At 32.9% G+C, this 230,686-nt stretch carries 223 protein-coding genes, 4 tRNA genes and 8 pseudogenes; 120 read left to right on the top strand and 115 right to left on the bottom strand.

Annotation, left to right across the window (positions count from 1 at the left end):
- Positions 1–324: 324 nt before the first annotated feature.
- The 5 genes from AAGD19_RS06235 to AAGD19_RS06215 all read left to right on the top strand — a co-directional run bounded on the left by AAGD19_RS06235 (position 325) and on the right by AAGD19_RS06215 (position 3,639).
- Entirely contained in the window at positions 325–867 is a 543-nt protein-coding gene (locus AAGD19_RS06235) for a biotin transporter BioY (RefSeq protein WP_341747596.1), read from the top strand.
- A 52-nt stretch (positions 868–919) separates the two neighbouring features.
- Complete coding sequence (locus AAGD19_RS06230; protein WP_341747595.1) at positions 920–1,594, top strand: energy-coupling factor ABC transporter ATP-binding protein; 675 nt, start codon at positions 920–922, stop codon at positions 1,592–1,594.
- The gene (locus tag AAGD19_RS06225; RefSeq protein ID WP_341747594.1) at positions 1,591–2,184 is read left to right on the top strand and encodes an energy-coupling factor transporter transmembrane protein EcfT; all 594 of its coding nucleotides are present in this window, start codon (positions 1,591–1,593) and stop codon (positions 2,182–2,184) included. The genes AAGD19_RS06230 and AAGD19_RS06225 overlap by 4 nt, the downstream gene beginning before the upstream one ends.
- Before the next feature lie 21 nt (positions 2,185–2,205).
- On the top strand, positions 2,206–2,991 hold the full coding sequence (locus tag AAGD19_RS06220; RefSeq protein WP_341747593.1) for a BPL-N domain-containing protein: 786 nt from the start codon (positions 2,206–2,208) through the stop codon (positions 2,989–2,991).
- Positions 2,992–3,495: 504 nt separating this feature from the next.
- Positions 3,496–3,639 (top strand): hypothetical protein, encoded by a 144-nt coding sequence (locus tag AAGD19_RS06215; RefSeq protein ID WP_341747592.1) that lies wholly within the window; start codon positions 3,496–3,498, stop codon positions 3,637–3,639.
- 10 nt (positions 3,640–3,649) lie between these two features.
- On the opposite strand, the gene AAGD19_RS06210 is transcribed toward AAGD19_RS06215, so the two are convergent.
- A complete protein-coding gene (locus tag AAGD19_RS06210) occupies positions 3,650–4,141 on the bottom strand; it encodes a queuosine precursor transporter (protein WP_341747591.1) in 492 nt (163 codons plus the stop codon).
- 117 nt (positions 4,142–4,258) lie between these two features.
- On the opposite strand from AAGD19_RS06210, the gene AAGD19_RS06205 reads away from it, so the two are divergent.
- The gene (locus AAGD19_RS06205) at positions 4,259–5,242 is read left to right on the top strand and encodes a transposase (RefSeq protein ID WP_341747233.1); all 984 of its coding nucleotides are present in this window, start codon (positions 4,259–4,261) and stop codon (positions 5,240–5,242) included.
- A 7-nt stretch (positions 5,243–5,249) separates the two neighbouring features.
- Here the strand turns inward: AAGD19_RS06205 and AAGD19_RS07550 are convergent.
- Positions 5,250–5,417: pseudogene (locus AAGD19_RS07550) on the bottom strand (VUT family protein); the annotation flags it as partial.
- A 270-nt stretch (positions 5,418–5,687) separates the two neighbouring features.
- Between AAGD19_RS07550 and AAGD19_RS06200 the strand changes: the two are divergent.
- The gene (locus AAGD19_RS06200; RefSeq protein ID WP_341747590.1) at positions 5,688–6,857 is read left to right on the top strand and encodes an FAD-dependent oxidoreductase; all 1,170 of its coding nucleotides are present in this window, start codon (positions 5,688–5,690) and stop codon (positions 6,855–6,857) included.
- Positions 6,858–7,444: 587 nt separating this feature from the next.
- Positions 7,445–8,044, top strand: coding sequence for a RelA/SpoT domain-containing protein (locus AAGD19_RS06190; RefSeq protein WP_341747589.1), 600 nt, complete (start codon positions 7,445–7,447; stop codon positions 8,042–8,044).
- A 112-nt stretch (positions 8,045–8,156) separates the two neighbouring features.
- Here AAGD19_RS06190 and AAGD19_RS06185 read toward each other — a convergent pair whose 3' ends face one another.
- A complete protein-coding gene (locus AAGD19_RS06185; protein ID WP_341747588.1) occupies positions 8,157–9,569 on the bottom strand; it encodes a phosphomannomutase/phosphoglucomutase in 1,413 nt (470 codons plus the stop codon).
- 203 nt (positions 9,570–9,772) lie between these two features.
- On the opposite strand from AAGD19_RS06185, the gene tsaB reads away from it, so the two are divergent.
- Positions 9,773–10,450, top strand: a complete 678-nt coding sequence (gene tsaB / locus AAGD19_RS06180) for a tRNA (adenosine(37)-N6)-threonylcarbamoyltransferase complex dimerization subunit type 1 TsaB (protein WP_341747587.1) — start codon at positions 9,773–9,775, stop codon at positions 10,448–10,450.
- Positions 10,451–10,484: 34 nt separating this feature from the next.
- On the opposite strand, the gene AAGD19_RS06175 is transcribed toward tsaB, so the two are convergent.
- Positions 10,485–11,807, bottom strand: coding sequence for a hypothetical protein (locus tag AAGD19_RS06175; protein WP_341747586.1), 1,323 nt, complete (start codon positions 11,805–11,807; stop codon positions 10,485–10,487).
- Between the two features lie 57 nt (positions 11,808–11,864).
- On the bottom strand, positions 11,865–13,538 hold the full coding sequence (locus AAGD19_RS06170) for a ribonuclease J (RefSeq protein WP_341747585.1): 1,674 nt from the start codon (positions 13,536–13,538) through the stop codon (positions 11,865–11,867).
- A 63-nt stretch (positions 13,539–13,601) separates the two neighbouring features.
- Between AAGD19_RS06170 and AAGD19_RS06165 the strand changes: the two genes are divergently transcribed.
- From AAGD19_RS06165 to AAGD19_RS06135, 7 genes are all read left to right on the top strand, one after another.
- Complete coding sequence (locus tag AAGD19_RS06165) at positions 13,602–14,270, top strand: phosphatase PAP2 family protein (protein WP_341747584.1); 669 nt, start codon at positions 13,602–13,604, stop codon at positions 14,268–14,270.
- On the top strand, positions 14,261–15,028 hold the full coding sequence (locus tag AAGD19_RS06160) for an NAD kinase (protein WP_341748486.1): 768 nt from the start codon (positions 14,261–14,263) through the stop codon (positions 15,026–15,028). Before AAGD19_RS06165 ends, AAGD19_RS06160 begins: the two co-directional genes overlap by 10 nt.
- A gap of 650 nt (positions 15,029–15,678) precedes the next feature.
- Positions 15,679–15,849, top strand: coding sequence for a hypothetical protein (locus AAGD19_RS06155; RefSeq protein WP_341747583.1), 171 nt, complete (start codon positions 15,679–15,681; stop codon positions 15,847–15,849).
- Positions 15,839–16,282, top strand: a complete 444-nt coding sequence (locus AAGD19_RS06150; protein WP_375331075.1) for a DUF2335 domain-containing protein — start codon at positions 15,839–15,841, stop codon at positions 16,280–16,282. Before AAGD19_RS06155 ends, AAGD19_RS06150 begins: the two co-directional genes overlap by 11 nt.
- A 37-nt stretch (positions 16,283–16,319) precedes the next feature.
- Complete coding sequence (locus AAGD19_RS06145; protein WP_341747582.1) at positions 16,320–18,191, top strand: patatin-like phospholipase family protein; 1,872 nt, start codon at positions 16,320–16,322, stop codon at positions 18,189–18,191.
- A 104-nt stretch (positions 18,192–18,295) separates the two neighbouring features.
- Positions 18,296–18,493 (top strand): palindromic element RPE1 domain-containing protein, encoded by a 198-nt coding sequence (locus tag AAGD19_RS06140; RefSeq protein WP_341747581.1) that lies wholly within the window; start codon positions 18,296–18,298, stop codon positions 18,491–18,493.
- A gap of 288 nt (positions 18,494–18,781) precedes the next feature.
- Positions 18,782–18,955, top strand: coding sequence for a MepB family protein (locus tag AAGD19_RS06135; protein ID WP_341747580.1), 174 nt, complete (start codon positions 18,782–18,784; stop codon positions 18,953–18,955).
- Here AAGD19_RS06135 and AAGD19_RS06130 read toward each other — a convergent pair.
- The gene (locus tag AAGD19_RS06130) at positions 18,935–19,918 is read right to left on the bottom strand and encodes a transposase (protein WP_341747233.1); all 984 of its coding nucleotides are present in this window, start codon (positions 19,916–19,918) and stop codon (positions 18,935–18,937) included. The two genes, AAGD19_RS06135 and AAGD19_RS06130, sit on opposite strands and share 21 nt — an antisense overlap.
- Positions 19,919–19,976: 58 nt before the next feature.
- On the opposite strand from AAGD19_RS06130, the gene AAGD19_RS06125 reads away from it, so the two are divergent.
- From AAGD19_RS06125 to AAGD19_RS06095, 7 genes are all read left to right on the top strand, one after another.
- Positions 19,977–20,498 carry a transposase gene (locus AAGD19_RS06125; protein WP_341747579.1) on the top strand — a complete coding sequence of 174 codons (522 nt, stop codon included), beginning with the start codon at positions 19,977–19,979 and terminating at the stop codon, positions 20,496–20,498.
- A 52-nt stretch (positions 20,499–20,550) separates the two neighbouring features.
- Complete coding sequence (locus AAGD19_RS06120; protein WP_341747578.1) at positions 20,551–20,817, top strand: hypothetical protein; 267 nt, start codon at positions 20,551–20,553, stop codon at positions 20,815–20,817.
- Positions 20,818–20,896: 79 nt separating this feature from the next.
- The gene (locus AAGD19_RS06115; RefSeq protein WP_341747577.1) at positions 20,897–21,733 is read left to right on the top strand and encodes an Rpn family recombination-promoting nuclease/putative transposase; all 837 of its coding nucleotides are present in this window, start codon (positions 20,897–20,899) and stop codon (positions 21,731–21,733) included.
- A complete protein-coding gene (locus AAGD19_RS06110; RefSeq protein ID WP_341747576.1) occupies positions 21,717–22,103 on the top strand; it encodes an HI0074 family nucleotidyltransferase substrate-binding subunit in 387 nt (128 codons plus the stop codon). Before AAGD19_RS06115 ends, AAGD19_RS06110 begins: the two co-directional genes overlap by 17 nt.
- Positions 22,100–22,384 (top strand): nucleotidyltransferase domain-containing protein, encoded by a 285-nt coding sequence (locus AAGD19_RS06105; RefSeq protein WP_341747575.1) that lies wholly within the window; start codon positions 22,100–22,102, stop codon positions 22,382–22,384. Before AAGD19_RS06110 ends, AAGD19_RS06105 begins: the two co-directional genes overlap by 4 nt.
- A gap of 328 nt (positions 22,385–22,712) precedes the next feature.
- Positions 22,713–23,282 carry a TIGR02217 family protein gene (locus tag AAGD19_RS06100; protein ID WP_341747574.1) on the top strand — a complete coding sequence of 190 codons (570 nt, stop codon included), beginning with the start codon at positions 22,713–22,715 and terminating at the stop codon, positions 23,280–23,282.
- On the top strand, positions 23,279–24,076 hold the full coding sequence (locus tag AAGD19_RS06095; RefSeq protein ID WP_341747573.1) for a DUF2163 domain-containing protein: 798 nt from the start codon (positions 23,279–23,281) through the stop codon (positions 24,074–24,076). Before AAGD19_RS06100 ends, AAGD19_RS06095 begins: the two co-directional genes overlap by 4 nt.
- A 55-nt stretch (positions 24,077–24,131) precedes the next feature.
- On the opposite strand, the gene AAGD19_RS06090 is transcribed toward AAGD19_RS06095, so the two are convergent.
- Positions 24,132–24,941, bottom strand: coding sequence for an enoyl-ACP reductase (locus tag AAGD19_RS06090; RefSeq protein WP_341747572.1), 810 nt, complete (start codon positions 24,939–24,941; stop codon positions 24,132–24,134).
- A gap of 85 nt (positions 24,942–25,026) precedes the next feature.
- Between AAGD19_RS06090 and lnt the strand changes: the two genes are divergently transcribed.
- Together lnt and AAGD19_RS06080 are read left to right on the top strand one after the other, a co-directional pair.
- Positions 25,027–26,535, top strand: a complete 1,509-nt coding sequence (lnt, locus tag AAGD19_RS06085; protein ID WP_341747571.1) for an apolipoprotein N-acyltransferase — start codon at positions 25,027–25,029, stop codon at positions 26,533–26,535.
- 60 nt (positions 26,536–26,595) lie between these two features.
- Entirely contained in the window at positions 26,596–27,060 is a 465-nt protein-coding gene (locus AAGD19_RS06080) for a helix-turn-helix transcriptional regulator (protein WP_341747570.1), read from the top strand.
- Positions 27,061–27,183: 123 nt separating this feature from the next.
- Here the strand turns inward: AAGD19_RS06080 and AAGD19_RS06075 are convergent, their stop codons facing one another.
- From AAGD19_RS06075 to clpB, 4 genes are read right to left on the bottom strand one after another with little or no spacing between them, the layout of a single operon-like run.
- Positions 27,184–27,507, bottom strand: coding sequence for a hypothetical protein (locus tag AAGD19_RS06075; protein ID WP_341747569.1), 324 nt, complete (start codon positions 27,505–27,507; stop codon positions 27,184–27,186).
- Positions 27,504–28,286, bottom strand: a complete 783-nt coding sequence (locus tag AAGD19_RS06070) for a TatD family hydrolase (protein ID WP_341748485.1) — start codon at positions 28,284–28,286, stop codon at positions 27,504–27,506. Before AAGD19_RS06070 ends, AAGD19_RS06075 begins: the two co-directional genes overlap by 4 nt.
- Positions 28,286–29,314: a mitochondrial fission ELM1 family protein gene (locus AAGD19_RS06065; RefSeq protein ID WP_341747568.1), complete on the bottom strand. Its 1,029-nt coding sequence runs from the start codon at positions 29,312–29,314 to the stop codon at positions 28,286–28,288. The genes AAGD19_RS06070 and AAGD19_RS06065 overlap by 1 nt, the downstream gene beginning before the upstream one ends.
- A 12-nt stretch (positions 29,315–29,326) precedes the next feature.
- Complete coding sequence (clpB, locus tag AAGD19_RS06060; protein ID WP_341747567.1) at positions 29,327–31,903, bottom strand: ATP-dependent chaperone ClpB; 2,577 nt, start codon at positions 31,901–31,903, stop codon at positions 29,327–29,329.
- Positions 31,904–32,309: 406 nt separating this feature from the next.
- Here clpB and AAGD19_RS06055 point away from each other — a divergent pair, with 406 nt between their 5' ends.
- The 8 genes and pseudogenes from AAGD19_RS06055 (at position 32,310) to AAGD19_RS06020 (ending at position 39,217) form a co-directional block, all read left to right on the top strand.
- The gene (locus AAGD19_RS06055; RefSeq protein WP_341747566.1) at positions 32,310–32,849 is read left to right on the top strand and encodes an invasion associated locus B family protein; all 540 of its coding nucleotides are present in this window, start codon (positions 32,310–32,312) and stop codon (positions 32,847–32,849) included.
- 245 nt (positions 32,850–33,094) lie between these two features.
- Positions 33,095–34,357, top strand: a complete 1,263-nt coding sequence (gene glyA, locus AAGD19_RS06050) for a serine hydroxymethyltransferase (protein WP_341747565.1) — start codon at positions 33,095–33,097, stop codon at positions 34,355–34,357.
- A 111-nt stretch (positions 34,358–34,468) separates the two neighbouring features.
- Entirely contained in the window at positions 34,469–34,711 is a 243-nt protein-coding gene (locus AAGD19_RS06045) for a hypothetical protein (protein WP_341747564.1), read from the top strand.
- A gap of 104 nt (positions 34,712–34,815) precedes the next feature.
- Positions 34,816–35,799: a transposase gene (locus AAGD19_RS06040; RefSeq protein ID WP_341747563.1), complete on the top strand. Its 984-nt coding sequence runs from the start codon at positions 34,816–34,818 to the stop codon at positions 35,797–35,799.
- A 3-nt stretch (positions 35,800–35,802) separates the two neighbouring features.
- Positions 35,803–35,937 (top strand): DNA methyltransferase, encoded by a 135-nt coding sequence (locus AAGD19_RS06035; RefSeq protein ID WP_341747562.1) that lies wholly within the window; start codon positions 35,803–35,805, stop codon positions 35,935–35,937.
- 59 nt (positions 35,938–35,996) lie between these two features.
- Positions 35,997–36,526 (top strand): annotated as a pseudogene (locus AAGD19_RS06030) (DNA-methyltransferase).
- Positions 36,507–37,079 (top strand): BglII/BstYI family type II restriction endonuclease, encoded by a 573-nt coding sequence (locus AAGD19_RS06025; RefSeq protein WP_341747560.1) that lies wholly within the window; start codon positions 36,507–36,509, stop codon positions 37,077–37,079. Before AAGD19_RS06030 ends, AAGD19_RS06025 begins: the two are co-directional and overlap by 20 nt.
- Positions 37,080–37,501: 422 nt before the next feature.
- Positions 37,502–39,217, top strand: coding sequence for a hypothetical protein (locus AAGD19_RS06020; RefSeq protein ID WP_341747559.1), 1,716 nt, complete (start codon positions 37,502–37,504; stop codon positions 39,215–39,217).
- A gap of 217 nt (positions 39,218–39,434) precedes the next feature.
- Here the strand turns inward: AAGD19_RS06020 and tkt are convergent, their stop codons facing one another.
- On the bottom strand, positions 39,435–41,444 hold the full coding sequence (gene tkt / locus AAGD19_RS06015) for a transketolase (protein WP_341747558.1): 2,010 nt from the start codon (positions 41,442–41,444) through the stop codon (positions 39,435–39,437).
- Between the two features lie 105 nt (positions 41,445–41,549).
- Here tkt and AAGD19_RS06010 point away from each other — a divergent pair, with 105 nt between their 5' ends.
- The 7 genes from AAGD19_RS06010 to rsmD all read left to right on the top strand — a co-directional run bounded on the left by AAGD19_RS06010 (position 41,550) and on the right by rsmD (position 45,606).
- Positions 41,550–42,410 (top strand): DUF1189 family protein, encoded by an 861-nt coding sequence (locus tag AAGD19_RS06010; protein WP_341747557.1) that lies wholly within the window; start codon positions 41,550–41,552, stop codon positions 42,408–42,410.
- Positions 42,411–42,518: 108 nt separating this feature from the next.
- Positions 42,519–42,755, top strand: a complete 237-nt coding sequence (locus tag AAGD19_RS06005; RefSeq protein WP_341747556.1) for an AbrB/MazE/SpoVT family DNA-binding domain-containing protein — start codon at positions 42,519–42,521, stop codon at positions 42,753–42,755.
- A complete protein-coding gene (locus AAGD19_RS06000) occupies positions 42,749–43,078 on the top strand; it encodes a type II toxin-antitoxin system PemK/MazF family toxin (RefSeq protein WP_341747555.1) in 330 nt (109 codons plus the stop codon). The genes AAGD19_RS06005 and AAGD19_RS06000 overlap by 7 nt, the downstream gene beginning before the upstream one ends.
- Before the next feature lie 487 nt (positions 43,079–43,565).
- Positions 43,566–44,063 (top strand): pentapeptide repeat-containing protein, encoded by a 498-nt coding sequence (locus AAGD19_RS05995; RefSeq protein ID WP_341747554.1) that lies wholly within the window; start codon positions 43,566–43,568, stop codon positions 44,061–44,063.
- Positions 44,053–44,175 carry a hypothetical protein gene (locus AAGD19_RS05990; RefSeq protein WP_341747553.1) on the top strand — a complete coding sequence of 41 codons (123 nt, stop codon included), beginning with the start codon at positions 44,053–44,055 and terminating at the stop codon, positions 44,173–44,175. The genes AAGD19_RS05995 and AAGD19_RS05990 overlap by 11 nt, the downstream gene beginning before the upstream one ends.
- Before the next feature lie 172 nt (positions 44,176–44,347).
- Positions 44,348–45,046 carry a pseudouridine synthase gene (locus tag AAGD19_RS05985; RefSeq protein ID WP_341747552.1) on the top strand — a complete coding sequence of 233 codons (699 nt, stop codon included), beginning with the start codon at positions 44,348–44,350 and terminating at the stop codon, positions 45,044–45,046.
- Positions 45,043–45,606 carry a 16S rRNA (guanine(966)-N(2))-methyltransferase RsmD gene (gene rsmD / locus AAGD19_RS05980; protein ID WP_341747551.1) on the top strand — a complete coding sequence of 188 codons (564 nt, stop codon included), beginning with the start codon at positions 45,043–45,045 and terminating at the stop codon, positions 45,604–45,606. Before AAGD19_RS05985 ends, rsmD begins: the two co-directional genes overlap by 4 nt.
- Positions 45,607–45,643: 37 nt before the next feature.
- On the opposite strand, the gene queA is transcribed toward rsmD, so the two are convergent.
- On the bottom strand, positions 45,644–46,687 hold the full coding sequence (queA, locus tag AAGD19_RS05975) for a tRNA preQ1(34) S-adenosylmethionine ribosyltransferase-isomerase QueA (RefSeq protein WP_341747550.1): 1,044 nt from the start codon (positions 46,685–46,687) through the stop codon (positions 45,644–45,646).
- Between the two features lie 312 nt (positions 46,688–46,999).
- Here queA and AAGD19_RS05970 point away from each other — a divergent pair, with 312 nt between their 5' ends.
- The gene (locus AAGD19_RS05970; protein ID WP_341747549.1) at positions 47,000–47,257 is read left to right on the top strand and encodes a hypothetical protein; all 258 of its coding nucleotides are present in this window, start codon (positions 47,000–47,002) and stop codon (positions 47,255–47,257) included.
- 12 nt (positions 47,258–47,269) lie between these two features.
- Positions 47,270–47,980, top strand: coding sequence for a hypothetical protein (locus AAGD19_RS05965; RefSeq protein WP_341747548.1), 711 nt, complete (start codon positions 47,270–47,272; stop codon positions 47,978–47,980).
- Positions 47,981–48,017: 37 nt separating this feature from the next.
- Here AAGD19_RS05965 and AAGD19_RS05960 read toward each other — a convergent pair.
- Positions 48,018–48,857: pseudogene (locus tag AAGD19_RS05960) on the bottom strand (transposase); the annotation flags it as partial.
- 69 nt (positions 48,858–48,926) lie between these two features.
- On the opposite strand from AAGD19_RS05960, the gene AAGD19_RS05955 reads away from it, so the two are divergent.
- The gene (locus AAGD19_RS05955; RefSeq protein ID WP_341747547.1) at positions 48,927–49,709 is read left to right on the top strand and encodes an autotransporter outer membrane beta-barrel domain-containing protein; all 783 of its coding nucleotides are present in this window, start codon (positions 48,927–48,929) and stop codon (positions 49,707–49,709) included.
- Between the two features lie 35 nt (positions 49,710–49,744).
- Here the strand turns inward: AAGD19_RS05955 and gyrA are convergent, their stop codons facing one another.
- On the bottom strand, positions 49,745–52,384 hold the full coding sequence (gene gyrA / locus AAGD19_RS05950) for a DNA topoisomerase (ATP-hydrolyzing) subunit A (RefSeq protein WP_410520839.1): 2,640 nt from the start codon (positions 52,382–52,384) through the stop codon (positions 49,745–49,747).
- Between the two features lie 365 nt (positions 52,385–52,749).
- Positions 52,750–53,133, bottom strand: a complete 384-nt coding sequence (locus AAGD19_RS05945) for a hypothetical protein (RefSeq protein WP_341747545.1) — start codon at positions 53,131–53,133, stop codon at positions 52,750–52,752.
- 125 nt (positions 53,134–53,258) lie between these two features.
- Between AAGD19_RS05945 and AAGD19_RS05940 the strand changes: the two genes are divergently transcribed.
- Positions 53,259–54,242, top strand: coding sequence for a transposase (locus AAGD19_RS05940; RefSeq protein ID WP_341747233.1), 984 nt, complete (start codon positions 53,259–53,261; stop codon positions 54,240–54,242).
- Here the strand turns inward: AAGD19_RS05940 and AAGD19_RS05935 are convergent.
- On the bottom strand, positions 54,222–54,545 hold the full coding sequence (locus AAGD19_RS05935) for a hypothetical protein (RefSeq protein WP_341747544.1): 324 nt from the start codon (positions 54,543–54,545) through the stop codon (positions 54,222–54,224). The two genes, AAGD19_RS05940 and AAGD19_RS05935, sit on opposite strands and share 21 nt — an antisense overlap.
- Before the next feature lie 117 nt (positions 54,546–54,662).
- Here AAGD19_RS05935 and AAGD19_RS05930 point away from each other — a divergent pair, with 117 nt between their 5' ends.
- From AAGD19_RS05930 to dnaJ, 3 genes are all read left to right on the top strand, one after another.
- Complete coding sequence (locus tag AAGD19_RS05930; protein ID WP_341747543.1) at positions 54,663–55,019, top strand: hypothetical protein; 357 nt, start codon at positions 54,663–54,665, stop codon at positions 55,017–55,019.
- 98 nt (positions 55,020–55,117) lie between these two features.
- A complete protein-coding gene (gene dnaK, locus AAGD19_RS05925) occupies positions 55,118–57,007 on the top strand; it encodes a molecular chaperone DnaK (RefSeq protein ID WP_341747542.1) in 1,890 nt (629 codons plus the stop codon).
- A gap of 312 nt (positions 57,008–57,319) precedes the next feature.
- Positions 57,320–58,447: a molecular chaperone DnaJ gene (gene dnaJ, locus AAGD19_RS05920; RefSeq protein ID WP_341747541.1), complete on the top strand. Its 1,128-nt coding sequence runs from the start codon at positions 57,320–57,322 to the stop codon at positions 58,445–58,447.
- A 36-nt stretch (positions 58,448–58,483) separates the two neighbouring features.
- Here dnaJ and AAGD19_RS05915 read toward each other — a convergent pair whose 3' ends face one another.
- Positions 58,484–59,182: an RlmE family RNA methyltransferase gene (locus tag AAGD19_RS05915; protein WP_341747540.1), complete on the bottom strand. Its 699-nt coding sequence runs from the start codon at positions 59,180–59,182 to the stop codon at positions 58,484–58,486.
- Positions 59,172–59,657 (bottom strand): transcription antitermination factor NusB, encoded by a 486-nt coding sequence (gene nusB, locus AAGD19_RS05910; RefSeq protein ID WP_341747539.1) that lies wholly within the window; start codon positions 59,655–59,657, stop codon positions 59,172–59,174. The genes AAGD19_RS05915 and nusB overlap by 11 nt, the downstream gene beginning before the upstream one ends.
- 91 nt (positions 59,658–59,748) lie before the next feature.
- Here nusB and rseP point away from each other — a divergent pair, with 91 nt between their 5' ends.
- From rseP to AAGD19_RS05895, 3 genes are all read left to right on the top strand, one after another.
- Positions 59,749–60,816 (top strand): RIP metalloprotease RseP, encoded by a 1,068-nt coding sequence (gene rseP, locus AAGD19_RS05905; protein ID WP_341748484.1) that lies wholly within the window; start codon positions 59,749–59,751, stop codon positions 60,814–60,816.
- An 8-nt stretch (positions 60,817–60,824) separates the two neighbouring features.
- A complete protein-coding gene (bamA, locus tag AAGD19_RS05900) occupies positions 60,825–63,173 on the top strand; it encodes an outer membrane protein assembly factor BamA (protein ID WP_341747538.1) in 2,349 nt (782 codons plus the stop codon).
- A gap of 81 nt (positions 63,174–63,254) precedes the next feature.
- Entirely contained in the window at positions 63,255–64,034 is a 780-nt protein-coding gene (locus AAGD19_RS05895; RefSeq protein ID WP_341747537.1) for an outer membrane protein assembly factor BamD, read from the top strand.
- 627 nt (positions 64,035–64,661) lie between these two features.
- Here AAGD19_RS05895 and AAGD19_RS05890 read toward each other — a convergent pair.
- Positions 64,662–65,540, bottom strand: coding sequence for an IS982 family transposase (locus AAGD19_RS05890; RefSeq protein ID WP_341747536.1), 879 nt, complete (start codon positions 65,538–65,540; stop codon positions 64,662–64,664).
- A 39-nt stretch (positions 65,541–65,579) separates the two neighbouring features.
- Between AAGD19_RS05890 and AAGD19_RS05885 the strand changes: the two genes are divergently transcribed.
- The 3 genes and pseudogenes from AAGD19_RS05885 (at position 65,580) to recN (ending at position 68,184) form a co-directional block, all read left to right on the top strand.
- Positions 65,580–65,921: a hypothetical protein gene (locus AAGD19_RS05885; RefSeq protein ID WP_341747535.1), complete on the top strand. Its 342-nt coding sequence runs from the start codon at positions 65,580–65,582 to the stop codon at positions 65,919–65,921.
- Between the two features lie 45 nt (positions 65,922–65,966).
- Entirely contained in the window at positions 65,967–66,347 is a 381-nt protein-coding gene (locus tag AAGD19_RS05880; RefSeq protein WP_341747534.1) for a hypothetical protein, read from the top strand.
- A 124-nt stretch (positions 66,348–66,471) separates the two neighbouring features.
- Positions 66,472–68,184 (top strand): annotated as a pseudogene (recN, locus tag AAGD19_RS05875) (DNA repair protein RecN).
- Positions 68,185–68,196: 12 nt separating this feature from the next.
- Here recN and rplS read toward each other — a convergent pair.
- Both rplS and trmD read right to left on the bottom strand, forming a co-directional pair.
- Complete coding sequence (gene rplS / locus AAGD19_RS05870) at positions 68,197–68,622, bottom strand: 50S ribosomal protein L19 (protein WP_341747533.1); 426 nt, start codon at positions 68,620–68,622, stop codon at positions 68,197–68,199.
- Positions 68,622–69,338 (bottom strand): tRNA (guanosine(37)-N1)-methyltransferase TrmD, encoded by a 717-nt coding sequence (gene trmD, locus AAGD19_RS05865; RefSeq protein ID WP_341747532.1) that lies wholly within the window; start codon positions 69,336–69,338, stop codon positions 68,622–68,624. Before trmD ends, rplS begins: the two co-directional genes overlap by 1 nt.
- A gap of 118 nt (positions 69,339–69,456) precedes the next feature.
- Between trmD and AAGD19_RS05860 the strand changes: the two genes are divergently transcribed.
- The 4 genes and pseudogenes from AAGD19_RS05860 (at position 69,457) to obgE (ending at position 71,821) form a co-directional block, all read left to right on the top strand.
- Positions 69,457–69,533: transfer RNA gene (locus AAGD19_RS05860), tRNA-Pro, on the top strand.
- Between the two features lie 181 nt (positions 69,534–69,714).
- Positions 69,715–69,900 (top strand): annotated as a pseudogene (locus tag AAGD19_RS07545) (transposase); the annotation flags it as partial.
- Positions 69,901–69,978: 78 nt separating this feature from the next.
- On the top strand, positions 69,979–70,521 hold the full coding sequence (locus AAGD19_RS05850; RefSeq protein ID WP_341747531.1) for a hypothetical protein: 543 nt from the start codon (positions 69,979–69,981) through the stop codon (positions 70,519–70,521).
- Positions 70,522–70,813: 292 nt separating this feature from the next.
- Positions 70,814–71,821 carry a GTPase ObgE gene (gene obgE / locus AAGD19_RS05840; RefSeq protein WP_341747530.1) on the top strand — a complete coding sequence of 336 codons (1,008 nt, stop codon included), beginning with the start codon at positions 70,814–70,816 and terminating at the stop codon, positions 71,819–71,821.
- 1 nt (position 71,822) lies between these two features.
- Here the strand turns inward: obgE and fdxA are convergent, their stop codons facing one another.
- From fdxA to AAGD19_RS05765, 14 genes are all read right to left on the bottom strand, one after another.
- Complete coding sequence (gene fdxA / locus AAGD19_RS05835; RefSeq protein WP_341747529.1) at positions 71,823–72,143, bottom strand: ferredoxin FdxA; 321 nt, start codon at positions 72,141–72,143, stop codon at positions 71,823–71,825.
- The gene (locus AAGD19_RS05830) at positions 72,140–72,841 is read right to left on the bottom strand and encodes a heme ABC transporter permease (RefSeq protein WP_341747528.1); all 702 of its coding nucleotides are present in this window, start codon (positions 72,839–72,841) and stop codon (positions 72,140–72,142) included. Before AAGD19_RS05830 ends, fdxA begins: the two co-directional genes overlap by 4 nt.
- Positions 72,826–73,692, bottom strand: a complete 867-nt coding sequence (locus AAGD19_RS05825; RefSeq protein ID WP_341747527.1) for a metal ABC transporter substrate-binding protein — start codon at positions 73,690–73,692, stop codon at positions 72,826–72,828. Before AAGD19_RS05825 ends, AAGD19_RS05830 begins: the two co-directional genes overlap by 16 nt.
- Before the next feature lie 63 nt (positions 73,693–73,755).
- Positions 73,756–74,055, bottom strand: coding sequence for a hypothetical protein (locus AAGD19_RS05820; protein ID WP_341747526.1), 300 nt, complete (start codon positions 74,053–74,055; stop codon positions 73,756–73,758).
- Complete coding sequence (locus AAGD19_RS05815; protein ID WP_341747525.1) at positions 74,048–74,311, bottom strand: hypothetical protein; 264 nt, start codon at positions 74,309–74,311, stop codon at positions 74,048–74,050. Before AAGD19_RS05815 ends, AAGD19_RS05820 begins: the two co-directional genes overlap by 8 nt.
- A 44-nt stretch (positions 74,312–74,355) precedes the next feature.
- Positions 74,356–75,579, bottom strand: coding sequence for a CCA tRNA nucleotidyltransferase (locus AAGD19_RS05810; RefSeq protein ID WP_341747524.1), 1,224 nt, complete (start codon positions 75,577–75,579; stop codon positions 74,356–74,358).
- Between the two features lie 12 nt (positions 75,580–75,591).
- Positions 75,592–76,584, bottom strand: a complete 993-nt coding sequence (locus AAGD19_RS05805) for a Fic family protein (protein ID WP_341747523.1) — start codon at positions 76,582–76,584, stop codon at positions 75,592–75,594.
- A gap of 355 nt (positions 76,585–76,939) precedes the next feature.
- Positions 76,940–77,851 carry a signal recognition particle-docking protein FtsY gene (gene ftsY / locus AAGD19_RS05800; RefSeq protein WP_341747522.1) on the bottom strand — a complete coding sequence of 304 codons (912 nt, stop codon included), beginning with the start codon at positions 77,849–77,851 and terminating at the stop codon, positions 76,940–76,942.
- Complete coding sequence (locus AAGD19_RS05795) at positions 77,848–78,798, bottom strand: L-threonylcarbamoyladenylate synthase (RefSeq protein ID WP_341747521.1); 951 nt, start codon at positions 78,796–78,798, stop codon at positions 77,848–77,850. The genes ftsY and AAGD19_RS05795 overlap by 4 nt, the downstream gene beginning before the upstream one ends.
- A gap of 210 nt (positions 78,799–79,008) precedes the next feature.
- On the bottom strand, positions 79,009–81,123 hold the full coding sequence (glyS, locus tag AAGD19_RS05790; RefSeq protein ID WP_341748483.1) for a glycine--tRNA ligase subunit beta: 2,115 nt from the start codon (positions 81,121–81,123) through the stop codon (positions 79,009–79,011).
- 44 nt (positions 81,124–81,167) lie between these two features.
- Positions 81,168–82,049 (bottom strand): glycine--tRNA ligase subunit alpha, encoded by an 882-nt coding sequence (locus tag AAGD19_RS05785; protein ID WP_341747520.1) that lies wholly within the window; start codon positions 82,047–82,049, stop codon positions 81,168–81,170.
- A gap of 381 nt (positions 82,050–82,430) precedes the next feature.
- Positions 82,431–82,892, bottom strand: coding sequence for a DNA polymerase III subunit chi (locus tag AAGD19_RS05780; RefSeq protein WP_341747519.1), 462 nt, complete (start codon positions 82,890–82,892; stop codon positions 82,431–82,433).
- A gap of 237 nt (positions 82,893–83,129) precedes the next feature.
- A complete protein-coding gene (gene prmC / locus AAGD19_RS05770) occupies positions 83,130–84,005 on the bottom strand; it encodes a peptide chain release factor N(5)-glutamine methyltransferase (protein WP_341747518.1) in 876 nt (291 codons plus the stop codon).
- Positions 84,002–84,940 (bottom strand): RluA family pseudouridine synthase, encoded by a 939-nt coding sequence (locus tag AAGD19_RS05765; protein WP_341747517.1) that lies wholly within the window; start codon positions 84,938–84,940, stop codon positions 84,002–84,004. The genes prmC and AAGD19_RS05765 overlap by 4 nt, the downstream gene beginning before the upstream one ends.
- Positions 84,941–84,970: 30 nt before the next feature.
- Here AAGD19_RS05765 and AAGD19_RS05760 point away from each other — a divergent pair, with 30 nt between their 5' ends.
- Entirely contained in the window at positions 84,971–85,972 is a 1,002-nt protein-coding gene (locus AAGD19_RS05760; RefSeq protein WP_410520838.1) for a uracil-DNA glycosylase family protein, read from the top strand.
- A gap of 425 nt (positions 85,973–86,397) precedes the next feature.
- Here the strand turns inward: AAGD19_RS05760 and AAGD19_RS05755 are convergent, their stop codons facing one another.
- The 6 genes from AAGD19_RS05755 to AAGD19_RS05730 form a co-directional block, all read right to left on the bottom strand.
- Positions 86,398–87,039 carry a hypothetical protein gene (locus tag AAGD19_RS05755; RefSeq protein ID WP_341747515.1) on the bottom strand — a complete coding sequence of 214 codons (642 nt, stop codon included), beginning with the start codon at positions 87,037–87,039 and terminating at the stop codon, positions 86,398–86,400.
- Between the two features lie 66 nt (positions 87,040–87,105).
- Positions 87,106–87,774, bottom strand: coding sequence for a glutathione S-transferase family protein (locus AAGD19_RS05750; protein WP_341747514.1), 669 nt, complete (start codon positions 87,772–87,774; stop codon positions 87,106–87,108).
- Positions 87,775–87,788: 14 nt separating this feature from the next.
- A complete protein-coding gene (gene ychF / locus AAGD19_RS05745; protein WP_341747513.1) occupies positions 87,789–88,886 on the bottom strand; it encodes a redox-regulated ATPase YchF in 1,098 nt (365 codons plus the stop codon).
- A complete protein-coding gene (locus tag AAGD19_RS05740; protein ID WP_341747512.1) occupies positions 88,883–89,248 on the bottom strand; it encodes a GNAT family N-acetyltransferase in 366 nt (121 codons plus the stop codon). Before AAGD19_RS05740 ends, ychF begins: the two co-directional genes overlap by 4 nt.
- Positions 89,249–89,309: 61 nt before the next feature.
- A complete protein-coding gene (gene pth, locus AAGD19_RS05735) occupies positions 89,310–89,891 on the bottom strand; it encodes an aminoacyl-tRNA hydrolase (RefSeq protein WP_341747511.1) in 582 nt (193 codons plus the stop codon).
- A 329-nt stretch (positions 89,892–90,220) separates the two neighbouring features.
- Entirely contained in the window at positions 90,221–90,835 is a 615-nt protein-coding gene (locus AAGD19_RS05730) for a 50S ribosomal protein L25/general stress protein Ctc (protein WP_341747510.1), read from the bottom strand.
- Between the two features lie 277 nt (positions 90,836–91,112).
- Between AAGD19_RS05730 and AAGD19_RS05725 the strand changes: the two genes are divergently transcribed.
- The 8 genes from AAGD19_RS05725 (at position 91,113) to AAGD19_RS05690 (ending at position 100,184) form a co-directional block, all read left to right on the top strand.
- Positions 91,113–93,452, top strand: coding sequence for a WH2 domain-containing protein (locus tag AAGD19_RS05725; RefSeq protein WP_341747509.1), 2,340 nt, complete (start codon positions 91,113–91,115; stop codon positions 93,450–93,452).
- Positions 93,453–93,918: 466 nt separating this feature from the next.
- A complete protein-coding gene (locus AAGD19_RS05720) occupies positions 93,919–94,743 on the top strand; it encodes a nucleotidyltransferase (protein WP_341747508.1) in 825 nt (274 codons plus the stop codon).
- A gap of 334 nt (positions 94,744–95,077) precedes the next feature.
- A complete protein-coding gene (lspA, locus tag AAGD19_RS05715; RefSeq protein WP_341748481.1) occupies positions 95,078–95,668 on the top strand; it encodes a signal peptidase II in 591 nt (196 codons plus the stop codon).
- Between the two features lie 11 nt (positions 95,669–95,679).
- Positions 95,680–96,063, top strand: a complete 384-nt coding sequence (locus tag AAGD19_RS05710) for a hypothetical protein (RefSeq protein WP_410520808.1) — start codon at positions 95,680–95,682, stop codon at positions 96,061–96,063.
- A gap of 97 nt (positions 96,064–96,160) precedes the next feature.
- Positions 96,161–97,336: an NADH dehydrogenase (quinone) subunit D gene (nuoD, locus tag AAGD19_RS05705; RefSeq protein ID WP_341747507.1), complete on the top strand. Its 1,176-nt coding sequence runs from the start codon at positions 96,161–96,163 to the stop codon at positions 97,334–97,336.
- Positions 97,333–97,830 carry an NADH-quinone oxidoreductase subunit NuoE gene (gene nuoE, locus AAGD19_RS05700; protein WP_341747506.1) on the top strand — a complete coding sequence of 166 codons (498 nt, stop codon included), beginning with the start codon at positions 97,333–97,335 and terminating at the stop codon, positions 97,828–97,830. The genes nuoD and nuoE overlap by 4 nt, the downstream gene beginning before the upstream one ends.
- A gap of 483 nt (positions 97,831–98,313) precedes the next feature.
- On the top strand, positions 98,314–98,544 hold the full coding sequence (locus AAGD19_RS05695; RefSeq protein WP_341747505.1) for a hypothetical protein: 231 nt from the start codon (positions 98,314–98,316) through the stop codon (positions 98,542–98,544).
- 431 nt (positions 98,545–98,975) lie between these two features.
- Positions 98,976–100,184 (top strand): MFS transporter, encoded by a 1,209-nt coding sequence (locus AAGD19_RS05690; protein WP_341747504.1) that lies wholly within the window; start codon positions 98,976–98,978, stop codon positions 100,182–100,184.
- A 44-nt stretch (positions 100,185–100,228) separates the two neighbouring features.
- Here the strand turns inward: AAGD19_RS05690 and AAGD19_RS07540 are convergent.
- The 6 genes and pseudogenes from AAGD19_RS07540 to ubiE form a co-directional block, all read right to left on the bottom strand.
- Positions 100,229–100,961: pseudogene (locus AAGD19_RS07540) on the bottom strand (HD domain-containing protein).
- Positions 100,962–101,084: 123 nt separating this feature from the next.
- The gene (locus AAGD19_RS05680) at positions 101,085–101,492 is read right to left on the bottom strand and encodes a hypothetical protein (RefSeq protein WP_341747503.1); all 408 of its coding nucleotides are present in this window, start codon (positions 101,490–101,492) and stop codon (positions 101,085–101,087) included.
- The gene (locus AAGD19_RS05675; RefSeq protein ID WP_341747502.1) at positions 101,449–101,745 is read right to left on the bottom strand and encodes a hypothetical protein; all 297 of its coding nucleotides are present in this window, start codon (positions 101,743–101,745) and stop codon (positions 101,449–101,451) included. Before AAGD19_RS05675 ends, AAGD19_RS05680 begins: the two co-directional genes overlap by 44 nt.
- A 39-nt stretch (positions 101,746–101,784) precedes the next feature.
- On the bottom strand, positions 101,785–102,399 hold the full coding sequence (locus tag AAGD19_RS05670; RefSeq protein WP_341747501.1) for a hypothetical protein: 615 nt from the start codon (positions 102,397–102,399) through the stop codon (positions 101,785–101,787).
- Positions 102,390–102,890: a hypothetical protein gene (locus tag AAGD19_RS05665; RefSeq protein WP_341747500.1), complete on the bottom strand. Its 501-nt coding sequence runs from the start codon at positions 102,888–102,890 to the stop codon at positions 102,390–102,392. The genes AAGD19_RS05670 and AAGD19_RS05665 overlap by 10 nt, the downstream gene beginning before the upstream one ends.
- A 210-nt stretch (positions 102,891–103,100) precedes the next feature.
- A complete protein-coding gene (gene ubiE, locus AAGD19_RS05660; protein WP_341747499.1) occupies positions 103,101–103,865 on the bottom strand; it encodes a bifunctional demethylmenaquinone methyltransferase/2-methoxy-6-polyprenyl-1,4-benzoquinol methylase UbiE in 765 nt (254 codons plus the stop codon).
- 183 nt (positions 103,866–104,048) lie between these two features.
- Between ubiE and AAGD19_RS05655 the strand changes: the two genes are divergently transcribed.
- Together AAGD19_RS05655 and mutM are read left to right on the top strand one after the other, a co-directional pair.
- The gene (locus tag AAGD19_RS05655; RefSeq protein WP_341747233.1) at positions 104,049–105,032 is read left to right on the top strand and encodes a transposase; all 984 of its coding nucleotides are present in this window, start codon (positions 104,049–104,051) and stop codon (positions 105,030–105,032) included.
- A 24-nt stretch (positions 105,033–105,056) separates the two neighbouring features.
- The gene (gene mutM, locus AAGD19_RS05650; protein ID WP_341747498.1) at positions 105,057–105,875 is read left to right on the top strand and encodes a bifunctional DNA-formamidopyrimidine glycosylase/DNA-(apurinic or apyrimidinic site) lyase; all 819 of its coding nucleotides are present in this window, start codon (positions 105,057–105,059) and stop codon (positions 105,873–105,875) included.
- A 103-nt stretch (positions 105,876–105,978) separates the two neighbouring features.
- Here the strand turns inward: mutM and AAGD19_RS05645 are convergent, their stop codons facing one another.
- Positions 105,979–106,764 carry a metal ABC transporter permease gene (locus AAGD19_RS05645; protein WP_341747497.1) on the bottom strand — a complete coding sequence of 262 codons (786 nt, stop codon included), beginning with the start codon at positions 106,762–106,764 and terminating at the stop codon, positions 105,979–105,981.
- A gap of 96 nt (positions 106,765–106,860) precedes the next feature.
- Here AAGD19_RS05645 and ubiG point away from each other — a divergent pair, with 96 nt between their 5' ends.
- Genes ubiG through AAGD19_RS05630 form a run of 3 tightly spaced genes read left to right on the top strand, consistent with a single transcriptional unit; the run spans position 106,861 to position 109,620 of the window.
- A complete protein-coding gene (ubiG, locus tag AAGD19_RS05640) occupies positions 106,861–107,619 on the top strand; it encodes a bifunctional 2-polyprenyl-6-hydroxyphenol methylase/3-demethylubiquinol 3-O-methyltransferase UbiG (RefSeq protein ID WP_341747496.1) in 759 nt (252 codons plus the stop codon).
- Positions 107,620–107,635: 16 nt separating this feature from the next.
- Positions 107,636–109,042: a glutamate--tRNA ligase gene (gltX, locus tag AAGD19_RS05635; protein WP_341747495.1), complete on the top strand. Its 1,407-nt coding sequence runs from the start codon at positions 107,636–107,638 to the stop codon at positions 109,040–109,042.
- Positions 109,024–109,620, top strand: coding sequence for a DUF6314 family protein (locus AAGD19_RS05630; RefSeq protein ID WP_341747494.1), 597 nt, complete (start codon positions 109,024–109,026; stop codon positions 109,618–109,620). The genes gltX and AAGD19_RS05630 overlap by 19 nt, the downstream gene beginning before the upstream one ends.
- Positions 109,621–110,068: 448 nt before the next feature.
- Here the strand turns inward: AAGD19_RS05630 and AAGD19_RS05620 are convergent, their stop codons facing one another.
- From AAGD19_RS05620 to AAGD19_RS05605, 4 genes are all read right to left on the bottom strand, one after another.
- Positions 110,069–110,803, bottom strand: coding sequence for a Bax inhibitor-1/YccA family protein (locus tag AAGD19_RS05620; protein ID WP_341747493.1), 735 nt, complete (start codon positions 110,801–110,803; stop codon positions 110,069–110,071).
- A 174-nt stretch (positions 110,804–110,977) separates the two neighbouring features.
- Positions 110,978–111,205 carry a hypothetical protein gene (locus AAGD19_RS05615; protein WP_341747492.1) on the bottom strand — a complete coding sequence of 76 codons (228 nt, stop codon included), beginning with the start codon at positions 111,203–111,205 and terminating at the stop codon, positions 110,978–110,980.
- Between the two features lie 237 nt (positions 111,206–111,442).
- On the bottom strand, positions 111,443–111,862 hold the full coding sequence (locus AAGD19_RS05610; protein WP_341747491.1) for a hypothetical protein: 420 nt from the start codon (positions 111,860–111,862) through the stop codon (positions 111,443–111,445).
- A 139-nt stretch (positions 111,863–112,001) separates the two neighbouring features.
- Positions 112,002–112,802: a hypothetical protein gene (locus tag AAGD19_RS05605; RefSeq protein ID WP_341747490.1), complete on the bottom strand. Its 801-nt coding sequence runs from the start codon at positions 112,800–112,802 to the stop codon at positions 112,002–112,004.
- 258 nt (positions 112,803–113,060) lie between these two features.
- On the opposite strand from AAGD19_RS05605, the gene AAGD19_RS05600 reads away from it, so the two are divergent.
- The 4 genes from AAGD19_RS05600 (at position 113,061) to AAGD19_RS05585 (ending at position 115,542) form a co-directional block, all read left to right on the top strand.
- A tRNA-Leu gene (locus AAGD19_RS05600) sits at positions 113,061–113,147 on the top strand.
- A 274-nt stretch (positions 113,148–113,421) separates the two neighbouring features.
- The gene (gene tolQ / locus AAGD19_RS05595) at positions 113,422–114,147 is read left to right on the top strand and encodes a protein TolQ (protein WP_341747489.1); all 726 of its coding nucleotides are present in this window, start codon (positions 113,422–113,424) and stop codon (positions 114,145–114,147) included.
- Positions 114,147–114,581: a protein TolR gene (gene tolR / locus AAGD19_RS05590; RefSeq protein ID WP_341747488.1), complete on the top strand. Its 435-nt coding sequence runs from the start codon at positions 114,147–114,149 to the stop codon at positions 114,579–114,581. Before tolQ ends, tolR begins: the two co-directional genes overlap by 1 nt.
- Positions 114,571–115,542: a cell envelope integrity protein TolA gene (locus AAGD19_RS05585; RefSeq protein ID WP_341747487.1), complete on the top strand. Its 972-nt coding sequence runs from the start codon at positions 114,571–114,573 to the stop codon at positions 115,540–115,542. Before tolR ends, AAGD19_RS05585 begins: the two co-directional genes overlap by 11 nt.
- A 70-nt stretch (positions 115,543–115,612) precedes the next feature.
- Here the strand turns inward: AAGD19_RS05585 and AAGD19_RS05580 are convergent, their stop codons facing one another.
- Positions 115,613–116,137, bottom strand: coding sequence for a disulfide bond formation protein B (locus tag AAGD19_RS05580; RefSeq protein ID WP_341747486.1), 525 nt, complete (start codon positions 116,135–116,137; stop codon positions 115,613–115,615).
- Between the two features lie 138 nt (positions 116,138–116,275).
- Between AAGD19_RS05580 and AAGD19_RS05575 the strand changes: the two genes are divergently transcribed.
- Positions 116,276–117,853, top strand: coding sequence for a lysine--tRNA ligase (locus tag AAGD19_RS05575; protein ID WP_341747485.1), 1,578 nt, complete (start codon positions 116,276–116,278; stop codon positions 117,851–117,853).
- Between the two features lie 269 nt (positions 117,854–118,122).
- Here the strand turns inward: AAGD19_RS05575 and AAGD19_RS05570 are convergent, their stop codons facing one another.
- From AAGD19_RS05570 to AAGD19_RS05545, 6 genes are all read right to left on the bottom strand, one after another.
- Positions 118,123–119,397, bottom strand: a complete 1,275-nt coding sequence (locus tag AAGD19_RS05570; RefSeq protein ID WP_341748477.1) for an MFS transporter — start codon at positions 119,395–119,397, stop codon at positions 118,123–118,125.
- Between the two features lie 26 nt (positions 119,398–119,423).
- Positions 119,424–121,238, bottom strand: a complete 1,815-nt coding sequence (gene aspS, locus AAGD19_RS05565; protein WP_341747484.1) for an aspartate--tRNA ligase — start codon at positions 121,236–121,238, stop codon at positions 119,424–119,426.
- 156 nt (positions 121,239–121,394) lie between these two features.
- Positions 121,395–123,368: a UvrD-helicase domain-containing protein gene (locus AAGD19_RS05560; protein ID WP_341747483.1), complete on the bottom strand. Its 1,974-nt coding sequence runs from the start codon at positions 123,366–123,368 to the stop codon at positions 121,395–121,397.
- Positions 123,369–123,499: 131 nt separating this feature from the next.
- The gene (locus AAGD19_RS05555) at positions 123,500–123,877 is read right to left on the bottom strand and encodes a hypothetical protein (protein ID WP_341747482.1); all 378 of its coding nucleotides are present in this window, start codon (positions 123,875–123,877) and stop codon (positions 123,500–123,502) included.
- A complete protein-coding gene (locus tag AAGD19_RS05550) occupies positions 123,861–124,739 on the bottom strand; it encodes an IS982 family transposase (RefSeq protein ID WP_341747213.1) in 879 nt (292 codons plus the stop codon). Before AAGD19_RS05550 ends, AAGD19_RS05555 begins: the two co-directional genes overlap by 17 nt.
- A 175-nt stretch (positions 124,740–124,914) precedes the next feature.
- The gene (locus AAGD19_RS05545) at positions 124,915–126,057 is read right to left on the bottom strand and encodes a glycosyltransferase family 4 protein (RefSeq protein ID WP_341747481.1); all 1,143 of its coding nucleotides are present in this window, start codon (positions 126,055–126,057) and stop codon (positions 124,915–124,917) included.
- 89 nt (positions 126,058–126,146) lie between these two features.
- Between AAGD19_RS05545 and AAGD19_RS05540 the strand changes: the two genes are divergently transcribed.
- From AAGD19_RS05540 to AAGD19_RS05530, 3 genes are all read left to right on the top strand, one after another.
- Positions 126,147–127,061, top strand: coding sequence for an NAD-dependent epimerase/dehydratase family protein (locus tag AAGD19_RS05540; protein WP_341747480.1), 915 nt, complete (start codon positions 126,147–126,149; stop codon positions 127,059–127,061).
- Positions 127,058–129,421, top strand: coding sequence for a glycosyltransferase (locus AAGD19_RS05535; protein ID WP_341747479.1), 2,364 nt, complete (start codon positions 127,058–127,060; stop codon positions 129,419–129,421). The genes AAGD19_RS05540 and AAGD19_RS05535 overlap by 4 nt, the downstream gene beginning before the upstream one ends.
- 216 nt (positions 129,422–129,637) lie before the next feature.
- On the top strand, positions 129,638–130,237 hold the full coding sequence (locus AAGD19_RS05530) for a PD-(D/E)XK nuclease family transposase (protein WP_341747478.1): 600 nt from the start codon (positions 129,638–129,640) through the stop codon (positions 130,235–130,237).
- A 37-nt stretch (positions 130,238–130,274) separates the two neighbouring features.
- Here the strand turns inward: AAGD19_RS05530 and AAGD19_RS05525 are convergent, their stop codons facing one another.
- The 7 genes from AAGD19_RS05525 to AAGD19_RS05495 are packed head-to-tail and all read right to left on the bottom strand — an operon-like array spanning position 130,275 to position 135,022.
- The gene (locus AAGD19_RS05525; protein WP_341747477.1) at positions 130,275–130,496 is read right to left on the bottom strand and encodes a hypothetical protein; all 222 of its coding nucleotides are present in this window, start codon (positions 130,494–130,496) and stop codon (positions 130,275–130,277) included.
- Positions 130,417–130,743: a hypothetical protein gene (locus AAGD19_RS05520; RefSeq protein ID WP_341747476.1), complete on the bottom strand. Its 327-nt coding sequence runs from the start codon at positions 130,741–130,743 to the stop codon at positions 130,417–130,419. The genes AAGD19_RS05525 and AAGD19_RS05520 overlap by 80 nt, the downstream gene beginning before the upstream one ends.
- Positions 130,744–130,746: 3 nt before the next feature.
- Positions 130,747–131,730, bottom strand: coding sequence for a transposase (locus tag AAGD19_RS05515; RefSeq protein ID WP_341747233.1), 984 nt, complete (start codon positions 131,728–131,730; stop codon positions 130,747–130,749).
- 50 nt (positions 131,731–131,780) lie between these two features.
- Positions 131,781–132,737 (bottom strand): Mu transposase domain-containing protein, encoded by a 957-nt coding sequence (locus tag AAGD19_RS05510; protein WP_341747475.1) that lies wholly within the window; start codon positions 132,735–132,737, stop codon positions 131,781–131,783.
- Positions 132,728–134,179, bottom strand: coding sequence for an IS4 family transposase (locus AAGD19_RS05505; RefSeq protein WP_341747474.1), 1,452 nt, complete (start codon positions 134,177–134,179; stop codon positions 132,728–132,730). Before AAGD19_RS05505 ends, AAGD19_RS05510 begins: the two co-directional genes overlap by 10 nt.
- Before the next feature lie 55 nt (positions 134,180–134,234).
- Entirely contained in the window at positions 134,235–134,720 is a 486-nt protein-coding gene (locus tag AAGD19_RS05500) for an IS630 family transposase (protein WP_341748476.1), read from the bottom strand.
- Positions 134,630–135,022 carry an IS630 transposase-related protein gene (locus AAGD19_RS05495; RefSeq protein ID WP_341747473.1) on the bottom strand — a complete coding sequence of 131 codons (393 nt, stop codon included), beginning with the start codon at positions 135,020–135,022 and terminating at the stop codon, positions 134,630–134,632. The genes AAGD19_RS05500 and AAGD19_RS05495 overlap by 91 nt, the downstream gene beginning before the upstream one ends.
- Before the next feature lie 54 nt (positions 135,023–135,076).
- Here AAGD19_RS05495 and AAGD19_RS05490 point away from each other — a divergent pair, with 54 nt between their 5' ends.
- From AAGD19_RS05490 to AAGD19_RS05465, 6 genes are all read left to right on the top strand, one after another.
- On the top strand, positions 135,077–135,679 hold the full coding sequence (locus AAGD19_RS05490) for a hypothetical protein (protein ID WP_341747472.1): 603 nt from the start codon (positions 135,077–135,079) through the stop codon (positions 135,677–135,679).
- Positions 135,680–136,015: 336 nt separating this feature from the next.
- Positions 136,016–136,168 (top strand): hypothetical protein, encoded by a 153-nt coding sequence (locus tag AAGD19_RS05485; RefSeq protein ID WP_341747471.1) that lies wholly within the window; start codon positions 136,016–136,018, stop codon positions 136,166–136,168.
- 81 nt (positions 136,169–136,249) lie between these two features.
- On the top strand, positions 136,250–138,334 hold the full coding sequence (locus AAGD19_RS05480; RefSeq protein ID WP_341747470.1) for a tetratricopeptide repeat protein: 2,085 nt from the start codon (positions 136,250–136,252) through the stop codon (positions 138,332–138,334).
- A gap of 216 nt (positions 138,335–138,550) precedes the next feature.
- Positions 138,551–138,985: an AAA family ATPase gene (locus AAGD19_RS05475; RefSeq protein ID WP_341747469.1), complete on the top strand. Its 435-nt coding sequence runs from the start codon at positions 138,551–138,553 to the stop codon at positions 138,983–138,985.
- Between the two features lie 78 nt (positions 138,986–139,063).
- On the top strand, positions 139,064–140,047 hold the full coding sequence (locus tag AAGD19_RS05470; protein ID WP_341747233.1) for a transposase: 984 nt from the start codon (positions 139,064–139,066) through the stop codon (positions 140,045–140,047).
- Positions 140,048–140,102: 55 nt separating this feature from the next.
- Positions 140,103–141,476 carry an AAA family ATPase gene (locus AAGD19_RS05465; RefSeq protein ID WP_341748475.1) on the top strand — a complete coding sequence of 458 codons (1,374 nt, stop codon included), beginning with the start codon at positions 140,103–140,105 and terminating at the stop codon, positions 141,474–141,476.
- Between the two features lie 225 nt (positions 141,477–141,701).
- Here AAGD19_RS05465 and uvrA read toward each other — a convergent pair whose 3' ends face one another.
- Entirely contained in the window at positions 141,702–144,569 is a 2,868-nt protein-coding gene (uvrA, locus tag AAGD19_RS05460; RefSeq protein ID WP_341747468.1) for an excinuclease ABC subunit UvrA, read from the bottom strand.
- A gap of 101 nt (positions 144,570–144,670) precedes the next feature.
- Between uvrA and ssb the strand changes: the two genes are divergently transcribed.
- The 6 genes from ssb to AAGD19_RS05430 all read left to right on the top strand — a co-directional run bounded on the left by ssb (position 144,671) and on the right by AAGD19_RS05430 (position 148,993).
- Positions 144,671–145,114 carry a single-stranded DNA-binding protein gene (gene ssb / locus AAGD19_RS05455; protein WP_341747467.1) on the top strand — a complete coding sequence of 148 codons (444 nt, stop codon included), beginning with the start codon at positions 144,671–144,673 and terminating at the stop codon, positions 145,112–145,114.
- 240 nt (positions 145,115–145,354) lie between these two features.
- Positions 145,355–145,978 (top strand): hypothetical protein, encoded by a 624-nt coding sequence (locus AAGD19_RS05450; RefSeq protein WP_341747466.1) that lies wholly within the window; start codon positions 145,355–145,357, stop codon positions 145,976–145,978.
- A complete protein-coding gene (locus AAGD19_RS05445; RefSeq protein ID WP_341747465.1) occupies positions 145,969–146,226 on the top strand; it encodes a hypothetical protein in 258 nt (85 codons plus the stop codon). Before AAGD19_RS05450 ends, AAGD19_RS05445 begins: the two co-directional genes overlap by 10 nt.
- Positions 146,227–146,831: 605 nt before the next feature.
- The gene (locus AAGD19_RS05440; RefSeq protein ID WP_341747464.1) at positions 146,832–147,698 is read left to right on the top strand and encodes an alpha/beta hydrolase; all 867 of its coding nucleotides are present in this window, start codon (positions 146,832–146,834) and stop codon (positions 147,696–147,698) included.
- A gap of 46 nt (positions 147,699–147,744) precedes the next feature.
- Positions 147,745–148,452 carry a 7-cyano-7-deazaguanine synthase QueC gene (queC, locus tag AAGD19_RS05435; RefSeq protein WP_341748474.1) on the top strand — a complete coding sequence of 236 codons (708 nt, stop codon included), beginning with the start codon at positions 147,745–147,747 and terminating at the stop codon, positions 148,450–148,452.
- Positions 148,445–148,993 (top strand): GNAT family protein, encoded by a 549-nt coding sequence (locus AAGD19_RS05430; protein WP_341747463.1) that lies wholly within the window; start codon positions 148,445–148,447, stop codon positions 148,991–148,993. Before queC ends, AAGD19_RS05430 begins: the two co-directional genes overlap by 8 nt.
- Before the next feature lie 252 nt (positions 148,994–149,245).
- On the opposite strand, the gene cysQ is transcribed toward AAGD19_RS05430, so the two are convergent.
- Genes cysQ through AAGD19_RS05415 form a run of 3 tightly spaced genes read right to left on the bottom strand, consistent with a single transcriptional unit; the run spans position 149,246 to position 151,731 of the window.
- Positions 149,246–150,007, bottom strand: coding sequence for a 3'(2'),5'-bisphosphate nucleotidase CysQ (cysQ, locus tag AAGD19_RS05425; RefSeq protein ID WP_341747462.1), 762 nt, complete (start codon positions 150,005–150,007; stop codon positions 149,246–149,248).
- A gap of 10 nt (positions 150,008–150,017) precedes the next feature.
- Complete coding sequence (locus AAGD19_RS05420; RefSeq protein WP_341747461.1) at positions 150,018–150,851, bottom strand: DUF2608 domain-containing protein; 834 nt, start codon at positions 150,849–150,851, stop codon at positions 150,018–150,020.
- Entirely contained in the window at positions 150,835–151,731 is an 897-nt protein-coding gene (locus tag AAGD19_RS05415) for a DUF2608 domain-containing protein (RefSeq protein WP_341747460.1), read from the bottom strand. The genes AAGD19_RS05420 and AAGD19_RS05415 overlap by 17 nt, the downstream gene beginning before the upstream one ends.
- Before the next feature lie 729 nt (positions 151,732–152,460).
- Between AAGD19_RS05415 and dcm the strand changes: the two genes are divergently transcribed.
- Positions 152,461–152,736, top strand: coding sequence for a DNA (cytosine-5-)-methyltransferase (gene dcm / locus AAGD19_RS05410; RefSeq protein WP_341747459.1), 276 nt, complete (start codon positions 152,461–152,463; stop codon positions 152,734–152,736).
- Between the two features lie 73 nt (positions 152,737–152,809).
- Here dcm and AAGD19_RS05405 read toward each other — a convergent pair whose 3' ends face one another.
- The 4 genes from AAGD19_RS05405 to AAGD19_RS05390 all read right to left on the bottom strand — a co-directional run bounded on the left by AAGD19_RS05405 (position 152,810) and on the right by AAGD19_RS05390 (position 156,618).
- Positions 152,810–153,979 (bottom strand): hypothetical protein, encoded by a 1,170-nt coding sequence (locus AAGD19_RS05405; RefSeq protein WP_341747458.1) that lies wholly within the window; start codon positions 153,977–153,979, stop codon positions 152,810–152,812.
- Between the two features lie 46 nt (positions 153,980–154,025).
- Positions 154,026–154,742, bottom strand: coding sequence for a hypothetical protein (locus AAGD19_RS05400; RefSeq protein WP_341747457.1), 717 nt, complete (start codon positions 154,740–154,742; stop codon positions 154,026–154,028).
- Between the two features lie 330 nt (positions 154,743–155,072).
- A complete protein-coding gene (locus tag AAGD19_RS05395) occupies positions 155,073–155,873 on the bottom strand; it encodes a DNA polymerase III subunit delta' (RefSeq protein WP_341747456.1) in 801 nt (266 codons plus the stop codon).
- A 469-nt stretch (positions 155,874–156,342) separates the two neighbouring features.
- A complete protein-coding gene (locus tag AAGD19_RS05390; protein ID WP_341747455.1) occupies positions 156,343–156,618 on the bottom strand; it encodes an HU family DNA-binding protein in 276 nt (91 codons plus the stop codon).
- Between the two features lie 445 nt (positions 156,619–157,063).
- Between AAGD19_RS05390 and AAGD19_RS05385 the strand changes: the two genes are divergently transcribed.
- A complete protein-coding gene (locus AAGD19_RS05385) occupies positions 157,064–157,570 on the top strand; it encodes a hypothetical protein (protein WP_341747454.1) in 507 nt (168 codons plus the stop codon).
- Here the strand turns inward: AAGD19_RS05385 and ruvC are convergent.
- The 7 genes from ruvC to acnA form a co-directional block, all read right to left on the bottom strand.
- Positions 157,565–158,050 carry a crossover junction endodeoxyribonuclease RuvC gene (gene ruvC, locus AAGD19_RS05380; RefSeq protein WP_341747453.1) on the bottom strand — a complete coding sequence of 162 codons (486 nt, stop codon included), beginning with the start codon at positions 158,048–158,050 and terminating at the stop codon, positions 157,565–157,567. The two genes, AAGD19_RS05385 and ruvC, sit on opposite strands and share 6 nt — an antisense overlap.
- A 39-nt stretch (positions 158,051–158,089) precedes the next feature.
- The gene (locus tag AAGD19_RS05375; protein WP_341747452.1) at positions 158,090–161,149 is read right to left on the bottom strand and encodes an efflux RND transporter permease subunit; all 3,060 of its coding nucleotides are present in this window, start codon (positions 161,147–161,149) and stop codon (positions 158,090–158,092) included.
- 279 nt (positions 161,150–161,428) lie between these two features.
- Positions 161,429–162,088: an amino acid ABC transporter permease gene (locus AAGD19_RS05370; protein WP_341747451.1), complete on the bottom strand. Its 660-nt coding sequence runs from the start codon at positions 162,086–162,088 to the stop codon at positions 161,429–161,431.
- 49 nt (positions 162,089–162,137) lie between these two features.
- Positions 162,138–162,524: a hypothetical protein gene (locus AAGD19_RS05365; RefSeq protein WP_341747450.1), complete on the bottom strand. Its 387-nt coding sequence runs from the start codon at positions 162,522–162,524 to the stop codon at positions 162,138–162,140.
- 66 nt (positions 162,525–162,590) lie between these two features.
- Positions 162,591–163,421, bottom strand: a complete 831-nt coding sequence (gene queF, locus AAGD19_RS05360) for an NADPH-dependent 7-cyano-7-deazaguanine reductase QueF (RefSeq protein WP_341747449.1) — start codon at positions 163,419–163,421, stop codon at positions 162,591–162,593.
- Complete coding sequence (locus AAGD19_RS05355; protein ID WP_341748473.1) at positions 163,421–163,777, bottom strand: hypothetical protein; 357 nt, start codon at positions 163,775–163,777, stop codon at positions 163,421–163,423. Before AAGD19_RS05355 ends, queF begins: the two co-directional genes overlap by 1 nt.
- A complete protein-coding gene (acnA, locus tag AAGD19_RS05350; RefSeq protein WP_341748472.1) occupies positions 163,770–166,424 on the bottom strand; it encodes an aconitate hydratase AcnA in 2,655 nt (884 codons plus the stop codon). Before acnA ends, AAGD19_RS05355 begins: the two co-directional genes overlap by 8 nt.
- Positions 166,425–166,828: 404 nt before the next feature.
- Here acnA and ccmA point away from each other — a divergent pair, with 404 nt between their 5' ends.
- On the top strand, positions 166,829–167,431 hold the full coding sequence (gene ccmA / locus AAGD19_RS05345; RefSeq protein ID WP_341747448.1) for a heme ABC exporter ATP-binding protein CcmA: 603 nt from the start codon (positions 166,829–166,831) through the stop codon (positions 167,429–167,431).
- 239 nt (positions 167,432–167,670) lie between these two features.
- Here the strand turns inward: ccmA and AAGD19_RS05340 are convergent, their stop codons facing one another.
- The 6 genes from AAGD19_RS05340 to AAGD19_RS05315 all read right to left on the bottom strand — a co-directional run bounded on the left by AAGD19_RS05340 (position 167,671) and on the right by AAGD19_RS05315 (position 180,297).
- Positions 167,671–169,203: an NTP/NDP exchange transporter gene (locus tag AAGD19_RS05340; RefSeq protein ID WP_341747447.1), complete on the bottom strand. Its 1,533-nt coding sequence runs from the start codon at positions 169,201–169,203 to the stop codon at positions 167,671–167,673.
- 159 nt (positions 169,204–169,362) lie between these two features.
- Positions 169,363–173,265, bottom strand: coding sequence for a hypothetical protein (locus AAGD19_RS05335; RefSeq protein WP_341747446.1), 3,903 nt, complete (start codon positions 173,263–173,265; stop codon positions 169,363–169,365).
- A 273-nt stretch (positions 173,266–173,538) separates the two neighbouring features.
- Positions 173,539–175,137 (bottom strand): transporter substrate-binding domain-containing protein, encoded by a 1,599-nt coding sequence (locus AAGD19_RS05330; protein WP_341747445.1) that lies wholly within the window; start codon positions 175,135–175,137, stop codon positions 173,539–173,541.
- 26 nt (positions 175,138–175,163) lie between these two features.
- Complete coding sequence (xseA, locus tag AAGD19_RS05325) at positions 175,164–176,513, bottom strand: exodeoxyribonuclease VII large subunit (protein ID WP_341747444.1); 1,350 nt, start codon at positions 176,511–176,513, stop codon at positions 175,164–175,166.
- Between the two features lie 271 nt (positions 176,514–176,784).
- A complete protein-coding gene (locus AAGD19_RS05320; protein ID WP_341747443.1) occupies positions 176,785–179,868 on the bottom strand; it encodes a PD-(D/E)XK nuclease family protein in 3,084 nt (1,027 codons plus the stop codon).
- 12 nt (positions 179,869–179,880) lie between these two features.
- A complete protein-coding gene (locus AAGD19_RS05315) occupies positions 179,881–180,297 on the bottom strand; it encodes a DedA family protein (protein ID WP_341747442.1) in 417 nt (138 codons plus the stop codon).
- 154 nt (positions 180,298–180,451) lie between these two features.
- Here AAGD19_RS05315 and AAGD19_RS05310 point away from each other — a divergent pair, with 154 nt between their 5' ends.
- Both AAGD19_RS05310 and polA read left to right on the top strand, forming a co-directional pair.
- Complete coding sequence (locus AAGD19_RS05310; RefSeq protein ID WP_341748471.1) at positions 180,452–181,675, top strand: MFS transporter; 1,224 nt, start codon at positions 180,452–180,454, stop codon at positions 181,673–181,675.
- 93 nt (positions 181,676–181,768) lie between these two features.
- Positions 181,769–184,414 (top strand): DNA polymerase I, encoded by a 2,646-nt coding sequence (polA, locus tag AAGD19_RS05305; protein ID WP_341747441.1) that lies wholly within the window; start codon positions 181,769–181,771, stop codon positions 184,412–184,414.
- A gap of 110 nt (positions 184,415–184,524) precedes the next feature.
- On the opposite strand, the gene AAGD19_RS05300 is transcribed toward polA, so the two are convergent.
- The 5 genes from AAGD19_RS05300 to AAGD19_RS05280 form a co-directional block, all read right to left on the bottom strand.
- Positions 184,525–185,073, bottom strand: a complete 549-nt coding sequence (locus AAGD19_RS05300) for a DUF4410 domain-containing protein (RefSeq protein WP_341747440.1) — start codon at positions 185,071–185,073, stop codon at positions 184,525–184,527.
- A gap of 66 nt (positions 185,074–185,139) precedes the next feature.
- Positions 185,140–186,813 carry a peptidoglycan D,D-transpeptidase FtsI family protein gene (locus AAGD19_RS05295; protein ID WP_410520837.1) on the bottom strand — a complete coding sequence of 558 codons (1,674 nt, stop codon included), beginning with the start codon at positions 186,811–186,813 and terminating at the stop codon, positions 185,140–185,142.
- Positions 186,814–186,996: 183 nt separating this feature from the next.
- Positions 186,997–187,407, bottom strand: coding sequence for a hypothetical protein (locus tag AAGD19_RS05290; RefSeq protein WP_341747439.1), 411 nt, complete (start codon positions 187,405–187,407; stop codon positions 186,997–186,999).
- Positions 187,397–188,350 (bottom strand): 16S rRNA (cytosine(1402)-N(4))-methyltransferase RsmH, encoded by a 954-nt coding sequence (rsmH, locus tag AAGD19_RS05285; RefSeq protein ID WP_341747438.1) that lies wholly within the window; start codon positions 188,348–188,350, stop codon positions 187,397–187,399. The genes AAGD19_RS05290 and rsmH overlap by 11 nt, the downstream gene beginning before the upstream one ends.
- Positions 188,347–188,805 carry a cell division/cell wall cluster transcriptional repressor MraZ gene (locus AAGD19_RS05280; protein WP_341747437.1) on the bottom strand — a complete coding sequence of 153 codons (459 nt, stop codon included), beginning with the start codon at positions 188,803–188,805 and terminating at the stop codon, positions 188,347–188,349. Before AAGD19_RS05280 ends, rsmH begins: the two co-directional genes overlap by 4 nt.
- Before the next feature lie 504 nt (positions 188,806–189,309).
- Between AAGD19_RS05280 and AAGD19_RS05270 the strand changes: the two genes are divergently transcribed.
- The 4 genes from AAGD19_RS05270 to AAGD19_RS05255 all read left to right on the top strand — a co-directional run bounded on the left by AAGD19_RS05270 (position 189,310) and on the right by AAGD19_RS05255 (position 192,232).
- The gene (locus AAGD19_RS05270) at positions 189,310–189,762 is read left to right on the top strand and encodes a hypothetical protein (RefSeq protein WP_341747436.1); all 453 of its coding nucleotides are present in this window, start codon (positions 189,310–189,312) and stop codon (positions 189,760–189,762) included.
- A gap of 91 nt (positions 189,763–189,853) precedes the next feature.
- On the top strand, positions 189,854–191,044 hold the full coding sequence (locus AAGD19_RS05265; RefSeq protein WP_341747435.1) for a fatty acid desaturase: 1,191 nt from the start codon (positions 189,854–189,856) through the stop codon (positions 191,042–191,044).
- Positions 191,045–191,557: 513 nt separating this feature from the next.
- Positions 191,558–191,797: an exodeoxyribonuclease VII small subunit gene (locus AAGD19_RS05260; protein ID WP_341747434.1), complete on the top strand. Its 240-nt coding sequence runs from the start codon at positions 191,558–191,560 to the stop codon at positions 191,795–191,797.
- Between the two features lie 243 nt (positions 191,798–192,040).
- The gene (locus tag AAGD19_RS05255; RefSeq protein WP_341747433.1) at positions 192,041–192,232 is read left to right on the top strand and encodes a hypothetical protein; all 192 of its coding nucleotides are present in this window, start codon (positions 192,041–192,043) and stop codon (positions 192,230–192,232) included.
- A gap of 269 nt (positions 192,233–192,501) precedes the next feature.
- On the opposite strand, the gene AAGD19_RS05250 is transcribed toward AAGD19_RS05255, so the two are convergent.
- Positions 192,502–192,801: a hypothetical protein gene (locus AAGD19_RS05250; protein WP_341747432.1), complete on the bottom strand. Its 300-nt coding sequence runs from the start codon at positions 192,799–192,801 to the stop codon at positions 192,502–192,504.
- A gap of 129 nt (positions 192,802–192,930) precedes the next feature.
- Here AAGD19_RS05250 and AAGD19_RS05245 point away from each other — a divergent pair, with 129 nt between their 5' ends.
- Positions 192,931–193,914, top strand: a complete 984-nt coding sequence (locus AAGD19_RS05245) for a transposase (protein WP_341747233.1) — start codon at positions 192,931–192,933, stop codon at positions 193,912–193,914.
- A 22-nt stretch (positions 193,915–193,936) separates the two neighbouring features.
- On the opposite strand, the gene AAGD19_RS05240 is transcribed toward AAGD19_RS05245, so the two are convergent.
- From AAGD19_RS05240 to zapE, 6 genes are all read right to left on the bottom strand, one after another.
- Entirely contained in the window at positions 193,937–194,152 is a 216-nt protein-coding gene (locus AAGD19_RS05240) for a hypothetical protein (protein WP_341747431.1), read from the bottom strand.
- A 41-nt stretch (positions 194,153–194,193) separates the two neighbouring features.
- On the bottom strand, positions 194,194–194,502 hold the full coding sequence (locus tag AAGD19_RS05235) for a hypothetical protein (protein ID WP_341747430.1): 309 nt from the start codon (positions 194,500–194,502) through the stop codon (positions 194,194–194,196).
- Between the two features lie 877 nt (positions 194,503–195,379).
- Complete coding sequence (locus tag AAGD19_RS05230; RefSeq protein WP_341748469.1) at positions 195,380–197,401, bottom strand: 3-hydroxyacyl-CoA dehydrogenase/enoyl-CoA hydratase family protein; 2,022 nt, start codon at positions 197,399–197,401, stop codon at positions 195,380–195,382.
- A 37-nt stretch (positions 197,402–197,438) separates the two neighbouring features.
- Entirely contained in the window at positions 197,439–197,564 is a 126-nt protein-coding gene (locus tag AAGD19_RS05225; protein WP_341747429.1) for a 3-hydroxyacyl-CoA dehydrogenase NAD-binding domain-containing protein, read from the bottom strand.
- A gap of 5 nt (positions 197,565–197,569) precedes the next feature.
- The gene (tmk, locus tag AAGD19_RS05220; RefSeq protein WP_341747428.1) at positions 197,570–198,187 is read right to left on the bottom strand and encodes a dTMP kinase; all 618 of its coding nucleotides are present in this window, start codon (positions 198,185–198,187) and stop codon (positions 197,570–197,572) included.
- The gene (zapE, locus tag AAGD19_RS05215; protein ID WP_341747427.1) at positions 198,177–199,208 is read right to left on the bottom strand and encodes a cell division protein ZapE; all 1,032 of its coding nucleotides are present in this window, start codon (positions 199,206–199,208) and stop codon (positions 198,177–198,179) included. The genes tmk and zapE overlap by 11 nt, the downstream gene beginning before the upstream one ends.
- Positions 199,209–199,737: 529 nt before the next feature.
- On the opposite strand from zapE, the gene AAGD19_RS05210 reads away from it, so the two are divergent.
- Entirely contained in the window at positions 199,738–200,379 is a 642-nt protein-coding gene (locus tag AAGD19_RS05210) for an HD domain-containing protein (protein ID WP_341747426.1), read from the top strand.
- Here AAGD19_RS05210 and AAGD19_RS05205 read toward each other — a convergent pair.
- Positions 200,366–201,700: an MFS transporter gene (locus tag AAGD19_RS05205; RefSeq protein WP_341747425.1), complete on the bottom strand. Its 1,335-nt coding sequence runs from the start codon at positions 201,698–201,700 to the stop codon at positions 200,366–200,368. The genes AAGD19_RS05210 and AAGD19_RS05205 overlap by 14 nt on opposite strands.
- A 1,136-nt stretch (positions 201,701–202,836) precedes the next feature.
- Here AAGD19_RS05205 and AAGD19_RS05200 point away from each other — a divergent pair.
- The 7 genes and pseudogenes from AAGD19_RS05200 (at position 202,837) to yidD (ending at position 206,866) form a co-directional block, all read left to right on the top strand.
- On the top strand, positions 202,837–203,394 hold the full coding sequence (locus tag AAGD19_RS05200) for an IS110 family transposase (protein ID WP_341747424.1): 558 nt from the start codon (positions 202,837–202,839) through the stop codon (positions 203,392–203,394).
- 9 nt (positions 203,395–203,403) lie between these two features.
- Positions 203,404–203,607, top strand: a pseudogene (locus tag AAGD19_RS07535) (transposase); the annotation flags it as partial.
- A 9-nt stretch (positions 203,608–203,616) separates the two neighbouring features.
- The gene (locus AAGD19_RS05195; RefSeq protein WP_341747423.1) at positions 203,617–203,790 is read left to right on the top strand and encodes a hypothetical protein; all 174 of its coding nucleotides are present in this window, start codon (positions 203,617–203,619) and stop codon (positions 203,788–203,790) included.
- 177 nt (positions 203,791–203,967) lie between these two features.
- Positions 203,968–204,052, top strand: a tRNA-Leu gene (locus AAGD19_RS05190).
- A gap of 291 nt (positions 204,053–204,343) precedes the next feature.
- The gene (gene mgtE / locus AAGD19_RS05185) at positions 204,344–205,714 is read left to right on the top strand and encodes a magnesium transporter (RefSeq protein ID WP_341747422.1); all 1,371 of its coding nucleotides are present in this window, start codon (positions 204,344–204,346) and stop codon (positions 205,712–205,714) included.
- A 477-nt stretch (positions 205,715–206,191) separates the two neighbouring features.
- Positions 206,192–206,497, top strand: coding sequence for an HU family DNA-binding protein (locus tag AAGD19_RS05180; RefSeq protein WP_341747421.1), 306 nt, complete (start codon positions 206,192–206,194; stop codon positions 206,495–206,497).
- Positions 206,498–206,626: 129 nt separating this feature from the next.
- Complete coding sequence (yidD, locus tag AAGD19_RS05175; protein WP_341748468.1) at positions 206,627–206,866, top strand: membrane protein insertion efficiency factor YidD; 240 nt, start codon at positions 206,627–206,629, stop codon at positions 206,864–206,866.
- A gap of 194 nt (positions 206,867–207,060) precedes the next feature.
- Here yidD and blaOXA read toward each other — a convergent pair.
- From blaOXA to AAGD19_RS05130, 8 genes and pseudogenes are all read right to left on the bottom strand, one after another.
- Positions 207,061–207,847: pseudogene (gene blaOXA, locus AAGD19_RS05170) on the bottom strand (class D beta-lactamase).
- 8 nt (positions 207,848–207,855) lie between these two features.
- Complete coding sequence (locus AAGD19_RS05160; RefSeq protein ID WP_341747418.1) at positions 207,856–208,536, bottom strand: cyclase family protein; 681 nt, start codon at positions 208,534–208,536, stop codon at positions 207,856–207,858.
- A gap of 41 nt (positions 208,537–208,577) precedes the next feature.
- A complete protein-coding gene (gene nuoL / locus AAGD19_RS05155; RefSeq protein ID WP_341747417.1) occupies positions 208,578–210,503 on the bottom strand; it encodes an NADH-quinone oxidoreductase subunit L in 1,926 nt (641 codons plus the stop codon).
- A gap of 5 nt (positions 210,504–210,508) precedes the next feature.
- Positions 210,509–210,823 (bottom strand): NADH-quinone oxidoreductase subunit NuoK, encoded by a 315-nt coding sequence (nuoK, locus tag AAGD19_RS05150; RefSeq protein WP_341747416.1) that lies wholly within the window; start codon positions 210,821–210,823, stop codon positions 210,509–210,511.
- The gene (locus tag AAGD19_RS05145; RefSeq protein ID WP_341747415.1) at positions 210,816–211,430 is read right to left on the bottom strand and encodes an NADH-quinone oxidoreductase subunit J; all 615 of its coding nucleotides are present in this window, start codon (positions 211,428–211,430) and stop codon (positions 210,816–210,818) included. Before AAGD19_RS05145 ends, nuoK begins: the two co-directional genes overlap by 8 nt.
- A 2-nt stretch (positions 211,431–211,432) precedes the next feature.
- Positions 211,433–211,912 carry an NADH-quinone oxidoreductase subunit NuoI gene (nuoI, locus tag AAGD19_RS05140; protein WP_341748467.1) on the bottom strand — a complete coding sequence of 160 codons (480 nt, stop codon included), beginning with the start codon at positions 211,910–211,912 and terminating at the stop codon, positions 211,433–211,435.
- Between the two features lie 189 nt (positions 211,913–212,101).
- Positions 212,102–212,818 carry a phosphoribosylaminoimidazolesuccinocarboxamide synthase gene (locus tag AAGD19_RS05135; protein WP_341747414.1) on the bottom strand — a complete coding sequence of 239 codons (717 nt, stop codon included), beginning with the start codon at positions 212,816–212,818 and terminating at the stop codon, positions 212,102–212,104.
- A gap of 59 nt (positions 212,819–212,877) precedes the next feature.
- Complete coding sequence (locus AAGD19_RS05130; protein ID WP_341747413.1) at positions 212,878–213,519, bottom strand: exopolysaccharide biosynthesis protein; 642 nt, start codon at positions 213,517–213,519, stop codon at positions 212,878–212,880.
- Positions 213,520–213,868: 349 nt separating this feature from the next.
- On the opposite strand from AAGD19_RS05130, the gene AAGD19_RS05125 reads away from it, so the two are divergent.
- Complete coding sequence (locus tag AAGD19_RS05125; protein ID WP_341747412.1) at positions 213,869–215,176, top strand: nitrate/sulfonate/bicarbonate ABC transporter ATP-binding protein; 1,308 nt, start codon at positions 213,869–213,871, stop codon at positions 215,174–215,176.
- A 413-nt stretch (positions 215,177–215,589) separates the two neighbouring features.
- On the opposite strand, the gene AAGD19_RS05120 is transcribed toward AAGD19_RS05125, so the two are convergent.
- The 3 genes from AAGD19_RS05120 to AAGD19_RS05110 all read right to left on the bottom strand — a co-directional run bounded on the left by AAGD19_RS05120 (position 215,590) and on the right by AAGD19_RS05110 (position 217,536).
- Positions 215,590–215,665 (bottom strand) — tRNA-Thr (locus tag AAGD19_RS05120).
- A gap of 411 nt (positions 215,666–216,076) precedes the next feature.
- Positions 216,077–216,955 carry an IS982 family transposase gene (locus AAGD19_RS05115; protein ID WP_341747411.1) on the bottom strand — a complete coding sequence of 293 codons (879 nt, stop codon included), beginning with the start codon at positions 216,953–216,955 and terminating at the stop codon, positions 216,077–216,079.
- A 137-nt stretch (positions 216,956–217,092) separates the two neighbouring features.
- Entirely contained in the window at positions 217,093–217,536 is a 444-nt protein-coding gene (locus tag AAGD19_RS05110; protein WP_341747410.1) for an aminoglycoside phosphotransferase family protein, read from the bottom strand.
- A gap of 39 nt (positions 217,537–217,575) precedes the next feature.
- Here AAGD19_RS05110 and AAGD19_RS05105 point away from each other — a divergent pair, with 39 nt between their 5' ends.
- Positions 217,576–218,454, top strand: coding sequence for an IS982 family transposase (locus AAGD19_RS05105; protein WP_341747213.1), 879 nt, complete (start codon positions 217,576–217,578; stop codon positions 218,452–218,454).
- Between the two features lie 350 nt (positions 218,455–218,804).
- Here AAGD19_RS05105 and tolB read toward each other — a convergent pair whose 3' ends face one another.
- Positions 218,805–220,133 (bottom strand): Tol-Pal system beta propeller repeat protein TolB, encoded by a 1,329-nt coding sequence (tolB, locus tag AAGD19_RS05095; RefSeq protein ID WP_410520807.1) that lies wholly within the window; start codon positions 220,131–220,133, stop codon positions 218,805–218,807.
- A 477-nt stretch (positions 220,134–220,610) separates the two neighbouring features.
- Between tolB and AAGD19_RS05090 the strand changes: the two genes are divergently transcribed.
- From AAGD19_RS05090 to AAGD19_RS05050, 9 genes are all read left to right on the top strand, one after another.
- Positions 220,611–222,188, top strand: coding sequence for a DnaA N-terminal domain-containing protein (locus AAGD19_RS05090; RefSeq protein ID WP_341747409.1), 1,578 nt, complete (start codon positions 220,611–220,613; stop codon positions 222,186–222,188).
- A gap of 506 nt (positions 222,189–222,694) precedes the next feature.
- On the top strand, positions 222,695–223,066 hold the full coding sequence (locus AAGD19_RS05085; protein WP_341747408.1) for a hypothetical protein: 372 nt from the start codon (positions 222,695–222,697) through the stop codon (positions 223,064–223,066).
- Positions 223,032–224,441, top strand: coding sequence for a palindromic element RPE1 domain-containing protein (locus AAGD19_RS07530; protein ID WP_410520806.1), 1,410 nt, complete (start codon positions 223,032–223,034; stop codon positions 224,439–224,441). Before AAGD19_RS05085 ends, AAGD19_RS07530 begins: the two co-directional genes overlap by 35 nt.
- Positions 224,432–224,629, top strand: coding sequence for a hypothetical protein (locus AAGD19_RS05075; protein ID WP_341747407.1), 198 nt, complete (start codon positions 224,432–224,434; stop codon positions 224,627–224,629). The genes AAGD19_RS07530 and AAGD19_RS05075 overlap by 10 nt, the downstream gene beginning before the upstream one ends.
- A 73-nt stretch (positions 224,630–224,702) precedes the next feature.
- Positions 224,703–226,229, top strand: coding sequence for a hypothetical protein (locus AAGD19_RS05070; RefSeq protein WP_341747406.1), 1,527 nt, complete (start codon positions 224,703–224,705; stop codon positions 226,227–226,229).
- Positions 226,222–227,796: a portal protein gene (locus tag AAGD19_RS05065; protein ID WP_341747405.1), complete on the top strand. Its 1,575-nt coding sequence runs from the start codon at positions 226,222–226,224 to the stop codon at positions 227,794–227,796. Before AAGD19_RS05070 ends, AAGD19_RS05065 begins: the two co-directional genes overlap by 8 nt.
- On the top strand, positions 227,780–228,076 hold the full coding sequence (locus AAGD19_RS05060) for a hypothetical protein (RefSeq protein ID WP_341747404.1): 297 nt from the start codon (positions 227,780–227,782) through the stop codon (positions 228,074–228,076). The genes AAGD19_RS05065 and AAGD19_RS05060 overlap by 17 nt, the downstream gene beginning before the upstream one ends.
- A gap of 36 nt (positions 228,077–228,112) precedes the next feature.
- Positions 228,113–229,036, top strand: coding sequence for an Rpn family recombination-promoting nuclease/putative transposase (locus AAGD19_RS05055; RefSeq protein WP_341747403.1), 924 nt, complete (start codon positions 228,113–228,115; stop codon positions 229,034–229,036).
- Between the two features lie 4 nt (positions 229,037–229,040).
- Entirely contained in the window at positions 229,041–229,739 is a 699-nt protein-coding gene (locus AAGD19_RS05050) for a hypothetical protein (protein WP_341747402.1), read from the top strand.
- On the opposite strand, the gene tnpA is transcribed toward AAGD19_RS05050, so the two are convergent.
- Positions 229,684–230,115 carry an IS200/IS605 family transposase gene (gene tnpA, locus AAGD19_RS05045; RefSeq protein WP_341747401.1) on the bottom strand — a complete coding sequence of 144 codons (432 nt, stop codon included), beginning with the start codon at positions 230,113–230,115 and terminating at the stop codon, positions 229,684–229,686. The genes AAGD19_RS05050 and tnpA overlap by 56 nt on opposite strands.
- Positions 230,116–230,469: 354 nt before the next feature.
- Positions 230,470–230,646 carry a palindromic element RPE1 domain-containing protein gene (locus tag AAGD19_RS05040; protein ID WP_410520805.1) on the bottom strand — a complete coding sequence of 59 codons (177 nt, stop codon included), beginning with the start codon at positions 230,644–230,646 and terminating at the stop codon, positions 230,470–230,472.
- Between the last annotated feature and the right edge of the window lie 40 nt (positions 230,647–230,686).

Raw genomic sequence — 230,686 nt, 5'->3', positions numbered from 1 at the left:
CCGACCAAAATTTAACTATAGGGTAATGTCGTATAAGTTTTTTAAATTTAAGATTGTGGTTTTTGCGTCTTTAGGGTGAGTTTTTGAATATAAAATAGACTAATGATTAAATTTTGACCGGTGTCGTGAATGGATACCAAGTTTAAGGAAGCACACGTTTTGTCACGGTTAAAGAAGTTTATAATCACTCCCTTCTTACTTTTCAAATACTTTTTCTTACATCGAACTAAGGTAATTTAATAATTAAAAAACTTGATTATTAAATAAAAATGATATATTTGATTTATAAAGTTAATTGCTAAATGAAATTGAAGATATAAATTAATGAATACTCAGGATATAGTTTGCATAGCTCTTTTTGCTGCAATTACGGCTGCATTAGGTATCATACCTGGTATCGTAATTTCTGTTATTGGTGTTCCTATAAGTGTACAATCTCTAGGAGCTATGCTTTCTGGCAGTATTTTAGGAGCTAAAAGAGGAGCTTTATCTCAAATTCTTTTTCTAGGAATAGTATCACTTGGTCTTCCAGTTCTTGCTGGTGGGTATGGAGGCTTAGGATCAATTTTAGGACCGAGTGGTGGATTTCTTTTAGGATGGTCGATTGCAGCGTTTGTTATTGGTTTTTTATTTAAAAGAAATTGGTCTAATTTAACTAATATTAGTGCTTTTATATATATAATAATTGGAGGCATACTAATTATGTATATTATAGGTATTTTATGGCTTAATATAATTATTAATATTTCTATAAATCAAGCTCTTATTGGAAGTATGATATTCATCCCAGGAGATATTATTAAAGCAATTATTGCTACTACTATAGCAATGGTAGTAAAACGTTCTTACCCTATAATACAAGATTAAGTTTTTATTTTATAATTTTAATATTAGTAAAAGTATAAGCTATAAAGTCTATATGATAAAAATTGAAAATGTTAGTTACAGTGTTAATAATTATGACATTTTATCAAATATCAGTTTAATACTAAGTGAAAGAAAAATTGGTATAGTCGGAGCAAACGGTAGTGGAAAAAGTACATTTGCAAGACTCCTTAATGGCATTAAACTACCTACTACTGGACTTGTAACAATTGATGGTTTAGATACACGTAAATTTGGTAAAGAAATAAGACGTAAAGTTGGATTTGTATTTCAGAATCCAGACAATCAAATTGTTTTTCCAATAGTTGAAGAAGACCTTGCTTTTGGTTTAAAAAATCTTGGTTACAATAAAGATAAGATTGAGCAAAGTATAAATTCAATCTTATCCTTATATAATATACATAATTTGCGTAAATCTCCATCTCATCTTCTTAGTGGCGGACAAAAACAATTATTAGCTATTGCCGGGGTATTAGTGATGAAACCTGATTACATAGTATTTGATGAGCCTACGACGCTTTTAGATTTAAGAAATAAAAAAAATATTTTCCAAGTAATAGAAGATTTAAAGCAAGTTGTTATTATGATTTCTCACGACCTTGAATTATTATCAAATTTTGATCGTGTAATTGTTTTTGAGCAAGGGCAAATAGTTGGAGATGATCATCCTTCTGTTACTATACCTTTATATAAAAATATGATGATATGAATTTAGATACTTATTATCAATATAACTCTCCTATCCATCGCTTATCCCCAAGGATTAAGCTATATTCTCTAGTCGTTTTTTCAAGCGGATTATTTTTAGTATCTAATTTATTTTTGCTTAGTATAAGCTTATTTTTTACATTTTTTTTGTATTTTATAGCTAAAATACCACTACAAAAATTATTTATTCAATTACGCCAGATTATTATTATATTATTAATTATTCTACTTGTTCATATATTTACCAATAATTGGATAGTAGGAGTACAAGTCATCACTCGATTTGCAACATTATTACTTTTTGCTTCATTGATAACACTTACAACACGTATATCTGAAATGATTGATAGCCTTAATGAAATTTTAATTTTATTATCTTATGTTGGGATTAATCATAAGAAAATAAGTCTATCCCTATCTCTTGCCATACGATTTATTCCTGTGATTGTTAGTATCTTTCAAGAAATAAGTGTAGCTCAGCGTACCCGTGGTTTAGAACGTAATTTTATTGCAACTATAATTCCTACAATTATAAAAATTCTAAAAACGGCAGAAAATATTGCTGAAGCTATTGAATCACGTTCTTGGTAATTAACTAATTATATTTATAGAATGAAGAAGAATATCATATATTTATATAATGATTTAGGAGTGTCTATCGAATCTATTAAGCACACTATGTATACACTAAAGCAAATTGTTTTATCCAACTATAAAATACATTTCATTAGTGCCTCAGAAATTATAGAAAACAAATGGTCAAATCAAGCTGCTCTATTAATAATACCCGGCGGGAGGGATATATATTATGCTAAACAACTTAATGGAAAAGGAAATAAAGCTATAAAAGATTATGTAGAAATTGGAGGTAATTATTTAGGTATTTGTGCAGGGGCTTATTACGGTTCAGGATTCGTAGAATTTGATAAAGATGGTTCTTTAGAAATCCTAGGAGAAAGAGAATTAGCATTTTTTCCCAACAAAACTATAGGTCCTGTTCTTGCAAAATATAATTATGAAAATAATAGTGGTGTACGTGCAGCATTAATTAAGTTAGCTATAGACGATAATTCTTTATCTAAAAAAATTATGATTTATTATAATGGAGGTCCTTATTTTGTAGATACTCAATTATATAAAAATATAAATACTCTTGCGTACTATCAATTTCTAGACCAGTCAGTTTTACCAGCAGTTTTAAAAATCAAATATAATAAGGGAAATGTAATTTTATCTGCCGTACACTTTGAGTATTCTTCAAAGTTATTAAATATGAATGATAAATTTCATGCTCAAATTGTATCTGAATTAGAACAAAGTGAATTTGATAAAATTAAATTCGCGGGTGTTATTTTTAAATATTTAGGGCTTAGTACACGACATAAGGTTCATTTGTAAATCGTGGTTTAGCAAAAGTCGTAAAACCTCAGATTTTGGACATTATTGCCATGAGCATAACAAAATTCTCAAAAGTAAAAAAATTATTATTAGCTCCAGCCATTCTCCGATTTTAGTGCATTTTACGAATGCGTCAAACGATGGACGCAAGGTATAGTCTAGCTTCTGACCGTTTAGTTTGAAATTCTTCTTTACTAACTTCACCACCAAGTCTTAAATCAATTAATGAATCTAGCTTGCTTTCGATCTCTGTATGTTATTTCTTTAGGTAAACAAAGAATATGCAAGAAATTCTAACTAGGAATATGCGTTTTTTCTTGCATTTTACGGGAGATCCATACATAGGTTATGTTATAAATATTGGTCATTTTAGAATGTTATTGATAGATGTAAGTAAAAAATGACTTGATATACCAAAAATTAATAATTTAATTATTGACAGGGAATAGCGATTTTTATTCAAATTGCAAGTTGAAGTAGCTAAATTAATACTAGAATAATGATATGCCTTTTATGTTATACGAATATCTTAATGATTTTAATTGGACTATGCTTGAACTAATGGCTTATGAGCAGAAAATTGAAATTCTTTGGCATAGTTTGCAAAATAACTTGCGTGAGATACGAGAACAATTTATAGGGGAATAAAAATATAAAATTAACTTTTATATTTAGTAACATATTTTATTATGCTAACTCCTATGTAAAATAAAGGAGTACTACATATTGTGAAGAAAAGTTTAAATGAATAGCTGTACACTATAAGTGACCACATACGATCTATTGGTAGCACTCCAAATATACTCATGAAGCTAATAACAATACAAGTATCTACAAATAGCGAAATTGCTGTACTGCCATTGTTCCTAAGCCATAGCCATCTAGCATGAGTGACTTTACGTATCCATAAATAAATTGTAATATCAATGAGTTGAGCAGTGTAACAGGCAATAATTGAACCTATGAAAGCAATACTATATAACCCAAAAACCTTATGAAAAGTTATATTATCGATTTTAGACCATTCTGTGGCATTTAACCTATCCATTATTGCTATAATTAATACAACAATTATATTCATAGCTAGTGCAAGTTTAACACAGAAATTAGCTTTGGTTTTCCCATAAAATTCAGCAATTAAATCAGTCAAAACTTACGCTATGAGAAAAAAAATGGTACATTATGTTGAGTATAATTTACAAATGCCAAGAGGATAAAATTGCAAGCAATACCAGTTAATAGGACAGATTACTGTCAATTTCTAATAGTGAGTCAAAAGAATTATAGTTTGACCTACTATGCTGAACATGCCAAAAAATGTAGCCATGATGTTATTAATAGATTTTTAAAAAATGAAAAATATACACCTTCTTTGTTATGGGAACATATTAAGGATGATGTTATTTTATCGCCTAACGGATATACAATATTTGATGATACGGTGTTAAATAAAAGAAATACCAAGAAAATAGAAATTGCTAGATCACAGTACAGTGGGGCTACAGGTGGTATTACTACTGGTATAGGAGTAGTAAGTTTGGTATATTATAATCCGGATATTAATAAGTTTTGGGTAATAGATTACCGAATTTTTTCGCCCGAACATGATGGAGCGACAAAAGTAGAACACCTATTAAATATGTTAAATAATGCTGTGTATAGCAAAAAGATTCCTTTTCAAACTGTGCTTTTTGACACATGGTATGCTACGCATAAAATTATGCAACATGTTGATTCCTTGGGTAAATATTATTATGCTCCTATTAAAGCAAATAGAAACGTTACTAAAACTTCCTCTTCTAAGCCTTATAAAGCTGTTAGCAAGTTAACGTTTTCAGATGAGGAAATTAAGAGCGGAGTGGAGATTCATATAAAGGGCTTTGCAAAAGATAAGCATGTTAATTTGTTTAAACTTACTGTTTCTACCAACAGAGTTGATTATATTGTTACCAATAACAAAACTCAAAAATCTTCTAAAGCCGTACAAGATGAGTGTGGCTTTCGTTGGGTAATTGAGAGCATGCATAGAGAAATCAAGCAACTTACCGGTATAGAACGATGCCAATGCAGAAAACAACGCATTCAGCGTAATCACATTAGTTGTGCATTTTTAGTGTGGGCTTTTCTAAAAAGAACTGCACACAAAATAGGTAAGACGGTTTATCAAATAAAGTTAGGGCTTTTAGATCATTATATGCAACAGCAGTTACGTTCACCCTCTTTACGCTATTTAGAACCTTACATAGCGTAAGTTTTGCAGTAAGTAAAAATGTTAATGGGTATGTTATTGCACCTACAGAAAGTTCAAAAGTATAAAAAGGTAATATTGGTAAGAAAACAAACTTTTGATATATTAAATTACCTGTTACAATGAGAATTGCAAATAATACGCATATAGTAATATAAATTTTTTCATCTATGGTCATGTTTTTGGAATCATAAATTAAGAATATTTTGGGTGAAAACTATATTAAAATAAATAAGTCTACCTAGAATTCAACTTATAAAATTATTTATATATGGTAAAGCTTGTTGTATTACATCATCATCCACCACGGTTTCACCATATAATTAATATTGTGACATTAATACAAAAATTTTACTTTTCTTGTATGTAGAATAATACAATTATTCTTTACTAAAATGCACCAATATCTATATTAACTCTAAATTAAATTTTTTTAAAGGTTACAATTGTGCTCAAGAAAATTAAGGTACTTTGCATGGCTACTCTGATGGTTATAACACCAACTTTAACAATGGCAATTAGTGGTGAAGTTAGAAAAATCACTCCACCAAAATTAGACACTGCATATTTGGGACAAAAAATACTTTGTTATCGTCCAATGAGACATGGTTCTCCTAAAATGAGTGTAGAGGAAAAAGATAGTAAAATAATCGCTAATAACTATGGACATGGTGGTAGTGGCTGGACTCTTGGACCTGGTTCTGCTAAGTACGTTAATAACTTACTTATAAACTCAAAATATGCAACTGATCTTACAAAAGATACGCCAATTACCATTATTGGAGCAGGCGTCTTGGGATTGTTTACAGCTTATGATTTAGAACAAAAAGGTTTAAAGAATATTACGATTGTTGCAGAAAAATTTGATGGACTGGCTTCTAATAATGCGGGTGGTTTACTTGCTCCAGTATCTATGGATAATGGTCAAAAAATACAGACAGTTCTTCAAAAAATAGAAATTGATGCTTATAAATTTTATGCGTCAATCGCTAAGAAACAGCATCCACACTTTAAGGAGGGAGCTATCATTGTTCCAACTTATTTTAGAACTCGGGAAGAATCTGGTTTAGAGCCTTATGTTGGTAAAGTCATGAAACCAGCAAAAGATGTGACAGTGGATTTTGATAATGGTACGACAAGGAAGATGATTGTATATGATGACGGTATTTTTATGGATACAGGCATACTTATGGCAGAGCTTAACGAATATTTAAGAAGTAAAAATATTAAGTTTGTACAGAAAAAAGTTAACTCATTTGCTGAACTTGATGGAAAATTTATCTTCAATTGTACTGGGCTTGGTGCTAGTAAGCTTAATAATGATGAAAAATTGGTGTCAGTCCAAGGTCACTTGATTATGCTTAAAGATCAAAATCCTAAAAATCTACAATATATGATTTTGACTCGTTGGGATGAAGGTAAAACTAAGTTTGGACAAAAAGTAGAACGTGATTTTTATATTTTCCCAAAACATATGCCAAATACTGGTGTTAATGATGTAGGAGTCATTGGTGGTACTTTTATTGAAGGTGCAACACCTGCAACACCTAATGACGAGGAATTTGGTATTATACTACAAAATGCTAAAGAATTTTATGGGATTAAACAAGTCCCGTAATTAGGGTCATTTAAAAGTTGTAACTAATGATAGAAAAGTTTGTTTTTTAAAATAGACCTCCTTCGAAACTCTACTTCTGCTGGTGATTTGTACATCGATGCGGTACTCGAATCCGTAACGGAATTAGAGTACGCTGCGGTTCGAGGTGAAGCGTCTCCTTCAAATCCCTCAGCACAAGCGAGTTTCGAAAGAGGTCTAATGCATAAATGTCATTGCGAGGAGCTGCAAAGCGGCGACGTGGCAATCCAGTAATATCATTTATCTATAGATTGCTTCGCTTACGCTCGCAATGACGCTGTGGTATAGTTGTTTGTAAACTTTCGATAGCTGTGGATCGTAGGTAGCCACGTACTAAATGTACGCCTAGCACCTCGATCCTTCGACTCCTGCTACTATCATAATTTTGATCTTCGTTTATCAACTCTGCATTTACGAGTAGTATATTCTTAGTAGGTATAATTGCCTATATACTTATTCAATAAATAACTTTCTATCAATTGACAAGCTTATTTTTATTTGTTAGCATCAAAGACTCCATAACATTATTTTAAAAACAAATTCACGACAACTTAACTAGAATATCAAATATGCAATTTCAAGATACTAACGATTTACATAAAATAGCCGATATTATTAGTACTAAGCTAAGTGAACATGATATAGCAGCAACAACATATTATAGATTAAAAGACCCTTGTTCTGCCTTAAATAAGATGATACTAAAGACTAACGAATTAACGGATCTAGTTGCTTTTAGATTTATAGTTGATAAGCTAGAATATTGTTATAAAGTGTTAGATATTATCTGTGGCATCTATTCTGTTAAAACAACAGAGAAAAAGAATTATATTGATTATCCTAAAGATAATGGTTATCGTTCCTTGCATATTGTTACGAGTGTCGGCAACCCTAGACGTGATGTGGAAATGCAGGTACGAACCAATGAGATGCATGATATAGCAGAATTTGGTACAGCAAATCACAATGAATATAAAAAGATACAGGCAGCAAAGATAAGAGAGTTACTGCCTAGTGGCATGTTGAATGTGGCTGCTATTAATACTGAGCTAAATAAAGCGTACGACATCTTTACCAATTTTAATTGGACTATACAAGAACTTATTGATTATGAGCAAACAATTATAAACCTTTATCGTATTTATCAAGACAACTTGTGTAAAGTATGAAGTGCATAGTGTTATTGAGTAACTAAAATATGTGGTTAACGCGAATTTGGGATAAGAGTTTGTCAATTCTTATCCCAAATTGGGGTATATAGCTAAAATCTTTTCGGGTTAGCTATAGTTTCAAACCATGTTTGGCTAGTAAAGATGAAAGCTCTAGTTTTAGACTATTTAGTTTTTCCAAACTATCTGATTCATATTTAGCAATAATTTTAGCTTCAGTATTTGAAGCTCTTAGTAACCACCATGCATACCATTGAGATTCATTGGGCATATTATGTGAGTCAACCCTTATACCATCAATATCGTTGAAAGTGATATTTCTACTGTTTAAATCCTCTTTTATTTGCTGAATAATATCAAATTTAAGGTTATCTGGTACAGAAATCTTAATTTCAGGGGTACTATAACATTTAGGTAACTCATCTATCATATCGTCCAAAGTTTTTTTTGACCTTGATAATAAATCAACAAACCGTAAGGCGGCATAAATTGCATCATCATATCCATAATATTTATCAGCAAAAAATATATGACCACTAGTTTCACCGCCAAGTAACGCCTTAGTTTTTTGCATCTTATCTTTGATAAAGGAATGACCTGTTTTGCACATTATCACGTTTCCGCCATATGACTTAATCTGATTAAATATGCTACTGCTTGATTTGATATCCATTATAATAGTTGCATTTGGATTTTGATCAATTACATCTTTTGCCAATATAGCAAGGATTTGGTCGCCTAAAATTATTCGTCCTTTCTTACTTACAATGCCTATACGATCTCCATCCCCATCGAATGCAATACCAATATCGCAATCCTGAGTCTTAACTATCTCTATTAGTTGTTCTAGATTCTTGGGAATAGTTGGATCTGGGTGGTGATTAGGAAAATTGCCATCAATTTGCGAATTTATAACGACATTTTTGTTAGGTAATCTTAATGCTAATAAGTCAATAATATTTCCAGCCGCACCATTGGCAGGATCCCATGCGACTTTTATTTGAGGTTCTATAGTTATTCCTTGCAAAATCCTATCTAGATATTTATCGGTAACATTTAAATTGCGTATATTACTTAGTGCTAGAAAATTTTTTGGTATAATAAGATTGGTGGACCAATCTTGACTTAGAATATTATTCAGTAAATCTTGTATTTGTTGGTCGAAAAAAGACTTTCCTTGTGATAACAACTTAAAGCCATTATCATCTTTGTGGTTATGGGATCCTGTTATCATTATGCTAGCTTGTGGCTTAAATATTTTATCAGCAAAATATAACATAGGGGAGGGGGTGACTCCTATGGAAATAACCTTTCCACCAGCTGAGATAATGCCATTAACCAACGCATGGTAAAGGGCAGGGGAGCTTAACCTACCATCACGTCCTATAAATATTTCATTTCCTTGCTTTGATATATGCATTTTGGTAAAACAAAAGCCAATTTTATAAGCAATAGTTGGATTAATATCTATTAGACTGCTGCCACGAATGTCGTACAATCTAAAAATTGTTCTATTTATTTCCATTGTCATTATAATTGAGTATACTTACAAAACTTGAAATATTGAGTATACTCGGTGAACTTCAAGAATTGGCGTCGTCGTGTCAAAGATCTGTGCTGCTCCGTTACTCATGTACGCCTAGCAGCTCGACTTTGGCACGACGACGCCAATTCTTGAAGTTATTATCGTCTACCCAACTCTTGAAATCATAGCAGTATATATTATAAATGAAAATTTTAGCATTTGATACGGCAAATAATAGTGCATCTGTTGCAATCTCTGAAGATCAGGTTATTCTAGCCTATATTGAGGAATTAAGGTCTTCTATGCAAGCTGAAACTATAGTGCCAATGATTGAGGAAGCACTGAAAATAGCAAAGCTTTCTTATCCTGACCTAGATTATTTAACCGTTACAAACGGTCCGGGTAGTTTTACAGGCATTAGAATAGGGTTATCAGTGGCAAAAGGCATTTTGCTAAGTACAGATATAATAGGCACTACTATATCTAATTTTGAGTTTTCCTGGTGGATGGCTAGCAGGCAAGTAAAAAATTATAATAAAATTTTTATTTTTCTCAATGCATATAGAGGACAATTATATAGCCAAGTTTTTGACCAAAATGAACAAGCTTCTATTCCTTCACTGATAAATTATGACCAAGCTGTGGAATTATTAAATACAGAAAATGCTGCTATTAATGTCTGTGCAGGTAGTGGGGTAGAGATGATATACGACAAGATTAGGGATATAAAAAATTTAACAATCTTACCTCGTTTTACTAGAGTTAAGGCACTGCATATATGTAAATATATAGCCGATAAAATAAGGAAGCACAATTTCTCTAACTCCATAGAACCGTTATATATTAGACCAGCTGATGCGAAGATTAGACTTCTTACATAATTCTACTGCTGCAAGAAGTCTATTAAAAATTTTCCTAACCTCTTCCTTTACCTTCTGTTTTTTCATTATGTGGAGGTGGTGACGTTGGTGCTTTAGATGACATATGTGATTTTGCTTTTTGTCCGACAAATTTTGCCTCATTCTTCAATTGTTCAGCCAATGGTAGTTTGCTCTTGTCATCAGAATATCCATGCAATTTGTCTTTTAAATATTCACAAATTCTTTTAATAAAATTTTTCCTTGGTATTATCGTATTCGATGATGCAGCTTGATCATTTACTAATTGCTTAGTAAATTTCTTTACTGTATATTTATTTGGATTATCGATAAACTTATTTAACTGTTCCGCAGCTTTTTTAGCAATGTCATTAATAGATTGTGAGCTTAATTTCCCTGTTTTTTTATCTTTTTGAGTTGCGATTGCTTGATCAATTTGCTCTATCAATACGTCAGCTAAAGCCTCTGTAGCACCATTTGCTTTTTTAAATGTACTTATTGTTTCCGGCTTCACCCCTTCATCTGATATGATTTTTGCAACTCTTTCTTTCATATCTGTTTTATATTGCTCTTCATTAAGAGGAGCAGTTAATAATTCTTTCGATAAAGCCTTATTACTATCAATAATTGCTTGAGGGGATTTTTGCTCACAATTTGTTTGGATTGCTTGTATATCGCTAATAAATCGATCAGCAATCTTACCAGTGCCAGCTACATCAATTACTACTTGCGGTGTTAATTCAGAATCTCCTACTTTTCCTAACGTAGCGGTAATATTTACAGCCATAGAATCTTGGCTATTAAATTCCGTACCCATCATCTTCCTAAGGTCACTATGTGGCAAGAAAGCATCCATACTACAATCAAACATGATATTTTGTCCGCCGATATATGATACGTTATGATCTTTATCTATAGTGATCTTGGACATACTACCATTTCTTAGCCATTCACTTCTAGGATCATATCCATAGTTATCAAATGCTTTTAGTTGCAACTTAGAGAATCCAACTATACCACCAGCCATACCCCCTTGGTGATTTGCAGCTAAAATATATTCTGTTTGTTCTTGTGATAAATGATAATCTTTTGTTAACATATCATACAGATCTTGATAAGTTACCTTATAGTCCTGATCTTTACCTAACTTACACTGATCTATTAAGTTTACTAGTTTACCATCTTGGGTTTCAAGATAAAAGACACCACGCTCTATATCCTTGTTAACCTGCTTTTCACGAGATTGAGGATTTTTTTGATAATCTTTATCATATTTAGGATCAAAGGACTCTGCTATATATTGTAAGTCTTTATCTATATTTTGTGCAGCATCATCAGATGTAAAACTATATGATGTCATAATATAATATCTCCTTAGTTAACTTGCATTCAATAAACTAGATTAATAAACTAGTTTTCAATAAGCTTTTTCCACATTGACTATGATAATGGGTGATTTATTTATCTCATGTTTCAATGTCTTACGAATAGCTGACCTTACAGCATTCTCAATCTGTTCATTGAGAATGCTACCTTTTGATTTTCTCTGAATTTCTATCGTTTCAGCAATATCATCTTTAATCATATTAATTAGCTGTGCATCATCGTCAGAGTCAAGAAGACCCGGCATAGATAAAATAGGGCTGCAACTAAGGCTACCATTTTTATTTATTACCAAACTTGCCACTACTATACCAGAATCACGCATACGTCTACGAGTTCTAAAAATTGATGATTCTGCTGGTAAAAGATAATTGCCGTCAACAGCCAAATAACCTGTTGTTACCTTGGATAAAATACGAGGATTATGAGGATCAAGTAATACTAAGCTACCATTTTCGACTTCAACAGCATGTTTTATACCATTTTTACGAGCTAATTTCGCGTGTTCATGTATATGTACCGGCTCACCATGCACTGGTACACAAATCTGAGGTCTAATTAGAGAGTACATGTGTTTGAGTTCGTCAATTGATGGATGCCCAGAAACATGGACAAAATGATCTCGTTCAGTTACCACTTCAATTCCTGACCTCACAAAAATATTAAACATACGGAAAATTTTCTTTTCATTGCCAGGAATAATTTTTGAAGAAAATATAATTGTATCTTTAGGAGCTAACTTTATACTATGGTGACTATTATTTGCCATTTTTGCAGTAGCTGCTAGAGGTTCACCTTGGCAACCAGTAGCAATAACTAAAAGTTCTTGCCTTTTAAATCTTGCTATATCTCGTTCATCGATCAAAGGGGCAATATCTTTCATATAACCACTTTCCTGTGCTGCAAGCAAAATTCTATGCAAACTTCTTCCCGATAGGACAACTTTTCTTTTTGCCATCTGACCTGCGTGAATTAGAGTCTCAAGACGAGCCAAATTTGAGGCAAAAGTTGTTACCACAACCATCTGAGAGCAACCTGCTATAATATCTACTAAACTTTTACGCACTTCTCCTTCTGAACCAGAAGTTCCTTCATTAAATACATTAGTTGAGTCACAGACTAAAGCTAGAACCCCTTCATCACCATAAGATTTTAGTAGAGCTTCATCAGCTTTCTTACCAAGTACCGGATCATTATCAAATTTCCAGTCTCCTGTATGGAGAATATTGCCAGCTTCTGTACGTATCATAATTGCCTGCATTTCTGGAGCTGAGTGGGTTAGCGGTATCATCTCTAGTTGGAATGGATCAAGATTTATTTTTGCCGAAGGCTTTACTTCATGAATTTTTATAGTTTTAGCAAAATCATATTCTGCTAATCTAAGTTTTAGAAAATTTGCTGTAAAGGTAGTGGCATATATTGGACATTCTAGGCTACTCCACAAATATTGGATTGCTCCCAAATGGTCTTCATGTGCGTGAGTTAGAACTAAACCTACTATATCTTTTTTATAGCGTTCAATAAAGCTAATATCAGCAATTATCATGTCAACACCTGGTAAATAATCATCGGCAAAACCGCTACCGCAGTCAACCATCAACCATTTTCCTTGATAATGATATAGATTGACATTTATGCCTATTTCATTTGCACCACCAAGTGGTAAAAATAGTAAATCATTTTTATGGTTTTTAATGTTGAATGACATATTAACTTCTATATGATGTAGGATTTAAGTATACTTTTATAACTTATTTTTGGCTTTTAGTCTATGATTAATACTAATTTAGTTTATACTAGTATATTCACCTTTGGTATAGTTTTATTATTAACTATACTACTTCCTAATTTGGATATAGATTTCTCAAAATTATTCTACGACAGCAATAATGGATTTATCTATCGTAACAATAATATTGTACAATTATTATTTGAAATTATTCCAATATTAACTACTATACTGACTATAGTAATATTATTATACCTACTTTACTTAATTGTTAAGTACAAAACTTTTAATATGCTTATTATTTCAGGGGGTTTTTATATAATTTTATCTACAGCAATAGGTCCTGGACTACTAGTAAATTATATATTTAAAGAAAATTTTGGTAGGGCTCGTCCGCTGCAGATTAAAGAGTTTAATGGTACAAAAAATTTTACTAGAGCCTTCTCAATCTCTAATGAATGTTTACATAATTGCTCATTTTCATCAGGTCATGCAGCTATGGCGTATAGCTTAACTAGTTTTGCTTATGTTGCTCCTTTGATATTTTTCTCAAGAATTTATAGTATCACATTGATTTTTGGTACATTAGTTGGACTAAGTCGTATATTAATGGGAGGACATTTTTTAAGTGATGTACTGGCTTCATGTGTTGTTACACTAATAATTAATCATCTATTATATTTATGTTGGCAAAAACTAAAATTAATTTAAATAAAATTGCGATTGTTTATAATAGTTCGACAAAATCATTAGGACTAGTTAGACAGCTTGAACTAGTTTATAAGTTTTGTAAGGTAGAAGAAGCAGAAATAATTGTTGTAGTTGGAGGGGACGGAGAATTACTACATGCGATACACCGTTATATGCATCTTGATGTTTCTTTTTATGGAATTAATTCTGGTAACATTGGGTTTTTAATGAATCCAGTTATTGTTGAAAAGTTAATGGATAATTTACAAGAATCTATAATTTCTCATTTATACCCTTTAAAAATGCAAGCAGAAAGCATAGACAATAAAACCTATACTGCCCTAGCTATTAATGAAGTATCAATATTTCGTAAAACCAACCAAGCTGCTAAATTCAAGATCGAAATTGATCAAGTTGAGCGTATGAGTGAATTAGTAGCCGATGGGGCAATGGTTGCAACCCCAGCTGGCAGTAGTGCATACAATTTATCTGCTGGAGGTCCTATTTTGCCACTTGAGTCAAACGTATTATGCCTCACACCAATTTGTCCTTTCCGTCCAAGACGCTGGCATGGTGCGTTACTACCATTTTCTACTACTATAAAGTTTGAAATCTTAGAAAGTAATAAAAGACCAGTAAATGCAGCTGCAGATTTTCAAGAGTTTGATAATATTAAGTCAGTATTAATTAAATCTGTAAAAAACAAGAAGATAAAGTTACTATTTGATAAAAAAAATAGCCTTGAAAATCGAATTATTAAAGAGCAATTTAATGAGTAATTCACCTTACGTATAACATAAAAGTTATAGGGAGAATAGCCTAGAGCTATTAGCGAAGAGTTACTTTGGTCATAACTGTCGAAAGTTAGTAAATACAGTTTCCCTATACGTCTATTAGCGAGGAGGCTGTAAGGCCGACGAAGCAATCCAGTAACATCATTTATCTATAGATTGCTTCGCTTACGCTCGCAATGACGCTGTAGTATAGCTATTTGTAAACTTTCAACAGTTGTGGACATCCCCCCTAATGGCAATGATTACTTGAGCCTACTATATAATTTATTACATTAACTGAGGTTAAAAAAATAATTTTTATCAAAACTAAAGATTATTTCTCCCATTTTTCTTAAAGCTTTGTTATAATCACTCTAGGTGCTGTGAACCTAGTATCATAGTATCTTACATTTTTCTATAATCGTCATAGCAAGGCTCTTTAGATGCCGTGGCGATCTAGGTAAACAGCGAAGCTGTTTTTTTAGAGTAACGCTTCGCGTATCCTAGATTGCCGCGTTGCTGCTTTTGCGTGACTCCTCGCTAATAGACGCTCGGAAGGACTCTTAACAGTAGTGACATAAAAAATGTAGGATTGCTATGACCTAGTATACTTAAACTTGCATACTTGCTAATCTTATAATTTAATATGAGAATAAATGAATAAAGAATTTGTAAGACATTTCCTAATAGGCTTTTTTAGTGTATTTAAAATATCTCAAACGACAGTAAGAAAAAAGCCAGAGACAGATTTACTTGAATACTTTATTAGAGTAGAAAAAGATATTAATTCAACATTTCAAGAAATAAGAAAAGAATATGAAAGATAGTAAAAGTTTTTTTGCTAATAACAATAGGTTGAACAAAGGATATTTAAAAGTTAGTAATCCTAAGGAGTCGGATAATAGCTTCTATAGTAAGAAGTTTGCACATGTTTTGCCACCTGTAGATTTAATGGCAGAATATGAAAATATTTATCCAGGAACATTGACAAAGCTAATTGCCATGGCAGAAAAAGAGCAAGTACATAGACATCAGATGGATATTAAAAGTATTGAGGTTTATGAAAGCGTAACAAAAAAAGGTAGAATAAGTAGCATTATATTCATGATAATGGTCTGTATTACTACTGTAGTTTTGGCTGTGTTGGGGCATTTTATGATTGCCAGTATTTTCACTGTTTCAGTATTGTTAGGTATAGGAACTGGAGTATTCTTGTCTTCTGCTAAATTTACTAAGCGGAAAGACTATACTAGAAGGTAAAATTATATAAGAATCTTATAATAATTGAGTAAAGATTATGAGTAAATTACAAAAAGAAATGCAAGAAAGGCAGCAAAGTCCTTTTAAATATGTGGTTTTTAGTGGTGGTGGAGCTAAGGGGGTTGGATATTCTGGTGTTTATGAGGGTTTGAATAAATCTAAAGTAATTGAAGAGGTAGAAGCAGTTGCAGGATCATCGGCAGGGGCAATAGCTGCTGTAGTGACTGCATTTGGTACACCACCTAAAGAATATGAAGCTATTTCAAAAAATACAAACTTCAAAGATTTACTTGGGACTCAAGGATTTTCAATTGGTCCGGTGCCGCTTAGCAAAGATGGTACTCCATTATACGAGCTTGTAGATAAGACTATAAGAAAAGGTGCTTATAATTTTTTAAAGGGCAAGAATTTTGTGGAACTTGCTACAGCGAGACATGAAAGAATTTCAGAAGAACTGAGAGAGTTAGACAAAAAAAGGCAAGATCTTTTAAATACGATTGAAACATTAAAACAACAAGATGATAATAATAGTCAGCAGATTGCTGATATAAATGAAAATATTCAAGGTTTAGATTTTCAGGAACAAAATTTTAAAAAACAATCCAAGAAAATTCAAGCTATAATAGAATCTAACGGGAAAGAATTCATTGAATTAACAGACAAATGTCAAAAGGGTGGTGAACTCCTTTTTAAGGATTTAGCTCTTTTAAGACTTCTTGATCCAGTGCAATTTAAAGACTTATTAATTACTGCAGTAAGACGAGATGATAGTACTTTGCAAATTTTTAGTGCTGAAAATACTCCTGATGTTCCAATTGCTAGAGCTTGCCATGCTTCCGCTTCTCTTCCTTTAGTTTTTCAACCTGTAAAAATTGATGGTGTCGAGTATGTCGATGGGGGGTATAGAGACAATACTCCTATGGACTATTTCCCTGAAAATAACAGTAAAGTCGATGTTACGGAAGAGTTGGATGGTTTTGAGAATGTTACCCTAGCAAAAAAGCGAGGTAGGGTTTTAGCTCTTGCCTTCGGTAGTGGTATGGATGATTCAGCAAATATTGCTATATATAGTGCCAAGAATTTTGAAGGTCCAAATGTCCTAGTGAAATTTTTACTTGATGTAGTATATAAAATGCTAGCTAAAGTTGGTGGAAATCTTATATACACAAAAACTAATGAAAAGACTTTTGATGATTTACGTGAAAATGCATTAAATACGATTACATTAAATACTAAACGTATATCTACTCTCAGCTTTGATGATGCTGAACAATATGCACCTTACTTACATACTAAAGCTTATCTTCAGACTTTGGAGTATTTAGATAATTTTGAACTTGGTAAAGAGGTAGATAAAGCGTTTGAACAACAAAAATTTCTCCTAAATGTTTATGAAGTTTATGATAATGACAATTTGAATAAAACTTTTTTTAATAAGCTATTAGATCATATAGCCCCACCCCCACCGGAAGAAACTAAAAAAAAGAACTCTTGGCAAGATCGTGATGTTATGCGAAATCATCAAGAAAAAGCTGACACATTGTTATCTTTTTGTACGGAAGAGCACTGGAAGGGGAAAGATAACAAGGCTGTATTAAAAGAGTATGTAATAGTTGCAGCAACTGCACGCAGTAATGAACTTAGAAATGATACCAAGTCTATAGAATCACTGATTAAGACCTTAAATAATCCAACAACACCGAGTAAAATTAAAAATGATTTTGTAGAATTATTAGCTATTGATAAAAAACAAGATCAGAGATTTGATACAAGTAAAAGTCCAGCAAAGAATATTACTGAGTTTAAGTTTACAAAAGAAGATTTTAAAGATTTTCTAGGTAAAAATAAAAGTGAGGCATTTCGAATTAGTAGTGGAGGAAAGGGAGTAGGGCAGGCTAAGGGGGGATGACCATAAATATGGAAATTAATTATGGGAATAATTATGCAAATTACCACGTCTATTATCGAAGGAGTAGCGAAGCACTACGAAGCAATCTATTTTTGGTTACTTTTATGTATAATATTCGTTGTAATGACTCTTTGTTCATTAGACCTCTTTCGAAACTCGCTTATGCTGAGGGATTTGAAGGAGACGCGGAACGCAGAACCGCAGCGTACTCTAATGTACGTGAGGATTCGAGTACCGCATCGACGTACAAATCGCCAGCAGAAGTAGAGTTTCGAAAGAGGTCTATTATATCATCTCGTTGAATAGCTGGATATTTATGAACAAAGGGGTGCTAATTATCCCAATTCGTGATAAGAATTAGTTAATTCTTATCACGAATTCGCGTTAATTCAAAAGCTATTCTCAACTTTTAACAAATCTGTGGTACTATGGTGAATAATCTTATTTGTAATCCTACCAGCAAACCTTGGAGTACTAATGATTTAATTCACTCGGAACTTATTACATCGAGAGATCTAATATATAATCCATGTCAGTTTATATGTTCTGAACCAGTAATGGAAAGTGAAAGTATTGCATATGGAGCCTACATGTTCAAGTTAAATTCTATGAATGTTAGATTTCGTGTTGCTAAGATTACTCCTACAAAAATTGGTCAATTTGTAACACTATGGAAGAGAATTGGGAATGGATCAATTCAGCCATATGATATTGCAGATTCAATTGATCTTTTTATTCAAAACTTACGCTATGTAAGGTTCTAAATAGCGTAAAGAGGGTGAACGTAACTGCTGTTGCATATAATGATCTAAAAGCCCTAACTTTATTTGATAAACCGTCTTACCTATTTTGTGTGCAGTTCTTTTTAGAAAAGCCCACACTAAAAATGCACAACTAATGTGATTACGCTGGATGCGTTGTTTTCTGCATTGGCATCGTTCTATACCGGTAAGTTGCTTGATTTCTCTATGCATGCTCTCAATTACCCAACGAAAGCCACACTCATCTTGTACGGCTTTAGAAGATTTTTGAGTTTTGTTATTGGTAACAATATAATCAACTCTGTTGGTAGAAACAGTAAGTTTAAACAAATTAACATGCTTATCTTTTGCAAAGCCCTTTATATGAATCTCCACTCCGCTCTTAATTTCCTCATCTGAAAACGTTAACTTGCTAACAGCTTTATAAGGCTTAGAAGAGGAAGTTTTAGTAACGTTTCTATTTGCTTTAATAGGAGCATAATAATATTTACCCAAGGAATCAACATGTTGCATAATTTTATGCGTAGCATACCATGTGTCAAAAAGCACAGTTTGAAAAGGAATCTTTTTGCTATACACAGCATTATTTAACATATTTAATAGGTGTTCTACTTTTGTCGCTCCATCATGTTCGGGCGAAAAAATTCGGTAATCTATTACCCAAAACTTATTAATATCCGGATTATAATATACCAAACTTACTACTCCTATACCAGTAGTAATACCACCTGTAGCCCCACTGTACTGTGATCTAGCAATTTCTATTTTCTTGGTATTTCTTTTATTTAACACCGTATCATCAAATATTGTATATCCGTTAGGCGATAAAATAACATCATCCTTAATATGTTCCCATAACAAAGAAGGTGTATATTTTTCATTTTTTAAAAATCTATTAATAACATCATGGCTACATTTTTTGGCATGTTCAGCATAGTAGGTCAAACTATAATTCTTTTGACTCACTATTAGAAATTGACAGTAATCTGTCCTATTAACTGGTATTGCTTGCAATTTTATCCTCTTGGCATTTGTAAATTATACTCAACATAATGTACCATTTTTTTTCTCATACGTTACTAAAACTTCCTCTTCTAAGCCTTATAAAGCTGTTAGCAAGTTAACGTTTTCAGATGAGGAAATTAAGAGCGGAGTGGAGATTCATATAAAGGGCTTTGCAAAAGATAAGCATGTTAATTTGTTTAAACTTACTGTTTCTACCAACAGAGTTGATTATATTGTTACCAATAACAAAACTCAAAAATCTTCTAAAGCCGTACAAGATGAGTGTGGCTTTCGTTGGGTAATTGAGAGCATGCATAGAGAAATCAAGCAACTTACCGGTATAGAACGATGCCAATGCAGAAAACAACGCATCCAGCGTAATCACATTAGTTGTGCATTTTTAGTGTGGGCTTTTCTAAAAAGAACTGCACACAAAATAGGTAAGACGGTTTATCAAATAAAGTTAGGGCTTTTAGATCATTATATGCAACAGCAGTTACGTTCACCCTCTTTACGCTATTTAGAACCTTACATAGCGTAAGTTTTGATCGGTAGTCCAAGATGCAAAATATCCGTTCTTACTAATAAATATTTTGAAAGTTGAAAATATTTCAAGATTAGATCAAAATATTTACGAGGTGGAATTTGAGATAAGTGCTTTTGCTAGGGATAAAAACCAAGGCCTATTGACTTTACTTGCTGAAAAAATTACTAATAAATTAACAGCTAATGCATGTATTCTTCAAGATTATATTGTTGCTAGTATGAAAGCATGTAATATAAATTTTCAGCGTAGTTCTGACCTTATAACTACTAAGCTTACTATAGATTATAAAGCTTTATTGAAGGAGAATAGTTGATGAAAATCAACTATTCCATATACTCAAAGATCAGAAGATGATAGAGTTGATAATATTAAAGGAAAAGGGAGTAATTGATATGGAAAAATATTTAGACCCAACAAATGATAGTTTGTTTAAGAAAATCTTCCGTGATAAGGAGAATTTAAAAGAATTTCTTAATAGTGTTCTTGATTTATCTGAAATGTACAGAATTAAGGAAATTGAATTTATTCCAGTAGAAGAATTAGCCGGGATTCATAAGGGTAGGAGAAGTGTATTTGATTTAAAAGTTAAAGATGAATCAGGAAACTGGTACATTATCGAAATGCAGAAAAGAAATGAAACCGATTATCTAAAAAGAGTACAATATTATTCTGCCCATTCATATGTTGGGCAACTTACAGAAGGTTTAACTCACTTGGATTTATTGCCAGTAATAGTGATTTCATTGATAAAAAATAGAATATTTGACAAAAAAGTGCCTTATATAAGTATTCATAAAAATATTGAGACTACTACTAATAAACAATATTTATTTGACCTATCTTATGTATTCATAGAGCTTGGAAAATTTAAAAAAACACAATTAGCGAGTGTTGCTGATGAGTGGTTACATCTATTCAAATGTGCAACACAAGAGACAGAACCACCTAAAGATATTAAGAGCAGTAAGGTATTAGATGCTTACCATATGATTGAACGGTATAAGCTTACCCCAGCAGAATACGACTTATATATTAGGACTAAATTGCAGGAAGATGCAGAAGAACTTGCTTTAGCAGAAAATTTTAATGAAGGTCAAGAAAAGAAAGCTATAGAAATAGCAAAAGAAATGCTAGCTGATAATGAGCCGATAGAAAAAATAGTTAAATATACAAAACTATCCATAGAAGAAATAGAAAAGCTAGAGAAAAAAAATGGTATATTTGATTGACAATATTGATATTAGTAATTTATTAAAGGCACGTAGCAAGTTTGAGGATTTTCGTCTTAATTTGGATACTGAACAAAATAAAGCCGGGGCAATTCAAGCATTTGAATATTGTTATGAGTTAACTTGGAAAACAATGAAGCGATTGTTAGAGGTTCAAGGTAAAAATGCTTACACCCCACGTGAAGTATTTCGTGAATCAGCTGCTGCCGGCTTAATTTCAGATCCTGCTGCTTGGTTTGATTGTATCAAGATTAGAAATCTTACAGTACATACTTATGACGTCAAGAATGTAGAGCAAGTTATTGCAACTTTTGATGATTTTTCTGGCATGTTACATGATTTTTTTAGAAATTTGGAGAGGTTGAAATGATCAATCTTGAGCAGAAAGACTTTTTGTTATTAAAATCTATCTTAAAAAAATATCCATATACATTTAAAGCATATGGATCTCGTAGTAAAGGTAGCAATAGGAAATTTTCTGATCTTGACCTCTGTATTATGGAAGTAGTAAATGATCAACAATTGTTTAAGTTACAAGAAGAATTGGAAGAATCTGATTTACCTATTAAAGTGGATGTAAAAAGATGGTTTATTGATATGGATGAGGATTTTAGGTCGTTGATAGAAAAAGATCTTATACCATTGGAGTAACAAGAAAACCTAACATGAGCAACAAGGGAGTATACAGGACAAAGAGGCATCGCTGTCGAAAGTTAGAAGAGGAAACGGTTTTAGAAGTCATAATGGCAGTTTAAAAGTTGTGGGCTTATAACCGCTGTCATTGCGAGAAGGCGTGAAGCCCGAACGAAGCAATCCACTTATGATTATTTTTTTGGATTGCTTCGTCGACCTACGGTCTTTCTCGCAATGACGTTACCCTATTTAAAACCCCTTCTTCTAACTTTCGGTAGTTGTGGGGGTTATGTGTAAGGTGAATTATTAAATATTAGGAGAAATTATGAATTTTCATGATATACGTATGCCAAAATTTATTGAAACTTTTGCTGTTGGCAGACCAGAATTTGCTACTTCTTGTGCTATGACATTATCGGGCAGAGAAGTGAGAAATTTAGATAGAGAATATGCTAAACAAAAATATTTGATTAAAAATTGTCGTCTGAGTAGTATCGAATTTGAACAGTTTAGTTCTTTCTTTAGAGCAAGAAGGGGAGGGAATTTTGCCTTCCGCTTTAGAGATAATGTCGATTATCAAGTATCAAAGCAAATTATTGCCAAGGGTGATGGGGAATTAACTCAATTCCAACTGGTTAAACTATATGAAGACCCAATTTTGCCCTATGCTAGGACAATTAGCAAACCGGTATTTGGTAGTGGAGAATTCTATGTTAATGATATCAATACAGAGGTGCAAGTTGATTATAATACTGGAGTAGTAACTTTGCCAAAACCATTAGATAAAGATCAAATTTTGACAGGTAATTTTATTTTTGATGTAGCTGTGCGATTTGCTAATGATAGTTTTGAATATTTTTATTCTTCTGACGGGTCAATAGAATTATCTCCCATAGAATTATTGGAGGTTATATGACAGTAGCAGAAAATATTGATAATCCCATAGCTGAATTACAGGGGTTTACTTATTGTTTCCATATAAAACTACAAGATAGTCTTGATCTGTATCTTACCGAGTCTGATAGATCTTTATCAATTGATAATGTAATATTTGTTCCGAATTCTGGAGTAACTTTAAAGGAAGGAGGATTTAATGATTCTGCCCAGAATTACATTATCTTAGAAGGAGTTTTTGAAAATGAGGGAGTAAAGCAACACTATGATTTAACGCAGGCTATGGTTAAAATATATGTTTGTTTTGCTAACTCTTGTAGGCATTTTGTTACTTATCGTTGCATCACTTATACTAAAAGAGATTTGGATTTTACTTTACGTTTAGAGCCAAATATAGATGTATATAATCAATCGTTACTGCAATCTTTTAGTAAGAATTGTCGTGCTAATTTTGGTGATTTGAAATGCAAAATAGATAAAACAGTTTATAGTCAGATATATAATATTAAGGAAATGTTTGGTAGAACTATGGTTATCTCAAACCTTGATAAGGAAAATGGTTATTTCAATTACGGGGATGCTACTTTAGTTGATGATCAAGCTGATGTTCAGTTTTATAGTAAAATCCTTAGTCATTCTGAGAATTTAATTACATTGGATAAAACAATTCCCGATAGTATGAAGCATAACAAAACTGTTTTACTTACTGTAGGTTGTGATAAAAAATTTACAACTTGTTGCAATAAGTTCAACAATGCAGTAAATTTCAGAGGAGAGCCATTGATTCCTGATGATAACTTTATCAAAGTGATTTAGGAAACCTAATATACTCAGGTAGAACTTCAAGAATTGGCGTTCCCGCGACCAATAGTTAATGGCAATTACTAGAACCTTTACCCATCCCTACTGTAGTGTTATAGCCACAATCTACATAATGTATTTCACCAGTAACTCCTTCTGCTAAGTTACTCAGCAAATATAATGCAGCCCCTGCAACATCACGCTGAGAAGTGTTTCTGCGTAACGGCGATGCAGCTTCATGGAGAGCTAACATAGTTTTGAAATCATTAATACCACTAGATGCTAGAGTTTTTATAGGCCCAGCTGATATGGCATTTACTCGGATGTTATTTGAGCCCATATCAGTTGCAAGATATTTTACACTAGATTCTAACGCAGCTTTAGCAGGTCCCATGACATTATAATTAGGAACTACTTTTTGTGAGCCATAATAAGTTAGGGTAAGGATACTACCACCGTCTTTCATCAAAGGTTCTGCACGTTTTGCCAAGGCAATTAGAGAATAACATGATATATTCATGGTATTAAGAAAGTTAGACAATGAGGTATCTATATATCTGCCTTTTAATTCATTCCTGTCAGAGAAACCTATAGAATGAACCAAAAAATCGAGTTTGCCCCACTTTTGCTCAATAATTTTAAACAAATTATCAAGTGATTCTTCATCTGTTACATCACATGGAACAACGAAATCACACTTAATTTCTTCAGCAAGTGGTATAACGCGTTTCTCAAGCACTTCTCCTTGATAGGTAAGGGCTAAGTTTGCACCATGTTCTTTGGCAATTTGAGCAATAGCCCAAGATATTGATAAATTATTAGCGACACCTGTAATTAATCCTTTCTTACCATCAAGCAAAGCAGTGACTTTAACTTGCATATATATTCCTTATTTTTATTAAAACCTTGCCCAAACAATAGCATGATGTATATTTTTGTAAACAATTTTTATCAAAGTAACATTAATGTTCTCATCCAAAATATTCACCCTGATTTCAGGTATGATTAGTGGTTTAGTTTTTGCTCCAATTTTCTTTATACCTGGATTATTTGCCTTGGCACTGCTATGTTATCAAGCACAAATTGCTAATAGCTGGAAAGAAGCCTCTATATTAGGTTTTATATTTGGCTATGGGCATTTTTTAGTCAGCATGTACTGGATTAGTATAGGGGTTACTGTTTATATTGATGAATTTTGGTGGGCAGTGCCGCTGGCATTATTTGGTCTACCAATTATTTTGGCTTGTTTCATTGCTGCAACCTGTGGTTTCGGATTCCTAGCCAAGAGTCATCATTTTTATCAGTTTATCTTTTGCCTTTATTGGGTATTTTTTGAATGGGTAAGATCATGGATATTTACCGGGTTACCATGGAATTTGCTTGGATATGCTTTTTCATTTTCTGATATTCTAATTCAGTCTTCTAGTATCATAGGAATATATGGTTTAAGTTTTATTGTAATATATATATCAACTAGTTTTTATCATATCTTTACTAAACAATATAATATATTAAAAATATTATTAGCAAATTCATTGGTAATAATTGCTCTAATAACTTCCTACGGTTTATTAAAGCTACACAACAATCCTACCAGCTTCTCAAATATAAAAGTCCGACTAGTTCAGCCAAGTATTCCACAAATTGCTAAGTGGGACGTTGAAGAATTTTGGAAAAATTTTAATCTTCATATCGCATTGTCTAAAGAGCCGGGCAATGTAGACCTAATTATATGGTCGGAAGCTGCTATGGTAGCCCCGCATGATTACCAACCAATCAAAATAAAAATATTAAAGATGCTGGAAAGTAAAAAGGCAATTTTAATTACTGGTGGTATAACAAATAATGGTAAGAAAGGGGATGATTTTGAGATTTACACGAGCTTATACGCTTTAACAAAAGAAGGGGATAAATTATTTGAATATCATAAGTCTCATTTAGTACCATTTGGTGAATATATGCCTCTTAAATGGATATTACCCTTGAAGAAATTAACCCCTGGGTTGTTAGATTATACTGAAGGGAGCAGACAACTCGTTAGTCTTGATAAACCTAATATAATCATAAAACCGCTTATTTGTTATGAAGCGATCTTTCCAAACCTTGTTCAAACGAGTAATAAACTTTCAGATGTGATTATTAATGTCACTAACGATACATGGTATGGAAATTCCTCTGGTCCATACCAACATTTACAGATTAGTCGTATGCGTAGTATAGAGAATGGTCTTCCTATGCTTAGAACGGCTAATAATGGTATATCTGCCGTAATAGATCCAGTAGGCAGAATTATTCAACAACGAGCTCTCAATGAAGTAGGTTATATAGATAGTTTATTACCAAATAAGCTAGAATATGAAACTTTATATTCACAATTTGGAGATATATGTGCCTTGTTAGCAATAATAACTACCCTTATTAGTTACATTTTAATAAAAAATCTTATCAATATCAATAAAAAATTACTTGATTAAGCTAGAATATTATACTATCATTAGTTGCAATAGGTAGAGAAATATTAAATTATTATAACAATGAATAAATATAATGAATCAAAAGAAAGAATAAATATAATTGTAGGTATGCGTTTAAAAAAGCGTCGTATAATGCTCGGCATAAGCCAACAAGAATTGAGTGAAGCTATTAATCTTACTGTAAAACAGATACAAAAATATGAAGATGCTACTACCCCAATAGCTGGCAGTATATTGTATTTTTTTGCAAAAATATTAAATGTATCTATTGAATATTTTCTCGATATGACTAAAACTACTGAGGTATCAGAGGATTACCTATTTGGTACGCAAGACAACAATAGTCTTGTAAATAATATTATTGCTGAAGATAAAGCAGAGTATTTAGTACCTTTAAAATACGATATAGAAAAAGAAGTATCTTATCTTGTGGAAGGATTTACCGAGATTCAAAATCCACATATTAGGCAGAAAATAGTTGAACTGATTAAGTCAATAGTAGCATCTCAAGGCAATCAAGTCTAAACCGTAGTAATTACCTAGCTTTACAAGCTGTTCAACTTTTTAAGTTAGTCAAGTCAGGAGAATTGGATAGCAGGAATGATGGAGCAAAGACTATAGATAATAGGCGAGATTGTACAGCTAGGGTTATTTTTTTGCTGTACTAGCATCAATACCATAAAAAGCCTTTTTTGGTATACCATGCCTCGTAGGGCGATAACATATAATTTTTTGTCCAAGATTATCAGGAGCTAGTTTTAGTGGGACAATTTTCCGTATTTCAGGTTGAGCTTGTTGTTGAGCGTACACCGTTGGTAACATAAATACTAGAACCATAGCAAAAGATTTAACAGAATTAACCAATATATTCCATTGATATAGAGTAGGAGGTAGTACCTTTAATAAGGTGACAAACATATTTAACTCATTAATTAAAATTTTTATTAGCAATATATGACCATTTCCTTTCAAACAGTAGTTGAATATATAAGATGTGTTTTAGTAAATAAAGACATAAAATTTTTGGAAGTGGCACTTGCTACTGTTTCTAGGTTTGTTTCCTTTATTTCAGCTATTTTTTCTGCTACATATTTAACAAAAGCTGGCTCATTTTGCTTTCCACGCATTGGAACAGGGGCTAAGTAAGGAGAATCTGTTTCAATTAATAATCTATCTAGTGGAATATAACGTACTATATCCTGTAAACTAGCTGCATTTTTAAAAGTTACAATTCCAGCAACCGATATATACATACCAAGATCAAGCATTTTTTTTGCCAAATGTTTTGAGGAGGTAAAGCAATGAATAAGACCGGTAAATGGTGCATTTTGCATTTCACTGCTTAAAATATCAATGGTGTCTTCTTCTGCTTCTCTTGTATGTACTATAATTGGTAATCCGGTACTTTGAGATGCTTGTATATGCTGCTCAAAAGAGCCAATCTGTTTATTTTTGTCAGATGTTTGGTAATAATAATCAAGACCAGTTTCACCAATACCAATAATTTTGGGGTGATTAGAATAATCCACAATAGTTTCACACATAGTGATTTCTTTAACTTCATTAGGATGTATGCCGCATGAGGCAAATATATTGCCGTATTTTACGGTTATTTCTAAAATAGCTGGTAATTCCTCAAGGGTAGTACAGATAGTCTGCATGTACTGAACACCATTATCCTTAGCCCGAGTTATTATTGTTGATAAATCTTCTTTCAACATATTTAAATGGCAATGAGAGTCAATTAATATCATGAGCGTATCCAATTTTTTGAGACTATTATATTAGCAATTTTTTCTACTTCATTAAGTGGGACATAATTATACTGTTCAAGCTGAGTTACAGATTCGTCTAATATTCTCGCTATTCCTAATTCTACCAATTTTTGAAAAAATGATAGATGTTTAGGTAATTTAAAATTATTAGGACAAAATATGTAAAGAGGCTTGCCAGTGGAGGCTGCCTCACTACACATTGAAATCGAATCAGCAGTGGAAATTATGTAATCTGCCTGTGATAACATACCAAAATAAGGGTTAGGTTTAGTGTTTTCCTCTGTTGGATCATAAATAATGGTAGAGGAAGATACATTGTTTTTAATAATTTCTTTTGCTGAATTGGGGGTGCGTCTACTAAAGCTAATAAACAAGTTATATTCTTTGCCTTTTTGTATAAGATTAGATAATATTGTTGCAATTTGGCGAGCATTATCATTGGTAAAAGTATAATTTTTACTATTACCACCAATAATTACTGAGATAAATTTCCCAAGTTTTGGATGATTTTTACGTAATTCAATGCCACCATCCTGTATTTTTTCTTGAACATTGTTTAAAGCCCCAGTAATTCTCAATATACTCAAATCACTTGAGTACATATTTAGTTCTTCTTTACTAACTTTATCATGGTGTGGTAAAATAATTAGATCAAATTGCTTGAGCGGTAGGTTAGGGTGCATAATTTGAACAATTTTTATTCTACCATTAGACTTATGTTTTAAATAACTTGCTAAAGAAGCAGTTCTTCTCCCGGCAGAAATTATTAAGTCTGGGAATCCTTGCCTGTCTGTAATAATTTCCCACGATTGTAATAGTTCCTTTTTTACATGGATAGGGCTGAATCGGAGTAAGAAATTTGGTAAATTACCCCAAAAATTATATTCAATAGGTTTTAATTCATAACCAAGCTTGATATTTTCTGCTAGAGCTATGGCTTGATTGGCATTACCGACGCTACTGTCAGTCAGTACCCAAATTTTAGGTTTAGTAGTATCTATCATATTCTTTTCTATTTAGGCTACTTTATTAATAACTAGTTCACTACCAGTTGATTTGATGTTTACCGTATCACCGCTCATGATACTACTCGAAAGAATCATTTTGGCAAAATGATTCTGTAGTTCTCGTTGAATAACTCTTTTTAATGGTCTAGCACCAAACATTGAGTCATAGCCCTTATCAGCAAGGTAATTTATAGCTGATTCATCAAATTGCAATATAATATTTTGTTGCAAAAGAATTTTTTTCAGATTATCCAGTTGTATTTTAACAATATCATGTATGTTGGCACGATTTAGTTTATGGAATAGAATAATCTCATCTAGCCTATTTAAGAATTCAGGTTTAAATACGGCTCGTACATATTCCATTACTTGTTCTTTGATTTTATGTTGGTCATCTTCTTCTCGTTGATTAATAAGTATTTCAGCTCCAAGGTTAGAAGTAAGAACAATAATGGTATTTTTAAAATCAACGACTATCCCTTGACTATCGGTTAGTCGTCCTTCATCTAAAATCTGCAGCATGATGTTAAAAATATCTGAATGAGCCTTTTCTACTTCATCAAATAAAATGACTTGATAAGGTCTCCTACGTACTGCTTCGGTTAAGATACCTCCCTGCTCATAACCAACATACCCTGGAGGAGCTCCAATCAAACGTGATATAGAGTGTTTTTCCATATATTCAGACATATCAATTCTGAGTATGGCATTACGATCATCAAATAAAAAAAGTGCCAAAGCCTTGGTTAGTTCGGTTTTACCAACACCAGTGGGACCTAAGAATAAAAATGACCCAAGTGGTCTGTTAATATCTTGCAAACCAGCACGAGAACGACGTACAGCATCACTGACTCCTTTTATAGCTTCATCTTGACCAATCACCGATTGACGCAATTTATCTTCCATAGCGAGTAATTTTTCACGCTCGCTTGATAGCATTGTATCAATCGGTATACCAGTAATTCTAGATATGATTATAGCTATATCGTTTTCCGATACGACTTCTTTTGATAGTTTGTTATCTCCACCTTCCATTGCTTGTTGTAGTTTCTTAGTTAAATCAGGAATAATACCATATTTCAGCTCACTAGCTCGGGCAAGATCGCTACTTCTTTCTGCTCTTTCAAGTTCTGCTTTAGCTTTTTCTAGCTCTTCTTTTAATTTTTGTTCAATATGTATTTTGGATTTTTCAGCTTGCCAGCTAGCACTCATATCATAAGAAAGAGATTCAAGTTTTTCTAATTCATCGGTTAAGAGGATAATTTTCTTTTTTGAATGTTCATCATTTTCTTTTTTTAGAGCTGCTAATTCAATCTTTATTTGAATAATACGGCGATCAAGTTCATCCAATTCTTCTGGTTTACTAGATAATTCTATTTTTAATCGACTACATGCTTCGTCAATTAAATCAATAGCTTTATCTGGTAAATAACGATCAGTAATATATCTATTAGATAAAGTACTGGCAGCAACTATAGCACTATCAGCAATTCTTACACCATGATGTAATTCGTATTTGTCCTTAATACCACGTAAAATTGATATAGTATCTTCTACTGTTGGTTGGCTAACGTAAACTGGTTGAAATCTTCTAGCAAGAGCTGCATCTTTTTCAATATATTTACGATATTCATCTAAAGTGGTAGCACCAATACAATGGAGTTCCCCTCTAGCAAGCATGGGTTTTAGTAAATTTGATGCATCCATAGCTCCGTCTGTCTTACCAGTTCCTACTAAAAGATGTAGTTCATCAATAAATAAAATAATTTCCCCACTAGAGTTTTTAATCTCATTTAATACAGCTTTTAGTCGTTCTTCAAATTCTCCACGATATTTAGCTCCAGCAATTAAGGCTCCCATATCAAGTTCAATGATACGACAATTTGCTAAAGTTTCTGGAATATCTTGGCTAAATATTCTTTGGGTTAACCCTTCTATTATGGCTGTTTTACCAACTCCTGGTTCTCCTATCAGCACCGGGTTATTTTTCATTCTTCTCGACAAAACTTGCACTGTTCTTCTAATTTCCTCATCTCTGCCAATTATTGGATCAAGTTTACCAAGTTCTGCCAACTCAGTAACATCTCTACCATATTTCTTTAGGGCATCGTAACTACTTTCAGAAGATTCGCTATCTGCTTTCTTACCTTTTCTTAACTGTAAAATTGCTGCATTTATTTTCTTATTAGTTATTGAATTATCCAATAAAATTTTACCAGCAGGTGTTTGGTCATACGATAATGCTTCAAAAATTCGCTCAATAGTGATAAAACTATCAGCATTATCCTTAGCAATATCTAGGGCTTTATTAAGTAATTTTAAGCTTTCCGATGATAAATAAAGCTGTCCTCCTCCCTCAATTTGTACTTTTGGGATTTTGTTTAATTCTATAGTTACAGCTTTATTTAAATCGTCTAAGTTACTACCCAAAATATTAATGAGGTTAGTAATAATGCCGCTATCATCATTTAACAAACTCGCCAGTATATGTAATGGCAATAGTTGCTGATGATCATTTTTTGCTGCTAAGCTTTGGGCATTAGAGATGATAGATTTTGCATGTGTAGTAAATTTATTCATGTCCATTTCAATAACCTTATAAATTGTAAATTAGGTCAAACCTGATTGTTAAAATGTACTCGTGTCAGCCGCTCCAAAAGTGCATTTATCGAATTAATGATTAGAATATATCATAATATTTAACCCCACTAAGTATTTTATATAATTAAGGTTAATAATAATACAAGGGGCTATAGCTAACCTAAAAATATTTGAGTCATGAAAACGATTTTAACAGATTGACAAATATATTAAATTTAGATATCCTCTAGTCCTTAAATTCTAGTAGGCGAAGAAATATTAAGGACTAGGTTTTAAGGACTGAAAAAGAGAAATTAGGTGTTAAAATTACGACATCCTTGCTCACGAAAGAGTGGCAGTTCGAATCTGTCATTGTCCACTAATAATATTAAATAATTAAATAAGTAGAATTATGACAAATTGTATTAAAAAATCATTGTTTGTTACAGCTGGTCTTGCTGTAATGGGTTTGGGATTATTTTTGGGTAATCCTAGTAGAGTTGATGCTGCGGTTAAAGAGGGGCAAAAATTTTCAGATTGGGTAGTTAACTGCACCACAGATGCTGAAAAAAAACAGGTCTGTTTTTTAAGTCAAGCAATTAACTCTACTAATAAAGATGGTAAACAACAAGTGTTAGCTGTGTATCAAATAGGTTATTTGGGTAGTGGTAAGGCAAAAAGTTTAAAAATGATACAAATAGTTCCTACTGATGTTTCTGTTGCTCCAGGTACGTCAATTATTAGTTTCCAAAAATTAGTTGCTCCAGGTAAGTACGTTACTTGTACAAAAGATTCTTGTCAGGCTGTTGCTGAAATATCAGATAAAGATCTTAAAGATATTTTATCAAAAGATGCTAATCCTATCGTGGGGATAATGAATTCAGCTGGTCAACAAGTAAATCTTCCACTCTCTACGAAAGGTCTTGAAGAAGGCTTGAAAGCGTTGAAGTAAATTAAGTTATAGCTAAACCGAAAAAGTTTTAGCCTAAAAACCGTCATTGCGAGGAGACCGTAGGTCGACGAAGCAATCTATATGACAAGCTTCATGGATTGCCACGCTCACATACGTTCGCTCGCTAATAGACATATACGTCTATAAGTTTAAAATGCATTTGCAAAGCCGCTTTAAGAATGCATTTTTTCTTATATTAAAGCCAATTCGGGATAAAAATTAGTTACTTCTTATAGGTTAGCTCAATGACTATTTGTCCTAATAAATTATCTGAAACAGATAATGAAATATACCAAATTATTAATGCTGAAAAAAAGCGTCAGCATGATTTTATCGAATTGATTGCTTCTGAAAATTTTGTAAGCCCGGCAGTATTAGAAGCACAAGGGTCAGTTCTTACCAATAAATATGCTGAAGGATATTTTGGAAAACGCTATTATAATGGTTGTGAAGAGGTTGATAAAGCTGAGCTTTTAGCGATAGAACGAGTAAAAAAACTATTTAATTGTAACTATGCTAACGTTCAGCCTCATTCCGGCTCTCAGGCTAATCAGGCAGTATTTTTAGCCCTATTAAAACCACATGACACCATACTTGGTATGTCGCTAGATACAGGGGGGCATTTGACTCATGGTGCTTCCCCTAACTTGTCTGGTAAATGGTTTAACTCTGTGTCCTATTCGGTGAATAAAGAAACTTTCTTAATTGATTATTCACAAATAGAGCAAATGGTCGTGCAGCATAAACCTAAATTGATTATAGCTGGCTATTCTGCTTATTCACGTCAATTAGATTTTAGCAAATTTAGGGAAATTGCTGATAGAGTAGGGGCATATTTACTAGCGGACATTGCCCATATTGCAGGACTTGTTGCTACAAACGAACATCCAAGTCCCTTACCTTATGCTCATGCTGTTACCTCTACTACTCATAAAACTCTGCGTGGTCCACGTGGTGGTATTATTCTTTCAAACGATGAGGAATTGGGCAAAAAGATAAATTCTGCTTTATTTCCTGGCATGCAAGGTGGACCGTTAATGCATATTGTTGCAGCAAAAGCAGTAGCATTTTTGGAAGCCTTAAAACCAGACTATCATCTTTATATAAAACAGGTTATGAGTAATGCAAAAGCTCTTGGTAACAGTTTAATGGCAAGAGGCTATGATATTTTAACTAATGGCACTGATAATCATATAGTATTAGTGGACATACGAAAATATGGTATAACTGGTAAGATGGCCGCAGATTCGCTTGAAAGAGCCGGCATAACCTGTAATAAAAATGCTATACCATTTGATACAACTTCACCGTTCATTACTTCTGGTATTAGGCTTGGTACTCCAGCATGCACCACTAGAGGTTTCAAAGAAAAGGAGTTTATAGAAGTTGGCGAGATGATTTGCAACGTATTAGATGGGTTGAAAGCTACGCAAGATAACAGTGATTGTGAGCAAGAAACTCGCAAGCAAGTTAAAAAGTTAGTAGATAATTTCTCGATTTATGTTTAAACTAGAAGTTAACAAGCTAATGGTTTTTCATATAAATACGAAAGATTTGTTGAATTTCTAAGTAATTTATCTAATACTAAACTAACTTATAAAACTTTAATTTTCTAGAATATGGTACAAGAAGCAATTAGAATATCTGAAATACAGGAAAAGAATCATAGCTTTAGTGAAATTGTGAATAAGTTGTCTTATCAAAAACAAAAACATAATATCTTGAAAAATAGTTTTGATTTAAATAATCAAGCAACTCTATTTGAAGGTGATTGCATGAAGTTATTAGAACAAATTCCAGATAACAGTATAAACTTAATAATAACATCACCACCATATAATATAGCAAAACTTACGCTATGAGAAAAAAAAATGGTACATTATGTTGAGTATAATTTACAAATGCCAAGAGGATAAAATTGCAAGCAATACCAGTTAATAGGACAGATTACTGTCAATTTCTAATAGTGAGTCAAAAGAATTATAGTTTGACCTACTATGCTGAACATGCCAAAAAATGTAGCCATGATGTTATTAATAGATTTTTAAAAAATGAAAAATATACACCTTCTTTGTTATGGGAACATATTAAGGATGATGTTATTTTATCGTCTAACGGATATACAATATTTGATGATACGGTGTTAAATAAAAGAAATACCAAGAAAATAGAAATTGCTAGATCACAGTACAGTGGGGCTACAGGTGGTATTACTACTGGTATAGGAGTAGTAAGTTTGGTATATTATAATCCGGATATTAATAAGTTTTGGGTAATAGATTACCGAATTTTTTCGCCCGAACATGATGGAGCGACAAAAGTAGAACACCTATTAAATATGTTAAATAATGCTGTGTATAGCAAAAAGATTCCTTTTCAAACTGTGCTTTTTGACACATGGTATGCTACGCATAAAATTATGCAACATGTTGATTCCTTGGGTAAATATTATTATGCTCCTATTAAAGCAAATAGAAACGTTACTAAAACTTCCTCTTCTAAGCCTTATAAAGCTGTTAGCAAGTTAACGTTTTCAGATGAGGAAATTAAGAGCGGAGTGGAGATTCATATAAAGGGCTTTGCAAAAGATAAGCATGTTAATTTGTTTAAACTTACTGTTTCTACCAACAGAGTTGATTATATTGTTACCAATAACAAAACTCAAAAATCTTCTAAAGCCGTACAAGATGAGTGTGGCTTTCGTTGGGTAATTGAGAGCATGCATAGAGAAATCAAGCAACTTACCGGTATAGAACGATGCCAATGCAGAAAACAACGCATCCAGCGTAATCACATTAGTTGTGCATTTTTAGTGTGGGCTTTTCTAAAAAGAACTGCACACAAAATAGGTAAGACGGTTTATCAAATAAAGTTAGGGCTTTTAGATCATTATATGCAACAGCAGTTACGTTCACCCTCTTTACGCTATTTAGAACCTTACATAGCGTAAGTTTTGATAGGTAAGGAATACGAAAAAAAATCAGATATTAATAAATATTATAATTGGCAAAAAAAAGTCATCAATGAGTGTTATAGGGTGCTAAAAGATGATGGACATATTTGTTGTGGCAAGTCGGTAATTATGTAGAAAATGGAGAAGTAATACCTTTAGATATTTTATTATATCCTATATTTTCAGAGTTAAAAATGAAAATGAGAAATAGGGTTATTTGGCATTTTGGACATGGGTTACATGCTTCAAAAAGATTCTCTGGAAGACATGAAACTATTATGTGGTTTAGTAAAACCAACGATTATTACTTTGACTTAGATGCTGTTAGGATACCTCAAAAATATCCTAATAAAAAATATTTTAAAGGCAACAAAAAAGGGGAACTATCTTGCAATCCAAAAGGCAAAAATCCATCAGATGTTTGGGATATTCCAAATGTAAAAAGTAATCATATAGAAAAAACGGAACACCCTTGCCAATTTCCCGTCGGTTTAGTTGAAAGGTTGGTTTTATCAATGACAAAAAAAATGATATTGTTTTAGATCCTTTTGTTGGTTCTGGTAGCTCTTTTGTTGCAAGTCTAAAAAATTCTAGGAAATGTATAGGTGCAGAAATAGATAAGAAATATATAAATATTTCAAAAGAACGAATTAAAGAAACATTAAACGGAACTATTAGGGTTAGAGAAATGAATGAACCCGTCTATGAACCTGAAACAATATAATATGAAAATAGTTTATGAATATTCTCATCTTGGGGGAAGACAAATTTTACAAGTTGATTATCCCCAAATTTTTCAAGAGGTTCATGAATCAATAAAAACGATAAATGACATAAAGAAAAATAAGGTTAGTAAAGAAAAAACAAGCGAAGGAAAGATGTTTTATTCGCCAAAAGAATTAAATAATGCTTTCACTCAACAGTTTAACTCAAGAGGGTTTCATGAAATAATAGACAAATATGATATTGTTATACCAAATCACGACAAGGTTATATCAAATTCATATAAACAAATAGATTTTGTAAAGGATAGAGTTTTAATTGAAGTTCAATTTGGCAAATATGCTTTTATGTTTTATGATTTGGCAAAATTCCAGTATTTTTTCAATGAAGGTAAGGCGGATGTAGGAATAGAAATAGTACTATGTCATAATTTACAACAACAAATGTCAACAGGTGTCTCTTATGGAGAACAACTTGTTTACGATATTGAACGATTAAAAAGACATTTTCCTGCTGTTCCTGTCTATGTAATTTTGGTTGATATAGGGGAATAAATATATAATCACCGAAAAATCAGTATCTTTTAACAATCCACCTGTAATTAAAACAGTTAAATCAGGAACTGAAAGTGTTATGCAATAATTTTTATAATCTTCTTGACAAGCTATAGAAAGTCGCTATTATCCGTTTGCAACGGTTCTAAAAAGGTAAAAATTATGAGTTTTAAAGAGTTATTAGAAAAAATAATAGGCTTAGTAGCGGTCTTCTTGACTTAAAGGAATATGATATAAAAGATGAAGAAGTTAAAAAATTAGGTGAAGTCCTTAAGTATAATGATAAAGTTTGGAATGTTAATTTAGCAAATAAACAGCATAATATCACCAATGAGGCATTTGAAAGTTTTGCAGAAAATATTAAGCTTAACGGAAGACCTATTGAGGTTGAATGTAATAACAAAGCCTGGAATTACTTATTTATGTTTATTAAACTCATTAACAGTAAAAAGACCTCTAATTTAAATTTAGACCAAAAAGCAAAAGATGCATGGTTTGCAAGCATGGTACTAGCAGGTCATAGTTATGACAGTATAGTTGAATATTTACTTAAACATACCGATGAGACCTATTCGTTTTCAATTAATGGACCTATTCAAGGACAGACTATTACTAACTATTATATGGATAGACCGAATATTCAAAAATTGTTATTCGAACATGGATACATTCCACGCGAATTACGTAATGATCTACAAGCTATTGTTAATGACTCTCAATCTGTACATAATAGTACATTAGTAAGAGCAACAAACTCCTTCATCAAGGATTTGTTAGAACAATTGAAAGCTTCTGATGAACAATTTGATAAACAATTAGATCAAGCTGCAAAGCAAACTATAACAAGAATAGCAGACTTGTCAAATATTACAAGCAAACCAGAATATACCCCCTTTCTATTGCCCAATTTACCTGAAGATAGGAAAAAGGATATTTTTGATAAAATACCAGAAGAAGATAAACTAAATTATCTACAAGATAACAAGAAAGCTATGCAAGCAATAATAGAAAAAGCGGTCAATATCTTAAAGAATCTTTATGTAAAAACTGATGTTGATGGTAAATATGATGGAACTTATGCTAATTATAGTTATTGTTATGATTACCTGCATGGGAAGAATCTACAGTTACCTAAAGCGATAGGAGCTGTTAAGCTATTCATTGATAGTAATTATCCTAATAAGCAAGAAATACAAGAATTATGTGTTAGCTTTCTATCTACATATTTCACTATAGAGACAGATGAGTCAAAAGTTTTAAGTATTCTAACTAAAATTAAACAACTACTTAATAAAGATGAACTAACAATAGAAGAGCTTAAAAGTCAAGAGGCATGCCATAATTTACTTACTAACTGTAATGCTACTCAGCAGCAAATAAAAGACTTGTTTCAAGATTTAAACCACTGTTCTGTAGAAGAGGTATGGAAGGTAAATAAAATGTCGGAGTTGGCTATGCAATTATATATAGCTGCGACAGCGTATGGTCCTAATAAGTCTGCTTGTAATCAAGGAACCTTCACTCAAGTAATCCATACTTTACCAAAGGTTAGCTCTCTATTTATAAATAACTTTACATCACGGGAATCTGAGACAAAAGAGGAGATTACTGACAATAATATTGGAGACTTTATTCAACACATTGTTGATAAGTTAATAGTAAAATGTGAAAAAAAAGGTCTATCCAAGGAGCTTTTAGAATTTATAGCGTGTGAGATGGATATGGATTTTAGCAAAACCACACATGCACAACAAAAAGTATTTGCTGAAATTAATAAGTTATTTTTGGAGAATATTAGGAACTATCTACCTGAATATGCTGAGCGTAGCCCTTTAGCGACAGAATACCAAATTATGATTAATGCACTACGACAAACTAAAAAGATGCAAGATTTTGCTAGTCAGCATAGTACCGAGCAATTAACTGAACAAGACAAACAATTTATTATGGAGATGAAACATCAACAAGAAGAACAAGCAACAAAATTGCAAAAACAGCAAGTTAAGGAAGTAGTTGAGGATATGTTAGATGCTTTAGGTCTGTCAGAGACATGCTCTAAATATTTTGATGATCCCATTGCAGCATACCAAAGCTTACTGGGAGAGTCTAGTAGTGGTTTTGACTCTGAAGGCATGTAATTCTTAATAATCGATCTCAAAGTCATATATGGACGAAGTCCATTGATGGGTTTGGACGGAGTCCATACCATCATTGCGAGGAACTACTTTATAACCTCAATTTCGGATTAATGAAATTAATCCAAAACTGAGGTTTATAGTAGTGACTAAGCAATCCATTTCTAATCACTTTTAAGGATTGCTTAGTTGCTTTCGCCTACTTGCAATGATGCCTTTTTTACATCCCCTTAATTTTTGCCATAATCTTTTTTAGAATATTTGAGGCAGTAAGCCCAAAATATGAGTATAAATCAGTAGAGGGAGCAGATAGACCAAATTGCTCCATGCCAAAGAACATGTCGTTTTCTCCAATGATTCGATGCCAGCCAAAGCTACTTGCAGCTTCTATAGCCACTTTTAAGTTACCCCTAGATAAAATATTTTGGATATAGCTAGGTTTTTGTTTAAAAAATAGCTCAAAACATAATATTGATATGACCTCAGCTTTAAAACCATGGTTAGTTAGCAGCTCTTGTACTTTTAGAGCAATTGATAATTCAGAACCCGTGGCAAAGATAGTAACATCTACTTTTTCTTGACTATTTCCTGACAATATATACCCACCTTTAGAGTATAAATTTTGTGAACTAATGTGGCTAACTATTTGATTTTCCCCATTTTGAATCTTAATAATTTGAGGGACAGCTTGTCTTGTTAAAGTAAGAACAGAAGGTCCTTGTTTATTAGATAGTGCAATTCGCCAGGACTCGGCTGTTTCTATATAGTCTGCAGGGCGTAGTACCATCATATTTGGTAAGCTTCGGAGGGATGCTAGATGCTCAACTGGTTGGTGAGTAGGGCCGTCTTCTCCTACACCGATTGAATCATGAGTCATTATATAGATTACTTGTTGCTGCATAATAGCAGAAAGTCGCATACTTGGCTTCATATAATCAGAAAAGGCTAGAAAAGTAGCACCTACAGGCAAAAATCCTGATAATGACAGTCCGTTCATGATAGAACCCATAGCATTCTCACGAACACCATAATGGATGTAGTTGCCGCTAAAATCATCTTTACTGATTACTTTACTATGATTATTTTTGATATTATTGGATAATGATAAATCAGCTGACCCAAAAATAATTTTATCAGATAGTTTGCTTAATTCTTCTACAATTCTACCGGATGAATTACGGGTTGCTTCATCTTTTACCGGGATAGGTATATTATCAAGAAAAGAACAATCGATATTAGGTCTAGCAAAATACGCTTTTTGTTCTTGACTTATATCAACAAAGTTTTCCTGCCAATTATTATAACTCACTTGATTTCTTAGCCAAGCGATGTCCCATAGGTCTTTTAATTCTTTTGGTAGTCCGAACTCTTCATCCTTAAAACCTAAATTTTCTTTTAGCAATTTAACTTCATCTTTGCCAAGGGGCGAACCATGGGCTGCATTTGAATTTACCTTGTTAATAGAACCTTTGGCAATTAAAGTACGACAGGCAATGAAGTAGGGTTTATCAGAATTTTTTGCCCTAGTTAAGCTGGCATTAATTTGCTCAAAATCATGCCCATCTATAGATTCGGTAATCCAACCCATGGCAGTAAATTTAAGCAAATGGTCTTCAGATACGGTAAGGTTGGTAGAGCCATCGATGGAAATTTTATTATCATCAAATAAAACTATTAGGTTATTAAGGCATAAATGTCCAGCTAAAGAAGCAGCCTCGTAGCTTATACCTTCCATTAGGCATCCATCTCCAATTATACAGTAAATTTTATGATCACTAAGATTTTTGCCCAATTTTTGTTGATATTTTTTTTGACCAATAGCCATACCCACTGAAGTGGCAAATCCCTGGCCTAAAGGTCCTGTAGTAGCTTCAATAGCTTCATATGCTCCATATTCTGGATGTCCAGGAGTTTTTGAATGTAATTTGCGAAATTGTTTTAAATCTTCTAAGTGAAAATTTTTATAATTTGTTAAATAATAAAAACTATAAAGTAACATAGATCCATGCCCAGCTGATAGAACTAGGCGATCACGGTCAAACCAAGTTGGATCATTAGGATTGAATTTAAGAAAATCAAACACTAAAACTGTCATCACATCTGCCATGCCAAGTACCATACCCGGATGCCCTGACTTGGCATGTTCTATGCTATCACTTGCTAAAACTCTAATACAGTCACTTAGTTTACAATATTCTTCTGAATATTTTGGTATTTTATTAAACTTCATTATGATAAATATCGCTTTTATGTTAAAAGATATATACTTTTCTAGTTTTAAGAATTGGAATATATTGATAAAAATTTTTTATGAATCTACATCAAAATAGATATTATGACAACAAAACTATTATCCGTTTTCTCGTGGTTTACTACTTTATTTCATCAATTACGGTTATCAATCAGTTCAATAAATTTTTACCAAGATGTTTATAGATCATATACAGGGTATGGAATTAAATACATATTTACTGTATCTTTTATATCATCATTGATTTTCTGTCTTTTTATATTTAATTATTTGTTAGCTTTGACGGATTATTTTACTGAAAACCGCTCTACAAAAAGCACCACAACTATTGAATATATATTAAAACAGTTACCGGAAATCTATTATGATGGTAGTAAAATTTTAGTTGATCAAGATGAAGCTATATATTTACTCGATGAAAATGGTAATAAAATTGCTGTTATAGACTCAAAGAATCAACTACCTTATAGCGAGAAAATTAAAGTTCCTATCCTCTTTAGTAGCAATAATATAACCCTTACTACGATTGAAATAACTGATAAAAAAAAGAGTGCATTTAGTATTGGATATTCTAAATTATTTACTTCTGATCAAAAAATTCTAACTGAAGAAGTCATTAAAAAGCATTTTTCTGAGATCCTTACACAAGCACCGAAGGTATTTATTTACATTTTAATGCCGATAATGATAGTCTATCGTTTTGTAATGATTTTATTCGAAAAAATCTTTATTATCATATTAGTATATCTGTTAACTAAGTATTTTGGCCCTAAATCCTCTTGGCAAACATGCACTAGGATAGTATTATTTTCAAGTGGAGTGACCATTTTATTACAACCTATTATTGTTATATTTTTACCAGCATTGAGTAGCATGCTATTTTTTATACAGATGTTTGCCTATTTTTTACTCTTTTTGGGGATGTTACAAATACGAAGTAAATAGGGAAGGGGGGCGATATAGCTCCTTGCAATGAATAAAAAGAATTTTTAACTTGCATAATGTAGGTTTATTGTATATACTTGTTTATACAATAACAATATTAATGATATTATGCAAACTCAAATCCAAAAATGGGGAAATAGCTTGGGAATTAGAATTCCTAAACATCTAGCTGATAAGTTACATTTTCAACAAGGTACATTTGTTAATTTAGAAACAGCTGATAACTATTTGATTATCAGTACAGAAACATCAGAATTAGATATATTATTGGATAATATTACAGATTCTAACTGTCATCATGAAATATTAAATGATGACATTGCTGTAGGTAATGAATCGTGGTAACATTCATACCTGAAAGAGGTGATGTAGTTTGGCTTAATTTTGAACCTCAAAAAGGCAAAGAGATTCAAAAAACACGACCAGCGGTAGTTCTTACTCCTTATAAATATAACCTTAAGAGTGGTCTTGCTCTATTTGTACCTATCACTAGTCAAGTTAAGGGCTATCCTTTTGAAGTGATAATAAACTTTGAACAAATAAAGGGAGCAGTATTATGCGATCAAGTACGATCTATGGATTGGAAAGCCTGTACAGCAACTAAAATTCTTACATTAGACAAAATACTCATAAATGTTATATTATCAAAATTAAGACTATTATTGTAGTTATACATTGCTATGAAACAAATATATAAATTTTACTCTCAAAAAGTAAAAGTTGCTTTGAGAATATTGCTTAAAACTATCCTATATGGGATTATAGCCATTAGGCTAATTTATAAACTTCTCTTAGGATCAGTTTCCAGCATTATTCAAGTTTACTCCATTATTTTAAATAAGTTTAATAAGTTTTTTTCTTTTCCACAAGTAGTGTTTTGTAGAAATACGATAATAAAATTCTGGATACTTAGCTTTATATACTGTTGCTTTCGGTAGATATCAATTTTCTGTTCTAGCTTTAGATAATAAGGTAACTAGACTAGTTACCTTATCTGAAGGAAAAAATCCTAAATTTGCTTTCGAAAGAATTCCTTCTTTACAAAAAGAAACTGTTCCTGTTGAACCTATACTCTTTCAACCATTAAGTGTATGGGAATCATTTGATCCAAAATATAATCAAGTGAATATTGAGATTTTCAAGGAGTTAAGATTTTTGATTGCAAATAAAAAGCAAAATTTAAAAGATATAGATCTAAGTAGTATTATTTTATTTGGTACAGGAAAGAATAAATATGATACTGATTTTAGTAAGTCTTATTTTCATAACATAAATTTTTTCAACGCCAATCTCTCATTAAATAATTTCCAAAAAAGTGAGTTTTCTAACGTAAATTTTTGGGGAGCAAAGTTGCTAGGATGTGATTTTGCCCTTTCTAGATTTACTAATGGAACTTATTTAGAATCTGCTGATTTTTCAGGAAGTAATTTGTGTGGAGTAGAATTTACTGATGCTTCTTATAATACTGCAATTTTTAATAATATAAATTTGATAGGAGTTGATTTATCTAAAATGTTAGTTTTTCATAATACTCATCAGTTTAATTTACAGGGGGCATATTATAACTCTAAACCTTTGACGGCAATGAGTGGTTTACAACTGGAACTGATTAATAGAGTAAACTCCTCTTGTTTCTCGATATATGTTTTCTAGAGGATTCCCTGCTACAAAATTTCCCGAAAACTTTAACCCTAAAGAACACGGTATGATTGATATTTTTGAAATCCCTGATGATAAGATAAAAGAATTTTTAGAATCCTATTAGTGCTAGGTTATAAGAACGAACAACCGTCATCGCGAGCCACGAAGTGGCGTGGCGATCCAAATAAACAGCGTGCTGTCGCAACTTTTGGATTGCTTCGTTGCCTAAAGTGGCTTCTCGCAATGACATGTCTAGTAAGTAAAAAATATAGGATGTTTATTTGAGACAGGATAGTATGCAAAGACTAGCAAAAGCGATTAGTACGGCAGGAATATGTTCAAGGCGTGATGCAGAACTGCTTATTAAAAATAATCAAGTAAAAGTAAATGGCGTTATTATTGATTCACCAGCAACCAATGTTGATGAAACTAGTGTTATTGAGGTGTCGGGAAAACTAATAAATCAACAACAGATCCCGCGTTTATGGGTATATTACAAACCTGTTGGACTCATTACTTCGCATAAAGATACAAGTGGTAGAGAAACGGTATTTGCTAGTCTTGCAAAGCTGAATCTGCCTAGAGTAATCTCAATAGGGCGACTGGATATCAATAGTGAAGGGCTATTATTACTAACCAATAATGGTGATTTAGCAAGAAAGTTTGAGCTACCATCAAGTAAAATAGAACGTGTATATAAAGTCAGAGCATATGGTAACCCAAATCTTTTGCTAAAAAATTATAAAAATATAGAAATTGATCAAATACGTTATGATCCTAAATCAATTAAATTAATAAAATCAGGCAGGACAAATTGTTGGTTTGAAGTAGTTTTGACTGAAGGTAAAAATCGTGAAATTAGAAAGATATTTGAATATTTCGGCTTGACTGTTAACCGGTTAATTAGAATTAGCTATGGAGATTTTTTATTAGGTAATTTGCAACCAAATCAGTATAAAGAACAGCCATTCGAAAAATTTAAGAAATTTTTATGATTAGAATTATAGCAGGCAAACATAAAAATCGGATCATACCTACCTTAAAAAACTCTAACTATCGTCCTTCCACAGGGAAAATCCGAGAGGCGATTTTTAGTATACTAACTTCAGGAGAATTCATTGATTGTAGGTTATTTAACAATGAATCTAAAGTTCTCGATTTATTTGCTGGCACGGGTAGTTTAGCTTTTGAGAGCTGTTCTAGAGGTGCTGGAGCAGTTACATTAGTTGATATAAATGCTAATTATTTACAGGTAGCAAAAGAGTTTGCTAGTAAAATAGGTGAGCTGGATAAAATGACTTTCTTAAATATCAATGCAGTAGCTCTACCTTCGGCTTATCACGGCTTTGATTTAATTTTTATTGATCCGCCATACGGTCATAATCTTGTATCGAAGGCAGTTAATGCTTTAAAAAAAGGTCAATGGTTAAAAGATGGTAGCATTATTGTAGTCGAACTTGCTAAAAATGAAGATTTTAGCGATGATTCTTTACAGCTAATTAAAGAAAAAATATACGGTGATAGTAAATTGCTTATTTTTCAAGCTATTCTATAATATATATTATGGAAAATAAAAAGCAAAGTAAAGATAATCAGCAATGCTTTCTATAAAGAAGCATCGCATCACCATAACTAAAAAACCGCATTCTCGTATCTATAGCATATTTGTAGATATCAGTTATTTCCTTATAACCAGCAAAAGCACAAACTAACATGAATAATGTAGATTTTGGCAAATGGAAATTGGTAACTAACATATCAACAATTTGAAATTTAAATCCCGGTCTAATAAAAATGGTTGTTTCAAATTCTCCGTCTTGTATTTGTCCATTAAGAGAATTGGCAATGGCGTTACCTTCTAATGCTCGTAAGCTGGTAGTTCCCACGGCTATTATCCGTCGGTTTTCTTTTTTTGCCTTATTAATCATATTTGCGGTTTTTTTATCTATATGATAATATTCTGAATGCATTTGATGTTGATCAATATCTTCAGTTTTAACTGGTAGGAACGTCCCTGCTCCAACATGCAAAGTAATAAAAGCAGTTTCAATATTTTTTGCTTTAATTAATGCAAGTAATTCATCAGAAAAATGTAGCCCTGCAGTTGGAGAGGCTACTGCTCCAGGTTTTTTACTATAGACTGTTTGATATCTATTATTATCCTCTAGTAAATTTTCGTGCCTCTTTATATAAGGAGGTAGCGGGATTTCACCGTATTTTTCTAAAAATTCAAAAACTGAGAGATTATCTAGAAAAAATTCGACCTCAACCTGCCCCATTACAAGTTTTTTACTTATAATAATCTTATTACAACCAAAATCAAATTGATCTCCTTCATTAAGTCTTTTTGAAGGCTTGGCAAAGCCATGCCAATAATTATCACTTATTGCCTTGTTTAGGTATAATTCGATTTTTTTGCCAGCTTTATTTAGTAGCAATTTGGCTTTAATAACTTTACTATCATTAAATACCATTAAATCACCAGGGCATAGATAGTCAATTATATCATAAAACTTGGTCTGCACTAAGTCTTTGTTTGGTGCTACTGCCAACAAATTAGACTCATCTCGTTTTTTTTCTGGTTTCTGAGCGATTAACTCAGTCGGTAAGGTAAAATCAAAATCAGATAATTTCATTGTACCTCTCATATAAATTTTGGGGCGATTATGTTTTAATATAATCTGCTCGTCAATGATTATTTCACAAATCCCTTGTGTTACTGTAATATTAGCTAGACAATTATAGGTTTCTTTTCTACTATTCTATACCAATTATTATATTTTAACCTATTAAAACAGGTTCTATGTGCTTATCTAAGGTTAAAATACTTATAGCAAAGGTGCTATTTGTAATATCTGCATTAGGGACTGTAATTATTATACCAGTTACCGGTATATGGAACTGGTGATTCATCTAGGCATAAGGCTGTAGAACTTTTTAATACTCCATTGGTTATTGAAAAACGAACATTTGAACAGTTTAAAAAACAGTTGGGTGTTAACCGACCCAATTCTTACCTAACTAATGTGGCTAATTTTTTTAACCGTAAAAAAACACAAGGGCAAAATGAATTCCCACTAGAAGAGTGGAATGTTGAATTTATTTCCTCTGAATTTTATGATGATATAGCTCCTGATGAACCTTATGTGGATATAGAAAAAACAAAAAAAATCAGGAGGATACAACCGATGGACAACAACCAATAGTGCCAGTAGCTAATGTACCACAAACAAGCAGGATTAGAAGGAGTTGGAGTAGGACATAATCCTGCCCCACTTCTATTTCCTAATAATGGAGTACCACCAGCAAGGGAAGATAGAGCTGCTGGAGTAGCACCGCCAGTAGGAGGAGCAGCAGCACTACCAGCAGGAGAAGGAGCAGCACCGCCAGTAGGAGGAGAAGCAGCACCGCCAGTAGGAGGAGAAGCAGCACCGCCAGCAGGAGGAGAAGCAGCACCACCAGCAGGAGAAGGAGCAGCACTACCAGCAGAAGCTATAGTGCCACAAGAAAAAGTTGAACAGATAGCAAGGGAAACAGTGGTATTAGCGGTAGAATTATTACAAAAACAAAAAGAAACAGTAAGAAATATTGCCTTAGCACTGAATGAAATAATTCTCTTGTCTCATGAATTCGCAAACTCATCTATTGATTTAAGATTAAGCGATTTAAGACATCTAAACAATCTTTCTCCTCCCGCTGCTGATGATGAAGATGATATTGTTCCTAAAAATGTGTGGGTTAGTGGTACGATAGGTATAACCAAATATACAAAACTTACGCTATGTAAGGTTCTAAATAGCGTAAAGAGGGTGAACGTAACTGCTGTTGCATATAATGATCTAAAAGCCCTAACTTTATTTGATAAACCGTCTTACCTATTTTGTGTGCAGTTCTTTTTAGAAAAGCCCACACTAAAAATGCACAACTAATGTGATTACGCTGGATGCGTTGTTTTCTGCATTGGCATCGTTCTATACCGGTAAGTTGCTTGATTTCTCTATGCATGCTCTCAATTACCCAACGAAAGCCACACTCATCTTGTACGGCTTTAGAAGATTTTTGAGTTTTGTTATTGGTAACAATATAATCAACTCTGTTGGTAGAAACAGTAAGTTTAAACAAATTAACATGCTTATCTTTTGCAAAGCCCTTTATATGAATCTCCACTCCGCTCTTAATTTCCTCATCTGAAAACGTTAACTTGCTAACAGCTTTATAAGGCTTAGAAGAGGAAGTTTTAGTAACGTTTCTATTTGCTTTAATAGGAGCATAATAATATTTACCCAAGGAATCAACATGTTGCATAATTTTATGCGTAGCATACCATGTGTCAAAAAGCACAGTTTGAAAAGGAATCTTTTTGCTATACACAGCATTATTTAACATATTTAATAGGTGTTCTACTTTTGTCGCTCCATCATGTTCGGGCGAAAAAATTCGGTAATCTATTACCCAAAACTTATTAATATCCGGATTATAATATACCAAACTTACTACTCCTATACCAGTAGTAATACCACCTGTAGCCCCACTGTACTGTGATCTAGCAATTTCTATTTTCTTGGTATTTCTTTTATTTAACACCGTATCATCAAATATTGTATATCCGTTAGGCGATAAAATAACATCATCCTTAATATGTTCCCATAACAAAGAAGGTGTATATTTTTCATTTTTTAAAAATCTATTAATAACATCATGGCTACATTTTTTGGCATGTTCAGCATAGTAGGTCAAACTATAATTCTTTTGACTCACTATTAGAAATTGACAGTAATCTGTCCTATTAACTGGTATTGCTTGCAATTTTATCCTCTTGGCATTTGTAAATTATACTCAACATAATGCACCATTTTTTTTCTCATAGCGTAAGTTTTGTATAATGGGAAATACTTGTTAAGTAGCTATATTGGTAGAACTAGTGCTGCAACTATTGGAGGCGATTTAGAATTATCTAATGGCAGCATTATTGGAGGAGCTTATAATTATGTTCTCTCTAATTTTGAATACAAGAATAGTACTGAGAAATTTACTGCCCACACCCACGTAATATTTATGTATGGTCAAACTAACTTGTCTAAGAAACTAATATTACAAGGATTCCTTTCCCTTGCTTCGGGTAATGTTTCTGCAAAATTACCAGTACAAAACCAGCTAGATAAAGCTAAATTTGCTAATAGCTCATATAGTAGCAAGCTAGTAGTTGCTTACAAATCAAAGGTTGGGAAAGCTTTAATTATCCCCCATATTGGGCTTAAATATGGGGGGCAGGATATTGCTGGATATGGGGCAAGCTTTGAAAGACAAAGTCTATCGGTAGCTACTAACAGCCGAAGATCTTCGGGGCTTATAGGATTTGAAGTAATTATGCTAATGAAGATTAGTGATACTACCCAAGTGATTCCTGGATTGCATATGGAAGTCGAAAAGTTTTTGCATAATAAGCAGCAAAAGCTTCATATGCAGGTCATGTCAGACCCAAGCAGTAAAGAGGAAATATTGCTGCTTGAAAAACCTGCTAAATACAACTACAAAATTGGCGGAACTATCACTATAAAACGTGGATTAACAGAAATCATGGCAGTATATAACTATTTAGCGTCTAATAATAAATATTCAAACCATCAAGGTTCACTTAAATTAAAATTATCGTTTTAGGCTCAACTATTAAACCAAACTCAGATTATATATTATCATTCGAGTATATCCACATCCACCTCTTCCTCAGGGCTATCAGCAATCAATGCGGTAGAAACTACTTTTTCTCCTTGTTCGGTTTTGAATAATATTACACCACTAGTATTACGACCAGTTATACGTACAGATTCAAGTTTACACCTAATTAGTTTGCCATTATTAGTAATTAACATCAACTCATCAGACATATCAACCGGCATTACTCCAACAACTAATCCAGTTTTATCAGACACATCCATATTAACAATACCACTACCACCACGGTTAGTAATCCTATATTCGTATGCGGAACTTCTTTTTCCAAAACCATTTTCACTAACGGTAAGAATAAATTCTTCTGAAATAGCCATTTCTAAAATCTGTTCTTTATTTAACTGTACACCAAATTCTTCCTGAGTGAATTCCTTGCCATCAGCGATTAACAACCTATTTTCTATAGGAATTGATAAATAGGCTTCCCTTTCCTCCATTGTACATGCTATGCCTTTTAATATTGTCATAGAGATAACGTAGTCACTAGCAGCAATCCTCATACCTCTTACACCATCAGAAGTACGGCTTTTAAATACCCTAACTGAACTAGCTGGGAATCTTATAGCTTTACCAGCTTTGGTTGCCAGTAAAACATGGTCTTCATCCTTACAAACTTTAACATCTATTAAATGGTCATTATCATCAAGCCTAATAGCAATTTTACCATTTGATTGAATACGTTTAAAGTCTGATAAATCATTCCTTCTAATGTTACCTTTGCTTGTAGCAAAAATAATATTCAAATTATCCCACTCATCCTGATTTTCAGGCAATGGCATAATATTATTTATACGTTCTCCTTCTTTTAAAGGTAAAATGTTGACTATTGGTCTTCCTTTACTCTGAGGATTACCAAGTGGCAGTTTATATAATTTTAAGCTGTATACCTGCCCGGTATTTGAGAAAAACAACATCGGTGTGTGAGTACTACCAACAAATATTTGAGTGGTAATATCTTCGTCTCTCATTGACAGCCCTGCCCTTCCCTTTCCTCCTCGTTTCTGTGCTCTATAGGTGGCAAGAGGTACACGTTTAATATAACCGCCCAATGTCACGGTCACAACCATTTCTTCTCTTTGGATAAGATCCTCAATATCTTGATCAAAGTCACCTAATTCAATGCTAGTAAGGCGGGGAGTAGCGAATTCATCTTTGATTCTAATTAACTCATTTTTTAGGATATCTAGAAGTTTCTCACGTGATGCTAGAATGTCAGTATAACCGCTAATCTCCGTAGCTAGTTCTGCAAGATCATTTTCTAATTTATTTTTCTCCATAGCAGTTAAACGTTGCAATCGCATTTCAAGAATTGCTTTTGTTTGTGTTTCAGTAAAATAACATTTACCATCATCTGCTATCATTGCTCTATCATCAACAAGTTTTACTAGATCTATTATAGATGACGCATCCCAAGTTCTTTGCATTAGTTGCTCTTTAGCACTTGCCGGATCATTTGAAGATTTAATTATTCTAATAACCTCATCAATACTACTAACAGCAATCATTAGTCCCAATAAAATATGTGCCTTATCACGAGCCTTATTTAACAAATATATCGTCCTGCGAGTTATTACTATTTCTCTAAAATTGACAAAAGCAGCTATCACTTCTTTTAAGTTCATAACTTCGGGTAGCCCATCTCTTAGAGCTAACATAATTACACCAAAACTAGTTTGCAGCTGAGTATAGGAATATATTTGATTTAGCACCACTTCTGCTACAACATCTTTCTTTATTTCAATTACTACTCGAATACCATCTTTATTTGATTCATCTCTAAGATCACTGATACCTTCAATACGTTTTTCCTTGACCAGTTCGGCAATTTTCTCAACCAATTTAGCTTTATTAACCATATATGGTATTTCTGTAATAATAATAGCCTGCCTATTATTAGATATCTCTTCAATTTCGCTGCGCCCTCTAGTTAGAATACTACCCCTACCTGTTAAATAAGCTGACCTAATACCGCTTGTACCAAGTACGATACAAGCAGTAGGAAAGTCAGGTCCTTTAACTACTGACATAAGTTCTAATATTTCTACATCATTATTATCAACATATAGGCAACAAGCATCTATTATTTCTCCAAGATTATGAGGTGGAATATTGGTAGCCATGCCAACAGCAATACCATTAGTTCCGTTCACCAAGAGATTGGGAAACATTGATGGTAGTACCAATGGTTCTTTTTCAGAACCATCATAATTTGGCGTAAAATCAATGGTTTCTTTATCAATATCTTCAAGCAATGTATGAGCAACTTTAGCAAGTCTTGACTCTGTATACCTCATAGCAGCGGCAGCATCACCATCTCTTGAACCAAAATTACCCTGCCCATCAACGAGCGGTAATCTTAAAGAGAAATCCTGTGCCATTCTCACTAATGAGTCATAAATTGCAGCGTCGCCATGCGGATGGTATTTACCCATCACATCACCGACAGTTCTTGCTGACTTACGATAAGGTTTGTTAAAGTAATTAGATGCTTCATACATTGCATAAAGGATTCTGCGATGCACTGGCTTCAGACCATCACGTACATCTGGAATGGCTCTACTGACGATTACACTCATAGCATAATCTAAGTAAGAGCCTTTCATCTCATCTTCAATGCTAATAGATATTAAGTTTTGACGATCTAAATTAGTCACAGTTAGAACCTACATTTATTAAAGTAATATTAGAATAGTTTAAGTATATTACATATTCAGAAAAAAATCTATTGCTGAATGAGCGTAGACTAGCTGGAAAAGCTATTTTTTTCCAAGTGTAGCTATAACCCGAAGAACAGATTCCCCAGTTGAGGAAAAAAAAGGAATTAAATAGATAGGGTCAAGTTTAAAAGCTCGAGACGTCATTGCGAGGAGCTGCGATGCAGCGACGAAGCAATCCATTTTTAATCACTTTTATGGATTGCTTAGTCGGCTCATGCCTCCTCGCAATGACGCCATTTTACTATGGTTAGCTATACATAACATCTTTTTTTAGATTGCCTGAATTTCAAATAAATCGGCAGGCTAAATAATGTTAAAATTCTTATAACATAATAATAACGGTAATCACATGCCATGGTAGCAAAAAATAGTACTATTGAAAAAACAATAGATATTGCTACGATATATGCCAAAATAACTTTCTCGGGACTATTAGATTGTTTATTTGTTAGAATAGATATTAAATACACAAATATTAATATAAAACTAATAAGATTTATTGTTAAAATCTTTGGATATAATTTTAAATATTTAATTGTCCAATTTTTTAAGTAATTCTTTTTAATATCCATACCATGTTTTTGAGCTTCGTTAAGTTCAATAAAGGCGTAATGATGGAATCCCCAGTTTTTCATTAACCAAAACTTACGCTATGAGAAAAAAAAATGGTACATTATGTTGAGTATAATTTACAAATGCCAAGAGGATAAAATTGCAAGCAATACCAGTTAATAGGACAGATTACTGTCAATTTCTAATAGTGAGTCAAAAGAATTATAGTTTGACCTACTATGCTGAACATGCCAAAAAATGTAGCCATGATGTTATTAATAGATTTTTAAAAAATGAAAAATATACACCTTCTTTGTTATGGGAACATATTAAGGATGATGTTATTTTATCGCCTAACGGATATACAATATTTGATGATACGGTGTTAAATAAAAGAAATACCAAGAAAATAGAAATTGCTAGATCACAGTACAGTGGGGCTACAGGTGGTATTACTACTGGTATAGGAGTAGTAAGTTTGGTATATTATAATCCGGATATTAATAAGTTTTGGGTAATAGATTACCGAATTTTTTCGCCCGAACATGATGGAGCGACAAAAGTAGAACACCTATTAAATATGTTAAATAATGCTGTGTATAGCAAAAAGATTCCTTTTCAAACTGTGCTTTTTGACACATGGTATGCTACGCATAAAATTATGCAACATGTTGATTCCTTGGGTAAATATTATTATGCTCCTATTAAAGCAAATAGAAACGTTACTAAAACTTCCTCTTCTAAGCCTTATAAAGCTGTTAGCAAGTTAACGTTTTCAGATGAGGAAATTAAGAGCGGAGTGGAGATTCATATAAAGGGCTTTGCAAAAGATAAGCATGTTAATTTGTTTAAACTTACTGTTTCTACCAACAGAGTTGATTATATTGTTACCAATAACAAAACTCAAAAATCTTCTAAAGCCGTACAAGATGAGTGTGGCTTTCGTTGGGTAATTGAGAGCATGCATAGAGAAATCAAGCAACTTACCGGTATAGAACGATGCCAATGCAGAAAACAACGCATCCAGCGTAATCACATTAGTTGTGCATTTTTAGTGTGGGCTTTTCTAAAAAGAACTGCACACAAAATAGGTAAGACGGTTTATCAAATAAAGTTAGGGCTTTTAGATCATTATATGCAACAGCAGTTACGTTCACCCTCTTTACGCTATTTAGAACCTTACATAGCGTAAGTTTTGATTAATATCCGGATTATAATATACCAAACTTACTACTCCTATACCAGTAGTAATACCACCTGTAGCCCCACTGTACTGTGATCTAGCAATTTCTATTTTCTTGGTATTTCTTTTATTTAACACCGTATCATCAAATATTGTATATCCGTTAGGCGATAAAATAACATCATCCTTAATATGTTCCCATAACAAAGAAGGTGTATATTTTTCATTTTTTAAAAATCTATTAATAACATCATGGCTACATTTTTTGGCATGTTCAGCATAGTAGGTCAAACTATAATTCTTTTGACTCACTATTAGAAATTGACAGTAATCTGTCCTATTAACTGGTATTGCTTGCAATTTTATCCTCTTGGCATTTGTAAATTATACTCAACATAATGTACCATTTTTTTTCTCATAGCGTAAGTTTTGGCTATTACAATACAACAATCTCGAATGATATATGATTGTAAGAGTGCTGTTAATCGCCTAGAGCTAAAAAATATTTATGGCAAGTCTTGGGATAAGTTAAAACCTAACGAGATGTCGATGATTGAGGATATGTATTGGAATGGTGGTAATAAGCTAGTAGGTAAATATACCAAGTTTTTTAAACATATGATCCTTTATACTGAAAGTTCTAGATTAAAATATCTTATACAAGGATTAATCAAGGTAAGAGAAAATTCTAATAAAGAGAGAATTAGGGGTATTCAAAATCGTAGAAATGTACAAAGTGAAATAGGTGACTCGTCCAAATGTTCTGCTCCGGCGATAAGGACATGATATAACTTTTTTTCACAGCTACCTCTTGTAAAATAAACGAGAAGACATTATATCAAAACTTATCAAGTTGATTTATTAAATTGGGATTAGGAGTGTATATGGCAAAGATCATAGGTATAGATTTAGGAACAACAAATTCTTGCGTCGCGGTAATGGAAGGAAAAGAACCAAGAGTTATAGCAAATGCTGAAGGAGTTAGGACTACTCCTTCAATGGTAGGATTTGGTAATGACGGTGAAAAATTAATTGGCGATCCAGCAAAACGTCAAGCTGTAACCAATCCACAAAATACTTTATATGGTATTAAAAGATTGATAGGTAGAGGTTTCTCTGATCCTATGGTAAAAAAAGACCAAGATCTTGTACCATACAAGATAGTAAAAGCTGCTAATAACGATGCTTGGGTTGAAGTTAAAGGAGAAAAATATTCTCCTAGTCAGATTAGTGCTTATATTCTACAGAAAATGAAAGAAACAGCCGAGAATTATCTTGGTGAGAAGGTAACACAAGCAGTCATTACTGTACCGGCATATTTTAATGATGCACAACGTCAAGCAACCAAAGATGCTGGTAAAATTGCTGGTTTGGAAGTATTAAGGATAATCAATGAACCAACAGCAGCCGCTTTAGCATATGGTTTCGATAAAGCTGAGAGCAAAATAATTGCAGTTTATGATCTTGGTGGTGGTACGTTCGATGTATCAATTTTAGAGATAGGTAACGGTGTATTTGAAGTTAAATCTACCAACGGCAATACTTTCCTTGGTGGCGAAGATTTTGATTCTAGAATTCTAGATTATTTAATTGATGAATTTAAGAAAGAAAGTGGTATAGATTTACGCAAAGATCCTTTAGCTTTGCAACGTCTGAAAGAAGCTGCTGAAAAAGCTAAAAAAGAATTATCATCTGTACCTCAAACTGATGTTAATTTGCCATATATTACGGCTGATAGCTCAGGTCCTAAGCATTTAAATATAAAATTTACTAGGGCGAAATTAGAATCCTTAGTGGCAACGTTAATTGATGATACAATAGAACCATGTAAGAAAGCTTTAAAAGATGCTGGGCTAAAAGCTTCGGATATTCAAGAAGTAGTACTTGTTGGTGGTATGACTAGAATGCCAAAAGTTATTGAGAAAGTAAAGGAATTCTTTGGTCGTGAACCACATAGAGGAGTTAACCCTGATGAAGTCGTGGCTCTAGGTGCTGCTATTCAAGGCGGGGTATTAAATAAAGAAGTTACTGATATATTATTGCTAGATGTCACCCCTTTATCTTTAGGTATTGAAACTCTTGGTGGGGTATTTACTAGGCTGATTGATCGTAATACTACTATACCGACTAAAAAGAGTCAGGTATTCTCTACTGCTGATGATAACCAGCATGCTGTAACGATTAGGGTATTCCAAGGTGAACGGGAAATGGCATCTGATAATAAGATACTTGGCCAATTTAATCTTGATGGCATTCCGCCTGCACCACGAGGATTACCGCAAATTGAAGTAACTTTTGATATAGACGTTAATGGTATAGTTCATGTTTCTGCCAAGGATAAAGCTAGTGGTAAGGAACAAAAAGTAACTATTCAAGCTTCTGGAGGTCTTAGTGATACAGAAATTGAACAAATGGTAAAAGATGCAGAAAAAAACGCTGAGGATGATAAAAAGCGTCGTGAATTAATTGAGGCTAGAAATAGTGCTGATAGCTTAATTTATTCAACTGAAAAAACTCTAAAAGAACACGATAGTAAAATATCAGCTAGTGATAAACAAGAAGTAGAAAATAGCATAACAGAGTTAAAAGCAGCTTTAGAGTCTGATAATCTTGAGCAAATTAAAGCAAAAACTGATGCTCTTATGGCTAGTAGTATGAAAATAGGAGAAGCTATGTATAAATCTCCGTCAGGTGACGATAATAATGCGGAATCTGAAGCAAGTAATGACGATAAAGTAGTTGATGCTAATTACGAGGATGTAAGCAATAAGTAATTACTAATGAATGTAGATTGCTTCGTCGCCGCTAAAGTGGCTCCTCGCAATGATGATGGATGAAAATACTTCCGTCATTGCAAGACCACATGAGTGTAGTGGCAACCATAGTACCCTACATTTTTCTATAATCGTCATTGCAAGGCTCTTTAGATGCCGTGGTGATCCAGGTAAACAGCGAAGCTGTTTTTTTAGAGTAAAGCTTCGTGTACCCTGGATTGCCGCGTAGCCGCTTTCAGCGACTCCTCGCAATGACGAGTAACGCTATTCGAGTTAGCTAAAAGTAAAATTTAAAATAAGATATACTTAATTATGTCGACAAAAGATTATTACCAAATACTTGGGGTTAGTAAAACTGCTACCCAGGAAGAGCTAAAAAAAGCTTATCATAAATTGGCGATGCAATATCATCCTGACCGTAATACACAGGATAAACAAGCAGAAAAAAAGTTCAAGGAAATAAGCAGTGCTTATGACATCCTAAAAGATGAACAAAAAAGAGCTGCCTATGATCGTTTTGGACATGATGCCTTTCAGAATTCAGGTGCAGCATCGTCAGCTGGAAGACATAACAATAGTGGACCTGATATAAATGATATATTTGGTGAGTTTTTTAATGATTTTATGGGCAGCGGGACAAGAAGACAACGACCATCAACTACTATTAGAGGTTCAGATCTAAAATATGATATCACAGTTACTTTGCAAGAAGCATTTCGTGGTATCGACAAAAATATTAGTTTTACCAGTGAAGTAAAATGCCAAACATGTAACGGCAACGGGTCAGAAAGTAATGCCGGAATGACCAAATGTGACGCTTGTGCAGGACAAGGGGTTACCAGAAGACAACAAGGCTTCTTTACATTAGAACAAACTTGTGCAAAATGCCAAGGTGCAGGACAAATAATTAAAAATCCATGCAAAAAATGTCATGGTCAGGGGCGTTACTCACAACATAGAAATTTATTAGTAAATATTCCAGCTGGTATTGAAGAAGGTACTAGAATAAGGCTTACTGGTGAAGGAGATGCCGGAGTGCGAGGAGGAAATAACGGGGATTTGTATATTTTTGTTACTATTAAACCGCATGACCTCTATAAAGTTGATGGAATTAATTTGCATTGCAGACTACCAATTAGCTTCATTAAAGCTGTTTTAGGTGGAGAAGTAGAAGTCCCAGATATAGAAGGTGGTAAGGTAAAATTACAAATACCCGCTGGCACACAAAATGGCGAACAACTTAGGTTAAAAGGCAAAGGTATGTCTAAGGTTAGATCAAGCATTAGAGGTGATATGTTTGCTCACATACATATTGAGATACCAAAGAATCTTACTAAAAAACAAAAAGAATTACTAGAATTGCTGGATAAAGAATTTACAAGCGACAAAGATGAGGATGATGCTAGTTTTTTTAATAAAATGAAAAACTTATGGTCATGAAATTTTATCCATTTTACTCGATAATCAAGTTTTTCCTTAACTGTCTTCAGATTTCTTATTTAAAGCAATTAAATAAACCTCTACTGACTCTTTACGACTAGAAGATGGTTTAAAATGCTTGACCTTATGAAAATTAAGTTTAACTCTGTTTAGCACATTATTCTCCGTACCACCTCGAAAAATTTTAGCAATAAAATGCCCACCCGGTCTTAAAATTTTTAAGGCAAAGTCAATCGCATGCTCACATAAGTCAAGAGTCCGAATATGGTCAGTTGTTGCATGACCCGTCGTGTTCGCAGCCATATCACTCATTACCACATCAGCACTACCATCGAGCATCTTTATAATAATCTCTTTTGTATCTTCAGCATAAAAGTCTTTTTGCAAACAATGTACACCAATAATTGGTTCGATGTCAAGTAAATCAACTGCAATTATCACGCTATTATTACCACGTGACTCATCAGATTTAATAATTCTGCTAGCTACTTGACTCCATCCACCTGGTGCAGCACCTAAATCGACTAATTTCATCCCTGGTTTTAACAGATTAAATTTTTCATGGATTTCCAGCAACTTATAAGCTGACCTAGATCTATAACCATCAAGCTTTGCTTTAGAAACATATGGATCATTTAATTGGTGCGTGAGCCACTGTTTTGACGAATTTTTACGCTTTTTTGTAGTTTTAATGGCAACAAATTTACCTCTAAACCCTAATATATTAGATGTCATGACACATGATCTCGCTAGATTTTTTAGCAATTCTATCCAATACAGAATTAACAAAACCAACCTCATTTTCATTCAACATATCACTTGTAATGTCGGTGAATTCATTAATTACCACTTTACTTGGAACATTTGGAAGAAATTGTAATTCACAAATTGCCACACGCAAAAGAGCAAGAAGCAGAACAGGTAAGCTAGTAATTTGCCATTCCGATGTCAAATGCCTTGATATCATCTTATCAATTTGAGGTAAATTTACAACTACAGACTTTACTAACAATTCAAAATAACTTATACTTAACTTCACTTTTATTGGTTTGTTTAAATTATTAGCTACTCGCTCACTTTGATAGAATTGAATCATTTGCTGTATGACTATATCTATGTTTTGATCAGGACTCTCCGGTTTATACTGATAAATTGCCTGCACCGCAGCAATACGTGCTATCGTTTTGGTACTAATTTTGGTTGAGGTCATAAAAACTTTGATGTATTGGTAACATATTTAATCTATTAGCTATAGCAAAAAAGCATAACTTAGTAAACCTATTTAAAAAATAATGAGTTGTATGTTATCAATATTCGGATTTATTCTAACAATCAGCTTATTAGTCTTTATTCATGAGTTTGGGCATTATTACATAGCTAAAATATTTGGAGTAAAGGTTGAGGAATTCTCGATAGGTTTTGGTAAGGAACTCTTCTCTAAAATAGACAAAGATGGCGTAAAATGGAAAATTTGCACCCTACCCTTCGGTGGTTACGTTAAAATTTATGGATTTGACCCTGCAATACTTAAAGATGTACAGGGTAATAGACCTATAGCTTTTCTTAGCAAGCCTCTTTGGGTTCAATTCTTAATTATAGCTGCTGGACCTATAGCTAATTACTTGTTAGCCATTCTCATATTCACAACTATTTATTTTTCTCATGGTCAAGTAGAAATACCTCCTATAATTGGTGAAGTGGTGGCTAATTCACCCGCTGAATTAGCTGGGCTTATGGAAAATGATAAAGTTATTATGATTGGCACTAATAAAATCGATAGTTTTGCCGATTTACAGAAAAATATATTCATGAGGGGGACTAAACCCATCAATCTTTTAGTTGAAAGGCATGATGAGATTATTGATATTGTTATAACTCCAAAAGAGATTAGTCAAAAACTGGATAATCAACCTGAGATAAAAAGACCTTATATAGGAGTTATTGCTAAGAATGAACCTATTTACATTAAAATGAATATTTTCCAAAGTATATATCAAGGTTCTGTAGATGTTGTTTATATCTCAGGTTTAATTTTAAGACACTTTGGACAAATGCTAATGGGAACAAGATCGTTAAATGAAATTGGTGGACCAATTACCATTGCCAAGGAATCAGGAAAATCTTTAGAACAAGGGGTAGCAAATTTTGCCCTATTTGTTGCCATGATATCAATTAATCTAGGTCTACTTAATTTGCTACCGATTCCAGTTCTAGATGGTGGACATTTAGTATTTATAATATATCAAATAATTTTTAGAAAAACACTTAGTGGAGCAATAAAAAATGCTATACTAAGATTAGGTATGGGGATAATTATTTTTCTTATTGTAATTTCCTTGTCAAATGATATAAAAAACTTAGTATTTTAAATTTCAGTATGACTTATAAAACCAAACAAAAGAAGGTTCTTGTGAAAACAAACTTCAAATCAACTATTAAACTAGCTATTTTGGCAACAACTGTTTTATATAATACATCAGCTTTATCGGCTGAGTATATTAAAAAAATAACTATTCAAGGTAATAAAATAATCGAAAAATCGACTATTGAAAATTACTTAAAGCTTCAAGTAGGAGAAGAATATAATACATCCAAAGGAGATGAAGCAATCAAAAACCTTTACTCAACGTCTTTGTTTGACAATATAAGTATTACACTAGTCAATGGTGGTAATTTGATAGTTACTGTATCAGAAACTCCGTTTATTACTAAAGTAGTGTTTACAGGTAATTCTAAAATCAAAACATCCTCATTATCAAAAGAATTGCTTACCATGTCTGGTGAATCAATGAGTCCAGCTAAAATCCAACTAGATGTGGAAAAAATTAAAGAGATATACAAACGTTCAGGTCGTTTTTCTACAACCGTAACGCCAAAAATTGAGAGACTTGAGAATGACAGAGTAAAAGTTACTTTTGATATTGCAGAAGGACCTAAAACAACTGTTAAAAAAATCTATTTCAGTGGAAATAATAATTACCGTAGTACAGAACTACAATCTGTTATCCTAACAAAACAGTCAAAATGGTTTAACTTTTTAGAAACAAATGATACCTACGATCCAGACCGCCTAGAGTATGATAAAGAATTGTTAAAGGAATTCTATCAGTCAGTAGGATTTGCCGATTTTCGTGTTATTTCTGTTACAGCAGAACTCAATCCAACCAAAGAATATTTTACCATTACTTACTCTATTGAAGAAGGGGCAAAATATAATTTTGGCAACATTACTATTGACAATAAATTACCTAATATTGATATAAATGAAATTAAAAAATATATTAATGTTAAGTCGGGTGATACATTTAATATTAATAGTTTAAATAAAATAGCAAATAAAATCTCTTCACATTTTGCAAGTAAAGGTTATCCAGGAATTAATGTTTACCCTGATATAAGTAGTAAAAATCCTGATAATACTGCCGATATTAAATTTGTTATAGATAAGGCAGAAAAAGTATTTATTAATCAAATTAATATTACAAATAATCTAAAAACTGAAGATAAAGTTATTAGACGAGAATTTAAAATTTCTGAAGGAGATATATTTAACCGTTCTTATATAGAAAAAGGTCATCAGAATCTACGCAATTTGGATTATTTTGAAAAAGTACTTATTAACGTTACACCAACAACACGAAAAGACAAATATGATATTAATATTGCCGTTGAGGAAAAATCAACATCTTCAATTAGTTTTGATGCTGGCTATAACACAGCGGGAGGACCATTTGGACGTATATCATTTTTGGAACGTAATTTAATTGGTACTGGAAAAGTGTTAAATGCTGGAGTACAAGTAGGAAAAAAGAGTATTAGTTACTATGGTGGCATAACCGAACCTCATTTTCTTGATAAAGATGTATCGCTAGGTTTTAATGTTTTCAATAATTATAGCGGTCGTGGGACTTCATTTCTTTCACAAGGAGATCAAAATTATACGTTAAAATCTATAGGACTCAAACCTTCTCTTGGTTATGATATTGCGGAAGACTTAAGTCATGAAATTGACTATACTCTTAAGAGAGATGTATTAAGCTCTCCAGGCAATTCAAGTTCTATATTCTTAACTGAACAGATGGGAAAATTCATCACATCAGCCATCGGACATACTATCACTTATGCTCAGCTTGATAGTAGTATTATTCCTAAAAATGGTTATGTTATTAGCGGCACTCAGGAATTTGCTGGTGTTGGGGGTAATAATAAATATTTAAAACATGAACTAGACGGTAAATATTTTAAATCTTTTATCAATAATAAATTCACTTTAAAACTTTCAAGTAGTGTCGGTGATATTATGGGTGTAGGAGGTAAAACTGTAAGAATTTCTGATCGGTTTAATTTGGGTGATTATAGCCTTAGAGGATTTGCTTCTAGTGGAATAGGTCCTAGAGAAAAAACAACAAATGAAGGTCTTGGCGGAGAAAAATATTATACATTTTCAACAGAACTCAACTTTCCAACTGGTTTACCAGAAGATTTTAATTTAACGGGAGCTGTTTTTATGGATGCTGGTAGTCTTTGGGGTGTAGGATTAAATTCTAAAAGTATTTATAAATCTGATAGTTTTTATAATGATAAGTCACTTCGTGCTTCTGTTGGGGTGGGTTTTATATGGGTTACTCGCTTTGCCCCTATCAGAATGGATTGGGCTTGGTCAATTAAAAAGAGACCTTATGATGAAAAGCAACTTTTCCATCTAAAGTTTTCTACACATTTTTAATATTGTAACCTGAGTTCGATATAATATAGTAAAATCCTATATAATTAAGAGATTAAATTTAAAAAAACTTGTAAGCTCTATATGAAATTAACAAAATTATTATTTTATACCATCACTACCTGCTTAGCTTTATCTAGCTGTAAAACTAAGAAGATAGATGAAGATTTAATTGTTCCAGCTCCTGAATTATACAATAATGGCATTGTTTTACTGGAAGAACAAAAATATTTGAAAGCTGCCGAGGAATTTTCTAGAATTTTTTATCAAGACCCTGGTAATAAAATGACTCCTCAAGCTGAGTTAATGCAAGCCTATTCTTTATTTTTAGCATGTCAGTATGAGGAAGCGGTAGATGTACTTGATACTTTTATTAAGCTTCATCCAATGCATGAAGATATTGCATATGCGTATTACCTAAAGGCATTATCGTATTATATGCAAATCTCAAATGTACAGCTTGATCAATCAAGAACCTTTTTAGCTAAAGAAAGTTTTGAAGATGTTATAAAACTTTTTCCTAAAACAAAATATTCAATTGATGCATCTTTAAAAATTGATTTAGTAAATGATCATTTAGCCGGTAAGGAAATGGATGTAGGTCGTTATTATCTCAGTAAAAATAACCCGATAGCTGCTATCAATAGATTTCAGCTTATTGTGGATAATTACCAAACTACATCACATATACCAGAAGCACTTTATCGTTTAGTGGAAAGTTATTTAATGTTGGGACTTAACGTTGAAGCAAAGAAATATGCTGCAGTACTTGGTCACAACTATCCGGATAGTAACTGGTATAAATATTGTCAACCGTTTATTAACAACTTTCCAAAGGGACCAAATAAAACACCATCTCAATAATAGAATTTTTTCACAATTCTACTTTTGCTGGTAAATTTTACGTCGCTCTTGGACTCAAGTCCGTAATGCAGACTTTCATATTGCTTACGGTTTTTTGCTTTTCTTGCCTCTTCTACAAATTCTCTAGCATAAGTATCTTATTTAGGCTCTATATATGGGTTTATTGCAACAGCTTCATTATATAGAATAAAGCCTTTATCATTCATTATTTAACCCGAGTTGCCAATTAATTATACTGGCAAAAGCTATATTTAACGCTGGTTTCATGTGAGGCTCGATACTAAAACATTTTTAATACAAACATATTTCTAAAAAATATAGTTTTTATTAAGTGTTTTAATGTTACAAATTAACTTCAAATGTTCATAAAACCTAGCTCTGCTCTTATAAATTAATTGGCAACTCGGGTTATTTAATAATCTAGGTATTTTTATGAAGCAAAAAGCTTATTTTCTATATTTTATTTTATTTCCCTGCTTATGCTAAGAAAGAATTATATACTATATGGCAGGATAGTGTAGTAGTTGACGATCCACTTATAGAGGCACTAATTGATAGTAAAGCAATGCAAAGATTAAAATTAATTGATCAATCTGGACCTACACCTTATATAACCCCAGTTGCCAATTAATTTTGTATATCAAAAAGTTCTATAGGAAGCAAAGTTTTGATAGAAGGTTTGTTTTCTAGCAACTGATAATTGATTAGGCAGGATAGCATATGACTAAATGCATTTGTAACTGATCTATGTCTAGAATGCTCTAACTTATCAAGAAATTTAAGTTTGCCTATTACGGTTTCTATCAGAGTTCTTTTGAGCAACATAACCTTATCTATAATAGGGATTAATATATTTTTCATATTCTTTTTAACCCGAGTAATAAGTTGGATGCCTTTGTCATACAAATCATCAAATAATTCTTTAGATATATAACCGCGATCGCCAAAAACTTTGCCATATATACCAAATATCATTCCTTTAAGTCCTTTCCTATCATCCTTATTACCACTGCTGAAAGATACCTTTATCAGATTACCTTCGGAATCTATGATTAAATGTAACTTTAGTCCATAAAACCACCCCTTAGTGGTTTTTCCTCTTGCCGCTATTCCTTTAAAAACCTTATGTGAACTTATACGATAATTCTTACATACGGCTATACCTGTAGCATCTACAAAAGACAGACCTGTGCATTCAGCAAGCAAATGATTCAGTAATATTGCTAAATAAGGTATACTTCTACCTATCAATTTAGTAAAATGTTCATAACTAACAAGTTTAAAATCTTCTGTATAATTATGTAAGATTACTTGTTTGTAATAATGCTTAAAACAATCACAATATGAATCATAGTAACCAATTAATATGGTTAATACTTCGCTTATTGATAAATAATTACTTACACCAGGTTTAAATTTACTACTATTAATTGTAGGCAAATTATTTTCCAAATTCTTTATAAAATCGTCGACAAAACAGTAAATTGCGGTAAAATCTTTTTTCATAGGTTATTTTGTTATTGGTTGAAAAAGATAAAATAACCTATGTCCCTTTTAAAATCTACCTTTCATCTCTCCTATTTAATTGGCAACTGGGGTTATATAGGGTTACTTCCATATTTTAGTAGATATGATCATAGTATAGGGGTGTTTGTATTACTTCAAAAAGCACAAGTATCAAAAATTGAACAAATAGCTGGTCTATTACATGATACTTCCCACACTGTTTTTTCTCATTTAGGAGATAATTTATTTTATCAAGAGCAGCAAGAAAAGTCTTATCAAGATACGATTCATTTATGGTTCTTACGTTCTATGAAAATAGATGAAATTACAAGTAGATACAATATTGCAATAAAATATCTTGACAAAACTTACGCTATTTAGAACCTTACATAGCGTAAGTTTTGTTTAATTAAAGAATTATGGGGAGTGCCATTTAATACTGTAGTTTACGATTATTTTCATAAAATCTTAAAACGTGCTATAGAAATAAAACTAGTTTCTAAAGATGAGTTACATTTTAGTGTGGATCAAAATGTGATGCAAAAAATAGAAAATAGTAATGATAAAATTATAAAAAAATTACTAAATAAATGCAAAAAAGATGTAAAATCTTTTAAATTAGCTAAATATGGTAAAGGACAAATCAATATAAAGCCAAAATTTAGAGGTATTGATCCTTTAATTATTGATAACAACAAATATAAAAAATTATCTCAATTAGATGCAGACTTTTCAAAAAAATTTAAAGAAGTGCAAAATTGGTGTAAAAATGGTTATGGAATTAACCTTCCTAATTTAGAGGATTAAATTTATTAGACACGCGAATTCGGGATAAGAATTAGTTAATTCTTATCCCGAATTCGCGTTAGACGGTATCGAGTGACCTAGATGCCCAAATTAGCAACAAAAGTAGAGTTATACAAGAGGCATAATGTTACAAAGTCTTTCGGTAAAGAATTTTATTTTGATAGACGAATTGGACATAGAGTTTGAAAAAGGACTATGTGTGATTACCGGTGAAACTGGAGCTGGTAAGTCTATTTTGCTAGATGCAATTTTGTTCTCTTTAGGTAACAAATTCTCTGATAATGTAATAAAACATGGATGCGATTATTGTACGGTTGCTACAACATTTACTCTCAATAATGATTTAAAAAAGCTTTTGGAACAATTTAATATTGAGTGTGACCAAGAATTACTGATAAAACGTATCCAAAAATCTGGTAACCGCAAAAAATTTCTTATAAATGATCAAGCGGTGACAGTAAATACCTTACAACAAGTAGCAGATTATTTATTTGAACTTCATGGACAAAATAGCCCTACTACCCTTCTTACCCCCTCCTCCCATATTAATATTCTAGACGATTATGGAAACCTTCTAGGTTTAAGAGCTGAATTATCCGAGCATTTCAATATTTTATAAGCAACTACTAAAGAAATCAATAAAGTCACAAAAGATAAAGATACTATAGAACGAGAGATAGATTATTTAAATTTTGTAACCAAGGAATTAAAAACTCTTGACTATCAAGTAGGAGAAGAAGAAAAACTTACCACTATAAGACGCAGTTTACAAAATCGTGATAAAGAAATACAAGTAACTCAAGATATATTATCACATCTTGAAACTCCTGAAATTAATAAGTCCATTACTAATGTTCAACGTTTAATAGCCCGTAACTTACAGGAAAATGAAGAATTTGCCTCTATTTCATTAAATTTAGATGATTGTTATAATAGTCTAGAAGAAGCACGTATAAAATTACAAAACATTATTAATAACTTCGATACAAATGAATTTAACTTAGATGAAGTGGAAGAAAGGTTGTTTAAAATTCGTGACATAGCACGAAAGTATAATATTTCTTGCGATAAAATACCTGAATTTGTTGACAATTCTACCCAACAATTAAATGCCCTGAAGGATAAAATTAATAACGTTAAAATCCTAGATATTAATAAGCTAGCTGGTCATAAAAAATATTTTGAACTAGCTGAAGCTTTATCGCATCAGCGTTCTAAAGTAGCCAAAAACCTAGAGTTAGCTATGCAAAAAGAGCTTGAACAACTTAAAATGGAAAAGGCAATTTTTAAAGTAGAAATAGTACCTAAGGATAATATTGCAAACCAAACTGACAATAAACATTTTTTGGAAGACAGGGATACTTCTCAAGTAATGTTATGTAGGGTATCAGATAATGGTATCGATAATGTGCGTTTCGTTGCCTCAACTAACCCTGGTATGCAACTTGCTCCTATTGATAAAATTGCTTCTGGTGGTGAATTATCAAGATTTATGTTAGCACTAAAAACTTGTCTTTTTGATAAACTACTTAAGGAAACTATTATTTTTGATGAAATAGATACGGGAATTGGTGGTATCGTAGCCGATAAAGTAGGAGAAAAACTAAAAAAGCTTAGCTCTATTGCCCAAGTTATCGCAATTACTCATCAACCGCAAGTGGCAGGTAAGGCAGATCAGCATATTGTCGTTAACAAGCTACAATTGAATGAAAGTACTAAAATTACTATAAAAAATCTAAATCTTCAAGAGAGGCAAGCTGAACTTGCTCGTATGATCTCAGGCAAATCTATTACCGATGCGAGCTTGAAGGCAGCTAAAGAGCTTCTACATCCTTAGCCGTCCTTCCCCTTAAGCAACCACCTTTTTCTTAATTACTTTATTAGGATTTACTTGAAGTTTTTCTTTAATTCTAGCTGCTTTACCACTTAGATTTCTTAAATAATATAGTTTAGCACGACGTACTACACCATATTTAACAACTTCAATCGAATGTACAATTGGTGAGAAAATCATAAATCGTCTTTCTACACCTTCACCATGACTGACCTTACGAACTACAAAAGAAGATGCAACACCACTATTCCTTCTAGCAATTACTACACCTTCATACATTTGAAATCTTTCTAGTAATTTTTCCTTACCATCTTTCTCAACTGTTCGGTCAATTATCTTTACAGTAACCTTTACAGTATCCCCTGCTTTAAAGTCAGGAATCTTTTTATTTTCCGTTAGTTTCAGAATTTGCTGTTGTTCAAACTCTTCAATAATATTCATTACCTTAAACTCCTATAAATATTTAATAAATCCGGCCTACGTTTTTTAGTAATCTCTAAAGATTGCTTGCTTTTCCAATCTTTAATTAATTGATGATTACCAGACAACAAAATACTCGGAACCTCTCTATTTTTCCACTTTGCCGGTCTCGTATATAGAGGACATTCAAGCAATCCAGCGAACTCTCCATTTTCCTCAAAAGATTCTGATTGCAATGTGTCTTGATTCAGTAATACATTCGGAAGTAATCTAATCAAGCAATCAAGAATAGCAAGAGCTGCCACCTCACCACCAGATAAAATATAATCCCCTATACTAATTTCCGTCATATTATACTCTTCAATTACACGTTCGTCAACCCCTTCAAAGCGACCACATAAAATTATTATTTGCTTTTCTTGTATAATTTCACGAGCAATATTTTGGTTAAATAGCTTTCCTCTTGGTGAGGGATAATATATTTTGGCATTAGGATTTGAAGACAAAACATGATCTATACAACTACCCACCACATCTGGACGCATTATCAGTCCGTTACCACCACCATAAGGCTCATCATCAACATTTTTATGCCTAGTTAATCCAAAATCTTTTATATTAACTACATTATAAGACCATATACCCTTTTCTAAGGCTTGCCCTGCAAGGGAATATTGCAAAAATCCAGGAAACATTTCTGGAAATATGGTTAATATTGATGCATGTAATGAAGACATTTAATAAATATGATGAAATTTTAAAATAAAAAAATTGATTTGACTTATATTATAGTTTATATAATTAGGCAATATGAATCCACTAACACTTTATTGTTAATCTTCATCATTTATTTTTCGGAGCATGGCGCAGCCTGGTAGCGCATTTGGTTTGGGACCAAAGGGTCGGGAGTTCAAATCTCTCTGCTCCGACCACTTTCTTATTATATCTAACATTTAATACCTCCTTTACTATTAAACAAATGTGGGCTGATATGGGGTATCAGTCTAAAGATTTAAAGGGTCTCATTAGGAAAAGTATAACATAGATTTAGAAATTGTTAAACGACCAGCGTGCAAATTTTGGATACCAGAAAGTACACCATCAGAACTATTGCCAACAAGAGAAGTTGGGTTTAAAGTACAGCCAAGGCGATGGGTTGTTGAGAGAAACTTTGCCTGGATAAATAGAAATAGAAGGCTCTCCAATGAATATGATTTTCTTACTGATTCTAGTGAAAATATAATTTTTTTGGCTATGAGTCGATTACTTCCTCGTAGGATATTTATTTCTATTACTTAGTTTGCGGACAAACTCTCAGATACATCCTTTACTCATGAAGCTATATGTGAAAAAATTGTTGAACAAGGTGGATAATTTGTGCTTACTCTTAAAGCTAATGAAGCTAATTTACATTACCATAGTACACAAACATTTGATAAAATACAGGCAGAAGGTCAGGAAATTAAGAGTTTTGCAGAGAATATAGATTTACAGCATGGGAGAATAGAAAGAAGAAAAATCGAGATAATTGATATGCCATTTGGATATTTAAATGGCATATCAAGCAAATATGCAAAATTACCCGAAAAAGAGAAAAGAAGAACAAGGCTAATGGCTGTAGAAACAGAGAATGTATTAATGATTACTAGCTTAGAGAAAAAGTCTAGTCCAGAAGAATTGTTAAAATTTAACAGAAGTCATTGGTCATGCGAAAATAATTTAAACTGGATAAAAGATAAGGTTTTTGAAGAAGATAAGTCAACTATTAGTACTGGAGAAGCTCCGTTAATAATAGACCTCTTTCGAAACTCGCTTGTGCTGAGGGATTTGAAGGAGACGCGGAACGCAGAACCGCAGCGTACTCTAATGTACGTGAGGATTCGAGTACCGCATCGACGTACAAATCACCAGCAGAAGTAGAGTTTCGAAAGAAGTCTAATGTCATTATTGAGGACAACAACTCTTTCTATAATAGCTCTATTTTCAAACAAAATTACTGAAACTAGAGAAAATTTTAACAATTATAGACATAGGTTATTTAAATTATTCCCAACTTAAAGTTGGAATTTTTAAACTGCCCTGATTGGATATAGACAAAGGAGTGTTTTACATGACAGCAATATTATGGTATACTGATGCCAAAATGTAATCAGTCACCAAATTTTCATCAATTGACTATAAATATCAAGTTTATAACTTACAATAATATATTATGAATTTTATCGATGAAGCTAAAATATACTTAAAAGCCGGTGATGGTGGTGATGGGGCGATTAGTTTTCATCGAGAAAAATATATTGATATGGGTGGACCTGATGGTGGTGATGGTGGTCGTGGTGGTAGCATTATTTTTAAGTGTAATTCTCATCTTAATACTTTAGTAAATTTTAGGCATAAACTGCATTTTAAAGCAGAAAATGGTGAGAATGGTAAAGGCTCAAACCGTAGTGGGAAGTCTAAACCTGCTTTACTCTTAGAAGTACCAGTAGGAACACAAATATTCTCAGAACATGGCGATGTTCTACTATATGATTTCACTTCTGATGAACAAACTTTTGAAATTCTTAAGGGAGGCAAAGGCGGGCTTGGTAATAGCCATTTTAAGTCATCTACCAATCAAGCTCCGCGACGTAGGACTGAAGGTGTTGTTGGAGAAGAGATGTGGGTAAATTTACAACTCAAACTACTTTCAGATGTTGGTCTTATAGGTCTACCTAATGCAGGAAAATCGACTTTTCTTGCAACCACGACATCAGCAAAACCTAAAATTGCTGATTATCCATTTACCACACTAAACCCTAATCTTGGTGTGGTTTATGTAGATGATGAAGAATTTGTGATAGCTGATATCCCAGGTTTAATAGAAGGGGCTCACTTAGGACATGGACTCGGTGATAAGTTCCTAAAACATATTGAGAGATGTAATTTATTGATTCATTTGATATCAGCAACAAGTGATAATTTGATTGCTGATTATAGAACTATTAGGAACGAGCTTGAATCATATTCAAGCTTATTAAAAAATAAGCTCGAAATAATTTGTTTGAATAAGTGCGATGTTTTGTTAGAAGAAGAAATTAAAGACAAAATTATAGAATTGCAAAAAATTACTAGTGAGGAAATTTTTGTAGTGTCTAGCTATACAAGAACTGGATTAAATAGGGTAATTAAAAAAGCTCTTGAAAACGTAAAAAACACAAATCACCCCAAATTGGGGTAAATTAGACTTCTCCCATATATTTTTCAAACTTATTTTTCTCATCCCGATATTTATCTGCATCCGGTAGGGCTGGTTTTCTAACGGCAATATTTGGCCAAATGCTCGAGAAAAATTTCGCTCTCTCTATCCAGTCAATCAGCTGTTCTGACTCTGGCTTAATAGCTTTAACCGGACACTCAATCTCACACACTCCACAATCAATACATTCATCAGGATTAATTACCAACATTAACTCCCCTTCATAGAAGCAATCGACAGGACATACTTCTACACAATCAGTATATTTACATTTTATGCATTCGTCGGTAACAACATAAGTCATAAATTGTCATACTCCTTGAACTTGGCGATTAAAACGCAAGATCTCAAACCCAATACTAATAAAAAATACAGTATAGCACTTATCAACATTAGCACTAAGGGTAATAACATAGAATTATCAATTGTCGGGCTACCTAGCCGTAAAACACTTGCTGGCTGGTGTAAACTATACCAAATATTTACCGAAAATTTTACTATAGGAACATTGATAAAACCAATCAGAGCAATCACCGAAGCTGGTTTTTCAGTACGGCTTATCCTATCACCACTATTTACCACCACGATATAACTTAAATAGAGCAAGAATAGTACGAACATTGAGGTAAGTCTAGCATCCCAAACCCACCATGTTCCCCAAATAGGCTTTCCCCATAATGCCCCCGTCACCATACTAATCATGCAAAAAACTGCACCAATAGGGCTACTGGCCACCGCCATTAAGAACGACATTTTAGTCTTCCACACTAGGTTAGACAAACTACAAATAGCTATAAATGTGTAAATCCCTAGTGCCATCCAAGAAGCTGGTACATGAACATACATAATCCTGACCATATCACCTTGTTGGTAATCTGGTGGTGAGACTATCAAGGCTTGATATAACCCCACCCCCATTATTACTAACATTGCAACTAGCAATAATGGTAGCATGGTTTGCACTAACTTACTAAAAAAATAAGGGTTTAGTAATTTAAACATTTAGACATTTGATTAATTATTTTTAAATATTGATTATAAAATAAATCACTATTGATGTTAGTCACTTGCCAATTCTCACTTTCAATTGCCACTACTTCTACTTTAAAATTTTTATAAAGAGCAACATCTTGATCGAGACTTAGCAATAAACATTTACTATTGGACATGCTTAATAAATGCTCAAGATTACTAATATATTTGAGACTCTTTTGATCAGAGCTATATAATTTTGCAACTCTTTTTTGGCTATTATCAAAAAAATATTCTAAACTATCACTAAGCAAGATCACATCTGTTAAAGACGCTAATCTTTGATGTTTGATTTTCGCAAGATCGCCTATTTGTTTTTTTGCCTCTTCAAAATTTTGGTAAACAGCTGAACTAATCTCAGGAAATCGTTGAGATAATATCTGAGATAATTGTTCCAATAGTATTTTTACATTATCTAAATCAAGCCAAATATGCCAATTATCGTAGGAGTCATTACTAATAATTTTTAGCCTATCAAAATTACTAATTTTAATGACATTTTTACTATGACCATTCATTAATTTGCCAGCAAAGCCATCAAATTGCTCATCTATATAAAATACAATATCTGCATCTTTGACTTTTTTAAGATCACTAGGTCTCAAATTATAGTGATGTGGGCAATCATTGTTATTGGCAATAGCAACAATTTCTGCTTGCTCTTTCACTAACATCGCTATAATGCTTGCTAGTGGGGTTATGCTAGTAACAATTTTTATCCTACCTACGTTAGCAAAAGATACCTGACTAAGTAATATCATAATTATAGCAATAAAAATGCTAGCACTAATATTAATTTTCATTTTTTTCTTAATTTTCACCGTTATTTTTCAATGTCTTGGATGTTTTATTTTTTTTTCAAGTATACTATTCTACTTTGGGAATTATTTATAAGCACTATCATGATCTGTATGTAAAGTTAGTAAACGTAAGTAAGATTCTTCTCTTAGAGCCAATGCTCGACATTTTTGTGAAAACCTAAAAGAGTAAATCTGATGCTTATTTTTAGTTATTTTGGACACGATTACTTCCCATTTTAAACCTTGATTCCTATATAACTCATCCCAAGTTAAATGACTTATTTTTTTTAACACTTTAATTAATGCTAATTGATTATTTTTTTCAAGAGCAAACAAATCTTTTTGAAACTCTAGATTATTCATATCTATTTTTATTTTAGACATGTTCAATTTTCTCAACAATTTCTTGTAAGTTATCTTTTGGTTTATTTCTTTCTGCCCACGATAATGCTTTATCTAGTTTAGTTAAAGTATCTCCTTGAGATAACCATTTTTCTGAGGTTGGAACAAATTCTCCTGTTTTAATGATCCATGTGCCATTATCTAATTGTTCGATTAATACCATTTGTCCTGCAAATACTTTGCCAAGCGATAGTTGACCGTTACTACCTATTACTTTCACTTGTTGATTTTGATTCATAATATTTTCCTAATTTAGTACCTTAGGAATTTATTATACGATAATTATACTATTTTATCAATAGAGCCTAGGCTGTCGGAAATAACTAATTCAAGTAATTGATTCTTATTAAGTGTAAAATCACTGGCAATCCAAGATTTCTTTAATTTATCTATCACTGTGCCAATATCTTTACCATGAATATTTATTTTCTGTAAGTCATGCCCATTTATAGGAAATATTGGACGGGGTTTAGAGCTGTATCTATCTAGAAATTTCTTGGTTACCGTTCTATCTACTTTGCCTAATGATACTAGAACACTTATATACTGCAAATAATCATCATTTTTATCATAATTTTCCCACCAAATTTCTCGTAATGTAAATTCGTTGATTTCTTTATTAACAAATCCAAGTATAGTAATGATTTTGAGGGCGATTTGCCGAGAAAATTTTAAATTTAGTAAATCACTTAGTGGTAAGTTCTTTGTGTGGTAAAATAAAAGTGAATACCTAGTGTAAGGCTCTAAAGAACCAAAATTAATTGCTTCTGACAAATATTTTTTATCAAACTGGCTCACTGGCAATATTATTTGCAATATGCCATTATCAAACATTTGCTGCAAAATATTAGGACTATTATCTGAGATAATTAACTTGTCCATCTCCCATTTTACCCGTTCCTTTGATAATAATTTAAGATTTTCTTGCAATTTAATACAGGCATCTAGCCCATTACGATCTAACTGTCTTGCATAATAACAGGAAAAACGGAAGAATCGTAAAATACGTAAAAAATCTTCTTCAATTCGTTCAAATGGCTGTCCGATAAATATTACCTTAGATTCTCGTAAATCATCTATCCCACCAAAATAATCATAAATTTTATGCTCAAATGGACAATAGCTTAGTGCATTAATAGTAAAATCTCTTCTAGTAGCATCCTCCATAAAATCATCAGTAAAAATAACTTCTGTGTGCCTACCATCACATTTTATATCTTTTCTAAGTGTAGTAATCTCAAATTTCTTATTATTTAATAAAGCCGTAACTGTGCCATATTTTATACCAGTTGGGATAACATTAATATTGGCTGTTGACAAAATATCTGTTACTTGCTCTGGTAATAAATTGGTTGCTATATCAATGTCGTAGTTAACAACACCAAGAATAGCATCCCGAACAGCTCCTCCGACAATCCTTGCTACTCCGCCACCTAGTTTAATTATTGACAAAATTTCTTTGTAATAGCGTGATTGGATAGATAATTCTTTTTTTACAATGTACATTATAAAAACACCTTATTTTGTGTCATTATTTACAAGCATATTCTTGATTTCATTCAGTGTTAGCTTTTGTTTCTTTAATCGTTGAATTTCTATACATTGTTCAATCATTTCAGATGGGTAAAGCTGATAGCGTGATTTAGTAACATCAGCAATTTCAAGCAAGCCTTCCTTAGTCCAAAAACGAATTGTTGACACAGTTTCACTGACAGCTTTTGCAAGCTTACCAATTCTTAATAATTTCTCTGATAATACTACATCTGAAGAGTTTACAGAGTTTGCTGCTTTAAGATAAATATCAAGAGAACGATTGACTGCATTAAATATAATCTTTTCATAGGCTTCTTTTGAACCACCAAGTTGTGCAGTTTCTAGAGATGTTACATAAGGTAACCTCTCTTGTAGTCTAATAATAGCCGGTGGATAACCTGCTATTATTAGAATTAAATTCATCAATAATCGCGCTGTTCGACCATTCCCGTCTGAGAAAGGATGGATAGTTACTAGTCGATAATGTGCTTCTCCTGCAAGTGCTGCAGGATGCATATCTTTAGATGAGTTTAGCCATGCAATGAAATCTGCCATCAAGTTTGGTACTTTTACTGGATTTGGCATTATTACCCTTGAACCTGAAATACGTACTGCTACTTGCCTATAATATCCAGCATTATAATCATCGATACCCTTTAGGATGAGAGCATGAATTGATAAAATATCGTTTTCAGTAATTTCACAAATTTTCTTTTGCTGTATTTCATGGATTAAGTCCAAAGCTTGTGCATGATTTTTTGCCTCAAGATGTTCTACTAACGATTTTCCACCAACTGTTAAGCCTTTTTCAATTACCACAGCAGTTTCCAAACGCGAGAGAGTATTACCCTCAATAGCATTACTGGTATAAGTCAACTCTACCTTAAACCACTGCTCCAAGTTTTTAACCAACTCTGGAGTTAATGGTCTGATTCTATCCAGTTGCTTTTTTTTGTTGTCTAGTAGGTCATATTTCATATAGTAAAATATAAAGTATCACTTAATGCTTTTCAACAATTATTTTATCATCTATATTTAATAATTAGTCAATCCGTCAAAAGTCTAAAAACACAACATCTACTGTATTTAAATGCAAAAGGTGTCATTCCTGCGTAGGCAGGAATCTATAATACCTCGGGTTTTTTTAGGAACAATTTTAGATTCCTGCCTACGCAGGAATGACAAACATTGTTCTTTGGTTAAATTATAAAGTTCTGAAAATCCATAAGGTTTTGAACAAAATAAGGTAAAAATCTTATGGATTTTGATGTAATTTTTGACCACGAACATGTATCATCTCTTATATCTATAGCCTTTTTGACGGAGCAACTAATTAATTCCCTACTAAACTATTAGCAAATGCAGTCGGATCAAACGGTTTTAGATCGTCTACCTTCTCCCCTACCCCTAAAAAACATACTGGTAAGGCGAATTTTTGTACGACTCCTACCACTACACCAGCTTTTGCCGTACCGTCTAATTTAGTGACTATCAGACTTGTTATGTTAGCAATAGCGGTAAATTGTTCAACTTGGTTATATACATTCTGTCCAGTGGTCGCATCAATTACTAATATACTATGGTGAGGAGCTGTATCATCAATCTTCTTAATAACCCTAACAATTTTGGCAAGTTCTTCCATCAAATTCTTCTTGTTATGTAACCTCCCAGCTGTATCAATAAATAATATATCAACATCATTTTTTATTGAAGACTGCATAGCAAGATAAGCAACACTAGCAGGCTCAGCTGATTCTTCACCAGCAATAAACATTGAACCACTTTTATCAGCCCAACTAGATAATTGACTAACAGCAGCAGCCCTAAATGTATCACAAGCAGCAATTGCTACTTTTTTCCCCTGTCTACGATAAATGCTGGCTAGCTTGCCTATTGTCGTAGTTTTCCCTGACCCATTAACACCGCAAACTAGGATAACATTAAGCTTTTTATCATGTAATTCAAAATTTTTACTAGTTTTTACCAATAATTGCCCGATAATGTCAGCTAGCTGTTCTTTGATTACCAAACCACTTACTTCTTTATCAAATTTGATAGCTCTTAGTTTATCAACCAGCTCTATTGCCACAGAGGCTGTGATATCTGCAGATATTAACAACTCCTCTAATTCATTTAAAGTTTGCTCATCTAGTTTTTTTTTATAAAATATTTGGTCAATGCCCGAAGATATTTTATTTGAACTATTAACTAATACCTGCTTTAATTTAGTAAATATAGATGTCATTTTACCGCCGCTCTTTTAAGTCGATCATTGATTGCAACGCCAATACCAACCTCTGGGATAGAGGCAACGGCAATTGCTAATCCATTTAATTCTGCGTAATTATCCAATATTCTAAGACTGGCAAATAAGTTGCTAGCAGCGATAATTAAGTCTCCGGTTAAACTTAAATTAAGCGAAAAATTACCCTCAAGCTTACTATCAGCAAAATTAAGCCCTACCTCATTAGCTTCTAAACTCTCTGCATTCAATCTTACTTTAACTCTTGGCGAGTAATGTTTATTCATCATCCCCGGAGCTTTAATTTGCATCAAGCTGGATGTTTTATCTAGTTTCTTACCAATGACCTTCTCTAACGCTTCCAGCGTAATAAAACCATCTCGCAAAATAGTTAAGTTATTAGTAGTACTATCTACTATGGTTGATTCTATACCATATTGACACTTACAATCATTTAAATTATCCTCTAAAATAAAAATATCTTGGTCATTTGCAAAATGTTCCTGTACATGCTGTAAAGTCGTGCTACTAATATAACCTGATGGGTTAGCACTAGGGGCTGCTATCGGAGTAGCTGACTTTCTTATTAGCTCCAAAGCAATATTATGTGATGGTATACGAAGGGCAACCGTTGTCATCCCAGATAATACTGATTCCGCTATATTTGCCCCACTTTTTAATGGTACAACAATCGATAAAGGTCCTGGCCAAAATACCTCACTTAACTTAGTAGCATCTGCATTAAATTCTCCGATAGTTTTAGCTTGGCTCATGGTTGCCACATGAACAATTAGAGGATTTATGCTTGGACGCTTTTTTATCTTAAAAATCTTCTGACAAGCTTGTTCGTTACTAGCATCCGCCCCAAGTCCATATACTGTTTCTGTGGGGAATGCTACTACATTGCCAGATTTTATAAATTTAGCAGCCTGTCGTAATGTATCGCTCACCTTACGCATACCCCCATGACAATTTAAAAATTATCAAAGAAATCCAAAACGTCATTGCGAGGAGACGTGAAGCCGACGAAGCAATCCATTCCTGATCACTTTTTTGGATTGCTTCGTTGCCACTAAAGTGGCTTCTCGCAATGACGGTTGAACCGAAAAACAACTCCTCACAATGATGTTTAAGACACCAACCTAATTCATTTGTACTAATCATAAAGCACTAAATTTTGCTAATTTATCAAATAATTGGGTAACCATTCTGAGCAACAATAAACGATTATTGGCAATGTTATGATCTTGATCTTTGACCATAACATTATCAAAAAACTCATTGACAGGTTTTAATATTTCTAGTAACAGGCTAAGAGTTTTAGTAAAATCTTTTTCTGCAATATAGTGATCTATTTGTTTAGAAACGTTTTCTAATGATAAAAATAATTGTTGTTCATATTGTAAAATAAAAGCCTTTTGATCAACTTCTCCTTCTATATTACTACCTTCTAGTATATTATTTGCTCTTTTGTAAATAGTTAATAAATTTTCACCATCCACTCCAGCGAGAAACTTTTGTAAAGCACTGAGCTTTATTTCGCTAATCACTAAATCTCCTTCAATATCAAAATCAAGCACCGCATTAATTAACGATATATCATAGTGATTTTTAAAATAATATTTGGCTCGTTCTTCTAAGAACTCTAAAATTATCTGACTAGTTTTATTATCGCTAACCCGATTTGTGTCATTGCGAGGAGGAGTGAGCCGACGAAGCAATCCATTTCTAGTCACTTGTTTGGATTGCTGCGTCGCTACTAAAGTAGTTCCTCGCAATGACGTTTGTGAATTGGAAGTAACATTAGTAGGATTAGCTATACTCATTATGTTTTCTTCAGAGTATAGCTGAATTACATAGGCAACTAATTCCTTAATATCAATATTTAATTTACTAGCTAAAATTATCCTAATAATACCTAATGCTTGTCGTCTGAGCGAGTAAGGGTCTCTTGAACCATTTGGCTCTTCTCCTATTAATATCAAACCTACTAAACTATCCAGTTTATCAGCAATCGCCAATATTGCACTATTTCCCATTGGCAAATTATCCGATGGTCCTTGTGGTTTATAATGATCTCTTATTGCCAAGGCAATCTGATCATTTAACCCTTCGGCTTTGGCGTAATAATATCCCATAATACCTTGCAGTTCAGGAAATTCTCCTACCATTTCAGTTGCTAGGTCACTTTTACAAAGTCTAGCTGCTACTTGTAAATCCTGATTTCCTGGCATTAGATAATTACAAATATCATCAATTCTCTCTGTTTTTTGTTTGATACTGCCAAGCTTTGCATGGAAAGTTATCTGCTCAAGCTTTGGCAATTTTGATTCTAAACTATTAGATAAATCCTGCTGATAAAAATATAACGCATCAGATAGTCTAGCAGCTAGTACTTTTTCGTTGCCACTTATTATAACATTTTGATCATGTCGCATATTACTAACAAAAAGAAAATAAGGGGCAAAATTACCAGCTTGGTCAAAAGTGCTAAAATATTTCTGGTGGCTACGCATTGAGCTAACTAGTACTTCACTAGGTAACTGCAAAAATATCTCGGGTATTTTACCCGCCATAACAACTGGCAACTCTACTAGCCCTATTACTTCTTCTAATAATTTCTCATCCTCTTTTATCACTAAATTAAGTGAATTGGCTATTTTTGATAGCTGACTTTTTATTATCTCCTTACGTTCTGCTTGGTCAATAATGACATTACTCTCCCGCAGCTTATTCTGGTATTCAGAAAAACTGTCTATAGTAATCGGTTCAGGACTAAGAAATCTGTGTCCAAAGGTAATATTGTTTGCCGTCAAATGTCCATATTTAATGGCTAGTATTTCTCCATCAAATATACATAAAATATTCCTAAGCGGTCTAATCCAACTTATATCATAATTCCCCCAATACATAGATTTTGACCAAATATACTTACTAATTGCTTTAGGAATTATCTCTTGCAATAATACTCGTATATCGGTTTCTATGGTACTCTTTACTATTATATAATATAATTGCCCTTGCACTAATAGCGTAGATAATTTATTTTTCTCAATATTATTCGATCGGAAAAACCCTTCTATAGCCTGCTGCGTTGCCGAAACTTTCGGTCCTCTTATGGTAATTTCTTTTGGTAGTATAGATTTTGGTAAATTTGTAATATGTACAGCAATTCTCCTAGATCCAACATATAGCTGAACATCAGCAACTAGCTCGCTTTCCTGCAAGATTGTCGTAAATATGGTTTTATAGCTTTCCGCTGCATTTTTCTGCATCAAAGCCGGTATCTCTTCGCTAAAAAGTTCTAATAATAACTCACTCATATTAACTCTTCTTTATCTTCTAGTTCTAACCATTTATTACAGCACATTTTTGCCAAATTACGTATCCTGAGTATGTAAGATGCTCTCTCTGTTACACTAATTACCCCCCGGGCATTTAACAGATTAAAAAGATGACTAGCTTGAATACAATAATCATAAGCTGGCAAAGGTAAATCTGCAGCGATTAATTCATTACATTGTTTCTCACTATCAATAAAATGCTGAGATAATATGGCTATGTCAGCTAATTCTAAATTAAATTTCGAAAATTGTTTTTCAGCGGCAAAATCTACTTCACCATAGGTTAAAGCCTTTTCTCCAACCTGACCATTCCAGTCAAGATTTTTTACCTCATTGATTCCTTGTATATAAAGTGCCAGACGTTCTAAACCATAGGTAATCTCACCAGCCACTGGACGACAATCAATACCACCTATTTGTTGCATATAAGTAAATTGTGATACTTCCATACCGTCACACCATATTTCCCAACCAAGCCCAGCAGCACCGAGACTAGGAGACTCCCAATCATCTTCAACAAACCTAATATCATGTTTTTGCAAATCTATACCAAGACATTCAAGACTCTTTAAATATAGCTCTTGTATATCATCAGGAGAGGGTTTTAGTATAACCTGAAATTGATAATAATGCTGCATTCTATTAGGATGCAAAGCGTATCTACTATCATGAGGACGCCGAGAAGGTTGAACGTAAGCTACAAACCAAGGTTTTTTACCAAGAGTTCGTAGTACAGTAGCAGGGTGAAAAGTACCAGCTCCAACATGAGCGTCATATGGCTGCAAAATTGCACAGCCATAATCTTGCCAGTAATTTTGCAAGGTCAAAATAATTTGTTGAAATGATAATTTTTGCATATTGATAAATTTGTTTGTTTATTTTTTAACCCGAGTTGCCAATTAATTTATAAGAGCAGAGCTAGGTTTTATGAACATTTGAAGTTAATTTGTAACATTAAAACACTTAATAAAAACTATATTTTTTAGAAATATGTTTGTATTAAAAATGTTTTAGTATCGAGCCTCACATGAAACCAGCGTTAAATATAGCTTTTGCCAGTATAATTAATTGGCAACTCGGGTTTTTTAGACTCCGCTACCTTTGCAGGAATGACATCGTTTTTAGTTCTATAGGTATCATGACTTACGTTGGCTTTTTGATTCACGTTAGCAAAGCCTATACTGGAATAACACCGAGGCTGCTTAAGTTAACAAAACTTGTACAGTTGATAGAAATGGTTAAATCTTACTCCATGTTCCCATTGAATCCTGTTTATAACAATCAATTACCGGTGTTGCAATAGTTAGTTCATTTATTGCTTTAACTATTAGACTTAAATTATCCAAACCATCATATATTATAATTATTCTTTGAAAATGTGCAACATAGTGTTTGTTATTAAGAATTTCTTGTATATCAAATGGAGCCATGATTATTAGAATCGTAGCTTGATTAGGATTCTCTAACTGATGAGTAATATAGACTGGTTGTTTTTCTGGTAATGGATCAAGCTTACTACCATGCGGAATAAACTGTTTTCTAGAATAAGTCCATATCATCTTATTCAGTGACTCTTGTACCTCAAGATCCGGAGTTAAAACTACAATCCTTAAATTACTATGATAAGATTTTTCTACTAAAAGGCAGGTTGTTTTATATAGCGATCCTTCGGTAGTATGATAAAGACTAAATTGTTGCATGGTTATTCTCTTAATATTTAAAACTTATAGCTAACACGAAAAGCTTTAAGGCATAGTAATACCAATTCCTGAAATTAATTTATTCTAAGGAATTTGAAGGAGATACGGAGCACAAAACCGCAGCCTACAAAGACGTACGTGAGGATTTGAGCACCGGTATCACGTACAAATTACCAAAAGAAATTAATTTCGGGAATTGGTATAATAGGCAAATTCGGGATAAGAATTAACTAATTTTTATCCCGAATGGGGGGAGGTTATTAGAATCCCTCTATCTCTACCTTCCAAATCCTTATAAACTTGCTTAACCGTATAACCATAACTAATAAAAATTTCTGTAACAGCTGTCAATTGATTAAAACCAATCTCTAAGAATAATTTACCATTTTGTTTTAAAAATCCCTTGGCTTCTTTAGCGATTATGTAATATGAAGCTAATCCATTATCTTCAGCAAATAAGGCTAAGTGGGGTTCATATTTTAGGGTCTCAGAAGACATATAAACAGTATCATCAAAAGAAATATATGGTGGATTACTTACGATGATATCAAATTCTTGCTTTTCTAGATTATCAAACCAGTTGCTATTAATTATTTTCAATCTATCAATAACTTTATGTTTTATGGCATTTTGACGAGCAATAATAATAGCTTCGTTACTTATATCAGTCGCAGTTACATTGATATTATCATTTAGCATTTCCAATAATAAGCTTACAGCAATACAGCCACTACCAGTACCAAGCTCCAATATTGTTAGCTCGGCATTTGTTTCAATACCCTTTAATTTAACATTTTTTAAAATTGCATCTACAATAATCTCAGTATCTTGCCGAGGAATAAGTACTTTATCATTTATAATAAACTGGTAACTATAAAATTCTTTATATCCTACAATATAGGCTATTGGCTCTAGTAATATACGCCTATTAACCAAATCCTCAAAAATAATTTGCTCTTGTTGCGTCAATTCTTCTTCTGACCTTGCTAATAAATATTCAATAGGTTTATCAGTCGCATGTTGCATCAATATGCGTGATTCTAAGTTGGCTGATTTAATACCCACTACTTGCAACTTGCTAGCAACATAAATTAAGGATTCTTTTATATTCATGCAATTATTTCCATAATATCCGGCGGTAGGGGTGATTCAAATTCTAATAATTTATCACTTACCGGGTGGGAAAAACTTATATACCAAGAATGTAATGCTTGCCTCTTGAAATCCATTAATTTTTGTGGTACTATGCTATAATTATGGCTAACTTTCCTGCTATTCTTACCATAAGTTTGGTCTCCTACCACAGAATGTTTTAAATGACTCAGCTGCACTCTGATTTGATGAGTTCGACCAGTAGTAAGTCGACATTCTACCATACTTATAATACCATCAAAAAATATTTCTTCTGTTTTATAATGAGTAATTGCCTCTTTGCCACCAAATTTTAAAATAGTCATTTTTTGCCGTGTCAAACGGCTTCTTCCGATATTATTTCTAATAATTCCTTGTTGTGGATTTATAATACCCCAAACTAATGCTTTATATTTGCGTATAAGATTACGGCTTTCTATCTGACTGGCAAGATGTTGATGGGCAAAATTATTTTTGGCAACAACCATCAAGCCTGATGTATCTTTATCTAAACGATGAACTATACCAGGTCTTTCTAACCCTCCTATGCTAGATAAAGATTTTGCATGGTGTAACAAAGCATTTACCAAAGTATCATGATGGTTTCCACTACCAGGATGTACTGTCATACCAGCTGCTTTATTGATAACCATTAAATCTTCATCTTCATAGAAAATATCAAGTTTAATATCAGCTTCCTGCATTGTTAAAGGCTCAGGATCTTTAAAAATTACTGAAATAAGATCATTCTCCTTGACCTTAAAATCGGAATCAGAAATAATCAAACCATTAACTTGTACTTGCAAGCCATTTATGAGCTTCTGAATTTGGCTTCTAGATGTTTTACTGATGAGACCTACCAAAGCCTTATCAAGTCTAAACCCATCTAAATTTTTTGGTACGTTATATTCTTCCATCTACTACGAAATATTTTTTAAATGAATAAAATGACGCATTTTACACAAAAAATCAACCAACTAAAATGGTTGCAAGCAATTGGTATAGATTATTATTTTTCAGAATCAACTATTAATCAGCAAAAAATACATATTAATTCTAATATTAAAGCTAAGCCGATTAGTATTCCACCAGCTCTACCTAGCTCCAACAGTCCTGGTCATTCCAACACTCTTAGTCATTCCCGCAATTCTTCATGCCCTATATGGATTGCTTCGTCGGCTACGCCTCCTCGCAATGACGACAGTACTTTTACCCACACGTCATTGCGAGAAGGCACTTTAGTGGCGACGAAGCAATCCATTTCTAATCATTCCCGCAATCCTTCATGTCATTCCCGCACAGGCGGGAATCCATATCCTGCACAGAAACAGGATGACAGTATTTCCTTGTCTAGAACTTTGGCTAACTCAGCTAGCAGCCTAGAAGAACTAAAAAAACTACTAATGGATTTTGATGGTTGTGGTTTAAAGAAATTAGCTAATAAAACCGTATTTGCTGATGGCAATCCACAAAGTTCTATAATGTTTATTGGGGAAGCACCGGGTAGTAGCGAAGATGCACAAGGGATACCATTTTGCGGGGAAAGTGGTAAGTTACTTGATAATGTATTAGCCTCTATCAATATTTCAAGAGAACATAACGCTTATATTACTAACACTGTATTTTGGCGTCCACCAGCCAACCGCCAACCAACGCAAAAAGAAATAGATATTTGCAGACCTTTTGTTGAGAAACATATTGCTTTAATAAACCCAAAACTAATTGTTTTAGTGGGAAATGTCGCGGCAACCAGCTTACTTGGCAAAAATACTGGTATAAGTAAAATCAGACAAGAATATTATTTATACACAAATCAGTATCTTAGCAAACCAATTCAAACCACTTCTATCTTCCATCCTGCCTATTTGCTTAGACAACCAATGCAGAAAAAAACCACTTGGTATGATTTACTAAAAATCCATGAATATATCAATACAAGTGGGATATAGGGTGTTGTCAAACTACCATAGTACCCTACATTTTTATTTCACTACTGTTAAGGGGTCTTCCGAGCGTCATTGCGAGAAGCCGCTGAAAGCGGCGACGCGGCAATCCAAGATACGCGAAGCGTTACTCTAAAAAAACAGCTTCGCTGTTTACCTAGATCGCCACGGCATCTAAAGATGCCTTGCTATGACGATTATAGAAAAATGTAGGGTAACCCGAGTTGCCAATTAATTTATAAGAGCAGAGCTAGGTTTTATGAACATTTGAAGTTAATTTGTAACATTAAAACACTTAATAAAAACTATATTTTTTAGAAATATGTTTGTATTAAAAATGTTTTAGTATCGAGCCTCACATGAAACCAGCGTTAAATATAGCTTTTGCCAGTATAATTAATTGGCAACTCGGGTTAGGGTACTATGTCAAACTAAACACCCCTAGTTGCTTGTTTCACTCCTTTTCCTACAATGCTATCTTTTATTGCTACACCTAGATTAACAACACTTTTGGCAAGTTCTCCAGTAGCTATCGCATTGTTTAAAGTACCTTTAGCTATAGTACCAACCGCATGACATGCAGATTTTATCACATTCCCTACTGCATTTAAAATTGAATTATTTTTAACTGCATTAGCTGATCCTTCAAATATTTTTTCAACTTTCATTAATTGATCTTTGGCGAAATCTTTTAAGCGACCGGTAAGAGTTAATGAATCATTCAAGCTGTCTAGGGGTTTTTTATGATCTACACTATCAGCAAATGTCCTCAGTTTTTCAAATGAACTCATAAATTTCTCAAAAGCCTCTCCAGCTTTTTCAAATTCTAATTTCTCTACCCCAGAAAGAGCCTTACTAGTAGTACCAGCAAAAAGCCCACGGGCTTGTTCAAGATTCTTTTGTACATCCTCTAGTTGTTTCAAAGCTAGAAAAGTGTTAGGCATTTCTCCTATATGACTCTTTAGCTCTTCTGCAGACAAACGTTCTTGGGCTTCTTTTGGTTTTTGAGTTACATCTTCCTTATAAGACGGTAGAGAATCCACTTTTGGATTATTATCGTCACCTTTACTCATAATATCCTCTATTTTAATTATACTATTCACCTAGAAGCTATCATAAAAGTAACTGCACCGCAACCACTAAAAATCTAAATCAGCATAACAAGGTGGTGGGGTGAAACCTGGTATTTGGTCATGTAATAAGGGGCGGAAGCTAGGTCTAGATTTTATGATTGCATACCAATGACGAATAGACAGCCATTTGTCCCAATTAATTTCGCCAAAATAATCTAGAACCGATATATGACAGGCAGCAGCTATATCTGCACAACTTAAGGAATTTGAGGCAATAAAGCTACGTAGCTCCAATAAACTGGACATATAGGTTAAATGATGTGACAAATTAGTCTTTGCTGCTCTAAGAAAATCGGTTCTAGGACCACCTAATTGGCAGAAGGACCTTACTATTTTTTCATCGATAATAATTTTTGTTACTTCACGGTAAAATTTTTCATTAAACCAACTGAGTAATCGACGGATTTCGCATCTAATATCAAATTCTTCGTCCATAAAATTAAAATTTGGATATTTTTCATGAAAATACTCAGTGATCGGATAGATTCCTGCTATAATTAAATTGGATGCCTCTTGTAAGACAGGTGTCGTCCCCGCCGGATTTAAAGACAAGAATTCCTTATCCCGAAGCCAATAATCCTCCTTAACCATAGTAAACTGCACATCTAGCTCTTTTAAATACACCCGAACTTGACGTGATAATGGACAAATAGGATAATGGTATAATTTCCTCAATTAACTACCCTTCTTTAAACATTAAACCTAAAATGTACCACATCCCCATCCTGCATTTTATACTCCTTGCCCTCTAAACGCATTTTACCCATTTCTTTGGCTTTCACTTCACCATTAAAATTTATATAATCTTCATAACTAATAACCTCAGCCCGGATAAAACCTTTCTCAAAATCAGTATGAATAATACCGGCTGCTTGAGGAGCTAGCGTACCATTACGAAAAGTCCAGCCATGTGTTTCTTTGGGACCAACAGTAAAAAAGCTTTTTAGATCTAATAAATTATACATTTCTTTTATAATTTTGCTCAGACCTGTCTCCACAAGCCCTATACTATTTAAGAACTCAATTTTTTCTTCTTTACTTTCCAAAACCGCAATATCTGCTTCAATTTTTGATGAGATGAGAACATGTTTTGCCCCTTCTTCTTCAGCTTTTTTTGCTACAAGATCAGTAAATTTATTGCCAGTAATTGCATCATTTTCCAAAACATTACAAGCATACAAAACCGGCTTAGAAGTCAATAATTGCAATTGATCTAAAGCCTCTTTACTATAAGTCTTGAGCATGCTACGAACTGGTTTACCTATTGCGAGAGTTGCTTGAATCTCTTTTAATAATTCTACTTGCTCTTTTAAAGCTTTATCGCCTGTTTTCAAACGTTTCTCAGAATTTGTTAAGCGTTTTTCTACCGATTCAAGATCTGCTAAAATTAATTCTGTTTCTATTATCTCAGCATCATATATTGGATCGATCTTATTATGCACATGAGTAATATCTATATCTTCAAAACAACGTAGTACGTGCAAAATAGCATCAACCTCTCGTATGTGAGATAAGAATTTATTACCCAGCCCCTCCCCTTTACTAGCACCTTTTACCAAACCTGCAATATCTACAACTTCTATATAAGTAGGAATAATTTTAGTAGAATTAGCAATAGCTGCCAACTCATTTAGCCTATCATCCGGTACTGATACTATAGCAGAATTTGGCTCTATAGTGCAGAAAGGATAATTAGCCGCTTCTGCTGCAACACTGGAAGTTAAAGCATTAAATAAAGTTGATTTTCCTACATTTGGTAAACCAACAATACCACATCTTAGTGTCATAAATCTTTCCTTAAATAATATGCTTCCGAATCTTTATCATAGCCACTTCTTACAAACTCTAATTTAAAACCTAATTTTTCATAAAATGGTCTGGCCTGCCAATCGGTAGTATTTAAAGTCATAAATTTACAATTACGCTTTCGTGCTAGATTTTCTGCCTTGGACATTAGCAAAGTACCATAATTCTGACCTCGAGAATCTTCAGAAACCCATAACGTATCAACGTATAAACAACCATACATAAGTATACCTTTTATACCAGCAACAAAGTTTTTATTATTATCAAAACACGAGAAGGAAAAAGATTGGACAGCATCAAGATCCTTCTTGTTTTTAGCAAGTTCATCTAACCCATCCTGCATTATCTTTGAATATTGTGATCCATGTCATCTGCATAGACACAAGTTAATTGTTGTTTCATATTTAAACGATGCTCCTTTTAAACTCTTCCATTTCACCTGAAAGCAATAAACGGAAATTATTAATTATTACCTCAATGGAATTAACAATAATTTTATACTCTTCTTTAGAAAAAGCAGATAAGACGTAATCAGATACATCACCATTAGCTACTGGTCTTCCTACCCCGATTCTGATACGGTGATAATCATTTCCTACACACTGATCCAATGATTTTAAACCATTATGCCCACCACTACCACCAGCCAATTTATATTTTATTCTACCAGTTTCTAAATCTATATCATCATGTAAAACGAAAATATTTGGTGGTTTGATATTATAGTAAGAACATATTGCTTGTACTGCTTTACCGGACAGATTCATGTAAGTCAGAGGCTTTGCTAATAGTAATTTATGTCCCTCTATTGTCCCTTGTGCAAGTTCTGCATGAAATTTAACTTTGGTATTCCAAGAAATTTTATAATATTCTGATAAATAATCAATAGCTATGAAGCCAACATTATGGCGAGTATTTTGATACCCTTTGCCTATATTGCCCAAACCTACAACAAGTATATATCCTTTGTCTTCAGATTTAAGCATATTATAATATCATTAGAGAGCGATTTGTATACTCGATGAAAATCAAGAATTGTGTTGTCATTATCCAATATCTGCGGTGTTCACATACTATATGTACGCCTAGCACCTCGACCCACAACTGTTGAAAGTTAAAAAATCGTCTATTAGCGAAGCAGTGTTGTAAGGCTTAAACCGTCTATTAGCGAGCGAACGTACGTGAGCGTGGCAATCCATGAAACTTGTCATATGGGCTTCGTCGACCTACGGTCTCCTCGCTAATAGACGATTTTTAACTTTCAACAGTTGTGGGTGATATCCAAGACATAGTACCCTTATAGCTTCAAAAACAACTACTTTGCCGGCTTCACTTCCTCAGTTGCAGCTTCTTCATCTTCTGACTTACTACCCTTACGACCAATTATAGTAGCCATAATAAAATCATTTTTACTAGCTAGCTGGACTCCTTCAGGGAGTTTAATGCTTTTTGCTTTTAAAGACTGACCGATATGCATGTTGGTAACATCAATATTAATATTTTTAGGTATATTATTGACATCACATAAAAGAGTTATAGTTCTTTTTATTATATTGAAGAATCCACCTCTTTTAACTCCCAAAGCTCTTTCTTTACCCTCATAGACTACCGGTACTTCCATTCTTTGGGTTTTTTCCTCTAAATGGACAAAGTCAACATGCCTAACTATGTCAGTGATAGGATGCAATTCTACAGCCTTTGGTAACACTTTATGCGTTTTACTACCCACTTTAATTTGAATAACTGTAGAGATAAAACCGGGTTTTCTATAATGCTTAGTTATCTCTTTTTCCTCGATAGAAACGGCTAATACTTCTTTACCTGCTCCATAAACTATGGCTGGAACCATACCTTTCCTACGTAGATCTCTTGCGACTCCCGTACCAAATTTCTCCCGCATTTCTGCTGCAAGTTCTAATAGTTCACTCATCTTTTTCTCCTAAGAGCTTTTAAAACATAGATGATAGTACTAAATGCTAAAAAATTCAAGTATTAATTTGACAAGCAGCTTTAAAGCTGCTTACATAATGCCACAGGGTAATTTCAAAGTTGTAATCAATGCTAAAAAGATGCCATTTCCGCGTAAGCGGAAATCCATAATTATTTAATAGCCTTTCAGGCTATTTTGTATATTTCGCTAGCTACGCGGGAATGACATCTTTTTTGCTTACCCTACATTTTAGTAGAGTTAATAAGGAGGTATTTACATGTCGAAAGATAAAGATCAACAAATAGAAAGCGTGTTATCACAGGAAAAAGGTAAATTACTGGATACAATAAATTCTGTAGGGAATCTTTTAAAGGCTAATGAACAATTAGAAAATAGTAGACATCTACAACAGAAAGTGAAAGATTTAAAGAAAGAATACCCTTCTTTACCTTGGCTTAAAAGGTTTGTACATACTGTTACACAAGTAAAATATCTGTTTATAAAAAATGATGAGGAAATGGCTGAAGAAAAGAGAAGAATCAACAGAGATGTACTCAAAGATGTTGACAATACATTAAGAGATGTAGGTAAAAAAAACTTATCTTTACAGAAAATTATAGATACAGAGTTACAAGCAGGATTTGATAAGATCCTAACCAAAGAACTATCAGAGAAACAACTAGAACGGGTAAAAGGATTAAGAGAATCCTTAGTAAATTTGGGTATATCTCATGAAAAATTTAGCCAAATTGTACCACAAGTTTATAATGCTGATGAAGCAAAGGCACTACACCAAGAAAGAATAAGACTGTTACACGTACAACAAGACCTAGTTAAGTTGGTAAAGGCTAATGATAATATTAAAGAACTTCTTTCAATAAAGAAAGAATTAGCAGAATTGCGGGAAGAATTACCATCAACATGGCTAGACGGTCTTAAAAAAATTACTGCAAAGATCAAGCATGTTTTCGTAAATACTCCAGAACAAATTTTAAAAGATAACATAACCCACAATAATGAAATATTAAAAAGGGTTGATGAGGGATTAGAGATCACTGGTAAAAACATAAAAGATTCAACAGTAGCTAGAACAAATAAGTTACTGGAAAAACTAAAAGAACTTGAAGGTAGAGATATACTAAAGCTCAGGTCAGACAAAGTAGAAGCTTTAAGAAATGAGCTTGAAACCACTTTTATATCTGCAGTTACTGCTTCACAGCCATTGTCTATAAGCCAAGATTTAGCTCAATCTCAAACCATGTCATCATCAATACCTGAACGGATAATACCTAGACGCCCAGCACCACCTCCCCCACTTATGCGTACTACGTTGATGCCGAACCCAACTATTCATCAAGCAGCGGAAAACACTATAACAAGATCTCTTTCATCCCCTATCCATACATCATTACAGGATTCACAAAATATTCAGCATAGAGAAGAAACTAAACGGGAAGCATACATACCTGGTAAAGGTAAAGCACCATCTCCTCCATCGTTGCAGAACCAAGAGGGGCAGCAAGTAGCAGGAGCTGCTATTATACCTCCAGCTCCTCCCGTTACCGGGCCAAAATACACTACTGCGTCAAGCCCCACCGCCTCCTACACATTCTGTGCCGTTGCAGAACCAAGATGTTCAACAAGCAGTGGGAAGAGATATACCAGTACCACCACACCGTTGCCACCTACAGCTAATATACCTCCACCTCCTCCGATAGAAGGTTTACGTGCCACTCAGCAAGCAGCAGGAAATGCTATGGCAGCACCTCCTCCGCCACCGCCTGTAGAACCTACGGCAGGTCAAGCTCAGAAGGCAGCAGCAGTAGTAACACCGAAAGGACAAGGAGAAGATAGGGGAGCATTATTGGATGAAATTAGGACGGGGATACAACTTAAAAAGGTAGCACCCACAACAACCTATCCAGTACCTCCACCGCCTTCGCCGTCAGGTTCTGATCATGACAAAGCAACAGTAGCAACACCAAAAGGACAAGGGAACGAGAGGGAAAACTTATTGGCTGAACTGGTACTGAAGGCACAGATGAGGGAAAAAAATCTATCTGAATCAGGGGGAAATAAAGCACTAGAAGAACTAGAGGAAAAACCAAAAACACCACCTACTCGATCTCCTAGCCCAGTGGAGGATCTCTTTAAGGAGGCTATGGCAAAGAGGAGCTTGGTCGTTGCTCCTGATGAAGATGAACCTGAACATGCTGATCTTGTGAAACTTATTGAGGGAAAGATTGTTGATGAGAATACCCTTAAAACTCTTATTAATAAGGCTGGTGTTAAAGATGATAAGGAGCTAATTAAACTTATTAATGATAACGACATTTGGGATGATGAAGATAGGGAGAAAAAACGAGATGAAGTCATCCAGCAGCTAGAGAAGATTAAGGAAAATCTTGATAGAGGAGAATTGGCTGAGTTACCGTCTAACCCTGTTGCTAACGTTGATACGACAAAAGGACAATTCCCACCAAAGTTACAGTCAGCAGCAAAAGCTATTGGAGAAAATCTCCCCATGACTCCAAAAGATGGATACAAAACCCTTCCTCCTACTCCATCCCCCAAACTAGTTGGTATCAAAAAAGAGCCTAGTTCTAGGGAAGTATAGTAATTTATGCGAATTTGGGATAACATCTAGGCTACCTCATGTCTTGTATACTACTCCCGCGAATTCGGGATAAGAATTAACTAATTCTTATCCCAAATTCGGTGAAATTATAGATTGCTTCGTCGACCTACGGTCTCCTCGCAATGACGTATATGTCTATTAGCGAGCGAACGTACGTGAGCGTGGCAATCCATTTTGCTAAAAACATGATTTTAATCTTTTAAAATCATGTTTTTAGCTTTAGAAAGGTTTAAAATGCATTCGCGTTAGCTGCTTTAAGCATGCATCTTTCCTTATATTAAAGCCAATTCGGGATAAGAATTAGTTAATTCTTATCCTGAATTCTTATGTTATTGTTACTGATTATGACACATATAACAACTATTGATTATAATTTATGATTAAATTGTTGTCGATTATTTAAATATTTGGTATATTAGTTGATCTAGGATAAAAAAATAGCTTTATGAAAACTACCTTACCTAGTCGTTCACTAGTGATTAAAGAAAAGCTAGATAATATTGTTAAAGAAATCCTATATGTAGGCAAATCAAAAATAGCAATGATTATCTTATTTGGCTCTTATGCTAGAGGAGATTGGGTAGAGGATATAGAGAAGGTAGGGGATATTAGTTATTATAAGTATCAAAGTGATTTTGATCTTTTGTTGATTTTAAAGAACGGAGAATATGCCGGCTATCCAGCTATAAACCTACAACATAAGATAGAGAACAGGCTAGGTAAAAAATTCTCATTAGATGAAAAACCACCAATTACTCTGATACTTGAACCTATTAAACTGGTAAATAGGCAACTGGAAAAAGGTCAGTATTTCTTTAGTGATATCAAGAAAGAGGGAATTCTTTTATATGATAGTGGTGAATTTATACTATCTGAAGCTAAGGAACTATCATGGCAGGAACGTAGACCAATAGCTGAGAAAGATTACAAATATTGGTTTAAAAAAACTAAGGACTTTCTATTGCTTGCTCATTTGTGTTTGGATATAGAACAATTGAATAATGCAGCCTTTATGCTTCACCAAGCTACCGAGAGCTTTTATAATGCTATCCTGTTAGTTTTTACTGGTTACAAGGCCAAGTCACATGATATACTAGGACTTGGCGATAGGGCTAGAAGTCATCATTACGATCTCTATAAGATATTTCCACATGAACTCCTGAGCAAGAAGAGTGCTTTACGTTACTACGAAATGCTTATGTTGACGCAAGGTATGATCAAGATTATACAATTAGTAAAGAACAATTACTTTACCTTATTAACCGCGTAGAGGAATTAAAGATAGTGACTGAAAAGATCTGTCTAAAAAGGATTAATAAAATAGAAGTATACTCAAATGATTTGAAGAATTGGATTTGAAAATGAATGGTGAGCATGCGAATCCATGATATTTTCAAAAAACAATTCGTAGGAGCAGAAGAGTATACTGCTCGTAAATGAAGAGTTGGGTAGACAATAGTATAACTTCAAGAAGAGCTAGGCAGTAGCAAAGTCGAGCTGCTAGGCGTACATTAGTACGTGAGCAGCTTCGATCTTTAGACATGACGACGCCAATTCTTGAAGTTCACCGAGTATATAATCAAAAATTAAATTCTAATATGCGTATACCATCAATATTTAAGAAAATATTACTAATTATTCGCCAAAGTAGTCGTATAATTGTTAAATTAGTAATTATAGATCAATTAGTAAAATGGTATTTTATAAATTATCTAAGAGGTAAAATTGGTCTAACACTAGAAGTAACCAGCTTTTTAGATATGGTTTATATTTGGAATTATGGAATTAGTTTTGGGATACTTCGAAATTATTATCAGTATAGTAATATACTTTTTATAGTTGTTAACTCTGCCCTTATAGCATATTTGTGGTATATCTTATTAAAATGTAAGACAATGCCAAGCTTTGTTGGTTGTAGTTTTTTCATTGGTGGTGCTATTGGTAATTTGATCGACCGTTTTGTTCATGGGGCGGTATTTGATTTTATTTATTTTCACTATAAAGATTTTGGTTTTCCGGTATTTAATCTAGCAGATAGTTTCATTTCATTAGGTGCAATATTCTTATTACATGATTATTATAAGACCAAGAAAATTGTTGAACAACAACAAGATGTTGAATATAATCACGCTCGATTGCAAACTGAAGCGGATAGGATTCGTGAGCTTGATTCTAAGAAAAATATAAATTTATAAAGAGGATTGATATGTACTCAAATGATTTGAAGCATGGGGGAAACAAACAAGGGGGGAGCGAGTACAAGCAGTACAATAAGGTGTGTCAGTACGCGAATTCCCCGATAATATTTGCAGAAACCAATTATTTAAAGCAAAAGAGTATGCGTATAATTTTTTTGTTATTTACTACCTTAGTAACATTGTCTGCCTGCAATAAAAAAGTAAAAGAAACAATAGGTATAGTGACACCTGGTCCTGATGAGTATAGGGTACAACGCAATAAAACCTTAGAAGTTCCCCCTCACTATGAATTGCCTTCTATCGAAAAAAAAGATACAAAGAGCCACAAAATTCATTCTCCAAAAAATCTCAATGATGGAGAGCAAGCTTTAATAGAGGACATGGAAAATTAATGCTATTATTTTAATATTATATAATTTTTTTACTTAGTGGACAAAAATTTTGGTATATACTCGATTAAAATTAACAATTGCCGGGGTCTAAAACAAGGTGGGTGATAATAATAAAAGTGTTGTGTTAAATTTTGGTCCACAACATCCAGCTACCCATGGGGTATTAAGATTAATTTTAGAAATGGATGGTGAGGTTATCAATAAAGCAGACCCGCATATTGGACTGCTGCATCGTGGTACTGAAAAATTAATTGAGCATAAAACATACCTACAAGCTATACCATATTTTGATCGGTTAGATTACGTATCGCCAATGTGCCAAGAACACGCTTTTGCCTTAGCAGTTGAAGGATTGCTTGGCTGCAACGTGCCAAGACGAGCAGGGTTTATTCGAGTGATGTTTTCTGAGCTTACTCGTATCCTTAACCACATACTGAATATAACAACACAAGCCCTAGATGTTGGTGCTACTACCCCCCTATTATGGTTATTTGAGGAACGCGAAAAAATTATGGAATTTTATGAGCGTGTCTCCGGCTCTAGAATGCATGCAAATTATTTTAGACCTGGTGGGGTTGCACAGGACTTACCAAATGGTATACTAGAAGATATAAATATTTTTGTTCAGCAATTCTCAAAAAAACTAGAAGACGTCGAGACTCTGTTAAATGACAATAGAATTTGGAAACAACGCTTAGTAGATATCGGAGTAGTAAGTCAAAAAGAAGCTATGGATTGGGGGTTTTCTGGTCCAATGCTTAGAGGCTCAGGCATCGCATGGGATCTTAGAAAGGCTACCCCGTATGATGTATATGATGAGCTAGATTTTGATATACCAATTGGCAAATCTGGTGATTGTTATGATAGGTATTTGGTTCGTATTGAAGAAATGTACCAATCGCTTAAAATTATACAGCAATGTCTTGAAAAAATGCCAAAGGGTGCTATTAAAACCGATGATCCTAGAATTGCACCACCCTCAAGAGAAAAAATGAAAGAATCAATGGAAGCCATGATTAATCATTTTAAACTTTACACTGAAGGATATGATGTGCCAAAAGGCGAAATATATAAATTTGTTGAAGCACCAAAAGGTGAGTTTGGTGTGTATTTATACTCTGATGGAACAAACAGGCCTTATAGATGCCGGATTAAAGCCCCTGGGTTTGCCCATCTCCAAGGTCTAGATTTCATGTCAAAAGGACATTTGATGGCAGATGTGGTAACTATTATTGCCAGTCTTGATATTGTTTTTGGAGAAATTGATCGATGAATGATGAACCACTAAATTTCAGTTTTAATGATGAGAACTTAAAAAAAGCCCAAAATATCATTAAGAAATATCCTGAAAACAAACAAAAGAGTGCTATTCTGCCATTACTTGACCTTGCACAACGCCAAATGAATGGTTGGTTACCAAGAGGCTGCATAGAGTATGTAGCAAATTTTCTAAATTTACCTTTCATCCGAGCATATGAAGTTGCAACATTTTATACCATGTTTAATCTAAAGCCAGTAGGACGATATCATATACAAATTTGTGGGACTACTCCTTGTTGGCTAAGGGGTAGCGATAAAATTGTAACTATTTGTAAAAAAAAACTTGGTATTAACTTTGGTGAACTAACAAGTGATAAAAAATTTAGCCTTATAGAAGTTGAATGTTTGGGAGCTTGTGTCAATGCACCAGTTGTACAAATTAATGATGATTTCTTTGAGGACTTAGATGAAAAAAAAATGGCTGATTTAATTGATAACCTCACCTGACTTCTGCTGGTAATTTATTCGTGCTACCTCTGCTCCTCACATACATTTGAGTACGCTGTGGGTCAAGATTCCGTGGCTTCTTTAAATTCCTCAGCATAAGCAAGTTTGCCAAAGATATCTAGTGTTGTAGATATTGATGATTTGGTTAATTGCTATACTCAAATGATTTGAAGAATTGTTTTTTGAAAATATCATGGATTCGCATGCTCATGTACTATATGTATACCTATTACAATAGAAATTAAATTAGCATGCTCACCATTCATTTTCAAATCCAATTCTTCAAATCATTTGAGTATAGCAAAAAAAATAATATCGAAAATTGAAATAATAAATTCTTGAACAATATCACTACTGGTTTAAACTTTCACTCTTTAAAGATAATTATTTATTGACATCTAAACTACTTAGCATAGCATAAGAAATATGATATATAATTAAAGAGGTGTATTTATGCTACGCAAGGTGATTCTGAAGGAACTAATGAAATTGGATGTTTTAGGTACATTACAGCAACTAGTAGAATCAGCCAAATTACATCTGAAACAGGGCGATAAGAATAGCTGTATGACTGAGCTTGATAAACTAGAAGAGTATCTAGAAAATTTTCAAGATATTAGTATGATGCAATCAATGTTTGAAAAACATGCAATAGAACAAGGGCTAGAAAATGATGATATCCTAGAGATTGATAAACATAAACGAGATTTATAGCGGTAGATATATCTATAATAAGTATAATCTCAATTCTTATATCGAATTCAAGGGCAAATATACTCGAAGATTTGAAGAATAGGGACAATAAACAATGGGTGAGCAACCAATTATAGATAAACTACGTGAATACGCAAATTCCTCGCAAGTATTTACGAAGCCAATTCTTTAAATCATTCGATCCACATAACAACAATGTTAGTATTTTATTTTAATAATTTACTAACATGTCATGCACTTTTGACAGCCAATATCTCTTTAACCTCAGATGGTTAGCAATATCTCTTTTTTCCCTTCTAATTTGTTTATAGAACCGTGATATTGTTACAACCAAGATTTATTATTTCAATTTTCTGCATTATTTTTTCTTGCTATTAATTAACCAAATTATCAATATCTATTAGTATTAATAAATATATTAAGGTGAATAAATGATAGGATATCAGCAAGAACAAAGAAGCCTAACGAAAGAACAAAAAGAAGCTGTTGGATTGCTTTCGATAGGAACGTTCTTAGAGTATTTTGACCTGATGTTATATGTTCATATGGCTGTACTGTTAAATGAGTTATTTTTTCCAAAAGCCGATCCTCATCCTCATACTGCAGCAATTTATTCTGCTTTTGCTTTTTGTTCTACTTATTTATTAAGACCATTTGGGGCTTTGCTATTTGGTTGGATAGGAGATAATATTGGACGTAAGGCAACTGTTATTATTACAACTTTTATGATGGCTTTATCCTGTTTTGTGATGGCTACTCTTCCAACTTATGCTGAAGTTGGACTCATTGCTACTATATTAGTTACAATATGTCGAATTCTTCAAGGCTTATCATCTATGGGAGAATTTATAGGTGCACAATTATATTTAACTGAAATAACAAAACCACCTATCCAATACCCAGTAGTAGCATTAACCTCTGTCTTTTCTATATTAGGTGGTACATTTGCATTAGCTATTGCATCTTTTACAACCTTACATAATTTAAATTGGCGTATAGCATTTTGGTTTGGAGCAGGGGTAGCTATAATAGGTGTTATAGCCCGAACAACTTTAAAGGAAACTACTGATTTTGCTGACGCAAAAAGACGGGTAAAAAATATTTTAGGTGACTCAAAAAAAGACTTAAAATCTAATCCTATATGGAAAGGAATTGTAGAAAAAAATAGTGATAGGAAAAACATAATAGCTTTGTTTTTTATGGATTGTGCTTGGCCAGTATGTTTTTACTTTGCTTATGTTTATTGTGGTAATATTCTTAAGCAAGATTTTGGATTCAGCTCAGAACAAATCATTCATCAAAATTTTATTGTTTCAATAATTCAATTAATAGGAATGTTAGTATTGACTTTTTTAAGTTATAAAGTTTATCCACCAAAAATCATCAAAGCTAAACTATGCTTGTTTATAATTGTTATGTTATTTACCCCAATGTTAATAACAAAAACATCTAGTCATTATACTATATTTTTTATTCAATGTTGTATAATGCTATTTGCCTGTGACTATGTGCCAGCAAGACCAATAACATATACGCATATATCAATTTTCCGACGTTTTAACTTATTCATCTTTTTCGTATGCTTTATCACGTGTTATAATGTATATAATAACTTCATTCGGACTGGTGTATTTAGTTGAGTTTTTTGGCTATATAGGATTATTAATTATAATGATACCTGTGGTTATAAGTTATAGTTTTGGTGTAATGCATTTTGGTAGATTAGAGAAAGCGGCTGGTAATTATCTTGATAAGAAAAATTAGTTGCATTTAAATCAATATCTGTCAATACATTAATAGTAGTATATGTGTGTATTAATTTTGATACGCTAGGTAACCCTAAATATTCTGCTAGAACTATGAAATACCGTAAGGTCTCTTCTATAATCTTTTTAGCTTTCTCCGGTGATTTAGCACTAACCGTTCGTATATTATGTAATCTGTCAAATAACTTAACTAAAAGCACATCATGTTTCTTTTCTTTATATAACATTTCGACCATTTCCGCTGAACTAATCTTGCCATGAGGCTTAACCCTAGTCAAGTCTTGCACTTGACTAGCCACTTGACTGCCAAAAATATAGGCAATCATCTTTTCGGTAAGTGTTGTATCTTCAATGGTGTCGTGTAGTAATGCAGTCACAATCATGTCTGTTCTGAAATATTGTGGAAGCTCTAGGGCTGTGTACTGGGCCAAGCATATAAGCCACTTCAATCGGATGCGAGTAATACGGTTCACCGGACTGCCTCATTTGACTGCCATGATATTTTTTAGCATAGTAGATACCTTTTTTGACTTCATACATGTCTATTGGTTGCTTTACTTTTTCATTTAGCACAATTAACTTATTAAGCAACCTCTCAGCATATGCACAATACTGGTATTTTGAATTATCCCAATAGTTAATTTTTTCCATAGAAAACCATAATATTTTAATGGTAAAGTCATTATAAACTAGAATTTCGACTATTTAAAGCATTTAATATTTTTTATTTTTAAAAGATGCGTATTCTTTAATCCTGTTGTATAAATTACATATTTATGAGATAATACAACCAATTCTAGATGAAGATTTATTAGTCTTTCTAGGTACATAGTTCATAGTAGTTGTGGTTGGTTTATTCTGATTTGACAGATTCTTTGTTAATTCTAATGCTTTGGACTTTAAATCTTTTTCTTTAGAAGTAGCTTTAGCACTTTTTTCAATAAAACAACTCTGTATTGGCTTGCCTGATGGTAGTTTGATGGCGTGATTGAATTTAGTTATTTGCTCATTAAATACCTTTAGATCCACTCCCTCAGCAGGAAGTTGAGAATGAGTCTTTTTTACTAATTTTACTAGTGCATCGATTTTAGGTTGCATAGATTTAGCAATTATTGGTTTATTTTCAGGTTTAACCTTATCAGCACAGTCTTGAGGTGTAAGCTGTAGTGCTGCACCATACAATGAGATCTCTCATATAAGGATCTTTCTCTACACCAACACCTTGTCTAAAACACTTAAACAAGGAGAGAGGAGCTTTTTCACTACCTAAAGTTAATGCAAACCAAAATTCCATAGCAGCCATTTTCCAACTTGCATCTATTTTGCTTTGTGGTGCATCCTGATCTTCCATATCAGCAGCTAAGCCATAATAGTACTCTCCCCAACGGTGATGATGTTCAGAGGTAAGTTTATTTTGTGATGTTGATTTTGCCATAATAATACCTATTATTTATCTTTAAATCCTTTAATTCTGCTAATCTCTTCCACCTCTACCTTTGCTAGTATCTTTATCCTTTGGGTTATTAAGATTTATAGAATTCGTTCTTTGTAATTGAGTGTCCTTATTTTCTTTACCACTTAATATTCCCATATGTTTCTCTAACTTATAATCAGAAATTATTTGTTTTGTATCTAACTCTTGTTGCGATATTGGAACGGCTAGGCTTTTTGACGAGAATGCACTTCTAGCTTTCGAAGGTGGCGAAGTAATAAAAGTTTGGGGCTGTTTTTCCATTGGAGTTAACTTTTTAGCCATTTCCTCTGGAGTAACATCGTATATCTTATGAAATACTTCCTCCCAAAATTGTGCCGCATCTTCGTTACATCTATTGTTCTCAGCTAACTCTTTATTAAGACAAATATTGTAAGCATGTTGTTTTATTCCTTGCTTGTATGCTTTGTACTGATCTATTTTCTTATTAACTAAATTACAGTAATCTTCATGATGTTTTTTCTGATTAGCCAACAAGACTCTTTCCGGGTGATTCTCTGATAAATGCTTAACTTGTTCCTCACATTCCTCAATTTTCTTTATTTCATTAGAGTGATGTTCTCGTTCTATTTTAGCTAGCTTTTTAGTTAGCCGCATGTGTTTACACGAGCGTTTTCTTCTTTTATTTGTTCAGGTGTTTTACTAAATTTCTGCTTTTCTTCCTCAGTAAGTTTCCGACCTGCTTTTGTAGCTTCAAAGATTTCGTGTAAACTTTCATTATCTTTCCTTTGTCTATTAAGAGAATCATCATAAAAAGAATCAAAAGCTTTATAAATGCCTTGAACTTTATGCTCTCTATCAATTTTTTCTTGTTCTTTTGCTAATCTTATGCCCTCATTGAAATCCACAACTTGGATTTGCTCAGTTGTTTCATAATCAAGAGTTTTACTTACTGCAGTTGCTATTAATTCTAGTATTCCAATATCTATCCCTAGCTGACTAGCCATTAAAGCTAAACTACCAGCATCAGCTATAATCAAAGCTAATTGCGTCCTTGAAGTAGCATTACGTACCCTCCCCTCAAGTTTTTCATACTCTTTTTTAATGAAATTCCTCTTAGAAGCATCATTATCTAAATCATTGGTCATTTTATATTTCACCATATTAGGGTTTGGTTAACTATTTTATTATTAAAACTAATACTAAATTATTAGTCAAGCATTCTTAAATTGTAACTATTATTAATTTCTAATATTTTTTTATCTATAAAAACAATATCCAATAATTCACTAGCATGGGATATGTGAATGATGGTCAATAACTCTCTGATCTCCGTTGATATTTTAGCAACATCTCCATTATTTATAAGCACTATGAATAGCAGCAACACCTAAAGTAAGATTCTTATAACTAACATCAGTAAAGCCGACATCTTTTAGCATAATTGCAAAACTCTCCTGCTCTGGGAATACATTAATACTTTCCACCAAATATTGATAAGCTGATTCGTTGTTTGCTATAATTTTACCAATCTTAGGAATAATATTAAACGAATAAAACTGGTATAATTGCTTCAGACAATCGTATTCCACTTTAGAAAATTCTAAACATAAAAATTTACCCCCAGGTTTTAGTACTCGATATGCTTCTTTTAGGGCATTGTCAATTTTTGCCACATTCCTAATACCAAATGCTATAGTATAATAATCAAAACTATTATCAGGAAAAGGTAAGCTTTCTGCATCAGCAACGACATACTCTAATCCCTGTAATATATTACTATCAATAGCTTTGTGACGTGCTACCTCCAGCATATCATGATTTATATCACACATTGTCAACTGCACTAATATATTTTTTGCCGATGCTCGCTTTATTATTCTAAAAGCTATGTCACCTGTGCCACTTGCCACATCCAATATATTTGATTTTAAATTGGGAATTTGCCTAACAAATTCATCTTTCCATAAACGATGTACTCCCAAACTCATTAAGTCATTCATTACATCATATTTATTAGCAACACTAGAAAAGATATCTTTAACTAAATCTCTTTTCTGATCAAAGCTCACTTTTGAGAAGCCAAAATTTACTTGCTCAGATTGGTTATCATTATTTTTCATATTACTACTTAGTGCTAAGTTGTTTATATGTTATATTATGATATATAATGAATTATTAATAGTCAAAACTTACGCTATGAGAAAAAAAATGGTACATTATGTTGAGTATAATTTACAAATGCCAAGAGGATAAAATTGCAAGCAATACCAGTTAATAGGACAGATTACTGTCAATTTCTAATAGTGAGTCAAAAGAATTATAGTTTGACCTACTATGCTGAACATGCCAAAAAATGTAGCCATGATGTTATTAATAGATTTTTAAAAAATGAAAAATATACACCTTCTTTGTTATGGGAACATATTAAGGATGATGTTATTTTATCGCCTAACGGATATACAATATTTGATGATACGGTGTTAAATAAAAGAAATACCAAGAAAATAGAAATTGCTAGATCACAGTACAGTGGGGCTACAGGTGGTATTACTACTGGTATAGGAGTAGTAAGTTTGGTATATTATAATCCGGATATTAATAAGTTTTGGGTAATAGATTACCGAATTTTTTCGCCCGAACATGATGGAGCGACAAAAGTAGAACACCTATTAAATATGTTAAATAATGCTGTGTATAGCAAAAAGATTCCTTTTCAAACTGTGCTTTTTGACACATGGTATGCTACGCATAAAATTATGCAACATGTTGATTCCTTGGGTAAATATTATTATGCTCCTATTAAAGCAAATAGAAACGTTACTAAAACTTCCTCTTCTAAGCCTTATAAAGCTGTTAGCAAGTTAACGTTTTCAGATGAGGAAATTAAGAGCGGAGTGGAGATTCATATAAAGGGCTTTGCAAAAGATAAGCATGTTAATTTGTTTAAACTTACTGTTTCTACCAACAGAGTTGATTATATTGTTACCAATAACAAAACTCAAAAATCTTCTAAAGCCGTACAAGATGAGTGTGGCTTTCGTTGGGTAATTGAGAGCATGCATAGAGAAATCAAGCAACTTACCGGTATAGAACGATGCCAATGCAGAAAACAACGCATCCAGCGTAATCACATTAGTTGTGCATTTTTAGTGTGGGCTTTTCTAAAAAGAACTGCACACAAAATAGGTAAGACGGTTTATCAAATAAAGTTAGGGCTTTTAGATCATTATATGCAACAGCAGTTACGTTCACCCTCTTTACGCTATTTAGAACCTTACATAGCGTAAGTTTTGTAGTGTTAAAATGTAAAAATGCCAGAACTTCCTGAGGTTGAAACATTAAAACGTTGTCTAGAACAGCGAATAGTAGGGGCTACCATCAATAAACTCGATAAGAAACGAGATGATATACGCTATAAACTAAGTGATCAGTTAGAGTCAAATGTAGAGTCAGCAAGAATTGTAGCTTTAAGGCGTAGGGCAAAATATTTGCTAATAGATTTGGATAATTATTATTCCATTATTGTACATCTTGGCATGACTGGTAGGCTGACCCTACAACCTAGTGATTATAGGCTACAAAGGCATGATCACGTAGTTATATCTTTGACAACTTGCGAGAAATTAGTTTTTAATGATCCACGACGTTTTGGGATGATTTATAGTATGCTAACAAACCTCGCCCAAGAAAAATTTTTACTAAATTTAGGTGTAGAACCTTTGTCAAATGATATGTCTGATGAGTATCTAAAAACAAAATTATTGAATCGCTCTGTTCCGATAAAAAATTTATTAATGGATCATCGGATTATTGTCGGTGTTGGTAATATATATGCTTCTGAGAGCCTTTTTATTGCTAAAATACACCCAAGCAGACTGGGTAGTAGTTTGTCAAACAAGGAAATAAGTAATTTGATATTAGCCATTAAAAATGTTTTAACAAAGGCAATATCAGCAGGAGGTACTACTCTCAAAGATTTTGTTAGCGGTGATAGTAAACCTGGTTACTTCCAACAAGAATTACAGGTTTATGCACGAGAAAATCAAAAATGTCTAAACTGCGAGGGAATAATAAGGAAAATAAAACAATCCGGCAGAACTAGTTTCTATTGTTCTATTTGCCAAGAATGAGAGGTATAGTCAATTCAGGAGTGGATAGCAGGAACGATGGAACGAAGCCTCTAGATAATAGGCAAGCGATCGAAGACGACGTCACCAAATTCTCATCAATTGACTATAATCTAAAAAATCCTGTTTTATTTGCCCGTGAAATTATATAGAATAAACAATAAACTATGGTGTTTATTACCGTAATTATTGGGGTAATTGGTATGTCAAGATATAATGACACTACTAAGCCAAGGAAGTCTACAATTAAAGCTACGATAACTGAATTGATAATCATTTGTACTGGATTACTAGAAATCATCCTAGCAGTCATGGCTGGAATCAGCAAAATACTAGTAACGAGTAATGCCCCAACAATCTTAATAGTCAAGAATACTGATAAAGATAACAGTAACAAAAATGCCAATTCAATCGTTCTTACTTTCACCCCCTTAATTTGTGCAATATCTCTATTAATGACAATTAGAATAATCTGGCTATAGAAATACCAAACGAAAGAAATAACGAATATAAGTATAATTGATAAGGTTAATATATCATTTAAAGAGGCAGATAAAATATCGCCAAATAATAGGTTAGTGATCTTAATCTGTAGTGGGTACATATAACCTACTACTAAGGCTAAAGATAACATAAAACTTGATATTAACATTACCACGCTACTACCACCTGACCTATGTTTTAACGTAAACACCAAGATAGCAAATATAACGGCAACAACTAGTCCTGAATAAACAACAGGCAAATGGACAAGGATACTAATACTTCCAGCAAGTAAACTTGCGTGCGAAAGACCATCACCAAAATAAATATATTTTTTCCATAAGCTTATACAACCAAGAGGAGCAAAAATTAGACTGATTAGAATTATAGTCAATATTATTATAGTCATTTTATACGATTTTTGGTAGATCATTTGAGAATAGCATTTAGTGCTTCATGATTTTTGTGGTATATTAGAAATGGATTCTATAACCAGTAAAGAAATATGTCTACAAAATCTTCTATTAATCAAATAGAACTAGAAAAGTTTAGTAAAATTTCTAGCGGGTGGTGGCAGGAAGATGGAGAGTTTAAAATTCTTCATCAAATAAATCCTATTCGTCTTGGTTACATAATAGATAAGATAAAAGATCATTTTAATATAGATGATGATGTAGTACTACCTTCAAAATTAGATATTTTAGACGTAGGATGTGGCGGGGGATTAATTACCTCTGCTCTCTGTAAACTAAATGGCACAATTACTGGCATAGATGCACTACAAAGTAATATAGATATTGCGATGAAGCATGCTGAAGAAGAAAATTTGAATATACAATATCTTAAATCGACTGCTGAGGAATTAGTATACTCAAATAGCAAACAGTATGATGTGGTACTATGTTTAGAAGTTATGGAACACATAGACAATCCTAGTGATTTTGTAAAAAACCTTGCCAATCTAGTAAAACCAAATGGCATGATTATAATTTCAACAATTAACCGTACTGTAAAAGCTTATATGTTAGCTATTTTGATGGCAGAATACCTGCTTAATTGGATACCAAAAAAAACCCATGACCATAGTAAATTTCTTAAACCATCTGAAATTTATTCTATGTTTAGTAAAAATAACATAGAGCTTAAAGAGCTTAAGGGCTTAACTTATAATATTGTCAATAGAAGTTGGCAGTTGAGTGATGATATAGAGGTAAATTATTTTGCTTATTTAACTAGACCTCTTGCAGAACTCCCTCTAGATTAACTTTAAAGAAAATACTATGACTATAATTACTAGATTCGCCCCCTCCCCTACTGGCTTCTTGCATATTGGTGGGGCAAGGACAGCATTGTTTAATTATTTATTTGCCAAACACCATAATGGCAAATTTTTACTTCGAATTGAGGATACTGATAAAACAAGATCAACCGAAGATGCAGTAAATGCTATATTTTCTGGTTTGAAATGGCTTGGTTTAGACTGGGACGGTGAAGTGATTTTTCAGTCTAAAAGAAATGATTTATACAAAAAAGCAGCTCTGAAATTACTAGATGAAGGAAAAGCTTATTATTGTTTTACACCTCAAGAAGAAATAGATCGGCAGCGAGATAATGCTATAGCTAATAAACAACATTTTTTATTTCAAAGTCCTTGGCGAGATGCTGACCCTTCTAAATTTCCGAAAGGTTACCAATCCACAGAAGCAGTGATTAGGCTGAAAGCTCCAAGAACTGGCTATACAACTATCCATGATGCTTTACAAGGGGATGTTACCATTGAAAACTCCCACCTAGATGATATGGTGCTGTTACGTAGCGATGGAAGTAGCACCTATATGTTGGCAGTAGTAGTGGACGATCACGATATGCAGATTACCCATATTATCAGGGGGGGTGACCATTTAACTAACGCTGCTCGTCAAATCCTACTTTATCAAGCCTTTGGTTGGGATGTGCCACATATGATACATATACCATTAATACATGGTGATGACGGGGCAAAATTATCTAAAAGACATGGAGCTCTTGGAATAAAAGCATACCAAGATATGGGATATTTACCCGAGAGCTTGTGTAATTATTTACTAAGGTTAGGATGGAGTCACAAAGATAATGAGATTATTTCAAGACAACAAGCTATAGAATGGTTTAACATTGAAGGTCTTGGCAAATCACCTTCCCGTCTTGATTTTGCCAAAATGGATAATTTAAATGCTCATTATCTACGTCAGCTTGATGCTAAGCTATTAACAAAAATGATTTGTGAGAATTTGCAAAAAACTTATAAAATCACCACGGAAGAAACGGAATATATTAAGCAAGCAATGCCAAACTTGAAAATAAGAAGCACAAATTTAGTCGAATTAGCTGAACTAGCCAAGATTTACTTGATTAACGTTCCTATTATCTACTCTGAGGAAGCCAAAGAGATAATCAAGAATTGTAATAAAAATTTGCTAGAGCAAGTTATTGAGGAATTAAAGAATTTACAAAATTTTGATAAAGACTCAATTCAAATAAAATTTAAAGAAATAGCCAAGAATAATAATATTAAACTTGCAGATCTCATGCAATCCATTAGATCTCTAATAACAGGCATGACTGCTTCCCCAAGTATTTTTGAAATTATCGCCATAATTGGTAAAGAAAATGCTATTGCTAGGTTGAAATGTACTCAAATGATTTAATAGATTTAAATGATCCTATGAATGGGGACAATAAACAAGGGGTGAGCGGACTAGGTATACATGAAGTACGTGAGTACGCGAAATCTCCGCAAGTATTTACAAAGAAACAATTCTTCAAAGTAGAAGAGTATATATTTCACAACCTAGTTGGAACATATGCTATTACGAGAATTTTAGGCAATTATGGTACAGCTAAAGGAATCGCTTACTTTATAGAAGATAAAGGACATAGCTCACCTCATTCACGTATATTATACAGAGAGGATCTTGATGTTGAATATTATAGTAATACCAATAGGGTAAAAGCTTTTAAGGAGTATCTATACTCTCTAGAGCAAAACAGAATTGTTAAATATTTTGTTAATGAAAATAACAATGGTTTATTTTACCAATTACATTTTATCTCTAATATTCCTTTTCAGGATAAAGTTCAGGCTAAAGGTACACATCAATGCAACTTGGATATTTATCAAGCTAATTACACATTTTTAAATAAGAATTCTTTTGAACTGAGTTATAAAGTTTTAGGTCCTAACAAAAATTATACGATAAAAACTAGTTTTACTAGAATATCCTGAACTCAATATAATGTAACATTACCGTACCTTCAATGTCACCCTAGGGCAGTTTAAAGGTCTCAACTAATGACAGAAAATACTAAATGAGACCTCTTTCGGCTGGTGATTTGCACGTCGATGCGGCACTCGAATCCGTAACGGAATTAGAGTACGCTGTGGTTCGAGGTGAAGCGCCTCCTTCAAATCCCTCAGTATAAGCGAGTTTCGAAAGAGGTCTATTATAGAAACAAATAATTGTCATCGCGAGCCACAAAGTGGCGTGGCGATCCAAATAAACAGCTTGCTGTTTTATTTTTTGCCACTGCAACTTTTGGATTGCCACGTTGCCGCTTGCAGCGACTCCTCGCAATGACGGTTTAACAACAGCACTTCGCTAATAGACGATTTTTTATAACTCACAACTGTTGTGCCTTCACGGGAATGGCAGTTCGTAACTACAACTGTAATACTAGTTTCTTCTATTACCAAAGAATCTTAGAAGATGTAAGAACAAATTAATAAAGTCTAAATACAAATTAAAAGCGGCCATTATGGACATTTTTTGTCCTAACTCTCCACCTCCAGACATAAAATACATAGACTTAATTTTTTGAGTATCCCATGCAATAATACCCATAAATATACCAACCCCAATGAGAGACGTTGCAAAATATATAGCTGAGCTTTGTAAAAATATGTTGACTAGTGACACAATGATAAGACCAAATAACCCCATGATAAGAAATGACCCCATTGATGTCAAATCCCTATTGGTACTATACCCATAAAGGCTCATTGCACCAAAAACAGATGCACAAATAAAGAAAGTTCGAGCAATTGACTCTCCTGTATAGATAAATCCGAGGGATGCCAAAGACATACCAGTTAAAGCAGCATAAACCCAAAACAATACTTTAGTAGTATCTAAACTCATCTTGCCAAATCCCATAAAGAAGTACAAAGCAATTCCCACAGGAGAAATCATTACCAATGTCCCCAAACCGGTATAGCCCATGAACTGTCCATTTGCTTCAACTTGAAATAAAAGCCTAGTTAATGGCTCAAATGATATAGTAGCAAAAGCCATTACTCCAGTTAGCACAAGAGCTAAAGCCATATAATTATAGACTTTCAGCATGTATTCTCTCAGTCCGACATCATATGTTTTCTGAGTAGCAGTAAAAGTCTTTGTGTAATCAATCATAAGAAACCCCATGAATCATGTTATTATTTATACTATAATAGTATAAGCTTCATACCTTTTCTTTTCAAGAAGAAAATTGTGAAATATTCATTTAAGTTATCATGAAACGTTTATAAAAGCAAAGAAAAGATTAGAGAGGAAATTTTATAATTTAGTTTCCTAGATTAATATTTATTATTCACTAACACTATCAGAATTATCATCATTACCAGCAAGTTTCAACTCATGTATCTTGCCATCCGCCGCATTCATTTCGTCCCAAATAGAAATATTATAAATTTTAGTACTTTCAGCATTATTATTAGTACTTCTATTTTTAGGTAATTTATCTTCATTATCTTCCAAGTCAGCTAGATAACCCTTGTCTATATCATCTTTTATGTTTTTAGTTTTTTTGGGCATACAATAATTTATGTCAAATGTAAGATTTATAAAATTAAAAGTAGATATCGATCCTATGAGTTTTTATTAAGTTATCTTTTAAAACCACTAGATTGCCCATGTTTTTTGCCTGTATTGGGTGTATTGGGTGCAGCATTACTTTGAGATGTGGAAGCCATATATGGAGACATAGTTTTTCCCAGCTTTTGTACCTCTGCTTGCATTTTTGGGTTATCTTTATATTCTAGTGTAGCTTTTTTAGGAGCAACGGACAGATAATCTATCTGTTGTTGATACATCTTGACCATGAAGAATTGTCATCATTAGTGGGTCAAGATGTGGGTTATTATCACCTAAAACTGTCATCGTTAGTGGGTCAAAATGATCTCCAGTTATTGTACGCATTTCTGCCCCTTCTTCTAAACTAGGAGTAAGTGTGTCTACGAGATTATAATCTCGTAGATTTCTTGCCTGCATTCTCTGCTCTAGACTAGGCGAATCTGGAATATCATTAAGCCGTGCATACGCTCCTTTCACGCCTTCATTACCTGCTACTGATGTCAAAAGTGATTCTGTTACATTCTGAGCAGCAGCATTCTCTAATGGCAGAGCGTCGTCTACTCTTACTGTTGTGTCGAACCATTTCTCATCTAGTGGAGGTAGCTCGCCTTGTTGCACTACTTTTGATTTATTTGCTGATTCATGCTTGACAACAAAGCTGAATATATCAACACATTACTAACTTTGGATAGCATTGGCTTTCCGTCTGTATCAAGAGTACTCGGGTCAAATAAGTAAGGTTTCTTAGAGTCTGTCACTAAGTTCTTAAAAAGATCTTTCCACTTGGGATGTGGGAGACAATACATTCCCAAACTAGTTTATTAAATTCTTTCTGACTTTCTTTATCAAGACCATTGGAATCTCTAATTTTAATTATAGTATCAAATAATTTTTGAGCATGCACTGCTTTCTCATCATTTTGCTCTTTATCCACGAAGTTAATTGAGTGTACGTTTCCGTTCTGTTGTAACACTTTTGCAAAACGTGCAACAGCTTCTTCTGGAATATAATCAGCAGCAGCTAAAGAAATATTAGTAGTGTTATTTCGATTAAGAAGAGAGAATGGTAAATATAGCAGACCGTCTGTTCCAAATTCGTTACTATCTAAATTTATATCAATAATAGTAGAATTATTAGCAAGAAGTGTTGCAACTTTTTCAGCTCCTTTATCTCCTAGATTATTATTCGATAGATCAAGATCAGTAACAGTTTCATTATGATCAAAAGCGGATGACAAAGCTCCCATGCCCTCACTTCCAATTTGGTTATTACTTAACTTTAGAATCTTAAGCTTAGTACTATTCTGAATAATGCCTGCAACTTCCTTAGCTCCGTTATCTCCCAAATTGTTACTAGATAAATCAAGCTCGGAAATTGGATTTTCTATAATAGCCTCTAATATCTCTTTGTCCAATTGAACCTTACTATTAGATAAATCAAGAGCATCGACATTCTTTTTTCTTAGCTGTGTCATTAATTTTGCTTTTTCTTTAGGATTTGTAAGGTCTATGTTCTTGTAATTAACAGAAACTGATTTTGGTTTGAATATATTTTTCATAAGGAACCTTAATTAATTAAAACTAACTATAATTAACTATGCTTCTTATCACTTTGTCAAGATAAGATAACAAATACGACAAGGATAATTTAGGTTGTGTGAACATTTCTATCTAATGGTCTTATAGATCGTTATTTCCGTTCTCGAATTCGTAACGGAATTTAGTCCAAGGCAATTTAGTTATTTACATGATACAAAGATATTGCTATTTTGTCTACAAAAGTTAAAAAAATATGAACTAATTTTTAGGGATTTAATGCCTCTGTGGTGGAATGGTAGACACGGTAGACTCAAAATCTACAGCTCAAAAGGCGTGCTGGTTCAAAAGTCCGACCAGAGGTACCATCTATAATACCATTTCCCAAAACTAAATTAGCACTAGGAGTACGAGTGTCGAGCACCGGAGCGTACATACTAGTACGTGAGGAGCGGAGATCATGAAGTACGACGACGTGATGATTAGTTTTCGGAAATCGTATAACTTCAAGAAGAGCTAGCTGTGCGTACATGAGTAACGGAGCAACTTCGATCTTTAGGTCGCGGAAACCTTAATTCTTGAAGGTCTAGCTGAGTATATATACAGAAACAATATTTAGGCAATGAAGGTTAGTTACATCAAATGAGTACACATAACAATATTAATGATGTTGTAGAAATTACAGCACAAAGTGGTTCATCAATTTTCTCTATGATATCATCCACTGATATTATAGGAAAATCTGTTATGATAATTTTGGTAATTGCTTCAATTTGGGCATGGACAATAATTATAGATAAGATAGTTCATTTAGTTCAAATAAGAAAGAAAATTACAACTTTTGAAACTACTTTTTGGTCTGGAGCAGTTTTAGATCAGTTATATGAAACTATTAAAAGAACAATGAATAATCCTCTTGCCGCAGTTTTTGTAGCAGCTATGAACGAATGTAAACGCCAAAATCCTAACAACCTCACTGATGCACTTAAAATTAGCCATAAAGAGCGAATAATACAATCTATGTACTTGATAAGGAATCGTGAACTTGAAAGATTAGAGCAAAATTTAGGTTTTTTGGCAACTGTTGCTTCTAGTACACCATTTATAGGGTTATTTGGTACTGTTTGGGGGATTATGCATAGTTTTCAATCTATTGCAGCATCAAAAAATACCTCACTTGCTATCGTAGCTCCTGGCATTGCAGAAGCTCTACTTGCAACAGCAATAGGTCTATTTGCAGCAATTCCGGCAGTGATTTTTTATAACTACCTTTCTTCACAAATAATTAAGATTAATAACAAAATTGATGATTTCATTAATGAGATTAGTTCTATACTATCAAGAGCCATAGATGAAGGGAAAATGTAATGGCTATACAATTACCAAATTCAAATAACCAAAGATATAGACGTAATTTAGTCAGCGAGATCAACGTTACACCACTAGTTGATGTCATGTTAGTGCTATTGATCATCTTTATGATAACCTCTCCAATGCTAGTGTCCGGTATTAATGTTGATTTACCAGAAACAACTTCTAGCCCACTGTCAGGACAAGATGAACCGTTAGTGATTAGTATTAACAATAAAGGAGAATTATATTTATTGGAATCTAAAATAGAGAGACAAAATTTAGCTACTAAGCTAACTAATATTACAAAAGAAAAGAAAGATATTAGAATTTTTGTAAGAGGCGACAAAAATGTGCCATATGGCGAGGTAGTTAGCGTTGTATCTGAAATCCATGCAGCAGGCTTTTCTAAGGTAGCACTAGTTTCAAATATTAAATATAATGAAAAATAATAATATAAATAATAATATTTTTTCTATTTCTTTTATTTGCTCCGTAGTACTTCATTTACTAATAATATATTTCTTCTTATTTGGTCTTCCATCATTGTTTAAAAAATCTCCTGAAGAACAAGTAATAGTTTTTGAAATGTTACCAATTAATACTAAATCTAATATACCCAATAAAATAAAACAATCTGAAAAAGCTATAGAAAATCAAGATACAAAAAAAGTAGAACAAAGTAAACCTGATGATACAGAAGAGAAGAGACCCTTAGAGAAGCCTCTAGAGAAACTTCTAGAAGAAAAGAAACCTGTAGATACAAAGCCTATAGAAGAAAAGAAACCTATTGAAGACAAGCTTCCTATCGAGGAAAAGAAGGTTATAGATAAAAAACCTATAGAAGAGAAGAAACCTATAGAAGAAAAAAAGCCTGTAGAAACAAAGCCTATAGAAAAGAAGAAGCCTGCAGAAGAAAAAAAACCTGTAGAAACAAAGAAGCCACTCGAGAAAAAAAAGAAAATTCCTAATAAAAGTTACTTAGATTCTTTGCTTAAAAATTTAGAACAATCATCTGAAGGGTCGAGTGCAAAATCAAATAAACAAGCTAGGTCCAAAGAAAATAAAGAAACCCAAGAATCAAAAGGTCCTTACGATGACACATTGCCTCTTTCCATCAGTGAAATATCTCTAATTAAACAACAAATAGAGAGAGTATGGAGCAAACCTATTGGGATACAAAACCTTGAGCAGCTACGGGTAACTTTGTATATAGCTTTAAATCAAGATGGCAGTGTCAAAGAAGTAAAAGTCAAAGAAACAATATGCCCAAATATAACAAAAATAGCTTGTGACGCTCTATCTGACAGTGCAATGAGAGCAGTATGGCAAGCAAGTCCTATTAATAATCTAGACCCTCAGCGTTACAATAGCTGGAAAGAATTTAAATTTCTTTTTGATCCAAGTATGTAAAATATTTGCATAATTATTATATTTTTCAAGATTTATACTTAGTGCTAGTCAAATTTCCTTTATATTAGTATTAATTTTCGGATTTGGGATTAGGATAAAACCAAATAAAGAGTACGGCAAATAATAAAGATAGGTTTAGTAGTAAATTCCATTCTGTCATAGATATATCAAATAATTTAACTGCCGGTTTTGTGCAAGTCGCAATAGGTTGGCTATAAAATATTTCTTTAATATCTTGAATGGATAAGTGCTTTGGAATATGGATTAAAGTTGAACAAAGACTACTTGGTTCAAATATCCCTCTTTCCACTCCACTATGATAGCCTGCTAATATGCAAGCACCTAATAAATTTAGAACGATAAAAAATAAAGTATATTTGCTGATTTTCTTAATAAGAATCGCTACAACTGAAATCTTGATTATAAATAAATATGGGAATCTTTGATAAATACACAAAGGGCAAGGTGAAAAATGTAATATATATTCGACAAAATAAGCCAAAGATAAGGCAAAGATGCATGTACAAATTAGGGCTATATGTAAAACTCTAAAACTATCTTTGCGAATAAAATGGATAATAGAAGGGATGGTCATAGGTAAATACTAATTTCTAATCCTCTATTGTCTAAGAATATTATAAAAAACTCAAGAGATAAATTTATAAATTTAGAGAAAACCACGTATATTATACTCAATATGCGAAATCAAACTATATAGAAATGGATATTATAGATGTCAGAATTAGAAATTTTAGAAGATGCTGTTAAGTCAAATGCTTGGCCTTTTTTAGAAGCAAAAAAAATATTAGATCAACTGGGTGGAAAAACTCCAGCTAAAGGTTATGTATTATTTGAAACTGGTTATGGACCGTCAGGAATACCACATATAGGTACATTTGCAGAAGTTGCTAGATCTATAATGGTGCAAGAAGCATTTAAACAACTATCAAATATCCCAACTAAGATTATCTGTTTTTCTGATGACATGGATGGTTTGCGTAAAGTCCCAAATAATATCCCAAATCCTGATATGGTGGCATCACATATTGGCAAACCTTTAACATCTATTCCCGATCCTTTTGGCGAATGTGAAAGTTATGGACATTATATGAATGCTAAGCTTCGCTCATTTTTAGATAGATTTGGCTTCAAATATGAATTTTTTAGTAGTACAGAATGTTATAAATCCGGTTTATTTGATCAGATGATGCTTAAAGTCATAGACAAATATGATGAAATAATGGCTCTAATGTTACCAACTTTTCGAGAAGAACGACAGGCAACTTATTCACCTTTTATGCCAATTTGTCCAAAAACCGGTATTGTACTACAAGTACCTATTGCAAAGATCGATCGCTTAGCCGCTACTATTACCTATAAAGACGATGAAGGGAAGTTTGTGGAAGTTCCTGTGACAAAGGGACATTGTAAGCTGCAATGGAAACCTGATTTGGGTATGCGGTGGGCTGCCCTGCAAGTGGATTATGAAATGTATGGTAAGGAGCATATGCCTAATGCTAGGTTATATTCTGAGATTTGTCGAATTTTAGAGGGAATTCCACCAGTACAATTTTTTTATGAATTATTTCTTAATGAAAGCGGAGAGAAAATCTCTAAATCTACAGGCAATGGCATTACTGTTGATCAATGGCTGCAATATGCACCGGTGGAAAGTATGTCGTTATTTATGTACCAAAATCCAACAAGAGCCAAACGTTTACATTTTGATGTGATACCTAAAAATGTTGATGAATATATTACCTTCAATAAAAAATATCATTTAGAACTAGATCAAGTAAAGCGTTTTGCGAATCCAGTACATCATATTCATCACGGGAATGTGCCTAATATCGAAACTTTTGGCATTAGTTTTAGCTTATTGCTAAACCTTGCATCGGTTTGCAATCCTGAAGATAAATCGGTACTTTGGGGATTTATCAGTAAGTACGCCCCGAGTGCAACGAAACAAAATGCCCCGTACCTTGATCATTTGACAGATTTTGCCACTCGTTATTATAATGACTTTATTAAAACTAATAAGTGCTATTTAGTTCCTAATGATCAGCAAAAAATTATCTTACAAGAAATTATCGCTATGTTAAATGTTTTGCCGGGAGATATTACTTCCGAGCAAATCCAAGAAAAAATTTATGATATTGGTAATAAGCATGGTTATAATAATTTAAGAGATTATTTTAAAGAATTATATCAAATATTACTTGGGCAAACTGAAGGACCAAGGCTTGGGTCTTTTATTAAGCTTTTTGGTATTAAGGACTCTATAAATTTGATTCAACAGAAACTAGTTTAATCTTAAGTGTCGATGTAAGACTCGATAATCAAGTTTTTTAGAATTATTAAAAGATACGTCTATTAGCGAGGAGTCGCGAAAAGCGGCGTCGTAGCAATCTTTTGAAGTAATACTTGTCCCTACTTCACAACAAAATTGCCGCGTTGGCGATTCCATCGCTTCCTCGCTAATAGACGTATAAAGAAGCTGTATTTACTAACTTTCAACAGTTGTGGGATGATATTGTTTTGACGCTAGTACTACAACTGTAGTAGTATAAAAGATAAATTTTATAAATTGATATCAATTTGCAACTTAATTTTGTTTTTATAATCTTTCTCAAAACATTTTGCCATAAAATATGCTAATATTGCAAAGAACATAAGATATATGATTGGCAATAATTGAAAATTTAGGTATCTCATTAATATTAAACAAACAGAATTAGCACTGCCAGACATCAACATTGACCCAATATTATGACCAAGACTTACTGCACGATAACGATCATTGACAGCAAAAGCTTTTGTCATTATACCATGCGAAAGAGCATTGAAAGGAGCAACAAAACATGCTAGCATTAAACAAGAACCCAAAGCTAAATTAACCATCTGATAGTTAACGGATATAATAAATAATAGACTAGATACAATAGTACCAAATAAGCTAAACTTAAATACTAACATTTGACTAAGCCGATCTGCTAACAAGCCAGCAATAGGCATAGGAATGGCAAAACATATGGTTATTAAAACTGAAAATGTACTAATAATGAAACTAGTTTGCGGTAGGATCATAGGCAAATATTGTTTCATAAACATAACGGATATTTGATAAGTCGCACCAAATCCACCAGCAAGAAACACTGCCATCAAAATAACTCGCCACTGCTTCTTAATTAAAATAGCTAAGCTTTGCGTCTTCGTTTTACTGTCTTGATTCTTTTTAAATTCCGGTGTTTCATCAAATGTTCGGCGAAAATATAAAACGATTAAAGCTAAAGGTAAACTAAAGAAAAAAGGAATACGCCAACTCCAATCTGGAAAAATATGGGCATTAAAAAAATTGGTTGCCCCATTCCCTAGTAATAAACCTACAACCCCAGTACAACGAGTTATTGCTGAAGCTGTATATCGGTATTTCTCCCCTAAATGTTCGATAACATAAATAGCGGCTCCATCATATTCTCCACCTATAAAAAAACCTTGCATAAAGCGACACAAAGTCAAAATTATTGCACCCCACACACCAATAGATGAGTATTCTGGCAGGAAGCCTATAACCATCGTAGGTATTCCAATACCTATGATGGTTATACTTAATGCAGCTTTACGCCCATACAAGTCTCCGATACGCCCAAAAATCAGTGATCCCATAGGTTTTGATAAATATGCTATCGCATAAATAGCAAAAACATTTATTAGATTAGTTAGATAATCAGTATTTGGAAAGAATTTTGCTGCCATAATACCAGCAGAGAAACCATACAAACCATAATCATAATATTCAACTATTGTACCTAGAAATGCTCCGATAATTTTATTTCTTGTTTTTTTTTTCACTATATACTGCTCATAATTTAGTACTTTGTTTAAGAGCCTTCAGTTAACAATTTATTTCTAACTGAAGGTGCTAAGTTAATATTAAGCTCTTTTAAAGCTTTTTCATCAATATAATCAGGAGCATTCATCAATAAATCTTCCGCTTGCTGATTTAGTGGGAAAGCTATTACCTCTCTAACATTAGTTGAATCAGTTAATAACATAACCATCCTATCTATTCCAGGGGCTATCCCGCCATGTGGAGGGGCTCCAAATTTAAAAGCCCTGATCATACCACCAAACTTTTTATCAACAACTTCCGGGGAGTATCCGGCAATCTCAAAAGCTTTATACATTATTTCCGGTTTATGATTTCTAATTGCTCCACTAGATAACTCAATACCATTACAAACAATATCATATTGATATGCTTTGATGGCTAGTAAATCATCTACTGTTTTGGCTGATTCTAGCACTCCCATGCCACCTTGTGGCATAGAAAACGGATTATGGCTAAAATCTATTTTCTTGGTTTGCTCATTTAATTCATAAAATGGGAAATCTGTTATCCAACAAAACTCAAAACAATCTTTTTTAAGTAGGTCTAATTCTTCCCCTAATTTAGTTCGTAGCTTGCCAGCAAGTTTAGATGCTTTATCAGCTTTATCACTAGAGAAGAAGACAGCATCACCATTTTGTAGATTCGCTAAAGACTTTAAATTCAATAATTGCTCATCTGTTAGAAATTTAACAATAGGTCCTTTAGCTTGTCCATTTTCTAGAAACTGGATATAACCAAGCCCGCTTGCTCCCTCGGAAGTTGCAAATTCTGCCATTTTGTCAAAGAAGCTTCTAGGTAAAGCAGAAGCTTTAGGAGCTGGCACAGCTCTAACAACAGAGCCATTTTTTATATTTTCTTTAAAAATAGCAAAGTTAGAATCTCTAAATAATTCTGTAACATCTGCAATGATCAGTGGATTCCTAAGATCCGGCTTATCAGAACCATATTTTAACATTGCTTGTTCATATGGAATTTGTACAAAAGGTGTATTTGATACTTCTTTATCAGAAAATTTGCTGAATATCTCATACATTACCGGCTCAATGGTATTAAATACCTCTTCCTGCGTAACAAAAGACATCTCTACATCCAACTGATAAAACTCACCTGGTGACCTATCAGCCCTAGCATCTTCATCTCTAAAACAAGGTGCTATCTGAAAATAGCGATCAAATCCTGATACCATCAGTAATTGTTTAAATTGCTGAGGAGCTTGTGGTAATGCATAAAATTTACCAGGATGTAATCTGCTTGGAACTAAGAAGTCCCTAGCTCCTTCTGGTGAACTAGCCGTTAGAATCGGTGTTTGAAACTCCGTAAACCCTTTTTGTGTCATCAGATGCCGCACGTGAGCAATAACTTGCGATCTTAACATAATGTTATTATGTAATTTCTCGCGTCTAAGATCTAAGAAGCGATATTTTAGTCTAGTGTCTTCAGGGGCAGGTTGATCAGAATTGACTAACAATGGTAAATTTTCAGCATTAGACTCAACTATAAACTCACTTGCCAATATTTCAATTTTACCAGTCATTAACGAGTCGTTTATTGTTTCATCACTCCTTGCTATCACTTTACCTACAACAGTTATAACTGATTCATACCTTAACCGACTAGCATCATCCATTAAACTTGGATTTTGATCAGTAAATACCAACTGGCTTATACCAAAATGATCCCTAAGATCAATAAAGACTAAATTACCGTGATCCCTTCTTCTATGTACCCAGCCGGATAATTTTACCCTTTGCCCAGCATCCTTTAATCGCAATTCATTACAATTATGCGTCCTGTATTTATGCATTCTATATCTCTTAAAATGAAAGAATTATATAAAAATATCTCCATTAAGCAATAAGCTTCTTCATCCTTGCAAGCTAAATTTCTCTTAAAACTTGTAGAACAATATATCATGAAATTTGAATACACTAATACCATTTATGAAATAATTTTATAAAGATTAAAAAGAAACTTTGTGTTTTGTACCTAAATAATTAAGTTGTTTAGTTGAAGAAGTTCTAATACAAACATTATCTGGTATTTCTCCAAGAAATCTAGAAGGAGAGTATCTTATTATTTCATAAAACATAAAACGACTTTCTGCATAAGTAATATACAGGTCTTTCTTAGCTCTAGTAATACCCACATAGGCGATTCTCCTCTCTTCTTCTAGACCTTTTTCCCCCTCTCTTAGTGATCGCTGATGTGGAAACACCCCCTCTTCCCAACCTGGTAGAAAAACTAGATCAAATTCAAGACCTTTAGCAGCATGAAGAGTCATAATGCTAACAGAACCACCAAAATTTGATTCTAATTCCTCATTTTCCATTACCAAACTAGAATGTTCTATAAAGTCTTGAATATTATCGAATTCCGCGATTGCTCTAAGCATTTCATTAATATTTTCAATTCTGCCAGTTGCTTCATCTGTTTTTTCTTCTTGTAGCATCTCAAGATAACCTGATTCTTCTAGTAAAGACTTAGTGACATTAATAGCTGGGTCATTTCTATATCGTAAACTCCAATTATCGATATTACTAATAAATTTGTTTAGACTATCTTTGACTTTATTTTTAAAAATTTCTGCTTGTAACATCTGACGAATGGCAGCAATAATAGGTATATTATGTTCAACCGCATAATCTTTTATTTGTTTTAATGTGGTATTACCAATTGCTCTCCTTGGAACATTTATTATGCGTTCAAGAGCAAGATTGTCACTATGATTTAAAGTGATACGTATATAGGCAAGTAAGTCACGTATCTCCATTCGTTCATAAAACTTAAGACCACCTATAATTTTGTATGGTAATGCATTACTAATAAACACTTCTTCAAATGCTCTAGTTTGGAAACCTGCTCTAACTAATATCGCAACTAATCCTGCATTATACTTTCCCTCTGTAACTAACTTGCTAATTTCAGATACAACGAATCTTGCTTCTTCTTTATCATTCCAACAAGATATAATTTTAATTTTTTCTCCATCATTTTTATCAGTCCATAATGTTTTACCGTGACGATTCTTATTATGGTTAATTACACTTGATGCAGCTAATAAAATTTTTGAACTAGATCTATAATTTTGTTCTAATTTTATTATTGTAGCATTTGGAAAATCCTTTTCAAAACGTAATATATTACCGACTTCTGCACCCCGCCAACTATATATAGATTGATCATCATCACCAACACAGCAGATATTTTTTGAGCTACTTGCCAGCATCCTCGCCCAAAGATACTGAACAGCGTTAGTGTCTTGATACTCATCAATCAGAATATATTTATATTGTTCCTGATAATACTTTAATATTATAGGGTTTTTTATAAATAATTCATTATTGTAAAGTAGTAAATCCCCGAAATCTACTACATTAGATGCTAGTAAATTTTGCTGATATTCGTCATAGACAAATTGAGCCACTTTATGAATTGGTAGCTTAATATCAGATTCAGAAAGTTTATACGGCAATAATCCCTGATCTTTCCAACACGAAATAATAATATGTAAAAGTTTGGGAACATATTTTTTGGTATCTATATTTTTCTGCTTAACTATATCTTTAACCAATTTAAGTTGATCATCAGGGCTAATAATAGTAAACCTACTATTCAAGCTAAAATTCAAATGTTCTGCTTGCTGACGCAAAATTCTTGCTGCTATAGAATGAAATGTACCTATATTTAGCCCATAACAATCAATCATTTTGTTGATTCGATCTTGCATTTCTCTAGCAGCTTTATTAGTAAAAGTAACTGCTAGAATATTTTGAGGTAGAGTTAACCCTTGCTGGATTATGTTGGCTATTCTAGTCGTTAACACTTTAGTTTTACCAGTCCCTGCTCCAGCAAGCACAAGAATAGGACCATGTACATGGGACACTGCTAGCAGTTGTTGAGGATTTAATGAGTTTAGGAAACTTTGTTGTGTCATGATCTAGTACTACAATTGTAGATTAGTGGAGTTATAGTCAGATAGGTTGATATTTTGTTTATAATGATGTCAGAAACATCAAAAACTTATTATGCTAATTCTCAATTTTTAAAAATTTCCATAAGCTACACTTAAGATTCATTAGCTACAAGAGTTAATTTTTGGATTTCTTCTATACTCAAACCAGTAGACTCAGCAATGACGTCAATTGATAATCCAGCTTTAAGTAAGTTTTTAGCTATAACAATTTTCTCTCTAGCTTCTCCTCTAGCTTCAGCAGCTTGCAATTCATCTCTATCGTTATAAAGTTTTTTTTGGTAATAGGAGTAGTTTGCCCTCTCTTCTTTGGTCATTTTGAGAATGTTAAGCTTATCCGCTACTTGGCTCATATAAGGCGAATGATAGTTTGGTGGTACTTTATCATATTTCATGACATGTAGCCAGTCATCAATCTCTTTCTCTAAACGATCATTAAACAACCCCAGTTGCCAATTAATTTTGTATATCAAAAAGTTCTATAGGAAGCAAAGTTTTGATAGAAGGTTTGTTTTCTAGCAACTGATAATTGATTAGGCAGGATAGCATATGACTAAATGCATTTGTAACTGATCTATGTCTAGAATGCTCTAACTTATCAAGAAATTTAAGTTTGCCTATTACGGTTTCTATCAGAGTTCTTTTGAGCAACATAACCTTATCTATAATAGGGATTAATATATTTTTCATATTCTTTTTAACCCGAGTAATAAGTTGGATGCCTTTGTCATACAAATCATCAAATAATTCTTTAGATATATAACCGCGATCGCCAAAAACTTTGCCATATATACCAAATATCATTCCTTTAAGTCCTTTCCTATCATCCTTATTACCACTGCTGAAAGATACCTTTATCAGATTACCTTCGGAATCTATGATTAAATGTAACTTTAGTCCATAAAACCACCCCTTAGTGGTTTTTCCTCTTGCCGCTATTCCTTTAAAAACCTTATGTGAACTTATACGATAATTCTTACATACGGCTATACCTGTAGCATCTACAAAAGACAGACCTGTGCATTCAGCAAGCAAATGATTCAGTAATATTGCTAAATAAGGCATACTTCTACCTATCAATTTAGTAAAATGTTCATAACTAACAAGTTTAAAATCTTCTGTATAATTATGTAAGATTACTTGTTTGTAATAATGCTTAAAACAATCACAATATGAATCATAGTAACCAATTAATATGGTTAATACTTCGCTTATTGATAAATAATTACTTACACCAGGTTTAAATTTACTACTATTAATTGTAGGCAAATTATTTTCCAAATTCTTTATAAAATCGTCGACAAAACAGTAAATTGCGGTAAAATCTTTTTTCATAGGTTATTTTGTTATTGGTTGAAAAAGATAAAATAACCTATGTCCCTTTTAAAATCTACCTTTCATCTCTCCTATTTAATTGGCAACTGGGGTTAAATAGAAAAAATATCATTAACCTTTAAGAAATTATTGTTATATTCTTGTCACCTAATATTACAGGTTTTACTATAAATACTTATTCGGGGTAGTCGTAGAAATTAACCATCTTCTCGGATATTAATTGGCAATCATATTTTTCTAAAATATCTTGTCGAATTTTTTTACCTAGGTGTTTTCTAAGTAGAGGCATAGTGATTAATAGCTCCATAGCTCTTGCTAAATCTTCTGTATTTTGCGGTTTAACTAATAATCCGTTTATTTGGTCTTGTATTAATTCTCTACCACCTGGGGCATCAGTAGTAATAATGGCTCTACCATATGCTCCAGCCTCTAAAAGACTACGACTTAGCCCTTCACGGTAGGAAGGTAATACTGCAATATGTGCTTTTTTCCATATTTCTTCTATATTTTTCTGATAACCAAGATATTTGATATATCCTAGATTTTGATAGTCTTCTAATATTGATTGTGCTATTGATTGCTTATTATCTTTATCAGGTTCACCAACTAACCAAAAATCAGCATTTATACCTTTTTGTTTTAATATTTTTGCAGCATATATAAATTCATATATACCTTTATCAATAATCATTCTAGCTACCAATGCCACCACTATTTTACTACCTAGTGGTTCTAGAAGAAAAGGAAACTTTTCAGTTTCTATACCAACGCTGCATTGTTTAACAATTAAATTTTTGGGTGCTATAGCTAATTTTACCAGTAAAGCTAAATCATCATCGTTTTGTACAACAAATAACATACTTTTATAATACCCTATTATGGATATTATTCTAACGATAATGCTTCTAACTAATATTAGCAAAAGATTACTACTTATAAAAATTAAACCCATACCAACAAAAGTGTTAATAACTTGTGGTAAGCTCTTCTTTTTTGAGCATATACTGCATAAGAAGGCAGTTATACTCCCATAAAAAATTGGTTTTATAGTAAAATTATGCAATATATCCGGTTTCTCTTTATTTAATATGCTAATTAACTTGCTTAATAATACTAAATCAGTAAAAGGGTTGATACTTCCACGCTTTATTGAAATTGGAATTACTTGTAAACCATGCTGTTCTATCTTATCTTTGAATTCACTAATATTTGTTAACACTTTAACTTCATAGCCTTGCATTTTAGCAGTTAAAGCAATTGGTAGAAGATGGGCATAAAAGTGCCAATCTGTATTTGTAAAAATGATAATTTTTTTCATTTGCTTTTCTTAATAATAATTCTATAAATATACCTATAGAGCAAATACCCACTTAATTATATCATAAAAATTAATTGCACTAATAGCATATGTCAAATTATTTAGTTACTGGAGGTGCTGGTTTCATCGGCTCACATCTTGTTAACTTACTAGTAAAAGAAGGTAATCAGGTTGTAATATTAGATGATCTTTCAACAGGTAATTTCAATAATTCGTTTAATAAAAATGTTGAATTTGTTCAAGGGAATATCTTAGATCAAGATATTTTAGAAAAACTATTTAGAAATATTGATGGTTGCTTCCATCTTGCAGCGATAGCAAATGTACAGGAATCAATTGATAATTGGTATCACAATCATCAAGTGAATTTAACAGGAACTATTAATATATTTCTTCAGGCAAGTAAACAGAATATACCCGTTGTATATGCATCATCTGCTGCCGTTTATGGCACAGTAAGTGACTTTCCTTTACAAGAGAATGGTAAGGTAAACCCGCTTTCTCCTTATGCAGTGGATAAATTAGCCTGTGAGCTGCAAGCTAAGGTTTTTGGTGAGCTTAAATCTCTTAAAACCTGTGGTTTACGCCTTTTTAATGTTTATGGTAAAGGGCAACTTAGAGGTTCTGATTACTCTGGTGTAATATCAATATTTAAACAGAAAGTAGAAGAGGGTAAGGAGCTGGTTGTTTTTGGTGATGGTAATCAAAGTCGTGATTTTATACATGTTTCAGATGTTACCAATATGTGTGTTAGAGCCTTGTCTATTGCGAGTACCTCAGCCCCTATACTAAATGTTTGTACGGGACGTACCTACTCTATAAATGAACTTATTCAACTAATTAATAAGATTGCTATTGTTAAAGGAATAAAATATCTACCAACTCAGACCGGGAGTATAAATATTTCTGTTGGCAGCACAGAATTGGCTCAGCAACTTTTAAATTATATGCCAGTATATGAGTTAGAAGCTGGATTATTAGAGCTATTTAGTGTAAATTTATGAATTCAAAAGAAACCCTGATTTTAGTATCTGATATTAGGGGATGGGCTTTTGATAACGTCGCTCAATATGTTCAATCTTTGCTAAGCAACCAATATGATTGTCATATTATTTACAGCTGTGATTACAAAACATATAAGGATTTTTTAATCAAATTAAACCAATATACTTCTATTAAATTAATACATTTTTTCTATCGTGGCTATCTGACAGAATTACTAAGAAGCATAGCAGATAATTCTAGTAATAGTAAGGCTACAGGAGAAATATTAGTAAATACTACTATTACCACTAGCATACCTGATCATCTATTTATTGAAAGTGAAAGTGAAATATTAAAAAATTTACCAACTTTCCAATTTATTGATAACTACTACACTACTTCTAAAAGATTATATGATATTTATGCAAATATCATAGATTATCCAAAGCCTTGGCAAGTAATTTATGATAATGTACTAATTCATGATGCGGAATCAAGTCATGATGAAGATCATGCAAGTTTAGTTGTAACATGGATTGGTAATAGTTCTTGGGGAAGTTGGTATAGTAGTACTCCTGATTATAAAGGTCTAAAAACAGTAATTATACCGGCACTAGAACAGATTGATAAAGATGGAATTCATATCAAAAGATGTATAGTGGATAAAAATGAGCGAATACGTTCTAAACAAGAAATTTGGGAAATTTTAAAAAGAACAGACATTTTGCTAATAGCATCTGTGCAAGAAGGAACGCCGCTAACCATTATTGAAGCTATGGCATTTGGTTGTGCAATTATCACTACAGATGTAGGTATTGCTAGGGAGGTGTTACCTGAGGTGCAACATGAATTTATAATTAACCGGAATCATACAGGATTTATAAATGCAATAAAAAAATTAAATGTTGAGAGGGAACTATTAGCAAAGATTAAACAACAAAACTGTCTGTCTTATCAAGAAATCTTTGCAAATAAAACTCAAATGCAAAACTTATGGTATTCATTTGTAGAAGACTCAGTAAACAATCATGCCAAAAAACAGATATTACAAACAAAACAACAAATTTTAAGAAATATAGAGCTTGTTAATAATAAAGATTCTTCCTTTGTAACGTATAGACTACTCTCAAGACTCCTTTCCTTACCCTTTCTTAAGAAAATAGCACGATTTCTTCTAAAATATTCTTGGGTTAAGTTGTCTGTTAGACGAATAATTACTATATTCTATTCTTTTTTTTCAAAAAATGACTATGATAATTTTAAAAATTTTATAATCAAATATCAAGGACAAAATCAAGATCGATGTCATTCCAGCAACGGCGGAAATCTAGAACCGCTGCCTCTAGGGCAAAAAGATATGGATGATATTTATGTAATTTATCCTAGCATTTTTCCTGGAGTTGCTAATTCCACTAAAGGATTATTTGATAAAACAATTCCTTTTCCTATGGGAAAACTCAACGTTTTGATAAGTTATATTAACTCGTATTTACCTGACAAAGTTATTACTCAAATAGCAAAATTACTTATAAAGACAGGTATTAAAAACTTAATTATATCTGGAGGGCTTGATGTTCATATTCAATTAGTAGAGAAGCTACATGAAATGAAAGGGGATAATTGTTTAAATATCTACTATTTATGGCATGGTTCTCCTGCCCAATGGGTAGGTATTGGTCATTGCCAAACTTTTTATAAATGGTTGAATTTATATAAGCAGCATAAAATTAAATCCATTATCACTCTAAAAAATGGTCTAGAACAATTTCTTATAGCCAATGGTGTACAATCTTATCTATTACAAAACTTCATACCATTGCTGATAGAAAAAAAGATAATTTCCCGAGAAACTGGTAAATTTAAAATTGGTATATGGAGTACATCAAACATATGGATCAAGAATCTCTACCCTCAATTTGCGGCGATAAGTATGTTTAAAGATCGAGTTTGTTGTTATACTAATTTCTCTTTTGATAACAATAAATATGCTTCTTGGATGATGGAAGATGTAGAACTTAAAGTTTTTCCTGAGAATTTACCACATAAAGAATTAATAAAATTGATGGCAAATACTAATTTAACTTTATACATTACTAATTCGGAATGTTCCCCTATGATAGTTTTAGAAAGCCTAGGTTTAGGAGTACCTTGTTTAGTCGGTCCTACAGCGGATGTTTATGATGATGAATTTTTACGTGATATGTTAACGGTTAACCGTGTTGACTGTCCGTTAACTATATTTAATGCCGTAGAAAAGGTTCGACAAAATATTGATATAATCTGTTCTAAGCTACCTGACTTCATTAAAAAATATAATGAAAAAGCTCTTGTTTTAAAAAACTCTTTGCTGACAGTTATAAAAGATAATCATATGAATTAACTATGCTTAACTTCAACCACATTGGTTAATTTAATAATGAAGCTAGTAGTACTATTGATTTTATGCTATATTAGCTTTAATATTAATAACTCTTCTGCTTCTACGAATTGTTTTTTGAAAATATCATAGCCTAGCATGCTCACCATTCATTTTCAAATCCAATTCGTAGGATCATTTGAGTATAACTGAGTACTACTAATAACATAAATAATTATTATGAGTAACGATAAACCGTTAATTTCCTTTGACTATGCTATTAAGTACCTTCTGAAAGATAAAGGCGATTATGCTATAGTAGAAGGTTTTATCTCAGCTCTTCTTAAGACCAAGGGTTATAAGGACGTTAAAATAGTAGCCTTACTTGAGACCGAGAGTAACAAAGAAGATAGTAAAAGCAAAAGAAGTCTAGCTGATGTAATTGTAGAAGACGAAGATCACCATAAATACATTATTGAAATCGAGCGTAATGTTAAGGATTCTTTTATTCATAAGGCCTGCTTTAACACCTCAAGACTCATAGTTGATAACCTTGCTCAAAGAGAAGATTATACCCAAATAATAAAGATATTTCATATATCCCTACTCTATTTTCCTATAGGAAATGGTAATGGAACTATTTACCATGGTAAAACTATTATTCATGAGATAGAAACTAATGAAAGATTAAATGTGCATATTAAGAACATGGAGACTTTTGAGGTTTTTGATGCTACTGACATCCTACCAGAGTATTTTTATATATCAGTGCCTTTGTTTAACCCGAGTTGCCAATTAATTATACTGGCAAAAGCTATATTTAACGCTGGTTTCATGTGAGGCTCGATACTAAAACATTTTTAATACAAACATATTTCTAAAAAATATAGTTTTTATTAAGTGTTTTAATGTTACAAATTAACTTCAAATGTTCATAAAACCTAGCTCTGCTCTTATAAATTAATTGGCAACTCGGGTTTTTTAGAAAAGCCCACACTAAAAATGCACAACTAATGTGATTACGCTGGATGCGTTGTTTTCTGCATTGGCATCGTTCTATACCGGGTAAGTTGCTTGATTTCTCTATGCATGCTCTCAATTACCCAACGAAAGCCACACTCATCTTGTACGGCTTTAGAAGATTTTTGAGTTTTGTTATTGGTAACAATATAATCAACTCTGTTGGTAGAAACAGTAAGTTTAAACAAATTAACATGCTTATCTTTTGCAAAGCCCTTTATATGAATCTCCACTCCGCTCTTAATTTCCTCATCTGAAAACGTTAACTTGCTAACAGCTTTATAAGGCTTAGAAGAGGAAGTTTTAGTAACGTTTCTATTTGCCAAAACTTACGCTATGTAAGGTTCTAAATAGCGTAAAGAGGGTGAACGTAACTGCTGTTGCATATAATGATCTAAAAGCCCTAACTTTATTTGATAAACCGTCTTACCTATTTTGTGTGCAGTTCTTTTTAGAAAAGCCCACACTAAAAATGCACAACTAATGTGATTACGCTGGATGCGTTGTTTTCTGCATTGGCATCGTTCTATACCGGTAAGTTGCTTGATTTCTCTATGCATGCTCTCAATTACCCAACGAAAGCCACACTCATCTTGTACGGCTTTAGAAGATTTTTGAGTTTTGTTATTGGTAACAATATAATCAACTCTGTTGGTAGAAACAGTAAGTTTAAACAAATTAACATGCTTATCTTTTGCAAAGCCCTTTATATGAATCTCCACTCCGCTCTTAATTTCCTCATCTGAAAACGTTAACTTGCTAACAGCTTTATAAGGCTTAGAAGAGGAAGTTTTAGTAACGTTTCTATTTGCTTTAATAGGAGCATAATAATATTTACCCAAGGAATCAACATGTTGCATAATTTTATGCGTAGCATACCATGTGTCAAAAAGCACAGTTTGAAAAGGAATCTTTTTGCTATACACAGCATTATTTAACATATTTAATAGGTGTTCTACTTTTGTCGCTCCATCATGTTCGGGCGAAAAAATTCGGTAATCTATTACCCAAAACTTATTAATATCCGGATTATAATATACCAAACTTACTACTCCTATACCAGTAGTAATACCACCTGTAGCCCCACTGTACTGTGATCTAGCAATTTCTATTTTCTTGGTATTTCTTTTATTTAACACCGTATCATCAAATATTGTATATCCGTTAGGCGATAAAATAACATCATCCTTAATATGTTCCCATAACAAAGAAGGTGTATATTTTTCATTTTTTAAAAATCTATTAATAACATCATGGCTACATTTTTTGGCATGTTCAGCATAGTAGGTCAAACTATAATTCTTTTGACTCACTATTAGAAATTGACAGTAATCTGTCCTATTAACTGGTATTGCTTGCAATTTTATCCTCTTGGCATTTGTAAATTATACTCAACATAATGTACCATTTTTTTTCTCATAGCGTAAGTTTTGTCTAATCCGTGCTTATTGACAAGCAATAAAATATCTATAAATTGTTTATCACCATCTTTGTAGAATTCTAACTTACTTCGCACCTTACTAAATGTTGCTGGTAGTAAACTCATTAACTCTTTGAATGGTGCTCCATTACGTAAAGCAGCAGGTTTACGTAATGGAGCTGTTATATAGTGCCATGGATTATAAATTTTCTGATAGCGTTTAAAACAACGAACATGTTCTGCAATAATCTTGCTTTCATGTAAAATTACTATCTGCCAAGCATAGGATTTAATCTGTACACTAAGTCCCACATATTCACACGGAACACTATACATATTGCTGTCGTATTGTATTAAACTCAAAGATGATACGGTAGTTGGATGTAATCTATAACCGGTAAACTGCCCTCTATATCCTATTAAATATGCCTTCTCTTCCTCATATATTTCTAGAATCGTTTTTTTTGTAAACTTAGGATGTCTCTTAGTTTTAGCCCACTCTATAGACATTTCTCTTAGCTGAATGTTAATAGCTTCATAACTATCTCCTTTCAATATTGGAGTAAAAAAGTTACGCCTAGTGTCTCCTACTTGTTTCTCAACCTGTCCTTTCTCCCATCCCGATGCTGGAGTACAGGCAAGTGGCTCAAATAAGTGGTGAGAGGCCATTTGGACAAACTTCTCGTTAAAAATGCGATCTTTACCGATAAGTATTTTCTTAACAGCTGTCTTCATATTGTCATAAATACCATTCTTACAGCAACCAGCAAAAAACTTAAAAGCTTGTTCATGGGCATCCATAAACATTTCCAGCTGTTCATTAGGATAAACTACTACCAAAGAATAACGACTATAGCATAGCTTTATTCTCGCAGCTTTAACTCTTACTTTTACCCACAATTTTGGGAAAGAAATATAGATAATATTTCGATACTTTCTGTAAGATTTTCGTAGCCCCTCCATAATGTCATAGTTCCTGGTAATTTATCATTTTTTCTATTCATAAATCCTCCTAATTTACCAAGCCAAATAATAGCTTGTTTCATAGTTGGAGGTTCTTCAGGTATAAAAATAGTTTTATGCTCTCGAATATAAAGAGCTTGCCATTCTTGTGAAGTTAAAATCTTAGTACACACTTCTTGCGGATGAGATATTGCTACTTTTGATAAATATAAAATTTTAAATGCAATGATGCTTTTTATGGCAATTAATTTTTCTAGTCTTTCTTTTGTAGCTAAACGAGAATTTTCTATTTTACATCCAGATTTTAGAACTCTAAAATATTCTTCAATTCTCCATCTTAACTTATACCAATTTATCCTTTCAATCGCATCTTCAAAATTACTGACAGGAACATTAGTTAGCAAGAGACAATCAATTGCTTCCACTCCTTTAGGGGGGAATTTTTCTTTAGCTCTTACAACATAGAGCACTACTTTATCACTGATTTTGTGTTCAGTATTTTTTGAACCATATAATGAAAGGGTTCTAATTGGTATTAAACCAGACATATATTTTATTTCAATATTTGCCATTCTTGCTGCTTCATTGTTCTTTTTTGGAACTTGAATTACTATTTCTTTCTTTGCTGATATCTGATTTATATGGGTTTGCAAATTTGTTTTTCTTCCCTCTGTAGAAATAAATTTTCTATTTTGTCTATTACGAACAATAAACAAACTACCCTTTTCTTGACACGACCATAATAGTTCAAAGATATCTGCTTCTCTGTCACCAATAGTTATAACTTTAGTGTCTTTAGGTATAATATGCATAGTGTCCTTAAGTGCTGCTATCCACTTATAACTTTCTTTATCTTCACTAGAAGAGATATATTTTCTTCTTGATTTCTCTTGTGCAGTTTCTTCACGTATAGCACGAGCCCAACATTGTTGAGAAGATAATCCTAAAGGTAATCCTTCCACTGTAAACATCAAGGCACTATGCACAATCAGCCCCATTTTATGTTTTGTATAAGACTTTGAGACGCTACCGAGTCCTTTAGTTTTAATATGAGAATCAAAATCTAGGTATGTTGTATCCTGAACTGAAAATACAAACTCATTACCTTTAATCCTTTCTTGTGTTTCTTTATAATGTGAATGATAAATTCCCGCTGGATCAAATTTTTTATTGCTAAATAATCTATACGCTCCTTTAGCCTCTTTCCAACTTCTGCAACTTTGATTTATTGAACCAGAAGCTTTGCTTTCTATAAGTGAGCTAGTTTTAATAAGCCTTTTTATAAGTCTTTGATCTCCAAAGTTAACATGCCTAAATTCCCTTTCTAACCACTTATCACCTAAGTTGTAAGCATTAGATAATGCTTGTATATGCCTCATTCTTTCCCCTTCTTATATTTTAAGTATATAATTCAATATTATTTTATACTTAATTTTATATTTGTGGGTAAAAGTAAGGATTTAAATCAGGGGAATAAGACGGTAAGAATTTTAGTTTACTGCCAGCTTTTTCGATTAATTCTTTAGCCCTTTTGGATTTGTGAAAGCTTGCATTATCAGCAATGACAACCTGTCCAGGCTTTAGCTCCGGCACAAGACAATTTTCTATATAAGTTTCAAACACCTTACTATCACAGCTCCCTGTAAAGACTAGTGATGCGATTAAACTATTCCGATTTAACGCACCAATAAAACTTGTTCTTTCACTACGTCTCCCAGATTTACTTCCATTACAACGACTTCCTTTCATTGACCATCCATATTCATATGATTCATTATCATTCATGCCAGCTTCATCAAGATAAACTCGTTTCTCTATCGGCACTTTTTCTAATTCACTGAGAAAATCTTGTCGCTTTCCTTCATCTCTTTCTTTATACGCATATGTCTTTTTTTTCGAGTAATATTGAGTTTCTTTAATGCACGACTGATAGTCATTATACTTACAGTATTATCTAGTTTTTTTGCTATCTCTGTAAGCGTTAAAGAGTTATCTTCTTTTATTAAATTACCAAACGCTAATAAATCAGGGATTTTATGACCATACCCTTTCTGGTATCCTTCTTTTGCCTTTATATCTCCAGTTTGTTTCTTTAATCTAATCCATACATAGAGCATTGACCGACTAATTTTAAAGGTCTCGCATGTAAATGCTATTTTTTTATGTTTTTCATAATGTTCTATAACTCTAGAACGTAAATCATAACTGTATGGTAACGGCATATTTCTATTATATAATTTTTTTATTATCTATTATTATAACTAATATCTAACTATATGTTAACTGCTATAATTTGTGGAGGAGGTCATATAGCTATAGATTCTAGTAAACTTGTAGTTAAAGCTGCTACAGCACCAATAAGGTTAATACCTAAAGCAGGAAGCGTCTTAGCTAGTGTGGTAAGTGGTGCTGCTGAATTACGTGAAGGGAATAAAATAAAAGAGAAAGCAGTACTATTAAAAAGTATTAATTTAAACCCTGATGATAGACAAAGTATACTTAAAAAAGTAGCAGCAGAGGTTACTTTGAAGAAAGCAAAGGCAATTCAAGATATTAACTCAGATAACCAAGAACTACATGACTGGCAACAAGCAAGCATAATACAAACTGTTAAAAATAAGTTTATGTTTAATATAGATGCAGAAACCTATAAAACCCCACAACAAATTTTAGGTTGTGTAGATGCACTAAAAATTTTATGGGTTATTAGTAAAGGTCAAGTGAGTAGTAATAATACAGAAAAGCAAGAAGATGAAGTGATAAAGCAATTGATTGCAATACCAACTAGCTATACGTTAACTGTAAAATCATATACAATAGTCGGTAAGAAAGTTTATAGTCTGATAAAAATAGTATTATCAGATATACTAGGATGTTAGGATGAAGAAATAGATGTAGAGGATAATATTGCATCAAGTGATGTTGTGGCAACAGTAACAAGTACAAAAACTGTTCCGCTAGCAACAATAGAGGATTGTGATGATGTATCGCTTAGCGGTGGTAGTAATAGTGATATTGCAACTTCTTGATTATTTAGCGAAAAGCTTATTAGTAGGGTTAAACCTATATTTTGCAATGTAAAGACAGGTATGAAGAAGCTAGAGGTCACACTAGCGAAAATCTAAAAGTTTTTAAAGTTATAGTAAACATAAACCCGATGAGATTGAAGAGATTAATTATCGACAAACGAATACATAAAGTGGGAGAATATTAAAATGTTTCAAAAAGACGATGGTCAACAGGTCAGAATTGATAGTATAGAGGTAAGTGATGTACATGGGACGCAGCTTAAAGAGCTTCAAGATGGAATACAAAAGTTGAGAACTGAAATAAGGTGCAATGTTAAAATTAACCAACAAGATAGATAGGTAATGCAGCGACAAGTAGATACTATACAACAGAAGGTGGAAAACTCAGATACTGCGGATATAGCACAGATTATAGTAAAAATGAAAAATTTTATACATGAAGGGAAACTTACAAAAGGAAGACTTACGGACTTAGAAGAAGATATTGATAAAATAACCACATCATTAACCGAAGCACAGGAAGAAAACAGAGAACATTTTCAACAAGCTAGGCAAGATCGTGACGAAAAGCATAAAGAAATAAAAGGTTTGCAAATCAGTATAAGAACACAACAAGAAACATCTAGTGTAAAAATAGATGAAATTCATAAAAGTGTTATCTCACAAGAAACTAGCCAAGCAAAAGAACCAATTTGGTTTAAAGTAAGTGAGCCAGTGGAATCATTTACCGGCAGAACAAAGGAACTAGAAGACTTGTATGAATTTGTAAAACGTAGTGTGGATACAAAGCAAATAACAGTAATATCACAAATTACCTCTATTAGTGGATTAGGTGGGATAGGTAAAAGTGAGTTATCTAGAAAATATGCTCAACAATATAAAGAAGATTTCCCTGATAATAATGTTATATGGATAAATGCTGAAAATCTTGAGATTTCATTTCGTGACTTAGCTCAAGAGTTAAAGATAAGTGCAAAGGATGTAGATGGTCAAAATAAAGATATAAAATCTATTACTAGAGAAATATATAAGGTTTCATCGAAAAGAAAAAGTCTTTTTATCTTTGATAACGCTGATAAATATAAAACCACAAAAGAAGGACAAGGTATTGATGAATTTTTACCGCAATTGCCTCCTGATGCTAATAAACCTTATATTATTATTACCTCTCGCAATCAGCAATGGGGAAATAGCATTAAAGTATTATCATTAGGTTTATTTAGCAAAGAAGAAGCTATAGAATTTATTAAAAAGTCACTAAACATTAATAATGACGTACAAGATATAGGTATAGCAAAACTGGTGGAGACTTTACAATATTTTCCATTAGCCCTACAACAAGCAGTAGGCTATATTAGACAAGCAGATGAAGAATTAAAGAATATAGAGCCGGAAGAAACATATAAGATTAATGATTATTTAAAAGAATATGAGAAAAAAACAAAAGAGCTACTTGATTATGAATTTCCAGATGATAGTTATGATTTATATAGCAAAACAACTTTTACCACCTGGAAAATCACCTTTGATAAGATAAAGCAAACAAAACATGGAGAAAAGGCTTTAGAAATATTAAATATTATGGCTTATCTTGCTCCGGAAGATATCCCTAATAAAATGTTTTTAGAGCTAACAGATGAGGTTAATTTAAGAGCTATTATTCATCTGCTAAAGCAGTATTCAATGATAGGGATAAAAGCTGGTACGTCAAACATACATAGATTAGTACAGCAAGTAATAAGATTAGATTTAAAAGAACAAGGAAAAGAGGAGGAGATTTTTACAAAAACTTTCACAATATTGAAAGAATATTTTCCTTATGGTAGTGATACGTTAGAAGATTGTGCTAAAAAACGGCAGCTTTTATTACATTTAGAAAAATTTTTATTACACATAGATAATCAACTAAAAGAACAGCCTACAAAACAAGAGATAGAAACAGATTACCTTGAATATTTGTTAATATGGATAAGTGATGGGTACAGCACTTTAGGAGATCCACAGAAACAAAAGGAGTCATTGGAAAGAGCTTTATTAATACAAGAGAAGCATTACGGTTCTGACCATTTTGAGGTAGCTAGCACACTGACAAGCCTAGGTAACACTTATGGGATTTTAGGTAATCCCCAGAAACAAAAAGAGTTACTGGAAAGAGCTTTAATGATACAAGAAAAGCATTACGGTTTTGAGCATGTTAATGTAACTCTACTCTCGGCTGCTGAGCAAGGTCAATTAGAAGTAGTTAAATGGCTAGTAGAAGAAAAAGGGGTAAATATTAATGCTACAGACAATAATGATAAGACATCATTGGATTTGGCTACCGAAAAAGGGCACACGAAGATCAGTGCATATATCAAATCTAAAGAATTAGAAGGAAAAGGAAATATAGACGAATCTTTAGTGTCAATGCAAGATAACATTACAACAATTACTACGCCAGGCATATCTAATGTTATAGAGAGTGAAATTAAATTAGCTGGTGAAGGAAATTTAATAGCACCTTAAATGTGTTGCTTTTTCAGGCCATTATACATTGGGGAGGATGAGATTTGTTGGACAAAAGAAAAGGAATATCTTGAGCCGTATAATACGGAATATGAAGGCTATATGGGAAATTATGGCAATACCATGGATTATTGGTATAGATAGACGTTCAGCAAAAACTTCAAACTGATATTAAAAAGAATTAAATTATAAAAATCGATGTAATAGATAAAAAATATGAAAGAAGAAAACTTTAAGAATGATTATCAGCCAAGGATGTTAGTAGGTACTGATGATTTTAAGAAATTATTATTAAACAGTGATGTCTTTGTTGATAAGAGTCTACTTGTTAAAGACATAATAGAAGATAGTGGTGATGTTATATTAATCACTAGACCACGGCGATGGGGCAAGAGCTTGAATATAGATATGCTTCGTAAATTCTTTGAAATTGAAGTGGACGGAAAAGGTACACCTTTACCACCTGAACAGAAGGTAAATAACAAATTATTCCTTGGGGGTATAGTGGATTTAGGTTTTGATGAAACTAAAGAATTAAAGGCATTAAAAATTACCAATATAACCAGTAGCATGAAACGTCAAGGTCAATTTCCAGTTATTTCTATAAGTCAAAACTTACGCTATGAGAAAAAAAATGGTACATTATGTTGAGTATAATTTACAAATGCCAAGAGGATAAAATTGCAAGCAATACCAGTTAATAGGACAGATTACTGTCAATTTCTAATAGTGAGTCAAAAGAATTATAGTTTGACCTACTATGCTGAACATGCCAAAAAATGTAGCCATGATGTTATTAATAGATTTTTAAAAAATGAAAAATATACACCTTCTTTGTTATGGGAACATATTAAGGATGATGTTATTTTATCGCCTAACGGATATACAATATTTGATGATACGGTGTTAAATAAAAGAAATACCAAGAAAATAGAAATTGCTAGATCACAGTACAGTGGGGCTACAGGTGGTATTACTACTGGTATAGGAGTAGTAAGTTTGGTATATTATAATCCGGATATTAATAAGTTTTGGGTAATAGATTACCGAATTTTTTCGCCCGAACATGATGGAGCGACAAAAGTAGAACACCTATTAAATATGTTAAATAATGCTGTGTATAGCAAAAAGATTCCTTTTCAAACTGTGCTTTTTGACACATGGTATGCTACGCATAAAATTATGCAACATGTTGATTCCTTGGGTAAATATTATTATGCTCCTATTAAAGCAAATAGAAACGTTACTAAAACTTCCTCTTCTAAGCCTTATAAAGCTGTTAGCAAGTTAACGTTTTCAGATGAGGAAATTAAGAGCGGAGTGGAGATTCATATAAAGGGCTTTGCAAAAGATAAGCATGTTAATTTGTTTAAACTTACTGTTTCTACCAACAGAGTTGATTATATTGTTACCAATAACAAAACTCAAAAATCTTCTAAAGCCGTACAAGATGAGTGTGGCTTTCGTTGGGTAATTGAGAGCATGCATAGAGAAATCAAGCAACTTACCGGTATAGAACGATGCCAATGCAGAAAACAACGCATCCAGCGTAATCACATTAGTTGTGCATTTTTAGTGTGGGCTTTTCTAAAAAGAACTGCACACAAAATAGGTAAGACGGTTTATCAAATAAAGTTAGGGCTTTTAGATCATTATATGCAACAGCAGTTACGTTCACCCTCTTTACGCTATTTAGAACCTTACATAGCGTAAGTTTTGAAGTTTTAAAGATGTAAAGGGTAGCAATTACCAAGACGTTGAGAGCGGAATAAAGAATCAAGTTACTAAGTTATTTGGAAAACATCGTTATTTAAAGCATTATATAGCAGAAGATACAAATTTACTGGATGACGTACAAAAGGAAAAATTAAACCGATATTTTACAGGAAAATTTGATAAAGAAGATCTTAAAGATAATCTAGGCTTTTTAAGTGAACTATTATATAAACATTTTAATCAAAAAGTTTATATATTGATCGATGAATATGATACACCGATTAATAGTTCCTATATTAAATTTGGTGATAAATCAAAAGAGTTTGAACAAGTGCTTGAATTATTTCGTAGCATGTTTGGCAGCAGCCTAAAAGGTAACACTTGTGTAGAAAAAGGAGTAATAACTGGCATTTTACGGGTTGCTAAGGCTAATTTGTTTTCCGATTTAAATAATGTGAGTGAATATACTTTACTGGATGATGATTTTTCTAAGTTCTATGGTTTTACCCAAGCAGAAGTGGATGAATTATTAACCAAGGTGTCAACTAATACTGATCCAGAGAAGATTAAAGATTGGTATAATGGTTACACCTTTGGTGGAGAGGTCATTTACAATCCATGGTCAATAATGCAATGTTTAGCACACAAAGGTAAGCTAGATCATTATTGGCTTGATAGTGGTGGGACAGGTTTGATAGATAAAGTATTATTATCAGATGAAATGCAGGAAGATTTACAGAGCTTAGCTGCGGGCAAAATCATTATTTCACCTATTACCAAACAAATAAGTTTTGCTGATATCAATAAACCAGTAGGATTACTTAGTTTATTACTATTCAGCGGTTATTTAAATCCTACAGTTCAAAATTCAGAAGAAAATATATATGAATTGTCAGCACCAAATCGAGAAGTAAGATACATATATAAAGCAAGGATGCTGCAATGGGTGACCGATCAGTTAAAAATTGATAGTTCAAGATATTATTCATTTATTAGCTTGCTACCAGCAGGTAAAATAGAGGAATTTAAAAAACGGTTACAAGAATTATTACAAAATTCTACCAGTTTCCATCAGACAGGAGAGAGAAAAGCAGAATTATTTTATAGTGGCTTTATGCTAGGACTTGTTAACATGTTATCTTTTGCCTACATCATAACCAGTGAACAAGAGTCCGGCAGTGGACGAGCTGATATTATGATGATCCCAAAAACAGGCAAAGAAAATAATGCCATTATTATTGAGTATAAGATCGCTAAAAATAAAAAAGATTTAGCATCCGTTGCTAAAATAGGATTGAATCAAATTATAGATAAACAATATGACACTAAGATAAAAGAATATTCTCATGTCAAAAAAATCATTAAACTTTCTATAGCTTTTTGCGGTAAGAATATGGAGTTACAATACCAAGTTACAGAGCTTTAGTAATAGACCCTAAGCGTTTGAATAACTAATAATTTTACGTCTATCGTGGTTTTGAAATTGTCCACTACGCCCCACCATTCTTCAATTGTAGTGCATTTTACGAATGCGTTAAAACTGACTAGAATATCAAAAAAATGCATTCTTGAAGCGACTGGCACGAATGCATTTTAATCTATTATGGCTAATAATCTTAGCTAATGAAAGTGGCAGCTCATCGTAGCTACCTTAACACTGGTCTAGATAATGCTTTAAATATTGTCCAGTATAGCTCTCACTACAAGCAGCGATATCCTTTGGAGTGCCGGTAGCTACTATTCTACCGCCTTTATCTCCACCTTCAGGACCAACATCTATAATATAATCTGCTGTTTTGATAACATCTAGGTTATGCTCAATAACTATAACAGTATTACCCATATCAACTAACTTATGCAGCACTTTAAGCAATTTATTAATATCATCTATGTGCAACCCTGTTGTTGGTTCATCAAGTATATATAAAGTTTTACCGGTTGAGCGTTTTGATAACTCTTTAGCTAACTTTATTCTTTGTGCTTCGCCTCCAGACAAAGTGGTAGCAGATTGTCCAATTTTTATATAACCAAGTCCTACCTCATTTAAAGTAACAAGTTTTTCGTAAATTAGGGGTACTTTAGCAAAGAAACTCATTGCATCCTCAACTGTCATCCTAAGAACATCAGCTATAGATTTATCCTTATATTTAACTTCAAGGGTTTCTCTATTATACCTGTCTCCATTACAAACATCACATTTTACATAAATATCAGGTAAAAAATGCATTTCTATTTTAATCAGACCATCACCTTGGCATAATTCACATCTTCCACCTTTAACATTGAATGAAAACCTACCAACTTTATAACCCCGTGCTTTTGCAGTTGGTAGTTCAGCAAACCAGTCTCTAATATGGGTAAACGCACCAGTATAAGTTGCTGGATTTGATCTTGGTGTGCGACCTATTGGTGATTGGTTTATATCAATAACCTTATCAATATATTCAAGACCTTTAATTGACTTATATTCTCCTGGAGAGTGTTTTGAAGAGGGTTCTAAAAATTTTAAAGCTGCTTTATATAAAGTGTGAATTATTAAACTTGATTTACCGCTACCTGATACCCCTGTTATTGCTGTAAAACTGCTCAGAGGAATTGTAATGTTAACATCCTGTAAATTATTAGAAATAGCCCCAGTTAATGCTATTACCTTACCCGCAGGTGATACTCTAGTATTTGTTGGTACTTCAATAGATTGTTTACCGCTTAAATAGCTACCCGTTATACTATTGGGACATTGTTTAATTTCCTCAATTGTTCCTTGTGCTATTATATGTCCACCGTGAATACCAGCACCTGGTCCGACATCTATGATGTGATCCGATTCGTACATTGTTTCTTCATCATGCTCAACAACAAGCACTGTATTACCAAGGTCTCGAAGATTCTTTAGAGTTTCTATTAATCTAGCATTATCACGTTGATGCAAACCAATTGAGGGTTCATCAAGTACATACAACACACCACTAAGACCTGAACCAATTTGTGATGCCAAGCGAATACGCTGACTTTCTCCACCAGACAGAGTTCCTGATTCTCTAGACAAGGCAAGATAATCAAGACCAACATTCATAAGAAATTGTAATCTTTCTTTGATTTCCTTTAATATACGTTCAGCAATAGTCATTTGTCTTTTATTGAGCTGTTTGTCTAATTGATTAAACCATTTCTGTAGTTGTAAAATACTCATGGTAGATACTTGTCCAATATGCATATCAGCGATTTTAATACAAAGAGACTCCATTTTTAGTCTATAACCTTCACAAGATGTGCATTTGTACTCTGATTTATATTTTAATAATTCTTCTTTTACTAAGGAAGAATCAGCCTTACGCTCCTTTTCTTGTAAACTAGGTATTATTCCAGCAAAAGGTTGCTGTACCACCTGAGATTTAGAACCATCATGATATTGAAATTTTATAACATCGTCACCTGATCCATGGAATAATACTTGCTGTACAATATTTGGTAGTTCTACAAAAGGAGTGTCTAATGAAAATTCGTAATGACTCGCTAAAGCTTTTAATGTTTCTAAAAAAAACTTTGAGGATATTTTCCCCCAAGGTGCTATAGCTCCATCTTTAATACTAATTCTTTTATCTGGAACAATTAATTCTTTATCAAGACACAATTCTGTGCCGATACCCTCACATTTAGGACAAGCACCAAATGGGCTATTAAAGGAAAAAATTCTTGGTTCTATTTCAGTAATTTGAAAACCAGAAACTGGACAAGAATATTTTTCTGAGAAAATGATTTTTGAACCTTTAGTAAGGTTGGTTTCTAATCCATTTGGCAAGTCAACAATTTCAATATATACTATACCATCTGCTATTTTAAGAGCTATTTCTAAACTATCTGCCAGCCTGTTACCTAAATCATCTTCTAGAGAAATCCTATCAACAATTACTTCAATATTATGTTTTTTATTCTTATCAAATTTTGGAAGATTATCGATCTCATAAATTTCATTGTTAATAAATAATCGCCCAAAACCCTGTTTTTTAAGATCAAGCATTTCACGTCTGAATTCACCTTTCTGCCCTCTTATAATGGGTGCTAAAATGTATAATTTACTTCCCTTAGGAAGGTCACGAATAGCATCTATCATCTCCGATATAGTCTGATTCTTTATTGGTAAACCCGTTGCTGGCGAATATGGCACTCCTACCCGTGCATATAGTAATCTCAAATAATCATAAATCTCAGTTATAGTACCAACTGTAGAGCGTGGATTTTTAGATGTAGTTTTTTGATCAATAGCTATTGCCGGCGACAACCCAGAGACTGACTCAACATCAGGCTTATCCTGAAGATGCAAGAACTGCCTAGCATAGGAAGATAGACTTTCAACATATCTACGTTGTCCTTCAGCATAAATAGTATCAAAAGCTAGTGAAGATTTACCAGAACCACTAAGCCCTGTAATTACTACAAACTTATTTCTTGGAATATCAACATTTACATTTTTTAAATTATGCTCCTTAGCACCACGAACTTTAATATATTCTTGTATCATAATTTGTTATAAATTTTTAAGGAACTTATCAAAAAACTTGTAGCATTATAGGTTGTTTTGAATTACTATTGCAATAGTAATTTTTAAATAGGTAATGATCTGTGGCTGGTAGTTTAAATAAGGCAGTATTAATAGGTAATTTAGGGCGTGATCCAGAAATTAGGCACACGGCTGATGGTAAAGAGATAGCAAATTTCAGTATCGCTACTTCTGAAACTTGGAAAGACCGTGTTACTGGAGAAAAGAAAGAAAAAACCGAATGGCATAGAATAGTAGTATTTAACGAAGGTTTGGTGTCTGTTGTAAAGAATTATGCCAAGAAAGGCACTAAAGTTTATTTAGAAGGTAATTTACAAACTAGAAAATGGGTGGATAACCTTGGTCAAGAAAAATATACAACAGAAATAGTACTACAAAATTTTAACTCACAATTTATATTGTTGGATTCTAAAGGGGGGGGTACTCAAGCACCAGATTCTGTTGGACCAAAAAATATGGTTACTAATTTTGACCATAGTGATCTAGATGATGAAATACCTTTTTAACTGACCACCTTACATATGGCATTTAAAAGTTGTAGGGAGAACAACACAACGTCATTGCGAAATCACGTAGTGGTTGTGGCAATCCAAATTCATTGGATTGCTTCGTAGCTACTAAAGTAGCTACTCGCAATGACTCCAAGCTGCTTTCTCTATGGGTTTTAAATGCCATGCGTAAGATGAGTGATATAATTGAATAGTATCATTTTTAGTGTAGTAACAATTTTAATAGAGGTAATGATTATGCCATTAACAGAAACGATTATGCCATTAACAAATTTTTCTCCATATTTAAAAAATGGAGTGCTAGATTTAAATAAAGAGGGTAACAAATTCTCTAGTGGGAAAGGGGGGATCAGATGTTTTAAAGACATATTTGATATAGGACGGTTAGCTAAATTTATAGAAACTACCCCAGGTATTATGGAACTTAATGCAGTTATGTGGGGTATTGGTGAGATGGGCATAGGTAATTTCCGGTTACTAATGAACGCAATAAATAAGAGTGAAATTACTGCTATTAATTTTGAAAATAATAGCTTAAGTACCAAAATGGCAAAGGAAATATCTAAGCTTTCTAAGCTTATTAAGCTCAATCTAGGTGGCGGTAACATTGGTGATGAAGGAATAATAGAAATAGTTAACAGCCTCCATGGTCTTGAATATTTTGATGCGAGAGCAAATTATATAACTGATAAAGGAGCATATGCAATGGTTAAAGCTCTTCCTAAGATCAAAGCTTTTGGGATTGGTTATGGCAATGACATAAGTTGTGGAAGATTAAAACAAGTAGCTGCAGCCATACTACCTTTACTGTATTTGATGCATTCTCTTGTGCTTATAGTGATCAAGAACTATTGGGAATAGTCGAACTATTACCGCCTAATTGTGCACTTAAACTTGACCCACAACACTGGGTAGGAGGTGTAAATAACAATAATGACGCCCTTCCTCTTGTTGAAGCAGTAGGGGAAAATAATGACGCCCCTCCTCTTGTTGAAGTAGTAGAGGGAGATAATAATGCCCCTGCTCTTGTTGGAGTAGTAGGGGAAAATAATAACGCTCTTCCTCCTGTTGATCCTGTTGGGGTAGTAGGAGACATTTTAGAGGGATAGTAAAGGTAGGGTAATTTAAAAGTAGGGCTGCAGGCCTAATAGAGAAAGGAAAAAGTGCTTAATATGCACTCGATGTCATTCCCGCCGTTGCTAAGAATGACATCGATGCACAGCTGCCGAAAGTTAGAAGAGGAAGCTGTTTTAGGCAAGGAGATGTCATTGCGAGGAAGACCATAGGTCGACGAAGCAATCCAAAAGTTGCGACAGCACGCTGTTTATTTGGATCGCCACGCCACTTCGTGGCTCGCGATGACGGTTGTTCGTTCTTATAAACTAGCGCTACAGTTGTAGATTGAATAAATTATGGAAAATTTGAGGGTTTTCTTTACAATTGTTACTAAAATTTAGGTATAAATATGCAACTGTATCATAGTTTTAGTCATAATGGTTTCTAGTTTTTGAAATCTACAACTGTAGTATTAGATAAAAGAGATTCTTTATTTGAGGCAAGTTGTAGAACGTTTAAAATGATATATGAACATATATGTTAAGTGCTATAATTGTGACTTTTAAATTACCCTGAGTAAAGGATATAAAGAAAATGTTGACATTTTTTGATGTTACATCAATCTGCATAAATGTTTTTTTATGGACTAGGTTTATCTGTGGCTAATCTTGTTAACATAGTCACTAAGCCTAGAATTGCTCTACTTTTTGTATCTCTTCTGCTTTCTTCTTGTATTTCGTCTATAGAGAAAAGGGTTGAGGAGGCAGATAAGGTAGCCTCAATGAACAAGTTTGAGAAGAAACTTGTTAAGGATGGTGATTTTGTCATTACAACTTACCAACGTGTTTCAGATAAAGATAGTCCTTATGTATTTTATATTGAGGGGGATGGAAGTATTAGTATAGGACGCTATGCCATTGCAGACAATCCAACTCCTTCCAAGATTATGTTATTTAAGCTTGCTACCCTTGATACTAGACCTAATATAGTTTATATAGCTCGTCCGTGTCAATATACGCCAGTAGAACTTAACCCCAATTGCAGTCAAATCTATTGGACAGACAAAAGAATGGCTGAAGAAGTTATAGAATCAATAAATATAGTAATAAATAGTATAAATAATGGTAAACCAGCTAGTTTGGTTGGTTTTTCCGGAGGTGGTGGAGTTGCTGTCTTGGTTGCAGCAAGAAATAAGCATATTAAAGATATAATAACTATAGCTGGTAATCTTGATATTGAGAATTTCAGTAAACATCATCGGATATATGCGTTAAAGGAGTCATTAAATCCCATAGATTATGCAATAAAAATTAGCAATATTCCGCAATTACATCTTTCGGGAAGTAAGGATGCAATAGTACCGAGCAAAATTATGCAGGGCTATATAAAAGCTAGTTCTTCAGATTGTACACAGCAAAAGATTTTCCCTAATATTACTCATACCAAAGGTTGGGATAAGGTGTGGCAGGAGGTGTTAAAAATTAATCTTACCTGTGGGTATAACAAGAAAATTGGGACAAAATAACAAAGCCAATTCGATATAAGAATTAAGCTTACTCATGGGAGATTTTATGCAGAAGGCAGTAGTTTTAGTTAGTGGCGGTGCAGATTCAGCCACAGTACTAGCAATGATAGAAAAAATGAATTACGAAATTCATGCCATAAGTTTTAACTATTCTCAACATAATAATATTGAACTTGAGAAAGTTAAAGAGTTAGTTAAGAACTATAATATTAAACAACATAAAATTGTAAATATTGATTTACGTAGCTTTGGCGGATCAGCTCTTACTGATGATGCCATAGAAGTACCAAAATATAAAGATCATAGAGATTTAGGGGATAATATACCAATCACTTATGTACCAGCACGTAATACTATATTTTTAAGTTATGCTTTGGGATTTAGTGAAATAATAGGAGCCTTTGATATTTTTATGGGGGTACACGCAACTGATTATGCTAATTACCCAGATTGCCGTCCAGAGTACCTAGACGCTTTTGAGAAGCTTGCTAATCTTGCAACTGCGGTAGGAGTATTGGGTACACGAATTACCATTCATGCTCCCTTAATAAATATGACAAAAGGGCAAATTATCAAAACTGGTCTAGAATTAGGAGTAGATTACTCTAAAACAATTTCTTGTTATGATCCATTAGATAATTGGTTATCTTGTGGAACATGTCATGCCTGCTTACTTAGACTTAAGGCCTTTGAAGAAAATAATACAATTGACCCGATTAATTATAAAAGTAAATTCGCTTCTATACATGCTTAATAGTTTTATATATCATCAATTTCCTATGTTAGACCTAGACAACATAGTACTGAGAGAATTAACTAGTGATGATTCAGAAGACTATTTTGGTTATATGAATAAATTAGAGATGAGTCCTTTCTTGACAGATAACAACATTCCATCAACTATTCCACAAGCTGCTGATGAACTAAAATATTGGTCTAGCTTATTTCATCACCAAAGAGGGTTTTACTGGGGTATTTCCCTTAAAGATAATAATAAACTTATAGGTACGGCTGGGTTTAATAGTGTTTCTACAATGCATCTCAAAGCAGAAATAAGCTACGATCTTGATCCTACATTTTGGGGTAAAGGAATTATGCTAAAATCTATCAAAGCTATTTTAAGATTTATAGAATATGCTGGTATTGTTCGAATCCAAGCTACTGTAATAAATGACAACATACGTTCAATTAATGTTTTAGAACGATGTAATTTTGTCAAAGAGGGGTTGCTTAAAAAATATGAAATTGTTCAAGGAGTGCATAGGGATTATTATATTTACGCTAGAGTGCTTTAGGTTTCTGTAAAAATTTTTAACCTAAAACAAATCAGTTTGATGTAAGACATCGGTTTAATAGCCTACGGTGTCGTCCTTGCAAGCGTTATGTCATTCCTGCGTAGGGCAGGAATCTAGAAAAATGACCAAGATAGCTTGTGTTGAGTTATTTTAGCCCCCTGCCTACGTAGGGGTGACATCACCCCTAATGGCGATGATTACTTGAGCCTACTATTAATTTATTACATCAATACTTGAGGTTATAAATCAATATCAAAACGAAGTAAAGATAGGGAAATATCGACTATAAGCATAGAAATGAGGATTTTGGAAGTTCTTCTTTTGATAAACTAATTCATTTCCATCTATATCCACAATATTTCCACCACTAGCTTTAATTAATGCATGTCCCGCTGCAATATCCCATTCCATAGTTGGACCAAACTTGGGATAAATATCCGCTTTCCCCTCTGCTACTAAACATAATTTAATTGAACTTGGTATAGTAACTATTTCAGTAATTAGATGTTTCTTTAGGAACTTCTTGATATCTGAATTTGACGAACGTGAGCTAACAACAGCCCTATAATGAGTTTTAGGTAGAGCATCAAAGCTTGTTTCTACGCCATTTTGTTCAATTCTTAAAGCATTATTAGCATCTGTATAATATAATTTCTGCACGGATGGTTGATAGATAAAACCAATAATAGGCATACCATTTTTTATCAATGCAATATTTACTGTATACGTATCCTCACCTTTTATATAACTTTTTGTACCATCAATCGGATCAATCAACCAAAATTGATTGCTATCCAAAACAATTATATCTCTTTCTTCACAAACTACAGGAATATTAGGTGCTAGGTTCTTTAAACCATTATATATAAAGCTACTAATTTCCTTATCAGCATTTGTCACGGGAGAATTATCATCTTTATAAGAAACTATTAACCCTAAATCTCTTCTAATTAAAGCAATCCCACCAGCTTCAGTAATTAAACTTTTTAAAGACTTAATTAAATTAAGCATCATTTGTTATTTATCATTTGCTATTTGTTATAAATTGTTTAGCCTCATCATCTTCTAACCACTTTCCTGTTTTTAATAATATTTCCTGTTGAAATTTCACTATATCCTCCTGTGGAGTACCTTGTAATTCTGTAACGGCTAAATATTCTACCCCATAACAATCTAGATCAATTGTTCTTAAAAAATTATCTATGTTATCTAATTCACTTTTTTTATTCTCAAAGATTATAATGTTATTAGGTAAAATATTTGTGATACTCATAAACTCACGTAGTACCTGAGCTTTATTTAGATAGTCGGTAAATATTATACCTTTATGAAAAATTGGTGACCTTTTATCAGTTTCATCAAATTTTAATATTTCTTTATTATTAACTTTATCAGTAAATTTAATACCGAGTCTACTTAGCTGCTCATATTGCCATTCCTCATAATTTTTAATCAGTCTACATGCAGGGTTAATTTTAGTAAACCCAAAAACCAAAGCCCCTGAACTTTTCAATTTATCGATAAATTTTGGCCAACTAGCTTCTACTAACATAACTTGTCTTTGCAATAGCAACTTAGCAATTATCTCATCCACATTAGGATGATATTTTGCCAAACTTGCCAGCTCTTCAACAAACCCTCTATAAGGATTAGTATAACGAAACATCTTAGACTTAGGCGTAACTATTGTATCATCAATATTGATTAGCACTAAGCTAGATGCATCAATTTTTTCAAGTAAATTTTTTACCGTAACAGAATCTATAGAATAAGTGGGAATAATTATTGCATAAGCTGTATATGGTAACATGATAAAAATTAACAATAATTTTAATAAAAAGTTATTTTTTATTATCATACGGATTTACACTCTCTTGATTCTTAACTGTGATTTTGCCATTGCTTCTCTTTACTGCATTTACCTTATTAACCAATTCATTAAGTGATTTTTTTAAATCACGAGAATTGAATATTGATTCTTTTTGGTCAGATAATTTATAATTATAACCAATAAATATCACATTATCGTCATAATTTCTTAGTTGACTTTCCATTGCAGTCAACTCACTGGAATTTCCATCAACCATTATTAAAACTTTTGGCATAAACTTCACTTCTATTAAAAAATTTAATATCAACTGAAATGAAGCATTATTATTACTACTTAATATACCCTGATAAAACGTCGGATAAGTATTATCAAAAGGCTTCATATTATTAAAAATAAGATAATTATGTTGTGGGAAACTATTGGACAAATCAATATTAAATTTCTTTAAATACTCAGCCTCCCATATTTCTAGCTTCTTTATATTGTTAAAGTTACCAGTTAAACCATGATCACTCACAATTACTGGGCTACCTTTATCCATTATATTCTTTATAAAATTAGGCAAATTGACATCTAATAACTCATTTTTATACTCTGTAAGCAGTATTGTATCAAAATAAGCATCCTTTGAGGGTCTAACTGCTTTGAATATTTCATGTAGCTTAGATAATTCATTTTTATTTAATTGGATAATTGGAGAGAGAAATGATTTGAATATAACTTTTTCTCTACCCAAAACCACTAAGATATCTTTAGGGGAATAATTATTGCATAATTCTTCGTAGTCCTTATTTATTTGGTCTAAACTATTAACATCAATAATCTTGCCATTTGCTATTAAAGGTAATAGTAATATTATGTAAGAGAGGAGTTTATATGTTTTAAATTTAATTCTTCTAATTAGCATAGAAATTGCTCTTATTTTTTGTTTATAACAAAAGTAGTTGGTCTACATCGTTTTATGTCATACGCAGGTCATCTAACTCAATGTCATTCCCGCTTAGGTAGAGGAATCCATATTATCTAACGACCTTTGCAGGTTATTTTTTGGATTGTATCTTGAATATTAGCTCTTTATGGAGTTAATATGGTCAGGAAAGAGTGACACAGTTTAAATTAGATAGGTCCTTAAAGACCGAAGGTATCTTGATGGTCTCCTCCCTTGAATCACAAAGTATGATATACTCTTCTGCTTTGAAGAATTGATTCCGCAAATACTTGCGGGGTATTCGCATACTCACGTACTTCATGTACGTTTCGTTCACTCACCCCTTGTTTGTTGTCCTCATTCTCCAAATCATTTGAGTATACAAACGGTAGCAGAATCTTAGAGATCGAATTTACAATCATGTATCAAAACTTTGCAAAACAACCACTAATTATAGGTAAAGCAAATGACTAAAAAAAGCAAGATATTTATGGGAATAGATGTTTCAAAAAATACGCTTGATATATCTATGAACAATAGATATCTTTGGCAAACTCGCTTATGCTGAGGAATTTAAAGAAACCACGAAATGACCCACAGCGGACAATGATGTACGTGAGAATCAGAGTACCAGCAGAAGTAGAATTTCAAAAGATATCTATTGAATATATTTGCAATATTGTGGTTAATTGCATTATAATGAGGTTTATGTATAATAACTTTACTTTTATTGACTTATTTGCTGGGATTGGTGGTGTAAGAAGATCATTTGAGTCTGTTGGTGGTAACTGCGTTTACACTAGCGAGATTGATACATCGGCATTAAAAACATATAGAGCTAATTTTAGCTGTGATCATAAAATTGATGGTGATATAACACAAGTACACGAACAAAATGTACCCCCTCACGATATTTTATGTGCAGGATTCCCGTGTCAACCATTTAGTATAGCTGGGGTTTCAAAATGTTTAATAGTCTTTTAGGCTATTTTTTTAGATTCCCGCCATTGCTTAGAATGACAGCTCTGTGTAGTAACTACAGTTAGCTATATAGTCTTTAAATTACAAGATTGCTGAAATATTTAACACTTTCTAATAAGGCTGGATTCTCCCCTATTAGGCTTGGCTCTTCTCCTAGACCATGACTTTTATAAGGATGACCTAAGTCATAACTTCCATAGTGATGATGATCCCACTGCTTTATAGAAGTTAGTACGGTATCACTAATTTCATGTAATGTACTACTAATATATGATTTAAGTGCAGTCCACATAGCCCATATATTCCAACTAGAAATGTGACTTATAACCATGGGGCTTTCTACTAATTCTGTATTATTAGCTTCTAAAGACTCAATCTCAGATTTAGTGCTATCAATCACTGTAGTAGCTTCCGTACTATTTAGATAAGATGCTTCTGTAGCTACATCACAACCTCTATCATTTGGTGATATATCAGATTGATTACTATCAACAGTATGTTGTTCATTTAAAACTGTTACCTCTGTATTATCAAGATTATCGCTTGCTATATTAATAGAGCTAGTTTTTTCTTGTTGATCATTACAATCTTGAAACTCAGTTAGGGATTCTTGCATAGGGCTAGATTGCTGTTCTACATCATGTTGTTCTACCGCTTCTACATCACAACTTAATTGATCAGTAGCTATGTCTATTTGAAACTCTCTTGTTTCAGGATAAGTTATTGTTATATTTTTTAGCTCCCCAACATCAGTAATAGACTCTATCGTTTCTTCATAATTTTCTACTACATGAAATATCTCAGTAGGTACAGGTTGCTGTTCTATATCATAATCTAGTTGATTTATTGGCTCATCAAGATCTGTAATATGGTCTTCATCTTGAGACTCTATTGCTTCAAGGAAAGTTATTGATATATCACTTGACTCATCATTAATATCTATAGAATCCGTATTTTCTTCTTTAATATAAATCCCTTTTTCCTTATTATATGATTCAGTTATTCCTTTAGATATCTTTTCTAACTTTTTAGTAGAAGTATTGACCCATTTACTATACTTCCTAGTAAGATTTGCAGTAAGTTGTACTACAATTTTATCTTTATTGTTCTCTAAATATGTATCATTAAAATCAGCTAATACTGGCAATAATTTAGCTATCAGTTTTTTACTTTGTGTTGTTTTGGTTATTTTTAACTTCTGAATTGATAATAATATTATTTCCATAGAGGTAACAATACTATTCACAGAATCAGCAAATTTATGAATATTCTTTGAAGTGAACTTCTCCTGATCAAAATAACCCCTCTCTCTCTCCCTTTTTGCTTTGGTTTATTTCTACTGCAAAATGCTTAAGTCCGGTTCTATTAATGACTGTCTTAAAAGATGGAGACACACCATAACCATTTTTTAACATATAAGTTTGCACTTTATCAGGGATTGTTATATATTTCGTAACTTCCGAAGCAATATCTTTTGTACTAAATCTAGCCTCTTCATTCGAGTCTCTTAAAACTATCATACTAACAAGATCATCTTGTAAACGTCCAGTAACAATATCTGCGATTCCTTCATTAGTTGATAATTTTTTAATTACATCTGCTCTATATTGCTCTATTTCCTCTTTAAACTTATTAATTTTTTTTACACCCTCTGATGTTGTCTCTATTTCATCAAGTCTTTTCTTTATATCTTTTATCGTCATAAATAGACTTAGTGCACCTTTCTGCTCATTATATAATAATGAGTGACACATTATCTGAAAAATATCCTTTGTTATATCAACTTCACCTTGATTGCCAGCTACTGTGCTAAAAAACTCTTTACGTAAATATTTCTCAAAAACATGTAGACTATTTTCCCTCAGCTTACTAATAATATCATCCACTTGTTGTGGCGTTTTAGATACACCTAATTCGCTTGAAGATTCTGTGTTATCTACTTCCTTTGTTAAAGGAAAAGCTTCCTGAACAAGTGTAACTGTATTTACTGTTAAAACATCTTGGGACATGTTCTTATATTTTTCTATAAAATTAAAAAAACTTACCGCCGTATCAAACGGATATTACGATTTCGATGGATTATAACATACTCATTCAAACAAGCAAGATAAAAATATATCTTCTGCTTCTCAGGGCAGTTTCAAAGCCACAATCAAGAGTTGGTATATGTAGTAGCATTAACTATTAAGGATGTCATCACCCCCTGCGAAAGTAGCTTACTATAGGCTATTTTTTTAGATTCCTCACCGAAGCGGGAATGACATACTAGTGATCCACGCGGGCAAAACCTTCACGGGAATGACATTGAATAGGAACGGAAGCAAATTTTGACGACAAAATTACCATAACTCTTCTATTAATGCTATGGTATTAGCCCTTAGATCTAGGTCATAATCTATGGTGTTATTTATTATTCGTTTGATATTTGCAAATTTTGTTATCAAATAATCAGGGGAATTAGAACGCAATTGATTAAATATTTTATTCTCTAATTCATTGAATTCAATATCGATATTGAGAGATTTTTTAGTAATTCTATTAACTAGATATAGCATGCTACAAGCAAAATCTCCCCATAATTCCTTGTTTTTACTGGTAAACTCTTCGATAAGATCTAACTTCACTTTAGGATTTGCATAGTTAGCAATATACGTCGTAAATTTAACATATATATCGCTTCCCACTAAGCGATTTTGTGATTTTATGTTAATTTTAGCACATCTAGATCTTATAGTACTTATTATTCCGGCAGCCCTTGAGGTAATCAAGAAAATAAAACTATCCTTTGGCGTATCTTCTAAAAGTTTAAGACAGGAATTTGCTGCATTGAGATTCATTAGATCTGCTTGATAAATAACAGCTACTCTATATTTAGAGATTGATGATGTTCTATAAAAAAATTGCTGTAAATCTCTAATTTGGTCAATAGATATGTCTTTGACACTGCTCGTCACAGAATTATCCCTAGCTACTAAACGATAATCTGGATGATTTGTTAATTGAATTTTATCTACAATCAAACTGCTTTCTATAAATATAAGCAAATCTTCTAAAGCTTTTGCGGTATCATCAACATCAATCAACCAACTATTATAAAGCCTAGCCTGTTTGAATCTACATTCAAGATATTCTTTGATCATTCTGCTAATGGCATAATAAAAAATAGGTTTCTAGGCTTTGCCAACATGGGTCAGAAACCACAGCTGTCGAAAGTTAGAAGAGGAAGCAGTTTTAGAAGTCATAATGGCAGTTTAAAAGTTGCAGAAAAATAACCAAGGTCATTGCGAGGAGGTATAAGCCGACGAAGCAATCCATTCTTGGTTATTTTTATGGATTGCTTCGTCGACCTACGGTCTTCTCGCAATGACGTTGACCATATACAACTTTTAAACTGCCCTGCCTAAAACCTGCTCTACCTTCGAACTTTCGACAGTTGTGGGTCAGAAATGCCAACGTAAGTAATGATACTTGTATGGCAAAAGCGATGGCAATCCCTACGTAGGCAGGGATGACACTAGCTTTGTTGTATTGAACTCAGGTTACTTAAACTTGCACCCTTGGTAAAAACTATAATATTTTACAGAAGCAGGTTCTAAGTAAAATACGAACTTACGAATTATTACAAGCTTCCTTCATTTTCTTACTGGCTCTAAAGACTGGTTGTTTATAGGCAGCAATATGCATTTTCTCACCAGTTTTTGGATTACGACCTTCACGTGCAGCTCTACTTTGTATATGGAAAGAACCAAACCCCACTAGGTTAACGTCCTCACCACGACTAAGTGCTTTAAGTACACTGTCTACAACCCAAGTAAGGGCCTTTTCTGCATCACTTTTTGAATGACCTGCTTCAGCCATTAATGCTACTAATTCTCCTTTATTCATATGCTCAACTCTCCAAATAAATTGTTAACATTTCAGACATTAATGTATTTAGTATACTCAAATGATTTAGAGAATTGGATTTGAAAATGAAGAACAAGCGGGGCGTACATAAGATACGTTGTTACGTTCGTCCTTGATATTAAAAAAAACAATTCTTCAAAGCAGAAGAATATATACTAACATACCAGCAAGATTTGTTATATCTCGTTGGCTAGATTATAGCAAACACTAAATTGACTGCAACTGAGACTTCTTTAGAACTTTTGAATATATTATTTTATAATCTAATTTCAATAAAATTGTATCTATTTTACATCAAGTTAGTTTCTTATCCTGTAGTTAGGAGGATAGTATATTATTTTTGCTTAAATGAAATAATTAGTTGAAAATCATAATAGTTTATATATTATAACTTTCTTATTTAATATATAAAAAGGGAACTTTTATGATCACTAGACTATTCTACATATTATTTATTTCAATTTTTAGTTTAAATACTAGTGCTAATCCAACTCCATTGGGTTTTGAATTAAATAAAGCAAGTATAGCAGATGTAGAGCGAGTATATCAGATTACTAAAAAAGAGAGGAATCATTGGGATGGATATAATTATTATGTTAATGTTAGAGATGTCAAATTAGAGGGACTGACTGAATTATTAGTAATATGTAATGATGATAATATTATCCAAGCAATCATCTTAACGATAAATAACGATAAATTTACAGAGTTTTATGAGTTACTTGCAGAAAAATACAAACTCACCCATAGCCAAAACCCTAATTTAGGTAATAAGGAGATTAGATTTGCCGATGGTAGTTGTACTATTATATTAGATTCTCCATTCCTTAGCTTTAGTATGAGTCTTATATACATAACAGATGAGTTTCTGACAAAATTTAAAGGTAAGCAAAAAGAAGAAGAAAAAGTGAAAGGTAAAGAATTGCTATAATTCAATTATAGGAGGTTTTGAGGTATAAGCCCAACAAACATAAGCCACTGCAAGGGCATCTGCTTCATCAAAGTTACTGATTGCAATTGCTCCTGGTAGTAAAAGTTTAATCATTTGCAGAACCTGATTTTTTTCAGCATGACCATAACCCACTACAGATTTTTTGATAACATTAGGTTTAAATTCTTGAAAAGCAATATCATATCCTCCTATAAGTGATATGACTGCTCCTCTAGCATATCCCAATTTTAAAGATGAAACACTATTCATATTAACAAATGTCTCCTCCATAGCAACAATAGCAGGTTTATATTGTACTATTATCTTTTGCAAGGACGAGCTAATGAAAGCTAGCCTTTTATGCATTGCTTCGCTTGATTTAGTCTTTATAACCCCACTATCTAAATATTTCAGAGGATCGGTATCGATTACCCCCCACCCCATACCAGCTAAAGATGGGTCAATTCCTAGTATAATCAAAATTATTCCCCCACTAATAGATTTTTTGTAAAAAATTATCTAATTCTTCAATTCATTTATTTGAATATATTCCTTTTTAAAACTTTGATATAAAACTGGAATAACAAATATAGTGAAAAGAGTTCCTATACTCATTCCACCAACTATTACTAAACCAATAGAATTTTGAGCGGCTGCTCCTGCTCCAGAACTAATCACTAATGACATTGCCCCAAAAATGGTTGCTAGAGTAGTCATTAGAATAGGTCTAAGTCTTAAGCTAGAGGCTCTAGTTACAGCTTCTCTAACACTTAGTCCTTGGTCTCTTAAGTTATTAGCAAATTCTACTATCATAATAGAATTTTTTGTTATCAAACCAATTAAAGTGATCAAACCAATATTACTATACATATTAAGCGTATTACCACATATTAAGAGCATTAATACCCCTCCAGTAATTGAGAATGGTACAGCAATAAGTATTAATATAGGATCAGTAAAACTTTCAAATTGGGCTGAAAGCACTAAATAAATAAACAACAAAGCAAATAAGAAAGTAACAATAAGATTACTTTGTGATTCTGTCATTCTTTTAATCTCTCCAATATATTCTAATATAGTTGTGCTACTATCCAATAATTCATCAGCTATAGTATTTATCGAATTTATGGCATCGGTAATTTTTTGGTTTGGAGCTAAACCTGACGAAATCGTTACCGATCTAGAATTATTATAGTGGTTATAAGACTCAATAGACACTTTCTCAACCATATTAGCAACTACACTTAATGGCAGCAAATTATTAGTTGGTTTATTGGTTGGTATCAGTATCTTACTAAAATGATCGGTACTATTACGGTATTTTAGGTTATATTGCATAGTTATATCATACAGATTATTGCCCATTCTGAAATCACCAATTTTTCTTCCTGCTAGCAAATATTGCAATGTTACCCCTATATTTTCTAAACTCACACCAAACAGATAAGCTTTATCCCGGTTAACAATTACATCAATTGTCGGCATAGAAGAATTTAAATCACTACCTACATTGATAAAAACTGGATATTTCTTCATTCTATTAACAAATTTCTGTGATATTTGATCTAACTCTTCATATTCAAGTGAGGTCTGTAAAGTAAATTCGACAGCATTTCTAGCATCACCACTAACCAATGAAGGTGGATTTTGAACAAAAATCGACATTCCTGCTATTTGTTGAAATTGCTTATTAAGCATATTTTTTATAGCTTCTTGTGACTTTGATCTTTCTTTCCAATCTTTAAGAGGTACGAAAGCAAAAGCACTGTTACTACCTCCAGAGCCAATTATTGTCAAATAACCGGCTATATCTTTATGAGAACTAAGTATTTTTTCAGCTTCCACTACTGTTTTCTCTGATTGTTTAATACTAGAACCTTGAAGACCAGTGAAGAAAACTTGTAAAAACCCATCATCTTCCTGGGGAATAAAAATTTTTTTGACAAAGATCAAACTAACAACTAGTACAACTAAAGATAGTGCAATAATAAGTGAGAATTTCTTTTTATGATCAAGAGCAAGATTTAAATAGTACAAATACTTGCTTTGTACTAATTTAATGAACTGATCAAATTTAACTAAAAACCCTAAAGGAGGTCGATCATTTTTACCAATCATGCGACTTGCCATCATTGGCGTTAAAGTAATCGCCACAAAACCGGAAAATAAAACGCAGAATGCTAAGGTCCAAGCAAATTCAATGAATAACTTACCAATAAATCCATCTATCAAACCTATTGGTAAGAATACTGAAACAAGTGTTATAGTCATCGCTACAATGGCAAAACCAATTTCCTTAGATGCAAGAAAGGCAGCTTCTATAGGAGAATGCCCCATCTCATTGTACCTAAAAATGTTTTCTAACATTACTATTGCATCATCTACTACCAAGCCAATAGCTAATATCATTGCTAAAAGGGTAAATATATTGATAGAAAATCCTAAATAATACATAACAATAAATGTACCAATTAATGATATCGGAACAGTTACAAATGGTATGAGGGTGATTTTTACTGATGCCAAGAACAGATATATTACTACCATAACCAAAACTAATGCTTCCATGATAGTGAAGAACACTGATCTGATTGAAGCCCTAACTGGAATTGATGAATCATGGGCTATATCAATTGTTATACCTTTAGGTAGATTTTTTTTTATTTTATCTAGTGAATATCTAACCTCTTTGGATAAATCAAGTATGTTTGCCTTCGATTGTTTTATAAGACCAAGTGCTATCGAGTTTTTTCCGTTATATCTAAAAATTACCTCAGTATCTGGAGGGGCTAAATATATTTTAGCAATATCTCGTAACTTTAATATATTAGCATCTTTCACTTTTAGTATAATTTTTTCAAACTCTTCCGGTTTACTTAAAGAGCCATCTAATCTTACAGTAAAATCACGTGCAGCTGTTTTAATAATTCCTGCTGGATAATAGATATTTTGTTTTTTTACAGCACTCTCCATTTCTAACACTGACATTTTATGCTGATATAATTTTACCGGGTCTGGTTCTATACGCATAGAGTACTCTTTAGCACCATATATCTCAACCTGACCTATTGTTTCAAGTTTTTCTAAAATGGTTTTTACGCTATCTTGAACAATTTGGGTTAATTGTAAATCATCATATACATCACTACTGATACTTAAATACAAACTAGGGAAATTATCTGCATCCATCTTAGCAACATAAGGCATGCTCATACCTTGGGGGAATATGGAACTTATATTAGAAATTTTAGACCTAACATCGTTTAAGGCTGTTTCTATATCAGCCGATGATAGAAATATTAAAGTAATATGGCTGCTACCTGTAGAGCTTTGTGAAGTGATAGTATCAAGGTTCTTGACAGTTTTTAGTGCTTTCTCAATACGAGTTGTTATCTCTTTCTCCATATAAAGAGCATCTGCCCCAGGGTAATTTGCATATACTGTTATTACGGGAAAAGAAATATCGGGAATACCCCTAATTTGCAGTTTAGTAAGAAATACCGCCCCTAAAATAACAACCACTAGACTCAACACTGTTGCAAATACTGGACGTTTTATACATATTTCACTTAAGTACATATTATCAATAAATCCTACTTATGCAAATTTGGGATAAGAATTGACAAATTCTTATCCCAAATTCGGTGAAATTATCGAAACAATCAGATTTGAGACGGCTCTACATCTGATTGTTAAATTAATATTTTGCTAAAAACATGATTTTAATCTTTTAAAATCATGTTTTTAGCTTTAGAAAGGTTTAAAATGCATTCGCGTTAGCCGCTTTAAGAATGCATTTTTCCTTATATTAAAGCCAATTCGGGATAAGAATTAGTTAATTCTTATCCCGAATTGGGGTTACTCCACTCCAATTACTAGTCTTTTTTCAATAATTTTAGCTAATTTACTGATAATTATTACCATAACATAGTAACAAAGTCCTGCTATTAACATAGGGGTAAAATAAGTATAACTTTCAAGCGATACTAATTGAGCTCTACGCATTAAATCCATTTCACCGATCATTGATATAATCGATGATTCTTTGATTAAATTAATAAGCTCATTAACCAGTGAAGGTAAAATATTTCTTATAGCTTGAGGCAAGATAATATCTTTCATCATTAATTTCTCGGGTATAGCTAATGCTTTAGCTGCCTCAATCTGTCCTTTATCAACACTATTAATTCCAGCTCTAATTATTTCCGAAACATATGCCCCGGAGTTTAATGAGAAAGCTATGCTACCAGCAACGAAGACACCAAGCTTAATGCCAATTACACTAGGTAAACCAAAATAAATTATGCTAAGTTGTATAAGTAACGGAGTACCACGAAAAACAGATGTATAGAAATTAGCAAACAGTCTTAACGCACAACTTTTACCTACCTTACAAATTGCTAGTAAGATACCAATAATCAACCCTAATAACACTGAAACTATACTGTATTTCAGTGTTACTACCATCCCTTGCATAATAAAATATATAGAAGAAAAATCAAGTAATTGCTCAAACATCTAACACTCTTAAATAACCTCAATTTTGGAATTGTTCCAAACTTACTACCTATTCAAATTTTCGTATATTACGAGCAACCTCAATGGAAGAATTCATCATATTAGTACAATATATTTCAAACATTTTCCGCTGTAACAAAGCTAAATCTGGTAATCCCTTACATTTTAACAAATCTTTAGTAAGTACAACATTCTCCTGCATTCCTTTACTCATCGATGATAAGAGTTGATTAAATATATCTTCGGTTACTCTAATACGACTATTAACAACTGCTAAACTTTTAGAAATTGCAGAATTTACTATATCAGTATACTCTTTTGATAATCTCGATAATTGACTAACCAAATCAAATTTCATTTCAGAACTATCTGAATTGTCCTTTAATTGAATATCCAGGGGTAGTTTTTTATTCGAGTTTAACTTATTTTTGCCCATATTTTACCTATATTTTCTCCACTTTAATATAAATATACTCTAAATTGATACTACCACTAAGCATTATTATTGACGAATATGCCTTAAATTGCTAAGCTTTGTAATATCTAAACTACAACTAGACCGTATAGGGTTAATATCTATACCACCACGTCTTGTATATCTTGCATAAACAGTTAATTGATCGGGAGTACAAAACTTATTAATATCACAAAAAATACGCTCAACGCATTGTTCATGAAATTCATTATGATTACGGAATGATACTAAATATTTTAACAAAGAACTATGATCAATTTTCTTGCCTCTATAACTAATTTGTACTGATGCCCAATCCGGCTGGTTAGTAACTAAACAATTCGATTTTAGCAAATTAGAATATAGCACCTCATCTACTACTTGCGTATTGTCTTCAGACAATTTTGGCAAATTTTGGCTAGTCTCAAAATTAATAATTGTTACTTCCAACTTATCCAAATTTATGCCTGAAAAGAACTGCAGCTTTGTTCCCTCATATGATTCTAAATCTTTTATAGAAACAGTTACAGGTGCTTGAAATACCAAACTTAAGTCCTTTGCAATTAATTCTTTTACTTGGTCTCTATTATCAAACTTAGTATTATTAAAAGAATTTAAATAAAGCTTTAGTGATTTTGATTCTACAATATTAGGCGACTCACAATTTACCATGAACTCCAATATTTTTACTTCAGGTTTACCACTTGGGCTTAGCCAAGAAACTTCATAACAATTCCAAATGTCAAATCCATTAAACGGCAAAGAACCTACTATCTGTAAGCTATCTCTAGCAAATTTACGACTGATTGGGTGTAGTAAACTATTGTCATACAAATCTGCATATTTAGTTTGCTTTCCAAGTACGGTTTCAAGAAACATTATTTTATCCAGTAAGTCATATAGTTTGGATGTCCTGTATCATTCAACAAATATTTGAGACCTATAGCGATTCTTAATATAAACCAAACAAACAAGCATGCGTATAACACCGGACCAATTAGTATTATAGTGGTTATCATAGATATTATAATACCAATAAATCCTATGCAAAAAGTACGTAATATAAAAGTGTAATGGCTAGCTAAAAGTCCATCTTTAATATCCTTATTAATATATGCAAAAACTGCTCCAATAATAGGTAATAACGGTGCAACTACTCCGCACAGAAATAATATATAAATTACTATAAGGTTTGTTTTCCCTGCATTTATATATTTCTTAATCTCCTTATCCATGTTCATCTCTTAAATTTTTAACTACTAGATGCATTATACTACCATGTTTTATATAGTCTATCTCATTATCTGTAAAAACTTGTAATATTACTTTGATAGTCTCAACTATACCACTTTTTTTCTTTATGATACAATTAAGTTGCTCATAAGGCGTTATTTCATTACTCAAGCCGGTAATGGTGACATACTCAGAACCATCAAGTTTTAAGTCATTTACAGTAGAAGAAGCAAGAGCAAGCGGTAAAACACCCATACCCACTAAATTTGATCTATGAATTCTTTCAAAACTTTCAGCAATTACTGCTTTTACTCCAAGTAAACTAGTACCTTTTGCTGCCCAGTCTCTTGATGAACCAGAGCCATATTCTTTACCTGCAAAAATTACTAAAGGCACAGAATGAGCTTTATAATCCATTGCAGCATCATAGATACTCTCTTGATTACCTAGTTGGTTTATAGTTACCCCTCCTTCAATTCCGGGACACATGGCATTTTTTATCCTATTATTGGCAAAAGTACCTCGCATCATTACTTCATGATTGCCCCGCCGTGATCCATAAGAATTGAAATCGATAGGTAGAATGCCATGCTCAGTTAAATACTTAGCAGCAGGACTTGTTTTACTAATATTGCCGGCTGGAGATATATGATCAGTCGTAATAGAATTGCCAAAAATAGCTAATATTCTAGCAGATTCTATATTGTGCAAGTTACTAGATATATGTTCAATACCTTCAAAATAAGGAGGATTGTTGATATAAGTACTATCTTTGCTCCAATTATAAGTATCAGTTTTAGTTACTTTAATATCTCGCCACTCTTTATCACCTAAAAATACCTCACTATATTTGTCTTTAAACATTTTAGAGTTAATAGAGCAATCTATTAACTCTTTTATCTCTTGGTGGGTTGGCCAAATATCCTTAAGATATATATCCTTACCATTATGACCTTTACCTATCACGTCAGTTTCAAGATCAATGTTCATAGTACCTGCTAGGGCATAAGCAACGACTAAGGGAGGAGAAGCCAAATAACTAGCTATTGTTAAAGGGTGTACCCTTCCTTCAAAATTCCTGTTACCAGATAACACCGAAGCAACAACAAGATTGTTCCCGGCAATAGTCTCTTCTATTTCCTGCATAAGCGAACCAGAATTGCCTATACAAGTAGTACAACCATAGCCGACAAGATTAAAACCTAAATGATTTAAGTACTGGTCAAGTCCACTTTTTTTCAGATATTCCGTTACTACTTTTGAACCAGGGGCTAACGAAGTTTTAACCCATGGTTTTTTCATCAACCCAAGTTCTACTGCTTTCTTAGCAAGCAAGCCTGCTCCAATCATCACAGTAGGATTCGAAGTATTTGTACAGCTTGTGATTGCAGCTATTACGACATCACCATGCCCTATACTATATTGTTCATCAACAGGGTACTTTTTATCAATATCAACATCACCTCTAGTTAGAGAAGGTAGTTCAGTTTTAAAATTACTAGCAGCATTTTTTAGGTTAACCCTATCTTGCGGACGTCTTGGTCCAGCTAAGGAAGGTTCTAAAGTAGATAAATCCAGTTCTAATATATCAGTATATTCCGGAGTAATTATTGGATCAAACCATAATGACTGTAGCTTAGCATATTGCTCTACTAGCTTTATTCTATTTTGATCTCTAGCTGTAAAATTAAGGTATTTTATAGTCTCATTATCAATTGGGAAGAACCCACAAGTAGCACCATACTCAGGAGCCATATTTGATATAGTCGCCCTATCTGCCAATGTAAGGCAAGAAAGCCCATCTCCATAAAATTCAACAAATTTGCCGACTACATTTTTCTTTCTTAGCATTTGAGTAACTGTTAGCACCAAATCTGTAGCAGTAATCATTCCCTTTAAAGAGCCAGTTAACTTAAAGCCAATTACCTCTGGTAAAATCATTGATAAAGGTTGACCGAGCATTGCCGCCTCAGCCTCAATTCCCCCAACTCCCCAACCAAGAACTGCTAAACCATTAATCATCGTAGTATGACTATCTGTGCCAACTAATGTATCCGGATAAGCGAAAGTTACACCATTTTGTTGTTTGCTCCACACAATATTGGCTAAATATTCCAAATTAACTTGATGACAGATTCCTGTTCCTGGAGGTACTACTCTAAAATTATCAAATGCTTCTTGCCCCCATTTCAAAAATTCATAACGCTCTAGATTCCGTGCTACTTCCATTTTGACATTCTTAGCAAACGCATCACTTGTTCCATAATAATCAACTTGTACAGAATGATCTATGACAAGGTCAACCGGGATCAGAGGATTAATCTTTAATGGATTACCCCCTAGTTTTTTTATAGCATCACGCATAGCAGCCAAATCAACAATAGCAGGAACTCCGGTAAAATCCTGCATTAGTACCCTAGCCGGCATAAACGGTATCTCAGCGTCAGATTTTCTAGCCTTAAGCCATTCTTTAAATAGTAACAAGTTTTTTTTATTACCAGTTAGACGAAGGACATTTTCAAATAATATCCTTAAGCTATAAGGTAGACGCTTTAACTCAAGATTAATATCACTTGCCGCTTTATTTATATCAAAAATTTTATAAAGATTATCTCCTACAGACATTTCTTTAAGATAATCAGGATTCATTCCCGTTCCTCCAATTTTTTTAATCATTAGGGTTTACGCGAATTTGGTATAAGAATTTGTCAATTCTTATACCAAATTCGGTGAAATTATCGAAACAATCAGATTTGAGACGGCTCTGCATCTGATTGTTAAATTAATATTTTGCTAAAAACATGATTTTAAAAAATTAAAATCATGTTTTTAGCTTTAGAAAGGTTTAAAATGCATTTACAAAACCGCTTTAAGAATGCATTTTTCCTTATATTAAAGGCAATTCGGGATAAGAATTAACTAATTCTTATCCCGAATTGGCATACTTTGAGTATACACTTAAAAATACCTACCACTAAGCCTTTCATTTAACTTAACTTGAAAAAATAAATATTTGAAGTAAATTATATAAAAAATTTCTTAGAATCGTATAAATGCTGTCATTTGAACAACTCACTCTTATTATAGACGAAAAAACTATCTTCACTAATATTAGTATGACTTTTTTACCATCATCTATAGTTTATTTACAGGGAGCAAATGGTTGCGGGAAGACTTCACTACTTAGAATTGTAGCTAATATACAAAATCCAACAAGTGGCAATGTTTTGTATAGATCATTGAACTGTAAATATTTAAAGAAACCTTATTGTAATTATATTGGACATAATCTTGGATTAAAATCCCAAATAACTGTATTAGAGCATCTAAAATTTTGGTCTACAATTTATGATTCCCTTGAAGCTTTAGAATCTTCGATATACTATTTCAAGTTACATAATATTTTGCATGAGAAATGTTACAAGCTGTCTGCTGGTAACCAAAAGAAAGTTGCCTTAGCAAAACTCATTGCTTGCCAGTCAAATTTATGGCTATTAGATGAAGTAGAAGCAAACCTAGATCAAGAAAACAAAGAATTACTATATAACTTGATCATTTTGAAAGCAAATAATGGTGGAGTTATTGTGGCTACCTCCCACTCTAATATAGATATTAAGACAGCACAAATAATCAATTTTAAGGATTATAATTGTTAGACCTTAGTAACCTTAATTCGATATAAGAATTATTAATTCTTATATCGAATTGGCTTCTTATAATGAAAAATGCATTCTTGAAGCGGTTCTACGAATGCATTTTAATCTATTACCGCTAATAATTTTATTTTTATAAGTATAAAAATAAAATTATTAGCAAATTAATATTTAACAATCAGGTGAAGAACCGCTTCAAACCTGATTGTTTCTATATATATCACTGAATTCGATGTAACTTGTTACATCGAATTCAGGTTTAGTAAGTTCTTGTAATATCGATTTAAGACTTTTACACCCAAAATCCAAACTACACAAACAACAAGAAAAACAACCATCAAAAAACCAGCTAGATCGTTATGTACAGCATTTGGGAAAATACTGAAAGAGACAAATTGAATAATTGCTCCAGAAGATTTTCCTATTTTGTATCCAAGTACATCTACTGCTGCCTTTCCCTTAGTTTTCATTTCATTATCAAGAGGTATATATACCATTTCTTTAGTAGAATCAAACAATGAATATTTTACGCTTTTCCCTAAAACATGCCACAAACCACCTACAAAAACAATTATCATTAATGGAGAAAAATAACTAAGACCAGTCATAATTGCCAATAAAGGTTTTTCTAGTACAACAAAGGTAAAAAACATCATACCTGATAACAGTGTTACGATAGGGGTGATCACTGCTCCCCAAAACCAACCACAAACCCTAACTAAACTACTACCTAGAAAAGCACAAATTAAAGTAAGTACTCCTGTCCAAAAAAACACCTCACCAGTGTAAGATATAAATGCTTGGGTACTAGGGTATAATTGCTTGGTTTTAGACATCCATAATCCTTCAATTAGGTTGATTGTCATGGAATATGAAATCATTAATACACAAATAATTCCTAAATATTTAGATGTAAAAATTATTTTGCTGCTGTCAACTAACCCCAATTTTAGTATATCGGTTCTTTTATTTTTGAATCTAATATTTTTAGTAGTTTCTATAATTTTCAATTCAACAAATCTATGCAAGATTAAACAAATTAGGCCGGAAATTATAATGATTAGCATAAACGATTTAAGGAGAATTTCTGTTTTGTCGTTAAGATGGGAAAATAGAGGTAACAAAAAATGTTCACCTTTGGCAAAATATATAATTATACTGCCAGATATTAGTAAGTTAGTTTGACCAAATAAGGAAAAAAACGTATAAAATCTTGGAGCTTCTTCAATACTGGTAATCTTATTAGCAAGTTGCCAGTATAATAGTGTAAATACAATTACTGGCCACAACTCCCCCATTATATAAAATAACACAATACTCCATTTTCCCCAAATGATGATAAACCATTTTAAATGTGGAAGTACGGTAACATAATATTCTATTACTTCAGGATCTGGATGAAAATATTCCCGGTATGGAAACAACACAAAACCAAATAATATGAAGAATCCCAAGAAAAAAGATACTACTATCCTAAACACTTGCTCAGTTGTCATAATATTACAAAGTTTGGAGTAAAGAATGACAAATAAGACACCCATAGGCATCTCACCCCAAAGTTTTATAAAGCTTAAAACTTCCGTACTAATTAATGTCACTACCAAGCTATCTTTGATACTACGTACTAGATTTTGGTTAAGGAGAATACAAAACATTAGTAAAGCCATAGGTATAAACTTTACTAATTCGTTAGATCTAATAGGCCAAACAACGTGTCTAAATTTACTATTTCTAGCCCTATTCCACATATTGCAAGAAGAATTTACTGCATCCATTTAATACCCATGCTCATTTCCAAGCAACCTAAACTATAAAAAAAACCATGTCAAGTAGTTTTATAATTTAATACTCGATAATCAAGTTTTTTTATATCCCACTACCTACGCAGGGATACCCTAGGCTATTAAACCAATGTCTTACATCGATACTTGAGGTTATATTACGTTTCCAGCAATTGTTGTTTGTTTAGACTTGGGAGATGGCAAATGTTTTATATCGCTGTTAGATGTTCCATTTGGCACAACATGTTTAGATACACTATCCTTTATATCATTAATGACCATTTTACTATTCTTGCTTTTAGTACTCTTTGCCACATAACTGGTTGCTTCTTGACCTATTTTTCTAGCCTCACTTTGAACATCTTTTTTATGTTCAGGTAATTTCGTCCTCTCGTCAAAACTAACCTGATCAAACGTAGCTTTAGTAATTGCCTTCCTCTTAGAGTCTTCTGAAGTAAATTGTGCCTCAGTCAAATCCGTGCCTTTCATAGAAATATCTTTAAATGTTAGCCCACTTATATCGCCAACAATTTTAACATCATCTAAAGTTATTTTATTATTTGCATGATTTTTATTATATTGATTAATTGCAGGCAAAAGAGTTTTTAAAGATTTTGCATCAATAGTTGTCCCTTCGAAACTAATTTTATCTTTAAAAATAGCTCCTTTAAAAGAACAATTGCTAATTTCGCTATTTTGAAAAGAACGTTCTTTAAATATCGCATTATCAAAATTAAACCCATTAACTATAACATTTTTAGTAGGTATCGGATTTTCTTTGTCAAAAACAAAACCTCTGAAATCTTTACTTATTAGAGAATATTCTACAGTTTTTGAGATTGTACCAATATCAGTGGCATCAGCTTGCTGTTGCAGTAACTCACCTAAATCAAGTTTCCGTTCATCTATTTGCTCAGAACTCTTCTGAGAATCTTTCTCAGAAAAAGCAAAATGAATTTTGCCTAAAGATTTACTCCATTTTTGTCTACGTGTTCTCAGTGAGGTAAAACTTCTTTGTATTAGGAATCTAGCCCCTTCAACTAATGTGTCTGATACTATTCCTATTAATTTCTTGTCAGATAACAATTTGAATATCCCGAACATAACCATGTTATAATTACCAATCTTAAATTGTTCGGCTATCTTTGTTAAATCTGGTATCTTGTTGCTAGCTAATTCAATAATTTCCTGACCTTTTACTTTTAAATTCCTACCCACAACTGTTGTATTGAGAAATTCATCAACTACAGCACCAAATCGCTCAGCATTCTCGCCAAGAAACTTTGGAATATCTTTATCAATTATTTTCCTCACATCTGCATTTTTTGGTTTATTTATAAAATCTAAAATAGAATCTGCTACTGTAACAGCTTGAGCAATTTTCTCTTCTTCAGGACTATTTACTAGGTCTTGAATTTTAGTAATAATAGTTGTTACCCCCTCTTTATCTTTTAAAGTAGCATTAACCAAATCAGTTGCTATTGGTAATATTTGTGGAACAGTATCAATAGCTAACTCAGCCATCTTTAATACCAGCTCAGGTTTAACTCCAGCGGGATCTAGGGCATTTTTAATCTCTTGTTGCTCAGTTACATTTTTTGTAACTGCTAAAATAGTATCTTTATTTTGTTGTAAATAAGCAGGGATGCTCTTAGTTAATAGAGGAGTAATATTTTGAGCAACCCTACCTACATCATCAATTATATTAGACAAAATTCCTAGCGAAGCCTCATTACTAGCTCCATTTTGGTACTTAGCTAAATTACTATTAATTCCAACTAGCTCTGGAACTGCACTAAGACCAGTTGATACTATATCAACCATTAATGGTACTGTAGCATCTATCAATTCTTGTGGTACAGCATATCTTGCAATTTGGGGATTATTATTACTAATATTATTAACTATAGCCTTGATAGTTTCTGTATTTTCTCTAAGTAAATTTGGCAAATCCTCCTTTATATTTTGCTGGATATCTGCATTTTCAAGTAGTCCTATAAATTGTTTAATTACTCTTTCTGTAGCTTGATCTTTTAACTCAATATCAGCAGTTTCCTGAGTTATTGTTTGTATATCTTGATAAAGTTCCTTTATTTGTTCTAGACTTACCGCTTTCATGGTATTTTGTAGCACATCAATAGCTATAGGAATTACCTTCCCATAAAATTCAGGGCTCACATTAGCTAGAATTGGGACAATAGGTGATGCTACTACTTTATAAATATCCTCCTTTTCTAAATTTTGAGTATTGCTTTGAGCCAAAGATTTAGCATTACTCTTTAGTGTTTCAAGTAATTTTGGCAGAACTTGAACAGCAATATTGGCAATCTCTGTTTTATTTTTTGCTAAAACATCTGGCAATTTCTCCTTTAATGTTGTTAAGGTTGCATCTTGTAACAAAATATTAGGTAACTGTTTAATAATAGCAAGTTTTTTAGCTCCACCTTGTTTATCTAGGTGACTTACTTCCGAAATAGTTTTAGCCTCTTGCACTTTATCATCAGTATCATTCAATATAACTGGCTTTAAAGCTTCATATATATTACTAACCCCTTCATGGTCTGCTAAAACGTTACCAATAAGTTCTGAAAGTACAGGTACTATTTTTGGTAATAATTCTTTTCCTATTCCCAAGCTACTAAGCGTTCCCTGCAATTCTGTATTGGATTCAATGATTATTTGCGATGCTTTTGCTATATTTTCTCCATCATTAATTAAGAATTTAGATAGTATATCATTTTTTATAAGTACACTAATATCTATTTTATCTAATATTGTACCAAGTAAATCTTTTTTTACTTGAGGGTCGTCAGATAAAGCTCTGTCAGCAGTTAGCTGCACAATTTCTATAATATTTTCAGGGGTTTTAAGTATCTCAACAACGATATTTTTGACAATAGGTAATAATTGACTGTTTATATATTTTTCATCAAAACCAGCTTTCTTTAATTCTTGTAATAAAATAGCCCTATCATACTTGCCTTGTAGAGATTTTAAAGAATCAATTTTTTCTTCTAATTCTTTAATTTTAGATTCTTTTCTTGTTGCAAACGATTTTAGCTCTTGTAATTCTTTGTCTAGTTCCGGTAATTTCTGTATATCATCTTTTTTAGAGTTAAAATCTTTTTGTATCTCATCTATTTTCCCCAACTCTTTTAATGCAATCTTGGTAAGAATTGGAGCAAGATTTTCTACTAATCCATTAATTATTTCGACATTCTGAGTAAGAAATGTTTTTGTATCAGGATCTTGTAATAATTTTATAAAGAAAGGAAGGTTAGATGGATCGTATTTTTCTTCACCATTTAATATTTTCTGTAATTTCTCTATTTCCTTAGCATAAAACCCTCCTGAAGTTATAACACCAACAGTTGTTTTAGCATGACTTACTGCGAATTGTATACCCTCTATGGCAGCTTTAAATGCCTGACCTTTACCAATACCTTTTTCTTTTGTTCTAGGCTCTGCTAAAGGAGATAATATTTTCTCTAAACGAGTTTGATCTTTTAAAATATCGCTACATATTTTAAAAAATTTTTCTTTTTCTTCTTGATAGGAAAGTACTCGCTTTTGCTGCTGCTTTATCTCCTTTTTTTCTTGCTTTTGCTGTTGTTCTTGCTGCTTTTGTTCCTGTTTTGTCTCCTTTACTGCTTGCTGTTTGTCATGTGAGTTAACTAACTTGTTATAATCCTCTATCTCTTTGTTGCATGCATTAAGTTTTTCTTCCCATGACTTCAGTTGTTCTCTTGTCTTTTTTTCTTGAGGTTTTTGCCTTGCTAATGCAATTAACTCTTTATACTTAGTAATTTCTGCTAATAAATCCGCTTGCCTTTGCTCAACTAATTTTTTATATTCCTCTATTTTTTTTATCTTTTTTTCTATTTTTGCTGATTGTTTGGCAATTTTTTCTTTATCTTTGAGGTTCTTTATATCTAATACTTCTTTTTCTTTTTTATAAATATTTTCTTGTAGATTTTTCAAAGTATGATTAGCCGATTTAAAAACTTGCTTAACGGCTTTAGTAAAAATTGATACCTTATCATTTGTTTTACTCATATCTAATTCTCCTTTATTTATAGTTAACCTAAGAAGGTTTTAGCCATATGTTAATCTTAGCTTAACCTGAATTTGATATAACAAGTTACATCGAATCAGGTTATTTTAGACCCCACTACCCTAGGCGATGCACACAAAATTAGTAAGATGTATACAACTTTTAGTTAAACATCATTGCGAGAAGCCGCTTTAGTGGCGACGCGGCAATCCAAATTACTTATTATATTTTTGTGGATTGCTTCGTCGGCTCATGCCTCCTCGCAATGATGGTTTTTAACTTTCAACAGTTGTACTTCCATTATCCGAACGAAAAGTTAAGTTTGGAATATTATAGTAGTGAACTAAAAACCTACTGACAAAAGCACCTGCAATTACCGTAATAATAGAGTATTTTATTGTATTATAATTAGGATTATAAGCATAAACATCTAATAATATACTAAAAATTCCACCCCATAATATGAATATTTCAAAATTAACTTCTCTAGGTATATACTCCATATTCTTGTCATGCTTACAAATTAAATTCCGCAATATTATACCAGCACTAGAAGTCAAACACGCAAAACATGGTCCCCAAAACTCTAACGGTTCAATTCTTTGTACAATTACGGTTACAACGCCAATTATCATAAAGGATGCCTGCCCTAAAGAATCACAAATAACAAGAGTATTACTCCATATTTTTTGGATAAAACTATCCTCATATAACTGCTTATTATAATAAGCTAGGAGTTTAACGGTAAAGAAGCCAATAAGTACCGTTATAAAAACACGAAAAGTATAATATGGAGTCAAAACAAGATTTATATTATAACCATGGTGTACTATTATAATATCGAGTAAAATACATCCTAATAGAGACGGTAACATTGCTAATACAAAAGTACCAAACAACGTGGCATTTGTTTTAGAGGATATAGTGATAGCAGAAATCGCGAATGCTATACTCCCGATAACTCCAATAATATAACACCATTCTGAATCAATAGATTTTGGCAATAAAATATGATATATATAGCTTTTAACGATTTTTTTATATTCATCGCTATCGACAAATTCTTTTATTGAATCGTTAAACCGTGCAACTATGTTAGGAGTTACAGTTTTCTTACTGAACATTAAATGTACAGGGGTTTTAATACCAGTAGGGATTTCTTCTATTTGATCTTTTTTAATATAGTTTAATGAAAGAGCTACCCCTGAAATTCTGTCAGCAAGAAACCCATCAATTTCATTACGTAGCAACCCATGAAATAACTCTAGATTACTTCCATATTTAATGATAATATCGTTATTACTCACCTGATTTAGGTAGTCAGTCGTTCTTGCATCACCATAAACAGCTTTTTTAATTATACCAAGACGGAAATTTAGTAAACGTATCTGAGCTAAAAATTCATTTATATTACTAAAACTCAAATGTTTTTTTACTGAACGTAAAGTAAATAAGGAAATTTCTTCAAATCGATATGGAAGAGAAAAATTGGCAAAGTCTGCTCTCTCAGCAGTATAAGTAGCTCCCGCCACCATATCACTGTCACCATGCCCTATATTTGATATTGCTCGCTCCCACACAGAATCAGCATATTGTACGCCAATGCTAATTTTGCTACTAATAGCATTGATTAACTCAATATCTAAGCCAGTAACACAATAGTGACCATTTTTAGCTATATGACTAAATTGGTAGGGTTCTAGTGGATACCAATCAACAAGCAGATTATCTTTATCAGACATTTCTTCAGTACATTGAGTAAAATATTTGTCCTGAATATTAGATAGTTGATTACTACTATCCTCAGGATTAGCAAAGGTAAAAAAGTTTTGCACAATAATAATAATCGGGATGATACTTTTAAGTACTTGCATTTTGCATTAGTTCTCCTAATTAAGGTCTATTCCAAGTTTTTGCAGCATACATTAATATCACCGTCAAAGAACTTAATATTAAATTCTTGTTTTTTGCTTGCAACAACTTTTGATGTTATAAATTCTCCATTTTCTGATTTAATTACCGCAAAGCCACGTTTTAGTACAGTTTTATAATCTAGACTTGTAAGTAGCAAATTATTTAAATTTAATTGATGCTCATAATTTTTTAACTTAGTGCTAATAGATTTTAGCATATAATTAGATTGATGCACTAATTCCAACGACTGATAATTAACTATTTTTAGAGGATTTAATATTTCTATATTAAGTGAGTCAAGTTTTGCCACTTTAAATCTGAGTAGGTTAGGCAAAGAATCTGTTAATCTAAAACTGAGTTCATCAAGAAGTTGTTGATTATAGTCTATATAAGTAGTTATACTCCTAAAAATGTCAGTATTAGAGTTAACTGCTTGCTGTTCATATTTAACTAGCTGATTAATACGACTGCATAGTACATCATAATACGAACTAATTGTATAATGTAAATTAGAAAGCACAGGTACAGCAAATTCAGCTGCAGCAGTTGGTGTGGGGGCTCGCCTGTCAGCTACCAAATCGATTAAAGTATTATCCACTTCATGTCCAACTGCAGAAATAATAGGAATAGCTGAATTAAATACGCTCCGTACTACTACCTCTTCATTGAAAGCCCACAGATCTTCTATAGACCCCCCTCCCCTTGCAACAATTATAATATCGGGTTTTATATCTTTATCTAATTCATTAAATCCTGAAATAGCACTAGCAATTTCACTTGCAGCATTTTCGCCTTGAACAGCAACTGGCCATACTAATATATGAGATGGACAGCGGTCATTAATACGGTGTATAATGTCCTTAATTACCGCCCCAGTCATTGATGTAACCACCCCAATCTTATTAGGCAGAAAAGGTAGTGGCTTTTTTTGTTTATTGAATATACCTTCTTTTTCTAATCTCTCTTGCCGCTCCTTGAGAATTTGCATGATAGCACCAAGACCTGCAGGTTCAAGGACTTCTACCGATAGCTGATATCGTGAATTTCCTGCATACCCAGAAAGCTTACCTCTAGCTACCACTTCCATACCATCAATTGGTACAAACTTAATTTTTGCAAGTACAGGACGCCAACAAGTACAGGCTAGAATAGCTGTATTTTCTTTAAGATTAAAGTAACCATGACCAGAAGTTGCTATCTTAAGACCAGAAATTTCTCCCTTTACTCTAATATAACCAAAATTATTCTCTAGCAACTCCTTGATCTTACTAGAAATTTCAGTAACTGAAAATTCCTGATCTATTAGATTAGTAATAAAACTATCTTCTTCTAACATAATGATACACTGATTTGGATAGTGGGTTTTGAAAATGATTTTATATAAGCATTTTAAACTAATAAATTCAAGAACAAATAGACAATTAGTGTATTATAACCTCAAATATTGATGTAAGACATCGGTTTAATAGCCTAGGGTGTTATGCCATAACTGCGAAAGTTAAAACCCGTCATTGCGAGACCACGTGAGCGTAGTGGCAATCCACATTAATTAGATTGCTTAGTCGCTACTAAAAGTAGCTTCTTGCAATGACGCCGAGCTATTTTCTTCATAAATCTCTCCTTGTCAAATGTGCATAGTCGTCATACTTTAGTAAATCAATATCATATGGAAAGTTTTTATTCGTTACATAATATTCTAGTACTCGCATCATCCCCTGTTTATGACGATCTAAGTCTTCTTTCGTTAAGTCTATTTCCAAAGTTTGGATTATTGGCTTCGAGCTAGAAATTTTTACATAAGTAACCTGTTTAACGCTATGAACTTTCATAGCAAAACCACCTTCCTGTAACATTAAGCCTTCAATGATTAACTGCGGAGATAATCCAGCTTCTACATCTTTTTTACTCGGTAAGCTACCAGTCTTATAATCGATAATGACAGCTGCTCCAAGCTCATCTACCTCAATTCTATCAGCAACTCCAATTATTGTTAATTCTTGCCCTCCAATATTTAACAAAATTTCTCCTCTACATTCTGAATAAACATATTGGAAATCACTTCTGCGTTTTTCATCAAACTCAATAAAAGACTCAGCAATAGGAATAAATTTTATTTGCCAAATTTTTTGTGTATAGGCTGGCAGAATAGTATTCTGTAAAATATTATTACTAATTTCCAATATTAATCCAACTTTGTTATTTTCTAACTTATCATAATTTTTAGAATATTGTTCTAAGACCTTATGAACAAAACTACCAAATTCAGATATTTTAGGCTCCTGCCCTATCATATCCTTGCTTCTCAAATTCAAAATCTTCTTAGCATAGAAACTATAAGGATTCCGTACCAACATTTCTATATCAGTAACTGAGATTATCTCAGGAAAAATTGGACTATATACATAACCACTATGATTATGGCTAACCCAATTAGTATTTTTGACGTCATTGCTAAGCACTGTTGTAAGGCTTAAATCGTCATTGCGAGCGAACGTGCGTGAGCGTGGCAATCCATGAAGCTTGTCATATGGATTGCTTCGTCGACCTACGGTCTCCTCGCAATGACGATTTTTAACTTTCAACAGTTGTGGAGCGAAGCCCGAACGAAGCAATCCATTTCTATTAACTTCCCTAGATTGCTTCGTCGCTACTAAAGTAGCTCCTCGCAATGACGAACTAATGTTAGTTGGATTAGCTATAATTGACTCAACCATATTAACATTATTTGGTACATCCACTAAGTTATTTTCTGATAAATATGTTAAATAATTTTCTGAAATCAAACTTTTCTGTAAAATAAATTGCAATTTTAATAATAAATTTGATGGTAACAAACCAGCTTTACTATCTTGTCTTTTTGCTCTAGTAATTATCACTTGAGCATTATGCAAAAATAAATAGAAATAATATTGATGTATGGTATATCCAGTAGCAATATGTAATTTTTTAAGCGTCTGCTCATTAATCCACTGATTCACAGCTGATGACGAAGCTAAGCTCCCTTGATTAAAGTCGGCTAAAATTACTAGGTCAAATTTAAGTAACATTAAATCTTCAGCTTTACCAATAATTATATTTTTAGAATAATTATTATGTGCAAAATACTTACAACTAAACATTAAAGATTTAAGTAACTCTGGAAAGCATTTTTTATTACTTAATGTTAGATCACAATTATCTTTGATTAAGCTAGATAAAAAAGTTGATAGTTCAGTAGCCGGCTGTTCATACCAAATATTTGGATAAAGTTTTTCAGCAATCTTAATCGAGGATTTTAATATTTTAACAAAACTACTACCACTATTTGTATAAAGTAAGTCTATTAGTTTCTTACACCACTTTATTAATGCATCATCATTGGTTTTTTCTACTAAAGACAGCATCTGACTAGGTTGCCGTATAAAACGGTTCTTACCGCTCATTAATAGTTCTAATTTTGGTACTAATTTACAATTAATAAAAGGATTCTTTAATAGTAAGAATAACTTTTTTATATCAAAATCATTACATAATATTTCACTAACAGAAATTATTAGAGAACTAACTAGCGTTTTTGTTAAATTATCACCTAGTAAATCTTGAAATTCTAAAGAATATTTGGTCAAAAAATTACAGTAAAAACTTTTGCTTGTTTGATTATTAACAATAATAGCTATCTTCTTATCACTATACTGTTTGCAGATCAGGCTTATTTGTTCTGCTTCTTGAAAAATATCCTCAAGCTCAAAATATTTTATGCAATCTATAGACTCGCTACTTTTTAAATCTTTGACGTCGTCTTCGATCGCTCGCCTATTATCTATAGGCTTCGCTCCATCGTCCCTGCTATCCAATTCTCCTGAATTAACTATATCCTCAAAAATTATCTGATCCAAAATAGAATGATGTTGCTGCTCATTACCTAAAGGCTGAAAATCTGATAAATCTTTATTTAGAATTGTCAGTAATTTTTTTAGGCTATATAAATAATCTTCTTCAGGCTTATCATATTCTAATAGAGATATATTACTAATAGGAGGTAAAATTATAAAACCACATGGTGAATTAGCAACATTCTTTAAGAAATTCCATGATATAAGATTGTGACCTATGATACCCGCTACTATTAAATTGGTATCAGCTCTTTTCAACCGTGCTATCTCTGCTTCCATCATAGTTATTTGATAATTTACACGACCTAGCAATCCTAACAATTCTATCTGTTTTTTCCATTGGTGATGGGTATATTTAAGAAATTCATAAATAACATTCCAATGTTTTGATGGATTCATTTTTTCTATTTCATTTACAGAATCTATTGATAAATCATTACAAGCTAGCTGATAAAATAACTCTGCTATTGTTGAACAAAACTGTAAAGATTGTGTTATACTGAATTGTAGCTTAGGATAATTATGGATGATTTCTGCTAATATAATTCTCTCTTGCAAAAACGTTATAGGTTCTAGATTTTCTGATGTAATACCAAATATTTCCTCACCTTCAGCCATAATATTGGAAAAAGGGATAATATTCGGTAAAATCGCAATATTTTGCTTCTTAATCAAAATATTTTGTAAATTTAAACAAGCAAAGCCACTCGGCAATATAATTTTAAGATTGCTAATAGATTCTTTAGCAAAATTATCTAGAATAAAATCAGCTACTATATCCAAAAACGATGAAGACGGATTGACTCTATAAAGGTTCATTAAATTCCCTAATTATATCATACAAATATAATAACATAACTTGACAGCACTACTAATAGCTAAAACTCTTAAAAATCTTGTTTTAGTAAAACCGGCAATTAAAGGAATAAATTTGCCCCATAACGGTATTATCGTAAACCAAAGTATAAATATGTTATATTTTAAAAAAAATTGGGAAAATGATTGGTGGTTAGTATGAACCTGTTCATTTTTAGAATAATAAAAAATTTTCAATAATATCAAACCAAAGAAATAATTTATACCAGTAGCAAATAATGAAGCAATGGTAGCGACAGTAACTATTATTAAATTATTATAAACACCAAATATCCTCATAGAGTGAACGATTAATTCACTATCTAAACTTATAACTAAATTACCTACTAAACTATCAATAAATAATAACGAATATGCCTCAAACTGGTCCATAATTCAAACTGGTTTATAAAAATAATAGGTTTGACAAAATATTATCGATACTATAATTTGCTACCTTAAAATACAATATATTATAATTTAAATTTTCCTGTGAATAAAGCTTTATCCTTAAAAAAAACCACTTTTACTATGGTCTCTTGCCACCCTGTTTTTTGCTTTTCAATTTATATTAAGACTCTCAACTGGAATTCTTAGAGAAGAAATTATACAAAAATTTGCCATTGATACCATAGCATTTGGCACGTTTGCTGGATATTATTATCTAGGTTATGCAGGAACGCAATTACCAATTGGTATAATGCTAGATAAATTTAATTTTAGGATTGTCACATTCTTATCTATCTTAGTTACCTCTCTTGGTACTCTAACTTTTGTTGCTAGCACTGATTTTAATTACTTACTCATTGGTAGATTTATGATTGGATCTGGTTCTGCTGTAGGTTTTTTATCAGTAGCTAAGATTACTAGAAGCTCTTTCCCAACTAAATATCATTCCTTAATGCTTGGCTTCTCCTTTACCTTTGGCTTACTTGGAGCAGTATTTGGCATTACTCCAATGAAGCTATTATTTACACATTTTGGTTATGACGTAACTTTTAATAGTCTAGCTCTAGTTGGATTTATCATTGGACTAATGATTTTATTAGTAAAAACTGATGATATAAGAAGTAATTCTAATACTAGCGATCCTGAATCTTCAATATTGAAACTATTATTAAACCCTACTATTTTATTTATTGGAGTTTGTGGTGGTCTAATGGTAGGAACATTAGAAGGTTTTGCTGACGTATGGGCTATTCCATTCTTCAAACAAGTTTATCAAATGAATGATATGGAAAGTAACTTGGTTACCTCATTCGTTTATATAGGCATGTGTTTTGGTGGTCCAATACTTGCACTTATTGCTAATTTATCAAAATCATCTAACTTTATAATAATAATGACTGGATTGCTAACGGTAGCAATTTTTAGTATCCTATTATATTGTCCTTCATTAAATTTCTTTATTAGTAGTGCTCTAATGTTTTTATTAGGAGTTTTTTGTTGTTATCAAGTTCTAATTTTTGCTGTTGTAGGTAACCTTGTTACAGATAAATCTGCTGGACTTGCTATTGCGATAGTCAATTGCATTAATATGTCATTCGGACATTTCTTCCATAAAATTATGAGTAATTTAATATCTTACAACTGGGATGGGCTACTAAGTGAATCAGCTGTACCTATTTATAGTCGCTTTGATTTTATTATGGCAATTTCTATAGTTCCAATTTGTTGCCTTGTCGGAATCATCGGCTTTTACTGTTTGTCCAAAAAGTCAAAAACTCAAATATCAATCTATAGACCTGTGGAAAAGACTGTTTCAGCTTAAATAATAATTTTTATAAAATATTACTAATAAAGCTTAGTGCAAATTATAATTGTTGTATACTACATAAACATAACCATTTGTCCTAATAACAAAATGACCAACGAAACAATTAACAAAAATACTTTATTAATAATTGATGGTTATGGATTTGTCTTCAGAGCATACCATGTTCAGCCACCATTAACTTCTCCAAGTGGCTTAGCTGTTGGAGCATTGTATGGTTTTACCTCCATGTTGTTAAAGCTATTGAACGATTTTAAGCCAAAGCATGCTGTCATTATTCTTGATTTTGGTGGTAAGAATTTTCGTCACCAAATTTATGAGCAATATAAAGCAAATAGACCTCCTACACCAAAGGACTTGAATGATCAATTACCACTTATTCGTCTAGCAGCAAGTAGCCTAAATTTTCCAATAATTGAGAAAGCTGGTTGTGAGGCAGATGATATAATTGCCACTCTAGCCAATAAAGCAACTACATTACAAGAAAATACTATTATTATCTCTTCTGATAAAGATTTAATGCAATTAATTAATTCGCATACTAAAATGTATGACCCTATAAAAGCAAAATACATATCTGAAGATGACGTGATAGAGAAATTTGGTGTAGAACCAAGTAAGGTCAGGGAAGTAATGGCTTTGATCGGTGATAAGTCAGATAATATACCAGGTGTTCCAAGCATTGGTCCTAAAACTGCTGCAACACTTATAAAACAGTTTGGTTCGTTAGCAGAACTTTTAAACTCTCTCGATCAAATCAGTAACGATCGTCAAAGGGAAATCATTAACTCCTCAAAGGATCTAGCATTAATTTCCTGGCAACTAGTTGGTTTAGATTATAATGTTGATATAGACTTGGATTTTAGTTTATTGCAATATAGACCACCTGATAGTAGGCAAATCTCTAACTTTCTAGCAGAGTATGGTTTTAAATCTCTAAACAAACGAGTGGAAAATTTATTTCAAATACAAATTACCAATGAATCCTTGCCTATTAAGCAAATCATAGTTCAGGAGATATCTTCTAAACAACAGCTTGATTCTGTGATGATTAAAGCTGAAGAGCATGGGGTCATCAGTATTTATCTATCAGATCATCTAGGACAAAATCCTTCCATAATTTTATCTATTGATGATAAGTGCTACAACATTAAGTTTACAGCTAGAACCCCTAGCGATATGTCTGATTTACTTTCTGATGATTCTTGCCAAAATTATCTGCATCAATGGTTTATACCTGATATTCTCAAATTGCTAAAAAATAAGTCTATTAAGAAAATCACTTATAAACTAAAATCATTATTAAAATTCTTTGTAGATAGTGAAATAGCATCGATTGAAGATCTAGAACTAATGCAATATCTGATATCTGCTGGCAAACCTCAAAAAGACCCGTTTGATTCGGTGAAAAAGGATAATTTAGAAGCCATGGCAGAAATAATTACTGGCTTTAGTACTGATTATCAAAAACTATTGTTAGAGTTAAAGGATAATCATGCCTTAGCACTATACAAAGAAATTGATTTACCTTTATGCTATATAATAGATAAAATGGAGAAAGCTGGGATTAAAATCGATTCACAGTATCTTAAACAGCTATCAAGTGAATTTGGTAATGAAATTACTAAATTAGAGCAGGAAATTTTTACCATTACTGGGACAAAGTTTAACATTGCCTCGCCAAAGCAACTGGGAGAAATTTTGTTTGAGAAAATGCAACTACCCTTTGGTAAATTGTCATCAAAAGCTAAGTCTTATTCTACTAGTGCAGAAATACTTGAAAAAATTAGCGAGAGTGGTTTTGCTATTGCCGATTTATTATTAAAATGGCGTCATTTAACTAAATTAAAAAATACTTATACGGATAGCTTACCTCTGCAAGTAAATCCAATAACTAATAGGGTACATACCACATTCTTACAAACTTCAACTAGCACTGGTAGGCTTAGTTCTCAAGATCCGAACTTACAGAATGTGCCAGTTCGCTCGAAAGAAGGCAACAGAATCAGAGCAGCTTTTATTGCAGAATATGGGCATAAATTAATTTCAGCTGACTATTCACAAATTGAACTCCGAATCTTAAGTAGCATGGCAGATATACCATCCTTAAAGCAAGCTTTTGTTAATGGTGAGGATATACATAGTAAAACGGCTTGTAATATATTTAAAATTACTGAAAAAGATTTAACACTAGAACATAGGCGTAAAGCAAAAGCCATAAATTTTGGTATTATTTATGGTATCAGTAGCTTTGGACTGGCAAAACAGTTAAATATTAGCTCTTCACAAGCAGCAGAATATATAAAAAAATATTTTGAAGAATATCCAGAAATTCAAAAATATATGGAATATATAAAAAACTATGCCAAGGAACATGGTTATGTCCTAAACCTATTCGGACGGAAATGTTTTATTCCCTTAATCCATGATAAGAAACACTCCCTACAGCAATTTGCTGAAAGGGCAGCAATCAATGCTCCAATTCAAGGAACTAGTGCAGACATTATAAAAGTGGCAATGATTGATCTTGACCGTAAAATACGGAAATTAAAATTAAGAACCAAGCTAATTCTACAAATCCATGACGAGTTACTTTTTGAGTCTCCTATTGATGAAATAGAAGTAGCTACTCACCTAATCAAAACCACTATGGAGAACTCACCTAAATTAGCCATTCCACTTATTGTTGAAACCAAGGTAGGAGATGATTGGCTAAATACATATATCCTCAACTAACTGCACAAATTATTAAAACAACTTTTGAATTTGAAGAATACTAAGGAAACACACGAAATATGGAAGGTCAAGTAGCCTAGGATTAATTCTAGACTACCATTTTTTTTGCCTTATTTCTTCTTTTTCTTAGCAATTTCACACTCACAAGCGATGTTAGAAGCAACAGAATTCATATGTGATTTAACATCTTGAGAACCAGCGATTACCCCTCCTAGTGCCCAACTCATTTTATTAGCATCTATGCTACCTAACAATTTTTTTGTCTCGTTATCTTTTATATTAATTTTTGCGTTAAAGTGAGAGCTACCAACACCAAAACCAATTAGTGTACGCATAACAGCATTACCCTCAGAATACTTAGTTATTTTCCCATCAATAAGTATAGCCCTATCTGTAGAGTCAACATTCCGTTGAACTTTGTCGAATAATTTTTTAGATTTAATTGAACTTGCTATCATATCGGCAAATCTCTTACCTTCTGATATAACATGTGGATTATTAGAAGATTTGCTAGTACCATCCTTAAAATCATTAATAATTATGTAATCATAATTACTAATATCCACCCGACTCTCTGATGGTTGTGCGTTACGTATACTTGATGTACTACCACAAGATGATAGAATTATTGTTAAAATTAAAAAGATAATATTTTTCATAATTCCTCAATATAATTTAATATATAAAGTATATATTAACAAAAGATATTTAGCAAAGAAAAAATATCACAACCCCTCCCCTTTTTCAACTGGCTCTATTCCATATAGTGCTACCATTCGCTCAAGAACTCTTCCAACAGCAGGAGCTGCAGTCCAGCCAGCAGTAGCAAAGCCAAAGGATTCTTTTGTTCCTTTTGGTTCATCAAACATTATAAAAATAATATATTGGGGATCAATGGCTGGTAATAAACCTAAAAATGATGACATTCTGCTATTCTTAAGATATTTTTTCTTGCTATGCCCATCTGAAGTTAATTTTTCAGCAGTACCAGTTTTACCACCGACAAGATATCCTTTAACATCGGCTCTACGTCCTGTCCCTTCTTTTACCACCAAACGAAATAACTCACTCATTTGTTTAGAGGTTTTCTCACTAAAAACACGCGTGCCAACAAGACGCTCATCGTGCCTTTTGATTAAAGTCAGATCATATAATATCCCTCCATTTACTATTGGCAATACTGCTTGCATAAAGTGTAAAGGGCTAATTGAAATGCCATAACCATAGGCCATGACAGCAGTAGTAAGATCACTCCACCTCTTGTCAGATGGAAACAAAGGAGTACCTCTCTCTGGTAACTCAATTTTAAGCTGATCTAGTAAACCTAATTTCTTTAAATAATTTTTAAAATCATTCTTTCCAACTTCAAGCATAATTTGACTAACACCAATATTTGATGAATGCAAGAAAATTTCTGGAACACTGTGCCACCCTTGCCTTGGATGATAATCTTTGATATTAAACCCCCCTACCTTCATATAGCTAATATCATAAGCATCGTTCATTGCTATAGTACCAGTATCAAAAGCTACGGCCATAGTCAAAGTTTTAAATACAGACCCCATCTCATAGATACCAAGACTTGCCATATTAAATAGCTCTTCTGGCTTTGCTCTACTTGGATAATGTGGGTTAAAATCCGGCTTACTAACAATAGCTAAAATCTCACCATTATTAGGGTTGGCAATTATTCCCACTGCTCCTATTGCACTAAACTCCTTTAACGTCCTATCTATTTCTTCACTTAGAATATTTTGTAATCTTACGTCTATAGATAGTTCAAGAGGTTTTTTAAGTTGATCCGGCTGTATAAAGTCAGAATTAGTTAGAAACTTATCATAGGTTTTTTCTAACCCAGCAAGACCAACCAAATCCCTACCCACATATCCTATAATATGTGACAATAAATTGGAAAAAGTATAGATTCTTTTTTGTTCTTGTTCAAAACTAAAACCTGGCATTCCCAAATTTGATATCGCTTCTTGCTCTTTTGGCAATAAATCCCTTTTGATCCATACAAAACTTTTGTTACTTTGTAACTCTGCAAGTAACTTCATTTTATCAATCTCAGGCAAGATATTGGATAATCTTTCTAAACATTGCGAAGGATTAATTACTTTCTGTGGATTAGCAAACAATGAGGAGGAAGGTAAATTGACTGCTAATAAGTTACCATTACGATCTACTATCTCTTTCCTAAAGTCACTATTTTTTACTTGATATTCTAGCTTAACATAGCCATTGGTCGCAACAATTATTAAGCGATATAATAAACCACAAAAAAATATAGCAAAACAACAGCTAACTATTAATAATCTGATTTTGGTATTGTTAGCACCTACATCCCATAAAATAATACTACTAAAATTTCTTTTCATTTTAGTTAGAATATTTTTTATAAATGCTAATAAAAATATATTATTATCCATCTACATACTGCTGCTAATTGCTTACTAGTATGTCATTCTGCAAAAGTAGCGGATATATAATACTGAATAGTCTTTCAAGGTATTTTTTCAGATTCCGCACCGAAACAAGATAACATCTTTTTTGCCATGTAAGTACTATACTAATGTTGATTTTCATCGAATATACTCTGATTTTCTAGTTGAAACGGTTTGTATGTATTTATTATTAGCAATTGTTTTATAACGCCACTTAACATTGGTTTTACTAAAATATGAACCACCTACCTCGTTAGACTTTGCATATTTCTTACTCTCAGGTAGCAAAGGATCACTAATCATTTGCTTAACTTTAACAGTATCTAATTGCAAATAAAGTGATGCTAATTTTCTTAGTCTAGCAGGAGAAGTAAGGTATGATTGTTCGACTTTTAACACGTGAATTCTATCACTCTCACCAGTCAACTGTTTTGAAACCTCTCCAAGCTGATAATGCAAGGCAATAACCTGATCTTTAACTCTAAATAATCCATAAATAGAAAAAATTATAGTACATACAGTTATACAACTAAATATTCTAACTACCATATGTAGTACCATCTATTTTTTGTCCAGCCCTTAATTTTGCAGATCTTGCTCTTGGATTAAGTGCAACTTCCCTAGACGATGGACATAATGGTTTTTTTGTAAGAATTTTAAGCCATTCCTTAGAATTTTCTTCAGCTAGAATTTTTGCCGCATATTTAGACCTAGCAACTAATTTAGCAGAATTTGCTTTAAAAAAATTTTTAACAATTCGATCTTCTAATGAATGAAATGAGACAATTACTAGGCGACCATTTGGCACTAAAATATTCTTGCTATTACTTAGAAACCTTTCTAATTGCCCCAATTCATCATTGATATGAATACGAATTGCTTGAAAAGTCTTAGTAGCGGAATCAATTTTACCTTTTCTAAAACCTATACTACTACGAACAATATGGGCAAATTTTGCTGTATTGGTAATAGGCTCTAATAACCTGTGTTCTATAATATTTTTAGCGATTCTTCGAGAATAAGATTCATCGCCATATTTATAAATCACATCTGCTATTTCTTGTTCATCAGCCTCATTTATAAAATCTGCAGCACTATATCCCGTACTGCTCATCCTCATATCAAGTGGACCATCATGGGTAAATGAAAAACCCCTATCTCCAGAATCAATCTGCATAGAAGAAACCCCTAAATCCATAACTATCCCATCAAATTTCAACGAACCTAATTTTGAAAAACTTTCAGCAAAACCTGTCTGAATAAATCTCACTTTACCAGGATAATCATTTATTAATTGATTGGCGTAGGTTATAACATTTGGATCACGATCAATTGCCACTAATTGACAATTACAACAATCAAGTATCATCCGACTATAACCACCAAAACCAAAAGTACAGTCCAGATAATTCCCCCCATCTTTAGGACACAAGATTTCCTTAACTTCATTTAACAGAACAGCTGTATGAGATGATGCGGATTCTTGTATCATATATCCTTATTGATATTCTTAAGAGTTAAACGGTTATCTTGAGCAATTTGCCGAGCTGAAGAAAGATACGTTTCAAAATTTTGTGGCTGCCAAATTTCAAAGACCAATCCCTTCCCTACAAAGCAAGCTTGATCTGATATACCAGCGTGATCTATTAAAGATTTAGGTAGAATCACCCTTCCCTCACTATCAAAACTAAGCTGGATAGCTTCACCAAGAATGATCGTTTCGAAAGCATCTCGCACCTCAGAATAGGGATCTAAGGTTTGGATTATTTGACTTAGCTCCTCAAGCCTCTTCAAACTACAGCCTTCAATGCACTTATTTCTAAAAGACGGATAGGCAATAATCCCATTAAATGACTGACTAGACAAAGCTAATCTATAGCTGGCAGGTATCGAAACCCGACCTTTCTTATCAAGATTGTTTATATATTTTGATAAAAAAATATTCATTTACCCTTTACCTTTCAATAATTACCACATGGGGTATCAGATCCCAGCCTACACTGAGATGACAGCAAAATTGCTTAAATATTATCCCATAATTAAGTTATAACTAATTTTTGGTTATAATTGGGATAATTTGGGATTATATGGAATTTTTAGGATATTGTACTATAATTATAGAGTCAAGAAGGTTTTAAACAGTTGATAAACAAATTACAAATTTTTATCTATTGTGACTTATTTGACGTATATATGTGATTCAAAGAATTAATAAAAAAATATTTAAAAAAAGTGGATGACGAGTATTAGTGCAGAGAAAAACTTTACTATAATTATATTAGACCTCTTTCGAAACTCGCTTGTGCTGAGGGATTTGAAGGAGACGCCTCACCTCGAACCGCAGCGTACTCTAATTCCGTTACGGATTCGAGTACCGCATCGACGTGCAAATCACCAGCAGAAGTAGAGTTTCGAAAGAGGTCTATTATACTAAAACTTAATGAGCATTTTATGATTACACTACTTGCTTCAATAACGGGCTTTATTAGCTCAATTATTCCGAAGATTTTAAAAATTCTAAAGGATCAAAATGATAAAAAACATGCACTTAATCTTTTAGATCGACAAATTGAAATCAATAAACTAGGACATACAAAGCTACTGACAGAGCTTGATGCTTCAAAAGACATTGCTGAAAATAATACTTTATATTCAACATATAAATCAGGCGTTAATTGGGTTGACGCGTTGAATGGGTCAGTTCGCCCTGTCCTTGCCTATAGTTTTTTTATTATGTATGCCTACATCAAATATGTACAATATAGAACCATACAGAGTACGGCGATCCTTGTAGAATATCTTGATGTTTTATGGAATATAGACGATCAGGCTATTTTTGCCGGTATTATTAGTTTCTATTTCGGACAACGGATGTTTAACAAATTATGGAAACGTAAAATGTAATATTGCATATGTTCCATATTGCAATATGTTGCAATATGTTATATTGTAACTATGGAGTTAAGGACATTTAATTTATTTAAAGATTAGATATATGCTAAAAAGAATTTCGTGGCTTACTTTTTTTGTGCTTATCATATACCCAATTTTACTTGCATTTTTGGTTATAAAATATCACATTAGCCACAAGATAGGTATATTCGAAATAGGTTTGCTGATAGCCGGTTATTATGGTTCTAATATTACTGTTGGTGTTGGTTTGCATAGGCTTTGGTCACATCATGCCTTTAAAACAAATACAGCGGTGGAGTTTATTCTTGTTATAATGTCAGCCGCCACTTTACAAGGACCAGTATTGTCCTGGGCATCTAATCATTTCAAGCACCATGTTCATACTGATAAAGAGCAAGACCCGCATAGCCCACTAAAGTTTGAGAATAGAATTTTAGGGTTTTTATGGTCACATATTGGATGGATGATAATTGATGGAAGTTATAAGTCAATTGACCGGGTTACTATGGTTAAACTTGGTAGAAACAAATTGCTAAGATGGCAATTAAAATATTATTGGCAAATTGCTGCATTTATGAATATTGTATTTCCAGCATTAATAGGTTACTTAATAGGTGGTACTATCAATTCTGCATATGCTGGTTTCCTGTTTATTGGTATGGGGAGAGCATTGCAACAACAGGCAACTTTTTGTGTCAATTCTCTATGTCATTTCGTTGGTAGTAAACAATATTATAAAGGTACTGCAGGAGATATTTGGTGGATGGCTTTGTTCTTATTAGGTGAAAATTGGCATAATTTCCATCATGCCTTCCCATCAGATTATCGTAATGGTGCTAAGTGGTATCATTTTGATGTCCATAAATGGATAATATACGTAATGAGCAAACTTGGACTAGCTTGGAATTTAGAAGTTACTTCCAAAATCAGAATACAAGCCAAGATAAATGAGACTAGTAAATACCTAATAGAGGGACGCAAACAACAATTAAATTTACTGCAAGATAAAATTAATCAACTGGTAGAACATGTGTATGTAAAGCTTAATGAGCTTGATAATTCTTCTGTATCTATTAAAGCTCAATTACAAAAATCTTTTATGGAAATTCAGGAATCACTGAAGAAGCTTGCTGAACAGCTACATTCATCAATCCAATTAACTGAAAAGTCATCAGAAAGATTACTAAAAATTGCTAGTAAAAAGATTAAAGATCGAGAAATTGCAATTTATAGACTATATAACGAGCTAGATAGAAAGTATATTAGGAACTAATATATATACTCAAATGATTTGGAGAATGGGAACAACAAACAAGAGGTGAGCAGAGTATATGAAGTACGTGAGTACCGCTAAAATCTTGGATAATGACAACGCAATTCTTGATTTTCTATTCTAGAGTATATAAAAAATCATAGCAATTTTGGGTATCCAACCCACAACTGTTGAAAGTTAAGAAATCGTCTATTAGCGAAGTGCTGTTGTAAGACTTAAACCGTCATTGCGAGGGAATCGCTGCAAGCGGCGACGTGCAATCTTGTAAAGGAGTCTTGACTACCATGAAGATTGCCACAGTGCCTAACGGTGCTTCGCTAATAGACGATTTCTTAACTTTCAACAGTTGTGGTATCCAGCCTTTAACACATGGGTTAAAAATTTAATAGTAGACGAAGCAGCCATTCATTTTGGAAATACGATAAAAATACTTAAGGGTACTTATGCTGCACAATTAGGCAAGGCTGAGGACATACTTCGCAGCATAAGTAAATTTGAAAGAGGTAAATTATTATGCTAGACTTAAAATCTATTGAAAATATGAGCTTTGAAGCTGCCTTAGCTGAACTAAAAGAAATTGTAAAAAAAATTGATACGGGAGAGGAAAGTTTAGATTCATCAATTAATAGTTTTGAAAGAGGGGTCTTACTAAAAGATCACTGTGAAAAGAAACTACAAACCGCTCGCTTAAAGATTGAAAAAATCACTAAGCTGCCAGATTCAACCATTGCTATAGAAAAGGTAGAGTCCTAATTTATAGTCAATTCAGGAGAATTGGATAGCAAGAACGATGGAGCGAAGCCTATATATACTGCTCGTAAATGAAGAGTTGATAGAATCAAAATCATGATAGTAGCGGGAATTACCAAGTCGAGGAGCGAGCGGAGCGTACATATAGTCACACTACTGGACAAAAGAGATGGAATGGTTGAAAGAGCTAGTAAATAGAGTATTTTAGATTGAATACAAAAAAAATCTGTGGTACTCTATTATGCAATGGCAATAAAAATAGGAGCAATTGGAGAGCAAGAGCAACCGATAAAAATGAAGAAAATGCTAGGATGTAGGAGTTATTCTGTACTACAGTTAGGTATAAGATCAATTAAACAAGCTTATAGTCGTTCTAAGCAATTTTTTGATTTCTTAATCATAAAATTGTTTAAGTTACACTTTGTACAACCAACCTAACCTTTTTGTTCAGTCAGTGTGACATACAGTATGTGCACACCGCAGATCTTGGATAATGACGACGCAATTCTTGATTTTCATCGAGTATAATAGGCAAGCGAACTAGGTGTACATTTAGTACATGAGTACGCGAGTTCCTGATATTTTCAAAAAACAATTCTTCAAAGCAGAAAAGTATACCCCGTTCAATCACCCCGTGTCTGTTGTTGTTCCCGTTCTTCAAATCATTCGAGTATACTAGTTACATGCGAATTCGGGATAAGAATTAACTAATTCTTATCCTGAATTAGGGTAGTTATCAATAAAGGTACAGTCTCTAATATCTTTACCTTATCTTCTAGTTCTACTAATCCACCTATTACTTCACCCAATTTTGCATCAAACTCATCTATTTCATCTTGTAAAAATTTAATGTGTTTTTCTATACTATCTTTATCTATACCATCAATGCTATGATGTAATCTCTCTTTTTCATTGTTAAGTATTAGTACTAAATCTTCTAACCTTTGTTGATATCTCTTCAAAGTTTCTGATTCAGTTTGATATAGATAATTTGCTGTAATCTGCATCTTAATATACAAAACTTACGCTATGAGAAAAAAAATGGTACATTATGTTGAGTATAATTTACAAATGCCAAGAGGATAAAATTGCAAGCAATACCAGTTAATAGGACAGATTACTGTCAATTTCTAATAGTGAGTCAAAAGAATTATAGTTTGACCTACTATGCTGAACATGCCAAAAAATGTAGCCATGATGTTATTAATAGATTTTTAAAAAATGAAAAATATACACCTTCTTTGTTATGGGAACATATTAAGGATGATGTTATTTTATCGCCTAACGGATATACAATATTTGATGATACGGTGTTAAATAAAAGAAATACCAAGAAAATAGAAATTGCTAGATCACAGTACAGTGGGGCTACAGGTGGTATTACTACTGGTATAGGAGTAGTAAGTTTGGTATATTATAATCCGGATATTAATAAGTTTTGGGTAATAGATTACCGAATTTTTTCGCCCGAACATGATGGAGCGACAAAAGTAGAACACCTATTAAATATGTTAAATAATGCTGTGTATAGCAAAAAGATTCCTTTTCAAACTGTGCTTTTTGACACATGGTATGCTACGCATAAAATTATGCAACATGTTGATTCCTTGGGTAAATATTATTATGCTCCTATTAAAGCAAATAGAAACGTTACTAAAACTTCCTCTTCTAAGCCTTATAAAGCTGTTAGCAAGTTAACGTTTTCAGATGAGGAAATTAAGAGCGGAGTGGAGATTCATATAAAGGGCTTTGCAAAAGATAAGCATGTTAATTTGTTTAAACTTACTGTTTCTACCAACAGAGTTGATTATATTGTTACCAATAACAAAACTCAAAAATCTTCTAAAGCCGTACAAGATGAGTGTGGCTTTCGTTGGGTAATTGAGAGCATGCATAGAGAAATCAAGCAACTTACCGGTATAGAACGATGCCAATGCAGAAAACAACGCATCCAGCGTAATCACATTAGTTGTGCATTTTTAGTGTGGGCTTTTCTAAAAAGAACTGCACACAAAATAGGTAAGACGGTTTATCAAATAAAGTTAGGGCTTTTAGATCATTATATGCAACAGCAGTTACGTTCACCCTCTTTACGCTATTTAGAACCTTACATAGCGTAAGTTTTGTATAATTGCCTTCATCTTATTTGTGCAAGACTGTTTTTTCCAGTATCTTCTGTAATGCACTATTCTCTTTGGGTATGCTAATTCTCCTAAACTCATCAAGTAACATTTTTACACCCATTTCTACTTCATCTAAATGAATGGTCATGTGCAAAATATGCTGTTCTTTCTTGGTAGTTAACCCGAGTTGCCAATTAATTATACTGGCAAAAGCTATATTTAACGCTGGTTTCATGTGAGGCTCGATACTAAAACATTTTTAATACAAACATATTTCTAAAAAATATAGTTTTTATTAAGTGTTTTAATGTTACAAATTAACTTCAAATGTTCATAAAACCTAGCTCTGCTCTTATAAATTAATTGGCAACTCGGGTTAGTTAGAGTGGTTATCTCTTTTAATTCTTTATGTAACAAAATTACTTCTTCTTTGGCTGTAATGAAACTATTTGAGAAATCCTGACTCATAAGCCAAATATTGGTACATGCCAGCCTAATACTATATAACCACTTAATACAAATTACTATCAATAGCATTTCAATAATGATTAAAATACTTGAAGAAATTGCTAATAGTTGAATCATTTCATTCCTCCTTTTATTGCCTTCCACGAGATAAGCTATACATTCGAATGCTCGATTGGTATATACCCTTCGCCTTTCAAGTGTTGGCGTTGTGGCACGATGGGACTTCGCGTAGAAACAACGGTTTGACTACGCTCCATTCGCTCGCCACTCGTACGCCTAACCAACTCTTGAAATTCATCAGGTATACTCAAATGCTTTGGAGAATGGAGACAACAAACAAGGGGTGAACGAACGCAAGCAGTACGTGAATTACCCGATAGTATTTGCAAGAACCAATTCTTCAAAGCAGAAGAGCATATTCAAGTATACTTTTTTGATTGTTTATTACTTAGTAATGCCACTTTTACCTCTAATGTCTTTATACTTTCTCTTTGCTGTAATAAAATTTTTATCTTTTTTATTATTGTTATTTTATCCTACTATTCTTGGATATAACATTCTCTTGGTCTAATTTTATGGGTACATAGGAATTCTCTTTAATTTTAGAGATGTGTATTTTTATATAATACAATAGATATTATAATATGCAAAGTGTTTTTAATAAAAAAATTTGTGATTATATTAAGTTTATTGAGAATTTTGCTAGGTGCTGTGAACCTAGTTTGCCACCATAGTACCCTACATTTTTATTTCACTACTGTTAAGGGGTCTTCCGAGCGTCATTGCGAGAAGCCGCTGAAAGCGGCGACACGGCAATACAGGATACGCGAAGCGTTACTCTAAAAAAACAGCTTCGCTGTTTACCTGGATCGCCACGGCATCTAAAGAGCCTTGCTATGACGATTATAGAAAAATGTAGGGTACTATGCACCTTCTAGCAGAGATAATTTTTGGAATTCATTGGAAGATATAGTATTGTATAGTAAACTTTGTTCTAAAAACCAAAAATCTTTCTAGGGTTTTTGGCAAGTTCTAAAAACATCTCTCGTTCAAATTGCAATAATTTTTGCTCATCAATTTGTTGCATGGAAATGATATCTTGAAACTTTGACAATAGCCATCCTTGAAAATTATCATACTCAGCTATACTCTTCTGCTTTGAAAAATTGGTTTCTGCAAATTCTTCAGCTAAAGTAACTTTAGATAAAATAACTTGCTTGCTTACTTTCTTTATTTTTTTTGGCAAATCCAAGGCAAAAGCCTCTTGCAGTATTAAATGTTTATTCATATTTACTTGCACGTTAGTAATATCATAATCAGCTATAAAATAATCAGCAGAACTTGATTTATTTGGTAATAGGATATTTCTTAAATTTTTTACCAACTTACTTTTATCGCTACTTGCACGATAAAACATTTCCTTAATGCCTCCCCAACTTGGAACTAAGCCAACCGATACCTCAACAAGACCAGCATTTAATTCCTGATTAGCTACAATAAAATCAGAATGTAACAATATTTCACAACCCCCACCTAACGCAGCACCTAAAGCACAGCTAACAATATTAATATGCGAGTATTTTAACCTTATCATGGTTTTCTGACCAAGTTTTAAGAAATCTTCTAATTTAGCAAAATCTTGATTTTTTATACAGGAAGCAATGAATTTTAAGTCAGCACCAGCTGAAAAATTATTGGTTAATGGCATAATATATAGTGTTTGCTTCTCATTTTCTGCAATATCAACAGATTCTAACAAAAGTTTAAAAACATTTTCATTGAGGCAATTCATTTTAGTGTTAATAGTAAAAACTAACCTATTTTTATACAGAACTAGTTGAGCCGAATCATTCTTCAATAAAATCTTACTTTCTTCTAATCTGACTCTAGTCAAATGAAATTGACTCAGTTCAATAGTTTCATAGGAACTATTAGCGATATATTCCGGTAATGTTAAATTCATTAGCATTGCTTGTTTTTTAAGCCACTCAAATCCTCCTCCTATGTGATTAATTAACAACTCAAAAGGACCAATTTTCCAACTATAACCAAGCCTCATAGCTGTATCTATATCGTAAATATTATCAGTAACCGATGGAATTAAAGATGTTATATATAAGTAAAACTTCACTAGTATCTCATGAAAAAATTTACCATAGCTAGAGTTGCTATTTAACAACTGATCAATAGAACTATACTCAATCTTTGGCTCTTCAAATGCCGCATAAGTTAAAGTTGTAAAATCTATGACTTCTTTAGTTTTTATGCCATTTATCTTTGATATACGGTAAAAACCTCCTAAAGCTTTACGACCAATCAAGTTATTCTCTATCATCTTATCAAGGATAGAAGATGCTAAGTAAACTTGGTGATAATCATCATTATTCGGTAGGGAATTAACTAGTGATGTAGAAATTAATCTCATTACGTCGTGACCTATCAAATCATATAAGCCAAAGATTCCTGTACTTGGTAATTTAAATAAATCAGTAAAAATTTTATCGATAATTACTGGACTTAAATTTTCATCTATGCTACTACAAACAACCAGCTCAAGTAGATAACAACCAACTCGATTTGCTATAAAACCTGGAGTATCGTGACATTTAATAATAGCTTTCCCTAAATCTCGTGTTAGAAAATCTGATATCCTCTCTATAACCCCTGAGCTAACCTCTGAATCCACGACAAGTTCAAGTAATTCCATATATCTTGGAGGATTAAAAAAATGACTAATGACAAATCTAGACCTGATGGTAGATTTTATAGAATCAGGCATTTGCTCTTTTAATTTCCTTAAAGGTAAGGTTGAAGTATTAGAAGCTAAAATAGCATCTTCTTTTAGGTAGGGTAGAATCTTCTCATATAGAAGATGTTTTATTGCAATTTTTTCAATAATAACTTCAATGATCAAATCACATTCTGTAATCAGCTTTAGATCATCTTCTAAATTACCAATGGTAATAAACGCTAATTTACTTGGATGCGATAAAGGAGCTGGTTGTTGTTTCTCTATATTTTCTAGAGCCTTTGTAAGGATTGCATTCCTGTCATTAGGGTCGTTGCTTACTACATCTAGTAAAACAAACTTGGTGAGAGGAATTAGCTATCAAGGAAGCTATTGCTAGCCCCATTACTCCAGAACCAATAACACATATTTTCTCTATTTTATCTTCCATCTTATTCACCAAACCTTTGTAACGAGCATCGCAACTATTATATCATGAATTTCTTGTACACTAAGAGTTGAGGCATTTATTTTTACTATTCTATTTGGAAATTTAGCTGATATATATTGAAATCCGTCATAGACTTTTTGATGAAATTCAATATTTTTGCTTTCAAATTTGTTATTATTCCCTCGTACTAATGCCCTTGGTAAGGCAATATTTGGATCTATATCAATAAAAAATGTAATATCAGGCATCACATCAGATATTAAAGACTTATGAAGATCATAAACTAAATCAATCCCTATATCTTGCCCTTGATAACAAGCAGTAGAATCTACAAACCTATCACAAATAACTGATATCCCACAATCTAGTTTAGGAATAATCCTTTTATGAACATGTTCATAACGTGCTGCCATGATTTGCAGCAATTCTGACATAGGTAGCAAATCTTGATTAACTAAAATGTCACGCATCTTCTCCGCAGAAATAGTCCCCCCTACTTCACGTGTTAAATCTGCTGAAATATTTTGTGATAGTAAATACTGGTATAACATATTACTTTGGGTGGATTTACCGCACCCTTCCCCACCCTCAAACGTAATAAATTTACCCTTTTTAATTGACATAGCTATCACTATTCATCTCATATAACCTTGAAATAGTTCTGTTAAATTCACCTTTGCGAAAACCATTCTGATATATTTTTATAGGTTCATCTTGCAATGTCATGAATAATACAACCTTATAAAAATAAGCATTATCAACAAAATTAATAAACCTAACCGCTAAGTCTGTGTTATCAGAACTTATTATATGAATATTTTCTACTATTATGATAGAAAATTTTTGGCAAATATTTACATAATCAACATAACCTAATTCTCTTACAAATAGCTCTTCAAAATCTGTTACTAATACTTTTTCACTAGCCATTTTAAAAGATATTTTACGTCCAAAAACTAGAATATCCTTAGACACTAATCGGTTATTACTATTTAACTTGCTAATAATATTCTGTATCTCAAGCTTATTATCTTCATTAATTGGGTATATTATACGTCTATTAGTCGTGTGTATAATTTTATCTAATCTATAATCATGATCACTATCCAAATGCATAACTTCAAACTTTTGATAAATCTCTTTAATTATTGGCAAAAAAGAATTTCTTTGTAAACCATCTTTATACAAATCTTTTGGCTCTATATTACTAGTAATGAAGATAAACACCTTATGTCTTATGAGTTCAAGGAGCAGCGGCCCTATTATCATAGCATCAGTTATGTCTTTAATTTCAAACTCATCTATGCATATTACTTCCGCCTGCTTTGCATAATTTGCAGCAATTCTTTTGATAATATTATTTTTAGATTGTGATTTATCTTGCAACTGATAAATATCTTTATGTACCGATTGCATAAAGTTTTGGTAATGTACCATTAATTTCTTAATTTGCAATATTTGGAAAAAATGTTGCATTAATACAGTTTTGCCATTACCTACATTACCATATAAATATATAGCTTTTTTTGCTAATAAACTGCTATTAAAGAATCTAAAAAACGACTTATCTTCAATTTGTTTAGCAAACTCTTTAATTCTGCTGAGTAAAAGCAACTGCTTTTCGTCAAATTTTAATTCAGGCAATATATTACATTCTCATTTTAGATTTAGTATAACCTGAGTTCGATATAAGAATAATTATTCCCCCTGCAAAAGTGATGTCATTCCTAACTAAAAGCAGGAATCAATGATACTTAATAGCCTTTCAGGCTATTTTTAGTCCCCGCCGTAGCAACACCGAGACTATTAAACTAATCTTCTATATCGAACTCAGGTGTATAGGTAAAATTAGAAAATAAACTAAAAATACTCTGAAATAAATAATAAATATATAACAATTTACACCAAGGCAACCTCATTAAAATATTACTCTAGTTTTTTCTAGCAAGAGTTCTATAACAATATAAATTTTACTGGTACTTTTTTGTCTAGTCATTTACAGTTTACACAACGATTTATAGGATATGTGAATATAAAGGAAGTAGCTGTCTATTTATACAACAACAAAATGCAAAAATATTCATCTTTTGTAAAAATAGATAAAAAATCTTTAGTAATAATTTATATTTTAGTTTAACCTATAAATTGAATATAAAAATATTTAGGGTTTTTTATGGAAGAAGAAGAGATTAATTATTGGAATAACTCAAAGTATGCACCTTGTCAATATGCTACTAGGTTACTGGACAAATTACGTAAGATGAATGAGGAAGTAAATCGACCAATAGATATTAACGAAGTCAAAAAAGCAATATATTACGCCAAGAAATATCATGGTAGCCAAATGCGGCAGTCAGGCGAGCCTTATTACTCTCATCCACTAGAGGTGGCGTATATGATCTCTGATTATCTTTACCGCACTGACATTCTTGTTACCAGCATATTGCATGACACCATTGAGGATACAAAACTTACCAAAAAGATGATTGCCTATATCTTTGGGGAGCAGGTTGCTAGTCAAGTAGAAGACTTAAGCAGGAACAAGCCTCACGGAAAGATTAGCTCAGCAGAAACATTAGATATATTACTTCAACAAGAAAAATATGATGTGGCATTGATTAAATTATTTGATCGAACTCATAATATACAAACTCTAGAAACTAAATCACCGGAGAAAGCAAAAAAAATTATAATAGAAACCCTTAGTAGGTTTATGAGCCTTAGTATGTATTTTAATACACCAACAATTGAGCAAAATTTTGCAGAATTATGTTCTAAAGTAATACATAATTATTATAAAACTAATAACTATTAGTTACAGTTATATTCTCCAACTTTGCAAAGTAAAATATCCCAAATCCATAACTTATTACTATAGGCAACATAATACATAGTATTCCTATCTGCCCCATATATTTTGTACAATATATAAAACCAAAAGATGTAACAATAGAAATTGTGGCATGTGCTAAGGCGTATACAATACTACTATAAGTAAAGCGTTTAAAAATAGGGAAATATTTATAAAAAATTGCACTAGCTGGAGCTGAGTCAGGTGCAAATAACACGATCAATAGTTGTATTATAAATAAATGTATAGGAGTGCTGACCCTATAAAGAAAATAAGGGCAAAATATTATAAAAGTAGAGAAAATTACCCACCTGACTTTAATAATCTTTAAAGGGTATATTCTATAACTTAAATACGCTAATAATAGCGTAGTGAATAGCTGTATTATTGAAATAAAAAAGTTATGATAAATGATATCTCCAATGCCATAACCAAAAGAATTCCTGAGTATATTACCACAATAAAAATACACAAAGTATGTTGGTACTGGACCAGCACATTGAATTAAAAAATAATAGAATACTGTTTTTTTCTGCACTTTTTCTTCTAAAATCGGATCACCTTTTAATATTTTTCTATCAATAAAATGGTTATCAAAAAATGTTTTTAATCGCAATTTTGCATTAGCAAATTCTTGTGCTTCTCTTAAGTTAGTTCTAGCAACTGTACCTATAGTGGCAATTATCATCCCAAACCAAAAAAGATAGCGCCAATTAAATCCATAGTTAGTAATTAAAAAACCAAAACCTAATGCAACCATTGACCCCAAGGAGGCACAAACCGTAATCAACGTTACAACTGGATATTGTATGGGTGGCTTTGTTATTTCCATTAAATATAACTCTGCACCCACTCTCTCACCTAAGGAAGATATACCTTGTACTGCACGACATATACTAATAATCCATGAAGCCGTAATTCCAATTTGTTCATAAGTTGGTAAGGTAGCCATAACAAAACACGAGGCTGCCATCATAAAGGTTGTAATAATGATAGTTATTTTTCGACCAATAGTGTCTCCTATCCAACCAAACAGCAATGCTCCAAATGGTCTAAAAACAAAAGTGATACTATATGCAATTGCAGTAAAAAAAGAGGCAGAATCTGGATCATTTTGGGGAAAAAACAGACTATTGAGTAAAACAGCCATATGTACATAAAGCATTAGGTCAAAATACTCTAAGAACGTGCCAATTGAGAGTAATCCAATAGCTTCTTTTTGTTGTTTAGTTAGATTGGTTTGAGTATATATAACTCTACCATCTGCTTGTACAAATTTGCTCATAGTTGTTTAAATCTTACTTATATATTATCTAGAATTATAATTATATATAACTGTTTTAAAAACCCCACATGTCAATTTGACATATGGGGCTATAATTTTAGGGTTTGATGCTACATAATTTCATAACACATATGGAGTTTCCATCTAGTACGGTATCTGCTTCCGAGTCAGACGTATCAGGACAAGTTTCGTACGAAGCATTATGCTGGGAAGAAGATGCTCCCTGATATGAGTGAAATTGTTGACAATGCTATTCTAATTGTCTATCAGCCCAACTTGAAGCAGACACAGAAATTTCTTCATCCTTGTTAGGATATTTTGTGGTGATTGCCTTAATAGCATTAACCCATTGCCCTACCTCTGAAGAAACATCAGTATAGACTCGTGTAGCATCCTTCTTAAATATTCCTAAACTGCACTCTTAAACAGATCGAGACTTACCTTGTCTTCTTCTTTCCCGTTACCTTTATCCCCATCATCAAAATCATCAACCATTTTATATTTTGCCATGCTATTAGGTTGATTTATGTTGCCATATTTTATATTAGAATCAATTCTAAAATAATAGTCAACTTATTTTAATAAAAAAATTAATTATTTTTCATAATATAAACAATATTCTACTCGTATGCGATACAACTTTGATAATCAACATCTCTTTGATCTCAGGCTATATTTTTACCAAATATCTCTTTTCTCCCTTCTAATTCTAATTTGTTTATAGAACCGTGATATTGTTACAACCAAGATTTTTCAATTTTCGATATTATAATTTTCTTGCTATCGTTCAACCAAATCTTCAATACTTATAAACATAAACACTATAATAAATATAAGGTTAATAAATGATAGGATATCAGCAGGAACAAAGAAGCCTAAAGAATAAATCTCCTACATTAATTAAACCGAACTCATACAATAAAAAAACCATGATAAATATAACATGATCAGTTATTATTTAGTGGTAGGATGGGTAAACTGTATATCGAATTGAAGCTTTGAATTTTAAAGACTTCGTACCTCAGCAAAGACCTATCCTGTTTTGGATAAAGACTACGAACGGATGTCATAAGGTTTAAACCTTGCGTATGAGTATGTAGCATATCCTATTATTAATATAAATCATGAGGCTCTATATGGCAACAACTTATATTGGTGTGGACGTTAGTAAAAAAACTTTAAATATCTATCTACCAGCTACCAACAAGGCTTTTGAAGTTACCAATGATCAACAAGGCTTTACTACTATGCTTAGCACTATTAATAAATACTATCCTGCCTTATCTGAGTTAATTGTTGTCTTTGAACCTACTGGTGGATATGAACATAATTTAAGAGAATTTTTAACAATAAATAAATTGCCTTTTGCTACAGTACACCCTAATAAAGTGCGTAGTTATGCTAAAGCTAAAGGATGGCTTGCTAAAACTGATAATATCGATAGTAAATTGTTGCATGATTATGCAACGTGCTTTGCTTTACCAGTGAATGTTACTTATGATAGTAATAGTCAACAACAGTTACATGCTTTATTAAAAAGAAGAGAACAATTATTACTATTTAAGAATCAAGAAATTGCTAGGCAGGATACTGAGTTTAATGCGGTCGTCATTTTATCTTTGAACCAGCATATTGCTAGTTTAACAGCACAATTACAAGAGATTGAGGATAGTATCAAAGAATTAATTTCTTAAGATCAAGAAATAAAGGATAAAATTGATCGGCTTACTTCTATTCCAGCAGTTGGCATTACTCTTGCTAGCACTGTAATATGTGAAGCACCGGAGCTTGGCAATATTACTTTTAGGCAGTTAACATCTTTAGTAGGTCTTGCTCCTTTTGCTAGAGAAAGCGGTAGTTATAAAGGTAGAAGAAGTATTTTTGCAGGTAGAGGTAATCTTCGAAGAGTTCTTTATATGGCTGCAGTAGCTGCCTTACGATGTAATAAGCGTTTACGTAATTTTTATGACCACTTAATTGCTAAACATAAACCAGCAAAAATTGCTCTTGTTGCTGTTATGCGTAAATTACTAGCTTTTATGCACTCTATTGTCAAAAATAATTCTTCTTGCAATGAAAATTTATGTTAAGTTATTATTTTCTTATTGACTTCCATTACGGATGCTCGTGTATTCTCAAATCCAATTCGTAGGATCATTCGAGTATATATATTGATATTAGTAGAATAATTTGTTATATACACTATTTGGATTAACCAAAATTATTTAGGCTACAGGAATAATTTTATTAAAAACTTATTATTAATTGCGGTCGTGGCGAAATTGGTAGACGCGCAGCTTTGAGGGGGCTGTTCTTAACAGAGTGGAAGTTCAAGTCTTCTCGACCGCACCAGTTTTCTATATACTCTCAACTTAGTTGTCTTAGAAAACCTAACATGTTAGAATACAAGTGACTCATCCTTCTTGGCTATTGAGGGTACTTTTAGAAAATTCAGTATATATACTCAAATCATTTGAGTATACTCGGTGAACTTCAAGAATTAAGGTCGTCGTATCTAAAAATCGAAGCTGCTCCGTTACTCATGTATGTTCTGCTGCTCGACTTTGCTACTGCCTAGCTCTTCTTGAAGTTGACCTTCGTACTAACTCTTGAAATCATAGCAGTATACTCAAACGAGGAGTTATGCAAAATCAATTAAAAAATATGTTGTCGGTTCATCAAAACCAATTTGACGAAACATTTGAGCACATTAATAATCTTCTGAATAATGATGAATTTGGCAAAGCAATAGAGATTATGAGTAATCTTCACTATGCAGATCTTGCAGATGTTTTAGATAATATAAATCAGAAAACATATAAAACAATTCTTCCTTTGTTACAGGATACACTAAAGCCTGAAACTTTAGTACAGCTTAGCGTGAACAGTAAACCACTTATAATGCAAATTTTAGGTGTACAGAAAAGTGTACAGCTAATTAATCAACTTGCTATAGAAGATGCTGTTGAAGTTATCGAGGATCTTGATGATCTAACAAAAGAAATGATCTTAAATAATCTCAAAGCAGAAAAAAGACAGCAAATTATAGAAGGCTGTACTTACCCAGAAGATACTGTTGGTAGGGTAATCGAAAGAAATTTTGTGTCATTTCAAGAAGATTGGACAGTAGCCACGGCTATAGATTTTATTAGACACAAACATATAGCACAAGATTTTCATGCTGCTATTGTACTCGACAGTAAATACCGACCTATAGGTAGTATACTTCTAAGCACTTTACTGAAGCATAAAGGGGATAAGTTAGTAAAAGATCTTATGAATCCTGAATTTAAAATTACCGATGTATTCACTAATTTAAGTGAGTTAAGTTTTATTTTTAAACAATATGCTCTAACAATTGTACCAGTGGTGAATAAAAGCGGCAAGTTAATAGGTACTGTTTCAATAGATAGTATGCTTTACATCATTGAACAACAAACCGAAAAAGATATAATGTCACTCGGTGGCGTTCATACTCAAGATACATTTTACAATCTATTTTATACTGTGAGACATAGATTCCCTTGGTTATTTGTCAATTTAATTACTGCTTGTATAACATCGATAATTATTAACCAGTTTAGTATTACAATCTCAAAACTTATAACACTAGCAGCTATTATGCCTATTGTTGCTTCTATGGGAGGAAATGCCGGCACACAAGCCATGACAGTGACAGTTAGAGCACTTGCCAACAAAGATATTCACCATAATAACGTGCTGAGAGTGATTCTTAAAGAAATAGCTGTATGCGGATTTAACGGCTCTATATTGGCCTTAGTTGGGGCACTATTAAGCTTAGCAATGCTTTCTGATCCAAATCTTAGCTTGATTTTCTCCATAGCCGTTATCCTAACGTTTCTCATAGCTGGTCTTTTTGGCTCAGTAATACCAATTACTCTACATTATTTAAATATTGATCCCGCCACTGGCTCAGGTGTATTCTTAACCACCATAACTGATTCATTTGCATTTTTTACCTTTCTTACTTTAGCTTATACCTTTTTGGTGTAAACTTGCCTTGAGATTATCGAGTTTAAAGTGCTACAAGAAGTATTGAAGTATTAGTTACTCACACCTTACGCATAACCCCTATGGCAATTTAAAAATTGCAGAAAAGTACAAGACACCATTGCGAGACCACGTAGTGGTCGTGGCAATCCACATTTATTGGATTGCCGCATCGCCGCTTTGCAGCTCTTCGCAATGACATTTATGCATTTTAAAAAACAAACTTTTCTATCATTAGTTGTGACTTTTAAACTGCCCTGCTTGAATGCTTATATGATGATGCTTGACAGCCAGTAACAACAAATAGAGATATGTGTTAATAATATCAAAAAGAAACGTAAAGTGAAAATATTTTATAATATAGATAACTTTAATAGCTAATAATTATTGATTTACAACATCTATATCTATATCTTTACCTGATAGACAAGCTATCATTAGCTGAATTAAATTAAACTAACTCACTTAAAGGAAAAATTTATGCACAAAGGTGAATTCATTGATTATATAGCAAACCAACAAAATTGTACTAAAGTTGAAGCTGAAAAGATTATAAATACATTTACCAATGCAGTTATTTCTATTCTTGCTGAAGGTAAAGACGTAATACTGATTGGCTTTGGTAAGTTTTACTCTAGTAAAGTAGCAGCTAGAGCTGGCAAAAATCCTAGAACTGGTCAGCCTCTTAAAATTGAAGCTTACGTTCAACCTAAGTTCTCTGCTGGTGAAAAACTAAAATCTGCCTGCAATGGACGTAAAGACTCAAAACCAAAAACTGCAAAGTAAGTAATATACTCAAATGATTTGAAGAATTGGATTTGAAAATGAATGGTGAGCATGCAAACTCATGATATTTTTAAAAAACAATTCTTTAAATTATTTGATTATACTCTTTTTGAGCTAACCATGATCAAAATGAAACATCGCTTTAATTTGTTACTCATACTTATTAGATTTTATCAATTCTTTATTTCCCCCCTACTTGGTGATAATTGTCGTTTTAATCCATCATGTTCAGAATATGCTAGATCAGCAATAATAATGCATGGTAATATTAAAGGATTATGGTTATTTATTAAGAGAATAATTAGGTGTAATCCTTTCTGTCAAGGTGGATATGATCCTGTGCCTAATACTACCCAACCTGAAAATTAATTGGAAGAGTATACTCGAATGCTTTGAAGAATTGTTTTTTGAAAATATCAGGAACTCGCGTACACATATATTAAATGTACACCTAGTTCGCTTGCTCCTCATTTTCAACTCCAATTTGTAGGATCATTCGAGTATATAGAGCTACTCATAAAAACAAAATCTTCACGAAGCCTAATTTTTCAAATCATTTTTGCTCAGTCTTTAATCAAATGTAGTAATTTTTCTTTTGCTTCTGCTTTAGCACGTAGGCTTGCATAAGTGTCTTGCTTACTGTCATCTGTAATATGGTTCACAAATACAATAGTCCTATTATCTCTTTGAATCCAACCAACAAACCATCCTTGCTGGAGGTCTAACTTCTTAGTTCTATTTTTATTAAGTTGAGAACCGTTGCCTGTTTTCCCATAAAGTTTCCAACCGCTTGGTAGTTCCTCCACAAAGAGTATATTTTTTGTCATTTCATGAGATTTAAGACTTATTGGTAATTTGTTATCAATAAGATTCTGTAAGAACACGACTTGCTCTTCAGGTGAAATTTCCAACGAACTGGATAGCCATGAATTCGTTAATCCATTGTTTTTACCTTTATCGCCTGAAACATTTTGATTCCCATAGTTAAATTTTATAACATAGTCTTTGAATTTACTCATCCCAAGCTTTTGCGTCAAAACTTGAGAATACCAAACACAACTATTTTGCATCCATGTTGTTGGATTGTGGGGCTGTTTCCACCTGTCAAGCCAATCTACATAACCTTCTTTAAATGGTAACTCAGGATGAGTTTCATCAACTAACAATCCTTTCATATCCCATCAAACTAATGGCAATTTTGAACGTTGAGCAAGGTGCATAGCGTGATGCACAATCACCTTCTTGTTTGATAATTTTATCATTTTCTTTAGCCAAAAAGCATTTGGTATCTGCCAGTGAGGATGTGTTAAACAATAACCCAATGCTTAAATATAAAATAAGTTTTTTCATTATACCTTCTAAAAATTTAAGTTTGTTTCTTCTTTTATTAAACCAATAAGCCTTATCGGAGCTTCTGTTGCCCCTCTTACCTTAATTGGCAGAGCTAAGATACAGCTTCCTGTTATAGGTAGATTTGCCAAATTAGCAACATTTTCAACAATATATTTGCCATTGCCCAAAAACAATTTATGAACAGGAAATCCATCTACTGGCCTGTCTGGTGACAAAGTGTCAATACCAAGTCCGCACACACCTCGTTTTGTCAGTATCTCCGCTGCTTCAATTGATATAGAAGGAAAAATGTGATTATTGCTATACTTTCCCGGATCACCCCAAAACTTTTCCCATCCTGTTTTGATCATCACAAAACTTCCCTCACTGATCATTCCGTATTGTTCTTCAAAATGTTCAATGTCCGTTAGGCTTAGACTATAACGCTCATGACAAAAGCTTGATACATCAATAACAACACAAGGAGCAACCAGCTGCAATAATGGTATTTGGTCAATGGTAGTACTACCTGGAATACAGTGTGCTGGTGCATCCATATGTGTACCAATCCCGGCATGCATTTTGAACTGCTGCACGCGAAATTCTTCATTTTGTAGACAGTCAGAATAATCCAATTTAATCTCAATATTAAACCCACAGCCTCCACTCCATGAAGGAATTTGTTCATCAAGAGTGTGTGAAATCAATAATTTTGTATGGAAAAATCATGGCTATCCCTTCTTCAAACTTACCAAAAAGAATCAGTTCGCAATATTCCTATTATAAAGAAAGTAATATAAACAACTATACATAAAACTATATATAAAGTGTAATTAAATACGTAACCTGTCTGCGATCTACTCACCAAAAAACCAAAGTAATTTACCGTTTTGGCAAAGCTATTTGGACCAAATCTATCTATCACTCTTTGATCCATCAAATTGCATAACTTACTTAAGTTAGTTACTAATCTTACTATCACAAAGTCATAAACCTCATCAAAATAATATTTATGTACCAACAGCTTTTCTATAAATCCTATTTTTATTTTTTCTTTGATTCTTCTATAAAAATAAAGCCCCAAAATAATACCTATTAGTCCTGAAACCATTGGTAATAATTTTATATAAAGAGGAGGATGAATTGCTAGTATTTGGTAAATATGAATGTTAAATATACTATCAAGGAAATAACCATTTGGTTTGTCAAAAAACAATATATAATAACCTATCATTCCTGCAAGAAAACTACCTGCCACTAAAAGACTAAGTGGTCCATTCATGATATGGGGTGATTCATGGACATGATTGATGTCAATAGTTAGTCTAGTTTTTCCATGAAATACTAATAAGATAATTTTCATAGAATAAATGGCAGTCAGGACTGCAGCAAGAATTCCAAGAATAAACACGATAGTACCGATACCACCGCTACTATATGCTAGCTCTAAAATAGCATCTTTTGAATAAAATCCTGCTAAAGGATAAATACCTATGAGTGCCAGTGATCCAATTAAAAAATTACAATAAGTAATTGGCATCTTATCTTTCAAACCACCAATCTTAAAAATATTTTGCTCATGACAAGCGTGAATTACACTACCAGCTGATAAAAATAATAAAGCTTTAAAAAATGCATGGGTGACTAAATGAAAAATACCAGCATTATAAGCTGACACACCACAAGCAAGAAACATATAACCAAGTTGGCTACAAGTAGAATAGGCAATAATTTTTTTTATATCATCTTGAACTATGGCAATAGTTGCGGCAAATATACATGTAATACCACCAATAATGGCAATAAAGTGCAATACCCCTATACTATATTCAAATAAATAAGAACATCTAGCTACTAAAAAGACCCCGGCTGTTACCATAGTTGCAGCGTGAATAAGTGCCGAGACAGGCGTTGGTCCTTCCATAGCATCTGGTAGCCATATATGCAAGCCAATTTGAGCCGACTTGCCCATGCATCCCAAGAATAATAGTAAACATACCACGTCAATTACTGTTGCTTTAAAACCCAATATACTCAATTGCATCTTAGATAATGACTCTGCTTTATCAAATACACTAGCAAAATCAACTACACCAAAATAAACAATAATGGTAATAATCCCAAGTATAAAAGCAAAATCTCCTACCCTATTTACTATAAAGGCTTTAATTGCTGCTTTATTCGCTGATTCTTTTTGATACCAAAAGCCAATTAATAAGTACGAACATAGGCCAACACCTTCCCAACCAAAAAATAATTGTACAAAATTATCTGCTGATACCAAAGCTAGCATAAAGAAAGTGAATAATGATAGAAATGATAGAAATTTAGGTAATCCATCATCATCCGCCATATAGCCAAGAGAATAAATATGTACTACAGCTGAAATCCAAGTAACCACTATGAACATAATAGCAGTCAGCTGATCAACATAAATTGCCCAATTTATGTTTATCTCACCAACCACTAGCCATTTTGCTAAAATTAGATGAATAACGACTTTGTGTACTGCTACATTATAAAATATCAAGCTAGCTAATATTGCCGATAAACTTATTGCAATAGTGGCAATAAAAGCTGCTTGCTTCTTGCTAAAACACTGACAAAACAAACCATTGATAATACCAGAGATTAAAGGTAACATTACTGTAAGTGTTGCTGCCGAAGCTATCATATCAATTAGCCCTTCATCTGATTTATATCACCCACTTCTATTGAGCCTTTATTTCTAAAATAAACTAGTAATATTGCAAGTCCTATTGTGGTTTCAGCAGCTGCTATTGTTAAAATTATTATACTAAAAATTTGTCCAGACATCTCATGTGTATAAGTAGAGAATGCCACAAAATTGATGTTTACAGCCAGCAGCATCAATTCAATTGACATAAGAATTGTTATGACATTCTTACGATGCATAAACAAACCAACCATCCCTATACTAAAAATGAGGGCCGATAAAGTTAAATAATGTTCCAAAGTAATAGTACTAATCATATTTGAGTCCTTCTATTCCCTTATTTAAATGTGGTTTGACCATTAATATGGAGTTATCTTTATTTTTAGCATACTGCTTAGCAATATCCTGTCTTTTAACTTCGCTGCGATGTCGAATAGTTAAGGTAATACAAGATATCATTGCCACAAATAGAATAATACCCGAAACTTGAAAAGGTAAGATATAATCGGTATATAGTATTTCCCCAATAGCATGAGTATTAGTTACACCTGATGTTATCTCAAATTGGTTATTATCTAAAATTATATTTTTAGTACCTAACCAAATTATCAGGACAAGATCAGCAAACATAATAAGTGCAACAGCAATACTTATAAATAAGTTTCTTTTAAATTGCACAATAACATCGGTAAAACGAATATTCAACATCATTATAACAAACAAAAATAATACTGCTACTGCCCCAACATATATAACAATCAATATCATTGCTAAAAATTCTGCCCCTAGCAAAACCATTAGCCCCGAACCGTTACAGAAAGTAAAGATCAACCATAAGACAGAATAAACAGGGTTTTTACTGATGACTACCAAACAACTACTTATAACCATTAACCCCGCAAATAAATAAAAAAACATCTCCATAATTATCTATATTTATAATCATTATGTAGCTTAATTGCTAATTCTTGTTCCCACATATCACCATTCTTCAATAATTTTTCTTTGTCATAAAGCAATTCTTCATGGGTAATAGTAGCAAATTCAAAATTAGGACCTTCCACTATAGCATCAACTGGACACGCCTCCTGACATAAACCACAATAAATGCATTTAGTCATATCAATATCGTACCTAGTGGTACGCCTACTACCATCTTCTCTTTCTTCTGCTTCAATAATAATAGCTTGAGCCGGACAAATTGCTTCACAAAGCTTACAAGCAATACAACGTTCCTCACCATTAGCGTAACGCCTTAATGCATTCTCACCTTTAAATCTTGGGCTTATCCTTCCCTTCTCATAGGGATAATTTATAGTTACTTTAGGTTTGAAGAAATACTTCAAAGTTAGACTAAGCCCTGAGATTATTTCAAATAAAAAAAAAGACTTCAGGTAACTAATTATTTTCATTTTATTATACACCAAAAATTTGTAGCACTAAGCATGTTTACAATTTATTTTTTCTTCCTAGAGAAGGTTTTAGGTATACTATATACACTCTTCTGCTCCTACAAATTGTTTTTTGAAAATATCATGGATTTGCATGCTCACCATTCATTTTCAAATCCAATTCTTCAAAGCATTTGAGTGTACTTAAAAAGTTCTATCTTTTAATAAATCAGCTATTGCCTGATAAGATTTCAGAGCTTTTTCTGGATCACTGGCAATCATTTCTGCTCCAAGTTTCTCATTATTATTCATATTCCATAAACGACAATTATCCGGGCTAATTTCATCAGCCAACATTACCATAAATTCCTCACCATTAAACACTCTGCCAAATTCTAGTTTGCATTCAACAAGCCTTATACCAATACCTGTAAATAATCCACTTAAAAAATCGTATGTTCTTATGGCTTTATGTTTTACTTCATCAATTTCTTGTTTACTTAACCAACCAAAATTTAGTATTTGGTGTTCATTAATTATAGGATGCTTTAACTCACTACTTCTAACTCTAAAATCGATAATTGGATGATCAAATACGTATCCTTCTTCCATAGAGAATTCTTTTACAAACCTACCGCAAGCTACTGTAGAAACTAATATTTGAACGGGGAAAATATCTACAGATTGTATTAATTGCTCACGCATGTTAATTTTTTCAATTAGGTGGTTATCTATTCCTACCATATCAAGTCTGCTCATTATGAAGGACGAAATATTATTATTCAGCACCCCTTTGCCCGAAATATCAAAAATCTCTCCGTTTTCTAAAGTAATTTTGTCAGTAAACGCCATAATAAAAGCAAAATCTTCTTGTGACTGATAAAGAGCTTTACTTGATCCTTGATATAACTTTTGTTTCATTTGAAAAAGATTCTATAGTAGCGGCTTTCACCTTTTGTACAAATTTAATATTTATTATATCAGAAGAATAGATTAAATAAATATTTAATACTAATCCAGCTAGCAGAGATTGCTATAAAAGCTATAATAAGTCCAACTATAGAGGTAATAAATCCAAGAACTATAGTTAATCCATCTCGGTTTAAAAGACCTAATGCCATTATTGTAATGCCTAGTGCAGGTACAGCGTTAGTTAGAGGTAAAGGTATTGATATAGCAATAGAGCAAATCAGCGATATTAAACCAATAAATTGTTCACAATATATAGAGGCTGCGAAACTAAATCTTGGTCGTATATATTTTTCTACAAATTTAATCTTTGGTACAATCTTGTCACTTATATTAATAAGTATATCATTGCTAATTTGATAGTTATTAATTTTGGATGGTAAAGAAACTTGTCTAAAACCAAGCAACATCTGCATAGATAGAATCATCAAAGGAATACCTACTATAGTAGTAAAACCTGGAAGATACGGCAGCGGAATTGCAACTGGTATTGCAAAAAAAAGTATCGTTAATAGAAGACCATTTTCATGAAAATCAACTAATAACTCACTAATTCTAGTCTTTTCTTTTTTTTCTTTTTGTCCTAATTTATAAAAAACACTAGATACTGTAGTTCTATCTAGTTGTTTATCTTTTGATGCAATGTTAAACATTTTTACTTAATTTTCTTGTAAATTATACTATATTTTAGATTATTAGAAAATAATTAATAATCAAAGAAATTAATTCCATCAATAATTTTCTTACGTTAGGTTATCTCAAAACTATGATTTTATAGTAATTGAGAAATGCACTACGGAATGTAGCACAATTGTAATGGATTTAGCAAAGAATATTTACTTTATTATCATTAGTTAACTTCAGTTTTGGATTAAAATTTTTAATTTTAATCCAAAACTGGCTAGAATATTCAGAAAAATGCATTCTTGAAGCGGCTGACGAGAGTGCATTTTAACTTTTTTTATCATTCAAGTTGACCATTTTACAAAAAGAGTAAGACCTATGAATAATAATTTACTTGAATTAATATCAATTACACAAAGTTTTACAAAAGATGATCATAGTACGCAAAAGATACTAGATAATGTTACTCTAAAACTAAAACCTAATGAGATAGTTGCGATACTGGGAAAATCTGGATCTGGAAAATCAACATTACTAAGAATTATCGCAGGTTTTACAAAACCAGTTAAAGGTAAAGTAATACTAAATAAAAAACCTGCTTTTCGTGATCGTTGTGATATTAGTATGATTTTCCAAACATTTGCACTTTTTCCATGGTTGACTGTTTTTGAGAATGTTGAGCTAGGTTTAAAAAGTTTTAATATTTCTGAGTATGAACGTCGCAAACGTGCATTAGAGGTCATAGATATGATAGGACTTGATGGTTTTGAGTCAGCATATCCAAAAGAATTATCAGGTGGCATGAAGCAACGAGTAGGTTTTGCTAGAGCATTAGTTCTCAGACCAGAAATTTTACTTATGGATGAAGCTTTTTCCGCTCTTGATGTTCTAACTGCTAATACCTTAAAGAATGATTTTCTTGATCTGTGGAGTAGTGGAAAAACTCAAATGCAGTCGGTGGTATTGGTAACTCATTCGATTGAAGAAGCAGTAACTATGGCTGACAAAGTGTTAATACTTTCATCTAATCCTGGGCGTATTGTATCAGAATTAGCAATTACCCTCCCTCGTTTACGTGATGTTCAAAGTATGGAATTTCGTACTATGGTAGATAAAATTTATGCTCTCATGGTATCAGCCTATGAAAAACCACCTTTGCCTGTTAGTAATAAACAGAAAGCTATTGTTGGCAACATCGATCAAAAAATTCATTTGTCGGTAAATGAACTGATCGGTAGCATTGAGGCACTTTCTGCATCGCCATACAAAGGTTCTGCAAATTTATCAGAATTATCTAAGATTTTTCACATTAACAATATGGGGGAAATTTTACATATTGTTGGAGCTTTGCAAATATTAAATTTTGCTAATGTTACTTCTGAGAGTATAAAATTAAATAAACATGGCAAGCTTTTTTTCACAAGTAGTTTAGAAGATAGAAAAAAAATGCTTGCTCAGCATTTACTTGACAATATTCCCCTTGCATCCTACATTTGTGAAATTTTACATCAACGTTTAGATCATAAAGCACCTCTTTCGCGTTTTAAGACACAGCTTGAGGATACATTATCTAGTGAAGATGCCACTATAACTTTAAAGTCTATAATAGGTTTAGGAAGATATACAGAAATCTTCTCCTATGATGATAATAAAAAGGTTTTTAGCTTAGATAATCCAACAGCTTGAAAGTCGAATTGTATATATCGTATAAGGTGATGTTATTGTATTACAATAGATATCTTCGGCAAACTCTACTTCTGTCGGTAATTTCATAGTACCCTACATTTTTTATGTAACCACTATTAAGAAGGGCTCTGACCGTCATTGCGAGGAGGCGATGAAATCGCCGACGTGGCAATCTAGGATACGCAAAGCGTTACTCTAAAAAAACAGCTTCGCTGTTTACCTGGATCGCCACGGCATCTAAAGATGCCTCGCGATGACGATTATAGAAAAATGTAAGGTACTATGCGGTAATTTGTACGTGATACCGGCTACTGCTGCTCCTCACGTACATCATCGTTCGCTGCGGGTCGAGATTCCGTGGCTTCTTTAAATTCCTCAGCATAAGCGAGTTTGCCAAAAAGATATAATATTTATGGTGCCGATAGAGGGAATTGAACCCCCGACCTACGCGTTACGAATGCGTCGCTCTGCCAGCTGAGCTATACCGGCAATAGGTTAGCCCTAGGTTCTTATAATACCATTTCCGAAAACTAATCATCATATCGTCGTACTTCATGATCTCCGCTCCTCACGTACTAGTTGTCCACACTACTGGACAAAAGAGATGGCGTGGTTGCAAGAGCTAGTAAATAGAGTATTTTAGATTGAACACAAAAAAATCTGTGGTACTCTATGTTACTAGCCGAATTACTATATAATCATTTTGAGATGAAAGATACAAGACTAAATACGTTCAAGGGCATAATAAAATCATTAATGTTGTGTCGAGGAAGCAAATATAAAAATATGGCAGAAGAAATAGAAGGAGATAAATTATTAGATTCAAAAATAAAAGCGGTATATAGATTTCTTCAAGAAGACAATATCAATATTGATGATTATTATAACCCCAGTTGCCAATTAATTTTGTATATCAAAAAGTTCTATAGGAAGCAAAGTTTTGATAGAAGGTTTGTTTTCTAGCAACTGATAATTGATTAGGCAGGATAGCATATGACTAAATGCATTTGTAACTGATCTATGTCTAGAATGCTCTAACTTATCAAGAAATTTAAGTTTGCCTATTACGGTTTCTATCAGAGTTCTTTTGAGCAACATAACCTTATCTATAATAGGGATTAATATATTTTTCATATTCTTTTTAACCCGAGTAATAAGTTGGATGCCTTTGTCATACAAATCATCAAATAATTCTTTAGATATATAACCGCGATCGCCAAAAACTTTGCCATATATACCAAATATCATTCCTTTAAGTCCTTTCCTATCATCCTTATTACCACTGCTGAAAGATACCTTTATCAGATTACCTTCGGAATCTATGATTAAATGTAACTTTAGTCCATAAAACCACCCCTTAGTGGTTTTTCCTCTTGCCGCTATTCCTTTAAAAACCTTATGTGAACTTATACGATAATTCTTACATACGGCTATACCTGTAGCATCTACAAAAGACAGACCTGTGCATTCAGCAAGCAAATGATTCAGTAATATTGCTAAATAAGGCATACTTCTACCTATCAATTTAGTAAAATGTTCATAACTAACAAGTTTAAAATCTTCTGTATAATTATGTAAGATTACTTGTTTGTAATAATGCTTAAAACAATCACAATATGAATCATAGTAACCAATTAATATGATTAATACTTCGCTTATTGATAAATAATTACTTACACCAGGTTTAAATTTACTACTATTAATTGTAGGCAAATTATTTTCCAAATTCTTTATAAAATCGTCGACAAAACAGTAAATTGCGGTAAAATCTTTTTTCATAGGTTATTTTGTTATTGGTTGAAAAAGATAAAATAACCTATGTCCCTTTTAAAATCTACCTTTCATCTCTCCTATTTAATTGGCAACTGGGGTTAGATAATAGGCGAGCGACGAGTGACGACGTTACCAAATTCTCATCAATTGATTATATCAAAAATTTTTGTAAGCTTTGCTAACATACGTACGTCAGAACCATCTTCTAAAGCCCAAACCCAAGAAAGTGCAGATTGGACAAAGCACCAATCGCTAATTCGCTCCGTATCTAAATCCAAGAGAGTTGCAAACTTAATGATGCGATTTGCAATAATACTTTCAACATCTTCTAAAGCAAGGAGTTCAGGGAGAGGATTACGAATAAATGCTGCTACCTCATATGCTTTTTCACCGATAACTCCTTTGGGATCAATAACCACCCAATTATCACCACTTTGCAGAATATTATCATGATGTAAATCACCATGAAGTAAAACTAACATTGACGATGTGCCTAGTAATTTATCTCGCAATTGTCTAGCTTTTTCTAAGTAACCCCAGTTGCCAATTAAATAGGAGAGATGAAAGGTAGATTTTAAAAGGGACATAGGTTATTTTATCTTTTTCAACCAATAACAAAATAACCTATGAAAAAAGATTTTACCGCAATTTACTGTTTTGTCGACGATTTTATAAAGAATTTGGAAAATAATTTGCCTACAATTAATAGTAGTAAATTTAAACCTGGTGTAAGTAATTATTTATCAATAAGCGAAGTATTAACCATATTAATTGGTTACTATGATTCATATTGTGATTGTTTTAAGCATTATTACAAACAAGTAATCTTACATAATTATACAGAAGATTTTAAACTTGTTAGTTATGAACATTTTACTAAATTGATAGGTAGAAGTATGCCTTATTTAGCAATATTACTGAATCATTTGCTTGCTGAATGCACAGGTCTGTCTTTTGTAGATGCTACAGGTATAGCCGTATGTAAGAATTATCGTATAAGTTCACATAAGGTTTTTAAAGGAATAGCGGCAAGAGGAAAAACCACTAAGGGGTGGTTTTATGGACTAAAGTTACATTTAATCATAGATTCCGAAGGTAATCTGATAAAGGTATCTTTCAGCAGTGGTAATAAGGATGATAGGAAAGGACTTAAAGGAATGATATTTGGTATATATGGCAAAGTTTTTGGCGATCGCGGTTATATATCTAAAGAATTATTTGATGATTTGTATGACAAAGGCATCCAACTTATTACTCGGGTTAAAAAGAATATGAAAAATATATTAATCCCTATTATAGATAAGGTTATGTTGCTCAAAAGAACTCTGATAGAAACCGTAATAGGCAAACTTAAATTTCTTGATAAGTTAGAGCATTCTAGACATAGATCAGTTACAAATGCATTTAGTCATATGCTATCCTGCCTAATCAATTATCAGTTGCTAGAAAACAAACCTTCTATCAAAACTTTGCTTCCTATAGAACTTTTTGATATACAAAATTAATTGGCAACTGGGGTTATTATAAGTTTATGAAAAATTATATTCCTCAAGGGAAAGTGGTTTTATCAATAGATAGAACCACTTGGGAATTAGGACAGGAGCAATTGGAGAGCAAGAGCAACCGATAAAAATAGACCTCTTTCGAAACTCGCTTGTGCTGAGGGATTTGAAGGAGACGCTTCACCTCGAACCGCAGCGTACTCTAATGTACGTGAGGATTCGAGTACCGCATCGACGTACAAATCACCAGCAGAAGTAGAGTTTCGAAAGAAGTCTATTAAGTTATTATTTTCTTATTGACTTCCATTACGGATGCTGAGGTTATAATATGTTTTTAAGATATAAGAACCTAGTCAATTTAACATTCTTGACCACTCAGGATCAGAAGCATCTTGAGGTGTGAGAATCTCTCTTTCATTATAACCAGTCAAATCAATGGAATATATACGATTTTTACCTGCTGTTTTGTTTCTAGGAGGCCAGCCTTTAGCAAACATAATTATCCTACCATTGGGTGACCAGCATGGACTTTCAACTAGATATCCACTAGTTATAATTCTTTCAGTATTCTCATCACCATAAGCAAGGGCTTTCATGACCCCAATTGTAAAACCTTCACCTTGAGATATTTTTGTAAACGCTATGTAATCTCCTCTAGGCGACCAACTTGGTGCAGCATAAACTCCTCCACCAAAACTTATACGTTCAATATTTGAACCATCAGAATTCATAATATATAATTGTCTTGTTCCACTTCGATCAGAATTAAAAACTATTTTACTGCCATCAGGTGAATAGCTAGGAGAGGTATTAATACCAACACCATGGGTCAACTGCTTAGTCGCCATATTATTCAGATCAATTTCAAAAATATGCGTAGCTCCCTTTCTTGCTATCGACATTATAGCTTTGTTTCCTTGGGGTGAGAATCTTGGAGCAAAGGACATACCAGGAAAATTACCAACCAATCTTTCCTTACCTGTTTTAAGATCACGAACATAAACATGTGGTTTCTGCTTGTGAACATAGGATAGATACATGATTTTATCTGCTTGTGGTGAAAATCTTGGAGTAAGAACCAAATTTTTACCATCTGACAGATATTTATGATTAGCACCATCATGATCCATCATAGCTATTTTCTTTACTCGTTTTAGATAAGGTCCACTCTCTGACACATATACTATTTTTGTATCAAAATAACCTAAATCTCCAGTAATTTTCTCATAAATTTTATCAGCTATTTTATGTGCTACTCTACGCCATAAATGTGTTGGTATTTCAAAAACCTCACCTATAAGATCTTTTTCTAAGCTTGCATCCCATAATATAAAACTAACCTTTAGCTTACTGGAAGATAGCTTTATAACTTCACCATTAATCAGAAGATTAGCATTAATGTGTCGCCAAGCAGCAAAAAGAGGCTTATGTTTTATCCCCACAATTTGTTCTATAAAAGAAGCAGTAGAAATTGGGTGGAACATGCCGGAAATCTTTAGATCATTAGATATTACACTAATTATATCAGCACCAATTACACTATTCGCACTATCATCTGCATCAAATTTATTAATGGCTATCGGTATTGGATCAACATGTCCTCGCTCTATAACTATAGTTTCTATGGCATAACTATTGAAGTTAGCAACTAACAACAGTATAACACAAAAATACCTGACCACTAATACCACCTAGATCTTTTTTTAACAATATTTAACATCAATTTGTATTTAGGTCCTGTCGCCAAAAACAACCTAAATACAAATTGATGTTAATAATAAAAGTTTGGTGGGCGATAGTGGATTCGAACCACCGACCTTTACGATGTCAACGTAAGGTTCTGATGGGCAAAACTATCACCACTCCCCCACACTTATTACCTTTTCAGGCTTTTTCTATTCTTATTAAAAATTTCATATGTAATTCATATGTAACTTCTCAGACAAATTTCCTGAAATTTGACCTACATAATAGTCTATTTTTAACCATATTACAAGGGGGGGAAATATGACAGAATCGTTAATTTTTCCGACAACTTAATTGAAAATCCTGATACTATTTTCTATAATATAGTCGGTAATTTTGTCCCGCCTGAGTGGCGAAATCTTACCAATAATTGTGGCAAACAATTAAGTAAAACATCTCGTCAACTTTTATCGTTGATAGTTTCTTGCACGAAAACTGATAGCTACAACAATACACAAGAATTACAAGAAGGCTATCATTTTTTCGAGAAAGAGCTAGGAGTTAGTCAAAGTAGGGTTAAACAATGTCTAACAGAATTACAGAAAAGAGGGTTTATTTATCATACTTTAATTACTACAATCAAATATAACATAAAATGCCGTAATATTTTATCTATCAAACTTCTTAAGAAATTTATAAATTTTCGTAAAGCTAATAATAATTCTTATCACTTTAATCACACAAATATCCAATCTAGCTATCAAAAAATTTTAACTCAACCTAGAGAAAATTCTAACTCAACTGAGAAAAAATTAAAAAAAAACGCATCTATATATAATATATCTATAATATCTAGATATGAAAAAAATCAAGAAAATTGTGGACAAACTGTGTCAGACCCTGAATCAACTAAGGAGCAAAACGTTAATTTACCGCTTGAGGTAACGACAAAAAGAGGTGAAAAAACTTTGTCAGATATTGATTCAACTACGGAGCAAAGCGTTAATTTACCGCTTGAGGTAACGGTAAACTCAGTAAATGAAACGTTACCCTGCAATTCCACAGACTGCAATTCTTCTGAGGCAACTCCAACTGATGACGAGTCAGATTACGATTCAGATTCTGATTCAACAGATGGCTATTCAGGAGGTAACGGGTCTGAGCAAGAAGCTAGTGGGAAATTGCCTAGGTGGCTCAGTGATATTACCAAACAGGCTAAAGGCTGGTATTCACCTAGGAAGCTAGAGATGTTTTACCCATTGAGCGGAGAAGATGCTGATTGGCTAAAAAGGCAAACAGGTCGTAATTACGAATTGAGTTACGTCAATAAGCTGTTGATTAAACATAGCGTGGACTCTCCTAATCGTCTCTTTCCCTGCAAGCAAGCAGTACTGAATTACATGAAAAAAACTTTGATTCATGAAAGGCGTCCACCAGAGAAGGTAAATAACCCAAATTTTAACTTCGATCTGAACAATGCTACCAAGGCAAGAAAGGCTTATTTGCAAAAGATAAAAGATAGTAAGGGCGTTAAACCACTGAATCAGTTGCAACGTAAGATTGTTGAAGCTTTTGAACATCAGCCTAGTACTGCTTATCAATTGCTGAAGAGGTGCAGTTTTTTTGGAGTATATGACGATGAATACAAGATTGATTTAGCAGATATCTCTTTGTCAGAAACTGATAAATTAAAATTGCTTGAGCAAGTGCAAGAGGTATATGGCAAAGATGTTCAGCAATTGCGTATTACCAACAAAAGAGAAATATCGGATTATCATTTAGAGCTAAGTGGGCTAAATCCAGAGTCAGTATGGTATAAAGTAAGGAAATATTTGTTAAAATTATACGGTGAACACTTGGACAAAGCTTGGTTTAGCAAGTTAGAAGCAATTGAAGAAGATACGACTTGCAATAAGCTTATTCTCAAACCAGCTACTGCCTTTATTGGGGATTGGATTAAGAATAAGTACAGCAAAGATTTGGAATATGCTTGCAGTAAACTGAATTATACTTTTGAGTTGATGAAAGTCGATAGAATGGCTGGGCTGTAAGCTATGGTAAATAGAACAAAAAACTAATTGTATTAGCGAGAAAAAAGAATGATTACAAAGAAGTTAATAATAATCAACCAATTACTGAAGGTTGAAAAGCACATATGAAATTGTAAGGGTTTAGAAAGTATGAGAGTAATGCGGTTTGTAAAGGTCAATCCTCTGCTGCAGTAGTGGAAGCTTGCCTCTAAATTGACTGTTTGTAACTTCAGCATCCGTAATGGAAGTTAATAAAAAAATAGGCAATCCTGCAAAAATAATGACAGCGGCTATTAGTGGAGCGTAAAAATATGTTATATTTATAGACATAAGAGCATAATTTGGAATAACTAAATATAAAAATTTAATTATAATACGAAAAATAGAAAATAAATTATTGACAGCAATCTTTAGTTGTAGTACACTGCGAAATATAGGGGGGTATTTTCAATTGATTAATTGGTAAAAAAACCTGGGGATCAGCTATAATAAGGGGAATTACAAAAAATTTTTACAGAAATATCTATATGATTAAACATTATGGTTTGTTTGGAAAATATTTAGCCAAATGTGTCAATTTAGCTCTAGCCATTGCGGTAGATAGAGCAGAAGGAGTGTTATATGATAGGGCAATTAACGGTTATGAGGAAGTGACTTATAACAAGGATAATCAGGCAATTGCTACTAAGAAAAAATATTGTTCTAAGTCATTGTTGGAATATCTTAAGGCTAATTCGCAAAAATATCAAATGAGGAAACATGATGTTAGTTACCATAGGAAAAATAGTAATGAAGCTGAACAATCGGCAAAAGCTCAGGAAATGGCAAAGACGATAGATGTAACTAATTTTGAAATAGAATCGTATGAAACAGAATATGCAATTGTCAAAGGGCAGTAAGACTAAAGTGATGAAAACTACTGGTACAGCTAAAACCAGCAAAGAGGTTTCTAGCTCTACGAGCATTAGGCTTCCTGCAAAAATCGCTTATGCTGAGAAATTTGAAGGAAACGCGGAACGCAGAACCGTAGCGTACTCAAGTGTACGTGAGGATTCGAGTACCGCATTGACGTACAAATTACCAGCAGAAGTAGAGTTTTGCAGGAAGCCTAATAAATTTCCGGTGGACTGGTCACCCTACCCATTTCAGCTACCTTTGTGGAGATATTTATACTCTGGTGGTAAGAAAGCTATAGCCATTTGGTATAGAAGAGCTGGCAAGGATATTATGGGTATTAATTGGATCACTGCTAGTGCCATTCGAGAAGTAGGCATTTATTGGTATGTCTATCCTACCTATAATCAAGCTAAAATGAGCATATGGGACGGTATGACATTATCGGGGCGTCCTTATATGTCATTTATTCCTAAAGGTATTATTGCTCGTAGTCAGCAATATAAGCAACGGATATTATTTAAAAATGGTTCAGTGATTCAGTTTGTTGGTAGTGACCGTTATGGTACTATCAGGGGTAGCGGTATTAAGGGAGCAGTTATCTCGGAATATTCTTACCATGACCCAAGGGCTATGAGCTGCGTTATAGAACCCATGGTAGTTCGGAATAATGCTTGGCTGCTTTACCTGTATACGCCAAGTGATAACCCAAAACTAACACATGGTGAGGAATTATATTTAAAATATCGAGATAATCCCGAAGTATTTTGTCAGATCAAAACTATCGAAGATACTACCGACAATGACGGGAAGCCTTTAGTTGACAAAAACAAGCTTGGTTCTGTCGATATGACTAAAGAGGAAATTCGTCGAGAGTTTTATTGTGACTTTGAAGCCTATCGTTATAAGAGAGCTGATCAAGGAGGTACTTTTGTTGAACAGTTACGGCTAGCTGAAAGTAGTGGACGTATAGGCTATGTGCCATATGATCCAGCCTATCAGGTTCATACTTACTGGGATATAGGAATTGTTGATTATACAGTAATTTGGTTTGTCCAAGAAAAAAAAGATTCCATCGATATTATCGACTTTTACATGAATAGAGGCAAAGATTTAGAGTTTTACTTGAATCATTTAAGGACTAGACCTTACCAATACGGACGCAATGTATTACCGCACGATATGAGTCGAAGACAAATGCCAACTTTGGATACTAGACTACAGCAAGCCAACGAAATAGCTGAACAAGTAGGATTCTTGCCTTTTGCCATTGGCAGGAAATATTTACGAGAGGAGATGATTACCGAGGCAAGAAAGCTGCTAGGTAAATGTCGTATCGATGCCAAAAAATGTCAACGTGGCATTAACACGTGGCATTAACGGACTATACGAGTTTGGATGCTACCAAAAGGGGAGTGCATTCTAGTGCCTCTAGAGCTACTGATATAACCGAGAGCTTTTGTTATATGTCCATGGACGTTAAAACTGGTGATGAACAGCAGCAGTCCCAATATGATATAGTGCAACATCGTAAGGTAATGAATGATTACAATGCGTTGGAAAGATGATGGGGCAGAAGAAGCAAGAATTGATGATGAAATAATTGAAATGGTAATTAAAATAATTAAGGCAAAATAATATATGTGGCCAATATTAGGTTTACTAGGACTTAGTGCTTTAGCGGTTGGTGCATCTAGGAACAGGTACATTACTGGAGCTGATACATCAAGACAGAAGCGTCTCTATAATGAGTCACGAGATCGTTATAGTAGTTATGCGAGTGAAGCACAAAATACTATCAATAATTTGTCGCAGCAATTGCAACATGCTCAGCAGGACTTATACTCTCTAGGGGAACAACAGTATCAAGCTAGCATGAGAAGCTATGAGATGCAAAACCAGCTTGATTACCATAGCAGACAATATGAGAGTGGTTTAAAAAACCTAGAGTCACAAAGATCTAGTTTGTCTGCATCAGCCAATCAACTGAAACAAGCTTTTGAAGCATTTAAACAAAAAGCTCCCGCCCTTGATTTCAAAATAAGTGAGGTAGAGCAATTACCGGGTCAGTTCCAAAACCTGTATGATCAAGTAGCCCAGCGAAGAGAAAGCTTGAAAGGTTTAACCGAAGAGGAAGCCGGTAGCCATATTACTCAATATCAGCAAGATGTTGAATTATTAAAAAAGCAACGTAGCGAAACAGAAAGCAAAATACGCCATTCGATGGATAGCATCACCAAAGAGCATCAACAGCTAACAAGGGAAAAAGCTAATCTTGGATATCAGCTTGCTAACTACCAATCACAGCAAAATCGATTGTTGCATGAGACTAGTAACTTTGATAATGCTAGACAACAATTACTCAGCATGATTGAACAATACAAACAAGAACAGAACAGACAAGAGCAAATCACTGCTAACTATACAAGGCAGCAATCGCATGCTGAAGGGCTGCAAAACCAGTTAAAAAGTTATGGGGCGGCAGCTCAAAGCCAGTTGGATAGCTATGGCAGAGATTTAGAGTGGCGAGCTGGTAAGTATCAAAAATCTGCAAGAGATACTGGGCTAGCACAAGGATTGGGGCTGACAGCTTTAACCTTTGGACTTGGGGCAGGCTTAGGTGGAATTGCTGCTAAGGGTTCAATACTTGCTGGGATAGGTTCGGGAATCAAAATGTTATCTCCGCTTGTTGGTATTGGTCATTATATGAACAGATCCGATATTAGTCGTAAACTTGCTGGTTTTGAAAGAATTAATCTTAACAACAATGATCCAAGTATAGGTGCTGATTTGTCGCGAATAGCAAGATACGGTCCATCAGGATTAGAAAAAAGAGCCATACCTGAGCTTGGTGGTTTAAAACAAGCCGTAGAACATTTTAACATGCGGTCAGTACCTAGACTAAAAGATTTACCGAAATTATCTGAGTCTCTTGGTAAGATAGTCTCACTTAAGGATATTGAAGGGTTAACCCTTGGCTTGCCTAGCATGACTGCCGCTAGCGGTAAGAAATATAATTATGAGGTATTATATGATAACGAGTTTATCAAGAATCTCAAGAAAGTGTCAAAGAAGCTTGGTACGCCATATTTAAACCCAAACTCAACCATAAGCCCAAACGCAACACGTACCAATTACAACACAAATATGGTGACAGCATATGGCTGATAGTGATTTAAACAAAAAGATTGAATATTTTGATAATCTCAAAACTAAACGAGAGAAATGGCATCATATATGGGATGAGCTGAAGAAATATGTTTGTCCGCAAACTGAAAGCAACAAGGTAATATTTGATTCAACTTCTATTTGGTCAAGGGAGCAATTAGCTTCAGGTTTGCAAAGCTTGCTAGTTAATCCAGCAATGAACTGGTTTAATCTTAGCATAGTAATTGAGGATGAAAATCAATACCAACAGCAATTAACATCAGCTGAACTGAACATACTAGCCCAAATGCTAGAAAAAGCCATAATGGATATATTCAACAATCCGGCTTCTAATTTCTATAATCAAATACATCAGTTTTTCCTAAATCTAGCTGCCTTTGGTACAGCGATATTCTATGTCGAAGAAGATCCAGCGTTAACCCAAACTCTATTTTTCCGTAATATTAATTTACAAGAATGTTACTTTGAGGAAGACAAGTTTGGTTTTGTCAATACAATGTACCGACTCTTTACCATGCCAATTAAAGCCGCATCAGCTAAATGGCCAGACTTTGCCGATTTTAAGGAAAGACTAGCCAAGAATCCTGATGAGACCGTAGAGATATTGCACATAGTTAGCCCACAAAGTCAGAATCAGAGTGGCAAAGGTGCAAAGAGATTAATGACAACACTTGCCTATAGTTCAGAATATATCCATCTCGCTGAACAAAAAATTATCAGTCAATCAGGTTATTCGTACTTTCCATTTTTTGTTACGCGATGTATTAAAGAAGAAGGTCAAGTGTATGGATATGCTCCAGCTCACCACGTATTACCTGATATAAAACTGCTCAATAGTTTAAGACAAATTACCCTGAAAGTAGCACAAAAACAACTAGACCCACCATTATTAGTGCCTAAGGATGGCTATTATCTACCTCTCTATACTACTCCGGGTAGTGTTAACTTTTACCGTAATGGCATAGCGGATAAAATAATGCCCCTAACTGGTATGGAGAGTATCCTGCCGACTGAAATCGAGCAGAATCAATGCCGCGATGCTATATTTAAAGCATTCTATGTCGATATTTTCAGAATGCAAAAGGAAAACAAAGAAATGACTGCCACTGAGGTACAAATTAGAACAGAGGAACAATATCGGTTAATGTCACCAATGGTTGGTAGAATCGAGACGGAATTTCTAAACCCGTTAATTATTGCGATATATCAAACTCTAATTAAATACAACAGAGTAGCGATCTTAGAGGGAGCAACTAGACCACCCGATATTGATATTGAATATGTATCACCATTATCAAAAGCTCAGAAATCATCAACCATATCTAGCGTTGAACAAGTATTGGGCTTCTTCCAAAGGAGTGGCATCAGTAATTTCTACCCTGAAATTTATGACAATATAAATTGGGATGAATGTTTTAAACTATTTTGTCAGTTACGAGGAACACCAAGCTCAATCCTCAAGAGTGAACAAGAAGTACTACAGCTTAGACAACAACGTAGAATGATGCATTTACAGCAACAGGTTCAACAACAAATGCAAGGGCAACAAAATGAAACTATCAATTAACTCGGAAGCAACTCAATCTCCACCCACAATAGTGACAAAAGAGCAATTAAAATCAATTTATTTGCAGATTTTTAGTGGAGAAGATGGTAAAATAATATTAGAGGATTTAGCTCAAATGAGTGGCATATATCGCAGCAATTTTGTTCGGCAAGAAAGTGAGTACACTGCCTTTCTAGAAGGACATCGGGCGTTGTTCCTGTATATATGCTCGCAGGCTTCAGAAGATGATGGAGTTGATAATATCGATGGTGCTAAAAATACTAATGAATTAGATAAGTAATAGCGATATTTAGTAACAATTAAGAGGTTATGTTATATGTTTTTATCAAAGTTTCTTGATCCTAAAAATGATTTTTGTTTTCGTAAAATCTTTGGTACTGAAAAGAACAAAGATATACTTGTACATTTTTTAAACGATGTTCTTAAGTGTAAAGAAAATGAGCAAATAATTGAGGTAACGTTTTTACCAACTATCCAAGACCCTGATATTGCTATTTACAGAAAGTCTATTGTTGATGTGTTATGTAAAGATCAACACGGTAATCAATTCATAGTAGAGATGCAGGTAAGTAAGCATCCAGGATTTGAAAAAAGAGCCCAATATTATGCAGCTAAAGCATACTCTCAGCAAAGACTTGAGGAAGATGAGAAACACAAGAAACTGGCAGTATACGCCAAATTAAAAGGAGTAATATTTTTAGCAATAGCGGATTTTGTGATGTTTAGCGATAGAAAACATTGGAAATCAGAACATCGTATTTTAGAGACAGAGACCTATGCCCATGATTTAAAAGATTTTTACTTTGTTTTTTTAGAGCTTGAGAAATTTAAAAAAACTATAGATGAGCTAAAGAGTATAGAAGAGAAGTGGATGTATTTTTTTAAGCATGCAGGAGATAGTAAATTAACATTAACAGAAATAGAGCATTTAATAGGTAAGGATGAAATTATTAGAAGAGCCTTTGAGGCAGTAGATCAAGCTAGCTGGTCAGAGGCAGAACTTAACACCTATGAGCAAATGACCAAAGCTCGTCTTGATAATTTAGCGGTAGAACAGCAACAAATTGAAGATGCTGAAGCTAGAGGTGAAGCTAGAGGTATTAAAGAAAATACTATAGCTACAGCAAAAGAAATGTTAATTGATAATGAGCCAATAGAAAAAATAGCTAAATATACAAAACTAACCATTGAAAAAATAGAACAGTTAAAAAAAGAAATAGAAGAGTTAAAAGAAGAGTAAGCCGATGAGCAAAGAAGGAACTGCTAATAACTATGAAATTAACCCTACTTCCTCTGCTAGCGATTGGCTAGCTAACATGCCTGAGGACATCCGCAAAGCTGAGTCACTGGGTAAATTCAAGGATGTCTCATCTTTAGCTCATAGCTATTTGGAAGCAGAGAAAAGCTTGAATCAGCGAGTTGCTGTGCCAAAAGATGACAGCTCTGATGAAGAGTGGCATAAATTTTATTGTCGACTTGGATTGCCTGAAGATAAGCGATATACTGATAAACGTTCCAAGGAAGATGAGGAGTATTTAACTCGTTATGAAGACATGTTTTACCAAAGCGGATTATCTAAAAGGCAAGGTGAGAAACTGCTTAATTCTCTGTATGGTTTTTCGCAGGATTTACAAAAACAGCAAAAAAATGCTATCGAGCAAACACGTCACTCTCACATTGGTTGGTTGAAAAACACTTATGGTGAAGGTTTTGACAGTAAGATGACAGTGATGCAAGCAGCTTTATCTAAGTTTGGTACTAAAGAACTGGCTGAATTAATTGAAGATTCCAATTACTCGCCAGCCTTAGTAGATTTGTTAGTCAGAACGCCCTCGCTAAGCGAGGGGCTTGACGGTATTGAGCAGCCCAAAGGGCTGCCATTATTAATTAAAATTCTCCTGTTTCGTCAGAACCTAGACTATCAAGTTGCTCTTGGTTCTTAATGTAGTGTTTGATCTGATTCTCTTCAAATCCCACAGTTGAGACCGCATAACCTCTAGCCCACAACTTCTCTCCATTAAAATTACGCTTTCGTCCACCAAACTGCCTAGCAACAGCTATAGCACTTTTCCCCTTGATATAACCTATTACTTCGGCTACAGAATATTTAGGAGGAATTTTGATGAGCATATGGACATGATCTTGTACCATATGACCTTCTATGATCTTACTCCCTCGTTGAAAAACTAACTCATGGAATACGTTTCCAAGATATTTTCTAACCTTCCCGTACAATTCTCTTTTTCGACACTTTGGAATAAACACAATATGATATTTGCAATCCCATTTAGAATAATTTAAACTTTCGTATGTTGTCATATATTTTCTCCTTTGACCGTCAAGCCAAAGAAGTTATATATGATAACTTCTTATTTTATACTAAATCTAAAGGCCAAGCCTTGATGGTCTCACTAGTCAAACTAGTGCCTTACCTATCATTGAGTTAGGGTTGGTGAAACTTTAAAATCCGACTCGTTAGTAACTGGTAAAGAGCTACCTACAATTAATAGCCGGGAAGCTGCATTATCAGAGATAGAAAAACTTGATTCTGATCCCGAATTTGTAGTAAAATTAAGAACTAAAGACCATACGGGACATGATCAAGCTGTTAAACGTATGCAACAACTATATAAAATTGCTTATGATAAAAAACAATAGACTTCTTACAAAACTCTACTTCTGCTGGTAATTTGTACGTCGATGCGGTACTCGAATCCTCACGTACTTTAAGTACGCTGCGGTTCTGCGTTCCGCGTCTCCTTCAAATTCCTCAGCATAAGCGACTTTTGTAAGAAGTCTAAAAAAATAACGTAACCAACCAATCATTAAAGTCATGATGTGACAACTCATTTTAAGGCTGCAACTTCGCAATAACCTATCATAAAAGAGC

Origin of the sequence: Candidatus Tisiphia endosymbiont of Dascillus cervinus (genome assembly GCF_964026405.1) — a bacterium.
Taxonomy (GTDB): Bacteria; Pseudomonadota; Alphaproteobacteria; order Rickettsiales; family Rickettsiaceae; genus Tisiphia.
The sequence above is the reverse complement of the archived record's forward strand: the minus strand, read 5'-3'. Positions and strand labels throughout refer to the sequence as shown.

Coding starts and splice junctions, on each gene's coding strand:
- AAGD19_RS05830 (WP_341747528.1), bottom strand. CDS start 72,841: ATGTTTAAATTACTAAACCCTTATTTTTTTAGTAAGTTAGTGCAAACC.
- queC (WP_341748474.1), top strand. CDS start 147,745: ATGCAGAAGGCAGTAGTTTTAGTTAGTGGCGGTGCAGATTCAGCCACA.
- AAGD19_RS05070 (WP_341747406.1), top strand. CDS start 224,703: ATGTGGCCAATATTAGGTTTACTAGGACTTAGTGCTTTAGCGGTTGGT.
- AAGD19_RS06215 (WP_341747592.1), top strand. CDS start 3,496: ATGCCTTTTATGTTATACGAATATCTTAATGATTTTAATTGGACTATG.
- AAGD19_RS05670 (WP_341747501.1), bottom strand. CDS start 102,399: ATGCGGCTAACTAAAAAGCTAGCTAAAATAGAACGAGAACATCACTCT.
- AAGD19_RS07530 (WP_410520806.1), top strand. CDS start 223,032: ATGAAACAGAATATGCAATTGTCAAAGGGCAGTAAGACTAAAGTGATG.
- AAGD19_RS05785 (WP_341747520.1), bottom strand. CDS start 82,049: ATGCAAAAATTATCATTTCAACAAATTATTTTGACCTTGCAAAATTAC.
- gyrA (WP_410520839.1), bottom strand. CDS start 52,384: ATGAAAGGCTCTTACTTAGATTATGCTATGAGTGTAATCGTCAGTAGA.
- AAGD19_RS05430 (WP_341747463.1), top strand. CDS start 148,445: ATGCTTAATAGTTTTATATATCATCAATTTCCTATGTTAGACCTAGAC.
- AAGD19_RS06175 (WP_341747586.1), bottom strand. CDS start 11,807: ATGACATCATATAGTTTTACATCTGATGATGCTGCACAAAATATAGAT.
- AAGD19_RS06100 (WP_341747574.1), top strand. CDS start 22,713: ATGCCAAAATTTATTGAAACTTTTGCTGTTGGCAGACCAGAATTTGCT.
- prmC (WP_341747518.1), bottom strand. CDS start 84,005: ATGAATATAAAAGAATCCTTAATTTATGTTGCTAGCAAGTTGCAAGTA.
- AAGD19_RS05200 (WP_341747424.1), top strand. CDS start 202,837: ATGGCAACAACTTATATTGGTGTGGACGTTAGTAAAAAAACTTTAAAT.
- rsmH (WP_341747438.1), bottom strand. CDS start 188,350: ATGATACAAGAATCCGCATCATCTCATACAGCTGTTCTGTTAAATGAA.
- AAGD19_RS05255 (WP_341747433.1), top strand. CDS start 192,041: ATGGCAATAAAAATAGGAGCAATTGGAGAGCAAGAGCAACCGATAAAA.
- tkt (WP_341747558.1), bottom strand. CDS start 41,444: ATGAAGTTTAATAAAATACCAAAATATTCAGAAGAATATTGTAAACTA.
- glyA (WP_341747565.1), top strand. CDS start 33,095: ATGACTATTTGTCCTAATAAATTATCTGAAACAGATAATGAAATATAC.
- AAGD19_RS06135 (WP_341747580.1), top strand. CDS start 18,782: ATGTTCAAGTTAAATTCTATGAATGTTAGATTTCGTGTTGCTAAGATT.
- polA (WP_341747441.1), top strand. CDS start 181,769: ATGACCAACGAAACAATTAACAAAAATACTTTATTAATAATTGATGGT.
- tmk (WP_341747428.1), bottom strand. CDS start 198,187: ATGTCAATTAAAAAGGGTAAATTTATTACGTTTGAGGGTGGGGAAGGG.
- AAGD19_RS05615 (WP_341747492.1), bottom strand. CDS start 111,205: ATGCCCAAAAAAACTAAAAACATAAAAGATGATATAGACAAGGGTTAT.
- acnA (WP_341748472.1), bottom strand. CDS start 166,424: ATGAATCCTGATTATCTTAAAGAAATGTCTGTAGGAGATAATCTTTAT.
- AAGD19_RS05195 (WP_341747423.1), top strand. CDS start 203,617: ATGGCTGCAGTAGCTGCCTTACGATGTAATAAGCGTTTACGTAATTTT.
- AAGD19_RS05240 (WP_341747431.1), bottom strand. CDS start 194,152: ATGAAACCAGCGTTAAATATAGCTTTTGCCAGTATAATTAATTGGCAA.
- uvrA (WP_341747468.1), bottom strand. CDS start 144,569: ATGATACAAGAATATATTAAAGTTCGTGGTGCTAAGGAGCATAATTTA.
- rseP (WP_341748484.1), top strand. CDS start 59,749: ATGTTATCAATATTCGGATTTATTCTAACAATCAGCTTATTAGTCTTT.
- AAGD19_RS05665 (WP_341747500.1), bottom strand. CDS start 102,890: ATGACCAATGATTTAGATAATGATGCTTCTAAGAGGAATTTCATTAAA.
- AAGD19_RS05765 (WP_341747517.1), bottom strand. CDS start 84,940: ATGGAAGAATATAACGTACCAAAAAATTTAGATGGGTTTAGACTTGAT.
- AAGD19_RS05060 (WP_341747404.1), top strand. CDS start 227,780: ATGAAACTATCAATTAACTCGGAAGCAACTCAATCTCCACCCACAATA.
- AAGD19_RS05485 (WP_341747471.1), top strand. CDS start 136,016: ATGTTTCAAAAAGACGATGGTCAACAGGTCAGAATTGATAGTATAGAG.
- AAGD19_RS06110 (WP_341747576.1), top strand. CDS start 21,717: ATGGTATATTTGATTGACAATATTGATATTAGTAATTTATTAAAGGCA.
- AAGD19_RS05720 (WP_341747508.1), top strand. CDS start 93,919: ATGAAAACTACCTTACCTAGTCGTTCACTAGTGATTAAAGAAAAGCTA.
- AAGD19_RS05575 (WP_341747485.1), top strand. CDS start 116,276: ATGTCAGAATTAGAAATTTTAGAAGATGCTGTTAAGTCAAATGCTTGG.
- AAGD19_RS05505 (WP_341747474.1), bottom strand. CDS start 134,179: ATGAGGCATATACAAGCATTATCTAATGCTTACAACTTAGGTGATAAG.
- AAGD19_RS05055 (WP_341747403.1), top strand. CDS start 228,113: ATGTTTTTATCAAAGTTTCTTGATCCTAAAAATGATTTTTGTTTTCGT.
- AAGD19_RS05725 (WP_341747509.1), top strand. CDS start 91,113: ATGTCGAAAGATAAAGATCAACAAATAGAAAGCGTGTTATCACAGGAA.
- AAGD19_RS05270 (WP_341747436.1), top strand. CDS start 189,310: ATGATTACACTACTTGCTTCAATAACGGGCTTTATTAGCTCAATTATT.
- ubiG (WP_341747496.1), top strand. CDS start 106,861: ATGTCTACAAAATCTTCTATTAATCAAATAGAACTAGAAAAGTTTAGT.
- AAGD19_RS05760 (WP_410520838.1), top strand. CDS start 84,971: ATGACGCATTTTACACAAAAAATCAACCAACTAAAATGGTTGCAAGCA.
- AAGD19_RS05550 (WP_341747213.1), bottom strand. CDS start 124,739: ATGAAAAAAGATTTTACCGCAATTTACTGTTTTGTCGACGATTTTATA.
- AAGD19_RS05050 (WP_341747402.1), top strand. CDS start 229,041: ATGAGCAAAGAAGGAACTGCTAATAACTATGAAATTAACCCTACTTCC.
- nuoL (WP_341747417.1), bottom strand. CDS start 210,503: ATGATAGCTTCGGCAGCAACACTTACAGTAATGTTACCTTTAATCTCT.
- AAGD19_RS05535 (WP_341747479.1), top strand. CDS start 127,058: ATGAATTCAAAAGAAACCCTGATTTTAGTATCTGATATTAGGGGATGG.
- AAGD19_RS05105 (WP_341747213.1), top strand. CDS start 217,576: ATGAAAAAAGATTTTACCGCAATTTACTGTTTTGTCGACGATTTTATA.
- AAGD19_RS05755 (WP_341747515.1), bottom strand. CDS start 87,039: ATGAGTAAAGGTGACGATAATAATCCAAAAGTGGATTCTCTACCGTCT.
- AAGD19_RS05985 (WP_341747552.1), top strand. CDS start 44,348: ATGCAAAGACTAGCAAAAGCGATTAGTACGGCAGGAATATGTTCAAGG.
- nuoK (WP_341747416.1), bottom strand. CDS start 210,823: ATGATTAGTACTATTACTTTGGAACATTATTTAACTTTATCGGCCCTC.
- AAGD19_RS05330 (WP_341747445.1), bottom strand. CDS start 175,137: ATGCAAGTACTTAAAAGTATCATCCCGATTATTATTATTGTGCAAAAC.
- tsaB (WP_341747587.1), top strand. CDS start 9,773: ATGAAAATTTTAGCATTTGATACGGCAAATAATAGTGCATCTGTTGCA.
- AAGD19_RS06230 (WP_341747595.1), top strand. CDS start 920: ATGATAAAAATTGAAAATGTTAGTTACAGTGTTAATAATTATGACATT.
- AAGD19_RS05065 (WP_341747405.1), top strand. CDS start 226,222: ATGGCTGATAGTGATTTAAACAAAAAGATTGAATATTTTGATAATCTC.
- AAGD19_RS06005 (WP_341747556.1), top strand. CDS start 42,519: ATGCAAACTCAAATCCAAAAATGGGGAAATAGCTTGGGAATTAGAATT.
- AAGD19_RS06170 (WP_341747585.1), bottom strand. CDS start 13,538: ATGTCATTCAACATTAAAAACCATAAAAATGATTTACTATTTTTACCA.
- AAGD19_RS05235 (WP_341747430.1), bottom strand. CDS start 194,502: ATGATTCAACTATTAGCAATTTCTTCAAGTATTTTAATCATTATTGAA.
- AAGD19_RS05560 (WP_341747483.1), bottom strand. CDS start 123,368: ATGACACAACAAAGTTTCCTAAACTCATTAAATCCTCAACAACTGCTA.
- AAGD19_RS05895 (WP_341747537.1), top strand. CDS start 63,255: ATGAAATTAACAAAATTATTATTTTATACCATCACTACCTGCTTAGCT.
- tolQ (WP_341747489.1), top strand. CDS start 113,422: ATGAGTACACATAACAATATTAATGATGTTGTAGAAATTACAGCACAA.
- AAGD19_RS05210 (WP_341747426.1), top strand. CDS start 199,738: ATGGAAGAAGAAGAGATTAATTATTGGAATAACTCAAAGTATGCACCT.
- AAGD19_RS06115 (WP_341747577.1), top strand. CDS start 20,897: ATGGAAAAATATTTAGACCCAACAAATGATAGTTTGTTTAAGAAAATC.
- AAGD19_RS05265 (WP_341747435.1), top strand. CDS start 189,854: ATGCTAAAAAGAATTTCGTGGCTTACTTTTTTTGTGCTTATCATATAC.
- AAGD19_RS05250 (WP_341747432.1), bottom strand. CDS start 192,801: ATGCAGATTACAGCAAATTATCTATATCAAACTGAATCAGAAACTTTG.
- AAGD19_RS05355 (WP_341748473.1), bottom strand. CDS start 163,777: ATGGATAAGGAGATTAAGAAATATATAAATGCAGGGAAAACAAACCTT.
- queA (WP_341747550.1), bottom strand. CDS start 46,687: ATGAAATTATCTGATTTTGATTTTACCTTACCGACTGAGTTAATCGCT.
- AAGD19_RS05695 (WP_341747505.1), top strand. CDS start 98,314: ATGAAATTGGATGTTTTAGGTACATTACAGCAACTAGTAGAATCAGCC.
- AAGD19_RS05805 (WP_341747523.1), bottom strand. CDS start 76,584: ATGAAATATGACCTACTAGACAACAAAAAAAAGCAACTGGATAGAATC.
- AAGD19_RS05890 (WP_341747536.1), bottom strand. CDS start 65,540: ATGAAAAAAGATTTTACCGCAATTTACTGTTTTGTCGACGATTTTATA.
- AAGD19_RS05040 (WP_410520805.1), bottom strand. CDS start 230,646: ATGAGTTGTCACATCATGACTTTAATGATTGGTTGGTTACGTTATTTT.
- ftsY (WP_341747522.1), bottom strand. CDS start 77,851: ATGACATCTATATTTACTAAATTAAAGCAGGTATTAGTTAATAGTTCA.
- AAGD19_RS05645 (WP_341747497.1), bottom strand. CDS start 106,764: ATGACTATAATAATATTGACTATAATTCTAATCAGTCTAATTTTTGCT.
- AAGD19_RS05605 (WP_341747490.1), bottom strand. CDS start 112,802: ATGAAAAATATATTCAAACCAAAATCAGTTTCTGTTAATTACAAGAAC.
- dnaK (WP_341747542.1), top strand. CDS start 55,118: ATGGCAAAGATCATAGGTATAGATTTAGGAACAACAAATTCTTGCGTC.
- rplS (WP_341747533.1), bottom strand. CDS start 68,622: ATGAATATTATTGAAGAGTTTGAACAACAGCAAATTCTGAAACTAACG.
- AAGD19_RS05130 (WP_341747413.1), bottom strand. CDS start 213,519: ATGTTTAACATTGCATCAAAAGATAAACAACTAGATAGAACTACAGTA.
- nuoE (WP_341747506.1), top strand. CDS start 97,333: ATGAATGATGAACCACTAAATTTCAGTTTTAATGATGAGAACTTAAAA.
- AAGD19_RS05320 (WP_341747443.1), bottom strand. CDS start 179,868: ATGAACCTTTATAGAGTCAATCCGTCTTCATCGTTTTTGGATATAGTA.
- AAGD19_RS06080 (WP_341747570.1), top strand. CDS start 26,596: ATGAATAAATATAATGAATCAAAAGAAAGAATAAATATAATTGTAGGT.
- AAGD19_RS05945 (WP_341747545.1), bottom strand. CDS start 53,133: ATGAAAAACTGGGGATTCCATCATTACGCCTTTATTGAACTTAACGAA.
- AAGD19_RS06055 (WP_341747566.1), top strand. CDS start 32,310: ATGACAAATTGTATTAAAAAATCATTGTTTGTTACAGCTGGTCTTGCT.
- nusB (WP_341747539.1), bottom strand. CDS start 59,657: ATGACCTCAACCAAAATTAGTACCAAAACGATAGCACGTATTGCTGCG.
- AAGD19_RS05400 (WP_341747457.1), bottom strand. CDS start 154,742: ATGTCCCAAGATGTTTTAACAGTAAATACAGTTACACTTGTTCAGGAA.
- AAGD19_RS05290 (WP_341747439.1), bottom strand. CDS start 187,407: ATGGTAGTTAGAATATTTAGTTGTATAACTGTATGTACTATAATTTTT.
- gltX (WP_341747495.1), top strand. CDS start 107,636: ATGACTATAATTACTAGATTCGCCCCCTCCCCTACTGGCTTCTTGCAT.
- AAGD19_RS06235 (WP_341747596.1), top strand. CDS start 325: ATGAATACTCAGGATATAGTTTGCATAGCTCTTTTTGCTGCAATTACG.
- lnt (WP_341747571.1), top strand. CDS start 25,027: ATGTTCTCATCCAAAATATTCACCCTGATTTCAGGTATGATTAGTGGT.
- AAGD19_RS05630 (WP_341747494.1), top strand. CDS start 109,024: ATGTACTCAAATGATTTAATAGATTTAAATGATCCTATGAATGGGGAC.
- rsmD (WP_341747551.1), top strand. CDS start 45,043: ATGATTAGAATTATAGCAGGCAAACATAAAAATCGGATCATACCTACC.
- tolR (WP_341747488.1), top strand. CDS start 114,147: ATGGCTATACAATTACCAAATTCAAATAACCAAAGATATAGACGTAAT.
- AAGD19_RS06010 (WP_341747557.1), top strand. CDS start 41,550: ATGACAACAAAACTATTATCCGTTTTCTCGTGGTTTACTACTTTATTT.
- AAGD19_RS05990 (WP_341747553.1), top strand. CDS start 44,053: ATGTTTTCTAGAGGATTCCCTGCTACAAAATTTCCCGAAAACTTTAAC.
- AAGD19_RS06095 (WP_341747573.1), top strand. CDS start 23,279: ATGACAGTAGCAGAAAATATTGATAATCCCATAGCTGAATTACAGGGG.
- cysQ (WP_341747462.1), bottom strand. CDS start 150,007: ATGATGCTTAATTTAATTAAGTCTTTAAAAAGTTTAATTACTGAAGCT.
- ychF (WP_341747513.1), bottom strand. CDS start 88,886: ATGACACTAAGATGTGGTATTGTTGGTTTACCAAATGTAGGAAAATCA.
- AAGD19_RS06165 (WP_341747584.1), top strand. CDS start 13,602: ATGATTAATACTAATTTAGTTTATACTAGTATATTCACCTTTGGTATA.
- AAGD19_RS06225 (WP_341747594.1), top strand. CDS start 1,591: ATGAATTTAGATACTTATTATCAATATAACTCTCCTATCCATCGCTTA.
- AAGD19_RS05885 (WP_341747535.1), top strand. CDS start 65,580: ATGTCCCTTTTAAAATCTACCTTTCATCTCTCCTATTTAATTGGCAAC.
- AAGD19_RS05115 (WP_341747411.1), bottom strand. CDS start 216,955: ATGAAAAAAGATTTTACCGCAATTTACTGTTTTGTCGACGATTTTATA.
- AAGD19_RS05675 (WP_341747502.1), bottom strand. CDS start 101,745: ATGGCAAAATCAACATCACAAAATAAACTTACCTCTGAACATCATCAC.
- AAGD19_RS05415 (WP_341747460.1), bottom strand. CDS start 151,731: ATGCTAATTAGAAGAATTAAATTTAAAACATATAAACTCCTCTCTTAC.
- AAGD19_RS05540 (WP_341747480.1), top strand. CDS start 126,147: ATGTCAAATTATTTAGTTACTGGAGGTGCTGGTTTCATCGGCTCACAT.
- xseA (WP_341747444.1), bottom strand. CDS start 176,513: ATGTTAGAAGAAGATAGTTTTATTACTAATCTAATAGATCAGGAATTT.
- AAGD19_RS05315 (WP_341747442.1), bottom strand. CDS start 180,297: ATGGACCAGTTTGAGGCATATTCGTTATTATTTATTGATAGTTTAGTA.
- AAGD19_RS06020 (WP_341747559.1), top strand. CDS start 37,502: ATGTTTATTAAACTCATTAACAGTAAAAAGACCTCTAATTTAAATTTA.
- clpB (WP_341747567.1), bottom strand. CDS start 31,903: ATGGACATGAATAAATTTACTACACATGCAAAATCTATCATCTCTAAT.
- ubiE (WP_341747499.1), bottom strand. CDS start 103,865: ATGAAAAATAATGATAACCAATCTGAGCAAGTAAATTTTGGCTTCTCA.
- yidD (WP_341748468.1), top strand. CDS start 206,627: ATGAAACATCGCTTTAATTTGTTACTCATACTTATTAGATTTTATCAA.
- AAGD19_RS05300 (WP_341747440.1), bottom strand. CDS start 185,073: ATGAAAAATATTATCTTTTTAATTTTAACAATAATTCTATCATCTTGT.
- AAGD19_RS05395 (WP_341747456.1), bottom strand. CDS start 155,873: ATGATCAAAGAATATCTTGAATGTAGATTCAAACAGGCTAGGCTTTAT.
- AAGD19_RS05480 (WP_341747470.1), top strand. CDS start 136,250: ATGAAAAATTTTATACATGAAGGGAAACTTACAAAAGGAAGACTTACG.
- trmD (WP_341747532.1), bottom strand. CDS start 69,338: ATGTCTTCATTACATGCATCAATATTAACCATATTTCCAGAAATGTTT.
- AAGD19_RS05690 (WP_341747504.1), top strand. CDS start 98,976: ATGATAGGATATCAGCAAGAACAAAGAAGCCTAACGAAAGAACAAAAA.
- AAGD19_RS05180 (WP_341747421.1), top strand. CDS start 206,192: ATGCACAAAGGTGAATTCATTGATTATATAGCAAACCAACAAAATTGT.
- dcm (WP_341747459.1), top strand. CDS start 152,461: ATGTATAATAACTTTACTTTTATTGACTTATTTGCTGGGATTGGTGGT.
- AAGD19_RS06025 (WP_341747560.1), top strand. CDS start 36,507: ATGAACCTGAAACAATATAATATGAAAATAGTTTATGAATATTCTCAT.
- AAGD19_RS05815 (WP_341747525.1), bottom strand. CDS start 74,311: ATGAATCAAAATCAACAAGTGAAAGTAATAGGTAGTAACGGTCAACTA.
- AAGD19_RS05740 (WP_341747512.1), bottom strand. CDS start 89,248: ATGCAGGATGGGTTAGATGAACTTGCTAAAAACAAGAAGGATCTTGAT.
- mgtE (WP_341747422.1), top strand. CDS start 204,344: ATGCAAAATCAATTAAAAAATATGTTGTCGGTTCATCAAAACCAATTT.
- AAGD19_RS05390 (WP_341747455.1), bottom strand. CDS start 156,618: ATGAATAAAGGAGAATTAGTAGCATTAATGGCTGAAGCAGGTCATTCA.
- AAGD19_RS05580 (WP_341747486.1), bottom strand. CDS start 116,137: ATGACCATCCCTTCTATTATCCATTTTATTCGCAAAGATAGTTTTAGA.
- AAGD19_RS05820 (WP_341747526.1), bottom strand. CDS start 74,055: ATGTCTAAAATAAAAATAGATATGAATAATCTAGAGTTTCAAAAAGAT.
- AAGD19_RS05370 (WP_341747451.1), bottom strand. CDS start 162,088: ATGTTTGAGCAATTACTTGATTTTTCTTCTATATATTTTATTATGCAA.
- AAGD19_RS05710 (WP_410520808.1), top strand. CDS start 95,680: ATGTACTCAAATGATTTGAAGCATGGGGGAAACAAACAAGGGGGGAGC.
- tnpA (WP_341747401.1), bottom strand. CDS start 230,115: ATGACAACATACGAAAGTTTAAATTATTCTAAATGGGATTGCAAATAT.
- AAGD19_RS05135 (WP_341747414.1), bottom strand. CDS start 212,818: ATGAAACAAAAGTTATATCAAGGATCAAGTAAAGCTCTTTATCAGTCA.
- AAGD19_RS05545 (WP_341747481.1), bottom strand. CDS start 126,057: ATGAAAAAAATTATCATTTTTACAAATACAGATTGGCACTTTTATGCC.
- AAGD19_RS05280 (WP_341747437.1), bottom strand. CDS start 188,805: ATGAATATTTTTTTATCAAAATATATAAACAATCTTGATAAGAAAGGT.
- fdxA (WP_341747529.1), bottom strand. CDS start 72,143: ATGACTTATGTTGTTACCGACGAATGCATAAAATGTAAATATACTGAT.
- AAGD19_RS05340 (WP_341747447.1), bottom strand. CDS start 169,203: ATGGATGCAGTAAATTCTTCTTGCAATATGTGGAATAGGGCTAGAAAT.
- AAGD19_RS05125 (WP_341747412.1), top strand. CDS start 213,869: ATGAATAATAATTTACTTGAATTAATATCAATTACACAAAGTTTTACA.
- AAGD19_RS06185 (WP_341747588.1), bottom strand. CDS start 9,569: ATGGAAATAAATAGAACAATTTTTAGATTGTACGACATTCGTGGCAGC.
- AAGD19_RS05965 (WP_341747548.1), top strand. CDS start 47,270: ATGTACCACAAACAAGCAGGATTAGAAGGAGTTGGAGTAGGACATAAT.
- queF (WP_341747449.1), bottom strand. CDS start 163,421: ATGTTTCTTGAAACCGTACTTGGAAAGCAAACTAAATATGCAGATTTG.
- AAGD19_RS05475 (WP_341747469.1), top strand. CDS start 138,551: ATGAAAGAAGAAAACTTTAAGAATGATTATCAGCCAAGGATGTTAGTA.
- AAGD19_RS06220 (WP_341747593.1), top strand. CDS start 2,206: ATGAAGAAGAATATCATATATTTATATAATGATTTAGGAGTGTCTATC.
- AAGD19_RS05335 (WP_341747446.1), bottom strand. CDS start 173,265: ATGAGTAAAACAAATGATAAGGTATCAATTTTTACTAAAGCCGTTAAG.
- bamA (WP_341747538.1), top strand. CDS start 60,825: ATGACTTATAAAACCAAACAAAAGAAGGTTCTTGTGAAAACAAACTTC.
- AAGD19_RS05620 (WP_341747493.1), bottom strand. CDS start 110,803: ATGATTGATTACACAAAGACTTTTACTGCTACTCAGAAAACATATGAT.
- AAGD19_RS05490 (WP_341747472.1), top strand. CDS start 135,077: ATGTTAACTGCTATAATTTGTGGAGGAGGTCATATAGCTATAGATTCT.
- AAGD19_RS06045 (WP_341747564.1), top strand. CDS start 34,469: ATGGTACAAGAAGCAATTAGAATATCTGAAATACAGGAAAAGAATCAT.
- AAGD19_RS05365 (WP_341747450.1), bottom strand. CDS start 162,524: ATGGGCAAAAATAAGTTAAACTCGAATAAAAAACTACCCCTGGATATT.
- AAGD19_RS05205 (WP_341747425.1), bottom strand. CDS start 201,700: ATGAGCAAATTTGTACAAGCAGATGGTAGAGTTATATATACTCAAACC.
- AAGD19_RS05730 (WP_341747510.1), bottom strand. CDS start 90,835: ATGAGTGAACTATTAGAACTTGCAGCAGAAATGCGGGAGAAATTTGGT.
- AAGD19_RS06155 (WP_341747583.1), top strand. CDS start 15,679: ATGAATAAAGAATTTGTAAGACATTTCCTAATAGGCTTTTTTAGTGTA.
- AAGD19_RS05530 (WP_341747478.1), top strand. CDS start 129,638: ATGAGTAACGATAAACCGTTAATTTCCTTTGACTATGCTATTAAGTAC.
- AAGD19_RS06145 (WP_341747582.1), top strand. CDS start 16,320: ATGAGTAAATTACAAAAAGAAATGCAAGAAAGGCAGCAAAGTCCTTTT.
- ccmA (WP_341747448.1), top strand. CDS start 166,829: ATGCTGTCATTTGAACAACTCACTCTTATTATAGACGAAAAAACTATC.
- AAGD19_RS06090 (WP_341747572.1), bottom strand. CDS start 24,941: ATGCAAGTTAAAGTCACTGCTTTGCTTGATGGTAAGAAAGGATTAATT.
- glyS (WP_341748483.1), bottom strand. CDS start 81,123: ATGCAGAAAAATGCAGCGGAAAGCTATAAAACCATATTTACGACAATC.
- AAGD19_RS06065 (WP_341747568.1), bottom strand. CDS start 29,314: ATGATAGATACTACTAAACCTAAAATTTGGGTACTGACTGACAGTAGC.
- AAGD19_RS05495 (WP_341747473.1), bottom strand. CDS start 135,022: ATGCCGTTACCATACAGTTATGATTTACGTTCTAGAGTTATAGAACAT.
- AAGD19_RS06140 (WP_341747581.1), top strand. CDS start 18,296: ATGTATAATATTCGTTGTAATGACTCTTTGTTCATTAGACCTCTTTCG.
- AAGD19_RS05450 (WP_341747466.1), top strand. CDS start 145,355: ATGCCATTAACAGAAACGATTATGCCATTAACAAATTTTTCTCCATAT.
- AAGD19_RS05145 (WP_341747415.1), bottom strand. CDS start 211,430: ATGGAGATGTTTTTTTATTTATTTGCGGGGTTAATGGTTATAAGTAGT.
- AAGD19_RS06105 (WP_341747575.1), top strand. CDS start 22,100: ATGATCAATCTTGAGCAGAAAGACTTTTTGTTATTAAAATCTATCTTA.
- AAGD19_RS05385 (WP_341747454.1), top strand. CDS start 157,064: ATGATCACTAGACTATTCTACATATTATTTATTTCAATTTTTAGTTTA.
- AAGD19_RS05110 (WP_341747410.1), bottom strand. CDS start 217,536: ATGTCCCTTTTAAAATCTACCTTTCATCTCTCCTATTTAATTGGCAAC.
- AAGD19_RS05375 (WP_341747452.1), bottom strand. CDS start 161,149: ATGTACTTAAGTGAAATATGTATAAAACGTCCAGTATTTGCAACAGTG.
- AAGD19_RS05780 (WP_341747519.1), bottom strand. CDS start 82,892: ATGCAACAATTTAGTCTTTATCATACTACCGAAGGATCGCTATATAAA.
- AAGD19_RS05420 (WP_341747461.1), bottom strand. CDS start 150,851: ATGATAATAAAAAATAACTTTTTATTAAAATTATTGTTAATTTTTATC.
- pth (WP_341747511.1), bottom strand. CDS start 89,891: ATGCTTAAATCTGAAGACAAAGGATATATACTTGTTGTAGGTTTGGGC.
- aspS (WP_341747484.1), bottom strand. CDS start 121,238: ATGCATAAATACAGGACGCATAATTGTAATGAATTGCGATTAAAGGAT.
- AAGD19_RS05915 (WP_341747540.1), bottom strand. CDS start 59,182: ATGACATCTAATATATTAGGGTTTAGAGGTAAATTTGTTGCCATTAAA.
- AAGD19_RS06190 (WP_341747589.1), top strand. CDS start 7,445: ATGCAATTTCAAGATACTAACGATTTACATAAAATAGCCGATATTATT.
- AAGD19_RS05260 (WP_341747434.1), top strand. CDS start 191,558: ATGCTAGACTTAAAATCTATTGAAAATATGAGCTTTGAAGCTGCCTTA.
- AAGD19_RS05585 (WP_341747487.1), top strand. CDS start 114,571: ATGAAAAATAATAATATAAATAATAATATTTTTTCTATTTCTTTTATT.
- obgE (WP_341747530.1), top strand. CDS start 70,814: ATGAATTTTATCGATGAAGCTAAAATATACTTAAAAGCCGGTGATGGT.
- AAGD19_RS06150 (WP_375331075.1), top strand. CDS start 15,839: ATGAAAGATAGTAAAAGTTTTTTTGCTAATAACAATAGGTTGAACAAA.
- AAGD19_RS05225 (WP_341747429.1), bottom strand. CDS start 197,564: ATGGAAGATAAAATAGAGAAAATATGTGTTATTGGTTCTGGAGTAATG.
- AAGD19_RS05085 (WP_341747408.1), top strand. CDS start 222,695: ATGATTAAACATTATGGTTTGTTTGGAAAATATTTAGCCAAATGTGTC.
- mutM (WP_341747498.1), top strand. CDS start 105,057: ATGCCAGAACTTCCTGAGGTTGAAACATTAAAACGTTGTCTAGAACAG.
- dnaJ (WP_341747541.1), top strand. CDS start 57,320: ATGTCGACAAAAGATTATTACCAAATACTTGGGGTTAGTAAAACTGCT.
- AAGD19_RS05810 (WP_341747524.1), bottom strand. CDS start 75,579: ATGTACATTGTAAAAAAAGAATTATCTATCCAATCACGCTATTACAAA.